Here is a 187,672-nt window from a genome sequence, read left to right as displayed (position 1 = left end):
ACGGGCAGGGACGTGGAGGGAGCGCCAGCGAGTGGAGCGGTCGTGCCCGGCGCGCCGCGTCCCCGCAGTGGAGCGGAGCGCTAGCGGAGTGGAGCGAGGAGACCCGTGCCGCGCAGCCGGGGGGGTCGGGGGGTCGCCCCCCCGGTAAGCAGCGTTACGGGCAGGGACGTGGAGGGAGCGCCAGCGAGTGGAGCGGTCGTGCCCGGCGCGCCGCGTCCCCGCAGTGGAGCGGAGCGCTAGCGGAGTGGAGCGAGGAGACCCGTGCCGCGCAGCCGGGGGTTCGGGGGGTCGCCCCCCCCAATAAAAACCAGCCCCCCAACTAAAGGCGCTCGACCACGTAGTCGATGCAGGCGGTCAGTGCCTCCACGTCGTCGGGGTCGATGGCCGGGAACATGCCGATGCGCAGCTGGTTACGGCCCAGCTTGCGGTACGGCTCGGTGTCGACGATCCCGTTGGCGCGCAGTGCCTTCGCGACGGCGGCGGCGTCGACGTCGTCGTTGAAGTCGATCGTGCCGACGACCTGGGAGCGCTGTGCCGGGTCGACCACGAACGGCGTCGTGTAGGAGGTCTTCTCGGCCCAGGTGTAGAGCCGCCGGGACGAGTCGGCTGTGCGGGACGTCGTCCATTCCAGGCCGCCCTGGCCGTTCATCCACTCGATCTGCTCGGCGAGGAGCAGCAGCGTGGCCACGGCGGGGGTGTTGTAGGTCTGGTCCTTGGCGGAGTTGTCCACGACGGTCTTCAGGTTGAAGAACTCGGGGATGTACCGGTCGGACATGGCGATCTCGTCGATCCGCTCCAGTGCCGCGGGGGATGCGAGCGCGACCCAGAGGCCGCCGTCCGCCGCGAAGCACTTCTGCGGGGCGAAGTAGTAGACGTCGGTCTCGGAGACGTCCACGGGCAGGCCGCCCGCGCCGGAGGTGGCGTCGACCAGGACGAGCCCTTCGCGCACGGTCGTGCCCGCCGGACGCTTGATCGGCATGGCGACGCCGGTCGAGGTCTCGTTGTGGGTGAGCGCGTAGACGTCGACGTCCTCCTCGGCGGACGCCTCGGGGTGGGTTCCGGGCGGGCCGGAGATGACGGTCGGGTCCCCCAGCCAGGGCGCGCCCGTGGTGACCTTGGCGAACTTGCTGGAGAACTCACCGAACGTCAGGTGCTGCGAGCGCTGCCGGACGAGCCCGAACGCGGCGGCGTCCCAGAACGCGGTGGTGCCGCCGTTGCTGAGCAGGACCTCGTACCCCTCGGGCAGGGAGAACAGCTGTGACAGCCCTTCCCGGACGCGCCCGACCAGGGACTTCACCGGCTTCTGGCGGTGCGAGGTCCCCATGTAGGTGGAGCCGGACTCGGCCAGGGCGGCGAGCTGCTCGGGACGGACCTTGGACGGCCCGCAGCCGAAACGGCCGTCGGCGGGTTTGAGGTCGGCTGGAATGTCAATGGCTGGATTCGCGCTGTCGGTCACTCGCAGAAGGCTATCTGACCTGCGACGTAGATCGCGGTCTGCGCTCACATCCCGAGACGCCGGCGTCGCCATGCCCAGGTGAGCAGGGCTGTCAACGCGCCCGCGCAGACGGCGGCGACGACGGCGGGCGGGTAAACCCAGTCGTCGCCTCTGGAATGGGCCTCGACGGCGGTGCGGGCGGAGTCGTAGGTCAGGAAGCCCAGGAAGAGCGCGGCGATCACCGTGGCGATCCGGCCGGACACGGCGTTGGTGTGGCGGCGGCGTTCCTCGCGCTCCGCCTCGTACTGCCGCAGCTCCTCCGCGGGGTCGGTCTTAGCCGCCGGAGGTTCCCGCATGGGCGCGGGACCGATATCGCCTTCGAGGGGCTCGTCGGGGTGGTGGCTCATGCGGCCAATGATGGCAAAGTGGCCGGTTTTCGTGTCGGGCGGCGCGGTGCTGGAAAATTTTCGATCCTTGGGGCGCTCCGCCGCGTCCAACTCCAGACTGGGGTGGGGAGGGCGGGCAGAGGAGACCCGTGCGGGAAGCGAGGCGTGGGGCATGGCGGGCGAGAGCGACCGGCTCCTGGGCGAGGATCGGCTGCGCGGGGTGCTCGACCTGTTCGAACGGCTGCGGGAGCGGCCGCCCTGGCGGTGGCGGGAGCGGCTCAGGCCGCTGCTGCTCCTCCTCGGCCCTGACCGCGCCACCTCTCACGCCGCCGAGATGCTCAAGTCCCGCTGCGAGGACGAGCGCGCCCCGGTGTCGCACATCGCCGCCGAGACGCCCGCGACCGGTGTCGCGGGCGTGCTGCGGGAGGCCAAGCGGGAGCTGTCGCAGCCGAGCAGCCGCGCCCGGGGCGAGCCGGCGCTGCGCTTCCCGCTGCTGGAGATGGCGCTGTGGCTGCGCGACCTGCGGGAGATCCGGCTCGCCGGGGATCGCCCGCCGCCGCGCGACGCCTCGGCCGCCGAGCGGGAGAACCACCGGCTCGTCCGGCGGGTCACGCATCCGCCGGTCGGCGACAACGAGAACGCGCGCCGCCGCGAGCTGAACCGGGTGATCCGCCGCCGCGGCCGGGACGTCCTGCGCGACCTGGAGGAGCCGCGCGGCCGGCCCGCCACGTTCCTGTCGTTCCTGGAGCAGATCGCCCCCATCGGGATCGCGGTCGTCGCGCTGATCAGCGCCGGGACGGCGGCGGCCCTCGACCTGGCCTCCGCCGTCCTCGCCGCCGTCATCGGGCTGGCGTTCGTCACCGTGCAGATCGTCGCCCGGACGCGCGGCTGGTACGGGGTGCGCCGGTTCGTCTGGTTCCTCCGCCAGCCGTACGTGGACCGCGACTCCACCGGCTTCCTCGGCTTCGCGCTCGGCGTGTTCGACCCGCGCCCGGTGGAGCCGGAAGACCACGGCGAGCAGCTCGACCTGCTGCTCGTCGCCGCCTTCCTGGAGGATCTGCGGCGCAACTACCGGCGCGACTACCGGCGCGCCGCGTGGGCCCGCGTCCGCTACCCGGTGCTGATCTTCGAGCGGCTGTCGGCGGGGCATCCCGGCGTGACGTTCGTGGAGCTGGTGGAGCGGGTCCGCGCCGACGGCCAGGCGAGCGGCCTGCCTCCCGGTTTCGACCCGCTCGTCGTCGTCGCCGGCGTCGACCCGGCCGCGCCCGCCGACGACGACCCGTCCGTTCCGTCCGGGCCCACGCTCGTCGAGCGGCTCGCGCAGGCCGTCCGGGTGGACGTGTCGTCGGGCGAGCCGCAGAGCGTCATCGCCGCGCGCGGCCTGTGGGACCGCTACACCCGCGAGCAGCGCCGCGTCGGCGCGCTCGGCTCCCGCCGCGAGCTGCGCGTCGACATCACCCGCGACCCGGGCGGGGACCTGCCGCCCGTCCGGCCGGTGCGGCGCCGCCCCCGGCTCGCCCACCCGGCGTTGCCGTGGATCGCGATGGTCGCGGTCGCGGCGGCGTCCGTCACGGTGATCTCCGTGCAGGTGGTGAGGTACTGCTCGCCGGTCGGGATCAGGAGGATGGCCAACGGCGAGTGCGTCGGCATCACCGACGGGTCGTTCCGCTTCGGCGAGGACTCCGGCGGCAGGAACAACGACAACCGGCTGAACAAGGTGCTCGACGAGATCGAGGCGCTGAACGACCACGTCAAGGAGTCCGGCAAGCCGTACGCGACCGTCGTCTACCTCGGCCCGGTGACCGCCGACCCGTCGATCAAGAACCGGCGGATCGACCTGCTCGCCGGGGTGCAGGGCGAGCTGATCGGGCTGGCGATCGCGCAGAAGCGGTTCAACGACGCGGCCGAGGGCGACGACCTGCGGCTGCGGGTCCTGGTCGCCAACGCGGGGGCCAGGTTCCGCTACGCCGAGCAGGTCGCCGGGCAGATCCGCAGGCGCGCGCTGAAGGATCGCTCCATCGTCGCCGTCATCGGGTTCGAGCAGAGCCGACGGCAGACCCAGGAGGCGATCAGGCTGCTGGCCAAGTCGGCGCTGCCGCTGATCGGCACGGCCAACAGCTATGACGGGACGGCGCTGCTGGACGGCGACGCCGGCTACTCGCCGTACTACTTCCGCCTCGCGTCCCCGAACTCGCGGACGGCCGAGCACGCCGCGTACTGGGCCCGGCACGGCGACGTGGGCGGCAGGAGGGTGGACGACGCGGTGGTCATCCACGACGGCGACCCGGACGACCTCTACAGCCGGAACCTCGCCGTCGACTTCGAGAGGGCGTTCCGGCCGGGCAGTGCGCTGATGCGTCCGTACCGGAACCCCGGTGAGCTGAACAAGTCCGTCCGGGAGGCGTGCCAGGACCAGCCGGACATGTTCTACTACGCCGGTCGTTCCGACGAGTTCCGTTCGTTCATCAACGTCCTGGAGCTGTCGTGCCCGAAGCGTCCGCTGGTCATGGCGGACGACGAGATCGCCAAGTACGTCAGCGACAACGCCGAGGAGCTCGGCCGCAAGAACACCTTCGACCTGTACTTCACGCCGCTCGCCGTCCGGGAGGCGTGGACGTGGCGCTGGATCGGCGACCAGGCGCCGCAGACCTTCTACTCCGACTACGACCCGGCGGTGCGCGCGATGTCGGACGCGGACGGGCCGCCGGGGCAGCGGCCGTCCATCACCCGCGCCGCCGTCGGCTACGACGCCGCCACCCTCGTCGCGACCGTGGCGAGCAAGGTCTACTGGCAGGAGAAGGCGCTGCCGTCGGCCGGATCGGTGTTCGCCGCGCTGAACGACCCCGACCACGACGTCCTGCGCAACGGGGCGAGCGGCGTCATCCGGTTCGGCCCGCGCGCCTCCGGCCACCAGGTACTCGACAAGCCGGTCATGCTGGCGACGATCAAGCCCGACGGGACCACCGAGGTCAAGCAGGTCTGCGGCCGCCTCATCGCCGGCGTCCAGGGCAAGGCGTCCTGCCCGCCGGCCGATCGCAGGGGCCGGGCCCCGGCCGGGTAGGCGGGGCGCACCGCGCCGTCGAGCGGAGCGATCCGATGAGGAAGCGAAAGGCCCCCGGTGATCTGACCGGGGGCCTTGAGGCTCGTCGTTGCGAGGGGATTTACGAGGGGATTTGAGGGGGGAGGGGGAGGGGGTCTCAGCCCTTGAGGACGTCCGCCGCTCCGGCGACGTCGTCGAGGGAGCGGTTTCCATGGCCGACGTACTTGGCGCTCGGGCGGACGAGGCGTCCGGTGCGCTTCTGCTCCAGGATGTGCGCCGCCCAGCCGGCGGTGCGCCCGCAGGTGAACATGGCGGGCATCATCGCGGTCGGGACCTCGGCGAAGTCCAGGATGACCGCGGCCCAGAACTCGACGTTCGTCTCGATCGGACGGTCCGGGCGGCGCTCGCGCAGCTCGGCGAGGGCGGCGTCCTCCAGGGCCTTCGCGGCCTCGAAGCGCGGGGCCCCGAGCTCCTTGGCGGTGCGGCGGAGCACGCGGGCGCGCGGGTCCTCGGCGCGGTAGACGCGGTGGCCGAAGCCCATCAGCCGGTCGCCGGAGTCGAGGATGTCGGTGACGACCTTGCGGGCGTCGCCGAGCTGCTCGACCTTCTCGATCATCGGGAGCACGCGGGCGGGGGCTCCGCCGTGCAGGGGGCCCGACATGGCGCCGATGGCGCCGGACATGCTGGCCGCGACGTCCGCCCCGGTGGAGGCGATCACCCGTGCGGTGAAGGTGGAGGCGTTCATGCCGTGCTCGGCGGCGGAGACCCAGTACGCGTCGATGGCCCGGACGTGCTTCGGGTCGGGCTCACCGCGCCAGCGGACCATGAACCGCTCGGTGATGGTCCCGGCCTCGTCGATCCGGCTCTCCGGGACCATCGGCACGCCGACGCCGCGCGCCGACTGCGCCACGAACGACAGCGCCGTCACCGACACCCGGGCGAGGTCGGCGCGGGCCGTCTCGTCGGAGATGTCGAGCAGCGGCTTCATCCCGTACGCGGGGGCGAGCGTGGGGAGCGCGCTCTGCACGTCCACCCGCACGTCGCCGGAGGTGACCGGGAGCAGGTGCGGGTCGGCGGGGGCCAGTCCGGGGGTGAAGCTGTCGTCCACCAGGAGGCCCCAGGCGTCGCCGAAGGAGACGCGGCCGACGAGCTCCTCGATGTCGACGCCCCGGTAGCGGAGGGCGCCGCCCTCCTTGTCCGGTTCGGCGATCTCGGTCTCGAAGGCCACGACCCCCTCGAGACCAGGTTTGAAGTCGGACATGTCGTCCTGCCTTTCGTCCCCAAGAGTGATAAGGCGGTGCCGTGCCATTGAACCCTGTCCGCCTTACTGACCAGTACCCAGGGGTCGTGCGAGTTGCACAACTCCCAGGTGAGAGGCTCTGACGCTGTGGATTCCGCAACGCCAGACCCCGCACGGCTCCGCAGATCCTACGAGGCGGGCGAATTGTCCGAGTCGGCGCTCCCCGCCGATCCGCTCGCGCTGTTCGCCGCGTGGTTCGCCGACACGCACGCCTCCGGGCTCGCCGAACCGAACGCGATGGTGCTCGCGACCGCCTCCGGCGACGGAGTTCCGAGCGCCCGGATCGTCCTGCTGAAGGGGTACGGGGCCCGGGGGTTCCGCTTCTTCACGAACCTCACGTCGCACAAGGGACGCGATCTTGCGGAGAACCCGCGCGCGGCGCTGGTGTTCCCCTGGCATCCGCTCCACCGGCAGGTGCGTGTCGCCGGGCCGGTCGTCGAGTTGACGCGGGACGAGTCGGCCGCCTACTTCCGGACGCGCCCGTACGGGTCGCGGCTCGGCGCGTGGGCGAGCGAGCACCAGTCGGGCGTCATCCAGGGCCGGGACGAGCTGGAACGCCGCTACGCCGAGGCGGCCGAGCGCTGGCCGGACCCGGCCGCCGGGCAGCCGCCGGGGGCGCCGGACGGGGACGCCGCCGACGTGGTCCCCCTGCCGGACTTCTGGGGCGGGTACCGCGTCGTCCCGGAGTCGATCGAGTTCTGGCAGGGCCGCCGCGACCGGCTGCACGACCGGATTCGTTACCGTCGCGAAGTACCTTCGGGGGGTGCGGACGACTCCGGGGAGTGGACGGCGGAGAGACTGTCCCCGTGACGTCGAAACAGCAGCCAACCCCCTCTGACACTCCTGACGCCGCCGACGCCGCCGACACCGCCGAGAAGGCCGACGGCGGCCCCGAGCCCCAGGAACCCGAGGAACCTGAGGAGCCCGAGGAACCCGAGAGACCCCGCGGGACCGCGCGCGGCAGGCTGCGCCGGCTGGCCATCGACATCCGGCCGCTCCGGCAGCCCGCGTACCGGCGGCTGTGGCTCGGGCAGGGCGTGTCGTTCGTCGGCTTCCAAGTGACCGCCGTCGCCGTCCCCGTCCAGGTGTACGACATGACGAGGTCGTCGCTGTGGGTCGGCGTGCTCGGCTTCGTCAACCTCGTCCCGCTGATCGTGTTCGGGCTGTGGGGCGGCGCGATCGCCGACCATGTGGACCGGCGCAAGCTGCTGTTCGCCTCGTCCTGCGTGATGTGGGCGGCGACGCTGCTGCTGCTCGTCCAGGCGCTGCTCGGCATCGGCAGCCTCACGCTGATCATGGCGGTGGTGGCGGTCCAGGCGATGGGGTTCGCGGTTGCCTCGCCGACCCGCAGCGCGATCGTCCCCCGGCTGGTCGACCGGTCGCTGGTCCCGGCGGCCAACACCCTCAACTTCACCGCCGCCCAGTTCGGGATGCTCGCCGGTCCGCTGTTCGCGGGCGTGCTGCTGGCCCACTGGCACTACGCGGCGGCCTACGCGCTCGACGCCGCGCTGTTCAGCGTCGTCCTCTACGCGGCGCTGCGGCTGCCGCCGATCCCGCCGCTCGGCGACGTCACCGGTGCGCCGGGCCTGCGGTCGGTGATCGACGGGCTGCGCTACCTGGTCACGCAGCCGGTGCTGCTGATGTCGTTCGTCGTGGACATCATCGCGATGGCGGTCGCGATGCCGCGCGCCCTGTTCCCCGAGGTCGCCGAGACCCGGTTCGGCGGCGGCGGCGCGGTCGGCTGGCTGTTCGCCGCGATCGCGATCGGGGCGTTCCTCGGCGGGCTGTCGTCCGGGTGGATCGGACGGGTGCGCAAGCAGGGGATCGCCCTCGTCGCGTCGATCGTGGTCTGGGGGCTGGCGGTGGCCGCCGCCGGGCTCGCCGGTCAGCTGTGGCTCGCGGTCGTGCTGCTGGCCGTGGGCGGTGCGGCCGACCTTGTGTCGGCGGTCTTCCGCCAGTCGATGCTCCAGACGTACGCGCCGGACAAGCTGCGCGGCCGGCTCCAGGGCGTCTTCACCGTCGTCGTCGCGGGCGGCCCGCGGCTCGGGGACGTGCGGGCGGGCGCGACCGCGAGCGTCGCGGGCGCCACCGCGTCCTGGGTGGGCGGCGGGCTGGCCTGCGCGGCGCTGGTGATCGTCGCGGCGTTCGCCGTCCCGGCCCTGCTGCGCTACGACGCCCGGACGGCCGAGACGGTGGCGGTGGAGACCTGATCCAGCGCTCGGGCGCGTTCCCCGGCGGTGGCGGGCAGGAACGGATCCGCGTCCCCGGAAGGTTTCGCGTTCATCTTGCGTTCCCCTTACCCGGCTTGACCGGGATACTCGCGCGGCCCGGCGGCGTGCTGCACGAGCAAGTAGACTTCGCCCATAAGACTGGAGGGAGCTGTGACCTCACACGGCCTTATCGATACCACGGAGATGTACCTCCGGACGGTGTTCGAGCTCGAAGAGGAGGGGATCATTCCCCTTCGTGCGCGCATCGCGGAGCGGCTCTCCCAGAGCGGCCCGACGGTGAGCCAGACGGTCGCGCGGATGGAGCGCGACGGCCTGCTCCGGGTCGAGGGCGATCGGCACCTCGCGCTGACCGTCAGCGGTCGCGGTCTCGCCACGCGCGTCATGCGCAAGCACAGGCTCGCCGAATGCCTGCTGGTCAACGTCATCGGACTGCCCTGGGAAGACGTCCACATCGAGGCGTGCCGGTGGGAGCACGTGATGTCGGAGGACGTCGAGCGCCGCCTCGTCGCGCTGCTGGACAACCCGACCACCTGCCCGCACGGCAACCCGATCCCCGGCCTGGACGAGCTCGGCGGGCACGGCGACGACGGCGAGCACGCGCCGCTGTCGGTGATGACCGCCGTGGCGAGCCCCGGCGGCGCGGGCGTGGTGATCCGGCGGATCAGCGAGCAGGTGCAGAGCGACAGCGACCTGATGCTTAGACTCAAGCAGATAGGGATACAACCGGGACGAGAGGTGATTCTCCGGGCGACCGATGACGGGGTACGGGTGATCAGTGACGACGAGGACGAGGGGCCCGCGACCGAACTGCCGCGCGACATCGCCGAACACGTCTTCGTCAGCAGGCGCTGACACGGTCGGCGTGCGAGCACCGGTTCCGACGGTCTATACCGAAGATCTCCATACCATCGCGCCTTTCGGGCGTATCCCGGCGGCGGGTTCGTCGTTCAATACGACGAGGCGAACTCATTCGTCGGCCGTGCCGCCACACCCGGTGACCGTCAGGCCGGGGGCGGCGGCCGCCATCAGGATCGGGATGGGGAGATGAACCAGTGGGGGGAAGCGCCTGACGAGGCGCGTCTGCCGCCCGAGACCGTCCTGAGCCAGATGGAGATGGCGGTCATCGTCTGCGACCGCTTCAGCAATGTCATCTACGGCAACACGTTCGCGCGGCAGCTGTTTGGCTTCGGCGGCGACGACATCATGGGCCACTCGATCCTGTCCCTGGGCATCGCCGAGGAGGACCACGAGCAGGCGACGGAGCTCGCCAAGCACGTCCTCAAGGGCGGCGTCTGGGAGGGCACGTTCTGCAACATGCGCGCCGACGGCACCACCGTCTACACGCGCGCGCACGCGGTGCCGCTGCGGCATCCGTCCGGCGCGGTCGACGGTGTCGTGATCTTCGCGCGGGAGGCGCTCCGCTCCAACCAGCGCGAGCAGGAGCGCTACGGGCTGATGGAGCGGATCGGCGAGCGGCTCGCCGGCTCCCTGGAGCTGGAGAGCACCCTCCGCCGGGTCGCCGACACGCTCGTCCCGCAGTTCGCCGACCACTGCTTCATCGACCTGTACAGCGGCGACCGGCTCTACCGCCGGGTGTCCCGGCACGCCGCCGACTGGGAGCCGCCGCCCGGCACCTGGGCCGAGGTCGGCGAGCCCGTCTCCTACCCGCCGGGCCACTTCAGCGCCAAGGCGATGGAGCGCCGCGACGCCGTCCTCGTCGAGGACATGATCCAGCACCGGTTCGCGGCGCCGACCGAGTCATCCAAGCGGCTCGGCGTCGAAATGGGCATCACGTCGGTGATCTCGGCGCCGCTGCTCGTACGCGGCGAGCTGCTCGGCGTGATGAGCCTGGCGCTGTCGAACCTGACCAAGCGGCCCGACCCGCACTACGACGGCTTCGACCGCGACCTGCTCGGCGCGATCGCCAGCCGGGTCGCGCTCGCCGTCGACAACGCGCTGCTGTTCGAGGAGGAGCGCGACACGGCGCTCGCCTTCCAGCGGCACCTGCTGCCCGGTGACCGGCCGCCCCCGCTGGACGGCCTGCAGATCGCCTGGCGGTACGAGCCGGCCCGTCCGATCGAGTCGCACGGGCACGGCATCCAGACGCAGGTCGGCGGCGACTGGTACGACGTGATCCCGCTGTCGGCGGGGCGGGTCGGCCTCGTCATCGGCGACGTCGAGGGGCGCGGCGCGCGCGCCGCCGCCGTCATGGGGCAGCTGCGCGCCGCGCTGCGCGCCTTCGCGCAGGACGACAAGCCGCCCGCCGACATACTGCGCAAGCTGGACGAGTGGGTCCGGACGATGACGCGTCCCGAGCGGATCCGGTCCGGCTGGAACAGCGACGACCTCGTCCGCCCGCCGCTCGTGTCCTGCACCTACTTCGTGTACGACGCGTGGTCGAGGGTGCTGGAGTTCGCCAACGCGGGGCACGACCCGCCCCTCCTCGTCGTGGACGGCGAGGTCCGCGAGCTGGAGTTCGAGAGCGAAGGCGGCATGCTCGGCCTGCGCGCCCCCGGCATGGGCGGCGAGATCCTCTTCAACGAGGAGACGACCGAGCTGAAGCCGGGCTCCACGCTCGTCCTGTACACCGACGGCCTCATCGACCGGCGGCCCAAGGACGACGGCGACTACTACACCCGCGAGGAGTCGCGGGAGATGGTCCGCGCCGCCGTCGCGAAGGCCGCGTCCGGCGGCGTCGAGGCGGTCGCGAACGCCGCCTACGACGCGGTGCCCGGCGACATCGACGACGACGTCGCGATCGTGGTGATCCGCACCGCGGGCGACGAGCTGGCCGTCGAGGAGCGCACCTTCACCGCCGAGCCGATCATGGTGTCGGAGGCCCGCCGGATGGCCGCCGACACGTTCGCCGGCTGGGGGATGCTCGACGAGCAGGCCGAGCTCGCGTGCCTGCTGGTCTCCGAGGTCGTCACGAACGTGGTCCTGCACGCGGCCGCCACGCCGGCGCCGCGCCGGGAGATGGTCGTCCCGGTGCCGGCCGGGACGCCCGGCCGGGGCGGCGAGCCGCTCGGCGCGCCGCCGCCCGTGCAGTTCAACACCGACTTCGGCGCCGCCCTGGACGGCGACCCGTTCGGCGGCGACTTCGACGAGGACGACTGGAGCCTCGGCGCCGACCTCGGCCGCCGCGAGCCGCAGACCAAGGAGTTCCGGCTCCGGCTGCGGCGCGGCGCCGACACGGTGTGGGTCGAGGTGTTCGACGCCGACATGCGGCTGCCGCGCATCCGCAGCGCGGGCGAGACCGACGAGGGCGGGCGCGGTCTCTACCTGGTCGACCAGCTCGCCACCCGGTGGGGGGCCCGGCCCACCTCCGACGGCAAGGCCGTCTGGTTCGAGCTGCCGCTGGCTCCGTGACGATGCGCGCGTGGGTGGTGGAGAAGCCGTCCCCGATCGAGTCGGGGCCGCTGCGCCGCGCCGACCGCGACGTTCCCTCGCCCGGCCCCGGCGAGTTGCTGTTGCGGGTGCTCGCGTGCGGCGTCTGCCGGACGGATCTGCACGTCGTCGAAGGTGACCTTCCCGTCCACCTGCCCGGGGTGACGCCCGGCCACGAGATCGTCGGCGAGGTCGTCGAGGCCGGTCCCGGCTGCCTGCACGGCGCCGGTGACAGGGTCGGCGCGGCGTGGCTGCGCGGGACGTGCGGCGCGTGCCGGTTCTGCCGCCGCGGCGCCGAGAACCTCTGCCCGGCGTCGGTCTACACGGGCTGGGACGCGCACGGCGGGTACGCCGAGTACACGCTGGCCGTCGACGCCTACACCTACGCGCTGCCGCCCGAGCTGGACGACGTCCGGGCCGCGCCGCTGCTGTGCGCGGGCATCATCGGCTACCGGGCGCTGCGGCGCTCGGCGCTGCCTCCGGGCGGGCGCCTCGGCATCTGGGGGTTCGGCGGTTCCGCCCACCTGGCCGCGCAGATCGCCCTCGCGGAGGGCGCCGACGTGCACGTCTACACCCGGAGCCCGGCCGCCCGCGAACTGGCCCGCGAGCTCGGGGCGTCGTGGGCGGGCGACTCCTTCGACGCCGCCCCCGCCCTCCTGGACTCGGCGATCATCTTCGCGCCGGCGGGGGAGCTGGTGCCCGCCGCGCTGGAACGGCTCGACCGGGGCGGGACCTGCGCGATCGCGGGCATCCATCTGAGCGACGTCCCGCCTCTGGACTATCAGCGGCACCTGTTCCAGGAGCGTGAGGTCCGGTCGGTGACGGCGAACACGCGCGCGGACGGCGAGGAGTTCCTGAGGCTTGCCGCGAGGCTGGACGTCGCCGTCACCACGCATCCTTATGGTTTGGACGAGGCCGGCCGTGCGCTGGCCGACCTCGCCGCAGACCGCTTCACTGGAGCGGCCGTCCTCGTCCCCTAGGCCGGGTGCAGGGCCCTAGGGGGATGTCACCTAGCGGATCGGCTCCGCGGCGACGTGCGCCCATGTCTGGGTGAACCACAGTTCACCGCCGATGATGCGCGGTTTGGCGCCGGTCTTGGGGCCGCCGTCCACCTCGTCTATGAGGGCTTCGCGGATGCGGTCGGCGGACGCGTCGTCGCGGGCCCCGGCGAGCCAGGGCTCGATCGGGCGCTCCACGGTGAACACGTCGAGCCGGCGGATGCTGCCGCCCGCCGAAGTGATCATCTCGGTGAGCCGGGCGATGGACGGGGTGCCGGGATGGTCCGGGTCGCGGAGCCGCTCGATCCGGTCGCGCTCGGGGCCGGCGAGGTTGCCGCGGACGAGATCGGCGATGATCACCCGTCCGTCCGGGTGGCAGACCCGCAGCAGCTCGCGCAGGACCTCGCCAGGGTCGCCCAGGTTGTAGAGCGAGAACCGGGCCGTGACGAGGGAGAACGCGTTGTCCCGGTAGGGCAGCGCGGTGGCGTCCGCCTTGATCGTCGGACGGTCGGGGCCGATCGGGTGGGGCCTGCGGTCCTCGCGCGTCGCGGCGGCGGGGAGCCGGTCGCCGTCCGGTCCGTCGCCGGTGATGCGGACCGGGCCCGTCCCGAACTCGATCGTGGACATCCGCCCGGACGTGCCGGCGGGCTCCGGCGGCTCGGGCATGGCGTCCACGGCGGTCACGTGCCGGACCTGGGGGGCGAGTGCGGCGGGCATCGGGCCGCGGCCCCGCGCCACGTCCAGGCAGACGTCGTCGCGGCCGGGTTCGACGAACTCCAGCAGGCGCCTGAGATGCGGGGCGATCGTGCCGATCGTGCCGCCGCTGCGCTGGGCGGTGGGCGCCGGTTGCCGCACTGGTGCACTCCCTCGGCTCGGGCCGGCTTCCCTGTCGGGCGCGCCGGGCGGGGCGTGAAGCCGGGTTTCGTCAGTTATGACTCACTGCCGGGGGAGTAAGTTCGGACGCGCGCCAAGGGAATTCCAATGCCGCTTCACCCTCGCAGGTGCTGCCCGTACAGCGCGAGTACGACGAGCACGAACACGGTGATCGCCGCGGCGCGGGTGGGCATGGGCACCCGGAGCCGCACCGCGGCCCAGCGCACGCAGAACGCGGCGAGGAGCGACACGACGACGAGGGCGAGGATGCCTTCCATGGGGGTCACCTTCCGAGCCGGGGGGAGTGCCGCCTTTTGCACGATCTCTTGCACGATAGACGCGTAAGGAACCAGTTACCCCACGATCGGGACCCGGGCCGGGCCCGCTAACCTCATCTTTGTGGCAGATGCAAAGGAAGTAGACGGCCGGGACAAGGTCGACGGCCTGATGACCAACCTCGCGCGCGGGCGGGTGGCCCTGGGCCTCGCGGCCCTCGCCGCGCCGAAGCTGACCGTGAAGCTGATGGGCCTGGGCGGCGGCGCCGACCCGGGCCGCGACTACATGGTCCGGGCGTTCGGCGCCCGGGAGGTCGCCGTCGGCGCCGGCTACCTGCTCAGCGACGACAACGGGCGCCGGCTGTGGGCGCGGCTCGGCCTCGCCGTCGACTCGCTCGACCTGGTGAGCGGGCTGAAGACCCGCAAGGCCCTTCCCCTGTGGGTGACGGCGGGGGCCGTGGGGATCGCGGCCGGCGCCGCGGGGATCGGCGCGGCGAAGGTCGCCTCCGACATCGTGGGCTGAGTTCGCCGCAGGGAGCCGGTGATCTTGTCCGGCCCCTGGGTAGACCTCCCCCGCACGGATGCGGCACCTTCTGGGCGGGGGCTAGGGCATGACGACGGTGGAGGGCGCCGCGCTGGACGGGCGGGCCATGCCGAAGGGGCGCGACCTCTACGTCATCCTCGGCGCCCTCATGCTCGCCATGCTGCTGGCCGCGCTCGACCAGACGATCGTGTCCACGGCGCTGCCCACGATCGTCAGCGACCTCGGCGGGCTCAACCACCTGTCGTGGGTCGTGACGGCGTACCTGCTCGCCTCGACGGCGTCGACGCCGCTGTGGGGCAAGCTCGGCGACCAGTACGGGCGCAAGCGGCTGTTCCAGGCGTCGATCGTCATCTTCCTGATCGGGTCGGCGCTGTGCGGCCTGTCCCAGGACATGTTCCAGCTGATCGTGTTCCGCGCCCTGCAGGGGCTCGGCGGCGGCGGGCTGATGGTTCTCGTCGTCGCGATCGTCGGCGACGTGGTGCCGCCCCGCGAGCGCGGACGCTACCAGGGCCTGTTCGGCGCGGTCTTCGGCGTGTCCAGCGTGTGCGGCCCGCTGCTCGGTGGCTGGTTCGTCGACAACCTGTCGTGGCGCTGGGTCTTCTACATCAACCTCCCGATCGGCGTGCTGGCGCTGATCGTCGTCGCCGCCGTCCTGCCCGTGACGGGGGAGCGCGAGCGGCACCGCATCGACTACCTCGGAACCCTGCTGATCGTCGGCTGGGCCGTCGGGCTCGTGCTGATGACGACCTGGGGCGGGACGCGCTACGCCTGGTCCTCCGCGCCGATCATCGGGCTGGCCGCCGGGTCGGTGTTCCTGATCGGGGTGTGGCTGCTGGTCGAGCGGCGCGCCGCCGAGCCGATCATGCCGCCGGCGCTGCTGGTGAACCGGGTGTTCGCGCTGGGCGCGGCCATCAGCTTCGCGGTCGGGTTCGCGATGTTCGGCGCGCTGACGTTCCTGCCGATCTTCCTGCAGATCGTGCACGGGGTGTCGCCGACGCTGTCGGGGGTCTACCTGCTGCCGATGATGCTCGGCATGCTGGCCAGCTCGATCGGGTCCGGGCAGCTGATCACCCACTACGGCCGCTACAAGATCTACCCGGTGGTCGGCACACCGATCATCGCGGTGGCGCTGTGGCTGTGCTCGGGACTGGACGAGGGGTCGTCCACCCTGAGCATGAGCCTGCGGTTCGCGCTGCTCGGGTTCGGGCTGGGCCTGGTGATGCAGGTGCTGGTCATCGCCGTCCAGAACGCGGTGTCTTACGAGGACCTCGGGTCGGCCACGTCCGGGGTGACGTTCTTCCGGCAGATCGGTGGATCGTTCGGCGTCGCGGTTTTCGGTTCGATTTTCAGTAATCAGCTTGCCCGGCATATCGAAGATCTGGCTCCGGTCCTGCCGCGTGGGTTCGACCCGTCGGCCGTCCAGGGCAATCCCCATTTGCTCGACAGATTTCCCGCCGCGGTCAAGAACATGGTCCTGCACGCTTACGCGCAGTCGATCGACTCGGTTTTCCTGTGGGCCGTGCCAGTGGCGGGGGTCGCGTGCGTGCTGACGTGGTTCTTGCGTGAGGTCCCGCTGCGGGCGACCTCGCGGACGCGCGACTACGGCGAAGGCTTCGGGGCGGCGCCGACCGTCCGTTCGTCGAGGCACGAGATAGAGCGCGCCTTGAGCGGACTCATGCGCCGCGACCCGAAGGCGGCCGAACTCTACAAGCGGCTGGCCGTCCTCTGCGGAGTGGACTTGCCGGCGGGCAGCGTGTGGGCGCTATGCCGGATCGCCAAGGATCGCACGGTCGCCGGGCAGGACCTCGCCGCACGCGCCGGCGTCACGGTCAAGGAGGGCCGCCCGTACGTCGACCGGCTGGTGACGTCCGGGTACGTCCAGCGCCGCGACGGTGTCCTGGTCATCACCTCGTCCGGCAGAGGCGTCGCGGAGAGGTTGTTCGACGCCCGCCGCGAGGGCCTCGCCCGGCACGTCGAGGGCTGGGAGCCCGAGGACCACCCCGAGCTGGCGGATCTCCTGACCCGGCTGGCCGAGACGTCCCTCGGCGACGACGAGGACGGCGGTCTCCTCCGCGCGGCGCCCGAGGGCGCCCCGTCGTAAGGGCGAAGCCGGAGACTCAGCTCACATGGCGTTGCGTCATGATGGATGTAATCTCATACTGACTAACCGAATCTCACTCGGTTTCGGGACGGAACCACCCCACAATTTGGAGGCGCAGTGGCCGAGGCGTACATCGTCGGCGCGGTCCGTACCCCCGTCGGTACCAAGAAGGGCGCCCTGAAGGACGTCCACCCCGCCGACCTCGGGGCCCACGTGCTCAAGGAGCTCGTGAACCGCACCGGCGTCGACCCTTCCGCGGTCGAAGACGTGATCATGGGCTGTGTCATGCAGGTCGGCCCGCAGTCCCTCGACATCGCGCGCACCGCGTGGCTGTCGGCGGGCCTGCCGGACAACGTGCCCGGCGTGACCATCGACCGGCAGTGCGGATCGTCCCAGCAGGCGATCCACTTCGCCGCGCAGGGCGTCCTGTCCGGCACCCAGGACCTGGTCGTCGCGTCCGGCGTCGAGCAGATGGCGATCGTCCCGATGGGCTCGTCCGTCGCGATGGCGCTGGAGAAGGGCATGCCCTTCCCCTACGGCGAGGGCTGGGCCGAGCGGTACGGCATGCAGGAGATCTCCCAGTTCCGCGGCGCGGAGCTGATGTGCGAGAAGTGGGGCTTCACCCGCGACGACCTGGAGAAGTTCGCGCTGGAGAGCCACCAGCGCGCCGCCAAGGCCATCGAGGCCGGCTACTTCGACCGGGAGATCGCGCCGATCGCCGGCCTGTCCAAGGACGAGGGCGCCCGCCCCGACACGACCCTGGAGAAGATGGCCGGGCTGAAGACCCTCCGCGAGGACGGCGTCATCACCGCCGCCGTCGCCTCGCAGATCTCCGTCGGCTCGTCCGCGGTGCTCATCGCGTCCGAAGAGGCCGTCAAGCAGCACAACCTCACCCCGCGCGCCCGCATCCACACCCTCGCGGTGTGCGGCTCCGACCCGGTCTACATGCTGACCGGCCCGATCCCGGCGACCGAGAAGGCGCTGGCCAAATCCGGCCTCAAGATCGACGACATCGACGTCTTCGAGGTCAACGAGGCGTTCGCCCCGGTCCCGCTGGCGTGGGCGCACGACACCGGCGCCTCGCTGGAGAAGACCAACCCCAACGGCGGCGCCATCGCGCTCGGCCACCCGCTCGGCGCCACCGGCGGCGTCCTCATGACCAAGCTCCTCCACGAGCTCGAGCGCACCGGCGGCCGCTACGGCCTCCAGACCATGTGCGAGGGCGGCGGCCAGGCCAACGCGACGATCATCGAGAGGCTCTGACGACCTCGCCGCGTAGTCTGCCCCTGGAGCGCCGCTCCGGGGGCAGACGCCGTTCAGGGAAGAGGGCATGTACGAGACGATCATCTACGCGGTGGACGAGCGCATCGCGCGGATCACGCTGAACCGTCCCGACGCCCGCAACGCGCTCAGCGACCGGATGACGGACGAGCTGCTCGACGCGTTCGCCCGCGCGAAGGCGGACCCCGGCGTCCGGGTGATCGTCCTGACGGGCGCGGGCGACCGGGCGTTCTGCGCCGGCGCCGACCTCGGCGGACTCGGCCGGGCCCAGGCGGACGGCCGATCGGTCGCGGACGCCTCCGCCATCCGCGAGAGCGCCCCGTTCCGCCTGTTCACGGCCTTCCCCGAGCTCGGCAAGCCGATCATCGCCCGGCTCGCCGGGCACGCCGTCGCGGGCGGTCTCGGCCTCGCCGCCGCCTGCGACCTGGTGATCGCCGCCGACGACGTCAAGCTCGCCACCCCCGAGGTGAACGTCGGCCTCTGGCCCATGATGATCATGGCGATCATCAACCGGAACGTCGCCCCCAAGCACGCCTTCAAGCTCTACTACACCGGCGCCCGCATCACCGCCGCCGAGGCCCGCGACATCGGTCTCGTCACCGAGGTCGTCCCGCGCGCCGACCTGGACGCCCGCGTGGACGAACTGGCCCGCGCCATCGCGGCCAAGAGCCCCGTCGGCCTGCGCCGGGGCCGCGACGCCTTCTTCGCGATCGAAGGCCGCCCGCTGGAGGACCAGGTCGCCCACCTCCTCGGCGAACTGGTCGCCCTGTCCGCGACCGAAGACGCCAAGGAGGGCATCACGGCGTTCCTGGAAAACCGTCCGCCCGATTTCCAGGGCCGCTGACCGCCCCCCGCCGCGGCGTGTGACACTTCAGGGCGTGGAGATCGGGAAGGCGATCCGGCGGATGGGGCTGGCCGACACCTACCGGGATCGGCACTGGGACAGGGCCGTCAAGGTCACCGACAACACCGTCCAGAAGGCGGACCCGGAGTGGCTTGAGGAGCTGCTCCCGGCGCTGCTGCGTGTCCCGGAGCCGACCTCCCCGATGCGGTACGGCTTCGAGGTCGCGCTGCAGAGGCTGGCGACCGCGCCCGGCGACGCGGACCGGACGGCGAGCGTCCGCGCCTTCGCCGCCGAGGGCAAGGCGTGGGGCGACGTCCGCTACGAGCTTCCCGAGGTCGCCGAGTGGCTGGCCTGCACGCAGCCGCCGGAGCATCTCCTCGCCGTCTTCGAGGCCGCGGACGCCGACGACGAACTCGCCGCCTGCCTCCTCCAGGAGACGGCGCTGCGCCATGACGCGACGGCCGCGTCCGGGTTCGCCGCGAGGCTCCGAGCCGCCGGGCACCCTCTCGGACTCCTGCCCCTGCGTCCCGCACCCGCCGAACTCGGATACTCCCTGCCCCGGTATCCGGATCGGCTGGAACCCGCCTGGAGCGAACCCGGCGAAGGCGCACCGGCCGCACCGGGCCCGTCCGGTCTGGACGTCACCGTGGCAGAACTCGACTGGCCCGACGCTCAGCGGGCGCGCAGTGCGTACCGCAACTGGACGTCGGAGACCGAGACCGCGCTGTTCCGCCTGGACCGTCCCCTCATACCCGAGAATTTCGGCGCCTCCGTTCTGCGCGCCCTGCCCGCAGACAGCACCGGCGCCACGGTGACCGGCGTCCGGCGGGCGACCACCGCCGACGTCCTGCGGACGTTGTTCGCGGGAGCGACCTCGGGCGGCGCGTACGGCCGCCGCATGTACGGCGCGTACGCGCGCCGGCCGTCCTGGGAGTCGCTCGCCGCTCTGGCAGGCGTCCAGGAAACCGACCTCGGCGCCATCGAGCGGGCCGCCGACCGCTGCGACTGGCTCTTCTACACCTCCGATTGGCACATGCGCGTCGTCCCGCCGCTGGACGTGGGCATCGTCGGCCTCCGCGCGGACCGGCGGACGGTCGCCGTGCTGGCCGTCACAGACTCTGACTGACGGCGGGGGACGCAGTTCCGCAGCAGGGGACACCCTGTTTCCGGATGCTCCGCTGAGCCGGGTCAGCGCGCGGGGACGTCCCGCGCGGCGAGGAAGCCGGCGATCTCGGCCTGCTGCGCGGCGTCGAAGGCGGCCTTCGGCAGGAACGCCACCGGCTGCTTGTTCACGAACAGGAGCCAGAACTCCGGGGTGGTCACGACGTCGGAGAACATGGACCAGCGCATCGCCGTGGTGGACTCGTCGGTGCGGCATTCGTAACCGTCGTCCATCACCCGCACCGTCGTGGGGACGGACAGGAACGCGAGCTGCTTCCGGAGACGCCTGCGCAGCCACCATGATCCCGCGAGCGGGCCGAGGACCGACGCCACCAGCAGGGCGATCGCCATGGTCGGATCGCCGAGGAGGAACAGCACCACCGCACCCGCGACCAGGACCGACACGAGGACCGCGTACAGGGCCGCGAGCTGGCCCCTGAGCCCGCGCTGGACGGCCCGTACCACCTCCTCGGGCGCAGGTTCGTACCTGACCGTGATGTCCATGCCGCCGCCTTCGTCCGAATCTGGATCATCATCCAGAGGTCCGTTCACCGGCGCAACTTCCGGCCGCCGAAGGCAGGGGCTCCCCGTGGCCGGAGGTGGACTTTGCCCGGCAGGGGGAAGAGGGGCCGGTGTGGGGGAGTGGTTCACGCGGGAGATCGCGGATGCCGGGCGGCTCCGGCTGGCCTGTTTCCTGATCGCCTTCATCGCGGGGTTCCTGTTCATCCGGTTCAGCGTGCGGATGATCCGGCGGCAGGTGCGGTGGTGGCCGGGGAACGTGACGCCCGGCGGCCGTCACATCCATCACGTCGTGTTCGGCCTGGTGTTCATGTGCGTGGGCGGCGTGAGCGGGCTCGCCGTCCAGAACGGTTCGTCCGGATGGGCGGCGGTCACCGCCGCCGTGTTCGGCGTGGGGACGGCGCTGGTGCTGGACGAGTTCGCGCTCGTCCTGCACCTGGAGGACGTCTACTGGAGCGAGCAGGGCCGGCTGTCGGTCGAGGTCGTGTTCATCACGATCGCCCTGTGCGGGCTACTGCTACTGGGCCTGCGGCCCCTTGGCCTGGACGACGTGGCGGGGGACGGCTTCTGGGCGATCGTGGTCGTCCTCGTGCTCGACATGCTCGTGGCCTCGGTGGCCTTGCTCAAGGGCAAGGTCTGGACGGGCCTGATCGGCCTGTTCATCGGCGTCGTCGCGGTGGTCGGGGCCGTCCGGCTGGCACGCCCGGACTCTCCCTGGGCGCGGCGGAGGTATCTTCCGGGGTCGCGGAAGGAACGGCGTGCCCAGGTGCGCGAACGCCGGTACCGGCGGCCCGTCCAGCGACTCGGCGACTGGCTGAGCGACCTGATCGCCGGCCGCCCGTCCATCAAGCCTTAAGCCAGAGTAACTGCGCTGGATGCCATCGGATCGAAGTGTTAGTCTAACCCTACATGCGTAGTACTATCACTACATGCCAGGGAAGCATACGCGGGCGGCCATCAAGGAGTTAGAGGAAGCCGGGTGGAAGATCACCTACACCAGCGGACGGGCTCACGCCTATGCGAGGGCGTCCTGTCCTGGCGGCCCCGGCTGCTGCGCCCCTCCTTTCTCGATCAACGGAACTCCCGACGTCGACGAACACGAGGCGCAGAAGATCTTTAGGCGGATGCGACAGCACGACGCCAAGGTGGCCGCACGGCGGGAAGGGGAGGGTTGATGAGCACCTACTGGTTCGAGCTTGAGGTCGGCCCGGTCAGTGACCTTGAGGAGGCCGCAGAGCGGCTGTACTCGCGTTGCGGTGACGGTCAACTCTCCGGCGATGAACAGGGCGGCACGATCCTGTTCTCGCGCGAGGCGCCCAACGCGATCGGGGCGGTCCTGTCGGCCATCGACGACAGCGAGCGCAGTGGACTTGCGGTGACCGGCGTCATGGAAGACCTGGTGACCATCGACGACATCGCCGAGAAGACCGGCAGATCCGCCCCGGCGGTCGGGCACTGGACGACCGGTGAACGCGGGCCTGGAGGCTTTCCCGCTCCGGCCATCCATCGCGGCAGCCGCGTCAAGCTGTACTCGTGGGCACAGGTGTCTCGCTGGCTTGCCGATGCCGGACTCGGGAAGATCGACTCGGTTGCCGCAGAGGTCGCCGCCGCCGCCGCTGATGTGGACGCCCTTCTGCGTGCTCGGCAGGTGCTGCGTGACGCTCCTTCGGGCAAGAGGGAGGCCCTTATGAAGCTGGTAGAAGCTTGATTAGTGCGGGTACTGGCGCGGCGGCCGGGGACGCACCTCGCACCGGAACGATTCGATGATCGAGCTGATCTGGCGGATGACCCGGGTGTCCTCCAAGCGGTCCAGGTAGAGGGAACGGCGGGCCAGACCGTCCAGGTCCACGGCGAAGTACACCGCCATGAGCGGGTTGATGAACAGCTCGCTGTTGCGCGTCCGGGTGGTGAACTGGGCGTTGCCGAACTGGCCGCGCACGGCGGCGGATATCGAGCCGTTCACGATGCTCGAGTGCGCGGGCGTCGCCGCCTGCGCGTACTCGACCGCGTCGAGGTAGAGGGCCGCCTCGCGGCTGTCGCGGGGGATGGAGAGGGCGCCCAGGAACGAGCCGTCGGCGGTTTTTCTCCGGTACGCGAACTCTGCCGGAGGTGTCGTCGTCTGACTGTTCGGTGGCCGTGGTCATCGGGGGACCGCGGCCGCCACCTGGGTCAGTACGGGGACGGGCCGCCGAACATTTCGCTGAGCCGGGGGGCCAGGTCGAATTCGCCGCGCAGTTCCAGGCGGCCGTCCATGAGCAGGGCCGCCGGGTTGGCGTCTCCGGCGAGTATTCGCAGGAAGTCCGCCGTTTTCACGATGAGAGTGAGGGACGGGTTGCCGGCCGGCCCGGGACGGGCGCGGGCCCGGCGCTCGCCGATGACGAGCGTCCAGGTGGTGCGGGTCAGCCGGAACTCCAGCTCGCCGGTGAAACCGCCCGCAGCGGACGGGTCGAAGGCGCGTGCCATCCCGGCGAAGAACAGCCGCTGTGCGCTCGGGCCGAAACGGCGCTCGATCTGCTCGTCCGACCGGCCGTGGACGACCTTGTAGAAGTTCTGCCGGAACCGCCTCCGGCTCGCGGCTCGGATGTCCCCGCGAAGCGGCCGGCGCGAGCGGTGCGAGCGGGCGACTTCTGCGTCCTCGTTGATGCGGTAGCCGGTCGGCGCCTTCCGGGCGGGGGCGCGGCGAGCGAGGGCGGCCTCGATGGCGGGGGCGAGGCGATCGGCTTTGGCGGCCTCGCGTTCTTCGCGCCCTTCGATGAAGTGCGGCAGGACGGCCTTCCCTAACAGTTCGAGCGATTCGCAGATGTGCTCGTGTTTGTTCGGCCCCGATTGCAGGACGAACGCGATCTGGTCGACGCCGACGGACTCGTACCGCCGGATCAGGTCGATGACCTGCTCGGGCGTCCCGACCGCGCCGCGCAGGGACCCGACGTTGACGTTGAGGGTCTTCGCGTTCGCGATGATCTGCTCTCGGGCGAAGCCGCGGGCGTCCCGGCGTTCCTGGAACTCCTCCCACACGTTCGTGCGTCCAGGGTCGTGCGGGGTCGGCCCGTAGTAGTGCGCGAGGGCGAACGCGAAGAAATGCGCCCCGTCGATGCCCCGCTCGATCGCGGTCGCCTCGTCCTCGTGCAGCATCATCGGTAGGACGACGCACAGGTTCGGATTCACCGCGAAGCCCGCCGGGACGCATTCGTCGGACGCGAGGATGCGGTAGTACTCGTCCACCCATTTCCCCGCGTCCTCGGGCTCAACGAAGGAGAACGACAGGGCGCCGATGCCGTTGCGGGCCGCGAACTGGATCGTCTCCCGCCGCGAGCACGCCACCCACAGCGGCGGATGCGGTTTCTGCACGGTCTTCGGCAGCACGTTCCGGGGCGGCATCTGGACGTACTTGGACGACCATCCCGCGAACGGCTCCTCGACGAACATGCGGGTGATGGCGTCGATCGCGTCCTGCCACTGGTCGCGCTTCTCGGTGCGCCGCACCCCGAACCCGCCGAGTTCGGCGCTCGAACTGGACTCGCCCGTCCCGAAGTCGACCCGCCCATTCGAGACGAGGTCGAGCGTCGCGATGCGCTCGGCGATCCGCGCCGGATGGTTCACGGCAGGCGGCAACTGGACGATCCCGTGCCCGAGCCGTATCCGTTTCGTCCGCTGCGACGCGGCGGCGAGAAAGACCTCCGGCGCCGACGAATGGGAGTACTCCTCCAGGAAGTGGTGCTCGACCTCCCAGATGTAGTCGAAGCCGACCCTGTCGGCGATCTCGACCTGGTCCAAGGCGTCCTGGTAGAGCTTCAGCTCCTGCCCATCGCTCCACGGGCGCGGCAACTGGTGCTCGTAGAAGAGTCCGAACCGCACTGTAGGACCTCCACCCTCTCGACCTGCGAGAACGCCGTCCAACGTGGTCATACCCGGCCAGCGTCTCTCTGACTAGACGCGCGGTCAATAGCAGCCCCGCCACGGCCTACCCGGCGGCCGGGCAGCTCAGGGTTTCTAAACTACTATGAACGACCATTTGCCTTCCGAGAAAGGCGGCCTTCGAAGAGATTCTATGGCATCCTTTTTATGTGTCAGGTATAATTTCCCCCTTATTTGCCCTTCTCGATCTCAATCAATGCGAGGTGCCAAGGAAAGATGTCGGCCTGATCGTCACCGCTGCCGGGTAGATGAGGTTCGAACTTGCCGGCACCTAGCATAAATCTAACTTCCTCACCTTGGAGGGTGGAGATGCTGTGGTTGAACGCTGAGCGACCGGCTAGTGCGGTGTTTACGAAGGGTAGGACGGCTATCGGTATGGCTAGTCCGGGGGCTTCGGCGAGGATGCCTAGGGCGTAGGTGTCGCTGATGCCGTTGGCCCATTTGTTGATGGTGTTGTAGGTGGCGGGGGCGACGATGATGGCGTCTGCTTTGGGGGAGCGGGGTTCGCCTGGTTTGCGGTACTCGCTGCGAACGGGGCGGCCGGTTTGTGCTTCTAGGGCCTTGGTGTCGATGAAGTCCAGGGCGGAGGGGGTGGCGATGATCTGCACGTCCCATCCGCGTTGATGGGCGAGAGTGACGAGTTTTCCGACGCCGCCGGCGGGGCCTGCTGCGCACACGATGACGTAGAGAACTTTGGGGCGGCCGGTCTCGGTCACAGGTGCACACCGATCTCAGTGGTGAAAACCCGTAGTTGCCGTTTGGTGCTGAGCGGGGCGGTGGCCATGAGGTCGTGCAGCACGCGGTGTACGGCGGGACGTGCCGAGATCTCTTCGGGGGCTATCTGGTGGGCGAAGCGTACGACGTCGTAAGCCTTGTTGTGCTTGCCCCATTGGGTGAGAGCGCGGGATGTGTCGATGAGCAGGGTTGCTTTGCGCTCGGTGAGGGAGATGCGGTCCAGATCGATACGGCGGGCTTCCTGAATGGCGGCTCCGGCGTCGCCGAGTTGGAGCGCGATGTTCACGCGGTGGAGCTGGACGTTGGTGGGGCCGAACGCGGTCCATCGGTGGTTGTAGTCGCCGCCGAGTTCACGCCCTGCGGCCTGGGCCTCGTCCAGGAGAGTGGCGGCGGTGTCGCGGTCTGTGCGATGTCCGGCGGCTACGGCTCCACGGAGGAGAAGCGCGCCGTAGACCGAGAGGAATTCCGGGGTGCGCTCGTCGATGTCGTGGTCGATGCGTTCGGCATAGGTGCTGGCGGTTTTGATGGCTGCGCCGTGGTGGCCGTCGTTCATCAGGGCGTGAGTGATGATGCGGGCGCTTGATCCGATGATCGTGAGGTCCTGGCTGTTGCGGGCGGCCTGCATGCTGCGGTCGGCGGCGACCGATGCCAAGCCCTCTTCGTCCAGTTTGAGCAGGATGCTTGCGGCTACGTGGTGGGCCTCGGCCGAGAGCGCTTCGGCGTGGAGGCGGGTGTCTCCCTCGTAGGTGGCGCATGCGGTGCGCAGGTCGGCGAGGAGGTGGGGCAGGGACTTGATGACCGTGGAGTACTGGCTGTCTTGGTAGTTGCGTTTGGCGGCGGCTACGGCTTGGTCCAGGCGACGCACGCTGAGCGCGGTGGGGCCGGGGTCGGTGATGATGCCGGGGTGGCCGGCCAGGGCCGCGGCGAATGCCTCGACGCCTTCTAAGGGTGCGCCGTCTGCTGGTAGGTCGGCGAGGATGGCGCTGAACAGGCTTGCTCCGGCGAGTTTGGTGAACGTCCTGCGGCGCACGGGGTTCCCTTCCTCGACGTCGGGATCTACGTCCAGGGAACCCAAGAATGCGTCCGGAACCAAGCCTGCGGGGTCATCCCGAGGTGTGATGACCTTCGCGTTCGCGGTGGTCGGCGGGGTGTTGAGGTTGAGGGGTGCCAGGCCGAGGGTCATGCGGGCGATGTCGGGCATGTGGAGGCCGTCGGCGATGCGCTCGAAGACTTCCAGGGTGGTGACTTGTCTTCCGCCCTTCTTCATGGTCTCGCTGACCTTGCCCTGGGTCATGCCGCATGCGATCGCGATTTGGGTCTGGCTGGCGCCTGCGTACTGGCGCAGGAGGTGGAAGACGGTTCGGATGTCCCGGAAGGTCAGGGCCTGGGTCATCTGCGGGCGTTCCCACAGTGATTCGGGGATGACGATCGGGTCTGACGCCCGTCCCGGCATCGGATCTCCCGGCCTGGTGGGCAAGGCGTGGGGGCATGGCGCGGTGCGCGTCCACAATCCGGCCGGTGAGCCCGACACCGATGACCCGCTGGGGCGGGCGCTGGGGCCGGGGATGCGGCAAGAAGTGCTGTGCCGCCGCCGGGACGGGGTGCTCTGGTGGTGGTGGGCCTGGCCGGGGCCGACCCGCACGTCTCCCCCGGAGTTGGAGCCGTTGTGCCCCGTGGCGGACGCGGTGACGGCGGTGGAGCGGATCGCGCATGTCCTGGCGGTGCCGTTCGCCAACTCACCGGACGCCCTTGACGCCTTGCCGGGCGGAGGCGAGTAGTGCACGCGTCGTGGTTGGCGGTTCCGCAGGAGAGGTCTCGGCCGGTGGCGGCGGAGATCGAGCGCGAGTTCTCCGGGGTGGTGGCCTGGTACGGGCAGGCCACGGGCTCGTGGTGGGCGATGGTGCGGGTGCACCGTGATGCCCGGTTGGTGGAGGCGCGCAGTCCGCGGGACTTGCGGGAGGCGATCGTGAACGCGCGGGGGTGGCCGTGGCCGAGGTGAACGACGATGGCGATCATAGATAAGGGCACTCGGGCATCGGACCAGGGTGACGGGGGCGTCTCACGGAATGAAATTCGGCTGGGGTTCTCGTGCCGGTTTGGCATGCTTGTTACGTGAATGCGCATGCGATGAGCCCCGTCCTGGTCGGCAGGGCGGGTGAGCTGGCGGAGCTGAGTGACGCCCTCGCCGCCGCGCCGGGCGCGGTGCTCGTCGGCGGTGACGCCGGGCTCGGCAAGACACGCCTGATCAGGGAGTTCGCCCGGTCCGTGGAGGGGCGGGCGAACGTCCTCGTCGGGGGTTGCCTGGAGCTCGGCTCCGACGGTCTGCCGTTCGCTCCGTTCACGACCGTCCTGCGGGACCTCGTCCGGGACATCGGCATCGACGGCGTCGCGGATCTCGTCCCGCGCGGCGACACCGGCGAACTGGCCCGGCTGCTGCCGGAGTTCGGGGAGCCGGAGACCGACGCCGCGTCCGGGGAGGAGCGCGCCCGGCTGTTCGAGGTCGTGCTGACGCTGCTGGAGCGGCTGGCGGAGAGGGGCCCGGTCGTCCTCGTCATCGAGGACGCCCACTGGGCGGACCGGTCCACCCGCGACCTGCTGGCCTTCCTGGTGCGCAACCTCGGCACCGGCCCGGTGCTGATCGTCCTCACGTACCGGACGGACGAGCTGCACCGCGCCCATCCGCTGCGCCAGCTGCTCGCCGGGCTGGAACGGCTGGAACGGGTGCACCGGACCGAGCTCGGCAAGCTGACCCGCGCCGACGTGTCCGCGCTGGTCACCGAGCTGATCGGGCAGACGCCGCAGCCGGGCGTCGTCGAGCGGATCGAGGCCCGCAGCGAGGGCAACCCGCTGTTCATCGAGGCGCTGCTCTGCGACGACGGCGGGCTGGTGTGCGAGCTGCCCGAGTCGCTGCGCGACCTGCTGCTCGCCGGCGTCCAGCGGCTTCCCGAGGAGACGCAGGACGTCCTGCGCGACGCGAGCGGCGGCAGTACCGGCATCGAGCACGCGCTGCTCGCCGCCGTGTCAGGGCTCGACGACGCCACGCTGACCCGCGTGCTGCGGCCCGCCGTCGCGGCGAACGTCCTCGTCGTGGACGGCGACGGCTACGCGTTCCGGCACGCCCTGATCCGCGAGGCCGTCCACGACGATCTGCTGCCGGGCGAGCACACGCGGCTCCACACGCGCTATGCGGAAGCCCTGGAGAACGACCCTTCGCTCGTCCCCGCCGGGCGGCTGTGGGTCGAGTTGAGTTACCACTGGAAGCAGGCCCACAACAGCACGTGGGCGCTGGTCGCGTCCTGGCGGGCCGCCGGTGAGGCGCGCAAAGCCCTCGCCTACGCCGAGTGCCTCGCGATGCTCGAACGCGTCCTTCAGCTCTGGGACCGCGTCCCGGACGCGCCGGAGCGCACGGGCGCGAGCTACGTCAAGGTCATGATGGACGCCGCGACCGCCGCCGAGATGGCCGGCGAGTACGACCGCGGGATCAAGCTCGCCACCGCCGCGGTCAAGGAGATCGAGGCGGCGGACGGCGAGCGCGACACCGAGGGGTGGGCGATGCTCCTGGTGCTGCGCGCCAAGATGCGGTACCAGATGGCGCGTCCGGGCTTCATCGAGGATCTGCGCGCCACCGTCCGGGCGCTGCCGGCCGACCCGCCGACCGTGCTGCGCGCGCGGGCGCTGTCGATGCTCGGCAACTACGTGCGCGTCACCACCGAGATCGGTGCGGCACGCGACGCGGGGCGGGAGTCGCTGGCGATCGCGCGCAGGCTCGGCGACCCCGTCGCGGAGGCCGAGGCGCTCATCACGCTGTTCTGCGCCGACATGCATTACGAGGGCGACGCCGAGGTCGCCGAGGTCGAGGCCGCCGCCGACCGCGCCGGCAACCACCCGGTGCTGCTCCGGTACTACGTGATCAAGTCGCATTTCCTGGAGGGCGCCGGACGGCACGCCGAGGCCGCCGCCGTCGCGGCGCGCGGGAAGGAACTGGCCCGCGAGCACGGGGTGGCCCGCACCCAGGGCACGTTCCTGTGCATCAACCAGGCCGAGCCGCTGGTCTCCCTCGGCCGGTGGGACGAGGCCATGGCCGTGATGAACCATGCGCTGGAGCAGGACCCCGCCATCACCACCCGGACGTCGCTGCACGTCCTGAGCGGCTGGGTGGCGCTGGCGCGCGGCGACCTGCCGACCGCGAAGGCGCGGCTCGCGACCTCCAGGGAGATCGAGAGGCTGGAGACGGAGTGGCTGAAGACGCAGGACTACTTCGCCACGCTGTGGCTCGAGGCGAACCTCGCGCTCGCCGAGGGACGCCCCCACGCCGCGCTGGACGCGGTGCGGCCCGTCCTCGCCCGCGGCGGCATGCCGGACGACGCCCGCTACGCGTGGCCGGTGCTGATCGCGGGTGCGGCGGCGTGCGCTGAGCTGGGCGGATCCGCCGCAGGCGACCTGCGCCGGATCGAGGAGCGCGCCGCCGGGCTGCGGTCGAGCGGGCCGCTGCAGCGCGCGCAGGGCCTCATGTTCGCCGCCGAGCTGGCCCGCGCCCGCGGCGTCCTCGACACGGCCGCGTGGGAGGAGACCGCCGCCGCGTGGGAGAAGCTCGGCAACCCCTACTACCGGGCCCGGTCGCTGTTCCGGCTCGCGGAGGCGATGCTGGCGGGCGGCGACCACGACGCGGCGGCGTCGACGCTGGGCGCCGCCGCCGACCTCGCCGAGGAGCTGGGCGCCAGGCCGCTCGCCGAGAACATCGCCGACCTGCGGCGCCGCACCCGCGCGCCGCGCCGCGGCGACGCGGCCGCGCCGCTCGGGCTGACGCCCCGCGAGTACGAGGTGCTGCGCCTCGTCGCCGAGGGACGCAGCAACCGCGACATCGCCGAGGCGCTGTTCATCTCGGTGAAGACCGCCAGCGTCCACGTGTCGAACATCCTCGGCAAGCTGGCGGTGGGGAGCCGCGGCGAGGCCGCCGCGACCGCGCACCGGCTGGCCCTGTTCGCCGCCCCGAAGGACCCGCCCGTCTGGTCCTGACCCGGCGCGTTTGGTGCCGACCCGGCGCGGGCCTGTCCCGTGGCTGATTCGGTGGCGGAGGATCTCCCCTCCCGGATCCCCCGCCTCCGAACCGTCGGGCCACACGGGAACATCGTGGCCGGCCGGCCGGGGCACTCCCCGCGGGAGCAGGCGGTGCTTCTCCATTCGGAGAGGCGGTCGGTGACCCGGTCGGCCACTGCCCAGTGTCGTGCCAGGGAGGCCCCTATGGCGCGCGAGACATACCGTCCGGCGGGACAGAAAAAAGCGACGGTGACGAGCCACGTTCCGTGACCCGTCACCGTCGCCCGGGCGCGCGTCAGCGCGGGACGCGCGCGACGCAGAAGACCGTCTGCCCGAACGGCGGCTTCACGAACCGCTCGATGGTCCGGGTGAACGGCACGACCGTCCGGTCGTAGATCTTGACGAGCTTCGGGTCGGGGTAGCCGGTGCCGCCGCGGCGGACCGCGAACCACCAGGCGATCCCGCCGAGGAAGTTGATCGGCTTGAGCACCTCGGGGACGAGCCCCGCCTCCCGGACGGACGCCTCCAGCGTCGCCGGCGTGTACCGGGTGACATGCCCGACCTTGCGGTCGAAGTCGCCGTAGAGCTGCATGTAGCCGGGCACCCAGATGACGATCCGGCCGCCGGGCTCGGTGACGGCGGCGAGGTCGCGCAGCGCCTGGACGTCGTCCTTGATGTGCTCCAGGACGTTCATCATCACGACCGTGTCGACCTTGCGCCGGATCTCGATCTCGGCCGGCAGTGCCAGCGGGATGACCTCGACGTCGTCGTTGCCGTCGTAGCGCTTGCGCAGCTCGCCGACGCAGTACGGGTCGTTGTCGCTGACGACGAGGTAGTCGAGGCGTCCGGCGAACTGCTCGGAGAAGTGCCCGAGGCCGGAGCCGACCTCCAGCATGGACCGGCCCACGTGCGGCGCGACGGTCTCGTACTCGTACTTGCGGTAGTTGCGGGCCTCGTCCCCGCCCAGGTGGTTCTCCAGCGCGCCGTCCCCGGCGGCCGGTTGGACCACGTCCCCGTCCGGTGCCGGCCCGGCGGCCGGAGAGGCCTTCTTCGGTCCGCTGCTCAGGAGGTTGAGGAGGGTGCCTGCGATGGACTTCTTCTGACCAGGTGACTGCATACTTCCCGCTCGCTGGGTGCGTTTGCGTTCGGCTTCTCGTTCGCCGGACCGAAGACCCGGCCCGCTCGGGGCGCGTCCGATCTCTGGCGCGAAGGTCGGGTCAGTCTACCCATGCGTTGCCCGGCCGGGCGCCCGGCGGCCATCGCGTCGCGGGCGCCTGCTTGGTGTGTCGCCTGGTCAGGCGGCGGGCGGGTCAGCCGATGGTGCGGTGCACGGACTCCTTCTCGCTCGGCCCCGGCTCGGACGGCGCGATCCACGGCCCCGGGATGGACGGGTCGAGGACGCCTTGCTCCACCCACGCGAAGTCGCCGGCGAGGACGGCCCGCGCCAGCTTCACGTCCATCGCGTCGGTGTTGCGCCACAGCCCGTCGAACAGCTCCTCGACGCGGACGCGCGCCTGCCGGCAGAACGCGTCGGCGAGCAGCAGGGCCGACCTGCCGGGCGCCGCGCCCGCGAGGCCCCCGTCCGCCGACGTGTCGGCGTGGGCGCGGACGCACACCGCGCTCATCGCGTACAGCTCGGCGCCGATGTCGACCATCCGGCCGAGGAACCCCTGCCGCCGCTCCAGGCCGCCCTGCCAGCGTCCGGCCGCGTAGAAGATCGACCGGGCCAGCTTGCGGGAGGCCCGCTCCACGTACCGCAGATGCTTGGCGAGCGGCCCGAACTCGGCGTAGGAGCTCGGCCGCTGCCCGGCGCCGGTGACGAGCGTCGGCAGCCAGCGCGCGTAGAACCCGCCCGCCCTCGCCGCCGCGCGGGCCTTCTGCCCGGTGGAGGCGTCCGGGTCGATGATGTCGCCGGCCACCGACAGGTGCGCGTCCACCGCCTCGCGGGCGATCAGCAGGTGCATGATCTCGCTGGAGCCCTCGAAGATCCGGTTGATGCGCAGGTCGCGCACCACCTGCTCCACGGGCACGCCGCGCTCGCCGCGCGCCGCGAGGGACTCGGCGGTCTCGTAGCCGCGCCCGCCGCGCACCTGCATCAGCTCGTCCGCGGCGCGGCACGCCATCTCCGACGACCACAGCTTCGCCAGCGCCGCCTCGATCCGGATGTCGCGCCGCCCGTCGTCCGCGAGCTGGCTGGACAGGTCGAGCATCGCCTCCATCGCGTACGCGGTCGCCGCGATGAACGCGACCTTGCGGGACACGGCCTCGTGCTCGCCGACCGGCCGGCCCCACTGCACCCGCTCCTTCGACCACTCGCGCGCGATCTTGGCGGCCCACTTGCCGCTCGCCGCGCAGATCGCCGGCAGCGACAGCCGTCCGGTGTTCAGCGTGGTGAGCGCGATCTTCAGCCCCGCGCCCTCCGTGCCGATCAGGTTCGCCTTCGGCACCCGGACGCCCGTGAACCGGGTCACGCCGTTCTCGATGCCGCGCAGCCCCATGAACGCGTTGCGGTTCTCGACGGTGATGCCGGGCGCGCCCATGTCCACGACGAACGCTGAGATGCCGCCGCGGTGCCCGTCCGACCTCGGGACGCGCGCCATGACGACGACGAGGTCGGCGATGACGCCGTTCGTCGTCCACAGCTTGACGCCGTTGAGGACGTAGTCGTCGCCGTCCGGGACGGCGGTGGCGCGCAGCCGCGCCGGGTCCGAGCCGACGTCGGGCTCGGTCAGCAGGAACGCGCTGACCTGCCGGGCGCAGCGCGGCAGCCACTCGTCCTTCTGCTCGCGCGTGCCGAACCGCTCGACCGGCTGCGGGACGCCGATGGACTGGTGCGCCGACAGCAGCGCGCCGAGCGCCGGGCACACCGAGCCGACGACCATCAGCGCGCGGCCGTAGTACAGCTGGCTGAGCCCGAGACCGCCGTACTTCTCCGGGATCTTCATGCCGAGCGCGCCGAGGTCGCGCAGCCCCGCGACGACGTCGTCCGGGATGCGCGACTCGCGCTCGATCAGCGCCGCGTCGACGCGGGTGGCGCAGAACTCGGTGAGCCGGGCGAGGAACTCCTCGCCCTTGCTCCGGGACTCGCCTTCCGGACGCGGATGCGGATGGATCAGGTCGAGCCGGAAATCGCCGAGGAAGAGCTGCTTGCCGAAGCTCGGCAGCCGCCATTCGGTCTCCCGCGCCTCTTCGGCGACCTTCCGGGCCGTCCGCTCGTCGACGTGCGTCTGAGTGTGCTGGCTCATGCTGATCGCATTTCCCGTGACCGCATCGGGAAACCCCCGCCCCGCCGCCGTCGCGAGGTGGTCCAATGGGGGGATCGTCGCCGGAGGCCCGACCGGCCCGGGCCAGAAGGGGTCACCGCGCGTCATGGGTGAGACACGCAAGCCCACTCTCATCGCCTCGGTGCAGCGCGCCCTCCGCCTCATGGAGGCGGTGGCGTCGCATCCGAGCGGCGCGCCCGCGAAGCAGCTGGCACGTGAGGCGCGACTGCCGCTCGCCACCGCCTACCACCTGCTGCGCACCCTCGCCCACGAGGGCTACGCGACCCGGCTGCCGGACGGGGCGTGGGTGCTCGGCGAACGGGTCGAGGCCCTGCACGGGCAGAGCCGGACGCAGCAGCTTCTCGTCCGGCTGCGTCCCATCCTCGTCGAGCTGCGGGACGCGCTCGGCGCCGCGGCCTACTTCAGCATGCACGTGGACGACGAGATCCGCCTCATCGACATCGCCGACGGCCCGCGCGCGCCGCGCGTCGACCTGTGGGTCGGTTTCGAGGACGCCGCGCACGCCACCGCGATCGGCAAGTGCGTGCTGAGCCAGTTCGACGACGAGCGCCGCCGCGAGTACCTGTCCCGGCATCCGCTCGTCGACCTGACCCCGCACACCATCACCGAGCCGCGACGGCTGGTGCGCTCGCTCAGTTCGCCCACCGGCCTGCTGTTCGACCGCGAGGAGTACGCGCTCGGCACCGGGTGCGCCGCCGTCCCGGTGACGGACGCGACCGGTTCGGTGCTCGGCGCGCTGGCGATCTCCTGCCGTCCCGGCCGGCTGCCGAGGATCGCGAGGTCGGCGCACCGGCTGCGGGCGACCGCCGAGCGGATCCAGTGCATGCTGACACTGTCCGGCTGAAAAACTAGCCAGTGAAGACTGGCGCGATTCGCGGTAGTGGTCGGCACGAGGCTCACCGACATCACCGCCACCGGAACGTCCACGATCTGGGGCGTGGGGCTGAAGAACAGCGATCCGGTGGCGGTGAGCAACTTCTAGGAGAGGCGGCGGCGCGTCCAGGAGAAGCAGAGGCCCGTCAGGCCCAGGGTGAGGACGGCGAACAGCCCGGTCTCGACCCACTGCAGCCGCCAGAAGCGGTCAGCGGGCTGGTAGACCACGTGCTGCCTGAAGCCGAGCCGGGCGATCTCGGCGAAGCACTCGTCGGACGGCCCGCCCGGCGGAAGCCCGCCGCCGTCCGGCTTCGGCTCCGGCTCCACCCGCGGCGGGGCGCACGCCCCCGTCATCAGGGAGGCGGGCAGCCGGGCCTCCCGCCCGGACGCGTCGACCGTGTGGTTCGCGAGCGTCCACGATCCGGGCGCCGCCTCCGTCTGCACCCGCATGACCCCGGCGCCGTGGTCCAGCGTCATCTGCGAGATGTTCTCCGCCGTGATCGCGACGCTCCCGGTCGTCGGCGGGATGAGGTGCGGGCGGACCCACAGCGGCATCGCGACCTGGACGGCGGCGAAGACGGCGAGGGTCGCCGCCATGGCAGGCAGGGTGCGGCGGGTGAGGACGCCGGCCGTCACGCCGAGCGCGAAGGCGAACGCCGCGTGCCCGATCGGGACGATGCCGTGGGTGTCGAACGCCACCGGGCCGATCCGCGGGAACCGGCTCGTCACTGCCTCGTCCAGCGGGCCGGACCACCAGTTCGCGGCGAGCACGGCGATCCCGGCGGCGAGCATGGCGGCCAGGCCGAGGAGGCCGAGCTTGACGGCCAGCCAGCGGGTCCGGGTGACGCTCTGGTTCCAGACGAGCCGGTGCGTGCCGTTCTCCAGTTCGCGGGTGATGAGCGGCGCGCCCCAGAAGGTCCCGATGAGGGCGGGCAGGAACAGCACGAGCGCGATCAGGGCGCCGTAGTACACCTGGTGGTCATTGAAGAACATCCTGGCGAAATGAGTGCACGAATCCCGCGTGCCGCAGGACGCGGCGCCGCGGTCGTAGTCGTCGGCCAGACCGGGCCCGGTGGCGGCGAGGGCCGCGCAGAGGACGGCGAGCGTGCCGAACACCACCGCGCCCTGGACGCGGAACTGCCTCAACGTCAGCCAGATCATCGGATCGCCTCCAGGGCGCGACGGGCCGGGGCCGGGGTCATGTAGGCGAGGACGAGGTCTTCCAGGCCGAGCCGGCCGACCGTCCAGGCGGGGTCGTGGATCGGGTCGTCCGCCCGGACGACGAAGGTGCTCTGCCGGTCGGTGTGGCTCTCGGACACGACCTGCTGGTCGTCCGGCAGCCGGGCCGCGTCCCTGCGCGGCCCGGTGAGCCGATGGTGGGCGGCGAGGAGTTCGTCGACGTCACCGGCGACCTTCACGCGCGACTCCACCAGGACGATCAGGTAGTCGCACGTCCGCTCGAGGTCGGACACGAGGTGGGACGACAGGACGACGCTCAACGCGTGCTCGGCGGCGGCTTCCATGAGCCCCTGGAGGAACTCCCGCCGGGCCAGCGGATCGAGCGCGGCGACCGGCTCGTCCAGGATCAGCGCCTCGGGCCGCTTGGCGATGCCCAGGGTCAGGGCGAGCTGAGCGCGCTGCCCGCCGGACAGCTTCCCCGCCCGCTGGCCCGGATCGAGCCCGAGCCGCCGGATGCGCTCCCGTGCGAGGGCGCCGTCCCATCCCGGGTTGAGCCGCGCCCCCAGCTTCAGATGGTCGGCGACGCTGAGCGCGGCGTACGTGGGCGTGTCCTGCGCGACGTACCCGACCTTCGCCAACTGCTCCGGCCCGCTCGCGGGGGTGCCGCCGAGCACCCTGATGCTCCCGGCCGTCGGCCGGATCTGCCCCACGGCCAGGTTCAGCAGCGTCGTCTTCCCGGCCCCGTTGGGCCCGACGAGACCGACGATTCGCCCCTCTGGGATGTCGAGCGTGCAATCCGCCAGGGCCCAACGTTTCCCGTACTTCTTTCCCAGGCCGTCGGCCTGCAGGACGGTGCTCACGCTATGTCCTCCTGACGCGCGGACCGAAAGGTCGTCATGAACAGCGCCTCGATGCTCTCGTCGTCCAGCCCGGCCAGCCGCGCCTTGGCGAGCCAGCGCTCCAGGTCCTTGCGCAGCGGGCCGTGCGCCGCGAGCGACTCGCCGGCCAGCGACCGCGTCACGAACGTCCCGACCCCCGGACGCGGCGCGACGAGGCCCTCGTGCTCCAGCTCCCGGTACGCCTTGAGCACCGTGTTCGGGTTGATCGCGAGCTGCGCCACCACGTCCTTCACGGTGGGCAGCTGGTCCCCGACCCGCAGCAGGTCGAGCCGCAGCGCATGCCGCACCTGCCGCACGAGCTGCATGTACGGCGACACCCCCGACCCGGAGTCCAGATGGAACTCGATCACCGCCACCCCGTCACCTCCATTTAACTAGGATGATAGTACTTTAGCTGTATGGCTATGGCGAATGTCAACGTTCACAGAAAGACCCAGCTCAGGAACGGTCTGAACATGGCCAAGGCCCGCAGGGCAGCCCGCATAGGCCGGTTCACCGGGGCATGACAACCCGCATGACCTCATGGAGCAGCGACGACCTGACCCGCCTCGACGATGCCGAGGAGATCCAGGTCGCACCGGAACAGGGCGACGGCACGCTACGCCGCCCCACCACGATCTGGATCGTCCGCACTGGCGACGAGTTGTACGTGCGTTCGGTCAACGGCCCCGAGGGCCGCTGGTACCGGACCGCCGAGAACACCCACCGCGGCCAGATCCGCGCGAACGGGACGACCAAGAACGTCGCGTTCGACGACGAGGCGGACCCGGCCGTAAACGAGCAGATAGACGCGGCCTACATGTCCAAGTACGGCAGAACACCCTGGGCCGAGCCGATGACCCGCCCCGGCCCCAGGGACACCACCCTCAGACTCGTCCCACGCTGACGGGCCGCTATAGCGACGACGGCTGGACGCAGGGAGGGCGCAACCACTGATCGCCTAAATCACCCGGCAGGTTCAGGGCGAGGTGAGTTCTTGGGCCTTCGCGAACTGGACCTGGACCGGCATCTCGCTCACGGTTGGCCAGTCCGGGGTAGCGCCGCCAGCAGCATGCGCGGCTGTGCGGATGAGATCCAGAGCGCGTTGCAGGGCGGTGGTGGGGTCCGCCGTGTTGAGCACCAGCAGTTCGGTGGTGATGGTGCTCGTCTCGGCGTTGGTGCTGACGGCTGAGTCGGTGAAGTCGCTGTTGCAGTCCTCAAGCCGGAGAAGCTCCTCCATCACCCGCCGACCGTGGGCGTGGACGTCTTCAACCGTGGTCCCCGGTGCCAGGAGCAACTGGAACTCAAGGCAAAGCTGGGACGCTTCAGTCTTGCTCATCGCCCTTCCTCCTCCTCGAGGTTCACCGGTGAGCAGACCCTTTGGCACCAGCTCACTGCTTGTCTGAAGTAGTTCGGGTTCGATGGGGTGAGGTGTATCTGGCGCTGGTGCAGACCACACGGACACTTGACGGTGTAGTACGTGGGTGGATCCTCCACGCGCCAGTCCATGGCTGCGATCCGCCGCAGCGCAACCTCGCCCTCCTTTTTGGGATGCTTCTTCCAGTTGGCCAACTGCCTGTCGCCTTTGAGTGTACGTACCCGGTGTGGCCGCAGCCATAGCGCCGTCCGTGATTGAGTTGTAACGCTCGGCAACGATACGTGGCCGACGTCACTGGCACCCAGGCTTTTGGGCACAATCCACCGAGATCATCGAAGCCCGCCTCAAGGGTGCGGCTCAAAAGGCTTCCGTTGGGGCGCCCCCCGCCGTGATCTGCGTGACGTGAGTAGGTGGGGGTGGACGCGGACAACGCCTCGGGGCGATGAGCGCGAAGCGCCGATGAAGGTCGTCCGGGGGTGCTTCGGCGCGATCACTCGGCGGCACCAGGCCGGGGCCTGGTGCCGCCATGTCAGGACGCTGGTCGTCTGGCGCCGCAGCTCCTCCAGGTGTGCGATCGCGGCGTCCCGCTGCGCCTCCGTGTGGCCGGTGCGTGCAACCTTTTGCGGGGGTCGGCGCATCAGGGGGTTGTGGGCCAGGTGAGGAGTGTGCGGATGGCGGGGCGGGACGAGGAGTTCACCGCTTACGTGACGGCGCGGATGGCTTGGTTACGGCGGGTCGCCTTCCTGCTGTGCCAGGACTGGCATCGGGCGGACGACCTGGTGCAGACCGCGATCACGCGGCTGTACGTGCACTGGCGGCGGGCGTCGGCGGCCGACAACGTCGACGGGTACGCGCGGACGGTGCTGGTCCGGGTGTTCCTGGCCGAGCAGCGGGGCGGGTGGCGGCAGCGGGTCCGGGTCGTCGAGCGGACGCCCGACGCGGTCGTCGAGCCCGTAGACCAGGCGGGCGGCGTTGATCTGCGGGCGGCGCTCGCGGCACTTCCGCCCAGGCAGCGGGCGGCCGTGGTGCTGCGGTTCTACTGCGACCTGTCGGTGGAGCAGACCGCCGGCGTTCTGGGGTGTTCCGGCGGGACGGTCAAGAGCCAGACCGCGCGCGGCCTGGACGCGTTGCGGCGCGTGCTGGAGCCGGAGCTCGCGGAGGGGAGAAGCTCGCATGAACGACCTTAAGGACGAGTTGCAGCGTCTTGCCGCGGCCCCGGGCCCGGCGCCGGCCGTGGACGTCGCGGCGGCGGTGGCCAGGGGGCGCCGCGTCAAGCGCAGGCGGCGGGCGGCGGTCGCCGCGCTGGCGGCGGGAGCCGTGGCGGCCGTGACGGGGGTCGTGTTCCTGCAGCCGTCTCAGGACGAGCGTCCCGGCAAGGTCGTGGAGCCGTCGAAGTACCCGAGCCCGCTGGTCGAGAAGGCGGGGTTCGGGTGGCTGCCCGCCGGATTCGTCCGGACGAGGGTCACGCAGGACGCCGGACGCCATCCCGCCTACAAGGTCAACGCCGGGCGCGGGCCGGGCAACACGTCCATCGAGCTGACCCTGCTGCCTCCCGGGGTGAAGCCGGGCGTCCCGCTGCTGCCGGGGGCACGGAAGGGGCGCCTGACCAGGGCGGCGCCGGTGAACGGGCGTCCCGCGTACTGGTCGATCAAGCCGGGCGGTCCCGGATCGGGCCAGGTGGGGGCGGAGTTCCGGTGGGAGTACCGGCCGAGGACGTGGGCGCTGCTGTCGGTCAACGACCGCACGGTCGCGAACGCGGCGACCGTGCAGCGCATCGCGGCGGGGGTGCGGTTCGGCGGCGGCAAGCCGCTGGCGTTCCCCGTGCGGGTGACCGGGGTCCCGGACGGGCTGGACGTCGGACGGGTGTGGGTCGGCGCGGGACCGGAGGCCATGTTCTCGCTCGGCGGCCCCGGCAGGAACGACGAGCTGATGGTCGCGGTGACTCCGGCCGGCGAGCGGGCCAGGAGCTTCTCCAAGCCGAACACGACGATCGACGGGCATCCCGCCTTCGACACCGGGCTTCCGCACGGCGGGCCCACGGTCGGCCGGGTGCCGGCGTCCAAGGCGCGGATCCTGCGCGTCTTCGGGGTGCGCGGGTTCGACATCGACATCGAGGCGAGGGGGGAGCCGCTGCGGCGGTTGCAGGCCGGTGGCGGGCTGACCGGCCTGTTCAGGCGGGTGACGCCGCTCGGCGCCGATCCTGGGGATTGGACGACGACACCGCTTCGTTAGGTGTCTGTTTTGTGCCGGGGACGTAGTTCGGCGATGCTGTGGGAGTGTCAACGGAGACTCTGAACGGTGCCGCCGAGCTGCGCGCCTTCCTGCACGGCCTGCCGGGCGTGGACGGGGTGGGCGCCGAGGAGCGGGCGGCGCGGCTGGCCACGAGGTCGATCAAGACGACGGCGAAGGCCGAGGCGATCGACCTCGCGATCTCGATGGTGGACCTGACCACCCTGGAAGGCGCGGACACGCCGGGCAAGGTCCGGGCGCTGTGCGCCAAGGCCGCCCACCCCGATCCGGCGGACGCGTCCGTCCCGAAGGTCGCGGCGGTGTGCGTCTACCCGGACATGGTCGACGTCGCCGTCCAGGCGCTCAAGGGGACGGGAATCGGGGTCGCGAGCGTGGCCACGGCGTTCCCGTCCGGGCGGGCGCCCATGGAGGCCAAGCTCGCCGACACGAGGGCGGCGGTGGCGGCGGGCGCGGCCGAGATCGACATGGTGATCGACCGGGGCGCGTTCCTGTCCGGCGACTACGCCAAGGTCTTCGAGGAGATCGTGGCGGTCAAGGACGCCTGCGGGGACGCGCACCTGAAGGTGATCCTGGAGACGGGCGAGCTCGCGACCTACGACAACGTCCGGCGGGCGTCCTGGCTGGCGATGCGGGCCGGCGCCGACTTCATCAAGACCTCGACGGGCAAGGTGTCGCCCGCGGCGACGCTGCCGGTCACGCTGGTGATGCTGGAGGCCGTCCGCGACTACCGCGCGGCCACGGGACGCCAGGTGGGCGTCAAGCCGGCCGGCGGCATCCGGACGACCAAGGACGCGATCAAGTACCTGGTGCTGGTGAACGAGACCGCCGGCCCCGACTGGCTCGCGCCGCGGTGGTTCCGGCTGGGCGCCTCCAGCGTGCTGAACGATCTGCTGATGCAGCGCCGCAAGCTCGACACCGGCGTCTACTCCGGTCCCGACTACTTCACGCTGGACTGAACATGATCTTCGAGTACGCGCCGGCGCCCGAGTCGCGGGCCGTCGTCGACATCCGCGCCTCCTACGGGCTGTTCGTCGACGGCGAGTTCACCGGCGGGAACGGCGAGCCGTTCAAGACGATCAACCCGGCGGACGAGAGCGTCCTGGCCGACGTCGCGTGCGCCGACGAGGCCGATGTCGACCGCGCCGTCAAGGCCGCGCGCACCGCGTTCGACAAGGTGTGGGGGCCGATGCCCGGCCGCGAGCGCGCCAAGTACCTGTACCGGATCGCCCGGATCGTCCAGGAGCGGGCGCGGGAGCTCGCGGTGCTGGAGTCGATCGACAACGGCAAGCCGATCCGCGAGTCACGCGACGTCGACGTGCCGCTCGTCGCCGCCTGGTTCTTCTACTACGCCGGATGGGCCGACAAGCTGCCGCACGCCGGGTTCGGGCCCGACCCGAAGCCGGTCGGGGTCGCCGGCCAGGTGATCCCGTGGAACTTCCCGCTGCTGATGCTCGCGTGGAAGATCGCCCCGGCGCTGGCCTGCGGCAACACCGTCGTCCTCAAGCCCGCCGAGACGACGCCGCTGACCGCGCTGCTGTTCGCCGACATCTGCCGGCAGGCCGAGCTGCCGCCCGGCGTCGTCAACATCGTCACCGGCGCGGGCGAGACGGGCCGCGCGCTCGTCGCGCACGAGGGGATCGACAAGGTCGCCTTCACCGGATCCACCGAGGTCGGACGGCAGATCGCCCGCACCCTCGCCGGGACGGGCACGAGGCTCACCCTCGAACTCGGCGGGAAGGCCGCCAACATCGTCTACGAGGACGCGGCGCTGGACCAGGCCGTCGAGGGCATCGTCAACGGGATCTTCTTCAACCAGGGCCACGTGTGCTGCGCGGGCTCGCGGCTCCTCGTCCAGGAATCGGTCGCCGGGGAGGTGCTGGAGCGCCTGAAGGCCCGGATGGCGACGCTCCGGGTCGGCGACCCGCTCGACAAGAACACCGACGTGGGCGCGATCAACTCCGCCGCGCAGCTCGCCCGGATCAGGGAGTTGTCGGAGGCCGGCGAGCGGGAGGGCGCCGCACGGTGGTCGCCGCCGTGCGAACTCCCGTCCCAGGGCTTCTGGTTCGCGCCGACGATCTTCACCGGGGTGGCGCAGTCGCACCGGATCGCGCGCGAGGAGATCTTCGGGCCCGTCCTGTCGGTGCTGACGTTCCGCACGCCGGACGAGGCGGTCACCAAGGCCAACAACACCCCCTACGGGCTGTCGGCCGGCATCTGGACCGAGAAGGGCTCGCGGATCCTCTGGACGGCGCAGCGGCTGCGCGCCGGAGTGGTGTGGGCCAACACGTTCAACAAGTTCGACCCCGCCTCCCCGTTCGGCGGCTACAAGGAATCGGGGTTCGGCCGCGAGGGCGGACGCCACGGACTGGAGGCCTACCTCGATGCCTGACCGTCTCGCCGTCCGCAAGACCTACAAGCTGTTCATCGGCGGCGCGTTCCCCCGATCCGAATCCGGCAGGTCGTACGTGGTCACCGACGCCAAGGGCCGCTTCGTCGCCAACGCCTCGCAGGCGTCCCGCAAGGACGCCCGGGACGCGGTCGTCGCCGCGCGCAAGGCGTTCCCCGGCTGGTCGGGACGGACCGCCTACAACCGGGGCCAGATCCTCTACCGCGTCGCCGAGATGCTGGAGGGCCGCCGCGAACAGTTCGTGGACGAGCTCCGCCAGGCGGGCGCGTCCAAGAGCGCGGCCGGCGCGGAGGTGGACGCGGCCGTCGACCGCTGGGTCTGGTACGCGGGCTGGGCGGACAAGCTGAGCGCCGTCGCCGGCGCCGCCAATCCCGTGTCCGGGCCGTTCTTCAACTTCTCCACGCCGGAGCCGACCGGGGTCGTCGCGGTCGTCGCGCCCGACTCGCCGCTGCTCGGGCTGGTCTCCGTCGTGGCGCCCGCGATCGTGTCCGGCAACACCGCGGTGGTGGTCGCGTCCGAACCGGCGCCGCTGCCGTCCATCACGCTGGCGGAGGTGCTCGCGACGTCCGACCTGCCGGGCGGGGTCGTCAACGTCCTCACCGGCCGGCGGGCGGAGATCGCGCCCTGGCTGGCCACTCACATGGACGTCAACGCCATCGATCTCGCCGGCGTCCCGGCCGACCAGGTCCGGGACCTGGAGGAGAAGGCCGCCGGGAACCTGAAGCGCGTCCTCCGCCCGGAGGCCCGGAACGCTTCCAGCGGCGATTGGAGCGACGAGCCCGGAACCGCCCGGATGACGGCTTTTCTGGAGACGAAGACCGTCTGGCACCCCGTGGGGTTCTAAGTCGATTTGACGCACCGTGTGTAGAGGGTCACAAAGTGTGGAATAGATCTCCCCGTAACTGATCATCACGGGGGGGAGATCAGTGCCTACCAAGACCGCATCGCGTACGACGGCGAGCCGAGGGACGGCCGGTCGTACGAAGAGCACATCAGCGAACAAGTCCACCACGGCCAGGAAGCCGGCGGCCAAGCGCACGTCGGCCGCGGCCTCGTCCACGCGATCCACCACCAGCCGATCCACCACCAGCCGATCGACCACCGGCAGATCCACCACCGGCAGGTCGACGAAGAGCAGCACGGCGAGCAGGCCGGCGGCGAACAGCCGGGCGTCCTCGACCGCCGCGACCCGCGTCACCAAGGCCGCGAGCCAGGCCAAGACCGCCGCGACGCAGATGAAGTCGGTGGCGACCAAGGCGTCCTCGTCGGCCAAGGCCATGACGGCGATGACCAAGGCGATGACCAGCGCGACCAAGGCGATGTCCGACGCCGCCAAGGCGATGGACGCGGCGGCCAAGGTCATCACCACCACGGCCAGGTCGAGCACGTCCAGGTCGAGCACGGCCCGGAGCGGCACGGCGAGCAGGAGCACGCCGGCGAGCAGGAGCACGTCATCGAGGTCGAGCACCGCGAAGGCGAGCACGTCCAGGTCGAGCACGGCGAAGTCGGGGACGTCCCGCAAGGCGACCTCGGCGGCGTCGAGCCGCTCGAAGCCGACGGCGTCGGCCCGGACGACCCGGTCGTCGGCCACGTCGAAGGCGAAGCCGGCGAGCGCCGCCAAGAAGTCGTCCACGACGTCCAGGTCGCGGACGAGCGCGGCCGGCAAGACGGGTAGCGGCGGCACGTCGTCCCGGACGAGCGCGAGCACCAGGACCGGGACGTCCGCCAAGTCCGCGACGGCCCGGAAGGCGCCCGCCCGCCGGGCCGCCGACGAGTCGGGCCGGGGCGCCGCGGCCGCGCCGCCCGCGTCCCCGGCCGTCGAGCCGAAGACGAGCTCGTTCCAGCATTCGACACGCGGCGAGGGCGGGTTCCTCAGCGGGCTCACCAACGCCGGCCGCGAGCGCTGACGGCCGATGGACGAGAAGGGCATCCTGGCGCGCATCGACGAGTACGTCAGCGAGGAGCAGCGGCTCCGCGAGCGGTACCGGCGCGACGAGCTCGGGCGCGAGGAGGAGCACCGGCGGCTCGCGGAGCTGGAGGTCGCCCTCGACCAGTGCTGGGACCTGCTGCGCCGCCGCAGGGCCCGGCTGGAGGCCGGCGAGGACCCCGGTGACCCGGGCGTCCGGCCGCCCGACGAGGTCGAAGGCTACCTTCAGTGAAGCCGCCGCAGAGGACGCGCGGGCCGCTGCGGTTCGGTGTCTGCCTCGCCCCGGACTCGTCCGTCCCGCTGATGCGCGTCGCGCAGGACGCGGACCGGTTCGGGCTCGACCTGCTCGGCGTCCGCGACCAGCCGTACCGGCGCGACACCGCCGACGCGCTGGCGCTGCTGGCGGCCGTGCTGGCGGGCACGTCCCGGATCCGGGTGCTGCCCGCGGTGGCGTGCCTGCCACTGCGCCCGCCCGCCGCGCTCGCCAAGGGGATCGCGACGATGGACCGGCTCAGCGGCGGCCGCGTCGAACTCGGCCTCGGCGCGGGCGCCGCCCCGGACGGCATCGAGGCGTACGGCGGCGCCCGGCTCGGCGCCGCGGCGGCCCGGCGCGCCCTCGAGGAGGCCGTGCAGATCATCCGGCTGCACTGGAGCGACCAGAACGGGCTCCGGTTCCAGGGCGAGCACTACCGGTTCGCCGCCGCGCAGGCCGGGCCGGCGCCCGCGCACCAGATCGGCATCTGGCTCGGCGTCACCGGGCCGCGCGGGCTCGACCTCGCCGGCCGCGTCGCCGACGGCTGGATCGCGCCGTCGTCGCTCGTCCCGCCGAAGCGCCTCGTGGAAGGCCAGCGCCGCCTCGACGACGCCGCGGCGCGGGCGGGCCGCGGAGCCGCCGAGATCCGCCGCGTCTACGTCCTCGAAGGCTCGCTGGACGGGACGGAGTCGCGCGGCTTCCTGCACGGCCCGCCCCGCCAGTGGATCTACGAGCTGACCGAACTGGCCATCGGCCACGGCGTCGACTCGTTCCTCTACGCCGGGGACCCGGAGAACCTTCCGGTGTTCGCCCTGGAGGTCGTCCCGGCCGTCCGCGAGCAGGTCATCCGCGAACGGGCTGTGTTGACCCAGGGGGGCGACCCCCTGGAACCTCCGTCGCGAGCCGGTCGAACCTCACGCCACAGTTCGGGCGTGGCGTGACCGTACGGGCCTGCCGGTGCCGCTGAGGTCGACCGGCTCGGCGGGCATGCCCGTGAACCGGTGGCCGAGGCTCGGGCCTTACATGCGCTCGGGGGTGGGGACGCCCAGGAGGTGCAGGCCGGTTTCGAGGGTGCGCAGGGTCGCGGCGCACAGTGCGAGCCGCGACGCCTTCGTCTCCTCGTCCGGGGCCTTCAGGACCGGGCAGTTCTCGTGGAAGGTCGTATAGGCGTCGGCGACCGCGTAGACGTAGGACGCCAGCCGGTGCGGCTCGGCGGTGTCGCCGGCCTGCTTGAGGACCGCGCCGAAGCCGAGCAGTTCCAGCGCGAGCGCCCGCTCCGCCGGATGGCCCAGGGTGATCGGGCCGGTCGCGTCCGCGACGGAGACGCCGCCCTTGCGGAAGATCGACCGGATCCGGGCCGCCGCGTACTGCAGGTACGGGCCGGTCTTGCCGTTGAACGAGATCATCCGGTCGAAATCGAAGACGTACTCGCTGTCGCGCGCCACCGACAGGTCGGCGTACTTCACCGCGCCGATCCCGACCGCCTGGACGATCGCGGCGCGGGTCGCGTCGTCGAACGAGGCGTCGTGCTGCACCTCGTCGAACACCGCGCCGGCCCGCTCGACGGCCTCGTCCAGGAGTTCGGCGAGCTTGACGGTGCCGCCCGCCCGGGTCCGCAGGATCTTGCCGTCGGTGCCGAGGACGTTGCCGATCTGCGCGTGCTCGGCCCGGACCTCGTCGTTCAGCCAGCCGGCCATCCGCGCGACGGCGAACACCATCTGGAAGTGCAGCGACTGCGGCGCGCCGACCACGTAGATCATCCGGTCGACGTGCTCGGTGTCGACCCGGTACCGGATCGTGGCGAGGTCGGTGGTGGAGTAGTTGTAGCCGCCGTCGCTCTTGCGGATGATCACCGGGAGCGGCTCGCCCTCGCGGCCGGCGAAGCCGGGCGGGAACGCGCACAGCGCCCCCTCGCTGATCACCGCGATGCCCTTGTCCTCCAGCTCCTGGGCGGTCGAGGCGAGCAGGTCGTTGTAGAAGCTCTCGCCCTTGATGTCGTCGTCGGTGAGCGTGACGCCGAGCCGCCCGTAGACGGCGTTGAAGTACCGCTTGGACACGTTCACGAGGACGTTCCACAGCCGCAGCGTCTCGGCGTCGCCCGCCTGGAGCGCGACGACCCGCTTGCGGGACCGGTCGGCGAACTCCTCGTCGCCGTCGAACTTCTCCCGCGCCGCCTGGTAGAACGCGGTCAGGTCGCTGACGGACGAGTCGTTCCGCGCGGCGGCGTCCTCGCCGAGGTCGAGCAGGTGCTCGATCAGCATCCCGAACGGGGTGCCCCAGTCGCCGACGTGGTTGTCGCGGACGACGTCGTGGCCGAGGAACGCGAGGATCCGCGCGATGGCGTCCCCGACGATCGTGGTCCGCAGGTGGCCGACGTGCATCTCCTTCGCCACGTTCGGCGAGGAGTACTCGACGACGACCTTCCGCGGCTTGTCGACCGCGGGGACGGCGAGCCGTTCGTCCGCCAGGGCGCGCTGCGCCTCGGCGGCGATCCACGCGTCGCTGAGCGTCAGGTTGATGAAGCCCGGCCCGCTGACCTGCACGTCCGACACGACGCCGGCGGTGTCGAGGTTCGCCACGATCTCGTCGGCCACGTCTCGCGGCTTGCGGCCCAGCTTCTTGGCCAGCGGCAGCGCCACGTTGGCCTGAAGGTCGGCGAACTGCGACGGCCGGATGACCGGGTCGGCGTCCGCGTACGACGGTCCGAAGGCGGCGCTCAGCGCGGCCTGGACCTGGGCGGCGAGTACGAGTTGCGGATCGGGCATGTCCCAAGGTTATCGGCGGCGCGCCCCCGACCGGACCCGGTTTTCGGGCCGGTCACGTCGTGGCGGGCGGCTCTTCGCGGTCGGGGACGGTGTCGCCGGCCGGCTGCCTCGGCGGCGGCGGGACGTCGGCGGGCTTGTCGGCGGGTCTGTCGGCGGGTCTGTCCGTGGGTCTGTCGGCGGCCCTCTCCTCGGGCCTGTCGGCGCTGTCGCGTTCGGCGTGGGTCCAGCGGCCGAACCGGGAGGTGCGGGTCGCGGCGACCTGCTCCCGGATCCGCTCGACGATCCGCCCGGCCGCGAGCCGGTGCGCCAGCTCGCACGCCGAGGTGATGGCGCGGGCGTGGGACGCGCCGTGCGCGATGACGACCGTCCCGTTCAGGCCGAGCAGGACGCCGCCGCCGTAGGTGTCGGGGTCGAGCCGGTCGCGCAGCTCCTGGAGGCGGCGCCGCTGGAGCAGCGCGCCCATCCGCGCCGCCGGGCTGGAGGTCATCGCGTCGCGGATCTCGGTGAACGCGGTGCCGATCGTCCCCTCCATCGTCTTCAGCGCGACGTTGCCGGTGAACCCGTCGGTGACGATGACGTCCACCCGGCCGCGCAGCAGGTCGTGGCCCTCCACGTTGCCGGCGAACTCGATGCCGTGGCTGCCGCCGGCGAGCAGTTCGTGGGCCCGCCTGGCGAGCTTGTCGCCCTTGCCCGCCTCGGCGCCGATGTTGAGCAGTCCGACCGTGGGACGGTCCGGGCCGAGCAGGATCTGCGCGTAGGCGGTGCCGAGCGCCGCGAACTGGACGAGCGTCTCCGGCTTGACGTCGGCGGTGGCGCCCGCGTCCAGCAGGATCGTCGGGCGCGGGCGGGTCGGCAGCGTCACCGCGATCGCCGGGCGCATCACGCCCTGCTGGCCCTTCAGCCGCAGCCGCGACGTCGCCACGACCCCGGCGGTGCTGCCGGCCGACACCAGCGCCGACGCGCGCCCCTGCCGGATCAGGTGGCAGGCGATCGCGATGGACGAGCGGGGCTTGCGCCAGCTGGCGAGCGCGCCCTCGCCCATGTCGAGCGCCTCGTCGGCGTGCACGATCGGGATCTTGCCGATGTAGCCGTGCCGGTCCAGCTCACGGCGGATCCGCGCCGCCTGCCCGACCAGGACGAGCCGGACGTCGTGCTCGCGGACGGCGTCCACCGCCCCGGCGACGATCTCCCGCGGGGCGTGGTCGCCGCCCATCGTGTCGACCGCGACCGGCAGCGGACGCGGCGGCACGCGGCGCGGCGTCCCGGCGCGCGACGGCTCGCCAGTGCCGGTCATGGCCGCTCCAGGAGGCTGAAAGGACAATGCGGTGCGCCACAAGAACGCAGCTCATCGCATCGTATGGCGTCCTCTCACCCGCCTTGACTGCGCTCGCCGGGAGTGGCGATCATCACCTCCCGCCGTTCGCCTCCCCGGACCGGCAGTCGGCGCCCAGGCAGGACGCGTTCTGCACCACCGGATGCCCGCCCACGAGGATCGTGTAGGACGCCTTCTGCGTCTCCTTCTCGCCGCTGCCGATGACCTGGACCGGTTTGCTGTCCGAGGTGGTGCCGGCGCAGGAGACGCGCAGCTTCTCCTTCGTCCAGCCGGGCAGGTCCGAGCACTTCAGCGGCGCCGCCAGCGTGACGCCGCGCTGGTGCAGCTCGGCGGCGGCGGTCACCGGCAGTGCCTTGCGGAGCGCGGCCTGCGTCTGGTACTTCAGCTCCTTGCCGCCGGACAGCGCGAGGTACGCGCCGCCGGCGGCCAGCACGAGCACCACGAGCGCGGCGGAGCCCAGGATCAGGGCCTTCTTACGACTCATCTTCACACCGGCTACGTCACCGAGGGTAGTGGAACATATGCGTCAGGTAGCCGATTTTTCCGTTCCGTAGGCGGATTCGTTGCCGTGCGGCAGGCTCAGGCTTTCGGGTTCTCGCAGCCGAGGCCGAGGCAGTTCTTGCGCAGCAACTCCTGCCCGCCGACGGTGATGACGTAGGTCTCGCGCGGGCTGCCGGTGTCCGCGTCGTAGGCGACGCCTTCCACGGTGACCGGTTCCCCGCTCCGCGTACGGGCGGTGCAGTTCACCCGCACCACGGAGTCGGTGTTGGCCTGCGGAGACTTGCAGGAAGGGCGTTCCCGCAGCTCGATGCCGCGGTTCTTGAGCTCGTCCACGGCCCCGTCGGTGATGGCGTTCTTGTACGCCCCCTCCGAGATCCGCTGCATCACCTTGCAGCCGGACATGGTCACCGTGAGCAGGACGGCGAGGGCGGCGGCCGGAACCCTTCTCATGCGGACTCCTCGCGCGGCGACTCCTCGCGCGGCGACTCCTCGCGCGGCGACTCCTCGCGCGGCGACTCCTCGCGAGGCGACGACTCACCGCGCTCCCCGGCATGGCCCTTCGCCTTCGCTCCCCGGACGTCGGCGACCGCGTCGGCCACCACGTCGGGACGGTCGAGCGGGACCATGTGCAGGGCGTCCGGCAGCTCGACCCGGCTGCCGCGCGGGCTCATCCGGGCGAGCCGCTCGTGGCCCTCGGCCCACTCGCGCTTCTTGCCGGGGTCGCCCACATCGCCGAGCGCGGTCACCACGACCAGCGGGACGTCCGGGAAAGGATGCCGCTCGCGCAACCGGACCAGGTCGGCGGCCGTCTCCCGGTAGGCGAGCTCCTCCGCGATGACGGTGCCGATCACCGTCCCGCGCCCGTACACCGACCGCACGACGGCGTCCGGGACGGCCTCGTCGCGGCGGCTCGTGCGGTTGAGGACCAGCCGCCGTCCGAACGGCCCGGCGATCCCGGCCAGCCGGGTCGCGCTGAGGAACGCGCCGGTCGCCGTGGCCGCCGGGGTCAGCGCGCGGGCGAGCCGCACCCGCACGCGCGGGTCGCGCTCGTAGCTCGGGTCGACGAGCACCATGCCCTGGACGAGGCGGGGACGCAGCCTGGCCAGCGCCTCGGTGTGGAAGGCGGCCATCGAGTGCGCGAGGACGATCACCGGCCCGCCGGCCCGCGCCGCCAGCGCCTCCAGGATCGCGGTGTCGCGGCGCAGCGACGGCGGCGAGACGCCGGCCGGGCTGAGCCCGAGGCCGGGACGGTCGAACACCGTCACGCGGTGCTCGCCGCGCAGCAGTTCGACCGAGGGCGCCCAGTCGAACCAGGCGCCGCCCAGCCCGGACGTCAGCAGCAGCGGCGGCCCGTCCGCCGGACCGGACTCGACGACGTGCACCTGCTCGCGCCCGACGTTCACGATCTCGCCCATACGCACCTCGCCCATACGCACCTCGCCCATACGCACCTCGCTCACACGCACCTCGCTCATACGCACGCCCCTTCCGGTGCCGAGGGGGTGTCGCGGGCGGCGCGGGCCGCGTCCCGCCGGTCGGCGTACAGCGCCCACGCGATGACCAGCAGCCCGAGGCACAGGATGCTGATCTGGACGCGCTGGACGACCCCGAGCCACTGCCCGAGGTACATCGCGACGAGCGTGCCCAGCGCGGACACCGACTCGGCGAGCGCCAGCAGCCAGCCCCAGCGGGCGAGCGCCGGCCACCAGCCGTAGCGGCGGGCGGCGAGCGACAGCAGCAGCAGCGCGGCCACCCCGCAGACGATCACGGCGCTGCTGGTGAAGGAGTGGAACTCGTGGGAGAACGACACGTGCTCGGAGCGCTCCCGCAGCGCGCACCACGTCTCCAGGCTGGGCGCGCAGTCGAGCGGGAAGGACGCGTCGCCGATCGCGCACACGCCGAACAGCCCGAGGAACGTCCACCCCGCCGTGGCGAGGGGCTTGCGGGTGAGCCTGCGCAGCGTCCCGATCGCCACCAGGATCGACAGCACGCCGGTGACGAAGTCGCCCGCGCTGTAGACGAGGTGGAACGGCTGGTCGGCGGCCGAGAGCTCGCTCACATAGCCGTTGAAGAAGTCGAGCTTGGGGCTGAGGAGATTCTCCAGCAGGAACGTCGAGTAGGTGATCGCCGCCACCGTCGCCAGGACGACGACGCGCATGGGGACGATGCCCGGCCCGTCCCGTACGTCAGAGTCCACCGGCCCCCCTCACGCCGCCCGGATCGCGCGCGCCCTGTCGCGCGCGCCGACCCGGCCGCTCGGTTCCGCCCGGCCCAGTATTTCCGAAGATCGGGGCCGGTGGGGACCGGGGCCGCCGGTTCCTGTGTATCCGCTGGCAGCGCCGCCGGCGGTGGCGGCGGGTTGCGCCGGTGACCGGAACTTCGCCGCCCGCTGACGGAGAAGTTGACGTCCCGTAGTCGTTGTACAAGAGACGAGCCGTCAAGGATGATGTCCAGGCGATTTGCCTGGATCGTCCCTTGACCAGCCTTTGCCCGCACCCAGTAGGGGGTATGAATTCGGCATGAACCCATCTCAACGGGTTGAATGGGGGTGTCCCCGGCACTTTTGATCACCGTCCGTGACGACGCGCCCGGGGTGCGCTCTCCCCGCTGACAGCAAGGAGTACCAACACGTGACACTGGTGAACGACGCGGCTCCCGCGATGCGATCGACCGGTCGCAAGTTCCGCGCCTTCACGGCGAAGCACCTGGACGAGCTCACCGCTCGCGCCGGGCTGTCGCCCGACCAGCGGCTCGCGACCCGGGCGGTGGCGACGGTCCTGCCGTTCCGGACGAACGCCTACGTCATCGAGGAGCTCATCGACTGGTCGGCCGCGCCCGACGACCCGATCTACCGGCTCGTCTTCCCGCAGGAGGACATGCTCCCCGCCGAGGACGTCGCCCACCTGTCGGACCTGCTGCGCCGCGAGGCCCCGAAGGCCGAGATCGAGGCCGCCGCCCACCGCGTGCGGATGAAGCTGAACCCGCACCCCGCCGGTCAGATGGAACTCAACATCCCGACGTTCGGCGACGGCAAGATCCCCGGGATGCAGCACAAGTACGACGAGACCGTCCTGTACTTCCCCAAGCAGGGGCAGACGTGCCACGCGTACTGCACCTACTGCTTCCGCTGGGCCCAGTTCGTCGGCGAGGCCGACCTGAAGATGGCCGGCGACGACGTCACCGCCCTCCGCGACTACATCGTCTCCCATCCCGAGGTGACGAGCGTCCTGTTCACCGGCGGCGACGCGATGATCATGGGCGAGACGGTGCTGCGCCGCTACGTCGAGCCGCTGCTCGACCTGGAACAGCTCGAATCCGTCCGGATCGGGACGAAGTCGCTCGCCTACTGGCCGCAGAAGTTCGTCACGGACCCGGACGCCGACGACATGCTGCGCCTGTTCGAGCAGGTCGTGGAGTCGGGCAAGAACCTCGCGTTCATGGCGCACTTCACCCACCCGCGCGAACTCGAACCGCTCATGGTCACCGAGGCGTGCCGCCGCATCCGCGACACCGGCGCCGTCATCCGCACCCAGGCGCCGCTGATCCGCACGATCAACGACGACGCCGAGACCTGGGAGACCATGTGGCGCGTCCAGACGCGGATGGGTCTCGTCCCGTACTACATGTTCGTCGAGCGTGACACGGGCCCGCAGGACTACTTCGCCGTGCCGCTCGGCCGCGCGTACGACATCTTCCGGGACGCCTACAAGAACGTGTCCGGCCTCTCCCGGACCGTCCGGGGGCCGTCCATGTCGGCGACCCCGGGCAAGGTCTGCGTGGACGGCGTCCTCGACCTGATGGGCGAGCAGGTATTCGCGCTGCACTTCATCCAGTGCCGCGATGCCGAACTGGTCGGCAAGCCCTTCTTCGCCAAGTACGACCCCAACGCGGTCTGGCTGGACGATCTGAAGCCCGCCTTCACCGACCGCTTCCCCTGGGAGAAGTAGGCACAGTCGAGCCCGGCCACGGACGGACCGAGTACGTGGCCGGTCTCGCCTGAGTAGGAACGCTCAGGCCGCGGTCCTTGTCGCGCGGCAAGGATGACCGCATGTCCCCCCACTTCCTCTCCTTTGCGGAGCGCAGCCCGGCCGACCGGGTCCGGCTCGTCCTGGCCGCCGTGTACGCCGCCATCGTCGTCGTGACGAGCGCGGTGGTCCTCGCCGTCATCCTCTTCGCGGACGACCCCGGATTCATCGGCATCTGGATCATCTTCGTCACCAGCCCGCTGTCGGCCCTCGGCCTGATCGCCATCGAGCCGCTCGGCACCCTGCCGGAGCCCTTCGACACCATCCTGTTCTTCACGGTGACGACCGGCGCGGGTCTCGTGCAGGCATGGCTGCTGTGGCCGTCCGCCAAGGGGATCAGCGCAGGTGCCGGACGAGGCACAGGCAGGCGGCGATGGTGGCGGCGCCGCAGAGCGCGATGACGTGGCCGGGCGCGATGGCATCGGCCAGCCCGCCTGCGGCGGCGATGCCGACGGCTTGGCCCGTCATCAGGCCCGTGCTCGCCAGGCCCATGGCCTGACCCTGGATCGGCTCCGGCGCGGCGTCGGCGAGGCGGCGCTGGACGTGCAGTTCGTAGCCCAGCCCGAAGGTGGTCGCGGCCATCAGCGCGCAGGCCGCGGCGAGGCCGGGCCCGAACCAGAAGAGCAGCAGCGGAAGGCCGGCCAGCAGGGCCAGCGGCAGCGTCAGCCGTCCGCGGAGGTCCGGCGGCACGAACCGCCCGACGACGAGGTTGCCGAGGAACATCCCGGCGGCCCCGGCGGCGAGGATCAGCCCGGCGGCGCCGGGACGGCCGATGCCCGTCGCGTACGGGATCATCACGCCCTCCGCGCCGACCGACGGGAACACCGGCAGCCAGCCGGCCAGCAGCGGCCCCCGGGTGGGCCCGGCGCCCAGCAGCAGCCGGTTGACCCGCCACGTCTCCCGCACCGTCCCGGAAGCCGCGCGCCCCGCGGGCCGCGTGGCCGGAAGCCCGAAATGGGCGATCAGTGAGGCAAGCGCCGCGCTTCCCGCCGCGAGCCAGAGCGTCCCGGACGGGGCGAGCACCGACAGCAGCAGCCCCCCGAGGCCGAGTCCGGCGACCTGCGCACCTGCCGCCGTCATGGTGAACAGCGAACGGCCCAGCACGTAGGCGTCGCCGGGCAGCAGCGCGGGCAGCCTGCCGTGGATCGCCGCCGACCCGACCGGCGCGAACAGGCCCACCACCGTGAGCAGGACGAGCGTCACCGAGAACGGCACGCCGCCGGACGCGAAGACGGCGGTGACCGTGAACCTCAGCAGGTGGAACGCGGTGAGCAGGCGGCGGGCCGGGTGCCGGTCCGCGAGCGACAGCAGGAGCGCGCCGCCCACCACGTACGGCAGCATCCCGGCCGCGAACACGGCGGCCGCTGCCAGCGAGGACCCCGTCTGCTCGAAGGTCAGCGCGGACAGCGCGATGATGCGGATCGCCTCGCCGCCCGCGAGGAGCGACTGCAGCGCGAACAGGACCCGGAACTCGGGGACGCCGAACACGTCGCGGTACCGCGCGGACGCCGTTGGGGGAGCCGTCATGGCGGGGACTATCCGGCACCGCCGGACGTCCTGGACAATGTTTCGCGGAGGAGCGAAACATGTACCGGATCGAGGTCGGCCCCGGAGACATCGCCGCCAGCCGGTTCGGGATCGCGCCGCTGCTGGAGACGATGAACGCGCTCGGCCTGGCCGCGGGGCGGGTGCCGGCCGACCCGCTGCGCCCATGGGTGGAGCGAGCGCGCCCCCGGTACCTGACGATCGCCGCCGACCCGGCCGTGCGGACGCTCGTGTTCCTGCGCCGCCGCTTCGGGTACATGGCCGACTTCGTCAGCCCGCCGCCCGCGCGGCCGAACCTCACGGTCGCCGAGCAACTGGCCACGGTGCGGGCGACCCCCCTCGGCCAGGCGCGCGGAGAGATCGCCCGGAACCTGGTCGGCCTGCCGGAACCGGACGCCGCCGTCCGGGACGTGCTGGACGCCCCCGACATGGTCGCGCGCCTCGCCACGGGACTGGAGACCGCCTGGCGTGCCCTGCTGGAGCCGGACTGGCCGGTGGTCCGGTCCATCCTGGAACGCGACATCGTCCACCGCGCCGGGCGGCTCGCCGCCTACGGCTGGGCGGAGGCGCTGGACGGCCTGTCACGCCAGGTGCGCTGGCGCGACGGCGTGATCGAGGTGAACGTCGCCGGCGGCGGCGACGCCACCCGCCGGCTCGGCGGCGCGGGCCTGATGTTCGTGCCCGTCGTCTTCTCCGAACTGGGCCTCGCGGTCGAGCGGGACTGGCCGTACACGCTGATGTACCGGGCGAGGGGAGTGGCGGCCCTGTATGAGAGCCGGGAGCCGCGCGAGGAGGACGCGCTCGCCAGATTGATCGGACGCACCCGGGCCGACCTGCTGCGCCTGCTCGCCGAGCCCGCCACGACGACCTGGCTGAGCGCCCGGCTGCGGATGAGCCTCGGCGGGGTCGGCGACCATCTCGCGGTCCTGCGGGCGTCGGGGCTCGTTCTGAGGGAGCGCAGCGGCCGGTCCGTCCTCTACCGGCGCACGGCCGTCGGGGACGTCCTCGCCGATGCGTCCCGGGCGACGTAGTCGCCGGGGGTCGTGCCGTACTCCTTGGCGAAGGCCGTGATGAACGCGGACGCGCTCGCGTAGCCGACCCGGTGGGCGACCTTGGTCACCGGTGCGGAGTCCAGGAGGACCCTGGCGGCGCGCAGGCGCAGGAGCGTCCGCCACCTGGTGTAGGGCATGCCGTACTCGCGCTGGAAGTCGCGCTGCAGGGTCTTGGCGCTCACCCGGAGGCGCTCGGCCCACTCGTCGAGGCGGGTCGGGTCGGCGGGGTCGTGGGCGAGGGCGCGGGCTACGGTGAGCGCGAAGCCCACGCCCCGCACCTCCGCGGGCGCTGGTAGGGCCGGCGGGGCGCCGAGCCCGGCCAGGATGCGGCGGCGGGCGGCCAGTGCGGTCGCCTCGTCGCAGGTCCGGCGGGCGATCGCCGGGATCAGCCGGGCGGCCTCGGCGTCCAGGGTCACCGGGCCGGCGCGGAGACCGGCCAGGGCGGGCGGAACCTCGCGCACGCAGATCCGGTAGACGGTCTGCCGGTCGCCGGCGCGCACGTCGCAGCTCACAGCGCGCGCCACCCAGTACGCCTCGCCGGGCCCGGCGAACCGGACGGACGAGCCGTGCATCGTCGCGAGCGGCCCGTCGGGGGACCAGTAGAGCTGGTGCAGGAAGTCCTGCCGTCTCTCGCCGAACGCCAGCGCGTTCGCCGACCGGTACTTGAGCACGAGGATGCCGTCCGGCGCGCCGAGGCCGTAGCCGTACTCCTCGCATGACTCGGGATCGTTCCCAACGTGACCCGTGACCGGCACAGGGTGTCCTCTCAGCGATATGGACGTGGGTTAAGTAAGGCTAACCTAACTATGCATTCGACCATGTCAGCGGGTGCGGACTGCGCGCATCCCTGAAACCGACAAAGGAACGACCATGCATTCTCGTAAGCCTTGGAGACTCGCCGGAGCGGTGGCCGCCGCGCTCGTCCTCGCGACCGCCTGCGGTTCCGGGGACTCGGGCGGCAAGGACGCCGGGGCGGCCGGGACCCGGGTCTTCGAGGCGGACAACGGCAAGGTCACCATTCCGGCGGAGCCGCAGCGGGTCGTCGCGACCGGCTACGCCGTGCCCGCGCTCATCGAGGCCGACGCGAAGCTGGTCGGGATCTCGTCCTGGAAGCGCGGCCTGCCGCTCATGACCGACGAGGACCGCAAGACCTACGACGGCCTCTCCAAGGTCGCCGGCGAGACGGCCGCCGAGACCAACTACGAGGCCATCGCCACGGCCAAGCCCGACCTCATCGTCATCGGCGTCCCCAAGCCCGCGCTCGGCGACCTCGATATGAAGCGGCTCGAAACCATCGCCCCCGTCGCGGTCATCGGCCCCACCGTCCCGTCCGCCTGGCGCGAGCTGTCCCGCCGCCAGGCCGACGCCGCCGGGCAGAGCGGCAACCTGGAGAAGGCCAAGGCCGACTACGAGAAGAAGGCCGCCGAACTCAAGGCCAAGTACAAGGACGCCCTCGCCGGGCTGAAGTTCGGCCATGTCGGCGCCTACGGCGACGTCTCCGCCGGGACGTTCATGCGCGAGTTCGCCGGCTCGTGGGGCACCAACATCGCCGGGGACGTCGGCCTCGACTACCCGGGCACCGTCAAGAAGAAGGGCGGCGGCGCGGCCGACGTCAGCGAGTACCCCTCGATCGAGGAACTGCCGGACAGCCTCGGGGACGTCGACGCCGTCACCTACTCGGTGCAGCCGGACGGCACGCCCGCCGAGGCGGTGAAGTACGCCCTCGACTCCAAGCTGTGGAAGAACCTGCCGGCGGTCAAGTCGGGGAAGACGTTCGGGATCCGCTACACCGAGGCGGCGACCTACGCCTCCGCCATGCGGACGCTCGACGCGATCGACGAGGCGCTCGCGCCGCTCCTGAAGAAGTGAGCGGCGTGATCGAGCGGCACGACCCGCGCGGCCGGGTCCGCGAGCACCACCGGGCCGGCTCGGGCATCCGCCGCATCGGCTACCCGATCGGCGTGCGGACCGTCCGGCTGCTGCGCCGCGCGGAGATCACCCCGAACATCGTGCGGCTGACCCTCGGCGGCCCGGACCTGGCCGGCTTCCACACCTACCAGGCCGACGACCACGTCAAGATCGTGTTCCCGGACCCGGACGGGACGCGCCGCGTCCCCGTCGCCAACGCCGACCTCTCCCTCGACTGGCCGAAGCCGTCGCCGCGCAGCCGCAAGTACACGATCCGGCGCTACGACGCGGACGCCCTCGAACTCGACCTGGACTTCGTCCTGCATCCGGGCGGGCTCGCCTCCGCCTGGGCGGCGGACGCCCGGGTCGGCGAGGAGGTCACGATCGCGGGCCCGCCCGGCGCCAAGGCGTTCCCGCACACCTACGACCGCTACGTCCTCGCCGTCGACGCCACCGCGCTGCCCGCCACCGCGCGCTGGCTTGAGGAGTCCCCGCCGGACGTGTCGGCCCGGGTCGTCGTCGAGACCGGCGACGCCGCCGACCACGCCTACCCGCTCGCGGACCGCGACGGCGTCGAGGTCACCTGGCTCGCCTCCGGCGGCGACCCGTCCCCGCTCGCCGACGCCGTGAAGGCGCTCGGCGCCCCCGCCTCGCGGACGTTCCTGTTCGCCGCCGGGGAGGCCGGAGCCATCAAGCCGCTGCGGTCGTGGGCGCGCGAGCACGCGGACCGGATGGACGCGCTGTTCACCGGCTACTGGAAGCGCGGAGTGGCGGGGCTTGAAGACTGACCGGACCCGCCGGGCCGCCCTCCTGGCCGGGGGAGTCCTCCTGATGGCCGCGCTCGCGCTCGCGAGCGTGGCCGTCGGGGCGGGCTCGGTCCCGCCGGGCGCCATCTGGGCGGCCTTCACCGGCTACACCGGCGCCGACGAGCAGGTGATCGTCCGCGACATCCGGGTGCCCCGGACGATCATCGCCGTCGTCGTCGGCGCCGCGCTCGGCATGTCCGGCAGCCTCGTGCAGACCCTCACCCGCAACCCCCTCGCCGAGCCCGGCATCCTCGGGGTGACCGCGGGCGCCGGCTTCGCGATCTCGCTCGGCACGGTGTTCGGCGCGGCCGCGTCGCAACCGGCCCGGCTGGCGCTCGCGCTGGCCGGGGCGGTGCTCGCGGCGCTGCTGGTCTACGGGGTCGGCCGGACGGCCCCGCTGCGGCTCGTCCTCGCCGGCGTCGCCCTCACATTCGTGCTGTCGGGGCTCTCCCTCGGCCTGCGCATGGTGTACCCGGACGTCCTGGACCGGTACCGGTTCTGGTCGGTCGGGTCGCTCGCCGGACGCGAGCAGACACCGTACGCGCTGCCCCTCGCGGTGATCGTCGTCGCGCTGGCCGGGGCGCTGCTCGCCACCCGCCCGCTGGCCGGGCTGGCGCTCGGCGAGCACGTCGCGCACGCGCTCGGCGCCCGCGTCACCCGGATCCGGGTCGCGGTGCTCACCCTCGTCACCGTCCTCGCCGGGGCCGCCACCGCGCTGGCCGGGCCGATCGCCTTCGTCGGGCTGATCGTCCCGCATCTGGCGCGGCGCGCCGCCCGCGGCTCGATCCCGTGGCTGATGGCCTACACGATGGTGCTCGGCCCCGTCCTGCTCCTCGTGTCCGACATCGGATCGCGGGTGCTGCTGCCGACCGGAGAGGTCCCGGTCGCCATCGTCACCGCGTTCCTCGGCGGGCCCGCGCTGATCTGGGTCGTCCGCCGGTACGGGGCGGTGGCGCTGTGAGCACCGCACCGCTGGTGATCCGCGCGGGACGGCTGTCGGCGCTGGTCGAGCGGCGCACCCTCGTGTCGTCGTGCGCGCTCGCCGCCGCCGCGCTCGCCCTCGCCCTGGTCGCGCTCTGCCGCGGCGACGCCTGGGACCCGCCGGGCGAGGTCCTCGCCGGGCTCGCCGGGCACGGCGACGCGGTCCTGATCGTCCGGGAGTGGCGGCTGCCCCGGGTGCTCGCCGCGCTCGTCTTCGGCGCCGCCCTCGGCATCGCCGGATCGATCTTCCAGAACGTCACCCGCAACGCGCTCGGCAGCCCGGACGTGATCGGGCTCGACGCCGGCGCCTACACCGGCGTGCTGATCGCGATCACCGTGTTCGGCGGGACCGCCGGGGGCCTGGCGGCCGGGTCGCTGGCCGGCGGGATCGCCGCGGCCGCCGCCGTCTACGCGCTGTCGCTGCGCTCGGGCCTCAGCGGCCTGCGGCTCGTCGTGATCGGGATCGCGGTGAACGCCATGCTGACCGCCGCCAACTCCTGGATCGTGCTGCGCGCCGACCTGGACGTGGCGATCGCCGCGACCGGCTGGAGCGCCGGCTCGCTGAACGGCCTCGACTGGGCCGAGGTCCGCACGCCGTTCCTCATCCTCGGCGCGCTCGCGCTGCTGGTGGCGGTGCTCTCGCACACCACGGGCCAGGCCGCGCTCGGCGACGACGTCGCCGCGACGTCCGGGGTGGCGCTGAACCGGTACCGGCTGCTGATCGTCCTCGCGGGGGTCGGCTGCACCGCGGCCGTCACGTCCGCGACCGGGCCGATCGTGTTCGTCGCGCTCGCCGCCCCGCAGATCGGCCGCCGCCTCGCGGGCGCGGCCGGGACCCCGGCGCTGCCCGCCGCCCTCGCCGGGGCGCTGCTGCTCCTCGCCGCCGACCTCGCCGCCCAGACGGTGCTGGCCCCCGTGCAACTGCCGGTCGGGGTCGTCACCACGGCGCTCGGCGGCAGCTACCTCGTCTGGCTGCTGATCATGGAGGTGAGGCGGCCGTGACGGCACGCCTGTCCGCCGCCGGCATCACCCTCGCCTACGGCGAGCGGGTGGTGTCGGCGGACCTGACCGTCGACGTCCCCGACCGGGCGTTCACCGCCGTCGTCGGCGCCAACGCCTGCGGCAAGTCGACGCTGCTGCGCTCCTTCGCGCGGCTGCTGGCGCCCGCGTCCGGCCGGGTCACCTTCGACGGCCGCGACGTCCGGGCCTACCGGCCGAAGGCCATCGCCCGCGAGGTCGGGTTCCTGCCGCAGGGGCTCGTCGCGCCCGAGAACATCGCGGTGCGGCAGCTCGTCGCCCGCGGCCGCTACCCGCACCAGGCGCTGCTGTCCACCTGGTCGCGCGAGGACGAGCGGGCCGTCGCCGCGGCGATGGACGCGGCCGGCGTCACCGGCCTCGCCGACCGGCCGGTGGAGAGCCTGTCCGGCGGGCAGCGGCAGCGCGCGTGGATCGCGATGGTGCTCGCCCAGGAGACGTCCTACCTGCTCCTGGACGAGCCCACCACGTTCCTCGACATCACCCACCAGTACCAGCTGCTCACCCTGCTGGCCCGGCTCCGCGACGAGGGCCGCACGATCATCGCCGTGCTGCACGACATCAACCAGGCGTGCCGCTTCGCCGACCACCTCATCGCGATGCGCGACGGCCGCGTCGTCGCCGAGGGCGCGCCCGCCGACGTCGTCGACACGGCGCTGATCAAGGAGGTGTTCGACCTGCCCTGCGTCATCGTCCCCGACCCGGTCACCGGCACCCCGATGATCGTCCCGGACGCCGCCGTGGGCGAGCCCGGTCAGACCCCGTAGAGCGGGATGATCGTGGCGCGGGCCAGGGTGTGCGCCGTGATGTTGAAGCCGACGACGGCGGGCATCGCGTCGGAGTCGACGCCGAGCGACTCCACGTCCAGCGCGTGGACGGTGAAGACGTAGCGGTGCGGGTCACCGGGCGGCGGGGCGGCGCCGCCGAACTCCTTCTTGCCGAAGTCGTTGCGGGCGTGCACGCCGACCTTGGTGTCGGCGGCGCCCGCGCCGGTGGGCAGCTCGGTGACGTCCGCCGGGATGTCGAACAGCGTCCAGTGCCAGAAGCCGCTGCCGGTCGGGGCGTCCGGGTCGAAGCAGGTCACCGCGAAGCTCCTGGTCTCCGCCGGGAACCCCGACCAGCTCAGCTGCGGGGACAGGTTGGGGCCGTCGAAGCCCCAGTCGTCGTACACGTGCTTGTGGCCGAAGACCTCGCCCTCGGTGACGTCGTCGCTGGTGACGGTGAACGACGGGACCTCGGGCAGGAACTCGCTCGGGAGCGGCGGCTTGCCGGGCATGGCGGCCTCCTCATCAGGGATCGGAGCCAGATCGAACTGTCACTCCCATCTCTATCAGTGGAGGATCACGTCTTGACGCCGCCCATCATGAATCCCGTGACAAAACGGTCACAGGGCTCGCGTCACTTGCCGCTGGCCTCGACGTAGGCGGCGATGACCTCTTCGGGGTCGCCGTCCATGTGCATGCGGCCCTCGTCGATCCAGATGACGCGGTCGCACATCTCCTTGACCGTGTCGAGCTGGTGCGCGACGAGGAACACCGCGCCGGCCTCCTTGCGCAGCTCGTCGATCCGGGCCTTGCTCTTGCGCTTGAACTTGGCGTCGCCGGTGGCGAGGGCCTCGTCGATGAGCAGCACGTCGTGGGTCTTGGCCGCCGCGATGGCGAACCGGAGCCGGGCCCCCATGCCGGACGAGTACGTCCGCATCGGGTACTGGATGAACCCCTCCTTGAGCCCGGCGAAGCTCACGATCTCCTGGTACTTCTCCTTGGTCTCCGCCGGGGACATGCCCATGGCCAGGCAGCCGAGGACGATGTTGCGCTCGCCCGTGAGGTCCTTCATCAGGGCGGCGTTCACGCCCAGCAGGGACGGCTGCCCGTGGGTGTAGACGCCGCCGCTGTGCGGGGGCAGCAGCCCCGCGATGGCCTTCAGCAGCGTGGACTTGCCGGAGCCGTTGGTGCCGATGATCCCGACGGCCTCGCCCCGGTAGGCGACGAACGACAGGCCCTTGATCGCGTGGACCTCGGTCATCGTCGGACGGTGCCGGCGGCGCAGGACCCGGGAGAACGCGGAGGCGGCGTTGCCCTTCCCTCCGGCGCCGTACACGCGGTAGACGATGTGCAGATCGTCCACTACGACGATCGGCTCCCGGGTCGGGTCGACCTGGACCCTGTTCGTGGCGGGGTTCATGCGCACCTTCGTGTCAGCCACGGCCGTATCGCTCCTCGGCACGGTAGAAGAACGTGAATCCGCCGACCAGCATCACTGCCGCCCATATGACGGCGTACAGCCACATCTGGCCGGTCGAATATACACCGAGGCCCTCGACGTGCTCGCGGTACTTCCCGAGCAGGACCAGCCGGCTCAGCTCGACGTACACGTGTGCGGGGTTGGCCAACAGCAGTTCGCCGAGGACGGGGTATTCGGCGAGCTTGGAGCCCGGCTTCATCAGCGACGGCAGGCTGAAGATGACTCCGGACATGTACAGCCACGTCCGCATGACGAACGGCAGGAGCTGGGTGATGTCGCGGTTGAACGCGCCCAGCCGCGCCATCACCATGCTGATGCCGACGTTGAACATGAGCTGCAGCGCCACCACGGGGATGAACAGCACGATGTCGAAGGTCAGCGGCTCGCCCCAGGCGAAGATGATCACGAACAGCACGGTCAGGGAGAGCAGGAGCTGCTGGAACTCCACGACGGCGATCGCCAGCGGCAGCGTGGCCCGGGGGAAGTGCAGCGCCCGGATCAGCGACAGGTTGTCGCCGACGGACTTCGACCCGGAGGTGACGGACCGCTGCGTGAAGCCGAACAGGAAGACGCCGGTGACCAGGAAGGGGATGAAGTCCGTGAGGCCGCGGCTGGTGTCCAGCAGCACTCCGAAGATCAGGAAGTACACCGCCGCGTTCAGCAGCGGCGTCAGCAGCTGCCATACCTGGCCGAGCCGCGACTCGGTGTACATCGAGATGTTCTTCGCGGACGCGAACGCCCAGATGAAGTTCCGGCGAGCCCACACGTCCTGGATGTACTTGCGCAGCGGGGGGCGCGCAGCGCTCTGCCTCAGCCCGTGTCGTGCGGCGTAGTCGGCCAGGGTGTCGTTCACGTGGAGAGGCTCCGCGATCGTTCCGACCGACTCGCCACCCGGGGAACCGAGCCGTTCCGGGTGACTCATGTCGCGAAGCCTATTGCAGTCGATGAGGCGAGAGTGACGTTCGCCCGCATGTGACCCCCGATTTGAGATCATTACGGAATCATGTCGGCGTCCCTGGGGATACCCCGGACATGCGGGTCAACCATTCACGGAGCGGCAACGTCACGTCACGGGTCGTCATAGGGCGTCGTCGGGAGGCGGTCCCGGCCCCCAGGTCCCGCCTGCTGCGCAGGCTCGGCCGGGCCGACCGGTGGGCGTTCGACTGGGTGGCGGCGGCGCGGCTGCGCGGGCTGGAATATGTTCTGCCGAGATTGTCACGGTTCGCCGACCACGGGGTGCTCTGGTTCACCTCGGCCGGGGTGATGGGGCTGACCGGACGGCCCCGGCTGCGCCGCGCCGCGCTGCGCGGCTCGATCGCGATCGCGGTGGCGAGCCCGGCCGTGAACATCCTCGGCAAGCAGGCGTTCCGCCGCAAGCGCCCCGTCGTGGACCTGGTGCCGCCGATCCGGATCCGCTGGAAGCTGCCGACCTCGCACGCGTTCCCGTCCGGGCATTCGGCGTCCGCCGGCGCGTTCGCGACCGGCGTCGCGCTGGAGGCGCCGCGCCCGGTGGCGGTCCCGGTCGCGGCGGCGGCCGTCGCGGTGGCCTTCTCCCGCGTCTACACCGGCGCCCACTATCCGGGTGACGTCCTCGCCGGGTTCGGCATCGGCGCGCTCGCGGGGCTCGGGACGCGGCTGGTGTGGTCGGCGCGCACCCCGGTGGCCGCGGTCGGGCGGTCCGAGGAGCGGGCCAAGGTCGCCGACGACGGGCGCGGGCTCGTCGTGGTCGTCAACGACGGCTCGGGCACCGGCGGCGAAGCGGCCGGGATCTCCCTTCCCGGACGCCCCGAGGTCGCGCTGGGCCAGCTCCGCCGGGAGTTGCCGGCGGCGGAGATCGTCCGGCTCGGGCCGGACGCGGACTTCGACAAGGCGTTCGGCGAGGCGGCCGAGCGCGCCGACGTGCTCGCCGTCGTCGGCGGGGACGGCACCGTGAACGCGGCGGCGGGGGCCGCGCTGGCGCACGACGTCCCGCTGCTGGTCGTCCCCGGCGGCACGTTCGACCACTTCGCCCGCGCGCTCGGCGTGGAGTCGGCGGCGCAGGCGATCGCCGCGTACCGCAGCGGCCGGCTCGGCCGGGTGGACGTCGCCTACGTCGCGCCGGTGAGCGGCGCCGCGGGCCGGGACGAGCAGCGGCCGTTCCTCAACACCGCGAGCTTCGGCGCCTACACCGAACTGGTCGACCGGCGCGAGCGGCTGGAGAAGCGGATCGGGAAGTGGCCGGCGCTCGCGGTCGCCGCCGTCCGCACGCTGCGCCACTCCGAGCCGGTCGAGCTGCAGGTCGACGGCCGCCGGCGGCGTGTCTGGCTGGCGTTCGTCGGCAACGGCGTGTTCGCCTCGCGGGGCGCCGTCCCGACGTGGCGCGCCCGCCTCGACGACGGGCGGCTCGACGTCCGCATGATCGTCACCGGGCGGCGCGTCCCCCGGGTCCGCGCGGTCGCCGCGATCCTCGCGGGGCACCTGCACGTCACCCCCGGCTACCGCGCATGGCGGACGGGCGGCCTGGAGATCGTCTCCCCGGACGGCGAGCTGCGGCTGGCGCGCGACGGCGAGGTCTCGTCGATGCCGCCGGCGATCCGGTTCGGCAAGCACGCCCAGGCGCTCGCGGTGTTCCACCCCGCCGCGGGATAGCGACTCCGGGGACGGTCCGGTCGTCGAGACCGGCCCTGTCGCCCGCCCTGTCACCGGCCCGGTGGGCGCGCGTGGCAGGGTGGACAGGCATGGAGGGAACTTTTCAGCTGGGACCGGACGACGGGCGGCTGCTGCTGAGGACGGGCCGCAGCGGGCTCGGCCGCCGGGCGGGGCACGACCTGACCATCGAGGCCACCCGCTGGTCGGCGGCGGTCGAGGCCCGCGAGCCGCTGAGCGGGTCGTCGGCCGAGGTGACCGTCGAGGTGGACGCGCTCGAAGTCCGGGAGGGGACGGGCGGCGCGCTGCCGCTGACCGGCCAGGACCGCGCGGAGATCCGGAAGAACCTGCGCAAGACGCTGGACGCGGGCCGGTATCCGCGGATCACGTTCGTCTCGACGGGGGTCGGCGACGACTTCGTGGAGGGCGACCTGACGATCATGGGCCGGACGAAGCCGGTGCGGATCGGCGCCGTCCTGGACGGCGACCGCGTGCGGGGTTCGGTGACGGTGACGCAGTCCCGCTGGGGCATCAAGCCGTACTCGGCGTTCTTCGGCGCGCTGCGGCTGGCCGACGACGTCGAGATCGAGTTCGACCTCAGGCTTCCCGCTTAGCGCGGGCGGCTCGCGTGCTCGGGCAGGCGTTCTAGGGCATGCGTGCTCGGGCGGCGCGCGTGAACTGGTCGTCGAGGCTGCGCGGGAACGGCAGCATCCGGTGCCGCTCGCGCCAGGGCGCGTACTGGCGGACGGCGTTGAATCCGGCAGCCGTGATGATGCGTTCGACGTTCGGACCTGGCGTGTAGGCGGGGTAGAGGTCCAGGTGGGCGATGTCTTGGGGGAGGCCGTCCGGCCTGTGGGGCGACACCAGTGTCATGGGCGGGCTGATCCGTTCGGCGGACGCCATGTCCTGCGCGTAGGCGACGAGTTCGAGTGTCTCCAGGTCGGGTCCGCTGTGGACGATGAGCCAGCCGTCCACGTCGACCGGTTCCGAAGGGGGATCGGTCAAGGCCAGAGGTGAGACCTCGTCCGACACCTCGCGCAGGTACGCCTCATGGGCGGGCTCCAGCGGTTCCAGGACGAACGTGCGGTCGAAGACGGGTGGATCGCCGGGGAGCAGAGGTTCGTACGCCTCCCAGCGCAGCAGCCGCGCCAGATGCGTGACTCTCGTCCCGGACGGGAAGCGGGTGAGTTCGCCCTTGAGCCCGGCCGGGAACGCGTCCACGATCACCTCGTCCGGTGCCAGGCCCGCCGCGCTCCGCACGACGTGCCAGCCGCCCGTGACGCGCGGATCGTCCGCGAACGGCGAGCCGGTGACCACGGTCACGGGGCCGTCCAGGTGGAGGGTGTGCAGGACGGACCGGAGCCGCGTCAGATGCCCCAGCCCATCACCGGCCGCATAGCAGACGATCACGAGGCCGCGGCGTTCAGCGGACAGCGTCGAGGACGGCCAGGTACCCGGCGGTCTCGGCGGCCGGGGTGAAGTCGCGGCGGATCCGCTCCGCGCCCGCCGCGCCGAGCTTCGCCAGCTCCTCGGCGCCCGCCCGCGCGGCCCGGTCGATCGCCGCGCGGCAGGCGTGCGCGTCGCCGGCCGGGAACGTGAACCCGATCTCCTCGTCCGCGACGTCCGCGAGCCCGCCGCCGTCCGACGCGAGCAGCGGCACGCCGAGCGCCGCCGCCTCCAGCGCCACGTTCGGCATCCCGTCGTAGAAGGACGGGAGGGCGACGAGGTCGCAGCTCGCGTACACGGCCGGCAGGTCGTAGCGCTCCAGGAACGGCAGGGACGAGTGCGGGATCCCGCACTCGGCCAGCCGCTCCCGCACGGCGTCCTCGACCTCGCCGACCAGCAGCAGATGGAAGGCGCCGGAGTGCCCGGACGCGGCGAGCGCGTCGAGGAGGAAACCGACGCCCTTCTTGGCCTTGAGCTGCCCGACGAGGCCGATCGTGCGGCGTCCCGGCTCGACGTTCTCCGCCCGCCACGCCCGGCCCCGTTCCCGCTCCGACGGCAGGATCCGCCACTGCGCGGTGTCGACGCTGTTCGCGACGAACGTGACGGCGGCGTCCGGGGCCAGCGCCGACACCAGCGGCGCGTGCGACCGGGCGACGACGCAGACGCGGGACGAGGCGCGCAGCGCGTCCGCCAGCACCCCGCGCCGCCGCATCGAGAACGCGCCGACGTCGATGTCGTTGCCGCGCAGCAGCGTGACCAGCGGAGCGTCCAGCAGCGCGGAAAGGACGGGCGCGGCGAGCATCGCGTACACGCCGCCGAACGCGACCACGTGGCTGTGGCCGGTGAGGTCCTCGGCGGTGATCGTCGTCCACAGCCGGCGCAGCGCGTGCTCGGGGTCGTCGCCGAGCGGGGCGGTCAGCAGCCGCCCGCCGTGTTCCCGTCTCACCTCCCACGGTGCGGCGCGGCGCGTCAGATGCGCGACGTCGACCTCGACCCCGGCGCCGCGCAGGCCCCGCACGATCCGGTCGCACGACTGCGCCATGCCGCCCCGGCTCGGCGGGTAGTGCTCGGTGAGCCACAGGACGCGGGACATCAGCTGTCCACGAAGCCGGTGTCGTCGTCCGGCCCCCAGTCGCCCCCGGAGGAGTAGTCGTCACCGGGGTTGAACGCCCCGCGGTCGTACTCGTCGAACGCCGAATACCAGTACGTGTCCTGGTAGGTCTGCGAGCTCCGCTGGTAGTACTCGCGCCGCCGGCCGCCCACCCACGACGGGTCGTGCGGATCCTGCGTCCGGTACCCGCGCGCCGCCGCGCACTCGGGGCACGTCCCGCCCTCCGCCGCGTGCGCCGCGCAGACGGGATGCCCGCAGTGCGGGCAGGTCGCCACCGCCGCCTGCCCGCAGCGTCCGAGGACGAAGAATCCGGTGGTCACGCTGCAGCGGGTCACTTCGCCCTCCTCGCGGCCGTGCCCGGCGGCGTCCACCGGAACGGCTCCGTCGACACGTCCAGGATCCGGTCGAGCATGGCCTTGCCCTCCTGCACGCCGCGGAGCTTCCCGTCCACCCGGATCACCGTGCGCTTCCCCTGCTTGACCTGGACCCTGAGCCAGCGCGGCGGCGGCGACGCGGGCCGCTGGACGACCGCGTCCACGCCCAGCCGCCGCGTGACCCGCACCAGCTGCGTGGTCTTCGTCTTGGTCTTCACCTTGATCTTGCCGCGCGGGTTGCGCTTCTTGCGCCTGCGGTAGCGGACCCGGTCGGTGACGAGGAGTTCCAGCGTGCTGCCGTCCCGCAGTTCCGCCCGCATCCGCAGCCACGGGTCCACCGCGTACCACTGCGTCATCGAGATGACCGGCCGCTGGACGGGGATGTCGCGCTGCGGCCCGTACTTCCCGCCGAGCTCGGAGCCACGCAGGTCCGCCGCGACGGACAGCACCCCGTCCGGCGGCATGTCGGCGGCCAGCACCCGCAGCAGCGGCACGAGGACGGCCGGGACCCGCCCGGACAGCTGCCATTTGCGCCGCTTCACGACGTCGCGGTGCCCCGCGAGGCTCTGGATCACCGGCTCCCAGTCGTCGCGCCGCAGCGAGACGGAGAAGCCCTTGTCCAGGGTGAGCGCCTTGTGCAGCGGATGGAACCGCTCGATGGCGGCCTTCTGCTTACGCCAGAACATGACGAACCACCTATCGAACCTGGGTGAGGGTGCGGTAGACGTCGGCCAGCCGGGCGCGCGACCGCGCCCAGGTCAGGCTCTTCTCGATGTGCTCGCGGCCCTTGCGCCCCATCTCGGCGGCCTCCCGCGGGTACTCCAGCATGATCCGGACGGCCCTGGCCAGCTCGGCGGGACGGTCGGCCGGGACGAGCCGCCCGTGCTCCCCGTCCGCCATCAGCTCGCGGACGGCCGGCAGGTCCGAGGCGGCGACCGGCACGCCCGCCGCCATCGACTCGATCACCTTCAGCGGCGCGCAGCCCTGGTCGAGGTTGCGGGCGCAGCCGGTCAGCGGCGCGAGCGACACCTCGGCGTGCGCCAGCCACGCGGCGACGTCGCGGTGCGGCAGCTCGAACCGCCAGTCGATCCTCCCGGCGACGCCGAGCCGCTCGGCCAGCCGGCGCACCGGTTTCGCCCGCCGCTCCGGGACGGACGCGCAGATCACGAGCCGCAGCTCGGGCAGGTCGGCGAGCCGGGCGAACGCCCGCATCAGCACGTCCAGGCCCTGCCACGGCTGCATCGCGCCGACATAGATGACATAACGCTTAGGTGCATCGGCCGGCCGTTCGGTTTCGCCGGGAATGTCCGCCCCGTTGGGCACCAGGTGGATCCTGCCCTCCGGCACGCCCCGCTCGCGGACGGCGTCGCCGATCACCCGTGACGGGACCACGACCGCGTCGCTGCGCTCCAGGCAGAACCGCTCCAGCTCGCGGATCTTCCCGAGCGTGCTCGGCGCCGCCCACGGCCATGTGTGGCCCATCTCGATTGAAGGCAGGCCGTTGACCTCGTACACGACCTTGTGGCGCCGTCCGTCCGCGACCGCCGGAAGCGCGCTCCACGGGTCCCGGACGTGGCAGATCTCGAGCGTGTCCCAGTGCGGCGCCAGATGGTCGGCCACCCACTCGGAGAACGCCTCGGCCCGGTCGATCAGGTTGGGGATCGACGCGCCGAACCGCGCGATCTCCCGCGTCCCCTCGCGCTGGTAGCGGGGCAGGTCGCCGCCGCCGAGCACGCCGAGGAGCCCGCCGCCGTGCCGCGCGAAGAGCTCGTCGGCCATCTGCGCGATGTGCACCGCCGACCCCTTGCTGGACGGGAACCGATCGAACGCGACATAGGCCGCCCTATGCCTCAACCGGCACCCCCTCCAGCAGTGCCCGGTGCCAGCGGACCTGGTCGTCGAGCCCGTCCCGGAGGCCGATCGCGGGCGTCCAGCCGAGCAGTGTCCGGGCGCGCCTCGTGTCGGCCCACGTCCGGGCGGCGTCACCGGCGACGGGCGTCTCCCGCTGGATCTCCGCCCGGACGCCCAGGGCGTCCGTCAGCATCGCGATCGCGTCCCGTACGGCCACGTGCTCGGGATGGCCGACGTTGACGGCGATGCCGGGCGGCAGATCCTCGGCCGCCGCCGCGAGCGTCGCCGTCACCACGTCACGGACGTGCGTGAAACTCCTGGACCTGCGACCGTCTCCGAACACCGGCAGCGGACGTCCGTCCAGCGCCGCCTCCACGAACCGGTGGAACGCCATGTCGGGCCGCTGCCGGGGCCCGTACACGGAGAAGTATCTGAGCAGCACCGTCCGCAGCCCGGCCTCGGCCGCGAGTCCCGCGAGCCGCTCCACCTCGACCTTGCTGACCGCGTACGGGCTCTCCGGCTTCAGCGGATCGTCCTCCCGGTTCGGCCGCCCCTTCGCCGACCCGTACACCGACGAACTGGACGCGATCACGACCTTCGGCCTGCGTCCCGCCGGGCGGTCCGCGCACGCCGCGAGCAGCCGCCGCGTCGCCGTCACGTTGTCCCGCTGGGCGATGTCGCGCCCCGGCCCCCACGAGTCGCGCACGCCGGGACGTCCCGCCAGGTGGAGGACGACGTCCGCGGCGGCGACGGCATCGAGCCCGTCCACCGCGAGATCGACCTCGGCCGCCACGACCCCGGGCCGCGCCGCGACCTCCGCCCACGTCCGCCGCGCCACCTCGGGCGCCGGCGACCGCGCGGGCGCGTCGACGGCGAGCACCTCGTGGCCCGCGCCCGACAGCGCGTCGACCACATGGCTCCCGATGAACCCCGCCGCCCCAGTGACAACCACCCGCACGCGGGCACTTTATCCGCCGAAATCGCGAACAGGGAGAGGATCCCCGTCCCCCCTCATCCGGGACTTTCCCCGGGACATCCCCATAGCTCCCTCGTCGACTTGCGGCGAGTCGTTGCTTCCGACGCGCTCATAACAACAACATGCCGCAAGTGAACGCACCGTCCGTTGCTCACCCGCCGGCCATGGCGCCTACGACCATGAAGGGCTCGGCGCCCGTGGCGACCGGCTCGGGGAGCACGGTGCCCGGCGGGTCGTGCGAGAGGTCCTCCTCACAGGCGTAGAAGCGGACGAACGCGCGGCGGCGTCCGGTGCCGTGGTCGCGGATCGTCCCGCGCAGCACCGGAAACCGAGCCTCCAGCGCGTCCAGCACCGAGCACAGCGTGACCGGCTCTGGGACGTCCAGTTCCACCTCGCCCCGCGCACCGGCGAGGACCCGCAGGTGCGCGGGGAGCACGACGCGGATCACGGGAGCGTCTGGACTTCCACCGACAGCACCGCCGGCAGGTCGCGGACGATGGGAGCCCAGGTGTCCCCGGCGTCGGCCGACGCGTACACCTGCCCACCGGTCGTGCCGAAGTAGACGCCGCACGAGTCGAGCGAGTCGACGGCCATCGCGTCCCGCAGGACGTTGACGTAGCAGTGGTTCTGCGGCAGGCCCGCGGTCAGCGGCTCCCACTCGTTCCCGCCGGTACGGCTGCGGTAGACGCGCAGCCGCCCCTCCGGCGGGTAGTGCTCCGAGTCGCTCTTGATCGGGACGACGTACACGGTGTCCGGCTCGTGTGCGTGCACGGCGATCGGGAACCCGAAGTCGCTCGGCAGGTCGCCGCTGATCTCATGCCAGGTCTCTCCCGCGTCGTCGCTGCGCATGACGTCCCAGTGCTTCTGCATGAACAGCACCTCGGGACGCGACGGATGCATCGCGATGCGGTGCACGCAGTGGCCGACCTCGGCGTCCGGGTCGGGGATGCCCTCGGACCGCAAGCCCCGGTTGATCGGCTTCCACGTCTTACCGGCGTCGTCCGTCCGGAACACGCCGGCCGCCGAGATGGCCACGTACATGCGCGCCGGGTCCACGGGATCCCGCACGATGGTGTGCAGGCACATCCCGCCCGCACCCGGCTGCCAGGACGGCCCGGACCCGTGCTCGCGCAGCCCCGGCAGCTCCTGCCAGGACGCCCCGCCGTCGTCCGTCCGGAACAGGGCGGCGTCCTCCACCCCGGCGTGCACGGTGTCGGGATCGTCGGGCGACGCCTCCAGATGCCAGACCCGCTTGAACTCCCACGGCTTCGGCGTCCCGTCGTACCACTGGTGCGTCCCGGGGACGCCCTCGTAGGCGAAGTCGTTCCCCACAGGCCGCCACGTCGCGCCCCCGTCGTCCGACCGCTGGATCAGCTGCCCGAACCACCCGGTGGACTGCGACGCGTACAACCGCGCCGGATCGGCGGGCGACCCGGCGAGATGGTAGATCTCCCACCCGCCGAAGTGCGGCCCGCTGACCGTCCACTCCTTGCGCGCGCCGTCCGCCGTGAGAACGAACGCACCCTTCCGCGTACCCACGAGAACCCGAACCCCGGTCATGCTGCCCTCCAAGAGCCGTCCGGCATGGCTTCACCGGGGATGCTGACTCCCGCCACCACCAGAACTCATCGCGCCACCGCCGCGGCGATCCTCAGCCCAGGTTAAGGACGGCGCTGGTCCAGCCGAAGACGCCGCTCACCGCACTAGCTCACCGCACTAGCTCACCGCACTAGCTCACCGCACTAGCTCACCGCACTAGCTCACCGCACTAGCTCACCGCACTAGGGCAGACGGGCACCGCTCATGCGCGGCTCATGGCACGGGAATGGCGGAGTGACCCTGACCGCGACGCTGAGGGCCCCGAACCTCAAAGTCTGTCGGCGGACGTGGTCCAGAGGTGCTGGGTGGCATAGGAGCGCCACGGACGCCACGGTCCAGGTTCGGCCCGCAGGCGATACAGGACGCGGCGTACACGGATGTCCGGGATGAAGACGTCCGGGTCGCCGAGCGCTCTCATCCTGATGTGCGCCACGTCGAGCCGTCCCATTCCCGGCAGGTCGAGCAGCTGCTTGCGGACGTGCTCGGGGTCGGCTCCGGCGTCGAGCACGATCTCTTCCCGGGCGAGTGCTTCCGCGAGGGCCAGCATGGTGGGGCGCCGGTGCGCGGGGAGGGCGGATCCGGCGCAGGCCAGCGACGCCATGTCGGGGAAGGTGTGCGTGACCCGCCCGACCGGCGCGGGCAGGCGGCGGCCGTGCGCGGCGACCAGCCTGGTGAGGTGGCCACGGGCCCGGTCGGCGGTGGAGCGGCGCGACAGGACGGTCCGGACGGCCGCCTCGCCCGGATCGGGGTGACCGGGGACGCGCAGTCCGGGACGGGCGGCGACCAGCGTCCCCAGCACCGGGTCCGCGCCGAGGAAGGCGTCTATGGCCCGCTGGTCGGCGTCCAGGTCGAGCATCCTGCGGCAGCGCCGCACGGCGGCGGTCAGGTCGCGCGGATCGTCCAGGTGCAGCTCGCAGGCCACGTGGTCGGCGCCCGGGACGTGGCGGAACGAGACGACGCCCGTGCCGTGCGGCAGGCGCAACGACCTTCGGTAGACGCCATCGGTGTACTCCTCGACACCTGGGACGGCGCGGGTGCCGAGGTAACGCAGGAGGGCCGCCACGTCCAGCGGCGGCCGGTAGGACAGCCGCAACGCGACGGCGCCCAGGGCGCCGCGCGGGGCGCCCGGCCGCCGCAGCCGGGTGGGCGTGGTGGCGTAGAGCTGCCGGATGGTCTCGTTGAACTGGCGGATGCTGGTGAATCCCGCGGCGAAGGCGATGTCGCTGACCGGCAGGCCGGTCGACTCCAGCAGCGTCCGCGCGGTGTGCGCCCGCTGCGCCCTGGCGATCGCCTGCGGCCCGGCGCCGACCTCGGCGACGAGCAGGCGGTACAGCTGCCGCTCGCTGTACCCGAGCCGGGCGGCCAGGCCCGCCACGCCCACCCGGTCGACCAGCCCGTCGGCGATCAGCCGCATCGCGCGCGCCGCGAGGTCGCCGCGCACGTTCCACTCGGGCGACCCGGGAGCGGCGTCCGGACGGCACCTCTTGCACGCCCGGAAGCCGTTGACCTGCGCCGCCGCCGCGCTGCGGAACAGCCGCACGTTGCGCCTGGCCGGCATGACGGCAGGGCAGCTGGGACGGCAGTAGACACCGGTCGTGGTCACGGCGACGTAGACCCACCCGTCGAAACGCGGGTCCCGGCTTCGCATCGCCTCGCGGACGGCTTCCACATCGATCATCTTCACCAGTCTGCCCGCCGCCGACCCTCACGGGACCGGTCGCCGGAGGCGGCGGGCGTTGACGTCCGATCCCCGCCAGCGTCGCGGTGCGGCCGCGGTCAGGCTGGCCCGCATGCCTGCTCTTGCCCTTCGTGGCGGTCGGCTGCGCAGCTACCGGCGCACGCTGGCCGCCCGCGACTTCCGCCTGCTCTGGCTCGGCTCGTCCCTGTCGCTGACCGGGGACGGGATGACTTTCGTCGCGCTCAGCTGGCTCGTGCTGTCCCAGCCGGACGGGACGCGGCGCCTCGGCCTGCTGGCCGTCTGCTACACCTTGCCGGTCTTCGCGGGCGGGTTGCTGGCGGGCCCGGTCCTCGACCGGTTCGACAAGCGCCATGTCCTGGCGGCCGACAGCGTGGTGCGCGGCATCGCCGTGGCGTCCATTCCGGTCGCCGCGTCCATGGGCGAGATGCCCATGGTATTGCCGTTCACCGTCGCCGCCGTGTACGGCCTGTTCAAGATGGTGCCGCTCGCCGGCTTCCCGGCGGTGATCCCGGATCTGGTGCCCGCCGGGCAGCGGGAAGCGGCCAACGCGCTCGAATCGGCGAGCTTCAGCGTGGCCGGAATGATCGGCCCCGCCCTGGGCGGCGCACTGATCGGTGTGATCGGAGCCGAAGGCGTCCTCGCCCTGGACGCCGCGTCCTACGTGGTCTTCGCCGCCATGGCGGTGGCCGTCCGCCGTCCGTTGCGGGTGCGGCCGTCGGCCCCGTCCCCGGTGCCCCGAGCCGGGGCCTCCGTGCTCTCGCTGTTCCGGGACAGGGTCCTGGTGGTCACCACGCTGGCGTTCATGGCGTTCAACGTGGCCGAGGGCATGCTGCTGGTCGTGGGGCCCTGGTTGGCCAAGCACCAGCTTCCCGGCGGTGCGCAGGCATTGGGCCTCCTGCTAACGGCCCTGGCGGCGGGCGAGCTGCTCGGCGCGGCCGCGGCGGGAGCCAGGCGGCCGCGGACGCGGCCGATCGTCGCCATCGCCCTGGTGCAGCTGGTGGCCGCCACGGGCTTCCTGGCGGTGGCGCTCGCGCCGCACACCCTTCCTGTCGCCGCCGGTTTCCTGATGATCGGCCTGTTCAGCGCTCCGATGACGGTCTGGGCCCAGTCGCTGCGCATGGACCGGATCCCCGCCCCGCTGCGCGGCCGGGGCTTCGCCGTCCTCCGGACGCTCATGCAGGCGACACCGCCCCTGGGCGCCGTCTGCGCGACGCCGCTGCTCGACGGCGGGCTGCTCGTCCCGGCCGCCGTGGCCATGACCCTGATCGCGGCCGTTCCCGGTCTCGTCCTGCTCGCGGCCGGGCGGCATCTGAAGTGAACCCTCCGGCCCGTGCCGCCCGAGCCGCCACTCGTGACGAGCCGGACCTCTGATCCGCGTCATGCGACCCGGCTGACGAGATCGGGGCCGCCCAGGGCTCAGCGGGGGCGGGCCACGCGGGTCTCGTCCCAGACGGGTTCCGCCGACTCGTAGACCGAGCCGTCGGCGCCGAAGATCAGGTGGCGGTCGAAGGCGCGGGCGAACCAGCGGTCGTGGGTGACGGCCACGACGGTTCCCTCGTAGGATTCCAGGCCCTCCTGGAGGGCTTCGGCGCTGGCCAGGTCCAGGTTGTCGGTCGGCTCGTCCAGGAGGAGGAGCGTGGCGCCGCCCAGTTCCAGGAGAAGGATCTGCAGGCGGGCCTGCTGGCCGCCCGAGAGGGTCTCGAAGGGCTGCTCGGCGCAGACGTTCAGCTCGTAGCGGGTCAGGGCGCTCATGGCGTCGTTGCGCAGGCGGGCGTGCTCGGTCATGACGATCTCGCACGGGGTGCGTCCGGCCAGGTCCGGGCGGGCGTGGGTCTGTGCGAAAAGGCCGGGGACGACGCGGGCGCCCAGGCGGGCGACGCCGGTGTGGGCGACCGGGGAGGCGGCGGTCGCGCCGCGGGGGAGCGTCTCGGCGATGGCCGTGAGCAGGCGCAGGAAGTGGGACTTGCCGGAGCCGTTGGAGCCGAGGACCGCGACCCGTTCGCCGTACCAGATCTCGGTGCCGAAGGGCTTCATGAGGCCCGTCAGTTCGAGGTCCTCGCAGACCACCGCGCGCTTGCCGGTCCGGCCGCCGCGCAGGCGCATCCTGAGGTTCTGGTCGCGGGGCGGGATCTCGGGCGGGCCCGCCTCCTCGAACTTGCGCAGGCGGGTCTGGGCGGCGCGGTAGCGGGACGCGAAACCGTCGTTGACCGTGGCCTTGGTCCGGAGGGTGTTGACGAGCTCCTTGAGTTTCGCGTGCTCCTCGTCCCAGCGGCGGCGCAGTTCCTCAAGGCGTTCGTTGCGGTCGCGGCGGGCGGCGGCGTAGGTGGAGAAGCGGCCGCCGTGGATCCAGACGCGGGCCGCCTCGACGGTGACGATCCGGTCGGCGGAGCGGTCGAGGAGTTCGCGGTCGTGGGAGACCAGGAGGACGGTCTTGGGCGTTTCGCGAAGTCTTTCTTCCAGCCATCGCTTTCCCGGGACGTCGAGGTAGTTGTCGGGCTCGTCCAGGAGGAGGACCTCGTCGGGGCCGCGCAGCAGGGCTTCGAGCGCGAGGCGTTTCTGCTCGCCGCCCGAGAGGGTGCGGACCTCGCGCCAGCGGCACGAGTCGTAGGGGACGCCCAGGGCCGCGACGCAGCAGGCGTCCCAGAGCACCTCGATCTCGTAGCCGCCCGCGTCACCCCAGCCCGCGAGGGCCGTGGCGTAGCGGAGCTGCGCGGGTTCGTCGTCGCGTTCCATCATCGCCAGTTCGGCCGCCTCCACGGCCTCGGCGGCCGACCGGACGCGGGGCGGCGCCAGCGACAGCAGGAGGTCGTGCACGGACGAGCCGTCCCGCATGCTGCCGATGAACTGGCGCATCACGCCTATGCCGCCGCTGTGCCCGACGGTGCCGGACTGGGGCGTCAGGTCCCCGGCGACCAGGCGCAGGAGGGTCGTCTTGCCGGCGCCGTTCGGCCCGACGAGGGCGGCCGTGACGCCCTCGCCGACGCGGAAGGAGACGTCGTCCAGCAGCGTCCTGCCGTCCGGCAGTACATGGCTGATGTGCCCGACCTCGACGTGTCCCACGGCTCCCCCTCGATGACCTCCCGAGTCTCCGGACGGGCGCCGGGAGCGTCAAACGGTTTTCGCGACGACCGCGGTGGCACGGATCCGAAAGGCCCGGAATGTAGTAGTCGGTATGATCCCTCGGCCATGACGGCGACTGAGGAAGAACGGGAAGAGATTTCCGCGTGTTACCGGCATCCCAAGCGGGAGACCTACGTCCGCTGCACGCGGTGCGACCGCTACATCTGCCCGGACTGCATGCGCGCGGCGGCCGTGGGGCAGCAGTGCGTCGAATGCGTACGCGAAGGCAACAGGAGTGTCCGGCAGGGGCGCACGGTCTTCGGAGGCAAGGTCTCGGTCACGCCCTGGGTGACCTACGTCCTGATCGCCGTGAACGTGCTCGTGTACCTGGGTGAGCTGGCCAAGCCCGACCTGGTCGACAGGCTCGGATCGCTGGGCGTCGGGCTCATCGGCCCGGACGGCGACGTCTTCGTGGCCGACGGCGGAACCTACGCCGGGTTCGAGCCCGCGGGGATCGCGCACGGCGAGTGGTACCGGCTGATCACCTCCGCGTTCGTGCACCTGCCGCCGACCGAGGGCGGGTTCGGGATCCTCCACATCGTCTTCAACATGTGGTGGCTGTGGCGGCTCGGCCGGCCGACCGAGGAGATGCTGGGCCGGTGGCGCTTCCTCGCCCTCTACCTGCTGGCCGCGCTGGGCGGCTCGGTGCTCGGCTACCTGATCGACCCGGGCATGAACGCGGTCGGCGCCTCGGGCGCGGTCTTCGGGCTCACCGCGGCCTACTGGGTCTTCATGCGCAGGCTGGGCCATCCCATGGACGAGGCGAACCGGCTCGTCGTGTACTCGCTGATCTGGCTGGTCGTCTCGGCCGGCGTCACCTCGTGGCAGGGCCATCTCGGCGGCCTCCTCGCGGGCGGCGCCGTCGCGTTGGCCTTCGCCTACGCCCCGAGAAAGCGGCGCCTCGCCGTCCAGGCGGGTGCCGCGGCGGCCATGCTCGTCCTGCTGGCCGCCCTGGTGATGATCAAAACGTCGGAACTCGGCGGCACCCTCCTGTGACGCGTCACGCCGCCTCGGCGAGCAGCGACTCGACGTGCGCCGCGACCGCGGCCAAGGCGATCTTGGACGTCTCGCCGGTGGCGCGGACGGTGACCTCCGCGGTGCCCTCGGCCAGCCCGCGGCGGCCTATCGTCACGCGGTACGGGATGCCGGTCAGCTCGACGTCCCGGAACTTCACGCCCGCCCGTTCGGGACGGTCGTCGATCACGACCTCGACGCCGGCGGCGCGCAGCGCCCCGTAGACGTCCTCGGCGGCCTCGGCCACGCCGGCGTCGTCGGACTGCGCCGGCACCACCGCGACCTGGAACGGGGCCACGGACACCGGCCAGACGATGCCGCGGTCGTCGTGGTGCGTCTCGACGATCGCGGCCATCGCCCGCTCGACGCCGATGCCGTAGCTGCCCATGATCACCGGGACGAGCCTGCCGTCCGGGTCGAGGACCTCGACGCCGAGGGCCCGCGAGTAGCGGTCGCCGAGCTTGAAGATGTGCCCCACCTCGATGGCCCGGACGATCTCCAGGGGTTCGCCGCAGCGGACGCAGGGCTCCCCGGCGGCGACCTCGCGCAGGTCGGCCCACGCGCCCACGTCGATGTCGCGGTCGACGTCGACGCCGCGCAGGTGGACGTCGTCGGTGTTCGCGCCCGTGAACATGTCGCGGCGGCCCCGCAGCGCCTCGTCCGCGATCACCGGGAGCGCCGCGCCGACGGCGCCGAGGCTGCCCGGGAGCGCGCCCAGCGCGTCCTGGATCTCCGGCGGTTCGGCGGCGCGGATCTCCGTCGCGCCCGTCGCGTCCACGAGCTTCTGCTCGTTGAGCGGGTGGTCGCCGCGCAGCAGGACGAGCGTGAGCGTCCCGTCCAGGATGTAGACGAGCGTCTTGATCTGCCGGTCGCCCGGCGCGGAATAGGTCAGAAGATCTTCGATGGTGCGGACGCCGGGCGTGTCGAAACGCTCGGGCGCGGCCGGCCCCGGCCCGTCGGACGCGGGAGGCAGCGCCGACGTCGCCCGCTCGATGTTCGCCGCGTACCCGCAGGCCGGGCTGCGGACGACGAGGTCCTCGCCGGCGTCGGAGGGGCACATGAACTCCGTCGAGCCGGAGCCGCCCATCGTCCCGCTGGACGCCTCGCACGGCAGCGCCGGAATGCCCAGCCGCAAGAAGATCCGCGTGTAGGCGCCGTGGTAGGCGGCGAACGACGCGTCCAGCCCGGCACGGTCGACGTCGAAGCTGTAGGCGTCCTTCATGGTGAACTCGCGGGTCCGCATGAGGCCGCCCTTGGGGCGCGGCTCGTCCCGGAACTTCGTCTGGAACTGGTACCACTGCTGCGGGAGCCGCCGGTAGGAGCCGAGCTCCCGGGCGACCGTCGCGAAGATCTCCTCGTGCGTCACGCCGAGGGCGAAGTCGGCGCCGCGCCGGTCGCGGAGCCGGAACATCTCCTGGCCGATCAGCTCCCAGCGGCCCGAGCGGCGCCACGGCTCCGCCGGATGCAGTGCCGGCAGCAGCATCTCCTGCGCGCCGATCGCGTCCATCTCCGCCCGGACGATCCCGATGATCTTCGAGCGGACGCGGACCGCCAGCGGCAGCAGCGAGTAGTGCCCGGCGGTGAGCTGCCGGATGAAGCCCGCGCGGAGCAGCAGCCGGTGGCTCGGCGCGTCCGCCTCGGCCGGGTCCTCACGCAGCGTGGGCGCGAACATCTGGGACCAGCGCATCCCGCGAGGGTAACGAAACGTCCGCCCGGGCGCGGTCAGTCAGTACCCTTGTTGCCGTGAGTCGAGAAGGTGTGACACCGCAGAGCGAGGATTTCTCCGCCTGGTACAACGAACTGGTCGTGCAGGCCCAGCTCGTCGACCGTGGCCCGGTTCGCGGCACGATGGTCATCCGGCCGTACGGGTACCGGTTGTGGGAGCTGCTCCAGGCCGACCTGGACCGGCGCATCAAGGAGGCGGGGCACGACAACGCCTGCTTCCCGATGTTCATCCCGGAGTCCTACCTGAAGCGCGAGGCCGAGCACGTCGAGGGCTTCTCGCCGGAGCTGGCGGTCGTCACCCACGCGGGCGGCAAGGACCTGGAGGAGCCGCTGATCGTGCGGCCCACGTCCGAGACCGTCATCGGCGAGTACATGGCCAAGTGGATCGACTCCCACCGTGACCTGCCGCTGCTGCTGAACCAGTGGGCGAACGTCGTCCGCTGGGAGATGCGGCCCCGGCTGTTCCTGCGCACGACCGAGTTCCTCTGGCAGGAGGGCCACACCGCGCACATCGACGAGGACGACGCGATGCGCGAGACGATGTGGGCGCTGGACGCCTACACCGCCGTCGCCCGCGACCTCGCCGCGATGCCGGTCGTGGCGGGGGAGAAGACGCCGGGCGAGCGGTTCGCCGGCGCCGTCCGCACCTACACGATCGAGTGCATGATGCGGGACGGCCGGGCGCTGCAGGCCGGGACGTCGCACTACCTCGGCACCAACTTCGCCAAGGCGTTCGAGATCCAGTACCAGGACGAGGCGGGCAAGCTCACCCACGCCCACACCACGTCCTGGGGGATGAGCAGCCGCATGATCGGCGGCGTGGTCATGACGCACGGGGACGACAAGGGCCTCGTCCTGCCGCCGAGCCTCGCCCCCTACCAGGTCGTGATCGTCCCGATCGGGCGCAAGGAGCAGGGAGAGCAGGCCGCGGCCGAGGCGCGCAGGCTCGCCGCGGCGATCAAGGCGGCGGGCGTCCGCGTGCACGTGGACGACAACCGCCCGCAGCTTTCGCCCGGGTTCAAGTTCAACGAGTGGGAGATGCGCGGCGTCCCGGTCCGGATCGAGCTCGGCAAGCGCGACATCGAGGGCGGCGTCGCGACCGTCGTGCGGCGGCTCCCGACCGTCGAGGGGCAGGGCAAGGAGCAGATCCCGCTGGAGAAGGTGCCCGAGCTGCTGCCCGGGCTGCTCGCCGACTTCCAGGCGTTCCTGCTGGCCAGGGCCGAGAAGTTCCGTGACGACCACACCGCCGTCGTGGACGGCTGGGACGCGTTCGCCGCGCAGGTCGCCTCCGGGTGGGCCCGCGCGTTCCACTGCGGCGAGACCGAGTGCGAGGACGCGATCAAGGCCGACACCGCCGCGACGCCGCGCGTGATCCCGGCCGACGCGCCGCCGGAGACCGGCGACTGCGTGAAGTGCGGCCGGCCGTCCGCCTACGGCAAGCGCGTCATCTTCGGCAAGGCGTACTGAGCCCCGGGCGGCGCCCGCGCGATCAGCCGTCCTCGGCGTCGGTCGCGCGGGCGTGCGCCTTGATCCGCGTCCGGTACGGCTGGACGAACCACACCCATCCGGCCAGCCCGAGGACGCCCGCGGCCGTGAGGGCGACCGGGAGCGTCCGCTCCGACAGCGACTCGACGATCAGCATGGTGGCCGAGGTGATCGAGACCGCCAGCGCGAACGCGCCCGCGATCCCGAACTGGTTGGCGCGCTTGATCAGCAGCGCCTTCTGCCCCAGCCGGAACAGGATCCGGTGCTGGAACACGGGGGCGATGAAGCAGATCGACGCGATCGCCGCCCCGAACAGCGCGAGGTAGAACAGCACCATCCCGAAGCCGTCGACCCTGTGGAAACCGGTGGAGAACGGGACGGTCAGCAGGAACGCGAAGAGCACCTGCACCCCGGTGGTCGCGACCCGGAACCCCTGGAGAAGCTCCATCAGCTGCCGGTCGAGCCGCTCGTACTCGGTTTCGTTGCGGGGCTTGTCAGAGGGGTCAGCGGTCATGAATCCGATTTACCCCGCAAGACGATCATCATCCCGGCAATTATCCGCGTCCGGGCGTCCGGGCCGTCGCCGCGGCACCCGCCCTAGCCGAGCGTGGGCGGCTCCACGCGCAGCGCGAGCATCGACACGTCGTCCCGCAGGTCGCCGTCGCAGTAGTCGAGCAGCGCCTGCTCCACCCCCGCGAGCATTCCCTCCGGCGTGTCGCCGGCGTGCGCGGCGAGCGCCTCCAGCAGGCGTTCCTGGCCGAACTCCTGCCGCATCATGTCGCACGCCTCGAGGACGCCGTCCGAATGCAGGAACAGCGTGTCGCCCACGGTGAGGTCGATGGTGTCCAGCCCGGCCTCGAAGTCCTCGAAGAGGCCCAGCGGGACGCCGCCCCGGGACGCCGACCTGATCACCCCGTCGGCGCGCACCACGATCGCCGGCGGGTGACCCGCGGTGCCCAGCGAGACGATGATCCGCTCGGTCTCCAGCGTCAGCCCCGCCATCACCGCCGTGACGAACCGGTCCTCGTCCAGCAGCGCCTCGTTCACGATGCCGAGGACGTCGCCCGGGGCCGCCTTCCACCGCGACGCCAGCCGGACGCAGTGCCGCGCCGTCGCCGTCACCGCCGCCGCGTCCTGGCCCTTGCCGCACACGTCGCCGAGGACGAGGCCCCAGCCGTTCTCCGTGCGGAACACGTCGTAGAAGTCGCCGCCCACGTCCGAGCCGTGCGTCGACGTCAGGTACTTGGCGGCCACCCGCACGCCCGGGATCGCGGGCAGCCGCTTCGGCAGCAGGCTCGCCTGCAGCGTGTCGGCGACCTCGGCGCGGCGCCGGTACAGCCGCGCCGCCCGGATCACCAGCGCCAGGTACCGGCCGAGCCGCTGCACGACCCCGAGGTCCATCAGGTCGAACGGGCCGTACTCGCCGCTCGCCGCCAAGGTGATCGTGCCGATGGCGCGGTCTCCGTCCTCGATCGGGACGCAGAGCACCGACGTCGTGCCGATCTTGCCGCAGACGGGGTGCCCGTCCGGGCAGACGCCGAGGAGGTCGAGGTTCTCCACGTGCGGCCGCAGCGCGCTCTGCCGGGTGACGTACACGGTGTGCGGGAGCGTGCCCTCCGCGGGCTCGACCTCCTCCAGCATCCGCGCGGCCTCGACGGAATGCTCGTCGTCCGGGCCCATCACGACCTGGCGGCGCAGCTCCAGCGCCGCGCCCGCCGCGTGGATGCCGCCCTGCAGCGGCCCGCCCGGACCGCCGCCGCTCGGGCCGGTCAGGTCGATGAACGCCCAGTCGGCCAGCTCGGCGGTGAGCAGCCGGGCGCAGCGCCGGACCGCGACCGTCTCGTTGAAGACCGGCTCGTCCAGCAGCAGCTCGCTCGCGGTGGCGAGAACGTCCATCCGGTGGACGATCGTGGCAACGGCCTCGTCGTCGCCCGGTGACCCCTGGGCCGTCCGCGCCTGGTTCCGCGCCGGCCTCTTGGCGGGCTTGTCATCGGTGGGCGTGTTCGTCGGACCGGCGGCCACCACGACCATCGGATCGGGTTCGCCGCGGATCCACACCCGCGCCAGCGTCACCACTGCGTCGACGGGACGGTCCCGGCCGAGGAACCGGACGTTGACGCGGTGCCGCCGCCCCGTCCGGACCACGGCCGCCAGCTGCGACCGGACCGCCGCGCGGGTCGCCATGTCGCAGAACGCCGTGAACTGCTTGCCCGACACGTACCCGGACGACGTGCCGAGCAGCTCCGCCGCCTGCCGGTTGACCCGGCGGACGCTCGTCATCCGGTCCAGCAGGAACAGCGGGACGGGGGCGTCCTGGAAGACGGTGCGCAGCACCCGGCGCTCGGTCTCCGCCGCGGCCGATCCTCCCTGCTCCCCGGTCTGCTCCCCGCCCATCGTGCGCAGCACGGTGAGTGCCAGCTCGAGCTCGACCAGCGCCGCGTCCAGGGTGGCGCGCAGGTCGGGTTCGGGAACGCCGGCGGCCTGGCGCAGCTCGCCGATACGCCCTTCGAGATCCGAGATCTCCCGCAGCAGGGTCTCGGGTTCGAGCTGGTCGGGCCGATCGTGCATCTGGTCTCCCTCTCATCCGCGGGACACGGTGGAACCAGCTCGGCTCCCGCCCGGATCGGGCCGGTCCACGATCCGCGGGGCCGCTTCGAGCAGCCTATTCGCATCGACCGCGTGCGTCTGTAGGCGCGGTCTAGGGAAGGCCCTGACGACCGACGATACGCTGTGCGAGCGCGGTCAGCTTCACATGGCGCGTCTGTGAGATCCGGCGCATCTCGGCGAACGCCTCGTCGGCGTCGCATCCCAGCGCGTGCATCAGAATGCCCTTCGCCTGGTCGACGATCGCGCGCGCCTCCACCGCCTCCTGCAACTGGACCGCGGTCCGGTGGACGTCATCGTACTGCTGGGAGTTGGAGACCGCGGCGGTGCCCTGCGCGATCAGCAGCGACGCCAGCGCGTGCCGGCCGTGGCCGAGCGACTTCGGGGTCACCCCGAACAGGGTCAGCGTGACCAGGACGGGCGGGTTCAGGTGCGGCGTCATGGTGAAGCAGCGCACCCCGCGGCGCAGCATGTCCGACATCGACTCGGGCCAGCGGGTCTCGGCGAGGATGTCGTCGGACGTCAGCGGCCGGCGCTCCCGCACCACGTCGAAGATCGGCCCGTGCCCGCGGGACAGCTGCCGGTCGGTCACCTCGGCGAGATCGGGATGGCTCGCCGCCGCCGCCAGCGGCTCCGGGCGCGGCTCCTCCGGCGCGCCCGCGTCCACGCCGATCTCCGCGCCGATCTCCGCGTGCGGGACCGGGACGGCACCGGACGGCGGCCACCCCGGACCCGGGTCGGCTCCGGCCCGGCGAGGCAGCGCCCACCGCACGCTCGCCGCGCCCGCGCAACCGGGGACGGCGCGTGCGGCCAGCTCGGTCACCCGGTGCAGGGTGCCGACGTCGGAGGACTCCCCGACCATGCCCAGGCGGGCTATCTCCAGCGCGAGCTGGTCGGTCAGGACCGTTTCGGTGGGCGTCACCCTTTCGAGGCTATCCTGGCCGGACGGCTGCGACGCGTTGCCCGCCGCGCCGCGTCCCTGGTGCTTCATGGGGGAGTCCTAGTTATTGGGCGGCGCCTTGCTGATCTCGCTGAGCGGCCCGGCCTCCCCGTTGGCCACCGCCAGGTCGCCGATGGACACGATGCCCACCGGGCGCTGATCGGCGTCCACGACGGGAAGCCGCCGGATGGCCTGCTCGCACATCAGCCGCGCCACGGTCAGGGTGTCGTCGTCGGGGTGGACGGTCGTCAGCTCGGCCGTGCACACGTCGCCGAGGGGCGTGAGGGAGGTGTCACGGCTCTCCGCCACCGCGCGGACCACGATGTCGCGATCGGTCACCACGCCGCACAACCGGCCGGCGAAGGTGACCAGGACATCGCCTATCCCCTCGTCCCGCATCACACGGGCCGCCTCGTACAGCGTCGCGTCGAGCGGTAGGGACAGGGGCGCCGCCGTCATCACGTCGCTGACCGTTGATGGCATCGCGCGCACATCCTCCCGAATCGCCTGACGGCTCGCGTGGCCCGTGTGCGCGCAGTACCCACGGTCGGCGCGCCTATTCGGGCGGTTCCGGGTCCGGCCATCGTTTCACCGCGTTACGCGTGGTCAGAACGCGAAAACGGCACCGGTCCGCGCCCGCATCGCGCAGTCGTTGCCGTACTCCGCCCGGAACCGCACCGGCTTGCCGCGCCACCGCCCCTCCGCGCGCGCGACGACCGGGGCGTGCACGGCCGTGCACATCCGGCCGTCCGGCTGATGGGCGATCTTCCCGCCCGACTCGCCGAGCTCCGAACAGGCCCGCGCCGCCTCCGGATGCCCGCCGCCCGGCGGATCGCAACGCAACGTGACCGCCCGGCTCCCGGACGGCGCCCGGTCCGGGTGGCTGAGGGAGAGCCGCAGCGACGATCCGGAACCAGAGGGGACGGTGGGCACGAGGGCGATCAGCGCACCCGCGATGACCCCGGTGAGGAGGTTCGACACTGGAGACTCCGATGGTCGGGGGAGAGACCCTGACTCAGGGTAGTCGAGCGAACACTTCCGGTGCGGGGAAATGGACGATCCCGCAGCCACGGGGCAACTGCGGGACCACGTGCAACCTGGTGAGGGGGCGCCCCGGCGCCTGGCGCCGAGGGGCGGAACGACGAACTAGGCCGCGAGGGTGTGGGCGGCGCGGCGGTGACCGGCGAGGGACTCGCGGAGCTGCTTGCGGCCCCGGTGCAGGCGGGACATCACCGTGCCGATGGGGGTGCCCATCATCTCGGCGATCTCCTTGTAGGGGTAGCCCTCGACGTCCGCGAGGTAGACGGCGTCCCGGAAGTCCTTCGGCAGGGCGCGCAGCGCGGCCGTCACCTGGGAATCGGGGATGCGGTCCAGAGCCTCGGACTCGGCGGACCGGAAACCGGAGGCGTGCGCCTCGGTCTGCGTGAGCTGCCACTCCTCCAACTCCTCCGAACCGGCGCGCTGCGGCTCGCGCTGCTTCTTGCGGTAGGTGTTGATGAAGTTGTTGGTGAGGATCCGGTGCAGCCATGCCTTGAGGTTCGTGCCTTCCTGGAACTGGTGGAAGTTCACGTAAGCCTTGGCCAGAGTCTCCTGGACGAGGTCCTCGGCGTCCGCCGTGTTGCGGGTCATGCGGACGGCACTCGCGTAGAGCGGGTCGGCGAGCGGCAGGACGTCACGCTCGTAGCGCCGGGTGCTCTCGTTGTTGGTGATGCTCCTCTTCGCGCGGCTGTTCGCGCGGTCGGCGTCGCGGCCGTTGTCGCGGACCGGCGTGGTGACAGCGGTCATCGTCGCTCCCCCGTTGGGTAGGGCCCCGGCGAAAGGGGCCGGTTGCATGGCGCGTGGTCGGGGGCACGCGCGGGCCGAGCGGACGAGCCGCCCCCCGTTGAGTGGTACGTGCCACCGTTCCCGGCGAGTTCGGAGATGAACCCGGCCTCGCATGGAGAGCGGGCCGAGGATCCTGCGCGGGTCGGCGATGCCAGAGCGACCCCGTTCACCGGGACGTCGCGGGCTGTGCTCGATCGGGCGCTTACCACCCGCCGGTGGTCTTCCTGACAGGTAAGACGCCGGGAAGCCACCAAAAGGTTGCCTTGACCAGGGTGTTGCTCATCACAGTGTCTATTGCATTGCCCTCGGCGGTCGGCGCTGGGGCGCCTTCCTTCAACGGGCACTGCGGCGATCGCTGCATCGCTTCGGGGCTCGCTGCGCGAAGTGGTCCAGTCCTCGGCGCCGACGGTGTTGCCCTATGCCCGCATCAGGCCGCCGGGTCGGTCGGCGCCGGCCGATGCCCCGCCAGCACCGCGCGGACGAGCCGCGCCGCGAACTCCTCCGGCCCCGCCGGGAGCCCGGCGCCCGCGGCCACCGCCTCCGGGCCGGCGAGCCGGGTCAGGAAGGCGTGCTGCTGGCAGCCTCCGAGCAGGGCCGCCGCGATGAACGGGAGCGGCGCGTCCGGGGCGAGACGTCCCGCGTGCTGCTCCGCGTCCAGATAGCCGATCAGGGCGGAGTGGCCCATCAGCGGACCGCTCATCGGGCCTCCAGGGGGACCGGCCGGTGGACCACCGGGAGCCCCGGGCAGTTGAGTGCCACCGTCCTGGCCACCTCTGGTCCGCGCGCGCGCCTTGGCGGCGGAGTCGTTCTGTGCTTTGACCGGCCCGTTGTCGCGCAACCAGGCGATCAGTTCGGGGTCGGCCAGGACGGGCCCCGTCATCGGCAGTAGCTCGCCATAGAAGCGGACCATGTCGGCGGCCAGGCGGACGAGGTTCTGCTCCACGGTGTTCTGGCCGATGGATCCGGCGAGTGTCATCATCGCCGTCCGCGCCGTTCCCGTGACCTCCGCCAGAGCCGCCGCGAACAGCGCCGTCTTGTTCGCGAAATGGTTGTAGAGGCTGCCTTCGGAGACGCCCGCGCTGCGCGCGATCTGCTTGGTCGTCGCGGCCGTGATCCCGCGCGCCTGGATCACCGCGACGGCCGCGGCCAGGATCCGCTCGCGCATCGGCTCCGTCCGTGCTGCCAAACCCGCGTCACCTTCCCCTCCGCCGTGGACGTTAGCACCCGGCGGCGTATGAGTGAGCACTCACCCGATGCTTTTCCGGCGGAGTTCCAGCGCACCCCTCTCACGCGATGTAGCGTCCCCTGCACCGCGCGTTGCCGGTGACTTCGGGCGTCCTTCGTCCGGGGAGGGGGACCCGATGGTCATTACGGACCTGCTGGGGGTGGCCAAGATGGCCGCCATCACACTGGACGGACGAGGCCGGATCAGGCACTGGGACGACACCGCCGCCGAGCTGTTCGGCGTCGGGCCGCCAAGGGCCCTCGGGCGTCCGCCCGCGGAATTGCTGCGGCTGCCCCGCGAGCACCGGGGCGCCTTCGAGCCGGAGGCCTTCGGGCACGTCTGGTGCGGCGCCTGCACGCTGCCGCGCGTCGACGACGGCGAGCGGGCCGAGGTCGGCTGGTGGGTCTACCCGATCGGCGGGACGCCCGGCGAGCACGGCATCAGCGTGCTGGCGCTCGCCGCCGACCTGCGCCGGCTCCGCCGCGACGGGATCGGCATCACCATCGGCGATCTGCTGCTCGCCCCGCCCGGCCGGCCAGCCGGGGCCGGCGCCGCGGCCCGCCGGCCGGCCGGCGCGCGGCTGCTGCGGGTCGAGCCCGCGCTCACCGCGCCGCGCGCCGACCTGCCGGGCCAGGGCGCCGACCCGTTCGCCGGACGGCTCGCCGGGCTGCTGCCTGCGCTCGACCCGGCCGCGGCCGAGAAGATCGCCTCGCGGGTGCTCGGCCTCGGCTGCCCCGCCGTCTCGCTCGGCCTGACCATCCGGCTGCCGATCGTCCCGCACACCGCGGAGAACCCGGCCGCTCCGCGCGCCGGCGGGGCCGTCCCGCCGCCCAGGTCCGCGCGGCCCCGCGCCGCCCCGCGGGACGTCCCCGCGTCCTGGGAGCCGCTCACCTACCTCGGCGAGGCCGGCGAGCAGATCGGCAGCTCGCTCGACCACCTGCAGGCCGCCCGGACGCTCGCCGAGGTCCTCGTCCCGCGGCTCGCCGACTTCGCCGCCGTCGAGCTGCTCGAACGCGTCGTCGCCGACTCCGCGCCGCCCGCCGCCGAGATCGACGAGACCACGCCGATGCGCCGCGTCGCCGTCGCCCACACCGACGACCCCGGGCGCTGGGACGAGGCCGTGCCCGAGGGCGAGGCGCTGCTGCTGCCGCCCCGGACGCCCTGCGTCCAGGCCATGCGGACCGGGCGTCCCGTGCACGTCCGGCGGGTCGGGCCCGCGCAGGCCGCCCGGTTCGCCGCCGCGTTCGGCGACCGCGACCTCAGCCCGCTGTTCATCGGACGTGCGCTGCTGATCGTCCCGCTGATCGCGCGGGGGCGCGTGCTCGGCACGTTCGAGCTGCTCCGCAAACCCGACCGGCCCGGGTTCGGCGATCTCGACCTCGCCATGGTGGACGAGCTGGCCCGCCGCGCCGCGCTGTGCATCGACAACGGGCGGCTGTACCGGCGCGAGGTCCAGGTCGCCGAGGAACTGCAGCGCAGCATGCTCCCGGGCGACCCGCCGGACGTCGCCGGGGCACGCGTCCGCTACCGCTACCGGCCCGCCGAACAGGCCGCCCAGGTCGGCGGCGACTGGTTCGACGCCATCCCGCTGCCCGGCTGCCGGCTCGGCCTCGTCGTCGGCGACGTGATGGGGCACGGCCTCACCTCCGCCGCGATCATGGGGCAGCTGCGCACCGCCGTCCGCACCCTCGCCACCGAGGACATGCGGCCCGACCGGCTGCTGCGCCAGCTCGACGGGCTCGCCCGCCGGCTCGGCGAGGACTACCTCGCCACCTGCCTGTACGCGGTCTACGACCCGGTCGAGCGGCGGTGCACCTTCGCCAACGCGGGGCACGTCCCGCCCGTCCTGGTCTCGGCGGACGGCGCGAGCCGGGTGCTGCCCGTTCCGCCCGGCGTGCCCATCGGGGTGGGCGGCGAGCCGTTCCAGACGATGGAGATCGTAGTCGAGGACGGGGCGCAGCTCGTCCTGTGCACCGACGGGCTCCTCGAACGCCGCGACCGCGACATCGAGCAGGGCCTGGCGGAACTGCGCGGACGGCTCGCCGGGGCGTCCGCCGATCTGGACGGCACCTGCGACGACCTGCTCGACACGCTCGCCGCCGGCACCCCCGCCGACGACATCGCCATCGTCGCGGTCGGGTTCGACGGCATCCCCAAGGACGAGGTCGTCACCTGGGAGCTCGAACCCGAGCCGGCCAGCGTCCCGTGGATCCGCGCGCAGGTCGCCGCCCGGCTCGCCGGCTGGAGCCTGCACGACCTCACCGACACCGCGCAGCTCCTCGTCAGCGAACTCGTCACCAACGCCCTCGTGCACGGCGCCGGGTCCCTCGGCGTCCGGCTGATCAAGGGCCGGACGCTGCTCTGCGAGGTCCACGACGACGGCGCGGACCTGCCGCAGCTCCGGCACGCCGAGGCCACCGACGAGTCGGGCCGCGGCCTCCAGCTCGTCAGCCACCTCGCCGCCCGCTGGGGCACCCACCGCACCGACACGGGCAAGATCGTGTGGGTCGAGCAGCGGCTGCCGTGCTGATCGTGGGTCCGTCTCGCCGGCGTGGGAGGTAAATGTCCCGTTGTCGCCAGATACTTTCCGACGTCCCCATCGGCTCTGATCGAAGAGTGCCGACGACCTTCGGGGGACGAGTTTGGGTGAGAATCTGACGCTGCCCGTTCCGGAAACCCTCTACGGAACCTACGCCGTGGCGCTCGCGGAACCGCTCGCCGACCCCGCCGCCCTCGCCCGCGACCACGTCACGCGGCACACCCCGCCGCCGCTGCGCGCACTCGTCCTCGGCATGCTCGGCAGCCCCATGCTGACCCTCGACCAGCGCCCGGCGACCGACTTCCCCCCGCTGCCCGCCGACCTCCTCGCCGCCTACGGCGCCGCATCCCCCGACCTGGAGGCGATCTCGTCCGCCCCCTTTCTGATCGCCGTCCGCGCCGCCTACCGGCCGGGCCGCCCGCCCGCGCACGAATGGGCGTCCCGCGCCGTCGCCGGCGCCCTCGGGGCCGCCACGGACTCCCCGGTGATCGACGTCTTCACCCCGCAGGTCCTGACGCCCGCCCGCCTCCTGCGCTCCCTGCCCGGCCCGGACGGCGCCGTCCGCCTCACCGACTGGATGCTCCTCCCGCACACCTCGTCCCCGGACGGCTTCTTCGTCACCACCAAGGGCCTCGCCCGGTTCGGCCTCCCCGAGCTGCAGACCGAGAACGTCCCGCCCGACCTGGTCGAACCGTGGGGCCGCGTCCTGAACGGCCTCGCCCGCCGCGTCCTCGACCTGTGGCTGGACGAGCTGCCCGCAGGCGAGCAGCCCCTGACCGTCGAGATCCCCGAGACCGTCTCCGTCGGCCTCCAGGACATCGCCGCAGCCCAGGGCATGGACGACCCGCTGCGCCGCGAGGTCTCCGTCCGGCTCCGCCCGGCCCCTGGCGCGGTCCTCACCGCCGGCGAAGGCGACCGCCTCGAACACCTCTGCGCGGCCCTCTTCGGCGACCGACCTTGCCGATGATCTTGATGAGAGCGCAGGATCGACACCGTGAGATTCGGCCCGCGCGACCGTCCCAGCCCCGAGGACCCCGACGACTCTCCGCCCCCGGAGAACGTCGTCCGGGTCCCCCACCCCGGAGACATCCACGTAGCAGGCAGGAGCACGTCCGACTGGACGCCCCATCCCTTCCCGCCGTCCACCGCCCAACCCTGGACCCCGCACACCCCGCAGACGAGCACCCCCGCCACCGCGCCCCCGACTCCCCGCGAGCCGTGGACACCCCACGACCCCGCCGCCCCGCCAAGGCCGCCCCACCCCGAACCACCGTCCTGGACACCGCCCGGCGCCTCTGACAGCTCTCCAGCGTCCCTGAGCGGCCGCCCACCACACGAAGCAGGCCGCGCTCCTACAGAGCCCTCCCAGCCCACCGCGCCGCCCCCTGGCGAGCAGCCAGGGCCGTCGTGGACGCCGCACGAGCCGCGCGCTGCTTCTGCGGGTCCTGCCGAGCCTTCGGGTGAGCCGAGCTCCAGCGGTGCGCCGTCTCCGGGTGAGCAGCCTTCGCCTTCGTGGACGTCTTACGCGTCGGGGGGTGGGCCGCAGGAGGAGCCGCCTCGTCCGGCGGGCGCGACAGCCTCGCCTGAGTCTTGGACGCCTTATGAGCCGGGTGCGGGGCAGGAGGCCGCGGCCGGTACCGAGTCGTCGTCGTGGGCGCCGCATGAGCCCGGCGTCGAGCATGAGGCCGCACCTGGGCCCGAGGCGGCGTCGTGGACACCCCACGAGTCGGGGGCCGCGTCTCCGGGCGAGCCAGGGGCTGGCGGTACGCCGTCCCCCGGGGACCCGCCTGCGGACCGTTCGCCATCCGGTGGTGAGTCGGTGTCCTGGGCGCCTGCCGGGTCGGGTGGTGAAGCGAGCGGCCGTCCGGGAATTCCGGCGGAGGCGCCGCCCTCGGGTGAGCGGTCCTGGGAGGCGGGCGAAGCGGGTAGCGCCTTGGGAGCGTCGCAGGAGGCGGGCTCTCGTTGGGAGGACGAGCCGTTCCTGCCGAGGAAGGGGCTGTCGGCGGAGCCTCCGGGCGGTGTGCCGGGCGTGCCGCGGCCCCGGGCGGCGGCGCAGCCCGGACGGCGCGGGGCCTTGGCGGACTCGTTCGTGGGCGAGTTCGTCGGCAGCGCGACGTGGCGGGCGATGCTCGCGGTGCTGGAGAGCGCGTTCCCGGGGCTCGGGATGGCCTCGGCGCTCTCCAGGCGGAGCGACGTCCCGGTGGACGCTCTCGACCGGAAGGCGGCGTCGAAGCTCGGGGTGCCCGCGTGGCTGGACGACGCCGGGATGGTGTTCGACCTCAGCGCCCACCTGGGCATGCGCACCGTGCGGTTGCCGCGGGGGCGGACGGTCCCGCCGCGCGCGTCCAGGCCCTACGCGGGCGCCTTCGTCATCGACACGCTGGATCCGCTGCGCTACCACCGCGCGGTGGGCGGGCCGCAGGCCCCCCGCGACCTGCCGGGGGAGGGCGCGCTCCGCGTGCCGTCCGGGGCCGAGGACGGCGACACCGGGGTCGTGATCGTCGCGCACCTCACGGAGGCGGGCGTGCGGGTGCTCGACTCGGCGGCGCTGTGGCGGTACGCGGACCGGGTCGTCACCGGGACGCTGCGCGAGCCGGGGCGCCCCGAGACGCGGGCGCACGCGCGCCGGGCGCTGCTGGCGTTGCGGCGGGTCGTGTTCGTCGACCCGGAACTGCGGCTCGGCGCGTGCCTGCAGATCGACGCGGTCCGGGTCCCGCGGTGCCTGCTGGCGTTCGGCGTGGACGAGGCGGACGGCGCGCCCCGGTTCGTCCGTCCCTGATCAGTCGTCGGAGCGCAGCCAGGACAGGTCGCGCTGCCGGTCGGCGGGCAGTTCGCGGATGTGGTCCACGAGCTGCCACGGTTCGGTCGGCGGCGCGCTCTCGTCGTCCGGGAGCACGCCGCACAGCAGCGCGCTCTGCGTGCTCACCGCGACGAACGGGCCGAACCGCGCGACGCCGCCGCCGTGCAGCGACGCCAGCTCGGTGAGCAGCGCGTTGACGGCGGAGGAGTCGTGCGGGTCGTAGAGGCCGCGGACGTAGGAGAACAGGTCCTCGGCGAGGACGTCGGGGCGCCGCCCGGACATGTGGTAGACAGTGCCCCAGTAGGTGCCGGTCGCCTGCGCGGAACGCTGGTCGCGGATGCGGACGCGCAGCCCGCACTCGGTGGCGCACTTCTCGTAGGCCTCGGCCAGCAGCGTCTCGCTCTCGCCCTCCTCGCTGAGCAGGACGCCGGTGACGACGCCCTCCTCGCGGTCCAGCCGGTCGAGCATCTCGCGGTGCAGTTCCAGGACGTCCTGCTCCACGGCGTCCAGGGAACGGGCCAGGGCGCGCTGGGCGTCGCGGTCGAGGTCGGCGCCGGCGAGATCCGTGGAGATGTCGCCGAACTGCTTCTCCAGCCGCTCCACCCGCCCGGTGACGGATTCCAGCTTTTCCAGGACCTCGGCGGGCGGCTCCTCCGGCAGGGACGGGATGGGGATGCCGGCCGGCTCCGTGGCCTCGTCCACCACCGTCTTGAGGGCCTGGTGGTCCTTGGCGAGGTCCTCCAGTTGCCTGCGCATCTGGCGCAGGTCGCCCTGGACGCGGGGGAGTCGCTTGTCGGAGGCGAGGTAGAGCTCGCGTCCGGCGATCGCAAGGCAGAGCAGGACCAGGATCACGGTGTTCATGTGACTCCTCGGGAAGCGGCTGCGCTCTCGACCATAACCGTGCGTGGCCGGATTGGACGGCGACGCGGCGCATCTCGTCCGAAAGGTCCGGCAATTTCGCGGCCGGGCGAGCGGGAACGCGGCGGTCAGCCGAAGAGGCCGCCCAGCAGGCCGCCGAGGATCTCGGCGGCGCCGCCGGCGATCTCCCCGGCCACGTCGCCCGCTATGCCGCCCGCGAGGTCGCCTGCGATGTCCCCGGCGACGCCGCCGGCCGCATCCGCGATCATCCCGCCGGCGACGTTCCCGGCGTATCCGGCGACGGCGTTGCCGAAGGCGTCCACCGGGGCGCCCGCGACGTAGCCCGCGACGTTCGCGACCTGCCCGGCGGCGTCTCCCAAGGCGCCGACGGCCATGCCTCCCGCGATGCCGGCCGCCGCGGCGCCGCCGACCAGGCCCGCCGCCGCGACGGCGCCGGGATGCCCGCGGTGGGGGTGGTAGCCGGGTGGGCCGTGGTGGACGTGCACGGGCGGCGGTCCGTGCTGGCCGTACGCCGGGGGCGGGTAGCCCGCCGGGCCGGGTGGGGCGGGCGGCGGCGGACCCGCAGGAGCCGGGCCCGGCGCGTACGGCGCTCCGGGCGGCGGGGCGCCGTGCGGGGCGTGGCCGAAAGTGGACGCCCCGCCGGGCCCGGGCGGTGCCGGCGGTGGCACTGCGCCGTGCGGCATATGTCCGGGGGCGGCCGGTGGAGCGCCGTGCCCGGGGACGGGTGGCCCGCCGGGCGCGGGCGGTGGCGTACTTCCGTACGGGACGTGTCCTGGTGGGGGCGGCGCACCGTGGCCGGGTGCGAATGCCCCGCCGGGCGGGGGAGTCATCCCATGCGGAGCCTGACCTGGTGCGAGCTGCCCGGCTGGGGACGGCGGCGGGGTGGCCCCGTACGGGGTGTGCCCCGGCGCGGGTGGGCCGAAGTGGCCGGGTGGGGTGCCTCCGCCCGGGGGAGGCGCGCCGTGCGGTGCGTGGCCGAGATGGCCGGGCAGGGGCGCGTTCGGGGTGCCCGGTGGGGGAAAGGCGGGGTTTGGCGCGGCGGCGTAGCCGACGTCCGGCTGGTATGCGGGGCTCGGGGCCTCGCCGGGGGCGGGGGCCGGGGGCGGGAACTGGGCGTTGCCCTGCTGACCGTAGGGCGCGGGCGGTCCGCTCGGCGACGGCGGCGGGGGAGGGGGAGGGAAGTCGCCGCCGGGAGGGGGGAGAGGCGCCTGGCCATGTGACGAGTGGCCTTGAGCTGAGTGGCCTTGAGAAGAGTGGCCTTGAGAAGAGTGGCCTTGGGACGAGCCCTGCGCGCGGGGCAGCGCCGCGGTGGCCTCCAGCCATTCGCCGATCTTGGTGTCCCAGTCGGCCTCGGCGGCCTCGGCGTGCGCGACCTGGAACACCCCGAACGACTCGTCCTTCGGGGGGTCGCGGTCTTCGGCGCGCAGGACGAAGGCCATGCTGCGCGGGCTGGCGACGAAGCTCAGCCCCACCTTGTCGATCCGGCCCTGGTACGCGGCCGGCGGGTTGAGGTGGATCTCCTGGTGGAAGGGCAGGTGCTGGGCGACGCCGCGCAGCTTCGACTCCTCGAACGTCACGTTCACGACCTGGAAACCGAGCTTGGCGATCGAGGCGAGCACCCACTGCTGGGACTCCAGCGGCTCCACCGAGATCGGGTCGATGTCGCCGGGGTCGGGCTGCCCGACGGCGTCGACCTCGGTGCACATGCCGATCGTGAAGCCGGGAAGCTCGTGGCCGAGGACGGTCGTGAACGGCAGTTCGTACGGCAGCGGGATGGAGAACGAGAGGTCGCGCTGCTGCGCCGTGTCCAGCCGGAACCCGCGGGTCAGGGCGCCCCGGTACACCTCGGGCCCGGCGCTCTCGCCGCCGTGGCCGTTCCGCATGCGCGGCATGAGCGCCAGCGTCACGTGCCGGATCTCCACGGACCCGGAGCCGCCGCGCAGGTGCACCTTGCCCGCCACGACCCCGCCGGGCTTGCAGTTCGGCTCCGCGAGGATCGTGTCGACGGACGGCCCGCCACCCGCCATCTGCCCGTAGGACACCGGCCGTTCCCTTCTCCCGACCGCGAGGACGTCCTCCCCGCGTTCCGCAGCCCGCGCGCCCAGGGCCACGCAAGTTAGACCTACTCCACCATGTCATCGGTTCACGCCAGAAGCGGGACCGTGCCCCTATTTCTCCGCCGCCATTTCCTTCTCACCGCCGACCGGTCGGCGGTGATGCCGCGAGCCGCCCGCACGGCGCGGTACCGGGCCGCGGGTGCCGGCCGGCCGCTCCCTGGAGGACGTGGCCCGGCCGGTGGGCTCGCGCGTGCGGGACGGCGTCGAAGGCGGTGGGTCAGTCCTCCTTGGCGGTCACGGTCACGGGGGCGTAGCCGAGGGACTCCAGGGGTTCGCGGATCTTGGCGGCGTCGCCGACGGCTATGACGGTGAGGGCTTCGGGGTCGACGTGCTTGCGGTAGGCGCGGGCCACGCCGTCGGGGGTGGAGGCGCGGACGGCGGCGAGGTAGGCGCTCGGGTAGCCGGCGCCGAGCCCGTTCGCGGACGCGTCGGCCAGCTCGGCGGCGACGGCGCGTGCGGTCTCGTACTCGGCGGGCGCCCGGTCGGCCAGCGCGCGCACGGACAGGCCGTGCTCCTCAGCGTCGATGCCGCGGGAGACGACGCTGCGCAGTTCGGTCAGCGCGTCGGCGACGGCGTCGGCGGTGACCTCGGTGTGGACGGAGCCCTGGGCGATGAACAGGCCGCAGTGCCGCATGCGGAGCAGGCCGGCCCGCATGCCGTAGGTGTAGCCCTTCTCCTCGCGCAGCACCGCGTTCAGGCGGGAGGTGAGGCCGCCGCCGAGCACGTGCGCCGCGACCGTCAGGGACGGCCAGTCGTGGTGCGAGCGGTCCGGGACGCCGTGCCCGAAGCTGAGATAGGTCTGCACGGAGCCGGGACGGTCGACGACGACGATGCGGGCCGCCGACTCGGGCAGGACGCGGTCGGCGGTGGGCAGCGGGTCGCCGGTGGCCGCCCAGGCTTCCAGGGCGGACGTGAGGGCCGTGTCGGCGCCGGTGCCGGAGAGGTCGCCGGCGACGACCGCGGTGGCCTCGGCGGGGACGACGGAGCCGTAGAAGGCGCGGATGTCGGACCCCTGCAGCGCGCCGACGGAGGTGCGGCCGCCGCCCGTCGGGCGGGACGCGCGGGCTTGCGCCGGGAACATCACCGCGCGCAGTTCGCGCATGGCGCGCGAGCCGGGGTCGGCGTCCTCCTGGGCGATCTCCTCCAGGCGCTCGCGGACGAGGCGCCGCACGTCCCCGTCGTCGAGCGCGGGACGCCGCACGACCTCGGAGAACAGTTCCAGGGCGGCGCCGAGGCGGGAGGTCGGGACGTCCAGCGCGATCCGCAGCGCGGTCAGGTCGGCGGCCGCGTAGAAGCTGGCGCCGAGCCGTTCGAACGCGGCGGTGAGCGCGGTGCCGCCGCCGGGCGCGGTGCCCTCCATCAGGGCGTGGGCGGCGAGGGTCGCGACGCCGTCCAGCCCGGCGGGTTCGCGGCCCGCGCCCGCGTGCAGGACGAGCCGGACCGCGGCGAGCCGGCGTCCGGGCAGGTCACAGCGCAGCGTCGCCGGGCCGGCCGGGACGCGGCCCTCGGTGCCCGCCGGGAACGTCCAGGCCGGAGCGGGGCCGGGGACGGGACGGGGCTGCAGTGCCAGGCCGCTGCTCACGAGGTGCCTCCGTAGGTCAGGGCGGTGCGGCCGCCCGGGGCGAGCCAGCGGCCCGCCATCTGCTTGATCGCGTCCCCGGTGACGGCGGCGGCGCGCCCGGGGGCGGTGAAGACCCGGGCCGGGTCGTCGAACTGGGTGGCGTTCTGCGACAGCGCGTTGGCGAGGCCGGTCACCGTCTCGGTCTGCTCCAGGAAGCCGCGTTCGGCCTGGGCGGTGGCGCGAGCGGTCTCGTCGGCGTCGGGGCCGTGCGCGGCGAAGCGCTCGAGCTCCTCGTCGAGCACGGAGGCGATCTTGTCGGGTTCCGGGCCGATGGCGTCCACGATGGCCAGGGACTGCCCGGAGGCGAGCCGCGTCACCCCGGCCCAGACCTCGGTGGCGATCTGGTCGCGGCGGACCATCCGGTCGTAGAGGCGGGAGCCGGAGCCGCCGCCGAGGATCTCGACCGCCAGCTCGGCGGCCTCGACGTCGTCGCCGCCGTCGGTCGGCAGCGTGAACATCGCGAAGTAGGCGGGGGAGGGGACGTCCTCGCTCAGGGTCTCCTCGCGGACGCCGGCCAGCGGGCCGAGGTCGCCGGGACGTGCGGCGGGCTTCTCCGGCCCGGTGGGGAGGCCGCCGAAGTAGCGCTCGACCGCCTCGATGGTGGCGGCCGGGTCGACGTCGCCGACGACGGACAGGACGGCGTTGCCCGGCGCGTACCAGGTGCCGAAGAAGTCGACGCAGTCTTCGATGGTGGTGGCGTCCAGGTCGTCCATCGAGCCGATCGGAGTGTGGGCGTAGGGGTGGCCCTCGGGGAACGTCAGCGCGCACAGCCGCTCGAACGCCGTCCCGTAGGGCTGGTTGTCGTAGCGCTGGCGGCGCTCGTTCTTCACGACGTCGCGCTGGTTGTCGAGGTTGGCCTGGGTGAGCGCGGCGGGCAGCGTGCCCATCCGGTCGGCCTCCAGCCAGAGCGCGAGCTCCAGATGGCTGACCGGCACCGTCTCGTAGTAGTTCGTGCGCTCGAACGACGTGCTGGCGTTGAACGTGGCGCCCGCGCTCTCCAGCAGCGCGGCGTGCTCGCCCTCGGCGACGTTCGCGGAGCCCTGGAACATCAGGTGCTCGAAGAGGTGGGCGAGCCCGGTCCGGCCGGACCGCTCGTGCCGCGAGCCCACCCCGTACCAGATGTTCACGGCGGCCAGTGGTACGACGTGGTCCTCGCAGACCACCACGCGCAGGCCATTGCCGAGCGTGTGCTCATGCAGCGGCTGTTCTGCCACGGAGCGCTCCCGTCCGTTTCGAAGTTGCGGACAGCACCGCGCGCGTCGGCGGGACGTGCCCGGGCGGCGGGCTTGATCTCGGTCTCACCGTACCGGGTGCGTCCGGCCGGAGGCGCCTTCACGCCAACCTGTGGATAACCCGGCCGACAAAGCGGTACGAGCACGGGCGAAAAAGAACCAAGAAAGAGGGAGCGACAGGGGTCAGGAGGAGGCGGCGGCCTCGTGCGCCGCGATCGCGTCCTCCAGCGACCGGTGCAGGACGAAGATCTTGGTGAGCTGGGTGACGTGGAAGACCCGGCGCACCCGGTCGTTCACTCCCATGAACGACATCGAGCCGTCGCGCGCGCGGAGCCGGTGGTAGATGCCGACCAGCACGCCGAGGCCCGTGGAGTCGAGGAACGTGACCTCGCCGAGGTCGATGACGAGGTGCGTGCCGCCGTTGTCGATGATGTCGAGCAGCGCCTCTCGCAGCCGGGGGCTGGTGAAGACGTCGATCTCACCGCTGATCTTGACGACCGTGAGGCCTTTCTCGACACGATGCTCGACGGCGAAGTCCACGGGTGCTCCTCTCATCCGCACGTCTCGCAGGGCCCTTCCAGGCGCCCGCCGGGGGAAATCAATAGCTACCCCTGTCGCGCGCCGTTACGCCCTTGGCCAAGTCATGGGGAGCGGAACAGCGCCCACACCACCTTGCCCTGGCGCAGTGCCCGCCACCCCCATCGGACGCTGAACGACTCGACGAGGTGGAGCCCGCGTCCCGTCTCGGCGATGTAGTCCGGTTCCTTGCGGCGCGGCGCGGTGCGGCTGGTGTCGATGATGCCGCAGAGCAGCCAGGGAGCCTGGTACCCCAGGCGGAGCCTTATCGCGGACGGCGCGGAGCCCAGCGGGTCGGCCGGATCGCCGTACACGCCCTCGCGGTGCACGTCGACGCCCGGCCGCCCGCTGGAGTTCACCCCTCCGCTGTGCCTCAGCGCGTTGGTGACGAGCTCGGAGACGACGAGGCCGACGTCGTCGGCGAGCTCGGAGACGTCCCACTCGGCGAGCCGGGAGACGGCGAAGTGCCGGGCCTCGGTGACCGATTCCGGATCGGGCTCGACGGTGAACGACACCGTCGGGCCGCGCAGCTCGGTCAGCGCGGTGACGGCCGTGTCCAGCCGCGGCGGCAGGTCCACCGACTCGGGGACGGGCGTGGAGTGCCCAGCGTGGACCGGCGGGTCCGCCGGCCCCGTGACGGGGCCGAGTTCCCACCGTGTGTCGTCGTGCGCGTGGCGTGACGTCATTCCACCGGACCCCGCAGAGTGTTCTCGTTGTGCAGCCGTGGCTCGGAAGTCTCGTGCGTTATCCTACGCATCGTAGCGTGCGAATGCAAGGCCCAATGCACGTGCATCCGAGTCGTGGGGGTGTGGGGGCGACGCGGATCGCATGCGGGTGAACGGAGGTAACCGCAGGACACTCAGGCCAGTGGCACACTAGGTTCGCTGTCCGCCGAATAGCCGGGAGGTTGGGCGTGACTCCAGAGACGCCGGGAAGCGGGTCGACGGTTCGTCGGATCCTGCTCGGGTCGCAGCTTCGCCGTCTGCGCGAGCAGAAGGGCGTGACCCGTCAGGACGCCGGCTACGTCATCCGCGCGTCGGAGTCGAAGATCAGCCGCCTGGAGCTCGGACGAGTCAGCTTCAAGGAACGCGACGTGGACGACCTGCTCACGTTGTACGGCGTCAGCGACAAGACGGAACGCGAGGCGCTGCTACAGCTTGCGCGGGAGGCCAACACCCCCGGTTGGTGGCACCGGTACAACGACGTGCTGCCCGGCTGGTTCCAGACCTATGTGGGTCTGGAGGAGTCGGCGGCGTTGATCCGCACGTATGAACTGCAGTTCGTCCCGGGACTGCTGCAGTCGGAGGGGTATGCGCGCGCGGTGATCCGCCTGGGCAACGCCGGAGCCGCCGAACAAGAGATCGACCAGCGCGTGGAGCTGCGCCTGCAACGGCAGGGACGCCTGACCGGCCCGGACGCGCCGCGGCTGTGGGCCGTGGTGGACGAGGGGGCGCTCAAGCGTCCCATCGGAGGGCCGGAGGTGATGCGGGGCCAGTTCGAGCACCTCATCGAGATGTCCAAGCTGCCCAACGTCACCATCCAGATCATGCCGTTCAGGTTCGGCGGCCACGCCGCCGAGGGAGGGGCCTTCACGATCCTGCGCTTTCCCGAGCAGGATCTGCCGGACGTGGTTTACGTCGAGAACCTCACCGGCGCGATGTACCTGGACAAGCGCGACGACGTCGACACCTACCTGCAGGCGATGGAACGCCTGTGCGTCGACAGTGCGACCCCGGAACGCACCGTCGAGCTTCTCGGTGATCTTCTCAGAGAGACATGATGCTCCAAACCGATTACGACAACGGGACCCCGGCCGCCGACCTCCAAGGGGCGCGGTGGCTGAAGTCCCGGCGAAGCAACTCCCAGGGAAACTGCGTGGAGATCGCGGAACTGCCCGGTGGGCAGGTGGCGATGCGCAACTCCCGCCATCCCGACGGACCCGCCCTGATCTACACCCGCCCCGAGATCGAGGCGCTGATCCTTGGCGCCAAGGACGGCGACTTCGACCATCTCATCGCCTCCCGCAACTGAATCACCTAGGAAAACCGCCAGATAGTCGGACAGCGGCGGGTCGGCTCCGGGACACCGAACGTCGACCCGACCGCCTACAGAGCAGAGGCCACCCCGGGCGCGAGGGTGGCCTTTCGATTCTCCGCTCCCGGGCTCGCCGGACGGGGGCGCGGGACGGACGTGCCGGACGGGCGTCAGCCGCAGTTGCCGTAGGGCGCGCTGCGGCCGTTGCCTCCGAACCGGACGCACACCCCGGGCGCCTTCACGTACACCGGCCCCGCGTACCAGGAGTACGATCCGCTGCCGGCGATGGAACTGCCGCCCTGCTTCTGGATCCAGACCGACACCGGTGACGCCTTGCCGACGTTCACCGTCTTCATGGTGACCGCGCAGTTGTAGCCGGAGCTGTTGTAGAGCAGGTAGGCCACGCCGCCGGAGACGCTCAGCGAACGCTGCACGTAGTAGCCGCTCCCGTGGCCGCCGCTGTTGCACGCCTGCTGCGGGGTGTACTTGTTGGCCGGCTCCTGGGCAGGCGTGGAGCCTCCGCCTCCGCCGCCCCCTGTGCCCTGCGTGGGCGTCGAAGTGCCGGGCTGCTGCGGCGACCCCGGCTTCTGGGACGAGTTAGGGGACGTGGGGTCCTCGCTCTTCTTGCTCTGCGGGCGCCCCGGCTTGCTCTTGGTCGGGTTCTCCGCCGCATTGCCGGCGCCGTCCGCGTTCGCGGTACCGCCCTCCCTGCCCTGTTTCTGACCCTCGGCCGAGAGCTGCTGCTGCTCCTTGCCCTTCTCGTCCCCGCCTCTGGTCGCCGCCCAGGCCGCGCCGCCTCCGATGAGGACCGCGACCGCTGCCGCCGCCGCGATGGGCACGATGAGACGTCCGCGCTTCCTGCCGCCATGCCCCGGGCCGTGCGGTGGGCCGGGAGGACTCGAGGGAGGCGCGCCGTTCATCTGCCCAGGGGCGCCGTGCATCTGGCCAGGGGCGCTGGGCGGCGGGTTCATCTCCTCGTAGGGCGGCGGCTGCGGAGCCGTCCTGTGCCTGACACCGGACGGGTCCGTGACGTGGTCGGGAGGCAGCATGGCGCTCGCCATCACCGGCGGAGACACGTGCGGGTTCGTGGAGCCGTGCTGCGCCCCCGCCTGCCAGGGCGCGGGGACGTCGGCGGGCACCCCGGGGAAGGCGGGCAGCGGCGGGACGGGCGACCCTGCCGAGGACGTGCCGCTGGCGGCGCCGACGAGGCTTTCCTGGGCCGCACGCGCGGTCGGCCGCTGCGCGGGGTCCTTGGACAGGCACGCCAGGACCAGCTCGCGCATCGGGCTGGGCAGGTCGCCGAGGTCGGGCTCGCCGGTCAGGATCCGGTGCATGACCGTGGCCATCTCGTCGTTGCCGAACGCCGGACGTCCCGTGGCGGCGAACGCCATCGTCGTGCCCCAGGCGAACATGTCGGCGGCGGGGCCGACCTCGCCTCCGGTGAAGTGCTCGGGTGACATGTAGGCGGGCGTGCCGACGTTCTGCGTCTCACCCGCCGCGCCCAGCGCGCGCGCCACGCCGAAGTCGATGACGCGGGGTCCGTCCGGCCCCAGCACCACGTTGTGCGGCTTGAAGTCGCGGTGGACGATCCCGGCCTGGTGGATCGCTGTGAGCGCCGTCAGGGTGCTGATCGCGAGCCGTTCCAGCCCGCCGCCCGTACGCGGGCCCTCCGAACGTACGACGTGGTGCAAAGACAGGCCGGGGACGTACTCGCTGACGATGTAGGGCTGGTCGCCTGCGACGTCTGCGTCGAGTACCTGCGCGGTGCAGAACCGTGCGACGCGCTTGGCGACCTCCAGTTCCCGGACGAAGCGCGCGCGGGCGGCCTCGTCGCCGGTGAGGCCGGCGTGCAGCAGCTTGATCGCGACGTGGTCGGCGGTACGGATCGTTCCAACCTCGTCGGCCCGGCGGCCGAGGAAGACCGCGCCCTGCCCGCCCTCCCCGAGGCGGCCGAGGATCTCGTATCCGCCCAGCTCGGTCGGGTCCCCCGACCGCAGTGGAAGGGCGTCCGGCATCGTCCTGTCGGTCACACCACACGCTCCCCGTCGCTCCGGTCGCCCGAAAGATCATTCAGGACGACTCAAGATCGTTCAGCAAGACTACGGGCAAACGATGCTAGACGCTGTCGCCGGGCACGTTGGCCGCCAAAGATGAAGGGGACTAGAGTCCGGTCATTCCGGGCGGCGGGGGAGGTGAAGATGGACCGGGGGCCCGCGAGCGGGCGGCGCATCGACCTTGCGCTGCTGCGGACGCCGCCGCCCAAGGAGCGCGCCGACGCCGCGCGCAACCGCGCGAAAGTGCTGGACGCGGCCGCCGCCCTCTTCGCCCGGCACGGGGTCGGGTCGGTCTCGATGGACGCCGTCGCCGCCGCTGCGGGCGTCGGCAAGGGAACCCTCTTCCGCCGGTTCGGCGACAAGGCGGGCTTGGCCACCGCCCTCCTGAACCAGCGCGAACGCGAGTTGCAGGACGCGATCCTGTACGGCCCGTCCCCGCTCGGCCCGGGGGGAGAGGACGAGGCGGTCTCGCCGTCCGAACGTCTGCACGCCTTCGCCGACGCCTACCTGGACTACGTGCTGGAGCACATCTCCCTTGTGCGCATGTCGGAGACTGCCTCACCCGGGGCGCGGTACCGCATCGGCGCCTACGGGTTCTGGCACCGGCACCTGATGATCCTCCTCGGCCGGATGGGCAAGCCCGCTCCGGACGGCCAGAGCGCTCCGGACGGCGAGGGCGTCAGGGACGGCGAGAGCATTAGGGACGGCGAGAGCATTAGGGACGGCGAGGCTACGGCGCACGCTCTCCTGGCCGTCCTCAGCGCCGAGCACCTCATGGCGATGATCGAGAGCGTGGGGCGGGCACGCGCGCGCGCCGCCGTCCACACGTTCTTCAACGCGGCCGGCCGCTAAGCGAACTGAGCGAGCGGGAACGACAAACCCCCGTGCGCTGGGAGTGCACGGGGGTTTGTCGTCGCCCTGGCCTGGGGCCAAGGCGGAACGGTTGTCAGGCCGGGTCGGGCGTCACACGCTCTGGGCGGGACTCCACCCGGCCGTCCGCGTTGCCCGGTGGACCCTCCGGGGCATGGTTCCGTTCCAACTGGGCCGCCACCGCGAGGGCGCGCAGCGACGTGGTCTTCACGTGTTTGCGTTTGTTATCGGAACGGGTGCGGGGAATGCTGCTCGGCACGGGCCACCTCCTGGGGTTGTGGATCTGCGTGCTACCCGGCTCGCCGGTGTTCGCACGGTAGTTGCAACTGCAAGATCCTTCGCGCTATTCCGAGTGATCGTTCCGTTTACGCGTCGGGATGCGGCCGGGTAGGTTGACGATGCTCACCCAGGGAGCGGACCGATGACGAACCCGTACTTCGACGAGTTGACGGAGCGGCTCAGCGGCCGCGGCCTCCCCCGGGCGGAGGTCTCCCGGACGGTGGACGACCTGGCCGCCTTCGCGGCCGAGTCCGGCACCGATCCGGTGCAGGAGTTCGGCACCCCGGAGGAGTTCGCCGCGCGGCTCGCGCGGGCCGGGGACGACGACCGGGGCGGCAAGGAGGAGCAGGGCTCCGCCGCCGTCCCGCCGGAGTCGGCCGAGACGTGGACGTGGCGGGCCGACGCGTTCCACGAGCGCGAGGTCCTCAACCGCTACGGGGACGAGGGGTGGGAGGTCGAGCGGGTCGACGCCGCCGGCCGGTTCGTGAGCCGCCGCGCCGGCGACCACCCGCTGCGCTGGGAGTACCGCCGCGAGATCGTCCTGCCCCGGAACCGCGGCGCCGTCGCGGAGCGCCTCGCGCCGGACGGCTGGGAGCCGTGCGGCTCCTGGTTCCACTTCGAGTACTTCAAGCGGCCGAAGGCGGTCACGCTCGGCCTGGAGGGGGAGATCGACCTGCCGCCCGAGGCCCCGGGCCGGCGCTCCTTCTGGAGCGGGCGCTTCTACCTCTACATCGCCTGCTACGTCGTCTTCCTCTTCATCCTTCTCCCCGCGACCGTCGCGTGGCTCATCTTCGCCTGGGACGACTCCCCCTTCGCCTTCCTCGGCGGTCTCCTGGCGGGCGCCGTCATAGGCGCGGCCCTGATGGGCATGCGGCTGGTGCGCGAGCGCGCTCGTTACAGGTAGGGGCCGGTGTAGTCGGACGACGCGGCGGGATGCCGTGGAATCTGACAGCTGGAACAATCATGCCTTTTCCCGCTAGACGACATCTGTCACTTTGTTCCCGCGTCCGGGGCGCTGTGCGAGGCTCGCCGGACCGCTCAACTGGGTAGGTATCGGGCCCGAGCCGTCCGCCTCCTGGGAGAGATACGTGATCAGAAAGCTGCTCGTCGCCAACCGGGGCGAGATCGCCGTGCGGGCCTTCCGCGCGGCCTACGAACTCGGCATCGCCAGCGTCGCCGTCTACGCCCACGAGGACCGGCTGTCCCTGCACCGGCAGAAGGCGGACGAGGCGTACGAGATCGGCGAGCACGGCCACCCCGTCCGCGCCTACCTGGACGTCGACGGGATCGTGGAGACGGCGCTGCGGGTCGGCGCCGACGCCGTCTACCCCGGGTACGGGTTCCTGTCGGAGAGCCCCGAACTGGCGGAGGCGTGCGAGCGCAACGGGATCAAGTTCGTCGGCCCGCCCTCCCGCGTGCTCAGCCTCGCCGGCAACAAGATCGAGGCGGTCGCGGCGGCGCGGCGCGCGGGCCTGCCCGTGCTGCGCTCGGTGACGCCCGAGCCGGGGGCGGAGCTGGCCGCGGCCGACGAGGTCGGCTTCCCGCTGTTCGTCAAGGCCGCGGCCGGAGGCGGCGGGCGCGGGCTGCGCCGCGTCGACGACCGCGAGGAGCTGGAGGCCGCCGTCGACACGGCGCGCCGCGAGGCCGAGAGCGCGTTCGGCGACCCGACCGTCTTCCTGGAGCAGGCGGTGGACCGGCCGCGCCACATCGAGGTGCAGATCCTCGCGGACGGCGCCGGGCATATCGTCCACCTGCGCGAGCGTGACTGCTCGGTGCAGCGCCGCCACCAGAAGGTCGTCGAGATCGCGCCCGCGCCGCGGCTGGACCCGGGCGTCGCCGAGCGGCTCTGCGAGGACGCGGTGAAGTTCGCCCGCGAGATCGGCTACGAGAACGCGGGCACCGTCGAGTTCCTCGTGGACGACCGCGGCGAGCACGTGTTCATCGAGATGAACCCGCGCATCCAGGTCGAGCACACCGTGACCGAGGAGGTCACCGGCGTCGACCTGGTGCAGAGCCAGCTGCGCATCGCGGGCGGCGAGACGCTCGCCGACCTCGGCATCGCGCAGGAGAGCGTGACCGTCGGCGGCTTCGCCGTGCAGTGCCGCATCACGACCGAGGACCCCGCGAACGGGTTCCGCCCCGACACCGGGAAGATCTCGGCGTACCGGTCGCCGGGCGGTGCCGGGGTGCGGCTCGACACCGGCACCGCGTACGGCGGCGCGATCGTCTCCCCGCACTTCGACTCGCTGCTGGTGAAGCTGACCTGCCGGGGCCGGACGTTCGAGGAGGCGGTGCGGCGGGCGCGCCGGGCCGTCGCCGAGTTCCGCATCCGCGGGGTCGCGTCCAACATCCCGTTCCTGCAGGCGCTGCTGGACGAACCGGACTTCCGCGCGGGCGGCGTCACGACGTCCTACATCGCCGACCATCCCGAGCTGCTGACGGCCCGGTCGAGCGGTGACCGTGCGACGCGGCTCGTCCGGTACCTGGCGGACGTCACCGTCAACAAGCCGCACGGTGACGCGCCGACCGACCTGGACCCGGCGACGAAGCTGCCGCCGCTCAACCTTGACGGTCCGTTCCCGCAGGGTTCGCGTGACCGGCTGCTGGCCCTCGGCGCGCGCGCTTTCGCCGAGCAACTCCGGAACCAGAACGCGCTGGCCGTCACCGACACGACGTTCCGTGACGCGCACCAGTCGCTGCTCGCGACACGAGTACGCACCTATGACCTGCTCGCCGCCGCGCCCTACCTCGCCCGTATGACGCCGCAGCTTCTCTCCGTCGAGGCTTGGGGAGGGGCGACGTACGACGTCGCGCTCCGTTTCCTGGGCGAGTCGCCTTGGGACAGGCTGGCCGCGATCCGTGAGGCCGCCCCGAACCTGTGCATTCAGATGCTTCTGCGTGGCCGGAACACCGTCGGCTACACGCCGTACCCCGACTCGGTGGCGCGCGCCTTCGTGAAGGAGGCGGCCAGTACGGGCGTCGACATCTTCCGTGTGTTCGACGCTTTGAACGACGTGGAGCGCATGCGGCCCGCCATCGACGCGGTGCTCCAAACCCATGCGCTCGTCGAGGGGACCCTCTGTTACACGGGTGACCTGTCGTCCCCGGGCGAACGTATCTACACGCTCGACTACTACCTGCGGCTCGCAGAGGAACTGGTCGAGGCGGGCGTCCACATCCTGTGCATCAAGGACATGGCCGGGCTGCTCCGCGCCCCTGCCGCGCGCACACTGGTCAAGGCCCTGCGCGAGCGTTTCGACCTGCCCGTACATCTGCACACCCACGACACGGCGGGCGGGCAGATCGGCACCTACATCGCCGCCATCGAAGCGGGTGTCGACGCCGTCGACGGGGCTGCCGCGCCGCTCTCGGGGACCACGAGCCAGCCGCCCCTCCAGGCGATCGTGGCCGCGACCGACTTCACCGGCCACGCGACCGGCATCGACCTGGACGCGCTGACCGTCATGGAGCCGTACTGGGAGGCCGTCCGCAAGCTGTACGCGCCGTTCGAGATGGGACTCCCGTCGCCGACCGGACGCGTCTACCAGCACGAGATCCCGGGCGGGCAACTGTCCAACCTGCGGCAGCAGGCCGTCGCGCTCGGCCTCGGCGACCGCTTCGAGGAGATCGAGCGACTGTACGCGGCGGCCGACGCGATCCTCGGACGGCTCGTGAAGGTCACCCCGTCCAGCAAGGTCGTCGGCGACCTGGCCCTGCACCTCGTCGCCGCCGGCGCCGACCCCGACGACTTCGCGGAGAACCCGGACCGCTACGACATCCCCGACAGCGTCATCGGGTTCCTCAACGGCGAACTGGGCGACCCGCCCGGCGGCTGGCCGGAGCCCTTCCGCACCAAGGCCCTCGCAGGACGCCAGTACACGCCCGCCAGAGCTGAACTGAACGGCGCCGAAGAGAAGGCTTTGGCCGGGCCAGAGGTCCGCGACACGCTCGACCGTCTCCTCTTCCCCGGCCCCGCGAAGGACTACCGCGAAGCCCGCGCCGCCTACGGCGACCTCTCCGTCCTGCCCACGAGCCCGTTCCTCTACGGGCTCCGCACCGGGCACGAGGTCGCGTTCGACCTCGAACCCGGCGTCCGCGTCATCGCCGGGCTGGAGGCGGTCGGCGACATCGACGAGGCGGGCGTCCGGCAGGTCATCTGCACGGTGAACGGGCAGCTGCGCACCCTGTCCGTCCGCGACAAGTCCGTCGCGTCGGACGTGCCGCCGGTCGAGCGTGCCGACCCGTCCGAACCCGGCCACGTCGCCGCCCCGTTCGACGGCTCGGTGACCCTGCGCGCCGCCAAGGGCGACGAGGTCGCCGCCGGCGCCGTGGTGGCCACGATCGAGGCGATGAAGATGGAGGCCGCCATCACCGCGCCCGTGGCGGGCAAGGTGAACCGCCTGGCCGTCCCCGAGACGACCCCGGTCCAGGCCGGAGACCTCCTCCTGGTCATCCAGCCCGCCTGAGCGCGATGAGCGGCGCCCTTGGTTCCGGCGTTCTGGCGGCGACGGAACCAAGGGCATCGCGTATCAACGACTGCCTCCGGCCCGACCCCATCTCCTGGCTGGCGTCAGGCCGTGTGCGGGTATCCCGCCAGGGAGGGGGTCAGGAGGTCGAAGGCGGTGCGGGCCGACCTGTTCAGGGCGGCGGCGATCTCGTCCGGGGATTCGCCGGCGAGGGTGCGGCGCACGGCCTCCTGGAAGAGGACGCGATGGACGGCGCCCAGTTGGGCTGCGACCAGCCGGGGGAGGGGGTCGTCCGGGGCGGCGGCGGTCTCCTCGGCGAGGACGGAGGCCAGGGCGTCCTCCCGCTCCTCGTGGAGCTCGCGGAGCCGGGCGACCAGCGCCGGGCTCGCGCTGATCATGCGGGCGAAGTCCGGGTCGGCGAAGCCGATCGCGGGATCGTGCCGGTCGACGGCGTCCAGGAAGGCGCGGCGCAGCGCGGCCAGGGCGGGCTCGCCGGGCGCCCGCCGCGCGACGGTCCGGGCCAGCAGGCCGGTGAACTCCTCGTGCAGGTCGAGTGCGAGGTCCTCCTTGCGGGGGAAGTAGTTGGTCACGGTCATCTTCGCGACCTGCGCGGCCGCCGCGACGTCGGCGATCGTCACCCGGTCGAAGCCGTGCCGCAGGAAGAGGCGCGTCGCCTGCGCCGCGATGGTCTGCCGCGTCTGCCGCTTCTTCATCTCCCGCAGTCCCATGCGGATCATCGTCGCACAAGTCGACCTAAATTTGTATATGGCATAATTTTGGCCTCAGCCTAAGTTTATGTCGCGCGGCAGGCGGGTACCGAGACCGGGTGACCCGTTCCCTCCCGGTCGGACGAGCAAAGGACACCGCCCTGAACGCCAGGAACGCCAGGAACGCGACGAGCGCGTCCCCCCGCGCCCGCGCCACCGTGAACCTCGTCGACCCGATGAAGGACTACCTGTCCCGCATCGGGCGCACCGCGCTGCTCACGGCCGAGCAGGAGGTCGACCTGGCCAAGCGCATCGAGGCCGGCCTGTTCGCCCGCGAACGCCTCGAAACCCTCGGCGACGACCTCAGCCTCCAGGACAAGGAGGACCTGGAGTGGATAGCCGCCGACGGCCGCCGCGCCAAGGAGCACATGGTCGAGGCCAACCTGCGTCTCGTCGTGTCGCTCGCCAAGCGCTACATGGGCCACGGCCTGCCGCTGAACGACCTCGTCCAGGAGGGCAACCTCGGGCTGATCCGCGCCGTGGAGAAGTTCGAGTACCGCCGGGGCCTGAAGTTCTCCACCTACGCCGTCTGGTGGATCAAGCAGGCGATCAGCCGCGCGCTGGCCGACCAGAGCCGCACCATCCGCATCCCCGTGCACGTCGTCGAGGTGCTCAACCGGATGACGCGCGCCCGGCGGCGGATGATGCAGGACCTCGGCCGCGAGCCCACCTCCCGGGAACTGGCCGTCGAACTGGACGTCACGCCAGAGAAGGTGGAGTGGCTGCGACGGCAGGCCCGCGAGCCGCTGTCCCTGCACACCCCGCTCGGCGAGGACGGCGACGGCGAACTCGGCGACGTCATCGAGGACCCGGACGGCGGCGACCCCGCCGACGTCGTCGCGTCCTCCATGCTGCGCGGGCGGCTCGACGCCGTCCTGGAGACGCTCACCGAACGCGAGGCGGGCGTGATCTCGATGCGGTTCGGGCTGTCCGGCGGGGAACCGAAGACCCTCGAAGAGGTCGGCAAGGTCTACGGGGTGACGCGCGAGCGCATCCGGCAGATCGAGTCCAAGGGCATGCACAAGCTGCGCCACCCGTCCCGGCGCGAGACCCTCGCCGACCTGCTCAGCTGACGCATCCGACCTGCTCAGCCGACACCTCCGCCCTGCCCAGCCGACGCATCCACCCTGCTCAGGTGAGGCCTACGGCCTGGACGGCCCGGTTCCGCGGTGAACCGGGCCCTCCGGGCGAGTCTCTCCGGCCGCCGCTCCAGTCGCCCGCCGCCGGCTGATTGTCGGAGGGGCCGCCTAGTGTCCCGGGCATGCCGAGCGCGACCACAACGCATGACATCGCCGCCTGGGAGAAGATCGCGGCACTCATCGACCTGCGGGATCCCGGAGCGGTCGCAGACGCGGTCCGCGACCTCGGCGACGCCGAACGGCGCACGGTGGCCAGGGCGCTGCCGGGCCACGTCAAGGCCGTGCGCGCGCGCCGCGAGCCTTGGGAGGGCATCGACGAGTACGCACCCGCCTTCCGCGCCGCCGGCGCCGCCGCGCTGGGCGGCGCCTCCGCGGTCGCGGCCTGGCTGACCAGGCGCGAGTTCAACTCCCGCTGGGCGGGCGAGCACCGCGACACCGGCCTGCTCCTGCAACTGTGGGACGGCCGCGACGACGCCTGGCTCGCCGACCTCGCCCGGCGGCTGACGCTCCGGCTGCGCGGCCCCCGGCACATCGGCCTCGACCTCGTCCTGGCACTGCTGGCCGAGACGGGGATCGAACCGCCCGACCACGATCCCCTCGTCGTCGGCTGGGTGTCGTCCGGGCCGCCCCGCGCGAAGGACCCGCTGCTGCCGGCCCTGCTGCCGCGGATCTTCGAGGCGGAGGGCGTCGGCCGGGAGCTGCGCGACAACTTGTCCTGGCCGCGGACGCTGCCGACCCTCGCCGGGCGGGGCGTGATCGACCGAAGGACGCTGCTGGACGGCTGCGTCCGCCGGTTCCTGCGCGGCGGGGCGGCTCTCGACCTGCGGTTCTTCGTCCGCCTGCACGGCCTCCTCATGCCCGCTGACCCCGCCGCGCGGGAACGCGAGATCCGCGCATACGCCCGCGACTACGTGCGGCTGCTGCCCGCCGCGCCCGGCCCCGTCGCCGACCTCGCGCTCGGCCTGCTCATGGAGCCGGCGGAACTGCCGTCCCGGCACGTCGTGGAGGCGCTGGACGGCGTGCTGTTCCGCGCCGAGTCCGGGCTCGTGCGGTCGGGGCTGTCATGGCTGGAGCAGACCGTCAGGAGCAGGCCGGAACTCGCCGGCGAGTGCGCCGCCGCCCTCGCCCAGGCGTTCGCGCACGAGTCGTACACCGTCCAGGCGCGGGCGGTGAGGATCGCGCTCAAGCTCCCCGAAGGCGCGGACACGGCGGCGCTCACCGACGCCGTCCCGCTGCTCGCGGCGGATCTCGGCGCGAAGGCCGCCGCCCGGTTCGGCGGCGCCGTCGCCGAACCGGAACCGGAGGAGGACCCGCCGCCCGCCCTTTCGCCGCCCCCGGCCCCGGATCCGCTTCCCCCGCTCCCGCCGCCGATCACCCGGCCGATGGAACTGACGCGAACGCTCAGCGGCGCCACCTACCTCCTCGGCTGGCCGGCGATCGAACAGGTCATGGACGCGTTCGTCCGGCTCGTCCGGCAGAACCCCCGCCAGGTGCGGGCTGCGTTCAAGCTCGTCCGCCACCCGGACTTCCATCCACACCTGGACGAGGAACGGTACTGGCTCTGGCCGTGGCAGTGGCTCGACGTGGCCGGGCGGCTGCTGACCGGCTCGCGGCCGGTGCCGGCAGACTGGCGGGACCGCCTGCCGCCGCTCTATGCCGGAGCTCCCCCGCACGTGCTCTACCTGCATCGATGCGCGGAACTGGCCGTCGCCGTCGCCGACGGGGCGTTGCCGCCGTTGCTGTTGGCCGTCCCCACCGAGCCGACCGGCCACCTCGACCCGGGCACGTTCGTGGAACGGCTGGAGATCCTGCAGGCGGCCGGAGCCGAACCCGGGCCCGCCGACCTCCAGCAGGCTCTGCTGCGGCTGCCCCGCGAGATCGACCGTGCCGCGGTCCGGCGCGCGGCGGCGCTGACCTCGCCCGCCGGACGGGTCGCCGCGCGATGGCTGGCCGAGGGCGGGCTGCCCGCCCCCGAGGTGTCGGTGCGGCCCCTGGAGAAGGGATGGCCCGAGCCCGTGATCGACGCCGGGCCGACCGGGCTGCCGCTGGTCGATGCGGTGTTCGCCTCGCCCAAGGACGTCTACGGGCGGTACAGCTTCTATGGGCAGTACAGCTTCTACGGGCATGCCTGGTCGCGGCTGCTGCCCACCCACCCCGAGGTCGCCGCCGCGTACGTCCTCAGGCACATGCCGCGCCATGGCGGCCACTTCGCCCACGGCGGGCCGGTCGGCGAACTCATCGACCTCTCTCCGGGCGACGGCCCGTTCGCCGAGGCCGTCGCGCATCTCCTGGCGCTCCAGCTCGTCGAAAGGCACAGCGGGAATGCCGACAAGGCGCTGCTCACCATGGCCGCCCGCGGCGACCTGCCGGCCACCGCGCTGGGCCGGCACATCGGGCGACTCCTGCGTACGGGCGAGATCCGGCCGTCGCGGATCATCGAGGCCCTCGAACGTGCGGCGGACGCGGGCGCCTACACCGAGGTCTGGGCCGCGATCGCCGCGGCTCTGCCCATCGTGTGCCCGAAACCCGGCGAGCGGCCGGTGCACGCCCTCGACCGCCTGCTCGTCCTCGGCCTCAAGACCGCGCGCTGGTCGGGCGCCCGCGGAACCATCGCCGAAGTCGAGAGGCTGGCCGCCCGCAAGGGGTCGTCCAACCTCGTCCGGGAGGCCCGCGCCCTCGCCGCGCACCTCGCCGCCGCGAACTAGACCAGGTCGGACGGGTCGGTGTTGGCGCCGCACAGGACGACCACGACGCGCTCGTCCGGGGCCGGGCGGTAGGCGCCGGTGCGGAGGGCGGCGAGCGCGGCGGCGGTGCCGTGCTCGACGGCCAGGCGGTACTCGTCCCAGAGGTGCCGGCGGGCCTCGACGATCGCCCCGTCGGGGACGAGGACGGGGAGCACACCGGTCCGGGACGCGACCGAGAAGGCGATCTCGCCGAGCCGGGTGGCGCCGAGGGAGTCGGCCGCGACGCCGGAGACGTCCACGGCGACGGGGCGTCCGGAGTGCAGGGCCCGTTCCAGGGTCGGGATGGTCTCGGGCTCCACACCGACGACGCGCGCCCGTCCCTCGCCGGCCGCGCCTTCGAGGGCGGCGGCGACGCCCGCCATCAGCCCGCCGCCGCCGACCGCGATCAGGACGGTGTCGACCTCGCCGCCGGTCTGCTCCAGGATCTCCAGACCCAGCGTCCCCTGGCCGGCGCAGACCTCGGGCAGGTCGTAGGCGTGGCAGAACAGCGCCCCGGTGTCGGCGGCGCGCTTGGTGGCGGCGTCCTGCGCCTCGGCGTACCGCGTCCCGACCTGGACGACGGCGGCGCCGAGCGCGCGCAGCCGGGCGACCTTCACCGCGGGCGCCGTCTCCGGGACGAACACCTCGGCGGGCACGCCGGCCGACTTCGCCGCGTAGGCGAAGGCGAGGCCCGCGTTGCCGCCGGACGCCGCGACGACGCCGACGTGCGGCAACCGCCCCTCGTCCCGCCCGGCGAGGATGTGGTTGAACGCGCCGCGCGCCTTGAACGACCCGGTGTGCTGGGTCAGTTCGAGCTTCAGCCACATCCGTGCGGCCGTCCCGGGGTCGATCTCGAGCAACGGCGTACGGCGGACGCGGCCCGCGACCCGCCGCGCCGCGGCCTGGACGTCCGAATGAGTGATCACCAAAGTTCCCTCTCCATGCGATCAGTGGCCGAGCGCTCCAGGTCAGGGAGCGCTCAGTGCGGCGGCCCGGTCGAGGAGGACCTTGCGTTCGGGCTCGTTGCGGGTCAGTCCGGCGGCGCGCTCGAACTGCGTCCGGGCCTCGTCCCGGCGGCCGAGGCGTTCGAGCAGGTCCCCGCGGACGCTCGGCAGCAGGTGGTAGCCGCGCAGGGACGGCTCGTCCACCAGCGCGTCGGCGAGTTCGAGGCCCTTGCCGGGGCCGTGCGCCATGCCGACGGCCACCGCGCGGTTCAGCTCCACGATGGGGGACGGGGCGACGCTCGCGAGGATCTCGTAGAGGGACGCGATCTGCGCCCAGTCGGTGTCCTCGGCGGCGCGGGCCTGCGCGTGGGAGGCGGCGATGGCGGCCTGCAGGACGTACGGGCCGGGTGGCTCGCCGATGTCCTTCGCGCGGAGCAGGGCAGCGAAGCCGCGGTGGATGAGGAGCCGGTCCCAGCGGCCGCGGTCCTGCTCCAGGAGCGGGATGGGTTCGCCGGACGCCCCGGTGCGCGCGCGTGTCCGCGACGCCTGGATCTCCATCAGCGCGGCGAGCCCGTGCACCTCGGGTTCGCCGGGGGCGAGGCCGGCGAGGACGCGGCCGAGGCGCAGCGCCTCCTGGCACAGGTCCGTCCGCACCCAGGCGTCGCCGGCGGTGGCCGCGTACCCCTCGTTGAAGATCAGGTAGATGACCTCCAGGACGGACGACAGCCGGGCCGCGCGGTCGGGCCCCTCGGGGACCTCGAACGGCACGCCCGCGTCCGACAGCGTCCGCTTCGCCCGGACGATCCGCTGCGCCACGGTCGGCTCGGAGACGAGGAACGCGCGCGCGATCTCGTCGGTGGTGAGGCCGCCGAGCATCCGCAGCGTGAGCGCGACCCGCGCGTGCACCGGCAGCACCGGATGGCACGCCGTGAAGATCAGCCGCAGGACGTCGTCCTCGATGTGCTCGTCGTCCGGGACGTCGAACTCCGGCGGCGGCCGGTCCTCCAGGTCGCGGCCGATCTCCTCCAGCTTGTGCTCGAGCCGCTGCCGGCGGCGGATGCGGTCGATGGCGCGGCGCTTGCCGACGGCCATGAGCCAGGCGCCCGGGTTGTCCGGGACGCCTGACTCCGGCCACTGTTCGAGCGCGGCGACCAGCGCGTCCTGCGCGAGTTCCTCGGCGAGCCCGATGTCGTGCACCATCCGCGTGAGCCCGGCGATGATGCGCGCGGCCTCCAGCCGCCACACCGCGTCGATGCTCGCATGCACGCCGGACGCGGCCGCGTCCGGCGCGCGCACGCCCGAGGCGTGGGCGTCCGGCCGGCGCACGTCGGGTCCGTTCGAAGCCGTCACGCTGCCGATGAGAGCACCCGCACCGGCCGCCGCGCAAGCTCAGCCCATGCTCAGCCCGCGCCCGGCCGAGGCCCGGCGCATCCGCAGCGCGGGTTCACTGCCCGGGGAAGGGGTCCTCCGGGCCGAACACCTGCTTGATGACGCCCTCGCCGTCCCCGACGATCGCGTAGAACCGCTTGGACAGCTCGATCGCCTCCTCCCGGCTGCGCGCCTCGATGAGCGCGAACCCGACGACGCCCTCCTTCGACTCGGCGAACGGGCCGTCGGTGGTGGTGATCTTGCCGCCGGACGAGGTGATGCGGGTGCCGTACGGCTCCAGCCCGCCGGTCGCGAGGAGCACTCCGGCCTTGGCCATCTCCGCGATGAACTCGCCCATCTCCTGCTGGAGCTTCTCGTCCGGCTGCGCGTCGTCGGCGCCGGTGTCGGTCGTCATCATGAGGAACCGCATGTGGTGTCTCCTTCGTCGGTGTCCGGGGTCATCCCCGGCCTCTGCTGACGCGTCGAACGAGGGGGGAGCGGATCGACATCCCGCCCCGGCTTTTTCCGATTTTTTTCGTGGAACGGAATAGTGCCAGGTCAGCGCCCGGTGGGCGAGAGCCGGTGCCGCACGTTCCCACAGATCGCGACAAAGCGGGATGTTCAGGGCAGTGGGCAAGATGTCCACTGTCGAGTAACTTCTCCCGGTAGGTAGATTTCTTGCGCGCCGAGGAGGATTTTCGTGGGAGACCCAGCACCGGATCCCGGCGCGCGGCTCGAACCCGACGTCGACGACACGGTGCCGCAGTCCGCGCGCATCTGGAACTACTGGCTCGGCGGCAAGGACAACTACCCGGTCGACCGGGCCGCCGGCGACCAGTTCGTCTCCGTCTACCCGCAGATCGTGGACATCGCCCGGCACTCGCGGGCCTTCCTCTCCCGGGCCGTCCGGTACATGGCGGGCAGCGCGAGGATCCGGCAGTTCCTCGACATCGGCACCGGCCTGCCGACCGTCGACAACACCCACGAGGTCGCGCAGCGCGCCGCCCCGGACGCCCGCATCGTGTACGTCGACAGGGACCCGCTCGTCCTCTCGCACGCCCGCGCCCTGCTGACCAGCAGGCCGGAGGGCGTCACCAGCTACATCGACGCCGACCTGCGCGACCCCGACCGGATCCTCGCCGAGGCCGCCCGGACGCTCGACCTCGACCGTCCCGTCGGGCTGATGCTGCTGAACATCCTCGGCCACATCGCCGACTACGGCGAGGCGCGCTCGATCGTGCGGCGCCTGGTGGACGCCCTGCCGCCCGGCAGCCACCTCGCGGTCGCGGACGGCACCGACGTCATCACCGGCGAGGCGTTCCGGACCGCCATCGACATGTGGAACCAGGCGAGCGACGCTCCCTACCACCTGCGGACGCCCGAGCTGATCGGCGGCTTCTTCGCCGGGCTGGAGATCCTGGAGCCCGGACTCGTGCCGGTGTCGCGGTGGCGCGCCGAGCCCGGACCGTTCGCTGAGCCGGACGAGGTGGACGAGTTCTGCGCCGTGGCAGTGAAGGCGTCATGAGGCCCGGCGAACGCCCCCTGGACCGGCCGAGCCGCGTCGCACCGGACCTGCGCGCCGCCGGGCCGACCGTGCTGCGGATGGTGGTCGGCGCCCAGCTGCGCCGCTACCGCGAGGCCGCCGGGATCTCCACCGAGGCCGCCGGCTACGAGATCCGCGGGTCGCACTCCAAGATCAGCCGGATGGAGCTGGGCCGGGTCGGCTTCAAGGAGCGCGACGTCGCCGACCTCCTGACCCTCTACGGCGTCACCGGCCCCGGTGTCCGCGAGACGCTGCTGGAACTGGCCGAGCACGCCAACACCCCCGGCTGGTGGCAGGCGTACGGCGACGTCGTGCCCGGCTGGTTCGAGCCCTACCTCGGGCTGGAGCAGGGGGCCGTGCTCGTCCGCGTGTACGAGATCCACGACGTCCCGGCACTGCTCCAGACGCCCGAGTACGCCCGCGCCCTCATCGGCGCCCGCCACCCGGACGCGTCCAAGGAGGAGATCGAGCGGCGCGTCGAACTGCGCATGGAGCGCCGCCGCGTGTTCGAACGCCGCGACCCGCTGAAGCTGTGGGCCGTCCTGGACGAGGCGGTCGTGCGCCGCGCCATCGGCGGCCCCGCGACGATGCGCGCGCAGATCGAGCACCTGATCGCGATGGCGGAGCAGCCGAACGTCACCGTGCAGGTCATGCCGTTCGCCTCCGGCGGCCACGCGGGCGAGAGCGGCCCGGTGACGCTGCTGCGGTTCGCCGAGCCCGAACTGCCCGACGTCGTCTACCTGGAGCAGCTCACCGGCGCCCTCTACCCCGACCGGACGGCCGACATCGCCCGGTACCGGGACGCCCTGAACCGCCTCGGCGTCCAGGCCGAACCCCCGTCCCGCACGCCGGACTTCCTCCGGAGCGTCCTCGGCCGCTGAGCTACCTCGCCGCCGGGACGTACGTCGCGATGATGACGCCGGTCTTGAAGGTCCTGGTGTCGGCCAGCTCGAAGGACGCCGAGAAGTCCTTGCGGGTGAGCAGTTCCTCCGGGTCGGCGGGGCCGACGAACACGGGGTGGATCCAGAGGCGCAGCTCGTCCAGGAGGCCGTGCTCCACGAGCGTCCGCGACACCGCCCCGAACCCGTACTGCAGGATGTCCTGGCCGTCCTGCTCCTTGAGCCGGGTGATCTCGGCGACGGCATCGGACCGGGGGATCGCCGTCGTGTCGCCCCAGCCCGGCTTCTTCAGGGAGTCGGACACGACGTAGTGGGGCAGGTTGTTCATCCGGACGCCGAAGTCGCCGGTCGCCTCCTCCATCGAGGGCCACGCCTGCGAGAAGCCGTCGAACGTCGCGCGGCCCATGAGGAGTGCGCCGCAGGAGAAGAGCAGGTCCCGCGCGTAGGCGGCGGCCTCGTCCTGGAAATACGCCGACGTCCAGTTCTGCGGGTTCTCGATGACGCCGTCGAGCGACACGTACGTCGAGTTGATGATCTTTCGCATGGTCTCCTCCGTGGGTTCGATCGTCGGTGTTCTCGCTTGCGGGAACCACTCTGCGCGACCGCGTTTACGGAATCCTTACGGTCGCGTTCCGGCGGCTCCGGAGCCGGAGCCGCGACCGCGATCGGCGCCTCTCCGGCTGCCGGTCCGTTTAGTGTCGGGACATGCGTTTCGGGGTGCTCGGGCCGCTCGCCGTCTGGACCGACGGCGGCGTGCTCGTCGCGGTGCCCGGCCTGAAGGTGCGGGCGCTGCTGGCGGACCTGCTGGTGCACGAGGGCCGCCCCGTGCCCGCCGACCGGCTGATCGACGACCTGTGGGGCGAGGCGCCGCCCGGGAACCCGATGGGGGCGCTGTCGGCGAAGGTGTCGCAGCTGCGCCGGGTCCTGGAGGACGCCGAGCCGGGCGCGCGGGCGCTGGTGGAGTCGCGCCCGGCCGGGTACCTGCTCGGCGCCGGCGACGAGCGGGTGGACGGCCGGCGGTTCCAGGGCCTGGTGCAGCGGGCGCGCCGGGCGGGGGAGCCGAAGGAGAGGGCGGCGCTGCTGGCGGAGGCGCTCGGGCTGTGGCGCGGGCCCGCGCTCGCCGACTTCGCCGACGACCCGTTCGCGCGGGCGGCGGTCGCGAGGCTCGCGGAGCTGCGGCTGACCGCGCTGGAGGAGCACGCCGAGGTGCGGCTCGCCCTCGGCGAGCACGGAGTGCTGGCCGGGGAGCTCGGCGACGCGGTCGAGGCGCATCCGCTCCGGGAACGGCTGCGGGCCGCGCACATGCGGGCGCTGTACCGGGCGGGACGGCAGAACGAGGCGCTGGAGACCTACGAGAGGTACCGGACGATGCTCGCGGACGAGCTGGGCCTGGACCCCGGCTCCGCGCTCGCCGAGCTCCAGCGGGCCGTCCTGCGGCAGGACCCCGGGCTGGACGCGCCGCAACCGGACGCCTCGCCGCTGGACGCGCCGCGACTTGACGGACCGCGACTTGACGTGCCGCCGCCGCCGTCGCGGCGGCGGTCGAACCTGCCCGTCCCGCTGACCGACCTGATCGGACGGGACGCGGCCGTCCGGGAGGTCCGCGCGCGGATCGGCACCGACCGGCTGGTCACGCTCACCGGGCCGGGCGGCGTCGGCAAGACGCGGCGCTCGCCTCCGGCGGAGGTCCGGCGGCGGTGCGGGGGCGGGCGCTCGCGTGGCGGGCGGGGCTGGCCGTGCTCAAGGGCGTCCCCGGGGACTGGCCGGCCGGACGCGACGAGGCCCTGCGGCTCGTGGACGAGGCGGGCGACGCGCGCCTGGCCGCGTGGGCGCGGTGGTTCCTGATGTTCGCCCAGTTCGAGGTGGACGACGTCGGGGCCGGCGCGGCGACGCTGGAGGAGGCGCTCGGCGCGTTCCGCGCGGCCGGCGACCGGTGGGGCGAGGCGGCGGCGCTGATTTTGCGGGCCAAGCACGCGCACGCGCACGGCGACCCGGCCGCCCTGGAACGCGACGCCGAGCGCGCCGCCGCGCTGTTCGGCGAGGCCGGTGATCGCTGGGGCCGGTTGCAGGCGCTGGAGTGGCTCGGCGGCATGGCGGAGCTGACCGGCGACTACGACCGGGCGGAGCGGCTGCACCGCGACGGGCAGCGGATGGCGGAGGAGCTGCGCATGTGGCCCGACGTCGCCGTCCGGATGGCGTGGCGCGGCTGGGTCGCCTACCTGCGCCGCGACGGCGCGTCCGCGCGGCGGCTGTTCGGGCGGGCGCTGCGGGTGGCGACGGAGCAGGGGTTCGCGCAGGCCGTGGCGTTCGCCGACCTCGGCCTCGGGCTGGTGGCGCGGGCCGAGGGCCGGCTGGAGGACGCGGAGGAGCGCCTCGGCCGCATGCTGGCGGCGGTGTCACCGGAGGAGTTCCCGCCGCTCTACCTGCCGCTGGTCCAGACCGGCCTCGGTTTCGCGGCCGAGGCGCGCGGCGACGCGGCGGCGGCGCTCGGCTACCAGCGGGACGCGCTGGCCGTCGCGATCCGGCTGGAGTCGCCGCGTGATCTGGCGTTCGCCCTGGAGGGGCTGGCCGCCGCGCTGGGCCTCGCCGCACGGCCCGAGGACGCGGCGCTGGCGCTCGGGAAGGCGGCGGCCGTCCGGGACGCCGCCGGGATACCGGCCGGTCCCGCGGAACGGGACGACATCGACCGTGCCGCCGCGCGCGTCCGGGACGCTGTCGGTGCAAGGGGCGCTGTCGGTGCAGGGGACGCGGTCGGTGCAGGGGACGCGTTCGGTGCAAGAGACGCGGTCGGGGCGGAGCTGTTCGAGGCGGGGGCGGCCCTCGATCCGGCGGAGATCCTCCGGCGTGCGGAGCGCGTTCCTCCCGAGAGCGTCTCGGTCTGGCGGTCCAGTGAGTGAGTTGTCGCATATATCGAGAACGTTGCGGATCGCTAAAGAACGATCGCGGACCCTTGCTAGCGGCGCCGCCCGCATTTGATCATGGTCGGCTGTGGGGCGACGGGGGCTCGTGCTCAGTCGGATGGCCGGCGATCGGACGCTGGTCCTGGCCGCGTGCGCGACCGCGCTGTTCGCCACCACCGTCCTCGCGGCCCTGGTCGGCTACACCGGGTCGGTGACCCGCGAGGGGCTGCGGCGCACACTCGCGGACGCGACGTTCGCCTCTGTCGGGACGACGATCGGCGCGCACGTCCCCGCGAACGGCCTCACCGAGGTGCAGGGCAAGGTCGGCCGGGGGCTCAAGCAGATCTACCGGGACGTGCCGCTCACGACCTCGATGAGCGTGCGCAGCGACTCCTACACCCTCCCGGGGCAGGAGAAGAGCGACCACCCCGACCTGACCGCGTTCGGGACCTACACCGGCATCGAGAAGCACGCGCGCCTGACCGGGGGACGCTGGCCCGCCGCCTCCTCCGGCGAAGAAGTGGAGGCGGTGCTGTCCACCGCCGCCGCCCGCGCCATGGACGCCGGCGCCGGCGACGTCCTCACCCTGCACGGACGCGTCGACAAGAAGTCGGTCGTGAAGGTCCGGGTCGTCGGGCTGTTCGACGTCCCCGATCCGCGGCACTACTTCTGGCAGGACGACCGGCTCATCACGACCGGCGTCGAACGGCTCGACTACACGACGTACGGGCCGTTCGTGGTGCCGCCCGAGGTGTTCGCCGCCAGGTTCACCGGCACCAGCGCCGACGCCCGCTTCACCGTCATGCCCGACCTGCGCGGCGTCGCCGCCGGCGATCTCGGGCCGCTCGGCGACCGCGTCTCCCGCGCCGCGGACACCTTCGAGCAGGCCGGCGGCCAGAGCCAGATCACCGTCGTGACCGACCTCCCCGAACTGACCCGGCAGCTGCGCGGCGCCGTGCTGGTGGCACGGTCCACCATGCTGATCCCGGTGATCCAGCTCGTCCTGCTCGCCGGGTGCGCCTGGCTGCTCGTCGCCCGGCTGCTGGCCGACCACCGGCGCGGGGAGGTCGCGCTGCTGCGCACCCGCGGCATGGGCATGCGGCAGCTCGCGCGGCTCGGCCTGGCCGAGGGACTGCTGATCGTGCTGCCCGCCGCGGTGCTCGGGCCGCTGCTCGCCGGGCCGCTGCTGCGGCTCGCCGGGCACGCCCCCGCGGTGCGGGACGCCGGGCTGCGGCTGGACGCCGGGCCGCCCGCGACGCTGTGGGCCGTCTCGGTGCTGACGGCGCTGGCCTGCGCGGCCGCCCTCACGATCCCGACACTGCGCGGCGCGAACCGCACGTTCGTCGAGGCGCAGGCCGGGATGGGCCGGCAGGGCCGCGGCGGCCTGCGCGGATCCGGCGTCGACCTCGCGCTGCTCCTCGTCGCCGGGCTCGCGATCTGGCAGCTCACCCGCTACGGGGCCGACGGTGCGGACGGCGCCGGGGGCGGCACGTCCGGCATCGACCCGTTCATCGTGTCCGGCCCGGCGCTGGCGCTGCTCGCCGGCGGGGTCCTGCTGCTGCGGGTCGTGCCCGTGGCGTCCCGCGTCGCCGAGCGGGTCGCGACCCGGGGGCGCGGGCTCGTCCCCGTCCTCGGCACCCGGCAGGTCGGCAGACGCCAGCTCCGCTACGCGGGCCCCGTCCTGCTGCTGGTCATGGCGATGGCCGTCGGGGTGCTGTCGGTGACGACGATGGCGACCTGGCGGAAGTCGCAGAACGACCAGGCCGACTTCCAGAGCGGCGCCGACCTGCGGCTCGCCGTCCCGGTCGGCGGCGAAGGCCCGACCTCGCTCGGCCGCGGCGGGCGGCTCGCCGCGCTGCCCGGCGTCACGGCGGCGACCGCGGTGCTGCGCGCGGACGCCGCCCTCGGCACCGAGTCCGCGACCCTGCTCGCGGCGGACGCCGGGACGCTCGAGCCGCTGCTGCGCGTCCAGCCGGAGCTGCGGCGCGAACTGCGGCTCGACGAACTCGCCAGGGCACGTCCCGCCGGCGCGGGCCTGTCCGTGCCGGGCAGGCCGCGGCGGCTGCTGTTCGACCTGCGGCTCACCCGGACGGGCGGGCCGCGGGAGTCCGCGGCCCCCGCCGACGCGACGTACAAGATCGCGGTGACGCTCGCGGACGCGCACGGGCTGGTCCGCCAGGTGACGCTGCCCGGCCTCCCCGCCGACGGCGCGGAGCACACGCTCGCGCTGGCGGCCGCCGACCTCGCCGGGCCGGACGGGGTGACGTCCTACCCGCTGTCGGTTCAGGGCTTCCACTACGCCTACGACGACAACGCGTTCTCGGGGCCGCTCGACCTGAAGATCGCGAACGTGCGCGGCGACGGCACCGGGGACGCCCGGCCCTCCGAAGGCGCCCGCTGGGACGCGTTCACCCGCTCGGCGGAGGGCCAGAAGGGCCCCGAGCCGAGCGTGCGGGACGCGCGGGGCGCCCTGCTGGAACTGTCCCTCCCCGCCACGCCCGCCGAGAACCGGGCCGCCGGGGCCGTCGTCACCGCGGGCGCGAACGACGCCACCGTCCACGCGATCATGGGCACGGCCGCGCCGCCGCCCCACGGCGAGGAGAACACCGACCTCCAGCCGGTCGTGCCGGGCGTCATCACCGACGAGACGGCGCACCGCGCCAAGGTCGGCGTCGGCGGCACCGTCACGCTGAACACCGTCGACGGCGACCAGCCGGTCAAGGTCGTGGGGATCGCGCCCGCGCTGCCGAGCGTCCCGGCCGGCGAACCGGGCGTCCTCGTCGACCTGCCGACCCTCACCCGGACCCGGCTCGCCGCCGACGGCACCGGCGACGAGAGCATCGTGCCCGGCGAATGGTGGGCGTCGGTGCGCGGCGGGCGCACCGCCCCCGCCGTCCGGGAACTCGGCCGGCACCCCGCCTGGGGCGAGGTCGCCGCCGACCGGTTCGAGCTGCGCGCCGAGCTCCGGGACGCACCGCTCGGCGCGGCGCTCCAGGGCGCGCTCGTGCTCGGCTTCGGCGCGGCGCTCGCCTTCGCGGTCATCGCCTTCGTCGTCAACGCGGCGGTGACCGCGGGCGAGCGGACCCGCGAGTTCGCGGTGCTGCGCGCCCTCGGCGTCCATCCCCGGCAGGTCGCCGGGATGCTCGCGATCGAGCAGGCGTACCTGGTCGCGCTCGGCCTGCTCGGCGGGACGTTCCTCGGCCTCGTCGTGGCACGGCTCGTCGTCCCGCACATCGTGCTGAGCGTGCAGGCCGCGCAACCGTACCCGCCCGCCGAGCTCGTCGTCCGGTGGCCGCTGGTGCTGGCCATGCTCGCCGGCGTCGCGGCCGTGCTCGGCCTCGTGCTGCCGCCGGTGATCCAGGTGCTGCGCCGCCGGAACCTCGGCGCCGGCCTGCGGGCGGGGGAGGACCGATGAGAGGCTCCGCCATGCGGCTGGCACGGGCGCAGTGGGCGCCGCTCGTCGCGCTGGCCGTGCTGTCGCTGCTGTCGGCGCTGCTCGCGGTCGCCGTCCCGTCCCGGACGGCCGCCGGGTACGACCGCGCCGCGGCCGCCGCCATCGGCCCCGCCGCCGACCTGCGGGTGGACGGCAAGGCATCCGGCAGCCGGGCGTGGGCGGCCCTCCCGAGCGACGCCGCGCTGGCGACCAACACGGTCACCTGGCAGCAGCTGCTGCCGCGCTCGCTGGCCGAGGTCGCCGGGGATCCGGAGCCGTCGGTCACCACCGAGCGGCTGCCCGTCCCCGGGCGGTTCTCCGCGCCCCGGCTGCTGTACCTGGGCTGGGATCCCGGCTCGTGGAGCCGCGTCCGCGTGGTCGCCGGCGGCCCGGCGGTCAACCCGCCCGCCGAGACGAGGGACGACATCCGGGTCATGGTCTCCGCGAAGTTCGCCGGCCAGCTCGGCTACAAGGTGGGCGACCGGATGGACCTCGGCGGCCTCGCCGTGCGGATCTCCGGACTGTACGAACCGTTGAACGCCGCCGACCCGTTCTGGACGCCCCGCCCCGGCCAGCTGCACGCGGTGAAGGTGGATCTGGGCGGCGACGCGGGGCAGGCCGACGCGGGTACCGCGCTGATGGACGCCGGCGGATACACGCGGGTCGCCCGCGAGAGCGACACGCAGTTCACCTTCAGCTGGCGCTTCCCGATCCGCGGCGGCGACGTGGACGCCGGAGACGCCGGCGCCATGGCCGGCGATCTCGGCGCGTTCCGCTCCGCCGTCCAGGGGCGCGCCGGGTTCGTCCCGTGCGTCGTCGTCACCGCGCTCGACGACCGGCTGACCGAGTTCGCCGGGCGGCTGCACACCGCCCGCTCCGTCCTCGGGCTGGCGTTCGGCGGGCTGGCCGCCGTCGCCGCCGGGGTGCTGCTCCTCGCCGCCGGGCTGCTCGGCGAACGGCTCCGCCCGGTCCTCGGCACCATGCGGGCGCGCGGTGCGTCGCTGCGGCAGCTCGCCGCCCCCGCCTGCGGGCTGACCGCGCTCGCCGTCCTCCCGTCCGCGCTGCTCGGGTACCTGGCGGGACGGCTGCTGGACGCCGGTCCGCCGCAGCCGGTCTCTCTCTACGCGATCGCCGCGCTGGCGGTGGCCGCACTGCTCGTCCCCGCCGCCATGGTCTGGCGAGAGCGCGGCGGCGGGCTCGGGCCGGTCGCCGACCGCCGCGACGACCTGGTCGCCGGGCGGCCGTCCACGCGGCGGCTCGTCCTGGACGTCCTGCTGGTCGCGCTCGCGCTGATCGGCGTCGTGCTGCTGCGCGAGCGGGGCGCGTCCGCCGGGACGGACCCGCTGGTCGCCGCCGTCCCCGTGCTGCTCGGCGCGGCGCTCGGCGTGATCGTCCTGCGCGCCTACCCGTACCTGCTGCGCGCCGCCGTGCCGGCCCTGCGGCGGCGCAGCGGCGCGGTCGGGTTCCTCGGCCTCGCGCGCGCGGCGCGGCAGAACCTCGTGGGGGCGCTGCCGCTCGTCGTGCTGCTGCTGGCGGCAACCGTCGCCGGGTTCACCGCCACCGTCGACACGGCGCTGCGGGACGGCCAGGTGCGCGCGTCCTGGTCGGAGATCGGCGGCGACGCGCGCATCGAGGCGGGGCCGCTGGACGACGCGGCGCTGGCCCGCATCCGTTCGCTGCCCGGCGTGACCGGCGCCCTCCCGGCCCGGGTGATCACCTACGTGTCGACCTCGTCGGACCCGGCGCCGATGACCGTGGTCGGCGTGGACCTCGACGCCTACCGGGAACTCGCGCCCGCCGTACCGGGTATCCCGTCGCATTCGGGCGTCTACCTGTCGCCGCTCGCCGCCCGCACCATGGGCACCGGCGCGGTGACCCTGAACCGTCCCGGGATGTCGCCGATCGACGTCAAGCCCGCCGGGCAGATCGAGCACCTCCCCGGCCAGGAACCGGGCACCGCGTTCGTCGTCGTCCCGTACAAGCTGATCGCGGGCGAGAAGGGCTTCGCCTCCCAGGTCTTCGTCACCGGCCACCCGGACGTCAAGGACCTCCGCGCCGCCGCGCCCGGCCGCGACGTGCTGCTACGGCAGGACGCGCTGCGGGCCATGACCGACGTGCCCATGGTGATCGTCGTCCACGAGACGTTCCGGGACGGGGCGCTCATCGGCGGCGCGTTCGGCCTGCTCGCGGTGCTGCTCGTCCTGGTCGTCGGCGCCCGCGCCCGCGCCGGGACCGTCGCCCACCTGCGCGCCCTCGGGCTGAGCAGGCGGCAGAGCCGGGGCCTCGCCCTCGTCGAGATCGCACCGGTCCTCCTCTGCGCGGTCGGCGCCGGATGGGTGCTCGGCCTCCTCCTGCCCGAGATCACCGGCCCGGTCGTCGACCTGCGCCCGTACACCGACGGCTTCGCCGTCACCGCCCACGTCCCCGGCTGGCCCGCGCTGCTCGGCCTCGTCGGCGCCCTCCTGCTCGCCGCCGCCGTGGCCGTCGCCGTCGACCGCCTCTTCGACGCCCGCCCCGGAACCGTCCTGAGAACGGGGGAATGATGACCGAAGCACCCGACCTCGCCGAACTGGAACGCCGCGCCGCCGAGCGCGGGCCCGTCTACGGCGAGGGCGCCCACATCGTCTGCGACAACCTCGTCCGCATCTACAAGACGGACGGCGTCGAGGTGGTCGCCCTCCAGGGCCTCGACCTGCTCATCGACCCCGGCGAGCTCGTCGCGCTCGTGGGCGCGTCCGGCTCCGGGAAGTCGACGCTCCTCAACATCCTGTCCGGGCTGGACGTGCCGACCGCCGGCGTGGCCCGCGTCGCCGGCTCCGACCTGCTCACGATGGGGTCCAGGGAACGCCTGCGCTTCCGCCGCGAACAGGTCGGGTTCATCTGGCAGCAGACGTCCCGCAACCTCCTCCCGTACCTGACCGCCGCGCAGAACGTCGAACTGCCCATGAAGTTCGCCGGGCGGTCCCGCCGCGCCCGCGCCACCCGCGCCGCCGAACTGCTCGGCATGCTGGACGTCGGCGACTGCGCGGACCGGCCTCCCGCCGAACTGTCCGGCGGCCAGCAGCAGCGCATCGCGCTCGCCGTCGCCGTCGCCAACGAACCCCAGGTCGTCCTGGCCGACGAGCCCACCGGCGAACTCGACACCGCCACGGCCGCCGGCGTCTTCGCCGCGCTCCGCCGCGTCAACGAGGAGCTCGGCACCACCACCGTCGTCGTCACCCACGACGCGCAGGTGTCCGAACGCGTCGACCGCACCGTGGGCATCCGCGACGGCCGGACCAGCGTCGAGGTCCGCCGCGGCGGCGGCACCGCCGAGGAGTACGCCCTCCTGGACCGCGCCGGCCGCGTCCAGCTGCCCGCCGCGTTCACCGAGGCCCTCGACATGCGCGACCGCGTCCGCCTCGCCCTGCGAGCCGATCATGTCGGCGTCTGGCCCGACCGGGAGGAAACGCATGACTGACCCGATGGTGGCCGTCGAGAACCTGACCCGCACCTACCGCACCGGGAAGGTCGAGGTCCCGGCATTGCGCGGCGCGTCCTTCACCGCCGACCCGGGCGAACTCGTCGCGATCAAAGGCCGCTCCGGTTCGGGCAAGACGACCCTGCTCAACCTGATCGGGGGCCTCGACGTCCCCGACGGCGGCGCCGTCCACGTCGACGGCCGCGATGTCGGCGCCCTGACCGAGAACGACCTGCTCGCCCTGCGCCGCGACCACATCGGCTACGTCTTCCAGTCCCACGGACTGATCCCGGTCCTGTCCGCCGCCGAGAACGTGGAGGTCCCGCTCCGCCTGGTCCGCACGAACCCGAAGGAACGCGACGAACGGGTACGCGTCCTGCTGTCCCTCGTGGGCCTGGCAGATCACGCGGCCCAGCGCCCCTACGAGCTCTCCGGCGGCCAGCGCCAGCGAGTGGCGATAGCCCGAGCCCTGGCCAACCGCCCGCGCCTGCTCCTCGCCGACGAACCCACGGGCCAACTCGACTCCGAGACGGCCGCCGCCATCATGCCCCTTCTTCACGCAGTGGTGGCCAGCGAAGGCGTGACCGTCCTGGTCGCCACCCACGACGAGACCCTCCTCGCCTCAGCCGACCGAGTCCTGAACCTGGAGGACGGCGTGATAACCGAAACCCCCGTCCCCGCCTGACGTCACCCAACGGGAACGTCATGGCGGTGGTGGAGACGGAGCGGCTGATCCTGCGTCCGCTGACGGGCGATGACTTCGGCGTTGTTCATATGGAAGCTGAGTAGCGCCACTGACACTCTCGGTTGGCGGGTGGACGGGATGGGAAGTGAATCGTTCATGGCGACCGTGGTTCTGGTGGGGACGCTCGATACCAAAGGGGACGAGTACGCGTGGCTTCGTGAGCGTGTCCGGGAGCTTGGGTGCGATGTCGTGCTCGTGGACGTCGGGGTAGGGCCGTCCCAGATTGAGGCGGATGTCGCGGCCGAGGACGTCGCGCGGGCCGGTGGCACTTCTCTCCAGGCGCTGCGGGACGCGGGGGATCGCGGGGCCGCCGTCACCGCGATGGGTGAGGGTGCGGCGGTCGTCCTCGCGGGGCTGGAGCGGATCGACGCCGTGCTCGCGGTCGGAGGCAGTGGTGGGTCTTCCATTGCGGCACGCGCCGTGCGGGATCTGCCCATCGGGCTGCCCAAGCTGATCGTGTCCACGATGGCGTCAGGGGATGTGGCGCCTTACGTGGGTGCCAAGGACGTGACGCTGACCTACAGCGTGGTCGATATCGCGGGCCTGAACCGGGTGTCGCGGCTCATCCTCGGGAATGCGGCGGGCGCGGCCGCCGGAATGGCGAAGGCTCATGCGGAGTCTCGGTCTGCCGTCGTCGACGAGCGGCCTCTGGTGGGCGCGTCCATGTTCGGGGTCACCACGCCTGCGGTGGACGCGGCCCGGGAGCGGCTGGACGAGCTGGGTTACGAGGTACTCGTCTTCCACGCGACCGGGGCCGGAGGGCGGGCGCTCGAGGGGCTCGTGGAGAGCGGGCTGCTGGCGGGCGTGCTCGACCTGACCACGACCGAGCTGGCGGACGACCTGGTGGGCGGTGTCCTGTCCGCCGGGCCCGAGCGGCTCACGGCGGCGGGGCGGCGGGGCGTCCCGCAGGTCGTGGCGCCCGGCGCGCTGGACATGGTCAACTTCGGGCCGCGGGAGACCGTCCCGGAGCGGTTCGAGGGACGGAACCTGTACGTCCACAACCCGACCGTGACGCTGATGCGGACGACGCGGGAGGAGATGGCCGAGCTGGGGCGGCGGATCGCCGCGAAGCTCCGGGCCGCCACCGGCCCGACCGTGCTGTTCCTGCCGCTCGGGGGCGTGTCGGCATTGGACGCGGCGGGGATGCCCTTCCACGATCCGGAGGCCGACGAGGCGTGCTTCGCGGCTCTGGAAGGCGCGGTGGAGACGGAGAGGCTCGACATGAACATCAACGATCCGGCGTTCGGCCGCGCGACGGCGGACCGGCTGCACCAGATGATCTCGGGGGCGTCGACGTGAACCGTGAGACCGTCCTGTTCCGGCTGCGGAACACCGTTGCGGAGGGCAGGCCGATCATCGGCGCGGGGGCGGGCACGGGGCTGTCCGCGAAATGCGCGGAGGCGGGCGGCGTCGACCTGATCATCATCTACAACTCCGGCCGGTACCGGATGGCGGGGCGCGGTTCGCTGGCCGGGCTGCTGCCCTACGGAGACGCCAACCAGATCGTGGTGGAAATGGCGTCCGAAGTGCTGCCGGTCGTGAAGGAGACGCCCGTGCTGGCGGGGGTGTGCGGCACCGACCCGTTCCGGGTGATGCCCGTCTTCCTCGACCAGTTGAAGGCCATGGGGTTCGCGGGAGTCCAGAACTTCCCGACCGTCGGGCTCTACGACGGTGTTTTCCGGCAGAACATCGAAGAGACCGGCATGGGGTACGACCTGGAGGTCCAGATGGTGCGGCTCGCGCATGAGCGCGGGCTCGTCACCGCCCCCTACGTTTTCGACGAGGACCAGGCGCGGGCGATGGCGGAGGCCGGCGCGGACGTTCTCGTCCCGCATGTCGGCCTCACCACCAAGGGCAGCATCGGCGCGGGCACCGCGTTGACGCTGGACGAGGCGGTCGAGCGGGTGCAGGTCATGCGGGACGCCGCGTCCGCCGTCCGTCCCGACATCCTGGTCCTGTGCCACGGCGGTCCCATCGCCGAGCCAGACGACGCCGCCTATGTGCTCTCCCGGACGGACGGCGTCGTCGGCTTCTTCGGAGCATCCTCCGTCGAGCGGCTGCCGACCGAATCGGCCATCACGCGGCAGGTGGCGGCCTTCAAGAATCTGGAGCTCTGAATGCTGGTCAATCCCGGTGACGTGACGACGATGACCTTCGATTGGGGGTCCATCAAATGGTTCGTCACCCCGTCGAGCGTCGACGGCGCGAGCAGCACGCTCGGCGAGGTGATCGTCAATCCGGGCAAGGGGCACGCACGGCACAACCATCCGAATGCCGAGGAGGTCATCTACGTGATCTCTGGTGAGGCGACGCAGATGGTGGACGACGGGGAGCCGTTCCCGATCCGGGAGGGCGACGCCGTCCACATTCCGAAGGGCGCCTGGCATTCCACGCACAATGCGACGTGGCGTCCGCTCCGGCTCATCGTGACGTACACGCCGGGCGGCGAGGAGAAGGCGCTGGAAGGCGCTCCCGACTTCTGCCTCCACGAGTCCGGCGCCGTCCCGCAATGGCGTCGGGCTTAGGCGCGCGACCGGGCGTCGGGGCGCCTACCCCGGGTCGATGATCTTGCCCCGGACGTAGACCCAGTCGCCGTCGTGCCTGCCGAAACGGCTGACCTCGTGCAGGTCCCCGGGCTCCGAACCGGCGAGATAGTGGGCGCGGAACTCGACGACGCCCTTCTCGTCGTCCGGCCCGCCGCTCTCCTCCCGCACTATCTCGAGCTCCGTCCAGCGCGTGCCGTCCTCGAACCCGATCCGTTCCGGACGCGTCGCCGGATGCCACGTCCTCAGCAGGTAGGCCTCGTCCTCGACGGCGAACGCGCTGAACCGCGACCGCATCAGCTCCCCGGCCGTCACGGCCGCCGCCTCGCCCCGGTGCAACCGACCGCAACAGTCCCGGTACCGGGCACCCGCACCGCAGGGACATTTCTTCGCCACATGAGAATTCTGCCTTGCGGGACGGCATGCGCGCGGCGACGATGATCGCCATGGCCGCCGATGAGACGTCCGCCCATGACACATCCGCCCATGACACGTCCGCCGAAGCCACGCCCGAGATCGACACGTCCCGCCCGCATCCGGCCCGCATGTGGAACTACTGGATCGGCGGCAAGGACTACTACGAGATCGACAGGCAGGTCGGCGACCAGGTCGCGGCGGCGTATCCGGGCGTCGGCGACGTCGCGCGGCACTCCCGCGCCGCCCTCGGCCGCATGGTCCGCCACCTCGCCGCCGAAGAGGGCATCACGCAGTTCCTCGATGTCGGCACCGGGCTGCCGACCCACGACAACACCCACGAGGTCGCCCAGCGCGTCGCGCCGGAATCCCGCGTGGTGTACGTCGACAACGACCCGCTCGTCCTCGTGCACGCGCGGGCGCTGCTGGTCGGACGTCCGGAAGGGAGGACCGCCTACATCGAGTGCGACGTCCGCGACCCGGAGCGGATCCTGGCGGAGGCCGCCCGCACGCTCGACTTCGACCGGCCCATCGGCCTGATCATGTTCGGCATCATCGGCAACGTGGTCGACGACGGCGAGGCGGCCCTGATCGTCCGCCGCTTCGTGGACGCGCTCGCCCCCGGCAGCTTCCTGGCCTTCAACGACGGCACCGGCATGGTCGACAGGCAGGCGCGCGAGGAGGCGGTCAGGATCGCCGTGGAGCAGGGCTCGACCCCGTACGTGGACCGCTCGCCCGAGGAGATCGCCGGGTTCTTGGCCGGCCTTGAACTGCTCGAACCGGGCATCGTGTCGACGTCCCGGTGGCGTCCGGAGGCCATCCCGTTCGGCCTGCCGCCCGAGGTGGACGCCGCCTGCGGGCTGGGCCGCAAGCCCTGACCCACCTGGGCCTGAACCCCTGAAGGCTGCCCCGGCCGAGCCCGAGACCGGGCCTCGGACCGCGCCGCGTCAGCACGGCGTCAGGATCGGCGGCGCCGGTGTCAATATCGCGTAGCGAGTGACGGTGAGCTGGAAAATCGTACCTATGGTCTGATTTGTCCGGCCGAAAAGCGCGCCGGGAATTCGATAGGGGCGCCGATCGTGAGCGACGTGGTCTTCGTGCTGCTGACAGTGGCGGTGTTCGCCCTGCTCAGCCTGCTGGTGAAGGGTGTGGAGAAGCTGTGACCGCGGAGAACGCCGTCGGGCTCGCGCTCGCGGTGGTGCTGATTCTCTTCATGGTCGCGGCACTGTTGTTCCCGGAGCGTTTCTGAAATGAGCACGACTCTCGCGGGGATCCTTTTCATCGGGTCCCTGATACTCGCCCTGGCCGTGGTCTACCGGCCGCTCGGCGACCATATGTACCGCGTCTACAGCCGTCCGGGGCACACCCGGGTGGAACGCGTCGTCTACAAGCTCGTGGGCGCCGACCCGGACGCCGAGCAGGCGTGGGGCGCCTACGCCCGCGGCGTCCTCGCCTTCTCGGCGGTCAGTGTCCTCTTCCTCTACGCGCTGCAGCGGCTGCAGAACCATCTGCTGCTCGGCCTCGGGTTCGACCCGGTGAAGCCGGACCAGGCGTGGAACACCGCGGTCAGCTTCGTCACCAACACCAACTGGCAGTCGTACTCCGGCGAGTCGACGATGGGCCACCTGGTGCAGATGTCGGGGCTCGCGGTGCAGAACTTCGTGTCCGCCGCCGTCGGCATGTGCGTCGCGGTCGCGCTGATCCGGGGCTTCGTCCGGAGGAGGACCGGCGACCTCGGCAACTTCTGGGTGGACCTCACCCGCACCTGCCTGCGCGTCCTGCTGCCCATCGCCTTCGCCGGCGCGGTCGTCCTGATCGCCGGCGGGCTCGTCCAGAACTTCAGCGGCGGTGAGACGGCCGGCACGATCACCGGCGCGACGCAGCACATCACCGGCGGCCCGGTGGCGAGCCAGGAGGTCATCAAGGAGCTCGGCACCAACGGCGGCGGCTTCTACAACGCCAACTCCGCCCACCCGTTCGAGAACGCGACGTCCTGGACGAACTGGCTGGAGATCTTCCTCATCCTGGTGATCCCGATCTCGCTGTGCCGGACGTTCGGCCGGCTCGTCGGGCAGAACCGGCAGGGCTATGCGATCCTCGCCGTGATGAGCACGATCGCCCTCATCAGCGTCGCCCTGGTCAACACCTTCCAGCTCATGCACCACGGGACGGTGCCGACCGCGGCCGGCGCGGCGACGGAGGGCGTGGAGGCCCGGTTCGGCGTCGCGAACTCGGCGACGTTCGCCGGGGCGACCACGCTGACCTCCACCGGCGCCGTCGACTCCTTCCACGACTCCTACACGAGCCTCGGCGGCATGATGACGATGTTCAACATGATGCTGGGCGAGGTCGCGCCCGGCGGCACCGGCTCGGGCCTGTACGGGATGCTGATCCTGGCTGTCATCACCGTGTTCGTGGCCGGGCTGATGGTCGGCCGGACACCCGAGTACCTGGGGAAGAAGATCGGGTCCCGGGAGATCAAGTTCGCCGGGATGTACTTCCTGGCGACGCCGATCCTCGTGCTCACCGGCACGGCGGTCGCGATGGCGCTGCCGGAGGGCCGGGAAGGCATGCTCAACACCGGCCCGCACGGGTTCGGCGAGGTCCTGTACGCGTTCACGTCGGCGTCCAACAACAACGGATCGGCGTTCGCGGGCCTCACCGTCAACACCGTCTTCTACGACACGGCCCTCGGCCTGTGCATGGCGTTCGGCCGGTTCCTGCCGATCGTGTTCGTCCTCGCGCTGGCCGGCTCGCTGGCACGGCAGGGCGCCGTCCCCGAGTCGGCCGGGACGCTGCCGACCCACCGCCCGCAGTTCGCCCTGATGGTCGTGGGCGTCACCGTCGTCCTCGTCGCGCTCACCTTCCTCCCCGCGCTCGCGCTGGGGCCGCTGGCCGAAGGAATCCACTCATGACCGTTCAATCCGTCAAGACGCCGGCCCCGGTGCCGCAACCGCCCGAGCGGCGCGGCCAGGGCAAGGTCCAGGGCGGGCTCCTGGACCCGGGGCAGCTGGTCAGATCACTGCCCGACGCCCTGCGCAAGCTCGACCCGCGCACGCTGTGGCGCAACCCCGTCATGTTCATCGTCGAGATCGGCGCGGTGTGGACGACCGTCCTCGCGGCGCTCGACCCGACCGTGTTCGGCTGGATGATCGTCGGCTGGCTCTGGCTCACCGTCGTGTTCGCCAACCTCGCGGAGGCGGTGGCGGAGGGGCGCGGCAAGGCGCAGGCCGACTCGCTGCGCCGGGCCAAGACCGACGCGGCGGCGCGCCGCCTCCTGGACTGGGCGCCCGGACGCCCGGACGCCCGCGTCGAGACCGTCGGCGCCCCGGACCTGCGGCAGGGCGACCACGTCGTGGTCGAGGCCGGGGAGATCATTCCCGGGGACGGCGACGTGGTCGAGGGCATCGCCAGCGTGGACGAGTCGGCGATCACCGGCGAGTCGGCCCCGGTGATCCGCGAGTCCGGCGGTGACCGGTCGGCGGTGACCGGCGGGACGAAGGTGCTGTCGGACCGGATCGTCGTGAAGATCACCCAGCGGCCGGGCGAGTCGTTCATCGATCGGATGATCGCGCTGGTGGAGGGGGCGAGCCGGCAGAAGACGCCGAACGAGATCGCGCTCAACATCCTGCTCGCCGCGCTGACGATCATCTTCCTGCTGGCCGTGGCGACGCTCCAGCCGATGGCGATCTTCGCCAAGGACGTCAACCCCGGCGTGCCGGACACGCCGGCCCTGGACGCGCACGGCGTCACCGGCATCGTGCTCGTGTCGCTGGTGGTGTGCCTGATCCCGACGACGATCGGGGCGCTGCTGTCGGCGATCGGCATCGCGGGCATGGACCGGCTCGTCCAGCGCAACGTCCTCGCCATGAGCGGGCGCGCGGTCGAGGCGGCCGGCGACGTGGGCACCCTGCTGCTCGACAAGACCGGCACCATCACGCTCGGCGACCGGCAGGCCGCGGCGCTGCTCCCCGTCGCGGGAGTGGCGGAGGACGAGCTGGCCGACGCCGCGCAGCTGGCCAGCCTCGCCGACGAGACCCCGGAGGGCCGCTCGGTCGTCGTGTTCGCCAAGCGCCGTTACGGCCTGCGGGAACGCGTCCCCGGCGAGCTGGCCCACGCCCACTGGGTGCCGTTCAGCGCGCAGACCCGGATGAGCGGCGTCGACCTCGGCGGAGCCTCCGGGCGATCCCCGGCGCACGGGGAACCGGCCCGGATGCTGCGCAAGGGCGCGGCCGGGGCGGTCGCCGACTGGGTGCGCGAGCACGGCGGCACGGTCCCGCGCGACCTCGCCGAGATCGTGGACGGCATCTCCGCGTCGGGTGGCACCCCGCTCGTGGTCGGGGAGATCGCGGGCGGGGAGATCGCGGGTGGGGCGGCGCGGGTGCTGGGCGTCATCCACCTCAAGGACGTGGTGAAGGAGGGGATGCGGGAGCGGTTCGATGAGATGCGCCGGATGGGCATCCGGACCGTGATGATCACCGGGGACAACCCGCTGACCGCCAGGGCCATCGCCGGCGAGGCGGGCGTGGACGACTTCCTGGCCGAGGCCAGGCCGGAGGACAAGCTCGCGCTGATCAAGCGGGAGCAGGACGGCGGCCGGCTGGTCGCGATGACCGGCGACGGCACCAACGACGCCCCGGCGCTGGCGCAGGCCGATGTCGGCGTGGCGATGAACACCGGCACCTCGGCCGCCAAGGAGGCCGGGAACATGGTCGACCTGGACTCCGACCCGACCAAGCTCATCGAGATCGTGGAGATCGGCAAGCAGCTGCTCATCACCCGCGGCGCCCTCACCACCTTCTCCATCGCCAACGACATCGCCAAGTACTTCGCGATCATCCCGGCGCTGTTCGCCGGCCTGTACCCGGGCCTGGACGCGCTCAACGTCATGCGGCTGCACAGCCCGCAGTCGGCGATCCTGTCCGCCGTCGTCTTCAACGCGCTGGTGATCGTCGCGCTGATCCCGCTGGCGCTGCGCGGCGTCCGCTACCGGCCCGGCAACGCGGCCAGGCTGCTGTCACGCAACCTGTACGTGTACGGGCTCGGCGGCGTCGTCGCACCCTTCATCGGCATCAAGATCATCGACATGATCATCCAATTCGTTCCGGGGATGTCCTGACATGCGGTACCCACACTGGATCGGGCGGCAGCTGGCCGCCGTGCGAGCCCTGCTCGTGTTCACCGTGATCCTCGGCGTCGCCTACCCGCTGGCCGTCTACGCGGCCGGCCGGCTGCCCGGGCTGAGCGACCGGGCCGACGGCTCCCTGGTCACCGTCAACGGCCGGACGGCCGGCAGCGCCATCATCGGCCAGTCGTTCACCGGCCAGGACGGCGACCCGCTCAAGCAGTACTTCCAGAGCCGCCCGTCGGCGGGAGGCTACGACCCACAGGCGTCCGGCGCCAGCAACCTCGGCCCCGAGGACGTCGTCGACACCCTGCCCGACCCCGCGCTCGCGGCAGCGGGCAAGCAGGACGACAACGCCCGCCAGAGCCTGCTCACCCAGGTCTGCGAGCGCAGCAAAGCGGTCGGCGAGCTGGAAGGCGTCGACGGGTCGCGCCCGTTCTGCACCCCCGGCGGCGTCGGTGCCGTCCTGGCGGTCTTCGGGCACCGCACCACCGACGGCACCGTCCCCCACCCCACCCGCGTCGTCAGCCTCAACGAAGAACAAGGCACGGTGAAAGCACCGTTCATCGCCACCTACCACGGCGTCAAGGTCGAGACGGCCCGCTACGGCGAGGACTACACCAAGGGCCTGATCGTTCCGATCAAGGGCGACGCACCCACCGACCCCGCCGTCCCCGCCGACGCCGTCACCGCGAGCGGCAGCGGCCTCGACCCGCACATCTCCAAGGAGTACGCCGCCATCCAGGTCGACCGCGTCGCCCAGGCGCGCGGCATCGCACCCGACCAGGTCAGGGCTCTCGTCCAGGACAACACCACCGGCCGTGCCCTCGGCTTCATGGGCGAGCCGGCCGTCAACGTCCTGAAACTCAACATCGCCCTAGACCGCGCCTACCCCGCCCGATAAGGCCGGCGGGCTCGCCCCTCAGCGGACGAGCCCGCCCGCTAGGGCTGGTAGCGGTAGCCCATCCCCGGTTCCGTCAGCAGGTGCCGGGGGTGGGCCGGCTCCCTTTCGAGCTTGCGCCGCAACTGGGCCATGTACTGGCGCAGGTAGTGGGTCTCGCTCTTGTACGCCGGGCCCCACACCGTGGTGAGCAACTGCTGCTGGGCGACGAGCTTGCCGGGATTGCGCAGCAGGACGTCCAGCAGCCGCCATTCGGTGGGCGTCAGGTGCACGCCGCCCGACACGGTCTTCGCGGCCAGGTCGATCGTGTGCTCGCCCACCCGGACGGACGCGACCGGCTCGGTGGCCGGGGTCCGGCGCGACACGGCGCGGATACGGGCCACCAGCTCCTCGATGTCGAACGGCTTGGTGACGTAGTCGTCGGCGCCGGCCTCCAGCGCCTCGACCTTGTCGTGGCTGCCCGCCCGCCCCGACAGCACGATTATCGGGATCTCCGTCCAGCCGCGCAGCCCGTGGATCACCTCGATGCCCTCCAGATCGGGCAGGCCGAGGTCCAGCACGACCAGATCGGGATGCCACGACCCGGCCCGGCGCAGCGCGGTGGTGCCGTCGGCGGCGACGTCCACCTCGTAGTCGCGGGCGCGCAGATTGATCCGCAGCGCCCGCAGCAGCTGGGGCTCGTCGTCGACGACCAGCACGCGCGTCATGGGGTCTCCCTTTCCTTCCGGTACACGGGCAGCGAGACGATCATCGTGAGGCCGCCGCCCGGGGTGTCCTCCGGGATCAGCTCCCCGTCCATCGCCTCCGTCAGCCCGCGGGCCAGCGCCAGCCCGAGCCCGACCCCGGTGTGGTTGTCGCGGTCGCCGAGCCGCTGGAACGGCAGGAACGCCCGCTCCCGCTCGCCGGGCGGGATGCCGGCGCCGCGGTCGGCGATCCGCAGCTCCACCCGGTCCTGGATGGCGCCCGCGGTGATCAGGACGGGCTCGCCGGGCGGGCTGTGCCGCACCGCGTTGGCGATGAGGTTCACGAGGACGCGCTCCAGCAGGGCCGGGTCGGCGGCGACCTCGGGCAGGTCGGTGCCGAGCTTCACCGAGACCTCGCCGCCGCCGAGATCGTCGAGGGCGCGCGGGACCACCTCGTCCAGCGCGAGGGGCCGGGAGGCGATGCCGAGGACGCCCGCCTGCAACCGGCTCATGTCGAGAAGGTTGGCGACCAGCCGGTCCAGCCGCTCCAGGGACAGCCGCGCGGTGTCCAGCAGCTCGGCGCGCTCCTCGTCCGTCCAGGCGATCGAGGTGCCGGTCAGGCTGTCCACCGCGGCCTTCGCCGAGGCCAGCGGCGTGCGCAGATCGTGGCTGACCGCGTTGAGCAGGGCGGTCCGCATCCGGTCGGCGGCCTCCAGCGGGCGCGCCCGCTCCGCCTCCGCCCGCAACCGCTGCTGCCGCAGCGCCCCCGCCGCCTGCACCGCGAACGCCTCCAGGACGCGCCGGTCCCCGGCGGGCATGGGACGGCCCCGGACCGCCAGCGTCAGATCGTCCCCGACCGGGATCTCGGCGTCGCCGTCGCCGGGCGTGCCGCACGGACGGCCCCCGACGGTCGCGACGATCCGCCAGTCCTCCTCCGCCGACGGTCGCTCCAGCAGCGTGACGGAGACGAGCCCGAACGTCTCGCGGAGCCGCCCGAGCACCGCGTCCAGCGCGTGCTCGCCGCGCAGGACGTCCCCCGCCAGCGTGGACAGGACCTCCGCCTCCGCGCCCAGCCGCAACGCCTCCCGGGAGCGCCGCGCGGCACGGTCCACCACCACGCTCACCCCGATGCCGACCAGCACGAACACGGCCAGCGCCATGAGGTTCTCCTCCGCGGCGACGGTGAACCGGTGCACCGGCGGGGTGAAGTACCAGTTGAGCAGCAGGAAACCGGCGAACGCCGTGAACATCGCCGGCCACATGCCGCCGACCAGCGCGATCGCGACCACCGCCGCCAGGTAGAACAGGATGTCCGACGGCAGCGAGATCGCCGGGCGCGCCTCCAGCAGCCCGAGGGTCAGCAGCGGCAGCCCGGCCGCGGCCAGCAGGAACCCGGTGAGCCGGCGGCTCGGCGACAGCCCCTGGCCGTGCCCCCGGCTCGCGACGCCGCGCCGCGCCTCGTCGTGCGTCACCATGTGCACATCGATCGACCCGGACCGCGCCGTCGTCGTCACCCCGACCCCGGGCCGCAGCAGCTGCGCGAACCGGCCGCGCCGCGACACCCCGAGCACCAGCTGCGTCGCGTTCGCGCCGCGCGCGAAATCCAGCAGCGCCTTCGGCACGTCGTCGCCGACGACCTGGTGGTAGGTGCCGCCGAGCCCCTCCACCGTCTGCCGCTGCCGCGCCAGATCGCCCGGCCGCGCCCCGGCGAGGCCGTCGCCGCGCGCGACGTGCACGGCGAGCAGGTCCGCGCCCTTCGACCGGGCCGCGATGCGGGTGGCGCGGCGCAGCAGCGCGTCGCCCTCCGGGCCGCCGGTCAGCGCGACCACGATCCGCTCGCGGGCCTCCCACGTCCCACCGATGCCGTGGTCGGCCCGGTAACGGTCGAGCTGGTCGTCGACCTTGCCGGCCAGCCACAGCAGCGCCAGCTCCCGCAGCGCCGTCAGGTTGCCGACCCGGAAGTAGTTGGAGAGGGCGGCGTCCACCTTCTCGGGCCGGTAGATGTTGCCGTGCGCCATCCGCCGCCGCAGCGCCTCCGGCGCCATGTCCACCAGCTCCACCTGGTCGGCGCGGCGGACCACCTCGTCCGGCACGGTCTCCCGCTGCGCCACCCCGGTGATCTGCTCCACGACGTCGTTGACCGACTCCAGATGCTGGACGTTCACGGTCGAGATGACGTCGATCCCGGCGTCCCGGATCTCCTCCACGTCCTGCCACCGCTTGGCGTGGACGCTGCCGGGCACGTTCGTGTGCGCCAGCTCGTCGACCAGGACCACCGCCGGCGCCCGTTCGATCACCGCGGCCACGTCCAGCTCGGTGAACTCCGCGCCCCGGTACGCCAGGGACCTGCGCGGGACGATCTCCAGCCCGTCCAGCAGGGCCTCGGTGCGCGGACGGTCGTGCGTCTCGACGTACCCGACGACGACGTCGGTGCCGCGCTCGTACCGCCGGCGCGCCTCCGACAGCATCGCGTAAGTCTTCCCCACGCCGGGGGCGGCCCCCAGGTAGACGCGGAGCTGCCCCCTGGCCATGCTCCCTATCCTTTCAGGCTGAGGATCCACCCCTCCGGTGGAGTTTCACCTGGAAGTCAACGCCCGGCACGCGCTTCCCGATCCCGTCTTGACGGATTCCATACGCCGCCGGACAAAACGGACCCCTCGTGGCGGTACCGTTTCGGTCAGCGGGAACAGGACCGCCGTCTTCCAGTGAGCGCCCGTGCGAACCCTGATCATCGACAACTACGACTCGTTCACGCACAACCTCGTCCAGTACGTGGCGGAGGCGGGCGCCGAGCCCGTCGTCCTGCGCAATGACGAGGCGGCGTGGAGCCCGGACCTGCTGCGTCCGTTCGACAACGTCATCGTCTCGCCCGGCCCCGGCTCGCCGGACGACGCCGCGGACTTCGGCATCTGCGCGGACGTGATCGAGCACGCCCGGATCCCGCTCCTCGGCGTGTGCCTCGGGCACCAGGGGATCTGCCACGTGTTCGGCGGACGCGTCCGGCCCGCCCCGGAGGTCCGGCACGGGCTGCCGTCACCGGTCGAGCACACGGGCGCCGGGATCTTCCAGGGTGTTCCGTCGCCGTTCTCCGCGGTGCGGTACCACTCGCTGGTCGCGGACGAGCTGCCGCCGGTGCTGGAGCCGGTGGCGTGGACGTCCGACGGCGTCCTGATGGGGGTGCGGCACACCCGGAGACCGATCTGGGGCGTCCAGTTCCACCCGGAGTCGGTGTGCACGGATCACGGCCGTCTCATCGTCGCGAACTTCCTGGCGCTCGCCGGCCGCCCGGCCCCGGCGGCCCCGCCCCGCGCGACGCCCCCGCCGGAGGCGCGCCGCGAGCCGTACAGGGTGATCGCGCGCCGGCTGGGAACGCCGGCGGTGGCCGAGGACGCCTTCGGGGCGCTGTTCGCCTCTTCCGACCGTGCGTTCTGGCTGGACAGCAGCCGGACCGGCGAGCACGGCGGGCGCTTCTCCTTCATGGGCGACGCCGCCGGTCCGCTGGCGAGGTTCGCCACCTTCGACGTGGAGACGGGAAGCGTGACGGTCGAGTCGGCGGGCGGACGGGTGCGGATGGACGGCACGTCCTTCTTCGACTGGCTCGACGCCGACCTGCGCTCGCACGCGGCGCGGACCCCGGACCTGCCGTTCGGCTTCGCGCTCGGCTGGGTGGGATACCTCGGCTACGAGCTCAAGGCCGAGACCGGGGGCTCCCGGGCGCACCGCTCCCCCCACCCCGACGCCGCCATGATCTTCGCCGACCGGGCCGTGGCGTTCGATCACCGGGAGGGCGCCGTTCACCTGCTCGCCCTCTGCCCGGCCGGCGCCGAGCAGGACGCGCTGGCCTGGCTGGACGACACCGAATCGCGTCTCGCGGAGGTGGCCGCGCCCGCGGAGCCCGCCCCGGTCGTCCGGCCGCCGGGGCTCGCGCTCCGGCACGGGCGCCGGAGCTACCTCGGCAAGATCGCGGAGAGCCGGCGGGAGATCATCGCCGGGCAGACCTACGAGGTGTGCCTGACCAACATGCTCACGGCCCCGGTGAGCGCCGCCCCGTGGGACCTGTACCGCCGCCTCCGGCGGAGCGACCCGGTGCCGTTCGGGGCACTGCTGCGGTTCGGCGACCTGTCGGTGCTGAGCTCCTCGCCCGAGCGCTTCCTGCGCGTGTCGGCGGACGGGCAGGCCGAGTCCAAGCCGATCAAGGGCACCCGGCCGCGGTCTCCGGACCCGTCCCGGGACCGACGGCTGCGCGCCGAACTGGCGGGCAGCGTCAAGGACCGCGCGGAGAACCTCATGATCGTCGATCTCGTCCGGCACGACCTCGGGGGAGTCGCCGAGGTCGGGTCGGTCACCGTCGACCCGATCTTCGACGTGGAGAGTTACACGACCGTCCACCAGCTGGTCAGCACGGTCCGGGCGAGGCTGCGCCCGGACGTTTCGGCGGTGCGGTGCGTGCGCTCGGCCTTCCCCGGCGGCTCGATGACGGGCGCGCCGAAGATCCGCACCATGCAGATCATCGACCGCCTGGAGGAAGGGCCGCGCGGCGTGTACTCGGGCGCCCTCGGCTACTTCTCGCTGTCCGGCGCGGCCGACTTCAGCATCGTGATCCGCACGGCCGTCGCCTCCGCCGGACGCGTCGAGTTCGGCGTGGGCGGCGCCATCACCGCGCTGTCGGACCCGGCCGCCGAGTTCGAGGAGACCGCCGTCAAGGCCGCCCCGCTGCTCCGGCTGCTCGATGTCCCCTTCCCCGGCCGCCCCGATACCGGGACGGCCCGCACGGACGTCCCCGACCGCGTGCCCATCTGATCGTTTCCATTGACCATTGTGGCGGTGCCCGGCCGATGTCGGCCGCGCACGCCCCATCTCGCCTCGCATCTGAGAACTCGTGCCGCCCACCCTGTTCGACTTGCTTCGCTCAAGCTCGCCCACGAGGTTTATGGACCAGCGCCACCGGTGTGGGAACCAGGAGCTATCGGCGAGGGGAGCGCAGAGAGCGCGAAGGCCCAGTCGCCAAGATCGCAACTGGGCCTCTACCCGGGCGCCTCCGGCAGGATTCGAACCTGCGACACCCGCTTTAGGAGAGCGGTGCTCTATCCCCTGAGCTACGGAGGCATGTCGTCGCCTGCGCAAGAGCGTAGCGGACGGCATGTACAGGGTAGGGGAAAGGGAGCGGTGAGCGCTTCCCCTTATGGGGCCGCAGGACTCTAGGCCCGGTGGGGCCGGTATGGGTACGCTTCGGTGCCGTGACGGGACGGCATCGCGGGCAGCCGAAGATCAGGGCCGCCGAGGACGAGGTGGAGGAGCGCGCGTCCCGGGGCGGGCGTCGCGCGCTGGTCGCCGCCGCCTTCGTGGTTCCCGTACTGGTGGTGTCCGCGATCGTGTTCGGGATGGGGGAGGAGCCCGTCCGGGAACGGCCGCAGACGGCGGGGGCGCGGGTCCAGGCCGTCGAGCCCGCCACGCCGGGGAGCGAGCCGACCTACGGCAAGTACGTGCCGCCCGAGACCGGGCCGCAGGCCGCGACGAAGGCGCCGGAGCGGGAGCCCGCGCCGGTGACGAGACCGCGGAAGACCGTCGCGCCGACGCCGTCACCGACGAAGCGGGCGCAGCGGCCGTGCCCGGCGGGCTGGGAGGATGTCTGGTGGATGCGTCGTTGGTGCGAGCGCCACGGTTACCATGACCGCTGAACCGGTCACGCACAGGTCATCGTAGACCTGTAGTAGCGTTCTGCCGCTGTTTCGCATCTGGGCATCAGGAGGAAGACCACCGTGCCGAACCCCCGGTCGGCGGCGCTGACCGCGGTATTCCTGGTGATGGCGACGCTGTCATCGCACACCGCCGACGCGGCCGCGAGTGGCCGGGCCGACACGCTGGAATCGCTGCGCCGCGAGGCGTCGAAGGCCCGTGACCAGTTGGAGAAGGCCACCGGCCAGATGAAGAGCCGGCAGAAGGACCTCGCCGCCTCGCAGCTGAAGCTGCGCGGCACGCTGAAGGATCTCGCCGGGGCCGAGGCCGAGCTGAACCGGATCCGGGAACCGCTGGCCAGGCTGGCGAACTCCTCCTACCAGCAGAGCGGCGCCGCCGGATCGATGTCGATCTTCGGCGGCGGCGATCCGGGCCAGGCACTGCGGTCGACGGCGGACGTGACGCTGCTCGCCCGGTCGCAGCAGGCGCTTGTGGACCGTGCCGACGAACTGCAGGACCGGCGGAAGCGGCTCGCGTCCACCGCGCAGGACCTGCAGTCGCGCAACGCGGTCGAGCAGACCCGCCTCCAGCAGGAGGTGGACGGGCTGAAGAACAAGTCGGCGGAGCTGACGAAGCAGCTCAACGCGATGCTCGACAAGCTCGCGGTGTCCCGGCAGAGGCGGCTGGAGCTCGGGTGTGACAAGAGTCTCGTCGCGGACGCGAGGAAGTTCCCCAACGGGCTGATCCCGGCGAAGTACCTGTGCGCGCTGCCGCAGAAGGGCGGGCACAAGCTCCGAGCGGACGCGGCGCTCGCCTTCTACAAGCTGAACGCCGCGTACAAGCGCCGGTTCGGCCGCGACATGTGCGTGAGGGACGCGTACCGGAGCCTGTCCGAGCAGCACGCGGTCTATGCGAGCCGGCCCGGTTTCGCGGCCGTCCCCGGGACGAGCAACCACGGCAAGGGCCAAGCCCTCGACCTGTGCGGCGGCGTGCAGAACTCGGGTTCGCTCCAGTTCAACTGGATGGAGGCCCACGCCGGGACGTACGGCTGGATCCATCCGGCGTGGGCCTACAGCAGCCCGTTCGAGCCCTGGCACTGGGAGTACGGGACCGAGAACGAGTGACCGGGGGCTAGTAGGGGAACTCGGTGGCGGGGGTGATCTCCGCCGTGCAGTAGCGGCAGCGGCCGGCCCGAACCGGGATGTCGCTGAGGCAGTGCGGGCACTCGCGCTCGGTGGCCTCCTTGCCGCGGTCCATCCGCTCGATCAGCTTCGCCGTCGGCAGGACCACCAGGAAGTAGACGATCGTCGCCGTGATGGTGAACGCGATCGCCGATGTGAGGAAGATGCCGTAGGGGAACTTCGTGCCGTCGATGGTGACGGCCAGCCGTGTGTAATCGGGCTTCCCTCCGATGAGCGCGATCAGCGGCGTGATGAACGAAGTCGCGAAGTCCTTCACCAGGCCCGCGAACGCCGCTCCGACGACGAACGCGACCGCGAGATCGACCAGGTTCCCGCGGAAGAGGAACTTCTTGAATCCGCTCATGGGGGCTCCAGGGGGTGTCAGGGTGCGCTTCCATGGCAGACGGAGGCGCTGGAACGGCTACGGATGGTAATGAACCCGCCCTCATCCGCCAAGTCGCCCGGAAGACCTCCGACCTGCGATCTTCCGGCCCACCGGGCGTCACCGAACGCCCGCGCGGGCGTTCAGTGCCCAGTGATCGTTAGGGAGAGGAGCGGCCCCGCCGCTGCCAGGGCCAGGGCCTGGGCTCTGTCGGTCGCGAGCACGATCAGCGCTCCCTGCTGGCCGCTGTTCTCGTCCGGCGGAGGGACCGCCACGACCGGGACCTCCGAGACCACGACCCGGGCACCGGCCCACCCCGGCCCGCCCTGGACCGCGACCCTCGCCGCACGCGCGTTCCAGAGTGCGGCCTGGCCGGAAGCCGGCCTGCTTTCGGCGGTGGTTCTGTCGATGTGAGCCGGGGAGGGAGGGATGGCTCGGGGGTGTTGCGCGGTGGTCAGGGGTGAGGGGGACGTGCTCGCTCCTTCGGCTGGGTGCCGCAGTTCGTCGGCCGGTGTGGACAGGACGTCTATGCGGTCGCCGGGGTGGAGTAGGCGCACGGCGGCGGGGTCGGCTATGCGAACCGGCGTGGCCACCGTGTCGGGCCCGTAGCCCTGGAGCATGGCGTCGCCAATCACGCGGGCGTCGGTGAGGGGTTCGCCCCGGCGCACGGGGCCTGCCAGGACGCGGCCCGCGGCCTTGCGGAGGGCGCCGGACGGGATCGCGGCCGGCGGCAGGGCCACGCGGCGGAGGTCGGACGGGGTGAGGCGCCTGCCCGCGGGGAGGTCGCGGTCGGCGGCGAGGACGCGGACGGACGGGGGCGGGCCGGGGCGCAGCGCCAGCAGGGCGAGGCCGGCGGCGGCCGCGGCGAACAGGGCCGCCAGGGGCCGCCGCAGGCGGGCTAACCGGGCGGTCACGGCAGTTCCAGGGGGAGTTTCATGCCGTCCAGGGCGTTGGGGCAGGGGCAGGTGCGTTCGGTGGGCAGCGCCTTGACCGCGTCGGCGACGAGGGCGCGGAGGCGGCCGATGTTCTCGCCGAAGACGCGCATCACCTCCTGCATGGTGACGCCCTCGCCCTCTTCGATGCCCGCGTCGAGGTCGGTGACGAGGCAGAGGGAGGTGTAGCAGAGCGCCAGTTCGCGGGCGAGGATGGCCTCCGGGTGCCCGGTCATCCCGATCAGCGTCCAGCCCTGGGAGGCGAACCACCGGGACTCGGCGCGGGTGGAGAAGCGCGGGCCCTCGATGACCACGAGCGTGCCGCGGTCGACCGGGGCCCAGCCGGCGGTGCGGGCGGATTCGACGGCGGTGCGGCGGCCGGTGGGGCAGTACGGGTCGGAGAACGACACGTGGATCGCGGCGCCCTCGTCGTAGAAGGTCTGGTCGCGCCCGGACGTCCGGTCGGCGAGCTGGTCGGGGACGGCGAGCGTGCCGGGCCCGTAGTCGGGGGTCAGGGAGCCGACCGCGGAGGGCGCGAGGACCTGCCGGACGCCGAGGGAGCGCAGCGCCCACATGTTGGCCCGGTAGGGGATCCGGTGCGGCGGGAATCGGTGGTCGCGGCCGTGCCGGGGGATGAACGCGACGCGGCGGCCGGCGAGTTCGCCGACCGCGACGGGGTCGCTCGGCGGGCCGTAGGGGGTCTCGACCCGGACCTCTTCGATGTCGTCGAGGAACGAGTAGAACCCCGAGCCGCCGATGACCCCGATCTCGGCGGTGGGCTGGGAACCGGAAGTGGACATGGCGCCGACACTAGCCACCCCGCCGGCACCGCCGGCAGACCGTCCGCCAATTGTGGATAACGCAGCACACCGAAGCCCCTGCCGAACCGCGAAGCCGATGCAGAAGCTCGGCCGCGCGGTCCCAGGCCCGGTAAATGCGTTGCGGGGGCCGGAACGGGCGTGCATGCTGGCTTGATCGAGCGGCGGCGAGCGCTGCCTGGACTAAGGAGGGCCGGCGAATGGCGATCACTGTGCTGCGGCATGTCCGCGTCAGTCCCACCTCTCTGTCCAGGAGCACACCCGTTGTCTTCCGAGTACGAACTCTCTGAACCCGACTCCGACCTCGACACCCGCCGGTCCGATTCCACCGGTGACGAGCCCCGATCGGCTCCGGCCGACGCCCTCGCCTTCGAGTTCCATTCGATCGACGAGGAGCTGGGCCCGGATCAGCGGTGGTCCACCTGGCTGGACGTCGAGCGCGGCTCTCGCGGCCCCGAACCCCGTCCCTCGTGGGTCGTCACGGAACAGGCTGCGATCGACACCGAGCTCGGCATCCTCAAGACCGGCAAGGAAGCCGACGTCTTCCTGCTCGAACGGGCCGTCGATGCCATCGGCGACAACCCGGCGAAGTCCTCGCTGCTGGCCGCGAAACGGTACCGGACCGAGGAACACCGGTCCTTCCACCGCAGCACGTCGTACGTCGAGGGCCGCCGTACCCGCAACAGCCGCGACACCCGGGCGATGGCGAAGAAGACCTCGCACGGCCGCAGTGTCGCGGCCGGCCAGTGGGCGTACGCCGAATGGGACGCCCTCAACCGGTTGTGGAAAGCCGGCGTCCCGGTGCCGTATCCCGTGCAGGTGGACGGCACCGAGTTGCTGATGGAGTTCATCGACGACGGCGAGGGCGGCGCCGCGCCCCGGCTCGCCCAGGTCCGGCCGTCGAAGGAGCTGCTCGGCGTGTACTTCGAGCAGCTCCGCGACGGCATGCGCGAACTGGCCCGTGCGGGGCTCGCGCATGGCGACCTCTCGCCGTACAACGTCCTCGCGCAGGCCGAGCGGATCGTGATGATCGACCTGCCCCAGGTCGTCGACGTCGTCGGCAACCCGCAGGGCATGGACTTCCTGATGCGCGACTGCCACAACATGGCCACGTGGTTCACGAACCGCGGGCTCGAGATCGACGAACATGAGCTGTTCGCCGACCTGCTCACGATGGTGTTCTGATCACCTTCTGCGGAACGGGTGCGGCCGAGGATCGAAACCGTTCTCAGTCGCACCCCGAGGGGGCCCGGCCGAAGCCGGGCCCCCTCCAATCGTGCGTCCGAGCCGTCCGGGAGATCAGCCGACCGGGTGCAGGACCTTGGGCTCGGCGGCCGGTGCCTCCTGCGCGAGCCGTCCCGGCGCCCAGATCCGCCGTCCGATGTCGTGCGCCAGGGCCGGAAGGAGCAGGGACCGGACGATGAGCGTGTCGAGCAGGACGCCGAACGCGACCACGAAGCCCATCTCCACCATGCCCACCAGCGGAAGCGTGACCATGGCCGCGAAGGTGGCCGCCAGCACCAGCCCGGCCGAGGTGATCACTCCGCCGGTGACGGTGAGACCGCGCCGTATGCCGCGGCGGGTGCCGAGGGCCTGCGACTCCTCCCGGACGCGGTGCATCAGGAAGATGTTGTAGTCGACCCCGAGCGCGACCAGGAAGATGAAGGCCAGCAGCGGGAAGCCCGCGTCGGCGCCCTCGAACCCGAAGCCGTGCTCGAAGATCACCGCGCAGGCGCCGAGCGAGGCCAGGAACGACAGCACGACGGTGCCGATCATCAGCAGCGGCGCGACGACGGCGCGCAGCAGCGCGATGAGGATCAGCAGCACCACTCCCAGCACGATCGGGATGATCACCTTGTTGTCGCGGGCCGAGGCGCGCTTGATGTCCAGCGCCGTCGCGGTCGTGCCGCCGACCTTCGCGTCCGCGGACGGGACTTCGTGCACCGCGGCGCGCAGCCGGTCGATGGTCTCGCGCGCGGCCTCGCTGTCGGCCGGGTCCTTCAGCACCGCCTCGTACTTGACGAGGCCGTTCGCGGTCACGGGCGCGGCGAGTTCGGCGATCCCGGACGTCCCGCGCACGGTCTGGGCGAGCCGGTCGGACGCCGCCGCCCGGCCGATGACGACGGCGGGGGAGCCGGAGCCGGCCGGATAGTGGCGGGCGACGGCTGCCGACCCCTTCACCGAGTCGGGCGTTCCGGTGAACTGTCCGGCGTCCGACAGACCGTCCGTCTTGAGCGATCCGAGCCCCAGCGTGAGGACCACCAAGCCCAGCATGGTGACGGCCCAGAGCGCGCGTGGGCGTCTGCCCACCAGACCGGCCACGCGGCTCCACACGCTGTGCTCAGCCTCGAACGCCTCCGGCTTGAGGTACTTCGCGTCGTACCGGGGGACGATCGGCCAGAACAGCCAGCGGCCGAAGATGACCAGGAGGGCGGGCAGCAGGGTGGTCATGGCGGCGAGGGCGGTGAGGACCCCGGCGGCGGCGACCGGGCCCATACCCGCGGTGGAGTTCATGTCGGCGAGCAGCAGGCACAGCAGGCCGACGGCGACGGTGGCGGCGGAGGCGACGATGGCGGGGGCGGCGCGGTGCAGCGCGTAGGCCATGGCCTCGTGCCGGTCCTCGTGGCGGTGGAGTTCCTCCCGATAGCGGGCGACGAGCAGCAAGGCGTAGTCGGTGGCGACCCCGAAGACGAGGACGGTCAGGATTCCCGCGCTCTGCCCGTTGACGGTGAGGCCGGCGTACTTGGCCAGCAGATACACCGACGACTGGGCCAGCCCCAAAGCGAAGACGGCGCTGAGCACCGGGACGAACCACAGGATGGGGCTGCGGTAGATGAAGAGCAGCAGGACGATGACGACGAGGCCCGCGGCCATCAGCAGGAAACCGTCGATGCTGTTGAAGACCTTGAACATGTCGGCGCCGCTGCCGGCGGGTCCGGTGACGTGCGCGTTCAGGCCGGGAGGCCCGCGCTTGGCGAGGTCGCGTGCGTTGTCGACGGCCCCGGTCACGTCCTCGTCCGTGAGGGGTACGAGCGTCTGCAGGGCCTTGCCGTCCTTGGACGGGAACGGCCCCAGCGCCTTCTCGGCGCCTGGGAGCTTCTCCAGCCCGGCGACGTCCGAGGCCGCCTTGGCGCGGTCGGCCGCGGTGATCCCGCCGGACCGCTCGTAGACGATGACGGCGAGCATCGTCTCGTCCTTGCGGAACCGCTCCTCCAGTTCGACGACCTGGGTCGATTCGGCACCGGCGGGCAGCCAGGCGGCCGCGTCGTTCTCCTCGACGTCGCCGAGCTTGCCGGCGAGCGGGCCGAGGGCCGTCACCAGGACGATCCACAGGGCCAGCACGGCCCACTTGCTGCGTCGTCCGGCGATCAGCCCGGCCAGCCGGTGGGCCCGTGATCTGGGGGGAGGCGGACTCGGTGCGCTCATATTCCTCTCCTGAAGGTTCATGGCAGTATCGAGATATGTCGCGTCCGCATAGAATCTCTCGGTTGTCGAGAGAAGTCAAGTACTATCGCGAAACCCCGAAAGCTGCCGGAGGCGGAGCGCCGGGCTCCCGTCCACCTCGATCGTCGCCGGAAGGCGCCCGCCCGCGCGTCCGGCGCGAGAAGGCAGCGGGGCTACATCGTTCGACGCAAAACAGAGCCGCCTCCTACCTCTTGAGATGTAGAAGGCGGCCGGACACGCCGAAAGCCCGGCGGATCGCAGCTGGATCCGCCGGGTGGCCGTAAGGGAGCCCTAGGTCAGGCGACCTTTTCCGACGAGGTGGACTTACCGGACGACGAGGAGTCGCCACCGGAGGACGACGCCGACGTGGTCGACGAGGACGAGTCCGACTTGCCGGAGTCGCTGCCCGAGGAGCCGTTGGACGACGTGTCGGACGAGCCGCTGGACGGCGAGCCCACGGTCGAGGACGACTTGCCGGAGCCGCGGCTGTCGGTGCGGTAGAAGCCCGAACCCTTGAAGATGATCCCCGCCGCGGAGAAGACCTTGCGGAGCTTGCCGTCGCACGCCGGGCATTCGGTCAGCGCGTCGTCGCTGAACTTCTGCACGACCTCCAGAGGCTCGCCGCACTCGGTGCAAACGTACTGATACGTCGGCACGGTTCCTCCTAGCTGACTCAGCCCGGCGGAGCCCGGACTGGCACTCACTCTGAACGACTGCTAATGGTACCCAGGTGTGGAACATGATTCGCCCCCGCCCTGTTCCCTGACCGGTCAGACAAGTTCCCTGACCGGTCAGAGAACCGTCCGGGAAGGTCAGGCGCCGGTCTCGCCGAACCAGCCCGCCAGCTTGCCCTTGCGGCTCACGGCGCGCAGCCGCCGTTCGGTGGCCTCGCGGACGGAGTCGGTGGTCACGACCAGGAGCGTGTCCCCGGCCTGGAGGGGCGTGGTGGGCTCGGGGACGAAGCTCGACCCCTCCCGCACGACCAGGGTGATGGACGCGCCGGGGGGCAGCCGCAACTCGAAGATCTCCACGCCGCTCAGCATCGAGTCGTTCGGGATCCGGATCTCCAGCAGGTCGGCGTGCAGTTCCTCCAGCGGTGCCGCCTCCACGTCCAGCTCCCTGGCCTGCTCGTCGCTCTTCAGCCGGCACCAGCGCGCGACCAGCGGGAGCGTGGGGCCCTGGAGCAGGGTGAACACGACGACGATGTTGAAGACGATCGCGAACAGCCGGTCGGCGCTCGGGATGTCGGCGACCATCGGGATCGTGGCGAGGACGATCGGCACGGCGCCCCGCAGCCCGGCCCAGGACGTGAAGATCTTCTCGCCCCAGGTCAGCTTGAACCCGATCGTGGACAGCACCACCGATACCGGACGGGCGACCAGCAGCAGGATGAACCCGATGACCAGGGCGGGCAGGATCTGGCCGGGGAGGTCGCCCGGGTCGGCGAGCAGCCCGAGCATCACGAACAGCCCGATCTGCGCGAGCCAGCCGACGCCTTCCGCGAAGCCGCGCGTGGCGGGACGGTGCGGAAGCCGCGCGTTCCCGAGGACGAGCGCGCTGACGTAGACGGCCAGGAACCCGCTCGCGTGCAGCAGGGAGGCGGCGCCGTAGGAGGCGACGGACAGCGACAGCACCGCGATGGGGTAGAGACCGGAGGCGGGCAGCGCGATGCGGCGCAGCCCCTGCGCGCCGAGCCAGCCGATCACGATGCCGACGACGGCCCCCGCGGCCAGCTCGTACACCATCACGCCGAACAGTTCGGCCAGGTTGGGGGCGGTGCTGTGGGCGCTGAGCGTGAGCACGATGATGACGACGGGCGCGTCGTTGAAGCCGGACTCCGCTTCCAGGAGACCCATCAGCCGCGAGGGCAGGGGCAGCCGCCGCAGCACCGAGAACACGGCCGCGGCGTCGGTCGGCGCGAGCACGGCGCCGAGCAGGAACGCGACGCGCCAGTCCATCCCGATGAGCCACATGGCGGCGAGGGCCACCACGCCGATGCTGATCAGGGTGCCGAGGGTGGACACGCTGATGGCGGCGGGAACCGACGGCCGCATGCGCCGCCAGTCGGTGGTGACGCCGCCCTCGGCGAGGATCAGGACGAGGGCGGCGAGGCCGAGCGTCTCGGCCAGTTCGGCGTTGTCGAAGTGGATGTGGAGGGGGCCGGACTCGCCGATGAGAAGGCCGAGGCCCATGTACGCCAGCAGGGTCGGGAGGCCCGCCTTGTGCGACAGCCTGACCGCGATGATGGCGCTGAGTACGAGCACGGACCCGAGGAGTAGCCAGATGTCGAGGTGCACATCCCACCCTTCGAGGTCGTCAAAGTTGATCGTTTAGGAATCCTACAGATTCAACGCCGGATCGCACATTTCCAGTTGAGGAACGCCCCGCCTTCGGTGCCCGATATCGCCGTGTGACCTGCGGATTTACCCCTTTGACGATGTTCTGCACGTCCGGTCCCCGAAGGGCCCGCGGCGACCCCGCCACGGACCTCCGGCGGCCCAGGCCGAGCCGGACCACGCGGCTCAGCCAAGTCGGACCGGACGGCTCAGCCGAGCCGTACCAGGCCCTTGGACGGCGTCACGACGGCGCGGACGCGCTGGTCGTGCGGCTCGGTCGGCAGGGTCTGCACCAGCTCGCCGTCGTAGAGCAGCGCGACCGTCAGGATCGCGGGGCCGACGCGCGCCAGCGCCCGGTCGTAGGAACCGCCGCCCCGGCCGAGGCGCACGCCCGTCCGGTCGACGGCGACCGCGGGGGCCAGGACGACGTCCGCGCCGGCGACGGCCCCGGGCCCGCGCGGCGGTTCGGACGGCTCCAGGCACCCGCGCGCCCCCGGGACGAGCGAGTCGGGCCCCTCGTAGGACGCCCAGTCGAGATCGCCGTCCGGGAGCAGGCGGGGGAGCAGCACGTACGTCCCGCGCTTCCACAGTGCGAACAGCAGGCTGCGCGTGTCCGGCTCGTCGCCGATCGACACGTATGCCGCGATGGTCCCCGCCATCTCCACCTCCGGGGCGGTCAGCAGCGCGTCCCGGATCGGACGCGCCGCCGCGGCGCGGGCCTCGGGCGGCATCGCCGCACGCCGGCCGAGCAATTCCGCACGAAGATCGGTCTTCGAAACGATGTCCTGCACGCTGTCGTCCTCACGGATGGCTAGGGTCGGGTACATGGCCGACATTGCACCTGTGCTCAAGGCGGTCGTCCCGGCGGCCGGCCTCGGTACCCGATTCTTGCCCGCCACCAAGGCGACTCCCAAGGAAATGCTGCCCATCGTCGACAAACCGGCGATCCAGTACGTCGTCGAGGAGGCGGTCGACGCCGGCCTCAGCGACGTGCTGATGATCACTGGCCGCAGCAAGCGGTCCATCGAGGACCACTTCGACCGAGCCTACGAGCTCGAGGAGGCGCTGCGCGCGAAGGGCGACGACGGGCGGCTGGACGCCGTGCGCGAGTCCAGCGATCTCGCGATCATGCACTACGTCCGGCAGGGCGAGCCGCGCGGGCTGGGGCACGCCGTGCACTGCGCCCGCCAGCACGTCGGCCGCGAGCCGTTCGCGGTGCTGCTCGGCGACGACATGATCGACGCCCGCGACAAGCTGCTGCAGCGCATGATCGAGGTGCGCGACCAGTACGGCGGCAGCGTCGTCGCGCTGATGGAGGTCGAGCCCGACCAGGTCTCCGCGTACGGGTGCGCGGCCATCGAGGCGACGGACGAGGAGGACGTCGTCCGCATCTCCGACCTGGTCGAGAAGCCCGCCGCCGAGGAGGCGCCGAGCAACTGGATCATCATCGGCCGGTACGTCTGCGACCCCGCGGTGTTCGACGTCCTGGAGAAGACCCCACCCGGACGCGGCGGCGAGATCCAGTTGACCGACGCGCTGCGCACCCTCGCCGACACGCCCGCCGGCCAGGGCGGGGGCGTCTTCGGCGTGAAGTTCCGGGGCCGCCGCTACGACACCGGCAACAAGCTGGAGTACCTGCGGACGGTCGTCCAGTTCGCCGCGGAACGTCCCGACCTGGCGCCGGAGTTCATCCCGTGGCTGCGCGATTTCGTCCGCCGCCAGGACGGCGCGGACGGCGCCGGGGACGCGTGACCGCCGGCCGGACTGGAAGCGTGGTCATGAGATCGGTCGATGAGCATCTGACGGAGATCCTCGGCAGCGTGCGGGTGCTGCCGCCGCTCGACCTGGCGCTGCTGGAGGCGCAGGGCACGGTGCTCGCCGAGCCCGTGTCCGCGCCGGTGCCGCTGCCGCCGTTCGACAACTCCGCGATGGACGGCTACGCCGTCGTCGCGGCCGACATCGCGGCGGCCACCGACGCCTCGCCGGTGACGCTGCCCGTCGTCGGTGACATCGTCGCGGGCGACTCCGGCGTGTCGGCGATCCGGTCCGGGCTGACCGCGCGGATCATGACGGGCGCGCCGCTGCCCGCCGGCGCCGACGCGGTCATCCCGGTCGAGTGGACGGACGGCGGGAACGCCAACGTGCGGGTCTTCCGCGCCGCCCCGCCGGGCAACTACATCCGCCGTGCCGGTGAGGACGTCCTCGCCGGCCAGGTCGTCGCGGACGCGGGCACCAGGCTCACCGCGCCCCAGCTCGGCATGATCGCGGCGGTGGGCCGGCCCCGGGTGACGGTGCGTCCGAAGCCCCGCGTCGTGGTGGTCGCCACAGGCGACGAACTGCGCGAGCCCGGTTCGACTCTGGCGCCGGGTCAGATCTGGGAGTCGAACAGCTTCATGCTCACCGCTGCCGTGGTCGAGGCAGGCGGAGTGGGCTTCCGGCAGGCCACGGTCGAGGACGAGCCCGCCAAGGTCCTGGAAATGCTCCACGACCAGCTCGTCCGGGCCGACGCGATCGTCACCACTGGCGGCGTCTCCATGGGCACCAGGGACGTGGTCAAGGAAGTTCTCGCGGGAACCGGGACGGTCGACTTCCACAAGGTGCGCATGCGTCCGGGCAAGCCGCAAGGGTTCGGGCTCCTCGAAGGCACGCCCGTGTTCACCCTCCCTGGGAACCCCGTAAGCGCGTACGTCTCGTTCCAGGTTTTCGTCCGTCCCGCACTGCTCGCCATGCAGGGCCTGGCTCCGGAACCACTGCCGACCGTCAGCGCCGTCCTGGCCGAAGACGTCAAATCACCCGCAGGCCTGCGCCATTACCTGCGCGGCAGACTGTCATTCGACCGCGTGTACAGCGTGACCGCAGCCGACGTCCAGGGGTCGCACCAGCTCGGCTCCCTCTCGTCCGCGAACGCGCTCATCGAGCTCCCGGAGGACGTCGAGGCCATGCCCGCCGGTTCCCACGTCAACGTTCTGAGGTTGCCGTCGTGACGGAGTTCACCCACCTAGACGACACGGGCTCCGCCCGCATGGTCGACGTGTCGGCGAAGGACGTCTCCGCCCGCACCGCGACGGCGACGGGCTTCGTCCGCCTCTCGCCCGACTGCGTCGCCCTCCTGCGCGCCGGCGACATCCCCAAGGGCGACGCCCTCTCCGTGGCCCGCATCGCCGGGATCATGGGGGCCAAGCGCGTCCCGGACCTCGTCCCCCTCTGCCACCCCATCGCCCTGCATGGCGTCACGGTCGACCTGGAGATCCGGGACGACGGCGTCGCGATCACGGCCGTCACCCGCACCGCCGACCGCACCGGCGTCGAGATGGAGGCGCTCACCTCCGTCAGCGTCGCCGCGCTGGCCCTGATCGACATGGTGAAGGCCGTCGACCCCGCCGCCGTGATCACCGACGTCCGGGTCGAGGAGAAGACCGGCGGCAAGACCGGGGTGTGGCGCCGGTGATCAGGGCGATGGCGGTCACCGTCTCCAACCGCGCCGCGGCGGGCGTCTACGCGGACAAGTCCGGGCCCGTCCTGGTCGAGATGCTGGAGGACCTGGGCTGCCAGGTGGACGGCCCGGTGGTGATCCCCGACGGCGCCCCGGTCGCCGAGGTCCTCCGCGACGCGGTCGCCCAGGGCTACGACGTCGTCGTCACGTCCGGCGGCACGGGCCTCACCCCGACCGACGAGACCCCCGAAATGACTCGCCAGGTCCTCGAATGGGAGCTCCCGGGCATCGCCGAGGCCATCCGCCTGGAGGGCCGCGACAAGGTGCCCGCCGCGATCCTGTCCCGGGGCCTCGCCGGTGTCGCGGGCCGCACCCTGATCGTCAACCTGCCCGGCTCGACCGGCGGCGTCCGCGACGGCATGAGCGTCCTGGCCCGCGTCCTGGCCCACGCCGTCGACCAGATCAGAGGCGGCGACCACCCCCGCCCCTGACCCTGCGCCGGTGGTCTTGGCCGACCTCGAGACTGGACGGTCCAGCCCAGGAGTGAGAAGTCAGACGTTGCGGAGGCGGGTGAGCAAATGCGCCCACTCGGCGCGGCTGAGTTCAAGGACGATGTCAGGCGTTCCAGCCTTGGAGTCGCGAACACCGATAGTTCCGCCGGAACCTTTGGCCACCTCTACACAGTCACCATTTGGATCGCTGTGTCGTGATTTGTTCCAGTGGTTGTACTTCGCGCTCATGCGGTCATTCCGTCCCGTCGTCCAGTCGCTCGGCCGCTTGGGCCAGGAAGGCCAGGCTGTCCGTCGGGGGCAGCGCGACCTTCCTCAAGAGATCGTAGTGTCCGGTATACCCTGCCACCTCGTATCGGTCGGTGAGTATGAGGTCGGTGGTGACTGTGTCAACCACGGCCATCGGCGGGTCGCCCTTCTCGGGGAAGGAGTAGAGCGAGAAGGAGGACTTGGGCATGAGGACGCCCGATAGGTAGGCGTTGTAGCGCAGGACGCGCAGGGAAATGCGCGGCTCTGCTGAGATGGCCTCGGTCATGTGCCTGAGCTGGGCACTCATGACCTCTCGCGGGACTCCGAGCCGGTAGATCACGCATTCGTCGAGGACGGTGTCGTAGGTAGGGCCGTCCGGGCTGAGGAGATGTTGCTGTCGGCGCATGCGGGCGTCGGTCATGCGGTCGGGGCGGTAGGTGATGGGGCCTGCCGCCTGGTCGCGTTCGATCAGGGCCGCGATGAGTTCAGGCGTCTGCAGGACGGCGGGGATGCCCGTCTGGTTGTAGCTGCGGATGGCGTCGGCGCCTGACTCCAGGTCGGCATAGAGACGCTGACGGTCGCCCATCGCGTTGCCGTACTTGTCCCACCAGCCCTTGCTCGCCGCCGTACGCGCGATCTTGAAGATTCTCTCGTACTGCTTTTCGGTGACGTCGAGTGCTTCGAGAAGCGTGACGACCTCGGCGAGGTCCGGGCGGATCTGGGCGTTTTCCAGCTTGGAGATCTTGGTGCGGGACTGGTAGACGAGCCGGGCCAGTTCGTCGGTGGTGAGGCCGCGTGCCTCGCGGAGCCTGCGCAGCTCGTCGGCGAGGCGGCGGCGTCGAATATAGGGGCTGGCCATCAGCGACCTCCCGGAAGCCTCGCGATACGTCGGCGCACGCGACGACCACGAGGAATTACTTTGTGTTGACATTGATAACGCTATGCGTTCGCCATTCGTGGTGTGCGGCTCATGACCTGATCCGGACACGAGCCGGTAAAAAGGGAACGTCCCGGCCGCCGAACGTCCCGGCCGCCGAACGTCCCGGCCGCCGAACGTCCGGCACGCGAACGTTCGGCGTCCGGGAAGCATGAATCGCGCCCCGGATCGCTCTGACCAGCGCACTTCGCCCCTCCGCGGCGTCGCTGCGTGTGAGCATGTGGCCACCGCGCAGGTGTCCATCCGCATCCCGACGACTTCAGCTCATGGAGTGCTCATGCTCTCGACGCTTCCCGCCCACACCGCGCCCGCGGCGCTCTGCTGGCGACGGACGTTCTCCGGTGACGCCACACAGGCCCGCACGGCCCGCCGGTTCGTCTCCGGCCTGCTGGCCGATCGCCCCTGCCTGGACGACGTCGTCCTCACCGTGGACGAGCTCGTGGTGAACGCGCTCAGGCACACGAGCTCGGGGCAGGAGGGCGGGTCGTTCACCGTCGAGGTCCGGTTCGTGGGGGACATGGTGGCCGTCTCCGTCGCCGACCAGGGCGGGCCGGGGGAACCCGTGGCGCGCGACGCCGCCCTGACCGACGAATCGGGCCGGGGCCTGCGGACCATCTCCCTCACCGCCGAGTCGTGGGGCTGGCACGGCAACGACCGGGGCCGCACGGTCACCGCGGTGTTCCACGCCGGGGACATGGCGTGAACCAGTCGGCAGGATCGGTGCGGTCCGGTCGGCCGCCCGTATCCGGCTCTTCTCGCCCACCGGCATTCGGGCATGACGCAGATATCGTGATCCACAAGTGATCACCGTGCGGCATGATTCTCCGCACGAATCGGTGTTTCTCCGGTCTGCGGGGGGATTGGTTGCAGGCGTTGCGAGCCGGTGATCCAGCTGAGCTGGGCGGCTACCGGTTGCTGGCCCGGCTCGGCGCGGGCGGAATGGGACAGGTCTACCTGGCATTGACCAGGGGCGGTCGGCACATTGCCATCAAGGTCGTCCGGGACGACTTCGAGGGGCCGCAGGCGCTGGCGCGGTTCCGGCGCGAGGTCGCCACCGTGCAGGCGATCCGGAGTCCGCACACCGCGGCGCTGGTCGGGGCGGAGCTGGACGAGCCGCCCTACTGGCTGGCGACCGAGTACATACCCGGGCCGACGCTCGCGCAGGCGGTCGCCGCGTTTGGAGCGTTCTCTCCGCGGGCCGGGCTGCGGCTGCTGGCGACGCTGGCCGAGGCGGTCGCCGACGTGCACGCTCGCGGGATCGAGCACCGTGACCTCAAACCGCAGAACGTGATCCTGGCGAAGGACGGCCCCAAGCTCATCGACTTCGGCATCGCGCGCGGCGACGACCAGACGGCGATCACGCGTACCGGCGCGATGGCGGGAACGCCGGGTTATCTGGCGCCCGAGGTGGTGCTGCGGGGCGAGACCGGGCGGGCGATGGACGTGTTCGCGCTGGCGGCCACGGTCGCGTTCGCGTGCACGGGGAAGCCGCCGTTCGGCCGAGGTGACGCACAGGCCGTCGTCTACCGCAGCATCCACCAGGAGATGGATCTGGACGGCGTCGAACCGCAACTGGCGGCCCTGCTGCGGAGCGCCGGCGACAAGGACCCGCGGCAGCGGCCGACGGCCGCCGAACTCCTCGAACGTTGCCGCGTCACCGGGGCGCTCACCGACGAGGAGGACTACCAGCGCCTGCACTCGATCGCCCCGGCGCCGCCGGCGAGCGCCGATGAGGCGGTCGCTACCGGCCTGCTGCCACGCGGCCACTATGGTGCGACCCGCCCGCGCGCCGCCGTCCTGTTCACCATCGCGGGAGTCGTCGCCGTGGTGCTCGTGATGTCGTTCGGTGCGCGGTCGCTGTTGCAGGGCGGTGGAGGCGACGGCGCGGCCGGTGGGCCGTCCACCGGTGTGTCAGCGACCGGGGCGGGCCGGTCCGGTGGCCGTCCGACCGGGTCGGTCGGATCGGCGGGAGGGCAGAAGACGGACCCCAATCCCGGGGTCTCGCCGTCGGTCGTGAACAACAAGATCGCTGGAGCCCCGGACGACCTCTACTGGTCGCCCAAGACCAAGACCTGCGATCCGGCCGTGCCGGTCGTCGAACAGATCCCCATGCGGCTGGTGGTGGACCCGCCCACGGGCAAGGTGAGCGGATCCAGCGCCACGATCAGGTTCGGGGTGGAGGGCGGCGGCGTGCCCGACCCGCCGTACTACCTGGCCGCGGCCGTCTACCCCGCCCTGCCCGCCACCGGCTGGGACGAGTCGCAGCTCTCCAAGCCGTTCGCGCTGCCGCAGCGGGGCTGGGAGAGGACGCTCGAGTATCCCAGGGACTTCAAGAGCAAGTACCACGCGACGTGGCCGCTCGCGTCGGGGGAGTGGGTCGTCCTCGCCTACCACGTCCACTCCAACGGCACCGCCGTGCTGATCGACTGCACCGGCTTCGAGGTCGCCTGACGTCCTGCGGGCGTGGGGGTGGCCGGATCGGGTCAGGTGTCAACGTTCTCCGTGGTCTCGCGCGTCCCACAGACGCCGTCCTCCGCCAAGGCACCGCCGGACGGACAGGACGCTCATGTACCCACCACCACCCCCGCCGCAGTCCTACCGGCCGCCCGCGCGGCAGCGACACGGCATGCCCGCGTTCGGCGTCGTCCTGGTCGGCCTCGGCTGCCTGCTCGCCGGTTGCATCGGGGGCGCCGCCATCGCGTCCAGTCCCGATCCCGGCACCCCTGCGGCGGCGAGCAGCTCGACGACCGCGACTCCGGCGGCCGAGACGACCGGCCCGGCCGCGCCGAAGATCAGCGGCACCGAGAGCCCCCGCCAGCGGACGGTGCAGCCGACCCCGAAGCGCACCACCGCCACACCCCGTCCGAAGCGCACCACGGCGAAGCCCCGTCCGAAGCCGAGAAAGACGACGAGGGCCCCGTCGACCGATCCCCGGTATCCGACGTGCACGGCCGCCAAACGGCACGGCCTCGGCCCGTACGTGCGCGGCACCGACCCCGAATACGCCTGGTACGAGGACCGCGACCATGACGGGGTGGTCTGCGAGTAGACGCCTCTCGCGGCCACCCGGGGTGCCTGGGACACAATCCGCAACTGCTCGAAACGCGACTCGATTCGCGCTGTCCAGGCCGTCGCAAATGCGGGGGTCAAGCATCTCCTGGGACTTGACACATTGCGCAGACGCCTGACAGCGGCATCTGGACAAAACAATGCGGGCAGGTCTCGCCGGTCCTGTTGACCCGGCCCGCCCGGCGATCGTCGCTCTCCCAGTCGCCACCGGGAGGATGCTTGGAGCAGTGCACGGTGAGATGCCCCAGCGGCTGGCCTTCGTGGCGGTGCTTGACAATGACCACCTCGTGCGCCGGATAGAAAATCTCATTCCCGGCGCGACGGCATTCGGTGCACCTTCGTGGTTCCGCTTGCGGGTGCAGATCTGAGAGCCGGGTCGGAGTCTCCCACGCAAGATACGGGCGCTCGTCCTCCACGTGATGTTCTCCTTTCGCGCCGCAGGACACCCCGACTTCATAGCCTCGCGGACCGCCGCACCCATCATGGACCGCCGCCAGACGTCCAGCGAGCGCCTTAGCGCTTCTGACGCTCACCGACCGCAAGCCCGACACCCGAAGCGGGGTAGCCAACTCGTCCCCTCAGGGAGACCCGGCTGACCGGCGCCTTCACCAGGGTCGCCCCCAGGTCATCCCTGGTGGGCGAGCGAGGTGAAACCTCCGACTATGGCTCCGAAGCCCGTGTGGGCGAGGACGGTCACCAGGGGCGTGCTGGGCCCGTAGTTGAGCATCAGGAAGCCCGGGGGTTCCAGGAGGGCCACCCTGGGGGCGCTGGTCAGCGGGCTGCCCATCCGCGGGTGGACCAGCGGCAGCAGGATGTTCACCAGCGCGGTGCCCGCGAACAATCCGTGCAGCAGACCGAAAAGAGCCCCGAGCCACCAGCCGGCGTGGCCGATGGCGAGAAAGACGGCGTAATAGACGAACGCGAACAACTCCCCGTTGGCGAAGTGCACGAGGTAGCCGATCGCCTTAGCGCGGGCCCGGTTCGCGGTCACGGCGGTACCGAGCAGGAACGGCAGGTCCATGCGGGTGAGCCTGAACTCGCTGGCGGCCTGCAGAACGGTCGTCAGCACCAGCGTGCCGACGAAGGCGCCCGCGGCGGTCCCCCAGGGGCTCACCCGGCCGCCTCCCCGGCCACCGACCCGATCGTGCACGCGGCGTTGATCAACGCCAGGTGGCTCAGTCCCTGGGGCAGGTTCCCCAGGAAGGCGCCGGTGTCCGGATCGATCTCCTCGCCGTACAGGCCGACATCGTTGGCCAGCCCGACCAGGTCGTCCATCAACGCGACGGCCTGGTCGAGGCGCCCGGTGCGGGCGAGGCACTCGGCCAGCCAGAAGGAACACGCCAGGAACGCGCCTTCGGTGCCGCCCAGCCCGTCCTCGCCGGAGTACCTGTCGACGAACGGGCCGTGCCGCAACTCCCCTCCCACGACGTCGACGGTGGCGCGCATGCGGGGATCGCCCGGACGCGCGTAGCCGTGCAGGAGGCCGAGGAGCACGGCGGCGTCCAGCTCCGAACTGTCGGCGGAACGGGTGTAGCAGCCGAGACGGGAGGAGAAGCAACGCGTCTCGACGAAGTCGCGCACCTGGTCGCGGGCGAGCCGCCAGCGGGCCGGACCGCGGCCTTGGATCAGCCCGCGCTCGCACAGGTCGATGGCCCGGTCGAGCGCGACCCAGCACATCATCTTCGAGTGCGTGAAGTGCAGGGGCGCGCTGCGAACCTCCCAGATCCCCGAGTCGGGCCACCGCCAGGCGGCGCAGACGAAGTCGGCCAGCTCGGCCAGGCGCCGGGCGAGATCCGCGTCCAGCCGTCCGGCGGCAGCGGCGTACAGCCAGCCGGTCTGCAGCAGCTCACCGTAGGTGTCCAGCTGGACCTGGGCGCCCGCCGCGTTGCCGGTCCGCACCGGCCTGGAACCGCGATACCCCTCCAGGGGGAGCGTCCGCTCCGGGGCGTTGCCGCCGCCGTCCAGCCGGTAGAGCACCCGCAGCCGCGGATGCGTGAGCTGCGTGGCATGCATGAGCCACCAGAAATAGGCGTGGGCCTCGGCGGAGCATCCCAGCCGCAGAAGCGCGTCGAGGGTGAACACCGAGTCGCGGACCCAGGAGAAGCGGTAATCCCAGTTGCGTTCGCCTCCGACATGCTCCGGCAGCGAGGACGTCACCGCGGCCGCGATCGCCCCCGAAGGCGCGAAGATCAAGAGCTTGAGCACCAGCGCGCTGCGCAGCACCGCGTCCCGCCACATGCCCTCGTACGAGCGTTCTCGCGACCAGCCGTTCCAGGCCGCGATGGTGTGCTCCATGCGGGCATCGCATTCGGAACGGGTCGGCAGGACGAGCGGTTCCTGATGGGCGAACGGCATCGTCAGCAGGGCCTGCCGCCCCTGGCTCAGTTCGAGACGGCCCTTGATCGCCTGGTCGGCGCACTCCGGCTCGCCCGCGTCCCAAGCGCAGACCGCGAGCGCGTCCCCGCCCGCGACCACCACCGGCACACCGGCGCGCCTTGTGATCCGTGGACGGCGGGCGCCGTAACCGAACCTCGGCTGCACGCTCCAGCGCAACGGAACGGTCCCGGCCATGCCGTCGAGACGCCGTTGCAACTCCCGCATCGGCCCCAGCGTCCCGCAGCCCTCCAGGGTCAGCGAGTCGGTGACCCGCACACTGCCGCGGCCGGTGGTGAACGTCGTCTCCAGCACGTTCGTGCCCGGCAGGTACCGGCGCGCGACCGTGTAGGGCTCCTCCGGCTCCAGCAGGAAGCGGCCGCCCCGGACGGGGTCCAGGACGGCGGCGAACACCGAGGGGGAGTCGAGGTCCGGCATGCCCAGCCAGTCCACCGACCCGTCTGCGGCGACCAGCGCGGCGCTCCGCCCGTCCCCGATGACCGCGTAGTCGCGCAGGCGGACGTAGCCGTCGCTCCGGAAGGCCGTCATGCGCCCGGACCGTACGAGCCGTCACCACGAGGGCCGCCGACGTCCATGGAGCCATCGTCTCACCTGGTCACGGCGCGTTGCTTCCGTCCACTCTCCATGGGACTTCAAGGATTTACGCAACGCGTCGCCCGGGCGAAGCGAACGCAGCGCTTCCTACTTGTCCTGCTGGCGGCGCACCATCTCGTTGATCCAGATGGGTGCGAACGGCGACGTGCAGCCCGGGGACGTCGGGTAGTCCTTGAGCACCTCCAGGCGCTCCCCGATGTCGATCGCACGGGCGCGGTGCTCGGCGTGATCGATCCCGATCTGAGCCAGGCAGTGGTTCATCGCCCACTGCAGGCGGTCCGGGGCGTCCTTCATCTCCGCCTCGACGATGTCGAGCAGCCGAGGGAGGTCGAGGCTCTCGGGCTTCTTCGTCACCCGTTCGGTCGTCAGCGCCCACCCGGCGCTCGCGACCACCGGATCCGGGTCGGCGAACCAGGCCAGGCGCAGCTCCTCGGAGTGCGGGTTCTTCTTCACCACGTAGTTCAGCAGCCAGTCGTGCACCTTGGGCGTACGCGCCTGGCGCATCATGACGTCCAGCTCGTCACGCTCGAACGCCTTCGGACGGCAGATCAGGGTCGCCAGCAGGCGCGCCGCGGTGTCATCGGTCTCCCAGAGCCGGCACGCGAGTTCCTGCCGCGTCTTCAGCCGCTTCGCGAGCGCCCGCAGCTTGCCGAGGTTGACACCGTGATCGTCACCGTGTCGCTCGTTCACCTCGCGTACTTTCGGGTCCTCGAGCTCGGCCAGCTCGGCCATCACCTCGCCCACCATCGGCTCGGACACCTCGGCCTCCCGTCCATCTCGCGCGGCACTCAGCCTACGACGGGAGGCGGGCCTCCCGCCGGACATGGCGGAGAGTCGGTGGGGCATGGCGGGCTCATACCGAAGCCCACTCGATGGCGGGTCGGCGCGGTCCGGTCGCCCAGGCGCTGCGACCCCTCTGGCGTCCGAGACGAACACCACGAAATGATCACCCTATGGCGGATGTGATCTTCTTCGATCTGGACGGCACCCTGGTCGATCATCGAAGCGCGGTCTGGGAAGCGATCGGCCAGATCGTCCGGGACGCGCCGAACGCGACGGCTCCACCGCAGGAGCTGGCGACGCTGTGGTGGACGCTGGAGGCGCGCCACATGCGGGAATACCTGGCCGGTCAGTGCTCCTTCGCCGAGCACCACCGACGCAGGGCTCGCTCCTTCCTGCCGGAGCTCGGCGAGCCTGCTCCGGAGAGTCCCGACCTTCTGGACGCCTGGATCGCCGACCGCTACCTCACCGCGTTCGAGGAGTCCTGGCGGTGCTATCCCGACGTCCAGCCCTGCCTGGATACCCTGAAACAGCTTCCCCGGGGACCGCGACTGGCCGTCCTCACCAACGGGGATCCCGAGCAGCAGCGCGCCAAGCTCGCCCGCTTCGGCCTCCTGGAGTACTTCGAAGCCGTCCTGACGCCGACCGAGCTCGGTGCGGCCAAGCCCGCCGCCTACGCCGCAGCCTGCCGGTGGATGCGGACGGACCCCGCGCAGGCGGTCAACGTGGGCGACATGCTGGAAAGCGACGTGAACGCAGCCGCCCTCGCCGGGCTCACCGGCATCTGGCTGGACCGCGGCATCGACTTCGTCACCGGCGGACCGTCGCCGACGGCAGACGAGACGGTCGCCCGCATCGAAAGCCTCACCGACCTCCCCGACCACCTGGGTACGGGAGTCCGGTCTTCTCCTTGATGGCCTGCGGACACACCTCGCTCGGCCTGTCCGCGCGAACGTGCGCACGGTCGCGGGTGGGGTGGTGCGGGTTGGCGGATGCGATGATCGGGCGGGTGAGCGACTGCACCTTCTGCAAGATCGTTACGGGAGCCCTGCCCTCCTATCGTGTCCTTGAGGACGAGCACACGATGGCGTTCCTCGACATCGCCCCGGCCTCGCCGGGACACACCCTGGTCGTCCCGCGCGAGCATGCCGCCGACGTGTGGACGATCTCCGAGACCGCCCATGCGCATGTTGCTCGGATGGTGCATCGAGTCGCCGCGTTGGTGAAGGCGGCGCTGGCTCCAGACGGCGTGAACGTCGTGCACTCCACTGGCGAAGCCGCCTGGCAGGAGGTCTTCCACTTCCATGCCCATGTGGTCCCGCGTTGGCATGGCGATGATCTGCGGCTGATGTGGAGTTCCCAGACGGCGCCGGACCGCGAACTCGAACAGACCTTGGAACTGATCGCCGCGGCTCGCTGACGTCGGCGTCTTGGCGCCGGCCGCCCCGCGCGAGCGGACGACCCTGCCAGGCGCTGCTTGCCGCGTTCGTCACGCGACCGCCCGGCCCACCCCGTCAGCCACTTGTGCCGGCTGACGGGGTGCGGGGCGGTCAGACCCAGGTCGGCAGGGCGTGCTCGAGATAGCGGGCGCCGAAGCCGCCGGTCGGCAGTATCCGGGAGATGGTCTCCAGGTCGGCTTCGGTGATAACCAGGTCGGCTGCGGCGGTGTTCTCTTCGACCCGCTTGGGGCTGCGGGTGCCGGGGATCGGGACGATGTCCTCGCCTTGGGCCAGGACCCAGGCCAGCGCCAGCTGGGAGACCGTCGCGTCCTTGGTGGCGGCCAACTCGGTGAGCCGCTCGACGGCCTCCAGGTTCTTCTCGAAGTTGCCAGGCTGCCAGCGCGGGTCGCGGTTGCGCATGTCGGTCGGGTCGTAGGATCCGGCGGGCTTGGCGGTACCGGTGATGAAGCCGCGTCCCAGCGGGGAGTAGGCCACGAACCCGATGCCGAGCTCGCGCAGCACGGGGAGCAACTGCTCCACGTCCCGTTCGAACAGCGAGTACTCGGTCTGCAGGACGGAGACGGGCTGGACGGCGTGCGCGCGCCGGATGGTCTGCGGGCCCGCCTCGCTCAGCCCGAAGTACTTCACCTTGCCCGCCTCGATCAGCTCCTTGACCGTGCCGGCGACGTCCTCGATCGGGACATCCGGGTCGACGCGGTGCTGGTAGAGCACGTCGATGTGGTCGACGCCCAGGTAGCGCAGGCTGTTGTCGGCGACCTTCCGGATGTTGTCGGGGCGGCTGTTGAGGCCGAAACCCCGCGCCGTCCGCGACGACAGGTCGAAGCCGAACTTGGTCGCCAGGACCACCTCGTCACGGAAGTCCTTGACCGCCCTGCCGACCAGGGTCTCGTTGGAGCCGGTGCCCAGGCCGTAGAGCTCGGCGGTGTCGAAGAACGTGACGCCCAGCTCGTGGGCGCGCCGGATGGCGGCGATGCCCTCCTGCTCGTCGGCGGGGCCGTAGGCCATGGTGAGGCCCATCGTGCCGTAGCCGATGGCCGAGGTGACCAGGCCCTGACGGCCCAGAGTGCGGTTTTGCATGGCGAACCCTCCGTGAAAGAACCGCAAAAGACGAACCAAACCGTTCGGTATGGCCTGGATGCACACTACCGCCGCGTCCAAGCGAGTCAAACCGAACGGTTCGGTTGGCTAGGCTGGGGAGATGGCCAGCACCGACTCACGCCGTGCCGACTCGGCCCGGGACCGGGTCGTCGCCGCCGCCCGCGACGAGTTCGCCCGGCACGGGATCGCCGGCGCCCGCGTCGACCGGATCGCCAAGGCCGCCCGCACCAGCAAGGAACGCGTCTACGCCCACTTCCGCAGTAAGGAGAAGCTGTACGAACACGTGGCCGCCGCGGAACTCGCGGCGGCGGCCGACGCCGTCCACCTGGACCCCGCCGATCTGCCGGCCTACGCCGGGCAGATGTTCGACTACTTCACCGCCCACCCCGACCGGTACCGGTTCATCGGCTGGGGCCGCCTGGAACTGGTCCCCGAACCCTCCGGCGAGCCCGACGCCGACGCTCTCGGCTCTTACCACGACGCCATCCTGGGCAAGATCGAAACCATCCGGCGTGCCCAGCGGGCGGGCGACCTGGACCCCACGTGGGATCCCGTCGACATCATGGCCGTGGTCTCCCAGATCGCCCACACCTGGCTCGACCAGGCCGAACTCGCCGCCGTCACCCGCCACGCCGCCGCCGACCCCACCCTGCCCGCCCGCCGCGAGGCCGTCATCCGCGCCGTTACCGCGATCTTCCCGCCGGTCCGCCGCTCCCAGCACGACGGACGCTGAGGTCTGCGTCGCCGAAGCCGCGTACCCCCGTGGGGACTCCCGACCGGATCCATCTCCATCTCAGGTGTGGCTTACGGGTTCCCCATGCAGGACGATGCGGGATCGATCCCGCTCCGTCCAAGCTTCCGTGCATGAAGTTGATCTCGAAGACTGCAGGGATGCTGGTGGCCGGCCTCGCCGCGGTGGCGGCCGGCGGAGTGGTCGCCGTACCGGCGGGACGCGCCGGAACGCCGCAGGGGGCGGCGTCCACCGGATGCGTGCCGGTGTCGGACGCGGTGTGCGGGACGGTGCGGGTACCGCTGGTGCGGGCGCGTCCCGAGCTGGGGGAGACCACCGTGGCCTATGCGTTGATCAAGCACCGTGACACCTCCCGGCCCGCCGAGAGCGTCGTGACGATGAATCCCGGTGGCCCCGGCGATTCGGCGATCGCGTCCGCTGCCACGTATGAGCGGATGTTCGCCGGTCTGCTGAAGGACCATGACCTGTTGCTCGTCGACCCGCGCGGGGTGAACCGCTCCGATCCGGTGAGCTGCGGGACGCTCACTTCGCTGCCGTCGACGCGTGAGGGATTCGTACAGGCGGTCGGCGAATGCGGCCAAAGGCTTGGAATCCGCGCGCGCGGCTACACCTCGGCCGAGATCGCCGACGACATCGACGCCGTCCGGGCCAAGCTGGGAATCGGGCGGCTGGACCTTTTCGGGGAGTCCTACGGCACCTACCTGATGACGGTCTACGCCAAACGGCACCCCGAGCGGGTGCGCTCGCTCGTGCTCTCCAGCGCCTACCCGCTCGCCGTGGACATGTGGGGACGTCCCAACGCGCGGGCCGCTCGGCGCGCGCTGCGACTGGTCTGCCAGCGTAGCGACGGCGCCTGCGACGGTGACCAGGTGCTGCGCGACATCGCGCGGCTCGCGCGGCGGCTGCACGCCCGCCCGATCCCCTACACGATGGACGGACAGCAGCGGCGGCTGGACGACACCGCGCTCGCCGCCGTCGTGTACGGCCTGGCCAAAACGGCGCCCGCCGGCATCGGAGACGTCCCCGCGATGGTCCGTGATGCCCTGCACTCCGAGAACGCGCTGCTGATCGAGGCCGCCCGGCAGGTGGCCCCGCTGAGCGGGGCGTCGCTGCGACGGGACGACGCGCAGCCCTTCAATCCCGAACTGGCCGCGACCGTGGTCTGCAACGACTACCCGACACTGTGGAACCGTAAAGCGCCGCTCACCGTCCGGCTACGGCAGTTCTCGGCCGGGCGCGCGGCCCTGCCCGAGCAGGACTTCTGGCCGTTCGGGAAGCGAGCCTGGACGAGCATGAGCTACGACCAGGGCGATACCTGCATCCGCTGGCCCGACCGCCACGGCCCGAGCCAGCCGACCGGCGGGCCCTTCCCCGACGTCCCCGTCCTGGTGACCTCCGGCGAGCTGGACGCCAACACCCCGACCGAGACGGGCCGTCAGGCCGCCCTCCAGTTCCGCCGCGCCACGGTCGTCGAGGTGCCCAACGTCGGCCACGTGGCCGAATACGAACCGAGCGGCTGCGTGACCGCCATCCAGACAGGTTTCATCGACGACCTGCGAGTCCCCGACACCTCATGCCTCGCCGACATCCCGCCCGCTCCGGTGCGCGCGAGTCTCACGAGCTAGTGCGGTGTCCGCCAAGGTTCACCGGGTCCGTTGACTTGCGGCATGTCGTTGTTATGCACGCGTCGGAAGCAACAACATGCCGCAAGTCAACGAGGTGGCGACCCGGTCGACGCTGTGGACGCCGCACTAGGATCTACGCCGCTGATCTGCTGAGCAGCGCCCGCTCGCCCCTGGGCTCCCTTTCGCGCAGGCCCGTGCGGACTTGCTCAACCCCAGCGCCGTCCAGCCCGAGCACTCCGCGCCGACCGGTCCGGGGTGCTCGTTCGTGGCCGCTGCCTACCCTGCGGCCTTCGCGATGACCTCGGCGATCAAGGCGCGCACGAACTCCCGCACCGTCTGTGGCGCAAACATCGCTTCGCGCGTGGGGCTCTGGCGCGGCAGCGTCAACAAGCTGGTCACATGGTCCGAGGCGGTCGCCGCGATCGGCGCGGCCGGGCTGCACTTCCACGACCTCCGGCACCCGCGACGGCATCACCTGCGTCGTTACCCTCGGCAAGGGACGGTAGCATCTCCGGCGGCCTCCCCGTCAGCGGCGAGGGCGTCACCACCAACCCGCCGGCCTAGCCACCGAACCCACGGAGACCCATGGAAGTCAACGATTACTTCCGGCTCAGCCGCCGGATCATCGACCAGCTCGCACCCAAGATCAGCCCGAAGTACCGGCCGTTCGTCCTGAACGCCGCCGGCGCCGGGGCCTGGGACCTGGCGATCACGGATCTCGTCGGCGCCCTGTCGGAGGAGGACGTCGTGATCACCACGGCGGAGAAGGACGCGCTGCGGGAGCTCATGGAGTACCTCCGGGAGCCTCTGACGTACCTGGAGCAGATCCGGACCTCGGACTGACGGCCGAAGCGTAGATCGGGCCCCTTCCCCGATAGGCGGCCCTCGATGCGACAACTCATGGCGGCTCTGCGGACCAGCCGTCCTGGTGGTCCTGTTCGCTGTGGCGGGCCTCCACAACAAGCACCCCTCAGGCCCCACCCCGCCGCACGGCGGTGACGGCGATGGCCCCAAGCGTCCCAAGTTCAGCCCCGGCAGATGCCCAAGCGCGTGGGACTAGCCCGGCGTGAGGGGTCGTAGCTGTACTTCGCTGCTGTACAGGCACCGAAAAGGCCGGTCTCCCACATGGGAACCGGCCTTTGACCTGGGTGGAGCTGAGGGGATTTGAACCCCTGACCCCCTCGATGCGAACAGGATAAATCGAACTCAATACACTCTGAGGTTCAACAACTTCAGGGTAAATTCCCAGGTGAGAGACGGTGCAATGCCGCCTCATGTCACCGCGTACCAAGATCGCCTACATGGTCCTTGGTGGCATTTCGGTGGCAAAGACGATCACCTGAGGAGCCAGCATGGGATTCTCCCGCCCGCGAGTCGGCAAGGACGGCCAGGTCCGCTACGCAGCCGTGTACCGCGACCTCCGGGGGAACATCAGGCACGCCGGAACCTACGCAACAGAGGCGCAGGCCGACAAAGCATGGCAAAAAGCTCTGGCGAAGCTGTCTTTAGAACGCCTTCCCGACCCGGGGAAGGGGCGGCAGCGCTTCAGACGCTACGTCGAAGACGTCTGGTTCCCCAACCACGTCATCGAGCTACGGACGAGGGAGAACTACGACTACGAGATCCACCGGCACATCATGCCGTGGTTCGCGAGCATGCGGATGATCGACGTTCTGCCGATCGATGTCCGCGAATGGGTCACGCATCTGCAGAATGAAGGCGTCAACCCGCCGACGATCCGCTACTGCATGACCATCCTCAGCGCCATCTTCACTACGGCGCTCAACGACCTCGTCATCGTCCTCCACCCCTGCAAGGGAGTTAAGACACCCCCGGTACCCAAGAAGAAGCGCACCATCATCACGCCGGAGCAGTTCGACCTGCTCTACGGGTCGCTGACGGACGCACGCATGAAGATGCTCGTCGAAGTCAAGATCGAGACCGGTCTCCGCTGGGGTGAACTCACAGAACTGCGGCCGAAGGACATCGACTTCGCCACGCGGACGCTCACCGTCTCGCGGGTCATCATCGAACTCAATCCCAAACACCATCCCGAGGGCGGCCGTTTCTGGGTGAAGGACTACCCGAAGGACCAGGAGCACCGCAGCGTCCGCTTCAGCAAGCAGCTCGCCTGCAAGCTCAAGGCGTACATCCAGGAAGAAGCCATCGAGGAGGGCTCCCTCCTCTTCCGCCTCCGCCAGGACGACCCCCCGCGCCCACGACGGCTACGCGTCCTTCTCGATCCCGAGACCCTCGGCTACATCGAGCCCGAGTGCCGTTACAGACACGGCACGCTCAGCGGGTACTCCGCAGGCAAGTGCCGCTGCCAGCACTGCAAGGACATCTACGCCGACTACCGCGCCCGTCGACGCGAAGCCGGCAAGGACTCCCCAAGACGCCGTCGCACGATCAACACCGACGGCCACATCCCCCGGACCTGGTTCCGCGACCACGTCTGGAAACCCGCCATCCAAGCGGCCGATCTCCGCATCCACGTCCGTCCTCACGACCTTCGTCACGCACACGCGTCCTGGCTCCTGGCCGGTGGAGCCGACCTCCAGGCCGTGAAGGAACGCCTCGGCCACGCCAGCATCACCACCACCGAGAAGTACCTGCACACCCTCCCCGACGAAGACGACTCCGCACTGGACGCCTTCGACAAGATCCGAAACCGCTCGAAACCCACTTCGATCCGAGCCGTCTGAATCCAACAACGAGACTTCCTGGGGATATCAACCCCCAGGAAGCCTCACCTCTTCGTGATCAAGCTTCAGACGGCACGGTCCCTCACCATCAACACCGAAGGTCCGGCTCTCCGATGGAGAACCGGACCTTCTACGAATGGTTGGCGGTTCGTCAGTTCGGTTCGAGGCCGAGGAGCCTGAGGAGGTCAGCCGTCACGACGCGATAGCTCGCCCCGATGCGGATCACCTTGCAGGGGAACTGCCCTTGACGGGCAAGCTGGTAGGCGCGCGTGCGCCCGAGCCCGATGGCACGGGCCGCGGTCTCGACGCTGACCGTGGTGGGGAGGGCGAGCAGCTCGTCCTGGCTCATCTGCTTCACGCTCCAGCCCCTCTCCGAGAGTTGCCGAACCATCTCGTGCGTAGCCGCCCGTTCTCGGGACGTCTCGCTCGTGGCTCGGCTCGTCGAAGCGGGGCCGTGGGTGCCGGTTCGGCGACGGAGTCGGGGGACGGCGTAGCACCGACCATGGGCGGCAGGCCCCTGCCGTGAACGTGGTTGATCGTGCTCTTGGCCTGGTCGACCGCCTCGCTGCATCCTGCACCCAAGTGGCGGGCGTGAAGAACTGTGCGGCTGAACGTTTCGAGAGTCTCATCGAGGCTCAGACCGTGGTCATGGACGAGCTGTCCGTCCATGTGCTGGCGCACGAGGAAGCGTTCGAGTTGAAGGAGGAGTTGATCGAGGCCGGAGACGGCAGTGTGGACAGCGTCCAACACTCCGCAGACGGTCGCCGGCCCAGCAAGGCCGCACGATTGGCCGACGGCCCGCTTCAGTGAGCGGACGGCGCTTTCGAGGTCGTGGGCGAGCTGTTCGGTTTCATGGTCGGTCAGGGTGTGGTCGTGAGCCATGAGTGCACTCCTTGGGCTGCAGGCCCTCTGGGGGAGGGCCAGGGGTGATCGTTGACATGGCTGTCCTTCCTGTTGGGGAGCAGCAGGCAGGTAGCTCTGCCGCTCCATGACGTTGTTTACGCTCCGTAATTGTGCCCGTGCCTTGATCATGACTCCACGACTCCGGAGGCATCGGCGAGTCACGCCCCGCACGGTCAGCGTTTGGACGCTCCCCTGGGAAGCTGTGGTCCCTGGAGAGGACGGACAGAGGGCACGGCTGTCGCGGCCAACCCCTCGGCCAGGGGTATCGGGAAAGACTCGGCCACAAGCCGAGCCATTTCCCTTCCCTCCTCAAGCGTCTCCGAGACGCTCGGCGGCATCGGTACGGTCGGCTCAGCCGCTATCCGCCGGATGGCGTGCAGCCGCCGCGCGGCCCGGCGTGCGGCATCGGCCTGGGCGAGACGCTGCTGGGCAAGACGATGCTCGGCCGTCGATTCGATGAGGTCGGCGATGTTCGCTATGAGGAACAGCAGATCGACGGTGAGGTCCCTTTTCTGCTCGCGTCGGTCTCCCCAGCCGACGTTGGTGACCGCGAGGAGTCGCGCTACTGCTCGTAGGGCGCTTCCGTACGGTGTGACCGGTGGCGGGCGGCCGTACGGTTCCCGGGCGGCGCGGTCGTAGGCGTCGGCGGCCTTGTCCAGTTCGCAGTTGCCGGTGATGTCCGCCGTGACGTGCAGGACGTCAGCGGCCGCCGCCGCGAGGTCAGCGCGGACACGCCGATCACGGAGCGTTCGCATCTGCCATGCCGCTGTCCCGGCTGCTCGGGTGGCCTCCCGGTAGGCCGCAGCGCGCACCTCGTGGTCGGCGGACCAACCTGACGTCCGCCTGCGCGACCGGGTCGGCGGCCGGTAGGCAACGGTGTCCGTCCACCGGTGGCGCAGCTTGGGCAAGGTGAGGTCGGCGGCGAGCTTGCCGCCGGAGAAGAAGACCGGTTCACCCGCCGAGTTGGTGTACTCGGGCACCGCGACGGCGTACCCGGTGACCTCACCGGGTGTCCGGACGCTGAATCGCAGCCGTACCGCGAGTCCGCGCTCGCGCAGGTCGGCGAAGAACGCCTCCTCGCTGTCGGATGCTGCGGCGGCGGCGGCCACCTGCCGACGCAGCGCGACACGGGGCGGCTCCTGCAACCCGGCGCGCTGGGCCCGTTCCAGCTCAGCCCGTGAAGGGCGCGGTGTTGCCGTGCGGTCCGCGGGCGCGGTCCGGCAGAGCCCGTACCGTTGCTCGACGGTTTGGCACACTGTGCGGGCCTTGAGGTAGTCGCGGGTGATGTTCGGTCGGCGGCCGTCTTCTCGCGCGAGTGTGGCCACGACATGGATGTGATCGTCGGCATGGCGCACGGCGATCCACCGGCATGCCTCGACGTCGCCGCGTGGTGCGATGCCGGTCTGGTGCATCAGCTCCTCGGCGACGTCGGCCCACTCCTCATCGGTCAGGGGACGATCGGTGGGGGCCGTCCGGAGCGAGCATTGCCAGACCGGCTCGGCGGGCCGGCTGCGCCTCATCGTCTCCAGCGGAGAACGCAGCACCTCGGCCAGCGGACGGAGGTGGCGCTTCCCGTCCGCGCGCCGTGTGGGTTCCAGGGCGGCCGGGTGCCGGTACCCGGCAACGATGTGAGGGTCGGTGTGCTCGTTGCGCCCGCCCGGACCGTACAGGTACCGCAGCAGGTTGCCGACATCGGCGCCGCGAGTGACCTTCGCGATCATGGCAGCCGTCTACCGAGTTCGACGATGACGACCTCGGTGCGCCGCACCACCTGGAAGCAGTACCCCGCCAACCACGTCACCGATTCCGGGACCTGGCCGTGGGCGTTGGCATGGCGCACGAGTTGGTTGAGGTTGACCCCGACCGCGTTGACCTGACGGCTGGCATTCCGCAACTCGGCATGCATCGCCGCGAGTGCCCCGTCCAGGGGCTGCTGCTCCCGGATCGCGGTGCGCACCGTCCTTATGACGAACGCGCTACAGGCGAGCCCGGCCCGCGTCGCTGCTTCATGAATCTCCTCGTACTCCACATCGCTGATGCGGATTCTCAGTTCCCGCTCCCGCCGTCGCCCACCGCCGAGTTTGGCTCGACGCTCCAGCGGCCCCGACCCGTCGTCGCCTCGCTTGGCTGTCGGCATATACCTCCGCCCCTGGCTTTTGAGGGACCGCGCTCGGTCCCCGCCTGGTCAGTGTGATCTTCCGCGCGGAAGTTATCCACAACAGGTAGCGCTCTACCAGCTATCTTGCATCCCCCGTTGGACCGGTTGGGAATTCGGTCCAGCTGGCGCGCTAATTCCAAACGCGATTCACAAATGACGTGCAGTGCCGAGAACTATCAAAACGTCCACATGCCAGAAGAGGCTCCCTTTGTACTCTACGCGTAGCAACAACGGGAACCGCCACAATCGTCACCTGTGCCGGGATATCCTCCAGCAGACCAAGTCATCGCTCGCCACTATCTTCACAGAAGTGATGACGGGTCCCGCGCATCCGGCGCGCGAGAGTCATGAAACTGACAACTCCGCCCACACCACTTTGCCACCGCCCTGGGCCGGGTACCAGCCCCACTTGTCACAGTAGGCGCGGACGACGAACAGCCCGCGTCCACCCTCGGACTCGAAGTCGGGCAGTTGCTCGACCGGCGGTTCGTCGCTGCTGTCCCACACCTCGACGAGCAGCATGGCCCGCCCATAGGACAGCCGCAGCCGCACCCAATTGAGCTGCGAAAGCTCAGTGAACCGCACCGCAAGCGGGGCCTTCGCGTACGCCTCTTGCTGCCGCACGTCGAGCATTCCGGTCGCCCTCACCGCGTTACTGATGAACTCGGTAATCACAAGCTTCGCGTCACCGAGTGCGACGCACACATCCCACCGCTTCAAGACATCCTCGGTATGGCGACGCGCCCAGTACGCGGCGTTGGGAAGCGCAATCAGTGTCAGCCCACTGAGCCTTTTTCATCCTCGGGTGGTTTCGTAGTTCTGTAGGACGGCGATGGCCTTGACGAGGTGGCCGGCCTTGCTGGGGCTGCAGCGGAGCTTGCGGAGGATTCGCCAGCTTTTGAGCTGGGCGTTTGCGCGTTCGCCGGGCCCGCGGAGCTTGGCGTGCGCGCGGTTGGCCTGCTTCTGGGACTCGGGCTTGTCGCGTCCCTTGTACGGGGTGAAGACGATGCGGGCCTCGGCGCCTTGATACCCCTTGTCGGCCAGCGTGATTATCCCCGCCTTGTCCAGCTCGCGGAGAATGCCCCACACGCGGGCGGCGGTCAGGTCGTGCGTGCGGCCGGGCATTGCTCCGGACGTCCAAAGGATCATTCCGTCGGGGCCGGCGATGACTTGGACGTTCATTCCGTGGCAGCGGTGCTTGGCCGAGTAGTACGGCCGGTCGGCCCGCACCCGGTCGCAGGTGATGAGCGTGCCGTCCAGCACCACCAGGTGCAGCCCGTCCTGCTTGGCCTTCCGCAGCGCCGCCGTCAGCTTCGGTGACCGCGCCGACAGCAGCCCCACCACCTCTTCGACATACCTCCAGGCCGTGCTGGTCGATATCTCGAATCCGGCCCCGAGTTCGGTGAAGGTGTCGCCTTTGCGCAGGTGGACCAGCACCAGCAGGGCCTGCTGCCCGGGGTTGAGCAGCCGTCAGGCCGACAGCAGAGCCCCTGGTTCGGACGCGGTGGTTGTGGTGATCAACCCGTCTACTAGGGGTTTCTTCACGCCACCCGCCGAACGCCCCCATCGCGATCATGCTGTGATCAGCGTCCGCCCAGCCGGATGAAAAAGGGTCACTGGAGCCATTGCAGACCCCCATAGTTCCTCGGTGCGCGGGCCTGTCCACAATCCCACCGCTACATGGGGCCCAGCCTCTGCCCGCCGTGCAACGGCTGCTCCAGCAGCACCGCCGCTTGATCACGCGTGAGCGAGCGCGAGCCCCGCCCAGGGCTGGCCGCGTGGGGCGTCGAGGTACATGCATCGGAAGCCCGCAAGAGTCGACGTCCACTCGGCGGGGTCCTTGTCGCTTCGGTCTGATTGAGGTTGCCGGTGGCCGTCCACAACTGCGAGAAGTCCAGCCGTTGGCAAACGCACAGTGGATTCCTAATCCGTGTGCTGTGCTCCGAATCCAACGCTCCCATGCGCCAGCACAGCCGATAGATCCGCCTACTGCTCATCCTCCGATTAGCCGGCATCTTCCAGGCTGCTGTCCCCTATCTCAAGCCAGATGTACTAGAACAGCTCACGAATGTGCCGCTTTGTCTCAGGCGTCCCCGTACCTGGGGAGGACTACCAAATTCGTAGCAGCAACACGCCGGGCATGGCTTCAAGGTCGCGCCTGCAGCCTGCAAGGATGCACGAGTGCCTGAACCTCGAGACCATGGACCGCTGCCGCCGCTGCTCGTGCTTCTCACGGTCATGACCGGATTGGTGGATGCGGTCAGCTTCCTTGAACTCGGCAATGTCTTCGTCGCCAACATGACAGGCAATATCATCTTTCTTGGTCTTGGCTTGGGCGGCAGCAAAGGGGTGGCGGGCGAGATCCTGCCGACCACGGTGTCGACCGTGTGCTTCTGCGTCGGAGCGGTGGTCGGCGGGCATCTGGCCTTCAACCGGATCGCACACCGAGGTCGATTGCTCGGTGCAGCCACGGCCACGCAGGCGGGCGCCCTTATCGCAGCTGCACTGGTCGTGATGAGCCTCGGCCACGCGCACGAGTTCGGGCGTTACCCAGCGATCAGCGTTCTCGCCGTGTCCATGGGATGGCAGTACGCGATCGTGCGCCGACTGGAGGTACCTGACTTTCGGACCATCGTGGTCACGACCACGCTCACTGCCCTCGTCGCCGATCGTGCTGAGGCAAAAGAACGAATCGCACGAAGACTTTCCTCGATTGCCGCGTTGCTGCTGGGCGCTGCAATCGGCACTCTGCTCATCCGAAAGGTCACGGTAGCGGCCCCCCTGTGGTGTGCGGCCGTGGTGCTGATCGTGGTCGCAGCCATATCCTTTCTCACCGCACAGCGGGCCAACGCCGAGAAGTGGGGTTGACAAAGACTGCCTGCGATACAGACACACATCTGTGGTGCGCGTCAGGTCCGGCGGCACGTACCGGTTCTCACCGGCAGCGTGCAGCGCCCAGGCCAAGCGGACCACTCCCCGGTTGAATACCGGCAGGACGCCGCCACCTCGATCGAGCAGCTGATCGCAGCGTTGTTCGCGACCGGGTCCACGGATCCTCCGCCCTGGGGGCATGGTGTCGGTATTACCGGCAGAGCGCACCACCCCAGCACGACGACCGGCAGCATGGCCGCCGGACCCGTTGATCGCCGTGGGCCTGCGTCCTGGCGCGCCCACGGCGATCACGGCTGCGGATCCGTCACACTTCTTCGAGCTTGGCGCGCACGCCCTTCATCTTGGCCCGCAGTTCCTCCTCAGTGAACACCTCGCGGTCCATGAGGGTGTGCGCCACCGTGAGCGCCGACCTCGTCTGGACCGGGAACCGCACGTACAGCGACTCGCCCATCCGGTCCTCGAGTCGGCGGCGCTCCAGGTTGTCCAGCGCACCGTTCTTGGACAGCGCCTCGCAGGTGGCCTGCATCCTATTCTCCCAGACCTCCGGCTCATGCTCGATACAGCGCAGCGAAGTGTCCGTACGCTCCCCGATGTCGTCCAGCGTCTCCATCAGGATGTCGTAGGTTCGGGACGGGTCGCTCATCCCTTGATCCCCACCTTCTGAGCGGCCAGCGAACCGGTGTCCTCGGTACGGCCGACCTTCGGCAGCGCCACACCGATCATGGTGTCGCGCGTCACGATTTCGGCGAGCTGCTCCTCGCTCCACCCGTCGGTCCCCTCCGGCCGCATCGGCATGACCATGAACCGCGACTTCTGGTTCGAGTCGTGCACCCGCACCTCGACGTCCGCCGGCAGGTGGAGTCCGAACTCGCCGAGGACCTCGCGCGGCCGGCGGACCATCCGGCGGCGATAGCTCGGGGTGCGGTACCAGTCCGGCGACATGCCGAGGACGGGACGCGGGTAGCAGGAGCACAGCGTGCACACGATCACGTTGTGTACGCGCGGCGTGTTCTCCAGCACGTAGAAGAAGGTGTAGTCGCTCGGCGTGCCCGATCCCGTGGGGCGCAGCCAGTCGATCCCGACCTCCTTGCAGGCCCCGGTGCCGTTCTGGAGTAGGCGCTCCTTGAACGCCGGGTCCGTCCACGCCTTGGCGACCAGCTTCGACCCGCCGTGCGGGCCGACACCGTCCGCCCACTCGGCGAAGGCGCGGTGGTCCTCGGCCGAGAAGATGCCCTTCTCGATGCACAGCTCACGGACCGCCAGTTCGAGGACCTCGAACTCGCTGACCTTGTCCGCCACCGGGAACGTGTTGTGCCCGTCGTGGTGGCTGTCGCTCATGTTTCCTCCTTGCCGTCGACGGCCTCGAGCCAGCGCTCCGAGAACTCGGACGTGAGGGTGTCGACGGGGTAGCCGGAGTAGTCCGGCCACAGTTCCGTCTGCTTGAACTGGACGACGTAGAACGGCTCGTGGCGGCCGTTCTCCATCCGGTCCCAGGCCTCGTCTTCGGGGATCACCCACTCGGGGCGGTGCTCGGCCACGACACCGGCGCGGCCTCGGGTGTACTTCTGCGTGCGCGTGTGGAAGAGGGTGGTCTGGTTGCGGACCCGCACCCGATCACCGATCTTGAACTTGGGAGTGGCCATCACTTGCTCTCCAGACGTTCGCGGACCTCATCGATCTTCTTGCCGAGTTCGTCGGTCGTGAGCAGGCCCTTGTTGACGAGCGTCTTGGCGGCCACCGTGATCCAGCGGCCGTAGTACGGCATGCCGTAGTACTGCGTCTTGCCGAGGTCGTTCTCGGCCCGCCGCCGCATCTCCGAGTTCCAGGCCCCGCGCCACCCCAGGCATTCGCAGGTGAGGTAGGTGTTCATCTCCCATTCCGTCTCGCCCTTCGGCAGGTACGGCTGGGGCCAGTCCGTTTCGCCGCCGACGTCGTGAACGACCGACGTCAGCGTGTGGTACTCCTCGTTCGAGATGGTGTACGGCGAGTCCAGGACCTCGCGATTCTCCGGATTCAGATGCCGGACCTTGTCCAGGAGCGTGTCGTACTGCATCCTCGACATGCGATCTCCCTTCTAAATCGAGTTCGTCACCGGCTTCACTTACCGGGACGCGTGCCTTCAACCGCGCAGGAGTCAAAGGGCAGTGCAAACGAAAGTTGACTTGCCCGGATGAGGCGGCAGGGTACGGATCGGCCGGTTCGACCGGACTCACTGGTCCCTGAAGCAGGCGATATGGAAGGGCCGGGGCGCCGGGGTCCCGTCCGGGGCGTAAGTGCGCACCCTCAGTTGATTCTGTCCTTCGCCCAGGCCGACTGTGATCAGTCCTGGCTCCACCGTCTCGCCTTCGGCACTGCCGATCGTGGCGGCGAAGTTGGTCTTGGCATCGCCGCCGTACAGCGGCACCCCCCAGTCGACGACGTATTCGTTCACGCCGTCGAAGGCGCAGCCTTCCACTAGGTAGCCGCGAACGACTCCGCCATCTGCACCGATAACGCATGCCAGTCTTTTCTCGAAGCCCGACACCAGTTCACCCCTTCCTCTTCACGTTGGTTCGTTTCTCGTCCTGACGCGGTTTTCTCATGCCCTTCCGGGTCGTCGACAACCACCAGATATGTTTTGCCGTACATTGCTGTAATGAAGGGATGGAATCGACCTGGATGCAATGCAGGAGCCGCTCATCTCGAGTCGGTGATGCACCCCTCAACGGCCGTGCCTGGCCGGTTTGAATGAATACAGGTTCAGCGTCGCCGGAGGATTGGCCACTCCCGGACCGCCCGCGTTGGCCCAGGCTGTGATGTCATCGACCGCGTCCGTGTCCAGGATGCGCCCGAGCCACGCCGCCCGGCCGCCGGCCGCCCGGCCTTGTGCGGACGGGTTGACGATGATGACGTTCGCTTGGGTGCAGGGTCCGAGGCAGTCGGTGTAGCGCAGCCGGACATCGCATGCCAGTTGGCGGCGGAGGCGTCTCTCCAGCCGGTCGTGGTCGACTCCTGGATTTCTCCGGTCAGTACCGCAGCAACAGCCCCGGCACACGGTGATGGTGCATCTCGGCTGTGGCGCACCGAGCGCCGCGGCCGCTTCGGCGGTCACAGGACCGCCAGCCGGCTTCGCAACGGCACACGGGGCCCGCTGGTCCCTGCGACCGAGAGCCCGCGCACTACGTTCTTATCGATGACACGATCGTCGGGGCTCCGCCCGACTCGTGCCAACTGCCAGATCGCCAACCAATTCTCCCCGAGACGATACGTGTGGACGACTTCCGGTCACCGTGAACTGGAAGCAGGAAGGACCGCGAAGTTCGATGTCGGGCTGCTACCCACCACCAAGCGCCACATGACGTCTTCTCACACAAGAGTCCGTCACCTGACTCCAGAAGACGGCAAAGGCCCCCCAAAGAGACTTGCTGCGCCCGCGAGTTTCGCTTTAACCCGGCAGGGCGCGTTGCGGCGATCGGCCGGGGCTACCGTCCGGGAAGCGCGGCCGGGCCGGCAGGACGCGGCAGTGTGAGGCTTCTTGCGGTCAACTCCACCGCCACGACTCCGCCTGGAAGAACCTCAGCAGGTCGGCACTCTTCACGCGGTGGCGCGGCAACGCCTGGAGCGCATCCCGGACACCGGGCATGACGCGCGGGCCAGCGACCTGGCCGCACAGTTCCGCGAGGGCGGTCGTAGTGCGCTCCCCGAACCACCGGCCGGCCAGCAAGGCCGCTACCTCGTCCGCCTGCTGCGGCCGGAGAATGCCTCTGGCGGCCAGATGGGTGAGAAACGATCTGAGGTCGATCATAGCTTCGCTGAGCGGCCGGTACTCCGGTTCCGGCCCGTGCAGGACCGCGACCTCGTCGTCCGGGACCATCCGGTCGGCGAAACACCGGTACACGCCCCCGAACCCCCGCATCCCGTAGCTGGACAGCTCCGCCGCGCGTATCGCGCCCATGGATGCCAGGCCCCAGACCTGCCACCCGGCGTCGAGCGCGGCGAGAATCTCGCGGTGGCCCACCGCGAGTACGTCACCGAAGCGGCCGTCCACAATGACAAGATCACCCGGAGGGCCGTTCGTTCCGGTTACGAGCGCGGCGACGTCACCGCGCTGCACCGGGGGCAGGACGACCATCCTCGGCCCCTGGAACCTGTCGCGGGCGAAACCGTGGGCGGTCGGTCCGAGGAACGTGTAGCCGACGGGCCTCGTGATCGTCACGTGCTCTCGTCCAGGACCATGTCGGCCATCTCCGCAAGGCGCACCCCGACCCGGCGGGTGGCCTGCGTGAAATGCTCCGCGAAGGGCACGGTCACTCGGACCACCGTGAATGGCCGCGCCAACGCCGGGTACCGGTAAACCCCCACTCGATCGAATCCATTCGCTCGGCACCGTTCGAGCAGATCCGCGAGAAGCTCTGCGATCGATGACGCCTGGGCGGTGGGAATATCTGCGAAATCTATCGCTTCATCATCACGAGCAAAGCCGGCCACGAGTTCGTCCCGGTACGCACGCCGCTTCTCTGCGGTGAAGGAGTCGATGAACTCCACCGTCACCTCCAGGTCATCTCGCGCACCCTGAATATACGTCAGTCGGGACTGGGCGGCCTCGCAGAGTGCGCGAGCTGCGGCTATCGCCGCTACCGGATGGAAGCCGTAACCCCCGTTGCACGCGAGCGGCGAGGCCAGATCGTCGTCGGCGACCAGGCTGGAGAAGCAAGGTCCGAGAGGGGTGGGCACCAGGCGAAGCCATACCTTGAGGCCGGCATCCTGAATCCGTTCCATCATCATCGCCGGGACAGCCGGCAGCTGCGCAGGACGTACCAGCAGCGAATCCGACCGGACCGTCTCGAACGACAAGGCGTCGCGTTCGATGACTTCGCACAGCCCGTGCAGGACGGCCTCATCGGGACTATTGCCGGATGCCAGCCCCGTGGTCGTGGATCCCCACAGGCCGGCCGCCAACTGAGGCGGGCAAGGGTGGAAGACCAGTTCCGCGGGGACGAGAAAGTCTCCCCCCGAAATGGCCTCGGCCGTCCGCACCCAGGCGAACTCCTGATCCGGGTCGACTTTCCTGCCCAGGACCGGACACAGGCTCCCGACACTGGGACTGCCCCGGTCCACCGCCTCGCGCGCGGTGAGCCGCACGAGGTCGCCCCGCCGATCCGCCTCCGCCGCCGACCGCTCCGCCACCGCGAGTTCGACGGCCTCCATCAAAGCGCCGGCGCGCGCCTCATCCGACGTCCCTCCCTTGCCCGCGGTGACGATGACGGCGGCCGCGTCCGGTCTGGTCGCCGAGTAGACCGGAATACCCACCCGGTCCAGCCAGGTCGCGTCGGCACAGCGTGTCACACCGAGCCGACGGGCCACCTCCCACGCACGTCTCGCGGTCTCCGCCGCCGGGGCAGTGCGGAAACTGCTGCTGAGAACCGGCACCTTCCATCCCGTCGTGAACAGATCCCGCAACCGCCATCCTGACACATCACGTGATCATTAATTCGGACAACCAGAATTTGCGTGAACGTCGCTACCAGAATTAGAACGCAACTCCAACGCTTTGTGCGCAAGGTGCATCACACGCTCTAGCAGATCACACAGACCACCCTTACCACAAGGTAATGATGACGGCACGTCAGCATGTCCACGTGCCTGTTCCGCCGCAATTGAGCATGCTAGTCTCTTGATGCCAATCGGTCGCGTCTCTCCAGAGCGGACCGGCACAGGTACTGCGGACGCGGCTCACTGTGATGAACAGGGGTGTGCCATGAAAAGCGCAGCAGAAACCCGACCCGACCGTTCGGTAGCCGCCGGCCGCAACAGCGGTCCGGGCCTCGAACTGAGCGATACTGCCGCCTCCTATCTGAACGCCAGGCTCGCTGAGGGGCTCGTCGCCCCCGCCGCCGCTCATGACCACACCACCGTGAGCGAACCGGGCGTCGCACAGCACCGATAGCGCCCGCCCATCACCGAACCGCACCGTAGGCAGCACCGACCCGCCGCCGACGACACGCGATGCCATGCGGGGCCGGATCAAGGGCGGCACGCGTCCGGCAAGGAGGTCCGCGGCTGAACCGGCGCCACCCGGGACGTCCCGGCTCGCCCCAGTTCAGTCGCGGTTTCGTTCCAGGGCCGGGAGCACGAGCACGGCCGCCTGTCCGATAACTGCGTCACCTGCTGCAGAAATCCCGGACAGGCGTCCCCGGCCGATACTCAGCCGCAACAAACGGGCGGTGATCAATAAAAATGCAACTCTCATTCACATGCCTCGATGCGGTCGATGCCACAAGGGCGCCTGCTGCACCATTAAGAATTGATCTTCACTAGAGCCGTGACCAACTAGGCGAAGGCGTGTTAGAGTCCGAATGCGTATGAAGTGCGCCAGCACACGGAAGATCCTTTCCGGTGCGGATGGCAGGATCGAAGAGGAGAGAATGCATGGCTAATCTGGTGCCCCCCGCGACCTCTGCCCGCCCCGCTCCCATTCGGCTACCCCTGCGAGAGATCGTCCCGTGGGCGCTGTTCGCCGTCGTCCTCGGCCTCACCATCCTCTACTTCGTCGGAGCGGAACAGGGCGCCACTTCCCTGTTCAGCGGCTCGACCATTCACGAGTTCATGCACGATGGTCGCCACATCGTCGGCTCCCCCTGCCACTGATCACCCGCCCAGGAGAGCTCAGTGATCAGAGCACTTCTCATCCGAGGCATGCTGGCCGGGCTCATCGCAGGCATGGTGGCCACCGTGTTCGCCTGGTTCGTCGGCGAACCAGCGATCCGCGATGCCATCAGCTACGAAGAAGGCCATGACCAGGCCGGCGCCGCACACTCGCACGTGGCCGGAGCAAGCCCGCACGTACACGAGGCCGCCGAGGCGGCCGTGTCCCGCGGCGTGCAGGAGACTCTTGGGCTGTCCGTCGCGCTCGCGCTCTTCGGCATCGCGATCGGCGGCATCTTCGCCCTGGTCTTCGCCGGACTCCACGGACGCCTAGGAGAGCTGACGGCTCGACCGATCTCGGCGCTGCTGGCGGGCGCGGGATTCGTCCTCGTCGGACTGGTGCCGTTCACGAAGTATCCGGCGAACCCGCCCGCGGTCGGTCACGAGGACACCATCGGGAGCCGGACGGTCTCGTACCTGGCCCTGATCACCGTCAGCATCATCGCCGTGGTCATCGCAACCCAGACGGCGCGCCGCCTGACCGCCCGCCTCGGGGTGTGGAACGCCACCCTCATCGGCGGCGGCGTGTTCCTGGTGCTGGTCGGCATCGCCTCAATCACGCTGCCCGGATTCAACGAAGTACCAGCCGACTACCCCGCCGCCGTGCTGTGGCGGTTCCGAATAGCCTCACTCGCCACAACCGCGATCATCTGGACCGTCCTCGGGCTTGTATTCGGTGCACTCGCAGCCCGGGTCATCGACACAAGCAACACACATTCTGCGATGGGTGTAGCTCGTTCTCAGTGAGTATCTGACCTGGGTTTTCGTGGTTGTACTGGTTGATCGTGTGTCCGCCTTTTACCGTGGGTGTGTCCAGTTAACGGTGTAACTCGATCTTGCTGAGGTCAGTTGCGGGCGGCGGTGAGGCGGCCTTCGAAGGCGATGTCGAAGGCGTTGAGGGCGGCCTTCCAGCGGGCGATCCAGCGTTTGCGGCCGGTGCCGGTGGGGTCGAGGCTCATCACTGCGAGGTAGACGCACTTGAGGGCGGCCTGCTCGTTGGGGAAATGTCCGCGGGCCTTGACCGCGCGGCGGATGCGGGCGTTCACGCTCTCGATGGCGTTGGTGGAGCACACGACCTTGCGGATCTCGGGGTCGAACTGCAGGAACGGCACGAACTCGGCCCAGGAGTTCTCCCACAGCCGCACGATCGCCGGGTACTTGCCGCCCCAGGTCTCGGCGAACTCCAGCCACCGCTCGGTCGCTGCCGACTCGGTCGGGGCGGTGTAGACGGGCTTGAGAGCCTTGGCGATCTTGTCCCAGTCCTGGCGGGCCGCGTACCGGAACGAGTTGCGCAGCAGATGGAC

170 protein-coding genes, 1 tRNA gene and 2 pseudogenes are annotated in these 187,672 nt (G+C 71.6%); 86 read left to right on the top strand and 87 right to left on the bottom strand.

The window, feature by feature from the left end:
- Positions 1 to 319: 319 nt before the first annotated feature.
- Together serC and SM418_RS21120 are read right to left on the bottom strand one after the other, a co-directional pair.
- Positions 320 to 1,456 (bottom strand): phosphoserine transaminase, encoded by a 1,137-nt coding sequence (gene serC / locus SM418_RS21125; protein WP_371942805.1) that lies wholly within the window; start codon positions 1,454 to 1,456, stop codon positions 320 to 322.
- A gap of 44 nt (positions 1,457 to 1,500) precedes the next feature.
- Positions 1,501 to 1,842: a hypothetical protein gene (locus SM418_RS21120; protein ID WP_371942804.1), complete on the bottom strand. Its 342-nt coding sequence runs from the start codon at positions 1,840 to 1,842 to the stop codon at positions 1,501 to 1,503.
- Between the two features lie 151 nt (positions 1,843 to 1,993).
- On the opposite strand from SM418_RS21120, the gene SM418_RS21115 reads away from it, so the two are divergent.
- Positions 1,994 to 4,882, top strand: coding sequence for a type 1 periplasmic-binding domain-containing protein (locus tag SM418_RS21115; protein ID WP_371966090.1), 2,889 nt, complete (start codon positions 1,994 to 1,996; stop codon positions 4,880 to 4,882).
- 136 nt (positions 4,883 to 5,018) lie between these two features.
- Here SM418_RS21115 and SM418_RS21110 read toward each other — a convergent pair whose 3' ends face one another.
- Positions 5,019 to 6,122, bottom strand: coding sequence for a citrate synthase 2 (locus SM418_RS21110; RefSeq protein ID WP_371942802.1), 1,104 nt, complete (start codon positions 6,120 to 6,122; stop codon positions 5,019 to 5,021).
- Positions 6,123 to 6,305: 183 nt separating this feature from the next.
- On the opposite strand from SM418_RS21110, the gene pdxH reads away from it, so the two are divergent.
- The 5 genes from pdxH (at position 6,306) to SM418_RS21085 (ending at position 12,759) form a co-directional block, all read left to right on the top strand.
- Positions 6,306 to 6,971 (top strand): pyridoxamine 5'-phosphate oxidase, encoded by a 666-nt coding sequence (gene pdxH / locus SM418_RS21105; RefSeq protein ID WP_371942801.1) that lies wholly within the window; start codon positions 6,306 to 6,308, stop codon positions 6,969 to 6,971.
- Positions 6,968 to 8,371 carry an MFS transporter gene (locus SM418_RS21100; RefSeq protein ID WP_371942800.1) on the top strand — a complete coding sequence of 468 codons (1,404 nt, stop codon included), beginning with the start codon at positions 6,968 to 6,970 and terminating at the stop codon, positions 8,369 to 8,371. The genes pdxH and SM418_RS21100 overlap by 4 nt, the downstream gene beginning before the upstream one ends.
- A gap of 171 nt (positions 8,372 to 8,542) precedes the next feature.
- Entirely contained in the window at positions 8,543 to 9,244 is a 702-nt protein-coding gene (locus SM418_RS21095) for an iron-dependent transcriptional repressor DtxR (protein WP_371942799.1), read from the top strand.
- Positions 9,245 to 9,436: 192 nt separating this feature from the next.
- On the top strand, positions 9,437 to 11,761 hold the full coding sequence (locus tag SM418_RS21090; protein WP_371942798.1) for an ATP-binding SpoIIE family protein phosphatase: 2,325 nt from the start codon (positions 9,437 to 9,439) through the stop codon (positions 11,759 to 11,761).
- Between the two features lie 2 nt (positions 11,762 to 11,763).
- Complete coding sequence (locus SM418_RS21085; RefSeq protein ID WP_371942836.1) at positions 11,764 to 12,759, top strand: zinc-dependent alcohol dehydrogenase family protein; 996 nt, start codon at positions 11,764 to 11,766, stop codon at positions 12,757 to 12,759.
- A gap of 30 nt (positions 12,760 to 12,789) precedes the next feature.
- Here the strand turns inward: SM418_RS21085 and SM418_RS21080 are convergent, their stop codons facing one another.
- A complete protein-coding gene (locus SM418_RS21080; RefSeq protein ID WP_371942797.1) occupies positions 12,790 to 13,632 on the bottom strand; it encodes a class I SAM-dependent methyltransferase in 843 nt (280 codons plus the stop codon).
- A 134-nt stretch (positions 13,633 to 13,766) separates the two neighbouring features.
- On the bottom strand, positions 13,767 to 13,928 hold the full coding sequence (locus SM418_RS21075; RefSeq protein ID WP_371942796.1) for a hypothetical protein: 162 nt from the start codon (positions 13,926 to 13,928) through the stop codon (positions 13,767 to 13,769).
- Positions 13,929 to 14,049: 121 nt separating this feature from the next.
- Between SM418_RS21075 and SM418_RS21070 the strand changes: the two genes are divergently transcribed.
- From SM418_RS21070 to SM418_RS21050, 5 genes are all read left to right on the top strand, one after another.
- The gene (locus SM418_RS21070) at positions 14,050 to 14,448 is read left to right on the top strand and encodes a hypothetical protein (RefSeq protein ID WP_371942795.1); all 399 of its coding nucleotides are present in this window, start codon (positions 14,050 to 14,052) and stop codon (positions 14,446 to 14,448) included.
- Positions 14,449 to 14,536: 88 nt separating this feature from the next.
- Complete coding sequence (locus SM418_RS21065; protein WP_371942794.1) at positions 14,537 to 16,570, top strand: MFS transporter; 2,034 nt, start codon at positions 14,537 to 14,539, stop codon at positions 16,568 to 16,570.
- A gap of 117 nt (positions 16,571 to 16,687) precedes the next feature.
- Positions 16,688 to 17,833: an acetyl-CoA C-acetyltransferase gene (locus SM418_RS21060; protein WP_371942793.1), complete on the top strand. Its 1,146-nt coding sequence runs from the start codon at positions 16,688 to 16,690 to the stop codon at positions 17,831 to 17,833.
- Positions 17,834 to 17,900: 67 nt separating this feature from the next.
- Entirely contained in the window at positions 17,901 to 18,695 is a 795-nt protein-coding gene (locus SM418_RS21055) for an enoyl-CoA hydratase/isomerase family protein (protein ID WP_371942792.1), read from the top strand.
- Positions 18,696 to 18,729: 34 nt separating this feature from the next.
- Positions 18,730 to 19,821 carry a DUF6183 family protein gene (locus tag SM418_RS21050; RefSeq protein WP_371942791.1) on the top strand — a complete coding sequence of 364 codons (1,092 nt, stop codon included), beginning with the start codon at positions 18,730 to 18,732 and terminating at the stop codon, positions 19,819 to 19,821.
- A 62-nt stretch (positions 19,822 to 19,883) separates the two neighbouring features.
- Here the strand turns inward: SM418_RS21050 and SM418_RS21045 are convergent, their stop codons facing one another.
- A complete protein-coding gene (locus tag SM418_RS21045) occupies positions 19,884 to 20,360 on the bottom strand; it encodes a YcxB family protein (RefSeq protein WP_371942790.1) in 477 nt (158 codons plus the stop codon).
- Between the two features lie 130 nt (positions 20,361 to 20,490).
- Here SM418_RS21045 and SM418_RS21040 point away from each other — a divergent pair, with 130 nt between their 5' ends.
- A complete protein-coding gene (locus tag SM418_RS21040) occupies positions 20,491 to 21,231 on the top strand; it encodes a hypothetical protein (RefSeq protein WP_371942789.1) in 741 nt (246 codons plus the stop codon).
- 318 nt (positions 21,232 to 21,549) lie between these two features.
- The gene (locus SM418_RS21035; protein WP_371942788.1) at positions 21,550 to 22,083 is read left to right on the top strand and encodes a hypothetical protein; all 534 of its coding nucleotides are present in this window, start codon (positions 21,550 to 21,552) and stop codon (positions 22,081 to 22,083) included.
- On the opposite strand, the gene SM418_RS21030 is transcribed toward SM418_RS21035, so the two are convergent.
- The 4 genes from SM418_RS21030 to SM418_RS21015 form a co-directional block, all read right to left on the bottom strand.
- A complete protein-coding gene (locus SM418_RS21030) occupies positions 22,084 to 22,338 on the bottom strand; it encodes a hypothetical protein (protein ID WP_371942787.1) in 255 nt (84 codons plus the stop codon).
- A 206-nt stretch (positions 22,339 to 22,544) separates the two neighbouring features.
- Entirely contained in the window at positions 22,545 to 24,230 is a 1,686-nt protein-coding gene (locus tag SM418_RS21025; protein WP_371966089.1) for an LLM class flavin-dependent oxidoreductase, read from the bottom strand.
- Between the two features lie 230 nt (positions 24,231 to 24,460).
- The gene (locus SM418_RS21020) at positions 24,461 to 25,006 is read right to left on the bottom strand and encodes a flavoprotein (protein WP_371942785.1); all 546 of its coding nucleotides are present in this window, start codon (positions 25,004 to 25,006) and stop codon (positions 24,461 to 24,463) included.
- The gene (locus SM418_RS21015; RefSeq protein ID WP_371942784.1) at positions 25,003 to 26,418 is read right to left on the bottom strand and encodes a helix-turn-helix domain-containing protein; all 1,416 of its coding nucleotides are present in this window, start codon (positions 26,416 to 26,418) and stop codon (positions 25,003 to 25,005) included. Before SM418_RS21015 ends, SM418_RS21020 begins: the two co-directional genes overlap by 4 nt.
- Before the next feature lie 28 nt (positions 26,419 to 26,446).
- On the opposite strand from SM418_RS21015, the gene SM418_RS21010 reads away from it, so the two are divergent.
- The 3 genes from SM418_RS21010 to SM418_RS21000 all read left to right on the top strand — a co-directional run bounded on the left by SM418_RS21010 (position 26,447) and on the right by SM418_RS21000 (position 30,041).
- Positions 26,447 to 26,803: a hypothetical protein gene (locus tag SM418_RS21010; protein ID WP_371942783.1), complete on the top strand. Its 357-nt coding sequence runs from the start codon at positions 26,447 to 26,449 to the stop codon at positions 26,801 to 26,803.
- Between the two features lie 44 nt (positions 26,804 to 26,847).
- The gene (locus SM418_RS21005) at positions 26,848 to 27,024 is read left to right on the top strand and encodes a hypothetical protein (RefSeq protein WP_371942782.1); all 177 of its coding nucleotides are present in this window, start codon (positions 26,848 to 26,850) and stop codon (positions 27,022 to 27,024) included.
- A 113-nt stretch (positions 27,025 to 27,137) separates the two neighbouring features.
- Positions 27,138 to 30,041 (top strand): helix-turn-helix transcriptional regulator, encoded by a 2,904-nt coding sequence (locus tag SM418_RS21000; RefSeq protein WP_371942781.1) that lies wholly within the window; start codon positions 27,138 to 27,140, stop codon positions 30,039 to 30,041.
- A gap of 316 nt (positions 30,042 to 30,357) precedes the next feature.
- Here the strand turns inward: SM418_RS21000 and SM418_RS20995 are convergent, their stop codons facing one another.
- Together SM418_RS20995 and SM418_RS20990 are read right to left on the bottom strand one after the other, a co-directional pair.
- Entirely contained in the window at positions 30,358 to 31,179 is an 822-nt protein-coding gene (locus tag SM418_RS20995; protein WP_371942780.1) for a class I SAM-dependent methyltransferase, read from the bottom strand.
- A 193-nt stretch (positions 31,180 to 31,372) separates the two neighbouring features.
- The gene (locus SM418_RS20990; RefSeq protein WP_371942779.1) at positions 31,373 to 33,307 is read right to left on the bottom strand and encodes an acyl-CoA dehydrogenase family protein; all 1,935 of its coding nucleotides are present in this window, start codon (positions 33,305 to 33,307) and stop codon (positions 31,373 to 31,375) included.
- A 124-nt stretch (positions 33,308 to 33,431) separates the two neighbouring features.
- Here SM418_RS20990 and SM418_RS20985 point away from each other — a divergent pair, with 124 nt between their 5' ends.
- Positions 33,432 to 34,190 (top strand): IclR family transcriptional regulator, encoded by a 759-nt coding sequence (locus tag SM418_RS20985; RefSeq protein WP_371942778.1) that lies wholly within the window; start codon positions 33,432 to 33,434, stop codon positions 34,188 to 34,190.
- A gap of 134 nt (positions 34,191 to 34,324) precedes the next feature.
- On the opposite strand, the gene SM418_RS20980 is transcribed toward SM418_RS20985, so the two are convergent.
- From SM418_RS20980 to SM418_RS20970, 3 genes are read right to left on the bottom strand one after another with little or no spacing between them, the layout of a single operon-like run.
- Positions 34,325 to 35,380 (bottom strand): ABC-2 membrane transporter-related protein, encoded by a 1,056-nt coding sequence (locus SM418_RS20980; protein ID WP_371942777.1) that lies wholly within the window; start codon positions 35,378 to 35,380, stop codon positions 34,325 to 34,327.
- Positions 35,377 to 36,258, bottom strand: a complete 882-nt coding sequence (locus SM418_RS20975; RefSeq protein ID WP_371942776.1) for an ABC transporter ATP-binding protein — start codon at positions 36,256 to 36,258, stop codon at positions 35,377 to 35,379. The genes SM418_RS20980 and SM418_RS20975 overlap by 4 nt, the downstream gene beginning before the upstream one ends.
- Positions 36,255 to 36,653 (bottom strand): GntR family transcriptional regulator, encoded by a 399-nt coding sequence (locus SM418_RS20970; RefSeq protein ID WP_371942775.1) that lies wholly within the window; start codon positions 36,651 to 36,653, stop codon positions 36,255 to 36,257. The genes SM418_RS20975 and SM418_RS20970 overlap by 4 nt, the downstream gene beginning before the upstream one ends.
- A 158-nt stretch (positions 36,654 to 36,811) precedes the next feature.
- Here SM418_RS20970 and SM418_RS20965 point away from each other — a divergent pair, with 158 nt between their 5' ends.
- Positions 36,812 to 37,183 carry a DUF2255 family protein gene (locus SM418_RS20965; RefSeq protein ID WP_371942774.1) on the top strand — a complete coding sequence of 124 codons (372 nt, stop codon included), beginning with the start codon at positions 36,812 to 36,814 and terminating at the stop codon, positions 37,181 to 37,183.
- Positions 37,184 to 37,255: 72 nt separating this feature from the next.
- Here SM418_RS20965 and SM418_RS20960 read toward each other — a convergent pair whose 3' ends face one another.
- The gene (locus SM418_RS20960) at positions 37,256 to 37,615 is read right to left on the bottom strand and encodes a hypothetical protein (RefSeq protein WP_371942773.1); all 360 of its coding nucleotides are present in this window, start codon (positions 37,613 to 37,615) and stop codon (positions 37,256 to 37,258) included.
- A 710-nt stretch (positions 37,616 to 38,325) separates the two neighbouring features.
- Here SM418_RS20960 and SM418_RS20955 point away from each other — a divergent pair.
- The 8 genes from SM418_RS20955 to SM418_RS20920 all read left to right on the top strand — a co-directional run bounded on the left by SM418_RS20955 (position 38,326) and on the right by SM418_RS20920 (position 45,432).
- Positions 38,326 to 38,841 carry a SigE family RNA polymerase sigma factor gene (locus tag SM418_RS20955; RefSeq protein ID WP_371942772.1) on the top strand — a complete coding sequence of 172 codons (516 nt, stop codon included), beginning with the start codon at positions 38,326 to 38,328 and terminating at the stop codon, positions 38,839 to 38,841.
- On the top strand, positions 38,828 to 39,886 hold the full coding sequence (locus tag SM418_RS20950; protein WP_371942771.1) for a hypothetical protein: 1,059 nt from the start codon (positions 38,828 to 38,830) through the stop codon (positions 39,884 to 39,886). Before SM418_RS20955 ends, SM418_RS20950 begins: the two co-directional genes overlap by 14 nt.
- 44 nt (positions 39,887 to 39,930) lie before the next feature.
- On the top strand, positions 39,931 to 40,860 hold the full coding sequence (gene deoC, locus SM418_RS20945) for a deoxyribose-phosphate aldolase (RefSeq protein WP_371942770.1): 930 nt from the start codon (positions 39,931 to 39,933) through the stop codon (positions 40,858 to 40,860).
- A 2-nt stretch (positions 40,861 to 40,862) separates the two neighbouring features.
- Positions 40,863 to 42,293: an aldehyde dehydrogenase family protein gene (locus SM418_RS20940; protein ID WP_371942769.1), complete on the top strand. Its 1,431-nt coding sequence runs from the start codon at positions 40,863 to 40,865 to the stop codon at positions 42,291 to 42,293.
- On the top strand, positions 42,286 to 43,155 hold the full coding sequence (locus tag SM418_RS20935) for an aldehyde dehydrogenase family protein (RefSeq protein ID WP_371942768.1): 870 nt from the start codon (positions 42,286 to 42,288) through the stop codon (positions 43,153 to 43,155). Before SM418_RS20940 ends, SM418_RS20935 begins: the two co-directional genes overlap by 8 nt.
- An 82-nt stretch (positions 43,156 to 43,237) precedes the next feature.
- Positions 43,238 to 44,218: a hypothetical protein gene (locus tag SM418_RS20930; RefSeq protein WP_371942767.1), complete on the top strand. Its 981-nt coding sequence runs from the start codon at positions 43,238 to 43,240 to the stop codon at positions 44,216 to 44,218.
- A 6-nt stretch (positions 44,219 to 44,224) separates the two neighbouring features.
- Positions 44,225 to 44,470: a DUF2630 family protein gene (locus SM418_RS20925; RefSeq protein ID WP_371942766.1), complete on the top strand. Its 246-nt coding sequence runs from the start codon at positions 44,225 to 44,227 to the stop codon at positions 44,468 to 44,470.
- Entirely contained in the window at positions 44,467 to 45,432 is a 966-nt protein-coding gene (locus SM418_RS20920; RefSeq protein ID WP_371942765.1) for an LLM class flavin-dependent oxidoreductase, read from the top strand. The genes SM418_RS20925 and SM418_RS20920 overlap by 4 nt, the downstream gene beginning before the upstream one ends.
- 78 nt (positions 45,433 to 45,510) lie before the next feature.
- Here the strand turns inward: SM418_RS20920 and argS are convergent, their stop codons facing one another.
- The 6 genes from argS to SM418_RS20890 all read right to left on the bottom strand — a co-directional run bounded on the left by argS (position 45,511) and on the right by SM418_RS20890 (position 51,287).
- Entirely contained in the window at positions 45,511 to 47,256 is a 1,746-nt protein-coding gene (gene argS, locus SM418_RS20915; protein ID WP_371942764.1) for an arginine--tRNA ligase, read from the bottom strand.
- 52 nt (positions 47,257 to 47,308) lie between these two features.
- Entirely contained in the window at positions 47,309 to 48,550 is a 1,242-nt protein-coding gene (plsX, locus tag SM418_RS20910; RefSeq protein WP_371942763.1) for a phosphate acyltransferase PlsX, read from the bottom strand.
- 112 nt (positions 48,551 to 48,662) lie between these two features.
- Positions 48,663 to 49,073 carry a hypothetical protein gene (locus tag SM418_RS20905; RefSeq protein WP_371942762.1) on the bottom strand — a complete coding sequence of 137 codons (411 nt, stop codon included), beginning with the start codon at positions 49,071 to 49,073 and terminating at the stop codon, positions 48,663 to 48,665.
- A 95-nt stretch (positions 49,074 to 49,168) separates the two neighbouring features.
- Positions 49,169 to 49,540, bottom strand: a complete 372-nt coding sequence (locus SM418_RS20900) for a hypothetical protein (RefSeq protein ID WP_371942761.1) — start codon at positions 49,538 to 49,540, stop codon at positions 49,169 to 49,171.
- Positions 49,537 to 50,565: an alpha/beta fold hydrolase gene (locus SM418_RS20895; protein ID WP_371942760.1), complete on the bottom strand. Its 1,029-nt coding sequence runs from the start codon at positions 50,563 to 50,565 to the stop codon at positions 49,537 to 49,539. The genes SM418_RS20900 and SM418_RS20895 overlap by 4 nt, the downstream gene beginning before the upstream one ends.
- Positions 50,562 to 51,287 (bottom strand): DUF998 domain-containing protein, encoded by a 726-nt coding sequence (locus tag SM418_RS20890; protein ID WP_371942759.1) that lies wholly within the window; start codon positions 51,285 to 51,287, stop codon positions 50,562 to 50,564. Before SM418_RS20890 ends, SM418_RS20895 begins: the two co-directional genes overlap by 4 nt.
- A 463-nt stretch (positions 51,288 to 51,750) precedes the next feature.
- Between SM418_RS20890 and SM418_RS20885 the strand changes: the two genes are divergently transcribed.
- Together SM418_RS20885 and SM418_RS20880 are read left to right on the top strand one after the other, a co-directional pair.
- Positions 51,751 to 53,037 (top strand): KamA family radical SAM protein, encoded by a 1,287-nt coding sequence (locus SM418_RS20885; protein WP_371942835.1) that lies wholly within the window; start codon positions 51,751 to 51,753, stop codon positions 53,035 to 53,037.
- A gap of 101 nt (positions 53,038 to 53,138) precedes the next feature.
- The gene (locus SM418_RS20880) at positions 53,139 to 53,516 is read left to right on the top strand and encodes an SCO4225 family membrane protein (protein ID WP_371942758.1); all 378 of its coding nucleotides are present in this window, start codon (positions 53,139 to 53,141) and stop codon (positions 53,514 to 53,516) included.
- Here the strand turns inward: SM418_RS20880 and SM418_RS20875 are convergent.
- The gene (locus tag SM418_RS20875) at positions 53,452 to 54,642 is read right to left on the bottom strand and encodes an MFS transporter (protein ID WP_371942757.1); all 1,191 of its coding nucleotides are present in this window, start codon (positions 54,640 to 54,642) and stop codon (positions 53,452 to 53,454) included. The genes SM418_RS20880 and SM418_RS20875 overlap by 65 nt on opposite strands.
- Before the next feature lie 59 nt (positions 54,643 to 54,701).
- On the opposite strand from SM418_RS20875, the gene SM418_RS20870 reads away from it, so the two are divergent.
- Entirely contained in the window at positions 54,702 to 55,691 is a 990-nt protein-coding gene (locus SM418_RS20870) for an ArsR/SmtB family transcription factor (protein ID WP_371942756.1), read from the top strand.
- On the opposite strand, the gene SM418_RS20865 is transcribed toward SM418_RS20870, so the two are convergent.
- Positions 55,637 to 56,467, bottom strand: a complete 831-nt coding sequence (locus SM418_RS20865; protein ID WP_371942755.1) for a helix-turn-helix transcriptional regulator — start codon at positions 56,465 to 56,467, stop codon at positions 55,637 to 55,639. The two genes, SM418_RS20870 and SM418_RS20865, sit on opposite strands and share 55 nt — an antisense overlap.
- Before the next feature lie 115 nt (positions 56,468 to 56,582).
- On the opposite strand from SM418_RS20865, the gene SM418_RS20860 reads away from it, so the two are divergent.
- From SM418_RS20860 to SM418_RS20840, 5 genes are read left to right on the top strand one after another with little or no spacing between them, the layout of a single operon-like run.
- On the top strand, positions 56,583 to 57,581 hold the full coding sequence (locus tag SM418_RS20860) for an ABC transporter substrate-binding protein (protein WP_371942754.1): 999 nt from the start codon (positions 56,583 to 56,585) through the stop codon (positions 57,579 to 57,581).
- Entirely contained in the window at positions 57,578 to 58,408 is an 831-nt protein-coding gene (locus SM418_RS20855; protein WP_371966088.1) for a siderophore-interacting protein, read from the top strand. The genes SM418_RS20860 and SM418_RS20855 overlap by 4 nt, the downstream gene beginning before the upstream one ends.
- On the top strand, positions 58,398 to 59,387 hold the full coding sequence (locus SM418_RS20850) for a FecCD family ABC transporter permease (protein WP_371942752.1): 990 nt from the start codon (positions 58,398 to 58,400) through the stop codon (positions 59,385 to 59,387). The genes SM418_RS20855 and SM418_RS20850 overlap by 11 nt, the downstream gene beginning before the upstream one ends.
- Positions 59,384 to 60,409 (top strand): FecCD family ABC transporter permease, encoded by a 1,026-nt coding sequence (locus tag SM418_RS20845; RefSeq protein ID WP_371942751.1) that lies wholly within the window; start codon positions 59,384 to 59,386, stop codon positions 60,407 to 60,409. The genes SM418_RS20850 and SM418_RS20845 overlap by 4 nt, the downstream gene beginning before the upstream one ends.
- Positions 60,406 to 61,209, top strand: coding sequence for an ABC transporter ATP-binding protein (locus SM418_RS20840; RefSeq protein ID WP_371942750.1), 804 nt, complete (start codon positions 60,406 to 60,408; stop codon positions 61,207 to 61,209). Before SM418_RS20845 ends, SM418_RS20840 begins: the two co-directional genes overlap by 4 nt.
- Here SM418_RS20840 and SM418_RS20835 read toward each other — a convergent pair.
- From SM418_RS20835 to SM418_RS20825, 3 genes are all read right to left on the bottom strand, one after another.
- Positions 61,197 to 61,718 carry a YbhB/YbcL family Raf kinase inhibitor-like protein gene (locus SM418_RS20835; protein WP_371942749.1) on the bottom strand — a complete coding sequence of 174 codons (522 nt, stop codon included), beginning with the start codon at positions 61,716 to 61,718 and terminating at the stop codon, positions 61,197 to 61,199. The two genes, SM418_RS20840 and SM418_RS20835, sit on opposite strands and share 13 nt — an antisense overlap.
- Before the next feature lie 122 nt (positions 61,719 to 61,840).
- Positions 61,841 to 62,626: an ABC transporter ATP-binding protein gene (locus tag SM418_RS20830; protein ID WP_371942834.1), complete on the bottom strand. Its 786-nt coding sequence runs from the start codon at positions 62,624 to 62,626 to the stop codon at positions 61,841 to 61,843.
- Between the two features lie 13 nt (positions 62,627 to 62,639).
- Entirely contained in the window at positions 62,640 to 63,539 is a 900-nt protein-coding gene (locus SM418_RS20825) for an ABC transporter permease (RefSeq protein ID WP_371942748.1), read from the bottom strand.
- 179 nt (positions 63,540 to 63,718) lie between these two features.
- Here SM418_RS20825 and SM418_RS20820 point away from each other — a divergent pair, with 179 nt between their 5' ends.
- Both SM418_RS20820 and SM418_RS20815 read left to right on the top strand, forming a co-directional pair.
- The gene (locus tag SM418_RS20820; RefSeq protein ID WP_371942747.1) at positions 63,719 to 65,314 is read left to right on the top strand and encodes a bifunctional phosphatase PAP2/diacylglycerol kinase family protein; all 1,596 of its coding nucleotides are present in this window, start codon (positions 63,719 to 63,721) and stop codon (positions 65,312 to 65,314) included.
- An 89-nt stretch (positions 65,315 to 65,403) separates the two neighbouring features.
- Positions 65,404 to 65,925, top strand: coding sequence for a YceI family protein (locus SM418_RS20815; protein ID WP_371942746.1), 522 nt, complete (start codon positions 65,404 to 65,406; stop codon positions 65,923 to 65,925).
- A gap of 31 nt (positions 65,926 to 65,956) precedes the next feature.
- Here the strand turns inward: SM418_RS20815 and SM418_RS20810 are convergent, their stop codons facing one another.
- The 9 genes from SM418_RS20810 to SM418_RS20770 all read right to left on the bottom strand — a co-directional run bounded on the left by SM418_RS20810 (position 65,957) and on the right by SM418_RS20770 (position 74,346).
- A complete protein-coding gene (locus SM418_RS20810) occupies positions 65,957 to 66,721 on the bottom strand; it encodes a hypothetical protein (protein ID WP_371942745.1) in 765 nt (254 codons plus the stop codon).
- 13 nt (positions 66,722 to 66,734) lie between these two features.
- Complete coding sequence (locus tag SM418_RS20805; protein ID WP_371942744.1) at positions 66,735 to 67,850, bottom strand: glycosyltransferase family 4 protein; 1,116 nt, start codon at positions 67,848 to 67,850, stop codon at positions 66,735 to 66,737.
- Positions 67,850 to 68,203, bottom strand: a complete 354-nt coding sequence (locus tag SM418_RS20800; protein ID WP_371942743.1) for a hypothetical protein — start codon at positions 68,201 to 68,203, stop codon at positions 67,850 to 67,852. Before SM418_RS20800 ends, SM418_RS20805 begins: the two co-directional genes overlap by 1 nt.
- On the bottom strand, positions 68,200 to 68,928 hold the full coding sequence (locus tag SM418_RS20795) for a hypothetical protein (protein ID WP_371942742.1): 729 nt from the start codon (positions 68,926 to 68,928) through the stop codon (positions 68,200 to 68,202). The genes SM418_RS20800 and SM418_RS20795 overlap by 4 nt, the downstream gene beginning before the upstream one ends.
- Positions 68,929 to 68,938: 10 nt before the next feature.
- A complete protein-coding gene (locus SM418_RS20790) occupies positions 68,939 to 70,096 on the bottom strand; it encodes a glycosyltransferase family 4 protein (protein WP_371942741.1) in 1,158 nt (385 codons plus the stop codon).
- Positions 70,086 to 71,051 (bottom strand): NAD-dependent epimerase/dehydratase family protein, encoded by a 966-nt coding sequence (locus SM418_RS20785; RefSeq protein WP_371942740.1) that lies wholly within the window; start codon positions 71,049 to 71,051, stop codon positions 70,086 to 70,088. The genes SM418_RS20790 and SM418_RS20785 overlap by 11 nt, the downstream gene beginning before the upstream one ends.
- Positions 71,052 to 71,220: 169 nt before the next feature.
- Complete coding sequence (locus SM418_RS20780) at positions 71,221 to 71,517, bottom strand: MoaD/ThiS family protein (protein ID WP_371942739.1); 297 nt, start codon at positions 71,515 to 71,517, stop codon at positions 71,221 to 71,223.
- A complete protein-coding gene (locus SM418_RS20775; protein WP_371966087.1) occupies positions 71,514 to 72,608 on the bottom strand; it encodes a WD40/YVTN/BNR-like repeat-containing protein in 1,095 nt (364 codons plus the stop codon). Before SM418_RS20775 ends, SM418_RS20780 begins: the two co-directional genes overlap by 4 nt.
- A gap of 328 nt (positions 72,609 to 72,936) precedes the next feature.
- Positions 72,937 to 74,346 (bottom strand): AlkA N-terminal domain-containing protein, encoded by a 1,410-nt coding sequence (locus SM418_RS20770; RefSeq protein WP_371942737.1) that lies wholly within the window; start codon positions 74,344 to 74,346, stop codon positions 72,937 to 72,939.
- Between the two features lie 112 nt (positions 74,347 to 74,458).
- Between SM418_RS20770 and SM418_RS20765 the strand changes: the two genes are divergently transcribed.
- Entirely contained in the window at positions 74,459 to 75,685 is a 1,227-nt protein-coding gene (locus tag SM418_RS20765) for an MFS transporter (protein ID WP_371942736.1), read from the top strand.
- A gap of 98 nt (positions 75,686 to 75,783) precedes the next feature.
- Here the strand turns inward: SM418_RS20765 and SM418_RS20760 are convergent, their stop codons facing one another.
- Positions 75,784 to 77,427: an ABC-F family ATP-binding cassette domain-containing protein gene (locus tag SM418_RS20760; protein WP_371942735.1), complete on the bottom strand. Its 1,644-nt coding sequence runs from the start codon at positions 77,425 to 77,427 to the stop codon at positions 75,784 to 75,786.
- A 126-nt stretch (positions 77,428 to 77,553) separates the two neighbouring features.
- Here SM418_RS20760 and SM418_RS20755 point away from each other — a divergent pair, with 126 nt between their 5' ends.
- On the top strand, positions 77,554 to 78,483 hold the full coding sequence (locus SM418_RS20755; protein WP_371942734.1) for a rhomboid family intramembrane serine protease: 930 nt from the start codon (positions 77,554 to 77,556) through the stop codon (positions 78,481 to 78,483).
- Positions 78,484 to 78,487: 4 nt separating this feature from the next.
- On the opposite strand, the gene SM418_RS20750 is transcribed toward SM418_RS20755, so the two are convergent.
- On the bottom strand, positions 78,488 to 80,188 hold the full coding sequence (locus SM418_RS20750; protein ID WP_371942733.1) for a proline--tRNA ligase: 1,701 nt from the start codon (positions 80,186 to 80,188) through the stop codon (positions 78,488 to 78,490).
- 56 nt (positions 80,189 to 80,244) lie between these two features.
- Between SM418_RS20750 and proS the strand changes: the two genes are divergently transcribed.
- Positions 80,245 to 81,693: a proline--tRNA ligase gene (gene proS / locus SM418_RS20745; protein ID WP_371942732.1), complete on the top strand. Its 1,449-nt coding sequence runs from the start codon at positions 80,245 to 80,247 to the stop codon at positions 81,691 to 81,693.
- Between the two features lie 22 nt (positions 81,694 to 81,715).
- Here the strand turns inward: proS and SM418_RS20740 are convergent, their stop codons facing one another.
- From SM418_RS20740 to SM418_RS20710, 7 genes are all read right to left on the bottom strand, one after another.
- Complete coding sequence (locus tag SM418_RS20740; RefSeq protein ID WP_371942731.1) at positions 81,716 to 82,225, bottom strand: DUF6328 family protein; 510 nt, start codon at positions 82,223 to 82,225, stop codon at positions 81,716 to 81,718.
- 83 nt (positions 82,226 to 82,308) lie between these two features.
- Entirely contained in the window at positions 82,309 to 84,279 is a 1,971-nt protein-coding gene (locus SM418_RS20735; RefSeq protein WP_371942730.1) for a SpoIIE family protein phosphatase, read from the bottom strand.
- Positions 84,280 to 84,409: 130 nt separating this feature from the next.
- The gene (locus SM418_RS20730; protein ID WP_371942729.1) at positions 84,410 to 85,237 is read right to left on the bottom strand and encodes an ANTAR domain-containing protein; all 828 of its coding nucleotides are present in this window, start codon (positions 85,235 to 85,237) and stop codon (positions 84,410 to 84,412) included.
- Between the two features lie 78 nt (positions 85,238 to 85,315).
- Positions 85,316 to 85,738 (bottom strand): CBS domain-containing protein, encoded by a 423-nt coding sequence (locus SM418_RS20725; protein WP_371942728.1) that lies wholly within the window; start codon positions 85,736 to 85,738, stop codon positions 85,316 to 85,318.
- 123 nt (positions 85,739 to 85,861) lie between these two features.
- Positions 85,862 to 86,236 carry an SSI family serine proteinase inhibitor gene (locus SM418_RS20720; RefSeq protein ID WP_371942727.1) on the bottom strand — a complete coding sequence of 125 codons (375 nt, stop codon included), beginning with the start codon at positions 86,234 to 86,236 and terminating at the stop codon, positions 85,862 to 85,864.
- A gap of 165 nt (positions 86,237 to 86,401) precedes the next feature.
- Positions 86,402 to 87,040, bottom strand: coding sequence for a sigma-70 family RNA polymerase sigma factor (locus SM418_RS20715; protein ID WP_371942726.1), 639 nt, complete (start codon positions 87,038 to 87,040; stop codon positions 86,402 to 86,404).
- 466 nt (positions 87,041 to 87,506) lie between these two features.
- Complete coding sequence (locus SM418_RS20710) at positions 87,507 to 88,265, bottom strand: TetR/AcrR family transcriptional regulator (RefSeq protein ID WP_371942725.1); 759 nt, start codon at positions 88,263 to 88,265, stop codon at positions 87,507 to 87,509.
- A 175-nt stretch (positions 88,266 to 88,440) separates the two neighbouring features.
- On the opposite strand from SM418_RS20710, the gene SM418_RS20705 reads away from it, so the two are divergent.
- From SM418_RS20705 to SM418_RS20695, 3 genes are all read left to right on the top strand, one after another.
- Entirely contained in the window at positions 88,441 to 90,834 is a 2,394-nt protein-coding gene (locus SM418_RS20705) for an ATP-binding SpoIIE family protein phosphatase (protein WP_371942724.1), read from the top strand.
- 112 nt (positions 90,835 to 90,946) lie between these two features.
- Positions 90,947 to 91,810 carry a hypothetical protein gene (locus tag SM418_RS20700; protein WP_371942723.1) on the top strand — a complete coding sequence of 288 codons (864 nt, stop codon included), beginning with the start codon at positions 90,947 to 90,949 and terminating at the stop codon, positions 91,808 to 91,810.
- A 966-nt stretch (positions 91,811 to 92,776) separates the two neighbouring features.
- The gene (locus SM418_RS20695; protein WP_371942722.1) at positions 92,777 to 93,622 is read left to right on the top strand and encodes a hypothetical protein; all 846 of its coding nucleotides are present in this window, start codon (positions 92,777 to 92,779) and stop codon (positions 93,620 to 93,622) included.
- Here the strand turns inward: SM418_RS20695 and SM418_RS20690 are convergent, their stop codons facing one another.
- From SM418_RS20690 to SM418_RS20665, 6 genes are all read right to left on the bottom strand, one after another.
- Positions 93,623 to 94,504, bottom strand: coding sequence for a hypothetical protein (locus SM418_RS20690; protein ID WP_371942721.1), 882 nt, complete (start codon positions 94,502 to 94,504; stop codon positions 93,623 to 93,625). It lies immediately after the preceding gene.
- Positions 94,505 to 94,629: 125 nt separating this feature from the next.
- Positions 94,630 to 96,633 carry a sporulation protein gene (locus SM418_RS20685; protein ID WP_371942720.1) on the bottom strand — a complete coding sequence of 668 codons (2,004 nt, stop codon included), beginning with the start codon at positions 96,631 to 96,633 and terminating at the stop codon, positions 94,630 to 94,632.
- Between the two features lie 223 nt (positions 96,634 to 96,856).
- Positions 96,857 to 98,221, bottom strand: a complete 1,365-nt coding sequence (locus tag SM418_RS20680; protein WP_371942719.1) for a M16 family metallopeptidase — start codon at positions 98,219 to 98,221, stop codon at positions 96,857 to 96,859.
- Complete coding sequence (locus SM418_RS20675; protein WP_371942718.1) at positions 98,218 to 99,474, bottom strand: M16 family metallopeptidase; 1,257 nt, start codon at positions 99,472 to 99,474, stop codon at positions 98,218 to 98,220. The genes SM418_RS20680 and SM418_RS20675 overlap by 4 nt, the downstream gene beginning before the upstream one ends.
- Positions 99,475 to 99,675: 201 nt before the next feature.
- Positions 99,676 to 100,032 carry an STAS domain-containing protein gene (locus SM418_RS20670; protein WP_371942717.1) on the bottom strand — a complete coding sequence of 119 codons (357 nt, stop codon included), beginning with the start codon at positions 100,030 to 100,032 and terminating at the stop codon, positions 99,676 to 99,678.
- Between the two features lie 101 nt (positions 100,033 to 100,133).
- A complete protein-coding gene (locus SM418_RS20665) occupies positions 100,134 to 100,754 on the bottom strand; it encodes an ATP-binding protein (protein WP_371942716.1) in 621 nt (206 codons plus the stop codon).
- 227 nt (positions 100,755 to 100,981) lie between these two features.
- Here SM418_RS20665 and SM418_RS20660 point away from each other — a divergent pair, with 227 nt between their 5' ends.
- Entirely contained in the window at positions 100,982 to 101,848 is an 867-nt protein-coding gene (locus SM418_RS20660) for a Sco1979 family transcriptional regulator (RefSeq protein ID WP_504230346.1), read from the top strand.
- Positions 101,848 to 102,099 (top strand): DUF397 domain-containing protein, encoded by a 252-nt coding sequence (locus tag SM418_RS20655; RefSeq protein ID WP_371942715.1) that lies wholly within the window; start codon positions 101,848 to 101,850, stop codon positions 102,097 to 102,099. The genes SM418_RS20660 and SM418_RS20655 overlap by 1 nt, the downstream gene beginning before the upstream one ends.
- A 173-nt stretch (positions 102,100 to 102,272) precedes the next feature.
- On the opposite strand, the gene SM418_RS20650 is transcribed toward SM418_RS20655, so the two are convergent.
- On the bottom strand, positions 102,273 to 104,132 hold the full coding sequence (locus tag SM418_RS20650) for a serine/threonine protein kinase (protein WP_371942714.1): 1,860 nt from the start codon (positions 104,130 to 104,132) through the stop codon (positions 102,273 to 102,275).
- A gap of 168 nt (positions 104,133 to 104,300) precedes the next feature.
- Between SM418_RS20650 and SM418_RS20645 the strand changes: the two genes are divergently transcribed.
- The 3 genes from SM418_RS20645 (at position 104,301) to SM418_RS20635 (ending at position 109,771) form a co-directional block, all read left to right on the top strand.
- The gene (locus SM418_RS20645) at positions 104,301 to 105,008 is read left to right on the top strand and encodes a TetR/AcrR family transcriptional regulator (RefSeq protein ID WP_371942713.1); all 708 of its coding nucleotides are present in this window, start codon (positions 104,301 to 104,303) and stop codon (positions 105,006 to 105,008) included.
- A 439-nt stretch (positions 105,009 to 105,447) separates the two neighbouring features.
- On the top strand, positions 105,448 to 106,209 hold the full coding sequence (locus SM418_RS20640) for a hypothetical protein (RefSeq protein ID WP_371942712.1): 762 nt from the start codon (positions 105,448 to 105,450) through the stop codon (positions 106,207 to 106,209).
- 184 nt (positions 106,210 to 106,393) lie between these two features.
- Positions 106,394 to 109,771 (top strand): pyruvate carboxylase, encoded by a 3,378-nt coding sequence (locus SM418_RS20635; RefSeq protein WP_371942711.1) that lies wholly within the window; start codon positions 106,394 to 106,396, stop codon positions 109,769 to 109,771.
- A 104-nt stretch (positions 109,772 to 109,875) separates the two neighbouring features.
- Here SM418_RS20635 and SM418_RS20630 read toward each other — a convergent pair whose 3' ends face one another.
- The gene (locus tag SM418_RS20630; protein WP_371942710.1) at positions 109,876 to 110,499 is read right to left on the bottom strand and encodes a TetR/AcrR family transcriptional regulator; all 624 of its coding nucleotides are present in this window, start codon (positions 110,497 to 110,499) and stop codon (positions 109,876 to 109,878) included.
- A gap of 209 nt (positions 110,500 to 110,708) precedes the next feature.
- Here SM418_RS20630 and SM418_RS20625 point away from each other — a divergent pair.
- Both SM418_RS20625 and SM418_RS20620 read left to right on the top strand, forming a co-directional pair.
- Positions 110,709 to 111,611 (top strand): annotated as a pseudogene (locus tag SM418_RS20625) (RNA polymerase sigma factor); the annotation flags it as partial.
- 188 nt (positions 111,612 to 111,799) lie between these two features.
- Complete coding sequence (locus SM418_RS20620; protein WP_371942709.1) at positions 111,800 to 114,382, top strand: DUF6493 family protein; 2,583 nt, start codon at positions 111,800 to 111,802, stop codon at positions 114,380 to 114,382.
- On the opposite strand, the gene SM418_RS20615 is transcribed toward SM418_RS20620, so the two are convergent.
- From SM418_RS20615 to SM418_RS20605, 3 genes are all read right to left on the bottom strand, one after another.
- Positions 114,379 to 115,326: a threonine/serine dehydratase gene (locus tag SM418_RS20615; protein WP_371942708.1), complete on the bottom strand. Its 948-nt coding sequence runs from the start codon at positions 115,324 to 115,326 to the stop codon at positions 114,379 to 114,381. The two genes, SM418_RS20620 and SM418_RS20615, sit on opposite strands and share 4 nt — an antisense overlap.
- A 42-nt stretch (positions 115,327 to 115,368) precedes the next feature.
- A complete protein-coding gene (locus SM418_RS20610) occupies positions 115,369 to 116,544 on the bottom strand; it encodes an RNA polymerase sigma factor (protein ID WP_371942832.1) in 1,176 nt (391 codons plus the stop codon).
- 244 nt (positions 116,545 to 116,788) lie between these two features.
- Positions 116,789 to 117,142 (bottom strand): YciI family protein, encoded by a 354-nt coding sequence (locus tag SM418_RS20605; RefSeq protein ID WP_371942707.1) that lies wholly within the window; start codon positions 117,140 to 117,142, stop codon positions 116,789 to 116,791.
- A 270-nt stretch (positions 117,143 to 117,412) separates the two neighbouring features.
- Between SM418_RS20605 and SM418_RS20600 the strand changes: the two genes are divergently transcribed.
- Both SM418_RS20600 and SM418_RS20595 read left to right on the top strand, forming a co-directional pair.
- Entirely contained in the window at positions 117,413 to 118,237 is an 825-nt protein-coding gene (locus tag SM418_RS20600; RefSeq protein WP_371942706.1) for an SAM-dependent methyltransferase, read from the top strand.
- Complete coding sequence (locus SM418_RS20595) at positions 118,234 to 119,136, top strand: Sco1979 family transcriptional regulator (RefSeq protein WP_371942705.1); 903 nt, start codon at positions 118,234 to 118,236, stop codon at positions 119,134 to 119,136. The genes SM418_RS20600 and SM418_RS20595 overlap by 4 nt, the downstream gene beginning before the upstream one ends.
- Position 119,137: 1 nt before the next feature.
- Here SM418_RS20595 and SM418_RS20590 read toward each other — a convergent pair whose 3' ends face one another.
- The gene (locus SM418_RS20590) at positions 119,138 to 119,698 is read right to left on the bottom strand and encodes a dihydrofolate reductase family protein (RefSeq protein ID WP_371942704.1); all 561 of its coding nucleotides are present in this window, start codon (positions 119,696 to 119,698) and stop codon (positions 119,138 to 119,140) included.
- Positions 119,699 to 119,859: 161 nt separating this feature from the next.
- Between SM418_RS20590 and SM418_RS20585 the strand changes: the two genes are divergently transcribed.
- The 8 genes from SM418_RS20585 to SM418_RS20550 all read left to right on the top strand — a co-directional run bounded on the left by SM418_RS20585 (position 119,860) and on the right by SM418_RS20550 (position 132,217).
- The gene (locus SM418_RS20585) at positions 119,860 to 120,999 is read left to right on the top strand and encodes an AfsR/SARP family transcriptional regulator (protein ID WP_371942703.1); all 1,140 of its coding nucleotides are present in this window, start codon (positions 119,860 to 119,862) and stop codon (positions 120,997 to 120,999) included.
- Positions 121,000 to 122,172: 1,173 nt separating this feature from the next.
- Positions 122,173 to 125,469 (top strand): FtsX-like permease family protein, encoded by a 3,297-nt coding sequence (locus SM418_RS20580; protein ID WP_371942702.1) that lies wholly within the window; start codon positions 122,173 to 122,175, stop codon positions 125,467 to 125,469.
- Positions 125,466 to 128,030, top strand: coding sequence for an FtsX-like permease family protein (locus tag SM418_RS20575; RefSeq protein ID WP_371942701.1), 2,565 nt, complete (start codon positions 125,466 to 125,468; stop codon positions 128,028 to 128,030). Before SM418_RS20580 ends, SM418_RS20575 begins: the two co-directional genes overlap by 4 nt.
- Positions 128,027 to 128,947: an ABC transporter ATP-binding protein gene (locus SM418_RS20570; protein WP_371942700.1), complete on the top strand. Its 921-nt coding sequence runs from the start codon at positions 128,027 to 128,029 to the stop codon at positions 128,945 to 128,947. The genes SM418_RS20575 and SM418_RS20570 overlap by 4 nt, the downstream gene beginning before the upstream one ends.
- Entirely contained in the window at positions 128,940 to 129,632 is a 693-nt protein-coding gene (locus SM418_RS20565; RefSeq protein ID WP_371942699.1) for an ABC transporter ATP-binding protein, read from the top strand. Before SM418_RS20570 ends, SM418_RS20565 begins: the two co-directional genes overlap by 8 nt.
- Before the next feature lie 156 nt (positions 129,633 to 129,788).
- The gene (locus tag SM418_RS20560; RefSeq protein WP_371942698.1) at positions 129,789 to 130,991 is read left to right on the top strand and encodes a Tm-1-like ATP-binding domain-containing protein; all 1,203 of its coding nucleotides are present in this window, start codon (positions 129,789 to 129,791) and stop codon (positions 130,989 to 130,991) included.
- On the top strand, positions 130,988 to 131,809 hold the full coding sequence (locus tag SM418_RS20555) for a phosphoenolpyruvate hydrolase family protein (protein WP_371942697.1): 822 nt from the start codon (positions 130,988 to 130,990) through the stop codon (positions 131,807 to 131,809). The genes SM418_RS20560 and SM418_RS20555 overlap by 4 nt, the downstream gene beginning before the upstream one ends.
- The gene (locus SM418_RS20550) at positions 131,810 to 132,217 is read left to right on the top strand and encodes a cupin domain-containing protein (RefSeq protein WP_371942696.1); all 408 of its coding nucleotides are present in this window, start codon (positions 131,810 to 131,812) and stop codon (positions 132,215 to 132,217) included. It begins immediately after the preceding gene.
- A gap of 24 nt (positions 132,218 to 132,241) precedes the next feature.
- On the opposite strand, the gene SM418_RS20545 is transcribed toward SM418_RS20550, so the two are convergent.
- Entirely contained in the window at positions 132,242 to 132,550 is a 309-nt protein-coding gene (locus SM418_RS20545; protein WP_371942695.1) for a YchJ family protein, read from the bottom strand.
- 131 nt (positions 132,551 to 132,681) lie between these two features.
- Here SM418_RS20545 and SM418_RS20540 point away from each other — a divergent pair, with 131 nt between their 5' ends.
- From SM418_RS20540 to SM418_RS20520, 5 genes are all read left to right on the top strand, one after another.
- Positions 132,682 to 133,527 (top strand): SAM-dependent methyltransferase, encoded by an 846-nt coding sequence (locus tag SM418_RS20540; protein ID WP_371942831.1) that lies wholly within the window; start codon positions 132,682 to 132,684, stop codon positions 133,525 to 133,527.
- A gap of 281 nt (positions 133,528 to 133,808) precedes the next feature.
- Complete coding sequence (locus tag SM418_RS20535; protein ID WP_371942694.1) at positions 133,809 to 133,898, top strand: potassium-transporting ATPase subunit F; 90 nt, start codon at positions 133,809 to 133,811, stop codon at positions 133,896 to 133,898.
- Between the two features lies 1 nt (position 133,899).
- Positions 133,900 to 135,564: a potassium-transporting ATPase subunit KdpA gene (gene kdpA / locus SM418_RS20530; RefSeq protein ID WP_371942693.1), complete on the top strand. Its 1,665-nt coding sequence runs from the start codon at positions 133,900 to 133,902 to the stop codon at positions 135,562 to 135,564.
- Positions 135,561 to 137,768 (top strand): potassium-transporting ATPase subunit KdpB, encoded by a 2,208-nt coding sequence (gene kdpB, locus SM418_RS20525; RefSeq protein WP_371942692.1) that lies wholly within the window; start codon positions 135,561 to 135,563, stop codon positions 137,766 to 137,768. Before kdpA ends, kdpB begins: the two co-directional genes overlap by 4 nt.
- Position 137,769: 1 nt before the next feature.
- Positions 137,770 to 138,678, top strand: a complete 909-nt coding sequence (locus tag SM418_RS20520; RefSeq protein ID WP_371942691.1) for a potassium-transporting ATPase subunit C — start codon at positions 137,770 to 137,772, stop codon at positions 138,676 to 138,678.
- 38 nt (positions 138,679 to 138,716) lie between these two features.
- Here SM418_RS20520 and SM418_RS20515 read toward each other — a convergent pair whose 3' ends face one another.
- Together SM418_RS20515 and SM418_RS20510 are read right to left on the bottom strand one after the other, a co-directional pair.
- The gene (locus tag SM418_RS20515) at positions 138,717 to 139,382 is read right to left on the bottom strand and encodes a response regulator (RefSeq protein ID WP_371942690.1); all 666 of its coding nucleotides are present in this window, start codon (positions 139,380 to 139,382) and stop codon (positions 138,717 to 138,719) included.
- Entirely contained in the window at positions 139,379 to 141,889 is a 2,511-nt protein-coding gene (locus tag SM418_RS20510; RefSeq protein ID WP_371942689.1) for a DUF4118 domain-containing protein, read from the bottom strand. The genes SM418_RS20515 and SM418_RS20510 overlap by 4 nt, the downstream gene beginning before the upstream one ends.
- A gap of 184 nt (positions 141,890 to 142,073) precedes the next feature.
- On the opposite strand from SM418_RS20510, the gene pabB reads away from it, so the two are divergent.
- Positions 142,074 to 144,158 carry an aminodeoxychorismate synthase component I gene (gene pabB / locus SM418_RS20505; RefSeq protein WP_371942688.1) on the top strand — a complete coding sequence of 695 codons (2,085 nt, stop codon included), beginning with the start codon at positions 142,074 to 142,076 and terminating at the stop codon, positions 144,156 to 144,158.
- 233 nt (positions 144,159 to 144,391) lie between these two features.
- Here pabB and SM418_RS20500 read toward each other — a convergent pair.
- A tRNA-Arg gene (locus tag SM418_RS20500) sits at positions 144,392 to 144,464 on the bottom strand.
- A 131-nt stretch (positions 144,465 to 144,595) separates the two neighbouring features.
- Between SM418_RS20500 and SM418_RS20495 the strand changes: the two genes are divergently transcribed.
- Positions 144,596 to 145,036: a hypothetical protein gene (locus tag SM418_RS20495; RefSeq protein WP_371942687.1), complete on the top strand. Its 441-nt coding sequence runs from the start codon at positions 144,596 to 144,598 to the stop codon at positions 145,034 to 145,036.
- An 81-nt stretch (positions 145,037 to 145,117) separates the two neighbouring features.
- A complete protein-coding gene (locus SM418_RS20490; protein WP_371942686.1) occupies positions 145,118 to 146,158 on the top strand; it encodes a D-alanyl-D-alanine carboxypeptidase family protein in 1,041 nt (346 codons plus the stop codon).
- A gap of 7 nt (positions 146,159 to 146,165) precedes the next feature.
- Here SM418_RS20490 and SM418_RS20485 read toward each other — a convergent pair whose 3' ends face one another.
- The 3 genes from SM418_RS20485 to SM418_RS20475 all read right to left on the bottom strand — a co-directional run bounded on the left by SM418_RS20485 (position 146,166) and on the right by SM418_RS20475 (position 148,329).
- Complete coding sequence (locus SM418_RS20485) at positions 146,166 to 146,579, bottom strand: MscL family protein (protein WP_371942685.1); 414 nt, start codon at positions 146,577 to 146,579, stop codon at positions 146,166 to 146,168.
- Positions 146,580 to 146,740: 161 nt separating this feature from the next.
- A complete protein-coding gene (locus SM418_RS20480; protein WP_371942684.1) occupies positions 146,741 to 147,511 on the bottom strand; it encodes an SAF domain-containing protein in 771 nt (256 codons plus the stop codon).
- The gene (locus SM418_RS20475; protein ID WP_371942683.1) at positions 147,508 to 148,329 is read right to left on the bottom strand and encodes an S-methyl-5'-thioadenosine phosphorylase; all 822 of its coding nucleotides are present in this window, start codon (positions 148,327 to 148,329) and stop codon (positions 147,508 to 147,510) included. The genes SM418_RS20480 and SM418_RS20475 overlap by 4 nt, the downstream gene beginning before the upstream one ends.
- A gap of 282 nt (positions 148,330 to 148,611) precedes the next feature.
- Here SM418_RS20475 and SM418_RS20470 point away from each other — a divergent pair, with 282 nt between their 5' ends.
- Entirely contained in the window at positions 148,612 to 149,532 is a 921-nt protein-coding gene (locus SM418_RS20470) for a serine protein kinase RIO (protein ID WP_371942682.1), read from the top strand.
- A gap of 114 nt (positions 149,533 to 149,646) precedes the next feature.
- Here SM418_RS20470 and SM418_RS20465 read toward each other — a convergent pair whose 3' ends face one another.
- The 4 genes from SM418_RS20465 to SM418_RS20450 all read right to left on the bottom strand — a co-directional run bounded on the left by SM418_RS20465 (position 149,647) and on the right by SM418_RS20450 (position 154,954).
- The gene (locus SM418_RS20465; protein WP_371942681.1) at positions 149,647 to 151,773 is read right to left on the bottom strand and encodes an MMPL family transporter; all 2,127 of its coding nucleotides are present in this window, start codon (positions 151,771 to 151,773) and stop codon (positions 149,647 to 149,649) included.
- 314 nt (positions 151,774 to 152,087) lie between these two features.
- Entirely contained in the window at positions 152,088 to 152,447 is a 360-nt protein-coding gene (locus SM418_RS20460; RefSeq protein WP_371942680.1) for an FmdB family zinc ribbon protein, read from the bottom strand.
- Between the two features lie 156 nt (positions 152,448 to 152,603).
- Positions 152,604 to 154,088, bottom strand: a complete 1,485-nt coding sequence (locus SM418_RS20455; RefSeq protein ID WP_371942679.1) for a potassium/proton antiporter — start codon at positions 154,086 to 154,088, stop codon at positions 152,604 to 152,606.
- 248 nt (positions 154,089 to 154,336) lie between these two features.
- On the bottom strand, positions 154,337 to 154,954 hold the full coding sequence (locus SM418_RS20450; RefSeq protein ID WP_371942678.1) for a 5-formyltetrahydrofolate cyclo-ligase: 618 nt from the start codon (positions 154,952 to 154,954) through the stop codon (positions 154,337 to 154,339).
- On the opposite strand from SM418_RS20450, the gene galU reads away from it, so the two are divergent.
- The 4 genes from galU to SM418_RS20430 are packed head-to-tail and all read left to right on the top strand — an operon-like array spanning position 154,953 to position 158,051.
- Positions 154,953 to 155,879: a UTP--glucose-1-phosphate uridylyltransferase GalU gene (galU, locus tag SM418_RS20445; RefSeq protein WP_371942677.1), complete on the top strand. Its 927-nt coding sequence runs from the start codon at positions 154,953 to 154,955 to the stop codon at positions 155,877 to 155,879. The genes SM418_RS20450 and galU overlap by 2 nt on opposite strands.
- 26 nt (positions 155,880 to 155,905) lie before the next feature.
- Positions 155,906 to 157,111, top strand: a complete 1,206-nt coding sequence (gene glp / locus SM418_RS20440) for a molybdotransferase-like divisome protein Glp (protein WP_371942676.1) — start codon at positions 155,906 to 155,908, stop codon at positions 157,109 to 157,111.
- Positions 157,108 to 157,575 (top strand): cyclic pyranopterin monophosphate synthase MoaC, encoded by a 468-nt coding sequence (gene moaC, locus SM418_RS20435; RefSeq protein WP_371942675.1) that lies wholly within the window; start codon positions 157,108 to 157,110, stop codon positions 157,573 to 157,575. The genes glp and moaC overlap by 4 nt, the downstream gene beginning before the upstream one ends.
- Before the next feature lie 8 nt (positions 157,576 to 157,583).
- Positions 157,584 to 158,051 (top strand): MogA/MoaB family molybdenum cofactor biosynthesis protein, encoded by a 468-nt coding sequence (locus tag SM418_RS20430; protein WP_371942830.1) that lies wholly within the window; start codon positions 157,584 to 157,586, stop codon positions 158,049 to 158,051.
- A 60-nt stretch (positions 158,052 to 158,111) separates the two neighbouring features.
- On the opposite strand, the gene SM418_RS20425 is transcribed toward SM418_RS20430, so the two are convergent.
- Both SM418_RS20425 and SM418_RS20420 read right to left on the bottom strand, forming a co-directional pair.
- A complete protein-coding gene (locus tag SM418_RS20425; RefSeq protein WP_371942674.1) occupies positions 158,112 to 158,300 on the bottom strand; it encodes a DUF397 domain-containing protein in 189 nt (62 codons plus the stop codon).
- A gap of 4 nt (positions 158,301 to 158,304) precedes the next feature.
- Positions 158,305 to 159,177, bottom strand: a complete 873-nt coding sequence (locus tag SM418_RS20420) for a helix-turn-helix domain-containing protein (RefSeq protein ID WP_371942673.1) — start codon at positions 159,175 to 159,177, stop codon at positions 158,305 to 158,307.
- Positions 159,178 to 159,532: 355 nt separating this feature from the next.
- Here SM418_RS20420 and SM418_RS20415 point away from each other — a divergent pair, with 355 nt between their 5' ends.
- The 4 genes from SM418_RS20415 (at position 159,533) to SM418_RS20400 (ending at position 162,692) form a co-directional block, all read left to right on the top strand.
- Positions 159,533 to 159,958 (top strand): ATP-binding protein, encoded by a 426-nt coding sequence (locus tag SM418_RS20415; RefSeq protein WP_371942672.1) that lies wholly within the window; start codon positions 159,533 to 159,535, stop codon positions 159,956 to 159,958.
- 161 nt (positions 159,959 to 160,119) lie between these two features.
- Positions 160,120 to 161,706: a serine/threonine-protein kinase gene (locus SM418_RS20410; RefSeq protein WP_371942671.1), complete on the top strand. Its 1,587-nt coding sequence runs from the start codon at positions 160,120 to 160,122 to the stop codon at positions 161,704 to 161,706.
- Positions 161,707 to 161,821: 115 nt separating this feature from the next.
- A complete protein-coding gene (locus tag SM418_RS20405) occupies positions 161,822 to 162,304 on the top strand; it encodes an excalibur calcium-binding domain-containing protein (protein ID WP_371942670.1) in 483 nt (160 codons plus the stop codon).
- Between the two features lie 247 nt (positions 162,305 to 162,551).
- Positions 162,552 to 162,692, top strand: coding sequence for a hypothetical protein (locus SM418_RS20400; protein WP_371942669.1), 141 nt, complete (start codon positions 162,552 to 162,554; stop codon positions 162,690 to 162,692).
- 257 nt (positions 162,693 to 162,949) lie between these two features.
- Here SM418_RS20400 and SM418_RS20395 read toward each other — a convergent pair whose 3' ends face one another.
- From SM418_RS20395 to SM418_RS20385, 3 genes are all read right to left on the bottom strand, one after another.
- Entirely contained in the window at positions 162,950 to 163,438 is a 489-nt protein-coding gene (locus tag SM418_RS20395; protein WP_371942668.1) for a hypothetical protein, read from the bottom strand.
- Positions 163,435 to 165,246: a glycoside hydrolase family 15 protein gene (locus tag SM418_RS20390; protein WP_371942667.1), complete on the bottom strand. Its 1,812-nt coding sequence runs from the start codon at positions 165,244 to 165,246 to the stop codon at positions 163,435 to 163,437. Before SM418_RS20390 ends, SM418_RS20395 begins: the two co-directional genes overlap by 4 nt.
- Before the next feature lie 153 nt (positions 165,247 to 165,399).
- Positions 165,400 to 166,044 carry a DNA alkylation repair protein gene (locus SM418_RS20385; protein WP_371942829.1) on the bottom strand — a complete coding sequence of 215 codons (645 nt, stop codon included), beginning with the start codon at positions 166,042 to 166,044 and terminating at the stop codon, positions 165,400 to 165,402.
- A gap of 221 nt (positions 166,045 to 166,265) precedes the next feature.
- Here SM418_RS20385 and SM418_RS20380 point away from each other — a divergent pair, with 221 nt between their 5' ends.
- Both SM418_RS20380 and SM418_RS20375 read left to right on the top strand, forming a co-directional pair.
- Positions 166,266 to 167,006 (top strand): HAD family hydrolase, encoded by a 741-nt coding sequence (locus SM418_RS20380; RefSeq protein WP_371942666.1) that lies wholly within the window; start codon positions 166,266 to 166,268, stop codon positions 167,004 to 167,006.
- A 95-nt stretch (positions 167,007 to 167,101) separates the two neighbouring features.
- Positions 167,102 to 167,512: an HIT family protein gene (locus SM418_RS20375; RefSeq protein WP_371942665.1), complete on the top strand. Its 411-nt coding sequence runs from the start codon at positions 167,102 to 167,104 to the stop codon at positions 167,510 to 167,512.
- Positions 167,513 to 167,642: 130 nt separating this feature from the next.
- On the opposite strand, the gene SM418_RS20370 is transcribed toward SM418_RS20375, so the two are convergent.
- Complete coding sequence (locus SM418_RS20370) at positions 167,643 to 168,629, bottom strand: aldo/keto reductase (protein ID WP_371942664.1); 987 nt, start codon at positions 168,627 to 168,629, stop codon at positions 167,643 to 167,645.
- A gap of 121 nt (positions 168,630 to 168,750) precedes the next feature.
- Between SM418_RS20370 and SM418_RS20365 the strand changes: the two genes are divergently transcribed.
- From SM418_RS20365 to SM418_RS20350, 4 genes are all read left to right on the top strand, one after another.
- The gene (locus SM418_RS20365; RefSeq protein WP_371942663.1) at positions 168,751 to 169,383 is read left to right on the top strand and encodes a TetR/AcrR family transcriptional regulator; all 633 of its coding nucleotides are present in this window, start codon (positions 168,751 to 168,753) and stop codon (positions 169,381 to 169,383) included.
- 131 nt (positions 169,384 to 169,514) lie between these two features.
- The gene (locus tag SM418_RS20360) at positions 169,515 to 171,026 is read left to right on the top strand and encodes an alpha/beta fold hydrolase (RefSeq protein ID WP_371942662.1); all 1,512 of its coding nucleotides are present in this window, start codon (positions 169,515 to 169,517) and stop codon (positions 171,024 to 171,026) included.
- A 585-nt stretch (positions 171,027 to 171,611) separates the two neighbouring features.
- Positions 171,612 to 171,869, top strand: a complete 258-nt coding sequence (locus tag SM418_RS20355) for a hypothetical protein (protein ID WP_371942661.1) — start codon at positions 171,612 to 171,614, stop codon at positions 171,867 to 171,869.
- A gap of 509 nt (positions 171,870 to 172,378) precedes the next feature.
- A complete protein-coding gene (locus SM418_RS20350; RefSeq protein WP_132047256.1) occupies positions 172,379 to 173,731 on the top strand; it encodes a tyrosine-type recombinase/integrase in 1,353 nt (450 codons plus the stop codon).
- 151 nt (positions 173,732 to 173,882) lie between these two features.
- Here the strand turns inward: SM418_RS20350 and SM418_RS20345 are convergent, their stop codons facing one another.
- On the bottom strand, positions 173,883 to 174,080 hold the full coding sequence (locus SM418_RS20345) for a helix-turn-helix domain-containing protein (protein WP_132047292.1): 198 nt from the start codon (positions 174,078 to 174,080) through the stop codon (positions 173,883 to 173,885).
- Positions 174,081 to 174,253: 173 nt separating this feature from the next.
- Between SM418_RS20345 and SM418_RS20340 the strand changes: the two genes are divergently transcribed.
- A complete protein-coding gene (locus tag SM418_RS20340) occupies positions 174,254 to 174,541 on the top strand; it encodes a hypothetical protein (protein WP_132047258.1) in 288 nt (95 codons plus the stop codon).
- A gap of 266 nt (positions 174,542 to 174,807) precedes the next feature.
- On the opposite strand, the gene SM418_RS20335 is transcribed toward SM418_RS20340, so the two are convergent.
- From SM418_RS20335 to SM418_RS20320, 4 genes and pseudogenes are all read right to left on the bottom strand, one after another.
- Complete coding sequence (locus tag SM418_RS20335) at positions 174,808 to 176,355, bottom strand: relaxase/mobilization nuclease domain-containing protein (protein ID WP_132047260.1); 1,548 nt, start codon at positions 176,353 to 176,355, stop codon at positions 174,808 to 174,810.
- Positions 176,352 to 176,771 (bottom strand): plasmid mobilization protein, encoded by a 420-nt coding sequence (locus SM418_RS20330; protein WP_132047262.1) that lies wholly within the window; start codon positions 176,769 to 176,771, stop codon positions 176,352 to 176,354. Before SM418_RS20330 ends, SM418_RS20335 begins: the two co-directional genes overlap by 4 nt.
- 366 nt (positions 176,772 to 177,137) lie before the next feature.
- Complete coding sequence (locus tag SM418_RS20325) at positions 177,138 to 177,512, bottom strand: ATP-binding protein (RefSeq protein ID WP_243718428.1); 375 nt, start codon at positions 177,510 to 177,512, stop codon at positions 177,138 to 177,140.
- A gap of 75 nt (positions 177,513 to 177,587) precedes the next feature.
- A pseudogene (locus SM418_RS20320) lies at positions 177,588 to 178,262 on the bottom strand (transposase family protein); the annotation flags it as partial.
- Positions 178,263 to 178,973: 711 nt separating this feature from the next.
- Between SM418_RS20320 and SM418_RS20315 the strand changes: the two are divergent.
- Positions 178,974 to 179,660, top strand: a complete 687-nt coding sequence (locus tag SM418_RS20315) for a YoaK family protein (RefSeq protein WP_207945655.1) — start codon at positions 178,974 to 178,976, stop codon at positions 179,658 to 179,660.
- A gap of 328 nt (positions 179,661 to 179,988) precedes the next feature.
- Here SM418_RS20315 and SM418_RS20310 read toward each other — a convergent pair whose 3' ends face one another.
- The 7 genes from SM418_RS20310 to SM418_RS20280 all read right to left on the bottom strand — a co-directional run bounded on the left by SM418_RS20310 (position 179,989) and on the right by SM418_RS20280 (position 185,123).
- Complete coding sequence (locus SM418_RS20310) at positions 179,989 to 180,327, bottom strand: SH3-like domain-containing protein (protein WP_132047268.1); 339 nt, start codon at positions 180,325 to 180,327, stop codon at positions 179,989 to 179,991.
- Entirely contained in the window at positions 180,324 to 181,022 is a 699-nt protein-coding gene (gene scnC, locus SM418_RS20305) for a thiocyanate hydrolase subunit gamma (RefSeq protein WP_371942660.1), read from the bottom strand. The genes SM418_RS20310 and scnC overlap by 4 nt, the downstream gene beginning before the upstream one ends.
- Positions 181,019 to 181,327 (bottom strand): SH3-like domain-containing protein, encoded by a 309-nt coding sequence (locus SM418_RS20300; RefSeq protein ID WP_371942659.1) that lies wholly within the window; start codon positions 181,325 to 181,327, stop codon positions 181,019 to 181,021. The genes scnC and SM418_RS20300 overlap by 4 nt, the downstream gene beginning before the upstream one ends.
- Entirely contained in the window at positions 181,327 to 181,746 is a 420-nt protein-coding gene (locus SM418_RS20295; RefSeq protein WP_132047274.1) for an SH3-like domain-containing protein, read from the bottom strand. The genes SM418_RS20300 and SM418_RS20295 overlap by 1 nt, the downstream gene beginning before the upstream one ends.
- Before the next feature lie 147 nt (positions 181,747 to 181,893).
- Positions 181,894 to 182,208: a hypothetical protein gene (locus SM418_RS20290; protein WP_371942658.1), complete on the bottom strand. Its 315-nt coding sequence runs from the start codon at positions 182,206 to 182,208 to the stop codon at positions 181,894 to 181,896.
- Positions 182,209 to 183,204: 996 nt separating this feature from the next.
- Positions 183,205 to 183,879, bottom strand: coding sequence for a TfuA-like protein (locus SM418_RS20285; protein ID WP_371942657.1), 675 nt, complete (start codon positions 183,877 to 183,879; stop codon positions 183,205 to 183,207).
- Positions 183,876 to 185,123, bottom strand: a complete 1,248-nt coding sequence (locus tag SM418_RS20280) for a YcaO-like family protein (protein WP_371942656.1) — start codon at positions 185,121 to 185,123, stop codon at positions 183,876 to 183,878. Before SM418_RS20280 ends, SM418_RS20285 begins: the two co-directional genes overlap by 4 nt.
- Positions 185,124 to 186,092: 969 nt before the next feature.
- On the opposite strand from SM418_RS20280, the gene SM418_RS20275 reads away from it, so the two are divergent.
- Together SM418_RS20275 and SM418_RS20270 are read left to right on the top strand one after the other, a co-directional pair.
- Positions 186,093 to 186,311 carry a CbtB domain-containing protein gene (locus SM418_RS20275; protein WP_371942655.1) on the top strand — a complete coding sequence of 73 codons (219 nt, stop codon included), beginning with the start codon at positions 186,093 to 186,095 and terminating at the stop codon, positions 186,309 to 186,311.
- Positions 186,312 to 186,332: 21 nt separating this feature from the next.
- Entirely contained in the window at positions 186,333 to 187,115 is a 783-nt protein-coding gene (locus SM418_RS20270) for a CbtA family protein (RefSeq protein WP_371942654.1), read from the top strand.
- Positions 187,116 to 187,213: 98 nt separating this feature from the next.
- Here SM418_RS20270 and SM418_RS20265 read toward each other — a convergent pair.
- Positions 187,214 to 187,672: transposase (locus SM418_RS20265; protein ID WP_371966086.1), on the bottom strand; the 459-nt coding region annotated here is incomplete at its 5' end.

This window comes from Actinomadura chokoriensis (assembly GCF_041463665.1).
GTDB classification, from domain to species: Bacteria; Actinomycetota; Actinomycetes; order Streptosporangiales; family Streptosporangiaceae; genus Spirillospora; species Spirillospora chokoriensis_A.
This window is presented reverse-complemented; position numbering and strand designations above follow the sequence as displayed.

Bases quoted from the DNA above. Each gene is read 5' to 3' on its own strand.
- SM418_RS21120 (WP_371942804.1), bottom strand. From the start codon at position 1,842: ATGAGCCACCACCCCGACGAGCCCCTCGAAGGCGATATCGGTCCCGCG.
- SM418_RS21115 (WP_371966090.1), top strand. From the start codon at position 1,994: ATGGCGGGCGAGAGCGACCGGCTCCTGGGCGAGGATCGGCTGCGCGGG.
- SM418_RS21110 (WP_371942802.1), bottom strand. From the start codon at position 6,122: ATGTCCGACTTCAAACCTGGTCTCGAGGGGGTCGTGGCCTTCGAGACC.
- SM418_RS21090 (WP_371942798.1), top strand. From the start codon at position 9,437: ATGAACCAGTGGGGGGAAGCGCCTGACGAGGCGCGTCTGCCGCCCGAG.
- SM418_RS21085 (WP_371942836.1), top strand. From the start codon at position 11,764: ATGCGCGCGTGGGTGGTGGAGAAGCCGTCCCCGATCGAGTCGGGGCCG.
- SM418_RS21075 (WP_371942796.1), bottom strand. From the start codon at position 13,928: ATGGAAGGCATCCTCGCCCTCGTCGTCGTGTCGCTCCTCGCCGCGTTC.
- SM418_RS21065 (WP_371942794.1), top strand. From the start codon at position 14,537: ATGACGACGGTGGAGGGCGCCGCGCTGGACGGGCGGGCCATGCCGAAG.
- SM418_RS21055 (WP_371942792.1), top strand. From the start codon at position 17,901: ATGTACGAGACGATCATCTACGCGGTGGACGAGCGCATCGCGCGGATC.
- SM418_RS21045 (WP_371942790.1), bottom strand. From the start codon at position 20,360: ATGGACATCACGGTCAGGTACGAACCTGCGCCCGAGGAGGTGGTACGG.
- SM418_RS21035 (WP_371942788.1), top strand. From the start codon at position 21,550: ATGAGCACCTACTGGTTCGAGCTTGAGGTCGGCCCGGTCAGTGACCTT.
- SM418_RS21015 (WP_371942784.1), bottom strand. From the start codon at position 26,418: ATGACCCAGGCCCTGACCTTCCGGGACATCCGAACCGTCTTCCACCTC.
- SM418_RS21010 (WP_371942783.1), top strand. From the start codon at position 26,447: ATGACGATCGGGTCTGACGCCCGTCCCGGCATCGGATCTCCCGGCCTG.
- SM418_RS20995 (WP_371942780.1), bottom strand. From the start codon at position 31,179: ATGCAGTCACCTGGTCAGAAGAAGTCCATCGCAGGCACCCTCCTCAAC.
- SM418_RS20990 (WP_371942779.1), bottom strand. From the start codon at position 33,307: ATGAGCCAGCACACTCAGACGCACGTCGACGAGCGGACGGCCCGGAAG.
- SM418_RS20985 (WP_371942778.1), top strand. From the start codon at position 33,432: ATGGGTGAGACACGCAAGCCCACTCTCATCGCCTCGGTGCAGCGCGCC.
- SM418_RS20980 (WP_371942777.1), bottom strand. From the start codon at position 35,380: ATGATCTGGCTGACGTTGAGGCAGTTCCGCGTCCAGGGCGCGGTGGTG.
- SM418_RS20965 (WP_371942774.1), top strand. From the start codon at position 36,812: ATGACCTCATGGAGCAGCGACGACCTGACCCGCCTCGACGATGCCGAG.
- SM418_RS20960 (WP_371942773.1), bottom strand. From the start codon at position 37,615: ATGAGCAAGACTGAAGCGTCCCAGCTTTGCCTTGAGTTCCAGTTGCTC.
- SM418_RS20955 (WP_371942772.1), top strand. From the start codon at position 38,326: ATGGCGGGGCGGGACGAGGAGTTCACCGCTTACGTGACGGCGCGGATG.
- SM418_RS20950 (WP_371942771.1), top strand. From the start codon at position 38,828: ATGAACGACCTTAAGGACGAGTTGCAGCGTCTTGCCGCGGCCCCGGGC.
- SM418_RS20940 (WP_371942769.1), top strand. From the start codon at position 40,863: ATGATCTTCGAGTACGCGCCGGCGCCCGAGTCGCGGGCCGTCGTCGAC.
- SM418_RS20935 (WP_371942768.1), top strand. From the start codon at position 42,286: ATGCCTGACCGTCTCGCCGTCCGCAAGACCTACAAGCTGTTCATCGGC.
- SM418_RS20925 (WP_371942766.1), top strand. From the start codon at position 44,225: ATGGACGAGAAGGGCATCCTGGCGCGCATCGACGAGTACGTCAGCGAG.
- argS (WP_371942764.1), bottom strand. From the start codon at position 47,256: ATGCCCGATCCGCAACTCGTACTCGCCGCCCAGGTCCAGGCCGCGCTG.
- plsX (WP_371942763.1), bottom strand. From the start codon at position 48,550: ATGACCGGCACTGGCGAGCCGTCGCGCGCCGGGACGCCGCGCCGCGTG.
- SM418_RS20905 (WP_371942762.1), bottom strand. From the start codon at position 49,073: ATGAGTCGTAAGAAGGCCCTGATCCTGGGCTCCGCCGCGCTCGTGGTG.
- SM418_RS20900 (WP_371942761.1), bottom strand. From the start codon at position 49,540: ATGAGAAGGGTTCCGGCCGCCGCCCTCGCCGTCCTGCTCACGGTGACC.
- SM418_RS20895 (WP_371942760.1), bottom strand. From the start codon at position 50,565: ATGAGCGAGGTGCGTGTGAGCGAGGTGCGTATGGGCGAGGTGCGTATG.
- SM418_RS20885 (WP_371942835.1), top strand. From the start codon at position 51,751: ATGCGATCGACCGGTCGCAAGTTCCGCGCCTTCACGGCGAAGCACCTG.
- SM418_RS20880 (WP_371942758.1), top strand. From the start codon at position 53,139: ATGTCCCCCCACTTCCTCTCCTTTGCGGAGCGCAGCCCGGCCGACCGG.
- SM418_RS20875 (WP_371942757.1), bottom strand. From the start codon at position 54,642: ATGACGGCTCCCCCAACGGCGTCCGCGCGGTACCGCGACGTGTTCGGC.
- SM418_RS20870 (WP_371942756.1), top strand. From the start codon at position 54,702: ATGTACCGGATCGAGGTCGGCCCCGGAGACATCGCCGCCAGCCGGTTC.
- SM418_RS20860 (WP_371942754.1), top strand. From the start codon at position 56,583: ATGCATTCTCGTAAGCCTTGGAGACTCGCCGGAGCGGTGGCCGCCGCG.
- SM418_RS20835 (WP_371942749.1), bottom strand. From the start codon at position 61,718: ATGCCCGGCAAGCCGCCGCTCCCGAGCGAGTTCCTGCCCGAGGTCCCG.
- SM418_RS20830 (WP_371942834.1), bottom strand. From the start codon at position 62,626: ATGAACCCCGCCACGAACAGGGTCCAGGTCGACCCGACCCGGGAGCCG.
- SM418_RS20820 (WP_371942747.1), top strand. From the start codon at position 63,719: ATGCGGGTCAACCATTCACGGAGCGGCAACGTCACGTCACGGGTCGTC.
- SM418_RS20815 (WP_371942746.1), top strand. From the start codon at position 65,404: ATGGAGGGAACTTTTCAGCTGGGACCGGACGACGGGCGGCTGCTGCTG.
- SM418_RS20805 (WP_371942744.1), bottom strand. From the start codon at position 67,850: ATGTCCCGCGTCCTGTGGCTCACCGAGCACTACCCGCCGAGCCGGGGC.
- SM418_RS20795 (WP_371942742.1), bottom strand. From the start codon at position 68,928: ATGTTCTGGCGTAAGCAGAAGGCCGCCATCGAGCGGTTCCATCCGCTG.
- SM418_RS20770 (WP_371942737.1), bottom strand. From the start codon at position 74,346: ATGATCGATGTGGAAGCCGTCCGCGAGGCGATGCGAAGCCGGGACCCG.
- SM418_RS20765 (WP_371942736.1), top strand. From the start codon at position 74,459: ATGCCTGCTCTTGCCCTTCGTGGCGGTCGGCTGCGCAGCTACCGGCGC.
- SM418_RS20755 (WP_371942734.1), top strand. From the start codon at position 77,554: ATGACGGCGACTGAGGAAGAACGGGAAGAGATTTCCGCGTGTTACCGG.
- SM418_RS20750 (WP_371942733.1), bottom strand. From the start codon at position 80,188: ATGCGCTGGTCCCAGATGTTCGCGCCCACGCTGCGTGAGGACCCGGCC.
- SM418_RS20740 (WP_371942731.1), bottom strand. From the start codon at position 82,225: ATGACCGCTGACCCCTCTGACAAGCCCCGCAACGAAACCGAGTACGAG.
- SM418_RS20735 (WP_371942730.1), bottom strand. From the start codon at position 84,279: ATGCACGATCGGCCCGACCAGCTCGAACCCGAGACCCTGCTGCGGGAG.
- SM418_RS20725 (WP_371942728.1), bottom strand. From the start codon at position 85,738: ATGCCATCAACGGTCAGCGACGTGATGACGGCGGCGCCCCTGTCCCTA.
- SM418_RS20715 (WP_371942726.1), bottom strand. From the start codon at position 87,040: ATGACCGCTGTCACCACGCCGGTCCGCGACAACGGCCGCGACGCCGAC.
- SM418_RS20705 (WP_371942724.1), top strand. From the start codon at position 88,441: ATGGTCATTACGGACCTGCTGGGGGTGGCCAAGATGGCCGCCATCACA.
- SM418_RS20690 (WP_371942721.1), bottom strand. From the start codon at position 94,504: ATGAACACCGTGATCCTGGTCCTGCTCTGCCTTGCGATCGCCGGACGC.
- SM418_RS20665 (WP_371942716.1), bottom strand. From the start codon at position 100,754: ATGACGTCACGCCACGCGCACGACGACACACGGTGGGAACTCGGCCCC.
- SM418_RS20655 (WP_371942715.1), top strand. From the start codon at position 101,848: ATGCTCCAAACCGATTACGACAACGGGACCCCGGCCGCCGACCTCCAA.
- SM418_RS20645 (WP_371942713.1), top strand. From the start codon at position 104,301: ATGGACCGGGGGCCCGCGAGCGGGCGGCGCATCGACCTTGCGCTGCTG.
- SM418_RS20640 (WP_371942712.1), top strand. From the start codon at position 105,448: ATGACGAACCCGTACTTCGACGAGTTGACGGAGCGGCTCAGCGGCCGC.
- SM418_RS20630 (WP_371942710.1), bottom strand. From the start codon at position 110,499: ATGGGACTGCGGGAGATGAAGAAGCGGCAGACGCGGCAGACCATCGCG.
- SM418_RS20620 (WP_371942709.1), top strand. From the start codon at position 111,800: ATGCCGAGCGCGACCACAACGCATGACATCGCCGCCTGGGAGAAGATC.
- SM418_RS20610 (WP_371942832.1), bottom strand. From the start codon at position 116,544: ATGGTGCACGACATCGGGCTCGCCGAGGAACTCGCGCAGGACGCGCTG.
- SM418_RS20605 (WP_371942707.1), bottom strand. From the start codon at position 117,142: ATGCGGTTCCTCATGATGACGACCGACACCGGCGCCGACGACGCGCAG.
- SM418_RS20595 (WP_371942705.1), top strand. From the start codon at position 118,234: ATGAGGCCCGGCGAACGCCCCCTGGACCGGCCGAGCCGCGTCGCACCG.
- SM418_RS20590 (WP_371942704.1), bottom strand. From the start codon at position 119,698: ATGCGAAAGATCATCAACTCGACGTACGTGTCGCTCGACGGCGTCATC.
- SM418_RS20585 (WP_371942703.1), top strand. From the start codon at position 119,860: ATGCGTTTCGGGGTGCTCGGGCCGCTCGCCGTCTGGACCGACGGCGGC.
- SM418_RS20580 (WP_371942702.1), top strand. From the start codon at position 122,173: ATGGCCGGCGATCGGACGCTGGTCCTGGCCGCGTGCGCGACCGCGCTG.
- SM418_RS20575 (WP_371942701.1), top strand. From the start codon at position 125,466: ATGAGAGGCTCCGCCATGCGGCTGGCACGGGCGCAGTGGGCGCCGCTC.
- SM418_RS20570 (WP_371942700.1), top strand. From the start codon at position 128,027: ATGATGACCGAAGCACCCGACCTCGCCGAACTGGAACGCCGCGCCGCC.
- SM418_RS20565 (WP_371942699.1), top strand. From the start codon at position 128,940: ATGACTGACCCGATGGTGGCCGTCGAGAACCTGACCCGCACCTACCGC.
- SM418_RS20560 (WP_371942698.1), top strand. From the start codon at position 129,789: ATGGCGACCGTGGTTCTGGTGGGGACGCTCGATACCAAAGGGGACGAG.
- SM418_RS20550 (WP_371942696.1), top strand. From the start codon at position 131,810: ATGCTGGTCAATCCCGGTGACGTGACGACGATGACCTTCGATTGGGGG.
- SM418_RS20540 (WP_371942831.1), top strand. From the start codon at position 132,682: ATGGCCGCCGATGAGACGTCCGCCCATGACACATCCGCCCATGACACG.
- kdpA (WP_371942693.1), top strand. From the start codon at position 133,900: ATGAGCACGACTCTCGCGGGGATCCTTTTCATCGGGTCCCTGATACTC.
- kdpB (WP_371942692.1), top strand. From the start codon at position 135,561: ATGACCGTTCAATCCGTCAAGACGCCGGCCCCGGTGCCGCAACCGCCC.
- SM418_RS20520 (WP_371942691.1), top strand. From the start codon at position 137,770: ATGCGGTACCCACACTGGATCGGGCGGCAGCTGGCCGCCGTGCGAGCC.
- SM418_RS20515 (WP_371942690.1), bottom strand. From the start codon at position 139,382: ATGACGCGCGTGCTGGTCGTCGACGACGAGCCCCAGCTGCTGCGGGCG.
- SM418_RS20510 (WP_371942689.1), bottom strand. From the start codon at position 141,889: ATGGCCAGGGGGCAGCTCCGCGTCTACCTGGGGGCCGCCCCCGGCGTG.
- SM418_RS20485 (WP_371942685.1), bottom strand. From the start codon at position 146,579: ATGAGCGGATTCAAGAAGTTCCTCTTCCGCGGGAACCTGGTCGATCTC.
- SM418_RS20475 (WP_371942683.1), bottom strand. From the start codon at position 148,329: ATGTCCACTTCCGGTTCCCAGCCCACCGCCGAGATCGGGGTCATCGGC.
- SM418_RS20465 (WP_371942681.1), bottom strand. From the start codon at position 151,773: ATGAGCGCACCGAGTCCGCCTCCCCCCAGATCACGGGCCCACCGGCTG.
- galU (WP_371942677.1), top strand. From the start codon at position 154,953: ATGGCCGACATTGCACCTGTGCTCAAGGCGGTCGTCCCGGCGGCCGGC.
- SM418_RS20450 (WP_371942678.1), bottom strand. From the start codon at position 154,954: ATGTACCCGACCCTAGCCATCCGTGAGGACGACAGCGTGCAGGACATC.
- glp (WP_371942676.1), top strand. From the start codon at position 155,906: ATGAGATCGGTCGATGAGCATCTGACGGAGATCCTCGGCAGCGTGCGG.
- SM418_RS20430 (WP_371942830.1), top strand. From the start codon at position 157,584: ATGGCGGTCACCGTCTCCAACCGCGCCGCGGCGGGCGTCTACGCGGAC.
- SM418_RS20425 (WP_371942674.1), bottom strand. From the start codon at position 158,300: ATGAGCGCGAAGTACAACCACTGGAACAAATCACGACACAGCGATCCA.
- SM418_RS20420 (WP_371942673.1), bottom strand. From the start codon at position 159,177: ATGGCCAGCCCCTATATTCGACGCCGCCGCCTCGCCGACGAGCTGCGC.
- SM418_RS20415 (WP_371942672.1), top strand. From the start codon at position 159,533: ATGCTCTCGACGCTTCCCGCCCACACCGCGCCCGCGGCGCTCTGCTGG.
- SM418_RS20405 (WP_371942670.1), top strand. From the start codon at position 161,822: ATGTACCCACCACCACCCCCGCCGCAGTCCTACCGGCCGCCCGCGCGG.
- SM418_RS20390 (WP_371942667.1), bottom strand. From the start codon at position 165,246: ATGACGGCCTTCCGGAGCGACGGCTACGTCCGCCTGCGCGACTACGCG.
- SM418_RS20385 (WP_371942829.1), bottom strand. From the start codon at position 166,044: ATGGCCGAGCTGGCCGAGCTCGAGGACCCGAAAGTACGCGAGGTGAAC.
- SM418_RS20380 (WP_371942666.1), top strand. From the start codon at position 166,266: ATGGCGGATGTGATCTTCTTCGATCTGGACGGCACCCTGGTCGATCAT.
- SM418_RS20370 (WP_371942664.1), bottom strand. From the start codon at position 168,629: ATGCAAAACCGCACTCTGGGCCGTCAGGGCCTGGTCACCTCGGCCATC.
- SM418_RS20365 (WP_371942663.1), top strand. From the start codon at position 168,751: ATGGCCAGCACCGACTCACGCCGTGCCGACTCGGCCCGGGACCGGGTC.
- SM418_RS20360 (WP_371942662.1), top strand. From the start codon at position 169,515: ATGAAGTTGATCTCGAAGACTGCAGGGATGCTGGTGGCCGGCCTCGCC.
- SM418_RS20355 (WP_371942661.1), top strand. From the start codon at position 171,612: ATGGAAGTCAACGATTACTTCCGGCTCAGCCGCCGGATCATCGACCAG.
- SM418_RS20350 (WP_132047256.1), top strand. From the start codon at position 172,379: ATGGGATTCTCCCGCCCGCGAGTCGGCAAGGACGGCCAGGTCCGCTAC.
- SM418_RS20345 (WP_132047292.1), bottom strand. From the start codon at position 174,080: ATGAGCCAGGACGAGCTGCTCGCCCTCCCCACCACGGTCAGCGTCGAG.
- SM418_RS20335 (WP_132047260.1), bottom strand. From the start codon at position 176,355: ATGATCGCGAAGGTCACTCGCGGCGCCGATGTCGGCAACCTGCTGCGG.
- SM418_RS20330 (WP_132047262.1), bottom strand. From the start codon at position 176,771: ATGCCGACAGCCAAGCGAGGCGACGACGGGTCGGGGCCGCTGGAGCGT.
- SM418_RS20310 (WP_132047268.1), bottom strand. From the start codon at position 180,327: ATGAGCGACCCGTCCCGAACCTACGACATCCTGATGGAGACGCTGGAC.
- scnC (WP_371942660.1), bottom strand. From the start codon at position 181,022: ATGAGCGACAGCCACCACGACGGGCACAACACGTTCCCGGTGGCGGAC.
- SM418_RS20300 (WP_371942659.1), bottom strand. From the start codon at position 181,327: ATGGCCACTCCCAAGTTCAAGATCGGTGATCGGGTGCGGGTCCGCAAC.
- SM418_RS20295 (WP_132047274.1), bottom strand. From the start codon at position 181,746: ATGTCGAGGATGCAGTACGACACGCTCCTGGACAAGGTCCGGCATCTG.
- SM418_RS20275 (WP_371942655.1), top strand. From the start codon at position 186,093: ATGGCTAATCTGGTGCCCCCCGCGACCTCTGCCCGCCCCGCTCCCATT.